This window comes from Alteromonas australica, from assembly GCF_000730385.1.
Taxonomy (GTDB): domain Bacteria; phylum Pseudomonadota; class Gammaproteobacteria; order Enterobacterales; family Alteromonadaceae; genus Alteromonas; species Alteromonas australica.
In genome coordinates, this window is sequence record NZ_CP008849.1 from 1,671,195 (window position 1) to 1,901,880 (window position 230,686).

Consider the following 230,686-nt stretch of genomic DNA (forward strand, 5'->3'; position numbering starts at 1 on the left):
TGCATGATTTTTGGCTTGTACGGGTGACGTTGCATGTCTTTAACCAGTACTTCAGTCGCTTTACCGTCAACGTTAAGTGTAAGAACGTGAGAGTAGAACGCTTCAAAGTCAGCAGCATTGTTTACTTTGTTGTGATCTAGCGTGATAGAAACAGGTGCTTCTTCACCACCGTAAATGATACCAGGAAGTTTCTCTTCGCGACGTAGGCGGCGGCTCGCACCTTTCCCTAGGTCTGTACGAATAGAAGCGTCTAGGTTAAAAATAGCGTCAGACATTATATGTCTCCAAAAATAAATGTAATGGTGTGAGTTTTTGCGACCAAAACTCACGGTGATTGTCGCTAACATTACCGACCGTTTTTAATTTAAAACAGCGAATAATGAGCGTCCCCAAATTTTTAGGGCGGCGAATTCTACCACTAGTATTTAAAACTTACAATTATTAGCCAGGCAAAAATGGGGTGATTTGAGTTCAAACTAGATTAATCCCAAGATGAACACGCTAACCCTAACTAAATTCACTAATGAGTGGGGTTTCCGTCTTTACCTATTACTCTTGACGCGTCCAGTACCTTCACGTGGTTTACCTGTAAGACAGTGCCGTATTGAGTGGTCGTCATCATGTCAGGTTTTGGGTGGCCGCTGATTTCAACAATTAACCCGTTCTGTTGAAATGCTTCGTTTAACCCATGCAAGGTGTAGCGGTTTCCGTCTTCTGATACAAAGGCATAAAAGCCACCTTCTAGCGATTTATAAAAAATAGATCCTGTAAGCGTCACTTCTTCTTTCATTTCATGACCTTGTTGAGGAAGGGGAGTCACGGGGGCGTTCTCCAAAGGTTTCAGTGACTCAGGTTTTAACGGTTCAGCATCGTGAAGTTTGGGCACATGCTTTTCGACTGTCTTGTCGGCCGACTTTCCGTTTTTTGCCTCATCATCACCAGAGCATGAAACAGTAAACAATAAGGCGGTAACAGAAATAAGCCACCGATTGCGGGGAAGCGTCATCATAATGAAAATCCTTCTTTGTCTATAACGTGACCATAAAATGAATCGCGTCTGATTGAAAGCCTCATTCATCGCCGGCTGACTCAATAGGGTATTTTTTTACCCTTGTATATACGTGTGTTGTTAGCTTGGCATGCGTCGTGCTTTATCCATCTTAAGTTAAGTATTTTAATAAGCAACGTTAAGGAGAGAGACATGCTTAAACTTTATAAACTATTTGCCGTATCGGCTGTAGCCCTTGCACTCGGTGCCTGTGATGTAAATAAAACAGAAGAAGGTGAATTGCCCAGCGTGGATGCAGACGGGGGTGAATTACCTGAATATGATGTGGTAAAAAAAGATGATGGCGAAATGCCAGATATCGATGTCGAGGGCGGTAACATGCCTGAATACGACGTAGACACCGCCGATGTTGACGTACGTACGGAAACTAAAGAAGTTGAAGTACCCGTGGTAGACATCGATATGCCAGATGAAGATGAAGAAGAAGTGGACCCTGAGCCGAAAAACTAATGGCCAATTCACTTGAATAAATAAAACAGCCTCTTACGAGGCTGTTTTTGTTTATGAGCGAGAAGCCCTTTACCCAGCAGACCTGACAATGACGTGGTAAAAAGGAAAGTGGGAATGGAACCGAGAGCCTGTAAAGTTTTCAAAATTTCTCATGAATTGGGTAAAACCAACAATGTTATGTTGCTAATTGGCGCCATTAATTTTCGCGATGTTATAAGCAAAAATGGCTAAGTGTGCAAAAAGTAGCGCTGGAAAATTAATCTTCAACCGTTATTTATGCAGGGCTACAAAACAAAAAAGCGAGCTATTTAATAGCTCGCTTTTTATTGGTCATCAATCAGCGATATAGCTGCTATAAATATAGCAACGCACTAACTCAACGTTAGTATTCGAACATCGCTGATATAGATTCTTCGTTACTGATACGGCGAATGGTTTCGGCCAGCATTTCAGACAAGGTAAGCTGTTTTACTTTGCCAATCTTCTGCATGTCAGCGGCTAACGGTATAGAGTCGGTAACGATAATTTCGTCAATCACAGACTCTTTAAGGTTATTCGCTGCATTGCCAGAGAAAATAGCATGGGTCGCATAAGCGTAAACATTGCGCGCGCCATGGCTTTTCAAAGCTTCAGCGGCCTTCGCTAGTGTACCACCGGTATCAATCATGTCGTCTACTATAATGCAGTCGCGGTCATTAACATCACCAATGATATTCATTACCTGCGCAACATTCGCTTTAGGGCGTCGTTTGTCGATAATGGCAAGGTCGGCATCGTTAAGCAGCTTAGCGGTTGCCCGAGCGCGCACAACACCACCGATGTCGGGGGAAACAACAACAGGATCAGCAAAGTCGCGTTGTACCATATCGGCAAGCAGAATGGGCGTTCCAAATGCGTTGTCTACAGGTACGTCGAAGAAACCTTGGATTTGCTCTGCGTGAAGGTCGATGGTAAGAACACGATCTACGCCCACGTTTGACAAAAAGTCGGCCACGACTTTTGCTGTAATTGGCACCCTTGCTGAGCGAACACGACGGTCTTGGCGTGCATAACCGAAATAAGGAATGACCGCGGTAATACGACCTGCTGATGCACGGCGAAGCGCATCAATCATGACAATCAGTTCCATTAGGTTATCGTTAGTGGGTGCACAGGTAGACTGGATAATAAAAACGTCCGAACCACGGACGTTTTCATGAATTTCTACGCTGATTTCACCGTCACTAAAACGGCCAACTTTGGCGTTTCCAAGTTTGGTATAAAGGCGATCGGCAACTTTCTGGGCAAGTTCTGGTACGGCATTACCTGCAAAGAGCTTCATATCTGGCACAAGTGGGTTCCTCAGTGCGTTGATAAAAGAGGTTTGGCTGGGGTAGCAGGACTCGAACCTACGAATGGCGGGATCAAAACCCGCTGCCTTACCAACTTGGCTATACCCCAATTTTTAGTTCGTGTCCGATGTGGCGTTCACACTATTGTATTTTTCTAGTTTTTCTAATAGCGGTGAGCGATTAACACCTTTTGCCACGAAACTCTGCCATGAACTGGGTAATTTACCCTGAACATCATTGGCTAAAGATTCATCAGAAAAAGGCGCAAATACGCAAGCACCCGTGCCCGTCATTCGCGACGGTGCGTAGTGTACCAACCACTGTAATAATTTTGCAACTTCCGGATAGCGATTAACGACTAATTGCTGACAATCATTTCGAGTTTCTTCGAATTTATAGTCGGCCCAATCCATTGATGGGGTATTTCTGGTTAATTCTTGTGCAGTAAATATTTCGCCGGTACTAATATGTACATTGGGGTTAGCCACCAAAAACCATTGTTCAGGCTGTGGGGCAGGCGTAATTTGTTCTCCTACGCCTTCGGCAAAAGAGGTTTCGCCACGTACAAAAATGGGCACGTCGGCACCAAGTTGTAGGCCAATATCAGCGAGTTGATGGACAGATAGCCTTGTACCCCAAAGGGCATTTAGGGCAACTAAGGTGGTTGCTGCGTTGGATGAGCCGCCGCCAATACCGCCGCCCATAGGGAGGCATTTTTCTAGACTAATGTGGGCACCCAGCTTAGTTTTCGTCTGCGCGGCCAACAATTTAGCGGCGCGGATAATTAAATTATCTTCGTCTTTTACGCCTTTTAAGGGCGTCGACATGGCAATAGTGCCTGTATGGTTGATATCAAACGCGAGCTTGTCGCCATAATCAAGCATTTGAAATAGGCTTTGCAACTTGTGATAGCCGTTGTCGTATCGCCCTAAGATATGTAAAAAGAGATTCAATTTTGCCGGTGATGGCCACCAGTCTTTATTTACGGTCACGGTAATGTCCATTGATATATTTTTATTTTTAAAACAGTGGTAACAGGTTTATTACTTGGTGCCTCGTTAATCGGTAACGGGCTTTCCTGTGTTAAGGTTATTGCATGCGGTAACCAAATATCTCCACCTGTGGGCGTGGCCACGTTACCGTAATTCCCATAAGTGACTTGCCAGCCTTCGCAGGCATTGCATTGACTTTCCAGAGAGGCGAGTAGACCTTTGTCATTCAACTGATAACTGTCATTCGCCAAGGGCATTCCTTTAATCCATGATAATAAAGGCGCCACGGGGATCGCCATTCCGGTAGCGTAGTAAATCAGTGGCTCAGGGATGGCGTCTTTATAGGTTTTACCGTCTGCCTCTAAAGTGGCCAGATCATCATCAACCACCAAGTGCACTAGGGTAATGCCAAGTAAATTGGTTAATTGAAAATTAAAATCGTCGCCATCTGTTTTCCACGAAATGTTAGCGCTGGCCGCTTCTTTACCTTGCCTGAAGGCCATCTTTCCGCGCAATTCCCACTGCTGCACTTTTGCCACCTGCTGTAGCTGCGCGCTAAGGTTTACCGCGTGCTGTGGGCCGTCTGGGGTCACCGTACAGGCGCTCACGGTGAGCAACATAATAAGCAAAAAGAGTAAATGTCGAGTCATGATATTTGTCTATAATAATTCTATCAGTTTATGGGAACACAGTTTCACCAACACTTTCAATCATTTTGGCTTTTTCGTACAATGCCGCTCCGACGTTGCCAGCATAGATTTTAATGACACTACTCGCCCTTGGTATTAACCACAAAACTGCCCCCGTCGCACTTCGCGAAAAAGTGGCTTTTACACCAGATTCACTGGTGGAAGCGCTTGCGTCCCTAAAAAAGTTAGAGGGGGTTAATGAATCGGTGATTGTGTCTACCTGCAATAGAACGGAGTTATATGTCAATGCTCAACATGACTCTGCCACGACACTGTTATCTTGGCTATCAGAGTTTCATCACCTCGACGTAGATGAAATTGAGAAAAACAGTTATATCTTGAGTCAAGATGACGCTGTAAAGCATATTATGCGTGTAGCCAGTGGTTTAGATTCACTTATTTTAGGTGAGCCTCAAATACTGGGGCAGGTGAAACAAGCCTTTGGCGATGCCAAGCATTCAGGCATGGTAAGTAGCGAATTTGACAAACTATTTCAGCACACGTTTTCTGTGGCTAAACGGGTGCGCAGTGAAACCGAAATAGGGGCCAATGCCGTGAGCGTGGCTTACGCGGCCGTGCAACTTGCCAAGCATATTTTCGCAGAGTTACCTAAACGTTCTGTGTTATTGGTGGGTGCCGGGGAAACCATTGAGCTTGTGGCGCAACACTTGAAAGAGCAGGGTGTGACCTGTTTGGCTGTAGCCAACCGCACTGTGGCAAGAGCAGAGGCCCTCGCAGAAAGCTTAGATGCCAGTGTATTTACATTGTCACAGGTGCCTGAACACTTAAAAGATTTTGACATTGTCATTAGTTCTACTGCGAGCCAGCTGCCTTTAATAGGTAAAGGTATGGTTGAAAAAGCGTTGAGACAACGTAGAAACATGCCAATGTTTTTAGTTGATTTAGCCGTTCCTCGCGATATTGAATCTGAAGTGAACGAGCTCGGCGACGCCTATTTGTATACAGTGGACGATTTACAGCATATTGTTCAGAAGAATCTTGCTAACCGAGAGCAAGCTGCACAAGAAGCAGAGAAGCTGATTGAAAAGCAGGCTAGCGACTACATGGGCTGGAAGCAATCTCAACAGTCTATTGATTTGGTTAGGCAGTATCGTCAAAAAGGGATAACGCATCGGGATGAATTAGTTGAAAAAGCCCTTGTGCAATTAGGCGAAGGTAAAGATGCAGAGTCAGTATTAACGGAAATGGCCTATAAACTTACCAATACCTTGCTACATCCCACCACATTGGCGCTAAGAGAGGCCGCAATGCACGACGACCCAGCGTTAAGTCGCTGGTTAGGGCAAGCATTATCGCTATCTGACACCACGTCAGATATTAAAAAATAAGGTAAAAAGAAAAATATGAAAGAGTCGGTGGTCAGAAAGCTCGAAAACCTGGTTGAGCGTTTCGAAGAAGTTCAGGCGTTATTAGGCGACCCAGCGGTGATTGGCGATCAGGATAAGTTTCGTAATTTGTCGAAAGAGTTCAGTCAATTAGAAGGCGTTGTTGCTGGGTTTAATGCCTATCAGCAAGCGCAGGAAACGCTCGAATCTGCGCTAGAAATGATGAACGAAGACGACGCTGAAATGCGTGAAATGGCGCAGGAAGAGATGAAAGAGGCAAAAGGCGAAATAGAGCGTCTAGAAACTGAGCTTCAAGTACTACTCCTGCCTCGCGATCCTAACGATGATAACAACTGCTTTTTAGAAATTCGTGCCGGTGCCGGTGGGGATGAAGCCGCCATTTTCGCCGGCGACTTATTCCGTATGTACAGTCGATACGCCGAGAGCAAGGGCTGGCGTGTAGAACTTGTGAATGCAAACGAGGGTGAGCATGGTGGCTACAAAGAAGTGGTGGCTAATATTAGCGGTGAAGGCGTATACGGCGTTTTAAAATTTGAATCTGGTGGTCACCGTGTGCAACGCGTGCCTGAAACCGAATCTCAGGGGCGTATTCATACTTCAGCTTGTACTGTGGCAGTACTGCCGGAAGTGCCTGAATCAGAAGCCATCGAGATAAACCCAGCAGATCTACGCATCGATACTTTCAGGGCCTCGGGTGCGGGTGGTCAGCACGTTAACAAAACTGACTCAGCCATTCGTATTACTCACCTACCCACAGGGTTGGTGGTAGAATGTCAAGATGAGCGTTCGCAGCATAAAAACCGGGCTAAAGCGATGTCGGTATTGCAAGCGCGTCTTAATCAAATTGAAGAAGAGAAGCGTGCAGCTGAAGAAGCGTCAACCCGTAAGAGCTTAGTTGGGAGTGGCGACAGGTCTGAACGTATCCGCACCTATAACTTCCCACAAGGGCGTGTTACTGATCACCGTATTAACCTCACTATCTATCGCTTAGATGAAGTGGTTGAAGGTGATTTAAAGCAATTGCTTGATCCTATCATGCAAGAACATCAGGCCGATTTATTAGCCTCGTTGTCAGACGAGTAATGATCACCATTGATGAAGCCTTGAAACAGGCGGTGATTGCCCTTGAAGGAGGGGAATCTCCGTCTGTGGATGCTAAAGTGTTGCTGTGCCATGTACTCGACAAAACGCAAACCTATTTGTTTACATGGCCAGACAACACACTCACTGCTTCTGAACTCAGTGCATACCAAGCACTTATTGAACGGCGTAAACAGGGTTATCCTGTAGCTTATCTAACGGGGACTCGGGATTTTTGGTCGTTAACCTTGGCCACCTCCAAGCATACCCTTATTCCTCGCCCAGATACGGAAGTGCTTGTTGAACAGGTGCTTGCCAATATGTCACAGTTTTCTGGTTCATCACCACTGTCTATTTGTGATTTGGGAACCGGAACCGGCGCCATCGCGTTAGCCCTGGCATCAGAATTACCCGATGCCCGCATTACCGGCGTTGACCTTATACCTGAGGCCGTGTCGCTGGCAAAGGAAAATGCATCGCGGAATAATATCAGTAATGTGGTGTTTAAGCAGAGTAGCTGGTTTGACGCACTTGAAGGTCAACGTTTTCACATCATAGCCTCTAACCCGCCTTATATTGAATTATCTAGCCCTTTTTTACATCAAGGTGATGTAAGGTTTGAACCCTCTTCAGCCTTGACATCTGGAGACGACGGCCTCGATGATATTCGCCATATTATTCAGCAATCGCCCCGCTATTTACACGAAGGCGGCCTGCTGGCATTTGAGCATGGTTTTAACCAAGGTGACGCCATAAGGGCGCTATTTGGCCAGCGCGGATTTGTCAATATTGAGACACATCAAGACTATAGCCAACTCGATAGAGTCACCGTAGGCTATTGGCAAACTTGCGAATAATCTTATTTGCATTAGTATTTCGTCTATACCCAATGCCTAACAGGATGTTTTAATGAGTGATGACTTGCTTTTCATCGATGAAGATGATGATGAGATAGAAGAAGATTTAGGTGCATGGAAAATCTTGATTGTCGATGATGAACCTGAGGTTCACGCCGTCACCAAGCTTGCCTTAAATGATTTTTCTCTCAACGGTAAAACCCTGACATTTGTTAGTGCGTACAGTGGGGAAGAAGCGAAGCAATGCTTTCGCGAAAATAATGACATTGCAGTGGTTTTGTTAGATGTGGTGATGGAAACCGACGATGCGGGATTAAAGGTTGCCGACTACATTCGAAACGAATTAGATAATCATTTTACGCGGATTATCCTGCGAACCGGGCAACCGGGGCAAGCGCCAGAAAAAGATGTAATCATTAATTATGATATTAATGATTATAAATCAAAGACTGAACTGACAGCGCAAAAACTCTTCACGGTCATTATTGCGTCACTGCGTTCTTATCGTGACATCGTGGTTATTGAAGAGAACCGAGCGGGTCTTGAAAAAATTATCGATGCGTCAGTCGATCTTTTTTCGTCGAACTCCCTGGAAAAGTTCATGCAGGGTATTATTCAGCAGTTGGCCTCTATACTGGGATGCTCCCGTGATGCAGCATACATAACCACTGCTGTCGCCGCCACCCCGCAAGCTGCACCAAAGCGAATGCATCGCACAGAAACCAACCAACTTTATGTCTTTGCCGGGAATGGTGAATACGCAGAGAAAGAAGGCGTACCCTTAAAAGACGCTGTGTCGCGTACCGAATATGAGCTGTGCCAGCGTGCCATGGCGACACGGGAAATTGTCTATGCTGAAGATCACGTGGTGGCCTACTGTAATAGCAAAACCCAGAACGGTGCATTACTTTACTTATCGGGGCTACCGAGGCGCATCGGTGAAGGTGACAAGCATTTGATTAAACGTTTCTCAAATAGCGTACAACTGGCTTTTGATAATGTACTTAAAACCATGGATGTGGAGGAAACTCAGCGGGAGATAATAGAACGCTTGGGTAAAGCCATGGAGCATGAAGAGCAAGGCAGTCACCACCTTACTCGTATGGCAGAAATGGCAGAAGTGCTGGCACAGGGCATAGGTTTATCAGAATCGGAAGTGCACGTTTTTAAACAAGCCATTGTATTACACGATGTGGGTAACTCACGGGTACCGGCAACCATCTTACAAAAGACAGCACCGTTGAGCGATGAAGATATTTTTGCCATTCGCCAACACGCTGAGTTTGGTTATCAAATTTTAAAAGATTCTACGCGTCCCACTATCCAGCTGGCAGCCACGCTAGCTAAGCAACATCACGAGCGTTGGGACGGACAAGGCTATCCCGACGGCTTATCAACGAAACATATTATGCTGGAAAGCCGAATTGCCACTTTGCTGGATGCTTTTGATGCCTTAGTGAACAAACGGCCGTATAAAGATGCGTGGCCGGTGGAAAAAGTCATCAGCGTATTGGAGCAGGAAAAAGCGCAGCATTTTGACCCTAGACTGGTTGAATACCTCATCGACCACATTGATGACTTCATGCTTATACAAAAGCAATACCCAGATGTGCCAGACTACGTATAATACGTAGATTAAAAATAATGAAAACGAACAGGACACAATATTTATGTACATGATGGCTAAGCACCTCCATTTAACCGCTGTGGGATTAAGCATTCTCTTTTTTATATTCCGATTTATTTGGTCTCAGTTTGACAGCACAGCACTTAATAAAAAATGGGTGAAAATTCTCCCTCATATTATCGACACTATTTTGCTGGCAAGCGCCATTTGGTTATGTTTCATCTTATCTCAATACCCCATTGTTAACGCCTGGCTTACGTATAAAGTTATCGGGGTCATTGGTTATATTGTGTTAGGCCTTATTGCCCTGAAAAAAGCAAAAACTTCGGTGGGGAAATGGGTGGCTTTTGTTGCTGCCTTAGGTGTACTTATGACGACGGCCATGGTTGCTGTTACTAAGCAGCCATTATTTTAAACTTTACAGGACACACGTAAACACTATGTCAGAGTCTAATCAGGTCATTCGCGTAGGCGATATTGACGTTTCGAATCATTCACCTTTTGTCTTGTTTGGTGGAATGAACGTTTTAGAATCACGAGATCTAGCGATGAAAATCGCTGAGCACTATGCAGAGGTTACCCAAAAACTGGGAATACCGTATGTGTTTAAGGCTTCATTTGATAAGGCTAATCGTTCATCTGTCACGTCATACCGCGGGCCAGGTATGGAAGAAGGCTTACGTATATTTGAAGAAATAAAGTCTACCTTTAATGTGCCATTGATTACGGATGTGCATGAGCCACATCAGGCCGCGCCAGTGGCTGAAATTGTCGATGTTATTCAGCTACCTGCTTTTCTCGCTCGCCAAACGGATTTAGTGGTGGCTATGGCGAAAACCGGCAATGTCATTAACGTTAAAAAACCACAATTTCTTGCGCCTCACGAAATGCGCCATATCATCGCTAAGTTGGGTGAAGCGGGAAATGAAAAGGTGATTTTATGTGAACGTGGTACCAGCTTTGGCTACAACAATTTGGTGGTTGATATGTTGGGCATGGATGCAATGAAAAGTTATGCGCCTGTGATCTTTGACGCTACCCATGCACTTCAAATGCCTGGAGGGCGTGCAACCTCTGCGGATGGAAGACGTGCGCAGGCAGCGCAGCTCGCCAGAAGTGGAATGGCATTAGGGTTAGCAGGTTTATTTATTGAAGCTCATCCGAACCCTGATGAAGCAAAATGTGACGGACCATGCGCGTTGCCGTTAGCGAAGCTAGAACCGTATTTGCAACAAATGAAAGCATTAGATGAATTGGTAAAAGGTTTCGCACCGCTCGATACGAGCAATACTTGAATGTAAGCATCATGGTGAATGCCAGCACAGGAAGTGCTGGCATACCAATCAGGTGTGATGTCGACTTATTCGCTTTCGACTAAAAGCTGTGCGTCCTTTTTAGCCTTAGCCATGGCCAGTAGGTTTTTATGCAACGCTTCTTGAGTTTGTTCGTTCAACATCATGGTGGATTGTTTCTTCACTACAATATGCGCATCATTTTTTGGCAAAACGTCTGCCATGTTGATGCTGATCATTGCATCATTAATAAGTGATTCAAGATTGATCTTTTCTGGTTCTACGTTAGCATTCGCAGCGGCGCTAGCAAACGCCATAACAGAGACGCTAGCGACAAGTAATTTTTTCATGGTTTTCATAATTCACACCTAATTTAATTTATATAAAAGTTTGTATTAATTGTTAAATTGTTTAACAATTGAACCTTGTAAAGTTTTGAAATATATTAACTCTTTCAAGATTTGCGTAAATAATAGACACTTATTGAGCAAAAATAAAACGAGTAAATGTATGGGTGTTCATTAGAAAATCTAATGTATATTTAACCAAATGGTCATAGTAGGTTTAAAAGGGCAGCATGCACCGAAGACTCCCCCCTCTAAATGCGCTTAAAGCCTTTGAAGCCGCCGCGCGTCATTTAAGTTTTACCAAAGCGGCAGACGAGCTTTTTGTCACCCAGGCTGCTGTTAGTCATCAAATTAAAGCCCTTGAAGATTTCTTATCAATGAAACTCTTTTTACGGCGGAATCGGACGTTGCTGTTAACGGAAGAAGGTCAAGCATATTTCCTTGAACTAAAAGATGTGTTTAAGCATTTGCAAGAGGCGACAGAAAGACTTCTTGCGAAGGGCAGCAAGGGGGCGATAACAGTGGCTATGCCGCCAAGTTTTGCCAGCCAATGGTTAGTCCCCCGTATCAATAAATTTAGTTTGGCCCACCCAGACATCGATGTACGCATTAAAGCCGTGGATTTTGATGAGGGCTTTTTAGAAGATGACGTGGACGTGGCCATTTATTATGGCAAAGGGCGATGGAGCGGTTTACAAGCCGATAAGCTCCATCGCGAGTTTTTAACGCCACTTTGTTCGCCTTTGTTATTTAATAGTCCTAAGCCGTTGGCCAGTTTGGCAGATTTACGCCATCACGTGCTGCTTCATGATTTAAGTCGCTCCGCTTGGAAAAATTGGTTAAAGCATGTTGGCGTTACTGGCGTTAATGTGAATCACGGGCCTGTTTTCAGCCACTCAATGTTGGTACTTCAGGCGGCCGCCTTGGGGCAGGGAATTGCGTTGGGTAATACCATACTTGCTCGCCCTGAAATTGAAGCAGGACGCCTCGTTATGCCGTTCGAAGAACGCGTGGAAAGTCGTGATGCGTTTTATCTAGTGTGTGAAGAATCCCAGGCTGAGTTGGGTAAAATCGCCGCGTTTAGAGACTGGATCTTGGCGCTGGTGGAAGAAGAACAAGAGGATGTTTAATGACTATCGATAAAAGCAGTATCGTCGATATAGACGTTAAGTCACCGCAAACGCCCATTGCTAGGCTCATTTTGGCTCATGGTGCTGGGGAAGGGAAAGAGCACCCTTTTATGCAAGAGATGGCCTCTCATTTGGTCGCCGGAGGCATAGAAGTTGTGTTATTTAACTTTCCTTACATGCAGCAGATGAAGGAAACGGGCAAACGCCGACCGCCAGACAAAGCAGACAAATTGCTAGCGCATTTTGCCGAGGTTATTACCCATATCACTGAAAATATCCATAGTAGTTTACCCACCTTTGTGGGCGGCAAATCAATGGGGGGCAGAATGGCCAGTATGCTGTACCAAGAACATGACGAGATACAAGGCGCGATGGTATTCGGTTATCCATTTCACCCTCCGGGTAAACCTGAGAAAACTCGCATTGCCCATATGCCAACGCTGACAAAGCCCATGCTCATTATTCAAGGTGAAAGAGATACCTTTGGCACCGAACAAGAAGTGCTCAATTACACTTTGCCCGCAAGCATTGATTGCGTGTTTTTAGCCGATGGCGATCATAGCTTTAAACCGCGCAAAGCGAGCGGAAAAACACAACACGAACACATGGTTTACGCTGCCAAGCTTTGTGTTGATTTCATCTCCCGACTTATCTAATACAAGTGTCAAAAATGAACTTACATACCGATCCTTATTCAACCTTTTCCCGGTATTACTTGGTAATAGGCGCCGCGCTAGCGGCGCTGGCTGTTATTCTTGGCGCCTTCGGCGCTCACGGGCTTAAGCAGGTATTATCGCCAGAAAGTTTAGCTACCTTTGAAACTGGGGTGCGCTATCAGATGTATCACGGTTTAGCTATTCTCGCTTTACCCGCGTTAATCACGTACTCACATAGCCGATGGCTCAATCCCGTCGCTTTGTGTTTTGTCCTCGGTTGCCTGATGTTTAGCGGAAGCCTTTATGCGCTAGCGATGACTGGTGCAAAATGGTTTGGCCCAATAACTCCGTTAGGCGGGGTGTTTTTTATCACCGGTTGGGGAATGTTAGTGGTGGCGCTTTTGAAAGGAAATAAGCAAACAGGCAAACGAAATAAAGGCAACCGACATGAGTAATACAAGCGTACTTGCCTATTGTAGGCCGGGTTACGAAAACGATACGGCGAATGAGCTAACCACCCGATATGGCGAAGCTGCAATTTATGGGTACCCGGTATCGAAAAAACAAAGTGGGTTTGCGTTATATCATCTGTATGACGACACCCAGTTAGAAAATGCAATTACGCAGTTTGCTGTGAGTCAAAGTATCTTTCCTCGCCAACTCGTGGCGGTGTTTTGTGCAATGAAGGATATTGAAAAAGACGACAGGGTGGGGCAAGTTTTAGAAGCACTAAAAGAAGGTGAATTACCCTATTCTATTTTTGGTGCCATCGATGTGGAGTACCCTGATACAGAAGACGGAAAAACACTGGCAAAGTTTTGTCGTAAATTTACGGTTCCCTTACGCCAGGCGCTGCGCAAAGCAGGTTGGCTTACGGCAAAAGAAAATGCGGGTAAGCCAAAATTGCATATTTTCTTCGAATCATTTGAAAACTGTTTTATTGGCTATACCCTACCCAACTATGCCAGTCAGGATCACTTAGGTATATGTCGTCTTAAGTTTCCAAGTGATGCACCAAGTCGTTCCACCCTAAAGCTTGAAGACGCGCTGGTGAATATGCTTAGCAGCAAACAGCAAACGCGCGTATTGCGCAGTGGCGGCCGGGCAGTGGACCTAGGGGCGTGCCCCGGGGGCTGGACCTATCAATTGGTGAAACGTGGCATGTACGTAGAAGCGATTGATAACGGTTTAATTGCAGATAGCTTAATGGCTACAGGGTTGGTTGAACATCATGCAGCCGATGGGTTTGCGTATAAACCACAATTTGGTCGTGTAGATTTACTTGTATGTGATATGATTGAACAACCCGACAGAGTAGCTAAATTAATGGGGGATTGGCTGGTAAAGCATTGGGCCACCCACGCCATTTTTAATTTGAAGCTACCAATGAAGCGACGTTATGAAACCGTAACTCAGGCCATATCGTTGCTGGTAAGCCGTTTAGATGCGCTTAATGATGCATTTTCGGTAAAGGTGAGGCATCTCTACCACGACAGAGATGAAGTAACAGTAACAATTATTCGCACTTCAGAAGATGAGGTGTGATTTTGTTATTTTAAAAAAAGTATCATAACTTAGTAAGTTGCTGATACTTAAGAAAAAGAATTGATGGTGGCTTGGTTTTGTGCAAACGATTTTTCTGTTTGTGCTAAAAAAGGTGTAAATTTGGTACAGAAATCCTTATAATCCAGCCGTTTTTTTACTCTGAACCAATTGAAAGTGAACTAATGTCAGACTTATCTCATTACAGAAATATTGGTATTTTTGCCCACGTAGATGCGGGTAAAACGACCACAACAGAACGTATCTTGAAGCTTACTGGTAAAATCCATAAAACTGGTGAGGTTCACGATGGTGAATCAACAACTGATTTCATGGAACAAGAAGCTGAGCGTGGTATTACCATCCAGTCTGCAGCGGTTAGCTGTTTCTGGAAAGATCACCGTTTCAACGTAATCGACACTCCCGGACACGTTGACTTTACCGTTGAAGTTTACCGTTCACTTAAAGTACTAGACGGTGGTATCGGTGTATTCTGTGGTTCTGGTGGTGTTGAACCACAATCAGAAACCAACTGGCGTTATGCTAACGAATCAGAAGTTGCACGTATTATCTTCGTTAACAAACTAGACCGTATGGGTGCTGATTTCTACCGTGTTACTGAGCAAGTACGTAAAGTACTTGGTGCGGTGCCACTAGTTATGACACTACCAATTGGTATTGAAGATGACTTCGTAGGTGTTGTAGACGTACTTACTAAGAAAGCTTACGTTTGGGATGACACAGGTCTTCCTGAAAACTATGAAATCCAAGATGTTCCTGCGGACATGGTAGACAAAGTTAACGAATACCATGAGCAACTTATCGAAACTGCTGTAGAGCAAGACGATGATCTAATGGAAGCTTACATGGAAGGTGAAGAACCTTCTATTGAAGATATCAAGCGTTGTATCCGTAAAGGTACTCGTGATCTTGCGTTCTTCCCAACATACTGTGGTTCTGCATTCAAAAACAAAGGTGTTCAACTCGTACTTGATGCTGTTGTTGATTACCTACCAGCGCCTACAGAAGTTGACCCTCAGCCACTGATGGATGAAGAAGGTAACGAAACTGGTGAGCACGCCATCGTATCTGCTGACGAAACGTTTAAAGCGTTAGCGTTTAAGATCATGGATGACCGTTTTGGAGCACTAACCTTCGTACGTATCTATTCAGGTAAGCTGAACAAAGGCGATACCATCATGAACTCGTTCACAGGTAAGACTGAGCGTGTTGGTCGTATGGTAGAGATGCAAGCTGATGATCGTATTGAGCTAAACAGCGCACAAGCGGGTGACATCATCGCTATCGTGGGTATGAAGAATGTTCAAACTGGTCACACTCTGTGTGATCCGAAGGATAAAGTAACCCTAGAGCCAATGGTATTCCCAACGCCAGTAATCTCGATTGCTGTACAGCCTAAAGATAAAGGCGGTAACGAGAAAATGGGTATTGCTATCGGTAAAATGGTTGCAGAAGATCCATCGTTCCAGGTTGAAACTGACGAAGACTCTGGTGAAACCATCCTTAAAGGTATGGGTGAGCTTCACTTAGACATCAAAGTAGACATCCTTAAGCGTACTTACGGTGTAGACCTTATCGTTGGTCAGCCTCAGGTAGCTTACCGTGAAACTATCACGCAAGAAGTTGAAGATAGCTACACGCACAAGAAACAGTCTGGTGGTTCTGGTCAGTTTGGTAAGATTGATTACCGCATCAAGCCAGGTGAGCAAGGCTCAGGCTTTACGTTCAAATCTACCGTTGTTGGTGGTAACGTACCTAAAGAATTCTGGCCTGCGGTTGAGAAAGGCTTCAAGTCAATGATGGACGAAGGTGTTCTTGCTGGCTTCCCAGTACTTGATGTTGAAGTAGAGCTATTTGACGGTGGCTTCCACGCAGTGGATTCATCAGCAATCGCGTTCGAAATTGCAGCGAAAGGCGCATTCCGTCAATCAATCCCGAAAGCGGGTGCACAACTTCTTGAGCCAATCATGAAAGTTGACGTATTCACGCCGGAAGATCACGTGGGTGACGTAATCGGTGACCTTAACCGTCGCCGTGGTATGCTAAGCGACCAAGAAGCTGGCCTAACAGGCGTTCGTATTAAAGCTGACGTGCCGTTATCAGAAATGTTCGGTTACATCGGTTCACTACGTACAATGACATCAGGTCGTGGTCAGTTCTCTATGGAGTTCAGCCACTATGCACCATGTCCTCAGAACGTATCTGACAAAGTGATTGAAGAAGCTAAAGCGCGTAAAGCGGCTAAGTAATTAGCCCTTACCGTTGAGGGAGTTTATCTCGCTTACTGCTTAAGCATTGTAAAAGCCGGTCGAATGACCGGCTTTTTTGTGGGTGCAATAAAATCGCTGAATAACTTTTACTAGTATTCCTTCATACTGACGGCAAAATTTTCTAGAAAACTAAACACTGACTACGTCACGTTTCTTGACGATGTATTCCAAGCCACGATAAGTTACGGTATTCAGTGTCAACGCGGTGACAGGTTCATGCAGTTAATAGAAACAGCGCTAGAATCGAATAAGGTTAAGCTAGTGCCAATGCGAGTTACGCACAAAGATGCGCTATTACAGGCGGCTTCTGACGGTAAGCTATGGAAGTTGTGGTTTACCTCTGTGCCAAATGAGGACGCTATTGATTCCTACATTGATACTGCGCTCGAGCAACAAGGCTTAGGCCTTTCGCTGCCGTATGTGGTGATTGATAAACAAAGTAATACCCTCATAGGTTCAACGCGTTTGTGCAATGCAGACCGCCATCATCGCCGTGTTGAAATTGGGTATACTTGGTATGCACAAAGTTTTCAGCGCTCTTGGGTAAACACGGAGTGTAAGTTATTGCTGCTAACCCACGCGTTTGAAACGCTAAATACCATAGCGGTGGAGTTTAGAACTCACTGGCATAATCAAAAATCTCGTACTGCCATTGCTCGACTGGGTGCAAAACAAGACGGTATATTGCGCAGTCATCAAGTGCTTGCCGATGGTTCTATCAGAGATACGGTGGTGTTTTCAATTATTGCGAACGAATGGCCGGCAGTAAAAAACGGCCTCGTTCACAAATTGTCAGCGTGGCAACACTAGGGCGCTTTCGTCCTACACGGTTTACCGCACCCCTATTGCTCTAGCGAATGGGTCTTAGATTTCTAGCCAAACAATAGATAAAGATGCGCTATTGCTTGGCCAAGGCAATCCGTTTAATACATTTTGTAGGGTAAGAATTTACCCGACATCACCACGCTCACACGGTCGCCTTTTGGGTCGTTTTCTCGCTGTAAGTCCATGGAAAAGTCGATGGCACTCATGATGCCATCACCAAACTCTTCATGAATAAGTTCTTTTAATGTGGTGCCATACACATTGACGAGTTCATACCAACGATAAATAAGTGGATCGGTAGGCACTTCGGTAGGTAGCGAACCTTTATAGGGGGCTATCTGTAACCAAGCGACAGCTTCGTCGGTTAACTCAAATAACTCACCAACGGCGGTCGCTTGTTCTTTTGTCATGGCCATTTGACCAAGGCAGGCCGCGGTGCTCCATTCCTTCGACTGTCCAACAACCTCAGCAACTTGACGCCATTTAATGCCCTTGAGCACTTTTGCTGACTGGATCATATCGGTAACTTGGGTTCGGCTGGTAATCATAATATTTCCTCTATGTTGTTAAAGAGCTTTACTGCGAGCTCAGCAAAATTATGGTGACGCAATGACTTATGACTAAAGCAAGGCACAAGCCCTGCCAAAAACGAATAGGGTGCTTTTCGATAAGGGGTAAACGGCCTTTATTTAAGTAAGACGATGTAGGGTTATAAAGGTGGTAAACAAACTCAGAGATAACCTGAAACCGTTTGTCTGGGTTCACCTGCAATGCCCGTTTAAGTGTATCGTCTAACCAAGGGGGGATTTCTCGATGCGGTGACAACACACTGTGGTAGCGCAGACGCTGCTGGGCTGAAATCGTGCGCGCCTTGGCCACATTTGTGCCATAAGGAAATCGGCCACTGAGCATGTAATACGTAAGTACCGCTAATGAAAATAAATCAGAGACTTCTCGGCCGGTATCACCGAGAAAATATTCAGGCGCACTGTAAGTGGCGGTACCTAGTACGTGTTGATCGCCATTTTCGTCTTGGTTTAACTCGCTTATTCCTGCCACATAGGCTGCGCCCAAGTCGATAATCGTGCATTTACCGGCGCTATTTATCATGATGTTTTCTGGGCGAATATCCTGATGCAAAATACCTTCACGGTGAATAGCGTTTAAGCCATTGGCTATCTGTTCCACAATATCCCGCACTTGAGAGACGCTCGGTGTAGGGTTATCAACTAACCATTGCGCAAGGGTTTGGCCCTCGACGTATTGAAACACACTATACTGCTGCGTTGGTGCAGTTTTGCGGGGAGGGCTTTTAATCACGTGGGGGTTAGTTATCCGCTTTGCCAGCCATTCTTCAAGGCTAAATAACGTCACTTGCTTTTCACTTTGGGCAAGTTCGGTGGCTAAGGTTTTTATGACTAACCTTTCTTGTGTATTTGTCTCTTTAGCTAAATACAAAGCACTGCGTGCAGATTGATACAGTAACCTTTCTATAAGGTAACCATCTAAATTTGCGCCTTCCTCTAATGCGTTCGCCAAAGGGAGTGGGGTGTCTTCTATCGCGAGCGGCGCGTTAGCCAGTTGATCAATTGTAATCACCTGACAAGTCAGGTTGTCATCACTTTTATTCGCGGTTGCACAATCTACAATACGTTCGGCAGTGGTGTTATTGAGAGACTCCCCGAGCACCAATTCGCCTAATTGATGCGCTGGCACAAATTCATGCACGCCATCTGTCATCATGACCAGGGTGTCTTTTGTTTCTAACCCAATGCTGTGGTATTCAATATCCAGTTTTGATTTGAACCCTAAGGCATTCGCGAGAAAGCTACCACCATGCTCGCCTACCGTGCGGTGGGCGGACGTAATAATGTCATAATTATCTGCTTTAAAAATACCAATACATGCATCGCCCACGTGAAAAATATGGGCGTTGTTTCCCTTAATAATGATCACGGAAAAGGTACATACATACCCTCTATCTGGCGAGTAGCAATAAGGGCTATCTTGAGTACGTCGATAAAGGGTGGCGTTGATATTGCGAATCACCGTGGTCGCGCTTTGAATGACTGTCCAGGTATCTGGCGTGAGATAGTAACTTTCTAAAAACGTTTTCACAGCGAGGTCGCTCGCGACTTGGCTTACCGAACTGCTGCTGATCCCATCTGAGAGGACAAAGCAATGGCCTTTTAATTGCTGGCTAAGGTTTGATGTAACCGCTGCGACATCAATAATATGACAGCCACAGGCATCTTGATTAATTGGTTTAGCGCCTGCGCTAGAATATTCGCTGTAGGTAAGTGTGGTGAGTTGGTTTTTCATAAGTAAAAACCGCCAGCGAATGGCCGGCGGTTATCTGAGCGTTAAACTACCGCGGCTTTAGTCGCAGGTTTACCTGCTACCGGAATTTTGCGCTTAGGTGCAGTTTTCACGTGGGTGGTATAAATGGTTAAGCCAGTGAAGGCTAAGCCGCCAACCAGGTTCCCCAAGGCTGTAGGAATCTCGTTCCATACGAAGTAATCCATCACTGAGAAGTCACCGCCCATGATTAAACCAAATGGAAACAGGAACATGTTCACAACCGAGTGCTCAAAACCCATAAAGAAGAACAGCATGATAGGGAACCACATTGCCAACACCTTGCCACTTACATGTGTTGAAATCATCGCGCCCACAACGCCTAATGACACCATCCAGTTACATAGCATTCCGCGTATAAAGATGGTGATCCAGCCAGCCACGCCGTGTTCAGCGTAACCTAAGGTTCTTGCTTCACCAATGCTGGCTACCTTAGTGGCAATAGCGCCGCCATCGACGTTGTAGCCCATGGTGAAAATGTACGACATCATAAAGGCCACGGTGAGTGCGCCTGCAAAGTTACCCAAGAAAACAAACCCCCAGTTACGGAGAATTTGTGAGGGCGTTACGCCGGGCCGCTTCGCTAACCACGCCAGTGGCGTTAACATGAAAACACCGGTGAGTAGGTCGAAGCCCATTAAGTACAGCATACAAAAGCCGATGGGAAAGAGAACGGCGCCAATGAGGAACACCCCTGTTTGCACGGCAACGGTAATAGCAAAGACAGCCGCTAGAGCCAGTATAGCACCAGCCATAAATGCGCGAATGAGAGTGTCTCGGGTAGACATGTAAATTTTAGCTTCACCTGCATCTACCATTTTTGTGGCAAATTCAGCGGGTTGTAAATACGCCATAGTTAATTACCTTTGTTGTTGTTCAGTTAAATGTAAGTCACTGCCGTTTTCACCTGCCTAAAACGAAAAAAGACGTCCACAGCGCTCTTCAATGAAGAAAAGTGCTATGGACGTCTTTATCCGAATAAACAAATTGTGAATGCACGTACTGCGGGTGACCAGTGCAGATTCCTCATGTAGCCGCTATTACTTACATCGATGTAAGCACTTACGTCATTGTAAGTCAGTGCGAGTACAAGTGATTATTACTAAGCGAAATTAATGCCATCGCCATTAACTTTATATTTACTCGTTTTATTTCAATTGGTTGTATTTGTGATATCTGCGATGGAAACAAGGCGAGGACACCCGCTCTTTTCGAACTTGGTGCAAAATTAGCCTTGGATGCACCAATATGAACACATAAATAACGTCAAGGAAGCAAAGCTTACTCGCCGCTAAAGAGGGGGAAGTGCAAAGCACTCATGAATATCGTCATGGTATTTTCTACAACGTCCTGGCACTGAGTTACATGTTATTGTCATGTTTAATACGCATAATCTTAAATCCAAGGTGAATCGGTTTTCACCTAATGGATAAAATACTCACCAGATCATAAATAGTGCTGCGTTAGCGAGTTGGGTTGTCTATAATGGTGCCTCATGTTAAGGAAGTAGTTATGAAAAGCATTGAAATAGATGACGATTTATATGCATTTATCGCTAGCCAAACCAAGCATATTGGCGAGAGTGCATCACAAATTCTTCGTAGGTTATTGTTGCCTGAAGATGGCGCAGCGGTAAATACACCACAAGCGACACCCGCAGCCCCTAAGGTAGAAACGCCTAAAGCCACGGAGGCAGTAGAGCCTGCACCCGCCGTTAAGAAAACGACCGCGGCTGCGCCAAAGCAGCCCACAAAAACGGCAGCCCCAGCGAGAACGCCGAAGGCAGCAGCCACGGCTAAGCCATCTCCGCAAGCGCCTGTTTCAGAAGATATTCAAACGCACAAGAAAAACGATATTGTCGATGCGGTGTCACAGGATGCGCTTGCAACCTTCACCAAGCGCGTTGATCAATTCTTGTTTATCTTAAGTGCAGCGCACAAACTCAACGCGAATAGCTTTAGTCAGGTTGAGTCTATTGTGGGTAAAAACAGAACTTACTTCGCAAAAAGCAAAGAAGCTTTGCTTGAAAATGGCAGCAGTACCAATCCGAAAGCCATACCTGATAGCGACTATTGGGTTGTGACTAACAACAATACGGCAAAGAAAGTAAACATGCTGGAACAAGTTTTGCGTAAACTGGGTTACGCACCAGAGGTAGTTGAAACGGTGGTGAACCGATTTGCACCGGAAGGTAAATAAAAACAGTCAATACTGAATAAGGACGATTTCATGGCATTACATCCGCAAGCAGGTAAAGCTGCCGCTCCCGAACAACTTATCAATGTTGCCGCATTGGTAAGTCAATATTACAGCTATAAGCCAGACGCTTCTGCACCCGGTGAAGCGGTAAGTTTTGGTACGTCAGGGCACCGAGGCAGCGCGGCTAATTTTACCTTCACTGATACCCACATTGCGGCAATTTGCCAAGCTTTGGTTGAGTACAGAGAGCAAGAAGGTATTACGGGCCCACTTTACGTAGGTAAAGATACCCACGCCTTGTCGGAACCGGCCATGATAACGGCAATAGAAGTGCTAGGTGCTAACGGGGTTGATGTTGTTATTCAGCGCAGTGACAACGAAAGTATGGGGTATACGCCTACACCGGTTATTTCTCGTACCATTATTCGACACAACCGCAATAGCAGTGATAAAGCCGATGGTGTTGTGATTACACCGTCACACAATCCTCCAGAAGATGGCGGCTTTAAGTATAACCCTCCCCATGGCGGCCCAGCCGACAGCGACGTCACCAAACAAATTCAAGATCGCGCAAATGCGCTTATTGCTGATGGAAATGTGGCAGTAAAACGGGTAGATATTCGCCAAGCCAAAGCACGAGGCTTGGTGCGCGAAGAAGATTTTATGGAACCCTACATCGACGATTTGGCCAGCGTGATAGATATGCAAGCCATTGCCGATGCCAACCTTAAACTTGGCACCGATCCCCTAGGTGGTGCGGGAGTAGGTTACTGGTCTAAGATTGCAGAAAAGTATGGCCTGAACATTACCGTTGTTAATCAAGCGGTCGATCCCCAATTCGGTTTTATGCGCAGAGATAAAGACGGTAAATTACGTATGGATTGCTCAAGCGCGTATGCCATGGCTGGATTAATTGAATTAAAAGATGATTTTGATTTAGCTTGGGGCAATGATCCTGACTTTGATCGCCACGGCATTGTGTGTCCAAGCGCAGGTTTAATGAACCCCAATCATTACCTTGCGGTGGCAATTCAATACCTTTATACCCACCGTCCTCAGTGGCCACAGAGCCTAAATATTGGTAAAACACTGGTGTCTAGCAGCATGATAGACAGGGTTGCAAAAAGTCTAGATAAGCCACTTGCTGAAATGCCGGTAGGCTTCAAATGGTTTGTTGAAGGTTTGTCGCAAAGCAAAATTGGCTTTGCCGGAGAAGAAAGTGCTGGGGGGATTTTTCTACAGCGCGACGGCGAAACTTGGGCAACAGATAAAGACGGGTTTATTCTTTGTTTACTTGCGGCGGAAATCACGGCAGTGACAGGAAAAGATCCGGGTGAACACTATAAAGGATTAACGGAACAATTTTCTGCTCCCGTATATAGCCGCGTAGATGTTGCTGCAACATTGGAACAGAAACAAAAACTATCCGCCATGGACGCCTCTGTGATAACCAGCGATACCCTTGCCGGTGAACCCATTCTTGCTGTGCAAACCCATGCTCCAGGCAACAACGCAGCAATTGGTGGCGTGAAGGTCTCTACGGAAAATGGCTGGTTTGCTGCGCGTCCTTCTGGTACCGAGCAAATCTATAAAATTTATGCTGAAAGCTTCAAAGGTGAAAGTCACTTACAAGAATTGATTGCTGAAGCCGAGGCACTAGTAGGTAAAATCATCAAATAAGGTTAAAAAATAACCTAGATAATCGATGGCTTGTAATAAATATGTTAAAAATCGACTGAATGCATACGAATTCAGTCGATTTTTTCGTTTTTTAACCAAATTATCACAACAATATCGTTTAAGTGCTGCTATATTGCTCTCATGTGACGTGCTATTTATGTAATTTAATTACATGTTGGCGTGATGGAAAACCTTCTCTGATAGAGTGAGACCGCACAATGAACGCTAAAGCGAACAACACCCAATCTCCCGCAAAAATTGACAAATCTGACTTCAAAGCCGCTGTAGTCAAGCACCTTCACTGTACCTTGGGTACGGATGAAAACAAAGCGAACAATCACGCTTGGTGGAAGGCCACCTGTGCCGCAATGCAAGAGCATGTGTTAGAGGGATTACGTAAAACACAGAAAACCCACTATCTTAACGACACCCGCGCTGTGCACTACTTTTCTGCAGAATTTCTTATGGGGCGTTTGCTGTCAAACAACCTGCAAAACTTTGGTCTTTTTGAGGTGGCCAGTGGGGCACTAAAAGAACTTGGTGTTGAGCTGACTGACATCATGGAGCAAGAGCCTGATATGGCATTAGGCAACGGCGGCCTTGGTCGTCTTGCCGCGTGTTTTATTGATTCTTTGGCCACTATGGAGTTACCGGCAATTGGATACGGTATTCACTACGAGCATGGTTTATTCCGACAAGAAATTAAAAGCGGCGCGCAGATAGAGCGTCCAGACAGTTGGCGCGATTATGGTAACCCTTGGGAAATTTGCCGACCAGAGTCTATTCAAGAAGTCTCTCTATTTGGTTATGTTGAAACCAAATATGGCGAAAATGGCAGAGTGCTTAAAGAATGGCATCCTGGTTCTATCGTAAAAGGGGTGCCTTGGGATATCCCAGTGGTGGGATATGAAGGCAAAACTGTGAATGTACTGCGTTTATGGCAGTCAGAAGCCTCTGATTATTTCAACTGGGATGTCTTTAACGCGGGGGGATACGTGGATGCACAACGAGAAAATGTGCAGGCTGAAACCATCTCGAAAGTGCTTTACCCCAATGATGAAACCGAAGCGGGTAAAGAATTACGACTTATACAACAATACTTCTTTTGCTCGTGCTCACTGAAAGACATTATTCGTCGTTACAAGCGTGCTCATGGTGATGATTGGAGCCGTTTTGCTGACCAGGTGGTGATTCAACTTAACGATACTCACCCAGCCATTGCCATCCCAGAGCTTATGCGAATTTTAGTAGATAGAGCTGAGTTAGATTGGGATCAAGCCTGGGGCATTTGTACACAAGTGTTTGCTTACACGAACCATACGCTATTGCCAGAAGCGTTGGAAAAATGGCCTGCTCGCATGATTGAAAAAATTCTGCCTCGTCATTTAGAAATTATCTATGAAATTAACCACAGATTTATGGCTGAGGTTGACAAAAAGTGGCCTGGCGACAACGCCATGAAAGCCAAACTGTCTATAATCGAGGAAGGCCATGAAAAGATGGTGCGCATGGGCCATTTGTCTGTTATCGGTTCTTTCGCCGTGAATGGTGTGGCCGAAATGCACTCTCGATTAGTGAAATCTTCTCTGTTTCCTGAGTTTGACGAATTATACCCGGGCAAACTCACTAACGTGACCAACGGCATCACGCCAAGACGATGGCTGAAGGCGTGTAACCCGTCACTTTCTAAACTGATTGATAAGAAGATTGGCGTAGACTGGCCTAAAGATTTGTACAAGTTAGAAGGGTTAGCCAAATTTGCGTCTAACAAAACCTTCCAAAAGCAATTCATGAAAGTAAAGTTAGAAAACAAAGAATTGCTGGCTGAAGAAATCCGTCAATCGTTGGATTTAGAAGTGGACGTTAATGCCATTTTTGATGTGCAAATTAAACGTCTGCATGAATACAAGCGTCAGCACTTGAACCTACTTCATATCATGGCTTTGTACCGTCGTATTCTTGAGAACCCAGACTACGATATGCACCCAAGAGTATTTATTTTCGGTGCAAAAGCGGCGCCGGGTTATAAGTTAGCGAAAGACATTATCTATGCCATCAACAAGGTAGCAGATAAAATTAACAACGACCCTCGTGTGAATAACAAAATTAAGGTGGTTTTCTTACCGAATTACCGTGTGTCTTTGGCAGAGAAAATGATTCCTGCGTCAGATGTGTCTGAGCAAATTAGTACCGCGGGTAAAGAGGCATCAGGTACAGGTAACATGAAGTTGGCGCTTAATGGGGCCGTGACTATCGGTACGCTAGATGGTGCAAATGTGGAAATCGCCGAGGAAGTAGGCGACGATAATATCTTCATCTTTGGCCTTACCGTTGAAGAAGTGAATGAGCTTAAAGCCAAGGGCTATAACCCTCTTGATTACTACTATAAAGATCCTGAAATTAAAGCGGTATTGGATTGGTTAGAAACGGATTACTTCACGCCGGGTAAGCCAGGCGCGCTGGTCTCTATCAAACAAAGCCTATTGGATCATGGCGACCCTTACATGGTTTTGGCGGATTACAGAAGCTATTCTGATGCACAAATTGCCGTAGATGAAGCCTACAGAGACAAAGAACGCTGGGCTGAAATGGCAATTATTAATACGGCGAAGATGGGTAAATTTACGTCAGATCGCTCCATAAAAGATTACGTCGATAGAATTTGGAAGCTTTCGCCGTGTAAGATTGAGAACTAATCGCACATTTAGGTATCTAAAGGCTCAGAAGTGTTACGCTTTCTGAGCCTTTTTCTTTTGTGGGCTAAGGGTTGACGCACCTTGGGTTAGCCAATGAGGTGCCCACATTTGGCCTTAACAGAAAGTAAATGATGCGTTTAGTTAAGTAAAACTTCAAAAATTTATAAGTAGGTATTAAAAAATATACTCTTTTATGCGCCCGGTGAGTAGTCAGGCAAGACAGAGTTTTCTACACTAGCTCGACACCTAGCCGCCGTTTTGTGCAAGGATATAATTATGAGCCGAATGCATTCGACTTTGGCAACCATTCCCAATCGTTACGCCTTTATCAACACCATCGACGCCTCTGCACATCAGTGTCATTCTTTGTCACTTATGCTTATCGATGTCGTGCGATTTTCCGATGTCACAACGAGTCTGGGTATCACCGTGGGTGATAGGTTCTTGCTAGAGATTGCAAACAGGCTTCACGTACTTTTCAACAAGGAAGTGCGTATTGGAAGAATAAGTGGCGATGTTTTTGGCGTAGTGTTCCTTAATACCTCAAATGCAACGTTTCTTCGCGATATGTTTGAGCGACTAGTGGAGCATTTCAAAACACCTATGTATCACGACGAGCATGCCTTTATTGCAGACTTTAATGTCGGCGTGGTGCAGGGCCGGTGTGACGAGTTTGAAATTACAGCATTTGTTTCTCGTGCTGAAGCGGCCTTAAAACAAGCAAAAGAAAATAAGTACGAAAATTACTACGCTTTAAGCATGCATGATAAGACCGAAACCGGTCGTAGTTTAGCGCTAAAAGCCGACCTCAAACGGGCATTATCACAAAACGAGCTAGAGCTGTACTACCAACCAAAGGTCGATCTAAATACCTTGAACGTTATTGGTGCAGAATGTTTATTGCGTTGGAATCATCCGCTCGACGGCGTGTTGTTCCCCGGGCCGCTCATTGAAGCAGCCGAATCGTATAACATGATGAATGAATTGGGGTATTGGACACTAGAGCAAGCGTTTAGAAGCTTGGTTGAATTGGAAAAGCACGGCCTGCCTATTACACTCTCTGTCAATATCTCGCCAACCCAATTATACGACAATCACTTATTGCCTTCGTTAAAGCTGCTTAGCGAAACATACAGTATGCCGCTGGATCGCGTCGAGCTTGAATTAACAGAAGACGTCGCCTTGTCAAATTCCTTGATGGTGAAAAAGCAACTAGATGAGCTAAGGGCTATGGGGATCGCGATCTCGGTGGACGATTTTGGAAAAGGGTATTCCAATTTAGCTTACATACGAGACTTAGATCTCACCGCCCTTAAAATTGACAAAACCTTTGTGATGGAGCTAACTGATCATCCAGTCAACCGTGCCATTATCGAAGCGGCAAATATCATTGGGAAGGCGAAAGGCTGTGCCGTTATCGCCGAAGGCGTAGAAACCATAAAGCAATTGCATATTTTGCGTGAAGTTGGCGTGCGCCAAGGGCAAGGTTACTTGTTTTCTAAGGCCGTTCCTTTAGGAAGTTTCATTCAATTAGCGCAGCGAGATATTATTGTTGGCACGTCACCTCGCCAAGCCTAACAGTATATTGTATTGAAAAACTAAAAATGGGTTGTGATTAAAACCGTCAAACGTGCAATAGTCCCCGCAAGTCGCTAGACTATCGCCATTCGCAACACGTATGGCTTAATTGATGCAACAACTTATACAACACGGTGAGTTTCTTTCACTCTCTCGAACCGAGCCTCAGCGCTTTCAAACCCCTATTCAATTTGAACTCGATAATCACACGAAAGTTGCTATCTCTGCGCCAGGGATTATTGAATTCACGCCCCTTTCTTTAGACAACATAAGCACTAAGCATATTGTTTTATCTTGCGGTGTTCATGGCAACGAAACGGCACCAATAGAAATGTGCGATGACTGGGTTAAGTCAATTCTTACAGGGCGGCTTGAAGTGACCCATCGCGTTTTGTTTTTGTTTGGTAATTTACCTGCAATGGATATTGCCAAGCGGTTTGTTGAAGAAAACATGAACCGCCTGTTTAGTGGTGCTCACTCGGAAGGCGACGGCTGTAATAATATAGAAAGACAGCGCGCAAAAGCATTGGAAGAGGCAATAAACCAGTTTTTCGCTCATGCACAAGCCGACGAACAGAAATTCCACTACGATTTACACACCGCAATACGAAGCTCTAAAAACGAGAAATTTGCGGTTTACCCTTATTTGCACGAGAGGCGCTACAGCAAAGGGCAGCTCGCTTTTCTGGCGGCCTGCGGGGTAAAAACAATTCTACTTTCAGAAAACCCAACGACTACCTTTAGCTATTTTTCGTCACGCCAGCACGGTGCTCATGCATTCACCGTGGAGCTAGGTAAAGTGCGCCCGTTTGGTGAAAACGATATGTCACGGTTTGCGCAAGCGAAAGAGGCGATAACGTCACTGATTAGTCGTGAAGATTTTTCACCGCAAGTGTCTATGGATGAATTGGATATTTTTCGGGTGAATCAAGTGGTGATCAAAAACGCAGATGACTTTACCTTGCACTTTGACGACGACACGCCCAATTTTACCGATTTTACAAAGGGCACTGTGCTTGCTTCTGAGTCAGGTAAAACCTATGTCGCACAGCAAGACGGTGAAGCGATTGTTTTTCCTAATGCTGACGTGGCGATTGGTCAACGGGCTATGCTTACCGTGGTCCCCACCAAGCTGGAGACGCTAGATGTTTAAGTTAGATGAGCGGTTAGATAAAGATACCTTTTTTATAAGTGACTTACCTTTGTGCCGCGTCTTGTTGATGAACGACAACCAGTTCCCGTGGTTAATCTTAGTGCCTCGGGTAGCCGATGTGGCAGAGATTATTGATTTAGATGAAGCCCAGCAACAGCAGTTTTTAAAAGAGTCTGGATTTGTAAGCCATGTACTAAAACAAAAAACACAGTGCGATAAACTTAACGTGGCAGCCCTTGGCAATATGGTGAAGCAACTGCATATTCACCATGTAGCAAGGTTTACCCATGATGTGGCTTGGCCTAAGCCCGTTTGGGGCAATCAACCAGCATGCCCTTACCACATCGAAAAGGCTAGTGTATTAATATCTACTTACAGAGAATCTCTCGCACTTTTTTATTGAGCTTGCTAGCCTAACGTTAATTTACTCTACTTTTTTACATAGTCTGAAAAAGTAGTGGCGTTTAACAAAGGAGTTTGTTTATGATTATTTCTACTACGCCTTCATTGCAAGGTCAGAAAATAGATGAGTATTGCGGCATTGTAGTTGGCGAGGCTGTCATGGGCGCCAATATCTTCAAAGATTTGTTTGCGTCTATCCGCGATATCGTGGGCGGCCGTTCGGGTTCTTATGAAGAAGAGCTTACGCGTGCTAGAAAGCTGGCGTTCAATGAAATTGAGCACGAGGCAAGAAGCATGGGGGCAAACGCCGTGGTGGGAATTGACTTAGACTACCAGGTTATTGGCGATAAAGGCAGCATGTTGATGGTCAGCATCAGTGGTACCGCGGTGAAGACCTCACCATTGTAACCCCTACAATACACTATCTGCGGCTAAATGCCGCAGAAAGGCGAGGGAAATGGCGGATTTCCCTCGCTTGACTTACCACTCGTCTTCTTCGTCATCGAACCCTTTTTTTGCTTGCCCGTTTCCGTTTTTATTGTTGTCTTTGTGTTTCTGGGTTTGATCTTTCACTTCTTGCGGGAATTTAAACTTCGCGCTGTATTTTAGTAGGGTGATATTGCCAATCACCACGCCTAATACCAATACAATGATAACAACGACCCAAGTGGTATCCATGTGCGTATTACTCTCCCAAATTTAGAATGTAGCGACGGTAAATCATGTGGATGTGGTCAAGCACGGTGCTTTTGCCCTCAAGATCGCTATTTTCAATGGCCGTGACTAGGCTTGCTAGGTTTCTTTGTTTTTCAAACAAATTTGCGCTGTCGGCATGGGATAAATGCCAGGGTTCGCGAGCCACGCCACCGCAATAGCGCGCAAAAGGTAAAGTGAAACCATAGTGCGCCATGTTTTCATTTAACCACTGCGCCAACGGATAGCAAGGGCCATCAGCGGCGTATTCCGTTTCAACCAATTGAAAGTCGCCATCCCATTGGGATACCGCGGCTTTATCATAAACGTCAATATCAGACCCCCAATGGTGGCGACTGCCGCCCGGTAACGCTGACCACATTAAAATAGCATGCAGTTTTTCTACGTTGCTTAAACGGTCAGGGTTTAACGGTACGCCATTGATATCAAGAAGCTTCGCTTCTCCTCGCCACTTTCTATTCCAAATGACGCACTGTCGTTCAAAACTGCGGTAGCTACTCACCAATTGTAAGTCTATACCTTCTTGCTTGGCATCCTGCTGCATGGCGCTAAATGCGTCTAATACAGCGGGGAGAAGTAAATGGCCGTTGCCGGCGTCCATCAGTTGGTGAGGCGATATGCCTAACCAACGAGATGAAGAGTATGAAAGGTGGGTTAACATGATATTGGGGCTGAGACTAGGCGAGTAATCGCACAAGAATGCCGTAATAAATATCAGCAAGTTGCTCTAAATCCGACATTTTTACGCATTCATCAATTTTGTGGATAGTCGCATTTACCGGGCCAAGCTCAATCACTTGCGCACCTGTAGGTGCTATAAAGCGTCCGTCAGACGTACCACCTGCCGTAGACAATACAGTGGGCTCTCCTTTAACCGCTAAAATGGCTTCTTGGGTAGCATCTAGCAATGCGCCAGTATCGGTCAAAAACGGCTGTCCGTTGAATGTCCATTTAATGTCGTAATCGAGTTCATGCTTATCTAAGATATGGGTAACACGCTCAATTAACTGTTTATCGGTAACTTCGGTAGAAAAACGGAAGTTAAAACATACCTGAAGTTCACCAGGAATGACGTTTCCTGCCCCTGTACCACCGTGAATATTCGAAATTTGAAAGCTGGTGGGCGGGAAAAACGCATTGCCATCGTCCCAGTGAGACTGAGCAAGTTCAGTCAGTGCAGGGGTGGCAAGGTGAATAGGGTTGCTGGCCAAGTGAGGGTAGGCCACATGCCCTTGAATACCTTTCACGGTTAAATCACCGGTTAACGAGCCTCGTCGTCCATTTTTAACAATGTCACCCACTTCTGTGGTGGAAGAGGGTTCACCAACAATACACCATGTAATTTTCTCATTGCGGGCTTCTAGCGTATCAATAACGCGGGTGGTGCCATTAATAAATGGGCCTTCTTCGTCGCTGGTAATCAGATACGCAATACTGCCCTTATGGGCAGGATAATCCCGCACAAACTCTCTTGTTGCCACAAGCATTGCCGCGAGGCTTCCTTTCATATCGGCTGCGCCGCGCCCATGCAAGAATTCGCCTACTTCAGTTGCGGTAAATGGCGGCGTTTTCCAGGCATCTTCTGGGCCGCTAGGAACAACGTCAGTATGCCCTGCAAAGCAAAACACTGGGCCTTCATTACCCCGGCGAGACCACAAATTAGTGGTATCTTCAAACACCATGGTTTCATTATTAAAACCTAGTGTAGAAAGAAACGCTTTCATCGCTTCTTGGCAACCTTCATCTTCGGGTGTGACCGAGCGGCGATTCATTAAATTCTTTGCAATATCGATAACGGTATCGTTAATCAAAATATGTCCTCATACTGCGCAGGTTTAAAACCAATGTGAAAGGTGCCATTGTGAAGCAAAATAGGGCGTTTAACCATGGCAGGGTGGGTTTCTAGAAGCGAAAGCGCTTTTTCTTTATCTAAATTGGCTTTATCAGCATCATCAAGTTGGCGGTAGGTGGTGCCGCGTTTATTTAGCATCACTTCCCAACCCAATGCGCTTTCAGCAGTGGTGAGGAACGCCGCTGAAATGCCATCTTTTCTATAGTCGTGAAACACAAAATCAATGTTGTGTTCAGTTAACCATTTCTTTGCTTTTTTTATGGTATCGCAATTGGCTATACCGTAAAGCGTCGTGCTCATAATATGTCTATCCTGAAGGTGTAAAATGTGATTTATGTCTTGGCGACCTACCTATTTTACCTACGTTAATAGGTGCATTTATAAAAAAAGCGTGAAGAGACTGTCTTGCATGCCGTCAACGTATTTTTGTTGTGTAGGCAGCAGCCCCTTCAAGGCCTGCGCATTTAATACGGACATTATACAAATATTTGCCACGCCTTGTTGCTTCAACCATGCAGAATTTACAGAAAATAGCAGGCTACCCTTTTTTATTTTATCGCCTTGTTTAACCTCACACTGAAATTTCTCACCCATTAACCCATTCGTTTGCTCGCCAAACTTAACGATGCATTTTAATCCAAACGTCGACTTCAGGGTAATGGCGTAATTGAGGGGATCCACAGCAAGAATAGTTCCTTCGAATGGGGCGCGGGCTTTGCTTTCGGAAGTTTGTATGGCGAAGCCAGGGCCCCACGCGCCCTTTGCAAAGAGGGGATCAGAGAGTGTGGACAAGCTCGCACATTTCCCAGACACGGGGGCCGCAATGGGAATGGCGCGTTGAAAAGAGTCTGGCGCCTCTACAAGCAATTTATCTGTGATCAAGACACCATTCCTCTTACTGAATATCCCGCATTCACCAAGGCTTTTTGCGCATCGTTGAGTTTATTTTCTTTCACAAGAAAAAAGTCGGTTTCAAAAGTAGAAACCACGAAAATAGACACTTTGGCTTTTGCTAATACCGCGCCTATTTGCGCCATAATGCCCACCATTGAAAGATGAAGTGGGCCAATAAGTTCAAGTGCTTTCCAATTTTCGTCGCTTTCAAGGGAGTCTATGGAGACCGAATCAGGCACCACAATCGACAGTTCATCTTGGGTTTTGCCGAGAAAAAATAATGGGCTTTTGAGCACCTCAGCAGGTATATCACTGTCGCCATCTAAACTGTGAATGGTAAAAGATTGAGGGAGCACCTCTAGGGTTTGTTTGGGCATGAAAAACCAAGGAAATGTTAACGAAGTAAAGTATCCACATTAAACCACCATCTGTGACTAACTGCCAAGTGTTATCCACTTAATCTGTGGATAAGTTTGTTGAGTAGTTTGGGGCTTAATTATAAGTGCATGAAAATAAACAAATAAATAAACTGTACAAACAATAGTCAGTGGATAACATTCACTGTATTGCAAGCATTTTCCACAACCGCTGTCTATACAATTTTATGAAAATGTTCTTCTATTTTTGAATTTCTTTTCTTGACAGTGCGTATTTTTTGTCGACGAAATAGGCCTAAAAGGGGTAGGGTTTATAATTGTAAAACCGATTGTTAATAAGCAAATCGAAAGACACAAAGATAAAAATAAGGTGACGACAATGAGCGATAGTTTATGGTGCGACCTCACCACTGAAAAGGCAGATACGTTAGCTGATTACTATGTTGAAGTGATGGGATGGAAAAAAGAAGCCATCGACATGGGCGATTACAACGATTACGTGATGATGAAAGCAGACGGTACCCCAGCGGGGGGTATCTGTCATAAAAAAGGCTGTAATGAAAACATGCCCAATGGATGGATCCCCTATTTTACCGTGAGCCATTTAGATACGGCATTGCAAAAAAGTCAACGTTTAGGCGGCACCCTGGTAGGGAAAATTAGACAGTTTGGCGAAGATAGGTTTTGTATTGTGACGGATCCCGCGGGGATAAGCTGTGGTTTGTTTGAAAAAAACAGCTAAGCGCGGCAACCCAATTCGCCGTGAATATCAGTACGGCCAATTGGGTCTGCACGAAAAAAAGGTAAGGCTGGGTTAACTGGCTTTATCTTTTAACACACCTCGGCTTAGTTGGTCGCGTTCGATGGACTCAAACAAGGCTTTAAAATTCCCTTCACCAAAACCATTATCTTGTTTCCGCTGAATAAACTCAAAAAATACGGGGCCAAACACGGTTTCTGAAAAGATTTGTAGAAGCAGCCTAGGTTCGCCATTTTCCGTCGTGCCGTCTAATAGAATGCCTCTAGCCTGTAATTCGTCAACGGGCTCACCATGGCCGGGCAGGCGTTCTTCTAACATTTGGTAGTAGGTATCTGGAGGCGGTGTCATAAACTTCATGCCTTTGGCTTTCAGTTTATCTAAGCACGCAGGCAAATCGTCACAAGCGAAGGCAATATGTTGAATACCTTCTCCATTATATTGCATTAGAAATTCTTCTATTTGGCCGCCCCCACCCACGGCTTCCTCGTTAAGAGGAATGCGAATTTTACCATCTGGCGCCGTCATGGCTTTGGATAGTAGGCCGGTATACTCACCTTTAATATCAAAGTAACGAATTTCGCGGAAATTAAATAAAGCAGTATAAAAGTTAGCCCAATACTGCATTCTGCCCCGGTAAACGTTATGAGTAAGGTGATCTAAGGTATGAAAGCCACACCCTGTTGGGTAACGGTCTACCCCTTCAATCCAATGAAAATCAATATCATAAATGGTGTTCTCGCCTTCGTACCTATCAATGAGGTAGAGCATGGCGCCACCTATGCCCTTAATCGCTGGCAGTTTGAGTTCCATGGGGCCGGTATAAGTATCCATAGGCTGGCCACCCCGGCTGAGCACCTCACTGTAAGCATGTTGTGCGTCTTTCACTCTAAACGCCATACCGCATGCAGATGGGCCATGTTCTTCCGCGTAATAACCCGCGTGGCAGTGCTTTTCGTAATTGCTCAGTAAGTTGATGTCTCCTTGGCGCCAGAGTTCTACATCTTTTGATTTATGCCGCGCTACGCGGGTAAAGCCCATGGCCTCGAAAATAGGCTCAAGTATCCCTTTTTCAGGGGCGGTAAACTCTAAAAATTCAAAGCCATCAAGCCCAATAGGGTTTTCGAATAAGTCAGCCATTACATCCCTCACATTTTTATGTGCTTACCCTAATAAGCTTTCATTTAGGGTTTATGCTTAATTTGTAAAAATATTGTAAACGCGAGCGGGTTTATTCAGCAATGGTGGAAGAGCAATAGGAATAGTGAGAGTACGGTACCAAGTGTAACGAATAGTTTTCAGTTCAGAAAAATCCGTATTAAACTTCCAGAGTGATTGTTTAAACTATTGAAATTTAACTGCTATTTCTGCATTTCAAAACACGCAAGTGTGCAGTAAAGCGTACAGTGCATGTACGCGTTACTCAGGTTGCCCGGTAAATTGCTTTTTCAATCCCTTCCAACAGTTTATGTAGTCGGTTTGTCGGCAGGGGGTGTTCAATGCAAAAGGCGTGGGCTTAATCACTAAACTCGATTCCAACATAAACGCCAGGGTATCTTTGTATCTTTGAGGGGTCAGCGTTTCTTGGGTTGCTTTATTAAACACGGCGGCCTCAGGGCCATGGGGCGTCATACAGTTGTGAAGGCTAGCACCTCCAGGTTCAAACCCTTTTTCTTTCGCATCATAGGCGCCTTTAATTAAGCCCATAAACTCACTCATGATATTTCTGTGATAATACGGTGGCCGAAAGGTGTGCTCTGCAACCATCCACCTTTCAGGAAAAATAACAAAATCCACGTTTGCTGTGCCCTCATGGGCAGACGGCGAGGTTAATACGGTAAAAATAGAGGGGTCGGGATGATCAAAACTCACTGAATTAATCACGTTAAACGCGTTCAGGTTGTACTTATAAGGCGCAGAATTACCCACCCAAGCCACCACATCAAAAGGAGAATGAAGCAAAGTGGCTTGATACAGCTGACCGTCAAATTTAGTGACTAACGTATGTGGATTGTCGTTATCTTCAAACCAGGCCACAGGATAGTGAAAATCACGCTGATTAGCGTAGCCATTTGCCCCCACAGGCCCGCGTTCTGGCAGCGTGAAAGGTTGCCCGTAGTTTTCACACACATAGCCGCGGCAATGTTTAGAGATAACGTCTATTGAGAATTTTACACCTCGTGGAATAACGGCAATTTCCTCCGGCTCAAGGCTAAGCCTGCCAAACTCCGTTTTAATCAACATCTCCCCGTGTTGAGGGATAATTAATAACTCCCCATCAGCGTTATAAAAGGCTTTCTTCTCCATATTGGCATTTGCACTGTAGAGGTGTATCGCCATGCCGATGTGAGTATGCGCACTGCCGTTCGCCGCCAGGGTAGTTAACCCGTTTACAAAATCAGTGGGTTCATCTGTAAAAGGGAAGGGGCTCCAGCGCATTGCATTGGGTGGACAAGGTGTTGTATGAGGGGCTGTGACGATGTTACCTAAAGCCATAGGCGCAAAGTCTGACATGGCAACAGAAGGGCGCAGTCTGTATGTCCAACTACGCCTATTGCTTGCCCTTGAAGCCGTAAACGCTGTAGTACTGAGTTGTTCCGCATACAAGTTATACTTCACCTTTTGCGGGCTAAACTGCCCCATAGGTAACGCACCTGCTAAGGCCTCTGTTTCATGTTCATTATTAAAACCTGTTAGGTATTGTAGTTTTGCCACAGACGGCTCCTTAAACACCTTTACCGCCTTCATGGTTTGTTCGAACGTAGCTTGATGTAAAGAAGGGAGGCGGTAAGTCTGGTTATGATGTGGTTAATAGGCAAAAGAGTAGAGAAGGTGAAAAGGTAAATCAATTGTTAACGTGCATATGATAGGTATTGCTTTAGATTACGGTGTTCTAGAAACTTTACGTTGCAGTTGGACAGGGTTTACACCGTGTTGAGCTAGGTTGCTTCAAGCCGGAGGAATAAGCGCAGCAGAAAGCATAGAAAGAAATGGCTTGGTTAAACCATAAGCACGATGATTTCTGTTAAATTGGTGTGAAGTTATTACTTTTCTATAAATTACTGGTAAATTGTGCACCACGGTGAACAAATTAGGGTAATTCGTTGGTTCCTTTAGATATTTACGCAGGTGAAGCGGCGCGCGCTAGAATCCAAAAAGAGGGGTTTTCGCCACAACTGTTTCAGTATTTTCTTGGTGCCTCTGGTGGGCCAAAATGGTTTTCATTGGCTGGGTTAGACCGAGTACTATTTCCAGAATGGTTTGCTGGCATTCACCACCAAGTACAAGTCATAGGCTCTTCTGCTGGCGCATTTAGAGCCATGTGTGCCGTACAGCAGGATCCCCTTGCGGCTATTAATCGCTTAGCCAGTGCCTATTCCACCACCACCTACTCAAGCAACAAGCCTACTCCACGAGAAATCACCGCCAAAGCCTTAGATCTTCTCACTTATATGATTGACGATGAAGGCAAGAAAAGTGCGCTGGAAAATGACAGATTCAAAGCGCATTTAATTGTAGCAAAATGCCTAGGTGCCACTCGCTTTGAAGGTAAATTTCAACAATTACGCGGCCTTGCTATGAGCGCGGCAACAAACACCATAGGCCGTAAGCATTTGGCAAAGTTGTATACCCGCTATGTATTTTCATCGCCAGGTAGTAACCTAAGCATAAGCGATCCCTATCATCTACCCACGCAGTATCATCTGTTAACCGAGGGTAATATACATGCGGCTTTATTGGCCTCAGGTTCAATACCAGTGGTCATTGAAGGTGTGACAGACATAGAAGGCGCCCCCCCTGGCATGTATAGAGACGGGGGCATTATCGACTACCATTTCGATATATCCCTTGGCCCTGAAGATGGATTAGTGCTGTATCCCCATTTTTACAACAAGCCAATACCGGGATGGTTCGATAAGGGCTTAAAACGTCGCGTTCCTCATAAGAGCAGTTACGACAACGTAGTAATGATGGTGCCCTCACAAGCATTTATCGCCAGCCTACCTTTTGGCAAAATTCCCGATAGAAAAGATTTTGAAGTACTAGACGCCCCAGCCCGAATCGCATATTGGCAAACCGTGCTGAGTGAAACAGACAGATTAGGCGAGTATTTTATGAAAATAGCGGGAGATGGCAGTATTGTGGATAAAATACAGCCATTCACGTTTGCCCAGCGTGGGGGCTAATTCGTCTATTTGGTTGCTTATTAGGCACTTGAATGCCACGGCGTGAATTTTTTCTTGCAGCCAGCGCGCTGCATCAGTATTATACGCGCCGTTGCTACAACTCTACACCCTCATGGTTGTTAGCATTTCAATTTGCGTCTATAGCTCAGTTGGTTAGAGCGCTACCTTGACATGGTAGAGGTCCCCTGTTCGAATCAGGGTAGACGCACCACTTCTTCTATACTCAGTTTTCATCATATCTCGGCGGCGCAATTACCTATTGTTCGTGGCGAGCTTTATTGCGTTTGTTCAGTTAGCGTCGTTAATTTTCTTCTAATACACCGCGTGCGTCACATTTTGTCGTATCCATGCTTCATGCTTATTAAAGGTGAGCCATTACGAGTAAAAGCATGGAAAACGTTCAAACCAGTCAAATCAATATTCACGTCATCGGTGTAGGTGGCTGCGGTGGCAACGCGGTAACAAATATGGCCAGTCTGTGCTCTCACGAACGTATCAGATTCAGTTCAATTAATACAGATATCGCCGCTTTACATCGATGTCATAATCATGAAGTGGTGTTGATTGGTGAGGGCACCACTAAGGGGTTTGGCGCGGGCGCTGATCCTGAGGTGGCAAGGCGCGCTGCGAGTCAAAGTGAGGCCGCGCTACAAGTGCTTATTGAGGGAGCAGACCTTATTATCATTGTCGCAGGGTTAGGCGGAGGAACGGGAAGTGGTGCTTCTCCAGTTCTTATTGACTTAGCCAAAGAGAATGAAATTGATGTCATGTGTTTTGTCACTCTCCCCTTTAAAACTGAAGGAGGGCTGAGAGTGGATATTGCTGAGCACGCGCTAGCGGAAATACGTAGCAAAGCAAACGCAACGCTTGTGATGTCTAACGATTCATTGATATCGGCCTTGGATGAAACTGTAGGCCTGCTTTCTGCTTTTCGCCATTGCGATGCCCAAATCCATAGCATAGTGGAAGCCATCATCGTGATGTTAACAAACACTGGGTACATCAACGTCGATATCAATGACTTCAGTCACATTCTCTCCTTAGAGGGTGACACTGCCTTAGGTGTTGGCATAGCAGAGGACGACAGTTCATTGAGTAGTGCACTTAAGCATGCGTTAGAAAACCCGCTGGTTGATAAGCAAAACATAATGGGGGCGCAGGGGGTTATCGCACAGCTAACCTGCAGAGAAGAGCCTAGTTTGGCTATGTATGAAGAAATGCTAGCCACGCTTCAATTACTCGTAGATGGGCCCCAAACTCTCATTATTACTGGCGTGACTTTATCCCCCGAGCTACCGCATTTTGGTGAAGTGTTAATTATCGCAACAGGGGTGCCTGTGGAGAAACAGCAATTTGACCAAGAGAAAAATGTGATACCGATGAAGCACGCATCTGGCTACCTTGAAATTCCAACGTACTTAAGGCTTCGAGGAAAAGAGCTGCTATGACGCTGATTGCGCCCGAGCATTAGGCCGCTTTATCGTTGATAGCCGTTTAACTACTGCTATCAATGTCTCCCAAATAAGTCATATGCAGTGTGCTCGACAGCGCTTTGAAGTATTGCCGTAACTTTTGCGGCGCAATAACTTCAATGTTGTCACCTAAGCCTCTTAAAAATGCGCGCAGTTTATTGGTATCTTCAACTGTAGCGGTTAACCGCGATTTATCAGCCTGGTTTGACGGAGTAATAACCTGATCATCGCTTAGCCTATAGCCGTGAAGTAAAAATAGGGCGTTGTTATTCACGCGTAGCTCTAGCTGTATGTTTTCTTTATTTTTGGCTGTTAATGTCTGAATATTTTCCAACTCGCCAAAGGCTTGTTGGCAGTCTTCATCAGTTACGGTAACGTTTCTAATGAATTGTAGCGGTAAAGCGTAGCGCCTTTTGTGCAGCGCGCCGAAGGTGCATACAAATAGTTGTCGGCCATCTTGCTTAACCAACCCCATGGGGTTAACCCTGTCGTAGTGCTTCCAAACCATGTCAGTGCTACCGCTAAATATACGTTTAATATCAGCAGAAATTTGCTTCTTAAAGAAGATGGCGCTTTTCAACCGTTCAAAGGAGGTGGCATCTATTTCTGGCGGTATAAGTGGTTGAGAAATTTGGGAGTCGGCCACCGATCTTAACCAGTGCGTTAGCAAAGATTCGCTGTCTTGCTCAAGTACCTGAGACGCTTTTGCAAAATAGGGCTGCATTTCTTTTAACGTAGAATTAGGAAGCGTTGCGCCTGACTGCTCTAGCACTTTAAAGGCTAACGCGGTATTGCCATCCATTAAGCTTACATTGAGCTTTTTAAAATTAGCGTTGATAAACCAGCCGTAAGGTTTGGAGCGTTTGTCAACGTCTAAACCAAAAAGCCCAATGTTTTCTAAGCTCACTAGGTCTCGTTGAACCGTGCGCATGTCGATATTATGATGCCCACAGTTTTGAAGGTTCTCGAATATTTGCCGACTCGATACCTTTCTAGGCGCAAACGGCACGAATTGGAGAATGTCTAACTTGCGTTGAAATGCACTCATTGTGGTGAACCGACTTTTACGTGAGTAACTTCACGATATCATAGAGATAGGGTGCGACAAAAAGTGTCGCACCCTTGATGCGCGTTTTTAGTTCATTTCAAATAAACGTGGCGCATTGCGGTGAACTTCATCTAAATTTGCATTGTTTAGGGTTATTGCCTCTCGCAGCTCTAGTCATACGGGGGGCCGCTTCAGCCGTTAATTATCTTCTCCTACACGTCTATTTTGTTCTTTAATTTTTATTAGACAAAAGTAGTAAAAAATAAAGGTGTTTTTATTTTTTTAAGCTACACTTCAACGAAGCAGCATAGCAACAATTTAAGTTAAGCAATTGCACACCAGCGTAATGGAATGCCATGGTGACGGAGTATTAGGGAATGTTTGAAACAACTTTTCACCATTGTGCGGTGGGTTTGGCTCATGTAAGTCCTTCTGGGGAATTCATACGGGTAAATAAAACGCTGAGCGATTTTCTCGGCTATGACATTGAGGCTTTTTCAACCCTGTCTATTCAGGAAATCACTGCGCCTTCTCACCTTGCAACAGATTTAAACCTGCTAAACAAAACCCTTTGTGGTGAAATTGATACCTACAGCCTAGAAAAAAAATACCTGCATAAAGAGGGGCACGAGGTGTGGGGGAAGCTCACGGTCTCGTTAGTGAGAGATAAACAGGGCAAGCCAGATTATTTTATTTCCGTTGTTGAAGATATCGACAACATGAAAAAGGTTGAGTCGGAGCTGTTTCAGGCAGAAGCACTGTTCAGTGAAATTGTATCGGCATTTTCTTCACGTACTTATATATGGGTTGCTTCGGCAGATTTAACTAAACTGCACTATGCCAATGAGGGTTTTCAAAATATATTTGGCCGGGATGTATCCGTGTTAGCGAACGACCCCTTAAAGTTCTTAAACTATGTGCACCCAGAGGATAGAACGCGGGTGGCGCAGGTTTTTGCAAATAAGCCCCTAGCACCTTGGGATGTACAGTACCGTATTTACGATCCTGACGGTAAGGTTAAGTACATTCATGATAGGGGGATCCCGCTTTATGATGAAGAAGATAAGCTTTCTATGATTGCCGGCACAGCTGATGATATAACCCAGCAAAAAGAGCAAGAAGCAGCCTTAGTGGACGCGGTAGCAAAGTTAGAAGCATTATCGAAAACAGATTCACTCACGGGGTTAGCCAATAGGCGTGAGATGTTCCAGCATCTTGATCAATCTATCGTGCAAATGAAGCGCAGTGAGCTTGTGTCTACCTTGGTGTTCATCGACTTAAACAACTTTAAAGTCATTAACGATACCTACGGGCACAAAGCCGGTGACTTAGCATTGACTTCATTCGCGCAATATATGCAGGGGCACTTACGGGAAACCGACAAATTAGCCCGCCTAGGCGGTGATGAGTTTGTTTTGCTTTTGTACGGTACTAATGGGAATGACACGACACAGTTTTTTAACCGCTTATTGGCCGCACCTATCAATGTAGAATGCGAGGTTGGCAATACTATTCCGCTTTCTTTTAGCGTGGGAATAAGTGAGTGGAACCCCGATATTAACGACCCCCAACAATGGATAGATGCGGCAGATGCGTCAATGTACGAACAAAAACGCCAGCATCATTCGAATGCTGGCGTGGATAAAGAGGTAGGCTAATCCTGGGCCGCTTGCCGCTGAGCAAACCAAGTCGCAATCTCTTGTCGTTCTTCTTCGGTCATTTGCGTTTTATTCAAAAACGGCATGTCTCTAGTGACGGTTGTGCGTCGAACAAATTGGGCTGACTGGCGTTCAATATCTTGCCAGTTGTCGAATACAACCCCCAGTGGCGCCACTTTGAAAATGTCGTCGGTAGGCGTGCTCGCATGGCAGCTAACACAGTGTGTGTTGACTAACTCCTCAATTCGGCTGTCGGTAACCACAGCAAGGGCTTGGTCGCCATGTTCGCTCTTTTCTACTGAGACGCTTTGGCTTGAAGGCCAAGAGACAGCCAGTGCAATAAGCAGCATTCCAATAGCACCTGACACCAAAATGGCAGGTTTAGTTTTACCCACATGACGCAGATTGAAAAAGTGTCTAATCCAAGCCGCATTCGCCATGATTGCAATGAGCACTAACCAGTTATACTCGTGTTGGTAAGTCATCGGATAATGATTTGAAATCATGATGAACAACAAAGGTAAGGTGAAATAGTTGTTGTGTACTGAACGTAACTTAGCGCCTGCTCCCCATTGTGGGTCAATGTCACCTTTTTGTGCCACCGCTGCTACCATCTTGCGTTGGTTGGGCATAATGTTGAAAAAGACATTGCCGGCCATAATGGTCCCGATTAGCGCACCTACGTGAATATAAGCACCTCTGCCGCTAAACCATTGTGTCGACAGAAACGTAACCGCACATATCAGCGCGACTAGGCATAAGCCAAACAGTAATGGGTATTTTGCTAGTGGGCTTCTGCACGCCATTTCATACACAAACAAGCCGCCAAATATTAATCCTAAGCCTAAACTAATCGCTTCAGTGGGGCTAAGGTTGTTTACGCTAGGGTCTATTAGGTAGGCGGATGCACCGAAGTAATACACCAAGACTAAAAGTGCAAAACCCGACAGCCAAGTGGTGTAGGCTTCCCACTTAAACCAGTGAAGTGTTTCTGGCATTTTTTCTGGGCCATAGGCATACTTTGCTACCTCATAGAAACCGCCGCCATGAATGGCCCACAAATCACCTTTTATGCCTTTGTCTTGCTTCCATTTTGGCGGAGTACGTAAATTGTTATCTAGCCAAATGAAATAGAATGACGCGCCAATCCATGCCACGCCCGCAATAACGTGAAACCAGCGAATAAATAAACTAAACCAATCAAACCATGGCATGGGTTAACTCCTTTTTATTATAACAACAATGCCCGTTTACCCATGTTTCACTTACCGCGCGATCATCACCTAAAATACTAAGTGCGAAAAACACGTCATCGAAGGGGGCGTCAGGTTTTATTCTTAACGAGGTTAATTCGTCAAAATGGGGGTCTAAAATGACAAAGTCTGCGGCGCTTTGCGGGTTTAAATTTCCAATTTCATTTTCCCACTTATGTGCTACCGCAGCCCCTTGCGTCATTAAATAGAAGCCGTCGTACGGGTTTATAGGGGCATGACGCAACTGACTTACTTTATATGCATCCCCATAGGTTTTAAGCATACTAAAGCTAGTGCCTGCACCCACATCGGTGGCAAGGGCAACATGAACATCCTGTTGCTTAGCCATTTCCCTATCAAACAACCCACTACCCAAAAACAAATTAGACGTAGGGCAAAAAGCAAGGGTTGCGCCAGTGTCGTGCAGACGCTGCCATTCTTCTTCGTGCAAATGGATACCATGACCAAACACAGCGCGGGGGCGCACCATGTTATAAGTGTCGTACACATCCAAATAGCTCTTTGCATTAGGATACAAACTTTTTACCCATGCGATTTCGTCTAGGTTTTCTGACAAATGGGTTTGAATAAATACATCGGGGTACTGGCAGGCTAACTCACCTAAGCTGGCCATCTGTGCTTCTGTACTGGTGGGCGCAAACCTCGGTGTTATGGCATACCTATTTCGTCCCTTATTGTGCCACTTTTCAATCAAGTCAGCGGAATCTCGTTGCGCCGAGTCAGCACAATCTTGCAAATCTTCAGGGCAGTTACGATCCATGCACACTTTACCCGCCACAATGGCCATGTTGATTTCGTTGGCGGCAGTAAATAAAGCATCACAACAGGTTTTGTGAACCGATGAAAAAACAAACCCAGTGGTGGTGCCGTTTTTCAATAATTGACGTAAAAACACCTGGGCAATATCGCTGGCGTGAGCCGTTTCACTAAATAATCGCTCTGTAGGAAACGTGTAGTTTTCAAGCCAGCTTAGTAATTGTTCGCCATAACTGGCGATGCTTTGTGTTTGTGGGTAGTGCAGGTGGCTATCGATAAAACCGGGCACTAGCCATTTGCCAGAATGATCCACAATGCTTGCTTGTGGAAAGCTAGCGTTAACCTCGTTAAATGGGGCTACGGCAACAATGGTGCCGTTATCAATCACAAGGCCGCCATCCAGAATAATGCTAATATCCTGTTCGGGTTGTTTTGTGGCTGTGGGAAAGTGCGCAATGTTGGCACGAATAAGCTGCATGTTATTTAGCTGCCTCTGTAACTGCTAAAGCCGAAGGGTGAAATAAGTAAAGGCACGTGATAGTGCCCGCCTTCATCGCCTAGTTCGAAACAAATATCGATATGAGGGTAGAAGCTTTTGCCGTGGGTAGAAATAAGGTATTCGTGGCAATGAAAACGCAAGGTGTAAATACCTGCTTCAAATGGGGTACCCCAATCCTTAAAGCGGCCATCACTGTCTGTAGTGCCGGTTAGGGTACTGCCGTCTGGACGTGATAGTGTCAGTTTGATCCCCTCAACGGGTTTGCCGCTTGTGGTGTCTAATATGTGGCTAGAGAGTGTATTCATTCACTTTTTTCCTCTTCTGTTAGTGCTTTATTCAGCCTCAACAAGGTAATTTTTAACTGTTCGCCGGCAGCAATGGTTATTTCTTCATCGGTTGAATTGGGTAAACGTGCTAAAAGCGCGTTTAACATGGTGTCAGCAGACAGGCCCGTGGCACAAATGATAAAAATAAAGCCATGCTTTTTAAGGTAGTCTTCATTCGCTTTTTTCAGTGCCAACAGGGTCTCTTCAGACGCTTGCGCGGTGCCTGACTGCTCTCCTGAGGCAATGGCTTTTGTGTTCGCAAACTTCGCACGTAGGGAGTCTACATCGCCAATCATAGGGTGCGCCGTAAAGGCTTCGAGAATATCGTCGTTATTGCAGGCTTTCCAAGCTAGCTTGGCTTGGGTTTCAATACGCGCAAGGCTGTAGTAGGGGCGAGCCTCTACCATCTGAGAAACCCAGTTTTTTGCCGCGCAAGCCTGTTCAAAGTACTGATAGGCCTGGCTGGGCGTCAGCGCATTTAGTTCGTTTAATGTCATGGTGGAGTGTCCTGAATTCGTCATTCTGATGTTATCGAGGTTGAGCATCTCTCATCACGTAGGGTTAGTGCATCAACCTGCTTCTCTACCCCAGGCGCTACAGACGTTGGCGGGCTGTTCAGCATGGTAATGATCTGGGCGGAAATAGATACCGCCACTTCAATTGGCCGTTTTCCTGGAATGGATAAATGACCAATGGGCGTGACTAAACGAGATAACGCCTGCTCATCGAAGCCTCGGTGAGAAAGCTTTGTCGTAAAGCGTTTTGCTTTGGTATCTGAGCCAATTAAGCCCACAAAGGGCAATGCTGGGTACTTAAGTGCACGCTCCACAATACGATAATCTAGTTGATGGTCGTGAGTAAGCACCACAAGCCATGTGTTGTCTTCAAGGCGATTTACCTCGGTTTCGGGCTGCTCTTCAACCACAACCGTCACATTGTCACTCACCTGCTCAGGAAACAACGATGCTCTATTGTCTATCCAGCTAATTCTCACAGGCAGTTGCGCTAAAATGGGCACCAGTGCTTTAGCCACATGTCCAGCCCCAAATATGGCAATATGTTGTGCGTCTAAGTTACACACATCAAATAGCACTTTTACTGCGCCGCCACAGCATTGCCCTAACGCACTACTTAATGGGTAAGAGTGGGTATAGGTGCGAGACGGTTGATTAGCATCGTTGCCCGTGCGTCTGCTTGCACAGTGTTGGTTCGCAAGCATTTCTCTGGCACGTTTAATCGCGTCAAATTCTAGATGGCCACCACCAATGGTATCAATGCTTTCTGTACCGGTTACCACCATTTTACTGCCAGCTTCACGGGGCGTTGAACCAGCCACGCTCACCACGGTAATTAACACATAGCCAATACCGTTTTGCTGACAATGGGCAACGCCCTCGTACCATCTGGATGGTTTCATCATTGTCATGCCTTCCTTATTGCCCTTGCGCTGCAAGCACGGCGTTTAACACGCGCTCTGGCGTCGCAGGCGTATCAAGTTGGGGGTCTAGTTTGTAACCCGACAAACTTGATATGGCATCTTTAAGCGCACACCAAACTGAAATCGCCAGCATAAACGGAGGCTCACCCACCGCCTTTGAGTGATAAATACTGTCTTCGGCGTTTTTACGACCGAACAGCTGCACGTCAAAGTGCTTGGGGGTATCGCCAATTGCAGGAATTTTATACGTGGCCATGTTTTCACTAATAAGTTTACCTGCCTCATTCCAGCGCAAGTCTTCCGTGGTCAACCAACCCATACCCTGAATAAATGCCCCTTCAATCTGCCCTTTATCAATGGCGGGGTTGAGGCTATCACCCACATCATGAAGAATATCAACGCTGTCAACGGTATATTCGCCGGTGAGTGTATCTATTGATACTTCTGACAACGACGCACCGTAGGCAAAGTAAAAGAACGGACGGCCTTCACCGGTATCGCGGTTATAGTGCAGTTTTGGGGTTTTATAAAAGCCGCTGGCTGAAAGCGATACACGCTCAAAGTAGGCGGCTTGAACTAATTCGGCGAACGGTTTGCTGTGCTCGCCCAGAATGACATTGCCATGCTCAAAACGAACCATATTCGCTTGGTCGGCCATGCCGAGAGACGCAGCAAAGCATTCTGCCAAACGGGTGGTTAGCGTGATACAGGCATTTTGAACCGCTTTACCGTTTAAATCGGTCCCACTTGATGCCGCCGTTGGCGAGGTATTTGGCACCTTATCGGTCCGTGTGGCGGTAACTTCAATCATATCTACAGATAAACCAAACTCGTTAGCCGCAATTTGACCAATTTTGGTGTGTAAGCCTTGTCCCATTTCCGTACCACCGTGATTCACTTGAATGCTACCGTCGGTGTAAATGTGAACAAGAGCGCCGGCTTGGTTAAGGTGCTTTGCAGTAAACGAAATACCAAATTTAACGGGGGTTAGCGCTAAGCCTTTTTTAATCACCGGGCTATTACGGTTAAACGCCGTTATCGCTTTTCTGCGCGCCCAATAGTGCCCATCAGTTTCTAGCTTGGTCATTATCTCAGGCAGCAGATTATGCTCTACTTCCATGCCGTATGGCGTGACTGTGCCAGTGCTTTCTCCGTAAAGATTGCGCTTGCGAATGGTGAGCGGGTCTACTTCTAGATGGCGGGCGACTTTATCAATTAGCGCTTCGGCCATGATCATGCCCTGTGGGCCACCAAAGCCTCGATAGGCGGTATGAGACACCATATTGGTTTTCAAACGGTGACCTACAATGTGGCTGGCCCCTAAATAGTAGCCGTTGTCCGCATGGAACATAGCGCGGTCAACAATGGCGTCGGATAGGTCAGGCGAATGACCACAGTTACCGTTAATGTCCATGTGGGTGGCCAGAATACGGCCGGTGTCGTCAAACCCTACCTCAAAACGGTTTTCAAAGGGATGGCGTTTCCCCGTGACATGCATATCCACTTGGCGAGGAAGTCGACATTTCACCGCGCAGTGATTACGCGAGGCCAGTAAGGCCGCAATACATGCCCACTGGGCTGCCTGCGTTTCCTTACCACCAAAGCCTCCGCCCATACGACGCATGTCAACCATCACCCGGTGCAGCTTAACATCTAATACTTCAGCCACGAGTTTTTGTACTTCACTGGGGTGCTGGCTTGACGTGTAAATCTTCATGCGGTCGTCTTCATCAGGAATGGCAAGCGAAACTTGCCCTTCCAAATACATATGCTCTTGACCACCGATAGATAAAGTTCCAGACGCTTTATGCGTAGCGTCAGCCATTTGCTGTTCAACATTGCCTTGGCCAAATTCATGGGTGGGGCGAACAAAAGACTGTTTCGCTAATGCGCTATCTACGGTAAGGGTTGGAGAGGTCTCTTCTAGGGTGATTTTACCTTTTAATGCGGCTTGTCTAGCGAGATTTACCGATGTGGCAAGTACAGCGAAATAGGGCTGGCCATAAAACTTAATTTCATGATGAGCCAGTAGCGGATCACCCGCAAACACAGGGCCTATGTCTTTGTGGCCTGGTACGTCGTCTATGGTGATGACGTCAACCACACCTTCACTGGCTCGAACGTCACTTAAGTCGATGTCTTTGATATTGCCAGCGGCTTGTTGGCTCAAACCTACCGCGGCATAAAGCGTACCCTGAGGTTCAACGATGTCATCAATGTAGTTGGCACCGCCTTGCACTTGTCGTGCCGCGCTTTCATGCTTAACCGAGGTATGTACTGCCGATTGGCGGTGCTGTCTATTGCCTGCTTCAATGAGTTTACGCATGTTGAACCACCCGAGTTTCAATGGTGTTTTGGGCTTGCTTTTCAAGCCAGAATCGATGCCACAAATTACTTAACACTTGATTACGATAGGCTGCACTGGCACGTACATCATCAATAGGGTTAAACGCGTCTTTCAGCATTTGCTTACCTAGGTGCAAGCAGTCGGCACTTTGCCATTGCTTTCCTATTAGCGCCCGCTCAAGTGTCGGACACGTTTCAGGTGTGGCTGCCACGCCACCAAACCCCGTTTGAAGAGACGTCACCACGCCATCTACCAATGTCAGGTTGAACACGGCGCATACGGCAGAAATGTCATCTTCCATGCGCTTAGATATTTTGTACGCAGCAACATTATTGTCCTTGGACAATAGCGGGATTTCAATGGCGCTTATCCATTCCCCTTTTTCCAACTGAGTTTGGCGGTAGCCGGTGAAAAAGCCTTTCAAAGGAATTACTCGAACTTGTTGTCCGTTGTCGAGATGCAATGAGGCTCTTAAAGCGAGTAACGCGGGTGGCATATCGCCAATAGGGGAGGCATTGGCAATATTTCCCCCTAGGGTTGCTTGGTTTCTAATGGGCAGCGAAGCAAAGCGCGTGATTAATTCTGCCAATTGCGGGAAAGCGGAAAGTAGCGGTGACGCAATATCATTAAGGGGAGCGCCTGCACCAATAATAAGTGCTTGCTCTGTTTTGGTGCATTTTTTCAAGCTATCCATGGCTGAAAGGTTGATTACCTTCTCGACATTTTTTAGCTGCTGAGTGATGCTCAAACCAAAATCTGTACTACCGGCCACTAACGGGGCGGCGGGGTAACCTTGTATCGCGTTAGCCAGCTCTTCTCTGCTAGTTGGCATAATAACGCCAGATGAGCCTATAGCCGTCCCTGCATTGTCTTGAATGTCTTTCAGTTTAGCGAGTGTGTTTGATGCCGTCTTTGCAAAGTGATCGGCCGCTTCACCCTGACATGAAGCTAGCGCCGCTTCAATAATGGGGCGGTAGCCAGTACATCGACATAAGTTGCCTGACAAGGCGTGTAAAACATCGTCGCGGGTGGGGGCCGTTGCGTTATGATAAAGGGCAAACATGGACATAACAAAGCCAGGTGTACAGAAGCCGCACTGCGACCCATGGTAATCTAGCAGTGCTTGTTGAACGGGGTGCAGCGTGCCTTCATCAGCTAAATGTTCAACAGCAATCAACTGTTTACCATGCACCGCAGACATTAAAGTGATACAGCTATTTACCGTTCTATAGTGTAAAGCAGAACCGTCATTATTAACTTCGCCAAGCACAATGGTACATGCGCCGCAGTCTCCGGCCGCACAGCCTTCCTTTGTGCCCGTTAGCTTACGATGTTCTCGTAAAAATTGAAGTAAGGTTAAATCGGCTCGGGCATCGTCAAGCTCAATTAAGTCCTTATTAATAAGAAAGCGAATCATACCCGCACCTTAAAACTAGAGTTCATTGTTGTACCTACTAATATAGCTGGATTTTTAAAATAAAAGTAGACCATATGGTCAAATAATTGCTTATAAAAAAAGGCTCACTTGACGTAGCCCATAAATGAGGCTGCAAATCGTGCAGTGTTTTAGCCTGGTATGTTTTAAATTAGGCAAGAATCGTGCAAGGATTAACGTATCTAATTCGGTAATAGAAAAGTAAGTAAAATCAATTTTTTACTATTAAGATGTTAAAACGTTAAAAAGAGATTGCATAATTAGTCTTTTAAGCTTGCACCAAAAGCATGCTAACGTGTTGACGTTAAGTACAAACCACTTATGGTTTTGGAAGGAAAGTAGATAGGAATGACAAGAACAAACGGAGCCGACGGTGGCGTTGGCGCAATGAATCGACGAAAAATTCTACAAGCCGCTGAGAAATGCTTTGCTCAGTTTGGTTTCAAAGGCACAGCAGTACAGAAAATTGCAGATGAAGCCGGTTTACCTAAAACCAATGTGCTTTATTACTTTAAATCTAAGCAAGAGCTGTATGTTGCGGTTTTAGAAGAAACCTTATTACTATGGAACTCTCGTTTTGATAGGGCAACGGTAGAAGACGACCCTGCAGACGTACTCGCTGACTACATCGCAGAGAAAATTGAAGTCTCTCGCACTCACCCGCTATCCTCCAAAATCTTCGCCATGGAAATTATAAACGGTGCACCGAATTTAACGGGCTACTTCGATGAAGAGCATGCCAAATGGATGAAAGGCAGGCTTAAGCTTATTAATAATTGGATTGCAGCAGGTAAACTCGCGCCAGTAGACGGCGAATATTTGTTATACACCATTTGGGCGAGCACACAGCACTATGCCGATTTTGCCGCTCAGATAACTCGCCTTAGAGGCAAAAAAATGGTGAAAAAAGACTTTGAAGACGCCAAAGCACAACTTGTGAAACTGATTTTAGGCGGCTGTAAATTGCCAATTCCAGAGAAGTATAGAGGGGAATAAATGACGGCACATTCATCACACTATCCAAGAGATCTTGTCGGGTACGGGCAAAACGTACCGCAAGCTCAATGGCCTAACAAAGCAAAAGTCGCGATTAACTTTGTTTTGAATTATGAAGAAGGCGGCGAAAACTGTGTATTGCACGGCGACGACACCTCTGAAATCTTTTTGTCTGAAATCATAGGTGCGCAAGCCTATAAAGATCGCCATCTTAGTATGGAGTCAATCTACGAATATGGTAGCCGCGCTGGATTTTGGCGCTTGCACCGATTACTCACCAATTATGATATTCCTGTTACTGTGTTTGGCGTCACCATGGCAATGCAGCGCCACCCTGAAGCGGTGCAAGCCATGCTTGATGCTGAGTGGGAAATTGCTAGTCATGCCATGCGTTGGGTACATTACCAAGATATGGATGAAGCCGAAGAGCGAAAGCAAATTGACGACGCTATTTTACTTCACGAACAATTGACCGGTAGCAAGCCCGCAGGGTGGTATACCGGGCGTACCAGCCCTAATACGCTTAAGTTAATCGCTGAGCGTGACGACATTATGTACTGCGCCGACTCATACGCTGACGATTTACCGTATTACGATTGTCACTACAGCAAGCCCTTGCTCATGGTGCCTTATACCCTAGATACCAATGACATGCGATTTGCAACACCGCAAGGGTTTAACAGCGCAGAGCAGTTTTTTCAGTATCTCAAAGACGCTTTCGATGTTCTTTATGAAGAGGGGAATGAAGCCCCCAAAATGTTGTCCATTGGTCTACACTGTAGAATTATAGGCCGCCCAGCACGCATGGCGGCGTTGAAACGGTTTATTGAGTACGTAAAGTCTCATGACAAAGTGTGGTTAGCAACCCGCGAACAAATTGCCCAACACTGGTTAGCGACTCATCCGTTTGAAGCAAGCGAAAGGTTAGAAGAATAACTAGGAGAATAACAATGAAAGTAAAACTGTTAATTGCCTTATGTGGCGCACTCGCGTTAAGCGGTTGCTCTAAATTAAACAAAGAAAATTACGACAAGCTTGAAATGGGCATGTCTCAAAAAGAAGTAGAAGCGATTTTAGGCAGTGCTGATAACTGCGGCAAAACACTGGGTACAGTGGCTTGCACATGGGGCAATGAAGAAGCCAAACATGTGAAAATTGTGTTTATGGGAAATAAGGCCGTTACCTTTAATTACGAAGGGCTGGAATAGGCTGCTAAGCGCCGCCCATTTTAGCAAAACAGCGTCTTGACAAAAAAGCCGAAGCTGAGTCTTGAAGCGCACGTACAAGCAGTGCACTTCAAACCGCTTCGGTTTTTTTAAATCAGTTTCATTCAACCCTATTTTAGGTCGAACAGGTAACGCAATATAAAGATGATCGCGAGCGCATAGGTAAGGGGCGTGACCTCTTTAAATTTACCGGTACCGACTTTCACACCCACATAAGTAATAAAGCCCAACGCAATCCCTTCACTGATGCTGAACGTTAGTGGCATCGCTAACAAGGCCACCGTTGCCGTTGCCAGAGCACCCAAATCTTCAAAGTCTAATTGGCGAATAGATTCCATCATTAATATACCGACCATAAGCAGGGCAGGCGTAGTGGCCATTAAAGGAATCACTTTCATCAATGGTGTTAAAAAGAGCGCCAATAAGAAACAGATGGCAACAACCACAGCGGTAAGCCCAGTTCGACCGCCCGCTGACACCCCAGTGGCAGATTCTACATAACTGGTGACCGGCGATGTGCCCACCATGGCACCTAATACACTGGCGGATGCATCTGCGGTCATGGCAGGGCCAATTTTTGGTAGCTTACCCGATTTAGTCAGCAAATTTGCGCGACGGGAAACGCCTATTAAGGTGCCAATAGTGTCGAACATATTAACGAACATTAGCGCAAAGATAAGATCCCAAGTTTCACCGATATGGTCAATGGGGTACCAAAAGTCCATCGCAAAAAAGGTATCAGAGATTGGCTCAGGCCACCCAATAATCGCTTCGGGTGTGGCGGTTAAGGTTCCATTCTCGGTGGGGATGAAAGCACCAATAACGGTGAGTAGAATAATGGAAAGTAAAATGCCCCCGGTGACCTTTTTAACCATCATCACCACCGTAAAGATAATACCTACCAAGGCTAACATAACCGCAGGGTCAGAAAGGTCACCTAACTGCACGAAGGTGGCAGGGTTATCCACGATTAGCCCCGCATTTTTCAACCCAATAAACGCAATGAACAAGCCTATACCGCATTGCACCCCAATTTTAAGGGTGGGAGGAATCGCTTCGGCCACTTTCGTTCTCACCCCTGTAAGTGATAGCAGAAGAAAAAGTATCCCATTCCAGAACACGATGCCCAATGCCGCTTCCCAGGGAATTTCTCTCGACATACAAATCGTGAACGCGAAGAATGCGTTTAAGCCCATGCCAGGCGCCAACGCGATGGGGTAGTTTGTCATAGCGGCCATCAGTAATGTACCTATACAGGCAGCCAAAGCTGTGACGGTAATTAAACCTTCTACGGGCATGCCACTTAACCCCAAAATCCCTGGGTTCACCACCAATATGTAAGACATGGCAGCAAAGGTTGTTAAGCCGCCAATAATTTCTGTTTTAATGGTTGTGCCATGTTCCTGAAGCTTAAAAAGGCGTTCAAATACGTTGTTGGACATGCAGTTTTCTCTATACGTTGAATCGATTTTTATTATAGCGACACTAAAAATAGTACAAAGCGTCTATTTTACCGTGCCATTTTGAGCGTAATTGCTGCAAATGTTAACAGCAGCGCTTGTTGATATTGTTTGCGTTGCAATAATTTGACCAATTAGTCAGTTTATTGGTGCGATTTGTGCTACGGTAATCATAGCCAGATGACGCTTCGTTAGCAGGACGCCAGCGAAAGAGTGCATAAGCCTTGCAAGTACTTTTACAAGCTTTATGTATAGAGCGTGATATTGCGCTAAAATCCACAATAACAATCAAGAGATTGCACGATTTTGAGCTTTGCATGCTCTTTTATGGTGCAATGTATTCTCGGTACGGAGAGGGCCATGTCGTTTTCATCATTAATACAAAAACTCCCAAAAGCTGAACTGCATCTTCATATAGAAGGCAGTTTAACGCCTGAGCTAATGTGGCACCTGGCAAAAAAGCATAATATCACACTGCCTTATAAAAGCGTGGAGGAAATTGCTGCGGCCTATCAGTTTTCAGACCTGCAAAGCTTTTTAGATATTTATTATGCAGGCGCCGGTGTTCTCATTGATGAAGATGATTTTTTTGCGCTTATGTGGGCGTACCTATCTCGTTGCGCAGAAGAGCATATTACCCATACCGAAGTTATGTTCGACCCGCAAACACACACGCAAAGAGGCATAGGCTTCGACGTTTTTATGCCTGGCTTTTTACGTGCAATGAGAAAGGCGAAAAGCGAACTGGGTATTAGTTGCTATCTCATCATGTCGTTCTTACGGCATTTGCCGGAAAAAGAGGCGTTTGACACCCTCGAGCAAGCTGAGCCGTATTATAGTGAGATTACTGCAGTAGGGTTAGACAGCTCTGAACTGGGCCATCCGCCGTCTAAGTTTCAGCGGGTGTTTGAGCGGGCGCGAGCATTAGGTTTTAAAATTGTTGCTCACGCAGGTGAAGAAGGGCCCGCATCCTATATTTGGGAAGCCATTAACTTACTTCAAGTAGACAGAATTGATCATGGGGTGCGCTGCCAAGAAGATGATGCCTTAATGCGTTATCTTAATGAGAAGCAAATTCCACTGACGGTATGCCCGCTAAGCAATTTAAAGCTTTGTGTTATTGACGATATGGAAGGCCATAATATTCTGGAATTGCTAGAGCAAGGGTTGTTGGTTACCGTCAATTCAGACGACCCTACGTATTTTGGTGGCTTTATGAATGAAAATTTTGAAGCGTTGGCCCGTGCGTTACCCATTACTCAACATCAAATTAAAGCATTGGCTGAAAACAGCTTCAAAGCCAGCTTCTTATCGAAGGAAGAAAAACAGCTGCATTTGAATGCAATAAATCAGGCTTTTGAAGCCTATATCCACGCCGCCGCTGAGTAGCGGCTTAGTCTATTCTTATTCTTCACCCATGGCGGCCAGGGTAGCGGATACGGTAGCAGTAAAAAGGGGCATAACCGCGTTTATATCATCAAGGTTTTGTGCTTTTGCCAGTTTCTCTAGTTCAGCTGCCATTTTATGTACTGCTACTGCGCCAACATCACCGGCATTACCCTTTATAGAGTGGCTAACAAAACGCGTAGCCTCATGATCTCCTTTTTCTAGCGCTGAGTTTAATTCGGCTAATTTGTCTTCCATTTGTGCAATAAACATCCCAGAGATGGTGTTTAATAACGACGCGTTATTACCTAGTCGTCTCAATGCTTCTTGCTTGTCCCAAATCGGCTGGTGATTACTCAGGTTTCGAAATTCATTTTCTGTACGCATGGCTCTTTCCATTTTTGGTTCTATCCCGTATTCAAAACGTTAAATAGCATAAGGTCAATAAAAGTTTATGATGTTAGTCGTTTGGTTAGGTGTTAGTTGTTGTTTACTAAAAGCTTTGTTAACTTATACTAAAGTACAATAGATGATCTGATTCATTAGCCGATACTTAATGCGTCAAAAAAGGAAATGAGAAGTATTATGGACGACGTTAAGCAAAAGGTTTTTATTGTAGACGATGAACCGGCGAACGTTTTAATCATTGAAGCCGCTGTAGAAACACTGGGTACTGTTATCAGTACATCAGAGAGTCATCGTGCAATAAAGCTTATAGAACAACATCGACCCGATGTGATTCTTCTCGATATCAACATGCCTCAACTGACCGGGTTTGATATTTGTACTATTTTAAAATCCGATCCTTCCCTAAAAGATACTCCAGTTATATTTATCACCTCTTTCAACGACACGGAAAATGAACGAAAAGCGCTACAGTTAGGTGCCATCGACTTTATCAGCAAGCCAGTTGATGTAGAGCTATGTAGAACGCGGGTTAAAAACCAGTTGCTTATTCAAAAACAAAAGCGTGAAGTTGCCCGGGTAAATAAAAAGGTTTCAGAAGAAAAAGAGCGCCTAGACATTACCTTAAAATCTATTGCAGATGGGGTAGTGGCGATAGATGTAAAAGGTAAGGTGAACTATATTAACCCGGTAGCCCAGCGCTTAACCGGTTTCTCGGAGGCTGAAGCCACTGGTGTTCATATTGATAAAGTCATGCTATTAGCCGATGCCACCACCAGCGAGCCTCTCGCTAATCCCGCTTTGTTCGCATTAAAGTTAAAGCACCCCGTGGGCATGGCCTATAACGCTAAATTAATAAGCCAACATGGCAAAGAGTTTCGGGTAGAAGATACCGCATCGCCTATTTATGACGATGGCGGTGAGCTGAAAGGGGCGGTTATCGTCTTTCAGGATGTATCGGAAGCGGTAGCAATGGCCGTGCAAATGACTCACCTTACCAATCATGACCAACTCACCGGCTTGCCAAATCGGTTGCTCCTGCACGACCGTCTCGTGCAATCGATTAACCGAAGTCGTGTGGTAAACAAGAGCGTCGCTTTACTGCTTATCGATATAGATAATTTTAAGTACCTCAATGACGGGCTAGGTCATGAAATTGGAGATGCTATTATTACGTCGGTGGCAAGCAGACTTCAGCAGGCTTGTGGCACCTCAATCACGCTAGCGCGGGTTGGCGGGGATGAATTTGCCTGTTTGCTTGTTGATATTGACAGCAGTTTTTCGGCTGAAAGCACTGCGATGGCCTGCCTACAACACGTCAGGGAGCCTATTCACGTTGCAGGGCATCAACACCAGGTTACCCTGAGTATCGGTATCAGCTTGTATCCTCAAGATGCAAGTAGCGCAGAAGAAATGATGCGTCATGCAGATTCGGCCATGTACCGTTCAAAATCTACGGGGAAAGACAAATTCAGCTTCTTTTCTAAAGATTTGCACTTTGCCATGCAGTCACGAATAAAAACGGAAGCCAAGCTACGCAAGGCAATTAAGGAAAACGCACTCACCTTGTTTTATCAGCCTAAATACGATTTAAACACAATGCAGATTATTGGCGCTGAGTGTCTTGTACGTCTAATAGACGCTGATGGTAGTGTTATTCCCCCTGACGAATTTATTCCCTTAGCCGAAGAAACGGGCCTTATACATGAATTAGGGGCGCAAGTGATGCGAAAAGCGTGCGACTTTATTCGCTCGAGCGAACGAGAAGGTAGGCCGATAAAGCTCGCTGTGAATGTTTCCGCGCAACAAATTGCCAACCAAGCTTTCGCTGACGAAGTGGAAGACATTATTCGCGTGTCTGAAATAGACCCGTCGCTATTAGAATTAGAAGTGACAGAGTCAGCGTTAATGGCTGATTTTGAAGAAATTAAAGACATGCTTACCGCCCTAAAGCGTTTGGGGCTATCGTTAGCGCTAGATGACTTTGGTACAGGTTACTCCAGCCTATCGTATTTACGCCGGTTTCCGTTGCAAGTGCTTAAAATAGACAAATCTTTTGTACAAGACATGGATACTGATAGCCAAGCATTTGATATTGTTAATGCGATAGTACGTCTAGCATTAAGTTTAAATTTAGCGTTAGTCGCAGAGGGTATAGAAACTGAGCAGCACCTTACTGCCTTAAAGGAATTAGGGTGCTTTACCGGGCAGGGTTATTTAATGTGCAGGCCACTGGCTGAAAACGCTTTCTTGCGAAAATACCTATCAGAGCAATCTTCCACAACCGTATAGGTAAAGTGTCTTTACGGTTTTTAAAAGTCTTAATGCATGCTAATGCTTGTAAATCCCTAATTTATTGGTACTTTAGACATTATTAATGAAATAGCTAGACTTAAATAAATTAAATGCAGTTAGAATTGAAGCCTTATACACAATGTCGTGTGCTTATTGTTGATGATGAAGCAATGAGCAGAACAATATTGTCTAGCATTCTTACGCCTTTTTTTTCGTGTGACTCTGCAGAAAGTGGTAAAGAAGCCATTGAATCCTGCAAGCAAATTCAGCCCGATTTGGTGTTGCTCGATATGAACATGCCAGACATGAATGGCCTAGAAGTCTGTGAGCATATTAAAAGTATGCCGGGTGGGCAGCATATTCCAATCATATTTGTGACGTCTACCAATGACGTAGAAACTCAAAATGCGTGCTGGGAAGTAGGGGCGTCAGATTTTATTGTAAAGCCCGTTACCTCCTCCACCTTAGTGCACCGAATTAAAAATCACCTGCAAAACAAACTCCGTATGGAGTTGCTGGCGAAAATGACATTTCATGATCAGCTTACAGGGTTATACAACCGATTGTATTTGACTAATGAAGTGCCACTCATGATTAAGCAGGTGGCAAGAGATCAGCAAAAAGTCGGCTTGATCATGATGGATATTGATTACTTTAAAATGTTCAACGACAGATATGGGCACCTTGAAGGTGATATTTGTTTGCAAAAAGTTGCCAGCGCAATTGATAGTCATGTGAAAAGACCAAAGGATGCGGCCATTCGTTTTGGCGGCGAAGAGTTCATTTTACTGTTGCCTTATACCGATCTGGCGGGTACAAAAACAGTGGCCGACAACCTTATTAAAGCTGTGTATGATTTGAACCTAGCTCATGACTCAAGTAGTAAAGGAAGAGTGACGTTAAGTGCAGGCTATTGTAGTCAATCGGCTTCGCACGTGCTTGAAGAAGGCATCTCTGATTTAATCGAAAAGGCGGATATCGCCTTGTTCGAAGCAAAAGAATTTGGAAGAAATAGAGCCGTAGGCCGATAAACTCTAGCCTATTGTTTAATTTTCATTAACGCTATTCTCGCTACACTTAACAAGCATTCAGGTTTTTGAATAAAACCACTTACTTGTAGAGCAAGCAATAGGTAGCAGTTAATGGTAAACGGTACAGGCCTTCAGCAAGCCATGGCAAGTGAAGATACTACAAAAGTAGCCCGCATCGAACAGTTGTTACGATGTGGGTGTGAGTCGCTTAATGCCTCGCAAGGCGTCGCCTTGTGTCTTGCAGACGACTACACCGATGTGATTGCACGCGCCACACTGCAAAAGCCGCCTTCGTTACCGTTAATGCCTCCCTTGCCATTTGCAAAATCCTCTCCCTTGCCTACGTCTCATGAGCAAGCAGAACCGAGATTTCTGCATTGGGCGAATCTTTACCTTGGGGCTACGTCCTTTGTTTGTGGAGACATTTATGCTTATGGTTCTTACCAAGTTGTATTTATATTTATTTTCGATACCCCTATCACCTATAGCAGTGAGCTTAAAGATAAGCTCACGCTGTTAAATGGCTGGCTTAAATCCCTCTTAATCGAAGTAGAATACAAAGACTCATTTAAAAATAACCTCCTGTTTGAAAAACTGCAAAGCGTAGCGAATATAGGTACGTGGGAAGTCGATTTACTCAATAATTCATTGACTTGGTCTAGTCAAACACGGGTTATCCATGAAGTTGATGAGAATTTTATTCCACAACTCGACACGGCAATCTATTTTTATAAAGAAGGGCACGATAGAGACGAGATTTCTAGAATTGTCAGTACTGCAATAAAAACCGGTGAGTCATGGAATGCCACCTTGCAATTGATTTCTGCAAAGGGGAATCCTGTGTGGATTGAAACCCACGGTATGGCAGAAATGGTAGATGGCGTGTGCGTACGTTTGTTTGGCACTTGCCAGAATGTGAATAAGGCCATGGCGCTGCGGTTAGAGTTGGACGAACAGCGTGAAGCCGCAGTGAAAGCGTACAATGCTCGAGGTGAATTGCTTTCAAGGATTAGCCATGAATTGCGCACACCATTAAATGGTATTACTGGCATGCTGCAAGCTATTCGCTTTGAAGACAGAGAGCATATTCGCGCAAGAAAAACAGAACTGGCGTTAAAAAGTTCAGACAAACTTCTTAGCTTAATTAACGATGTGCTTGACTACACAGATATGTCTAGCGGAAATTTTGAACTTGTCACGTCCGATTTTTGTGTGCGTGCACTGGTGGAAGATTTGATTGATGTGTTCAAGCCGCAATGCCAAGAAAAAGGCTTACGGCTCTATTCGGGAGTGACCTTTCCTCCCAACACTTATATACACAGTGACGCAGCAAGAATAAGCCAAGTTTTGAATAATCTTATGAGTAATGCCGTGAAATACACCGCGCAAGGCCATATTTCCGTGCATGTGACACTCAAAGATGTCGCGGGCGTGCAGCACTTGCTCATCTCCGTTGAAGACTCTGGTAAAGGGATGTCTGAGGCCACGGTGAAAAGCCTGTTTGTTCCTTTAATTCATGGCGATAAGTTTTCGTCTGTTGAGGGCAGTGGCAGTGGCTTGGGCTTATCCATTGCAAAACAGATCATTGATAAGATGGAAGGGGAGTTAGACATTACCACTGAGGAAGGAAAGGGCAGTTGTTTTGACATTGTTATTCCTATTGAAAAGCCGTCTGCAAAAAAACAAGAAATGTCTGATACAGACAGTTTACCTTCCACGCTACTTGCGTTGCCATTATCTATTTTAGTGGTGGATGATAACGATATTAACCGAATCGTTCTTAGCTCTATGCTCGAGAAGTTTAACTTTAAGGCAGACGAGGCACAGAATGGGCGAATAGCGGTAGAAATGGCCAAGGCCAAACCTTACGATATTATTTTTATGGATTGTTCTATGCCGGTGTTGGATGGGTTGAGCGCCACGAAAATCATCGTGGAGGAGGGCTATCTTCCTGTGAATGGCCGTGTTATTGCAGTAACGGCAAACACCACAGATGACGATCGCCAAGCATGCCACAAGGCGGGAATGGCAGAGTTTCTTGCCAAGCCAGTTGAACAAACGTCGGTGACCAACATATTAAGGCAAGTGCTGCACAATAAAGCCTCAGCCATTCGACAGCACTAGCCAACGGGGGTTAACACATTATTGTGAGGGTGTAGGTAACTGTGTTTTACGTTTATCCCAATGTTTCACTACATCGTCAATGACAACCGAACCCACAAGGTAAGCCGACTCAATCGCTGACAACATGGCAGCATAGCCTTCACCAGAGCTTTCTAATTTTAGGTTTTCTGCCGCCGTTAAATCCCCTGGTTGCATGGTAAAGTTACTTGCTGTTCGTAAAATTAAAAGGCGGTTTTTATCGACTTTTCCTGCATTATCAAGGTATGTCAGCGCTTGTAATGTTGCTGAGTCTTCCATTCCTGACGTCACGAAATTTCCATTGTCTTTTGTCCAGTAAGAGACCCATTGATTGGCCCAATCGTTCAGTAACTTACCGTGCCAAAATGTTGAAGCTGACAGATGCGACCCCTTCATTACCGAAGGTGTTTTCTGTGCATTGGCGAATTTGACATATTTGGCGCGCAGGGCGTCCATTGCTGATGTATTAGGTAATTGAATATTAGCTGTTTTTTCAAATGCCCATTGCATGAGATCATGGTTAAGCACATACACTTCGCCGTTTGGCGCATTGAGCGGGTCAACGTCCTCTGCATTGGCATACGGAGAATGCGCGAATAAAGGGAAGTAGCCTGTGGACCAGTCTGCGGGTATTTCTCTGGCATCTATTTGGTGTGCTAAATCGCCGTCTACCACATAATCTGTCCATATAGCCGAACCAATGGTGCCATCTTGAGGGTCAATCCCTGCAATGCCGGCCACCAACCAATACGCGTGAGTTAAGTCAAAGCGAGGGTCTAACCCAAGTGACATTATAGCTGCCGAAGCGCGGGCGATACCCATTCCCGTCACTATGCCTAAAACACCGGTTTCTTCGTTTACGAAGATATCATGATGAGCATGAGGAAGCGGATAATGGCTGGTTAGCTTTTGTTTCTCTTTCCATAACTGGAATTCACCAGGTCGGTCGCCTTCGTCTTCGCCAATTTCAAACATGGCAACAACAACTGCTTTTATTTCTATTGGTGAAGAGGATTCGGCCAATGCCGTATTAAAAGAAAAAAATGAAAATAATAGAAGGGCGGATAAGCGAATGACTAAGCGCATAGTGGTCCTTTTTCGAGATTAAAAAAAAGGTAAACCTGAATAACAGGTTCACCTTTAAAGTTAAGCACTCAACGTTAAATGCTTAGAATTTGTATGAGAACTTCGCGTTCCAGTGACGTGGTAGTTCAGGTAGTACAATTTGGCTACCGAACAAGTCAGGGAAGTTAGAGCGGAAATATTTCTCATCAGTTAGGTTCTTAACAGTAAGGTTAACACTCCAGTCTTCAGCTTGGTAAGATAAACCTGCGTTCACCAAGGTGTAAGAAGGTAGCGTAACCGCACCAGAGTAACCCGATGCCACTTCGTCAGCATTCACAACGCTAACGCTTGCTGCATAACCGTTAAGGAAATCGTAGGTAGCGGTTAAGCCATACGTGTTTTCAGGAATACCGGCTTTAATGGCTTCAACGTTGTCGTAGGCAGTATTACCGTTTGGTGTGCCACCGAAGAAGATTGAAGGATCGTCGATATTCGCGAAGTCTTCTGCACCTAAGAAACCAAACTGGTAGCTACTTGCAACAGCGGTCAGGTTGGTCACTTCAATGTTAGTGTAAACGGCTGACAGTACTAGCTGCTCATTCACTACCCAACGAACCTCAAACTCAGTTCCTTCGTTGTTGGTGGTATTGTTGGTAACCGTAGACTGAGCGTTAATATCAGTACGCTCTTGCTCATAGATTGATAGAGCAAAGTACAAGCTATCGTCTAGGAATGAACCTTTAACACCATATTCAAACAGTTCAGAGGTATCGAAATAGCCACCTGGAATGTTCTCTACGTCAATGTTCGCACCTTGACCTGCTACAATGGTCGCTTGCTCTGCTGCCGTAATGTAAGGAATTAAGCCAAATTCAGTTTTGAATGAGATACTGGCATTCCAAGAGAAACCGTCTTCTGTATCTTCTGCGCTAACGTCTGCATCGCCACCAAACAGTGTAGAGCCACCTGGTGTAGTACTTTCAACATCTACTGAATCATAACGCACACCTAGAACAAGGTTTAGGCCGCTTTCCCAAGTTAGGTCAGTCATGGCTGCCATACCTAGGTTAAGGTAGTTACCTACGTCGTAGTTTGAGTAACCCCAACCTGCGCGGGTTGCCAGTAAACGTCTATCAAGTGCAGTCGATTCACCGGTAAGGTCACGACGATCGAAGAATTCGTTGATAAAATCGTCACCACTTTCGAAATCAGTGTAACGAACAGAGGGTGAAAACTGGAATTGTGCCAATAAGGTGTCAGACTCGTATTCTGTACCAAATACAATTTTGTCTTCTACTACGTAAGCATCGTGGAATTGAGAAAAACCATAGGCGTTTTCGTTTAAGTTTTCATAGCTTTCGTAGAAAAACTGGTTTTTGATTTCCCAGCCGTTATCAGTGTAGTAAAGCATGTCGAAGTAGAACGTACTTACTTCGTTTGCAAGTACATCGTCTGCCGCAATTAGCGTTTGATCGCGGCCAAGTTTCGCAGTACCTACGTTAACTAATGCCATAGCATCGCTGAAGCTAGAACCGTCTTCAGTAAGCGGGTCAACTTCAACAAATAAGTTCTCAGCAAAGTATTCCCAATGACTAATGCTACCATCACCGTCTGTATCAAGAGGCTGTGCATCACCCGTGATGTATGTGCCATTATCGATAAGATCTTGAGTAACACGGTTCCAGCCTGCGTTCTGGTTACCATCATATTTATGGTACATACCGCCAAACTCAATGCTTAGCTTATCAGTAAGATCCATATCAAAAGCCGCTTGAACCACAGTCTGGTCTGTTTCACTGTTGCGGTAGTAAGAGTCTGAATTCTCAATTTCGGCGTAGATGTAATAACCGAAGTCTTTACCAGAGACTTTACCTGGGCCACCGACTTCTGCGGTAACAATATTTTTATCCCACGAACCTGTGGTATACGACATTGCGCCAGTAGGCTCATCTAAATACTGACCACGGCCAACTTTCGCTGATTTAGGGTTAAAGTTTAAGTAACCGCCAATTTTCGCTGGTCCATAAATAGGTGAAGCTGGACCACGTACAATATCAACACTACTTGAAGCACCGATAGGCGTAGGGTAGTTACCAGGGTTGTCTAATCGTCTAACGCCACGAAAGTAAACTTCGCCGGGTGTACCACGTACATCCAATGAACCTGCTACCCCGAAAAACGATTGGGTAAAGGTACCTGGTGCAAATGCCACAAGTTCATCAATATCGGCTACGTTGAAACGTTCCATTTGCTCTTGCGAAATGGTTGAAGCTGAACGCGGCGTCTCAAGGATTGACTTACCAAAACCGAATACAGACTCTACGTCTTGGCCAGGTAAGCTGCCTAGTGAACCCTTAACCTCAATTTTTTCAATATCTGCATCAGAAACGGTCTCTTCTGTTTCTTGCGCTACAGCAAGTGATGACGCAGACAATGCCAAACCTACGGTTAAAGCACGTGCAAGCGGGTTTAATTTGAATGTAGTGTTAATCATGTTTTCCTCATTATTTTTATTAACCTTGGAACAGGTTTTTATGCACGGGATAATAAAAGTATGCATGTCGTTACTTAGCACAATAAGTGCCAGCTTCCTGTCCAACTGGTCAATTTATGAGGTATTTGTAAGTTATTGATAAATATTGACATTTTAAAGTAAGAAATTTCAGCATATGTTATAGTTTTGTAAAATTTCGGTGGGTTGCCCTAATTGCACCACTAGAGTGATATCCCGTGAAGCATTGCACCAAAAGAGAACTTGCCTCGTACAAAACGGCTTAATCTCTTTTTAGCTGATGCACATTTAGACTTGTGCTATCCCTGCTTTGACGCCAAGATACTGAAACTTCTATCATTCAATATTGAAGCTATGCGGTTATGGTTCTTTTTAATGCAGACACACTTTTCGCCAGTGTTTGGCGTTAGACCGCGATCGTCAGTTAATCTTTTCACATTCTGGATAGGTATGATCTCTGCAAAATATCAGCGGTTGGTTTTCGCTTTTTTTATGTCGTTATTAATGAGCTTTCTAATGAGTGGAATAATTACCTTCATTAATTTGGGCTGGGTGAGTGATTTTTTTGTTCTCTGGATGGACGCATATTGGAAGGCGTTTGTTATTGCATTCCCTACTATTTTTGTGGTTGCCCCTATTGTACAGAAACTCACGGCGAAGCTTATTATACAGGAGCCCCAATAGTTAATCGCTATGCGGCGTTAACCGCATAGCGATTAACCTTGTGCAGGTTAAAACGTATAGGTGACCGTGAGTGAATACGTTCTGCCTGCAGAGGGCTTAACAACCACAGAGTCGAATAAATCCGCTGAGGTATAATATTCTTCGTCAAGTAAGTTATTCGCTTGCAACAATGCCGTTACAGCGCCGTTTGAATAACTTAATGAACCATTCCAAATACTGTAACTTGGCAGCATAACGGTTTGCATGATGTCGGTGTAGGTTTCATCTACCCAGGTGACCCCTAAGCTACCAGTTATGGCTGCATCACCCATAGGCTGCACCCACGTACCATACAAGCTTACAATGTTGTCTGGCAGACCACCTCTGTCTAAGCGTACGTTGTCGCCAACGAATGCGGCACGCGGGCCCGCAATACGTCCACCGTATACGTCGTCAGGGTTTAGGCCATTTTGTGCCGCAAAGTCGACTCCGTTTATCACAGCAAGTGCGCTATTACTGACTTCTTCCGTTTTAGTATGGGTGGCAGTGGCAAGTATCGACAAGTTTTCAGTCACTAACGCGCGCGCTTCAAACTCTAAGCCTTCACCGTACACGGCAACAAGCGCACCGGTTTGGCTTTCTCTGTAGGTTTTATCTTGGTCATAGTACGCAATAGCGGAATAAAGCTTGTTATCTAACAAGTTCATCTTAAGACCAATTTCAGTGAGTGTAGATTCTTGAATGTATTGACTATTCTCAATAGTGGTAGGAATAATGCCGCCCAACTGATTAGTGCTCAGTGAGTTAGACTCGGAATAGGTTACGTAAGGAATAATACCGTCAGCATCATAGGAAAGTGATGTGTTAAAACTAAACGCTGTATCGCTTCCGCTAACCACGCCGTTGCCTTGCTCTGCCCCCAGTAGACTTACCCAGCCATTTTCAGACTCAACATCAAAATAGTCGTAACGCCCACCAAGCAGTAGATTCACTTTGCCATAGTTTATATCGGTGAGGAAAAACACTCCCGCGTTTGCCGATTTAGACAGGTGAACTTCATTAAAATTACGTTCTAGTGTGCCTTCTACACCGGTGACATTACCTTCATCGTCATAAATAAGCTCAGCATTTTCGTAGGGGTCAAAGGTGGCCGGAGATATACGATCGTTGGCAGTCGGCCCCACGGAAATATCGCGAAAATCGAAGGTTTCATCAAGCCAGGCTGCGTAGTTATCGAGGTGTTCCTCTCGATAGTTGACGCCGCCAATGCTGGTGGCAGTAAAATTTTCCGCCTCGTACTCAAAGGTTAAACTGCTGCGTAACTCATACAAATAGGCATCTGGGTAATAGGCGGTAAAGCCCCAGCTTTGATACTTTGTGTGGTCTAAATAATCGTAAAATGCCTCATTCTTCCAAATGGTGCCACTTTCAAACTCGTGGGTTACATCGAAATATACCGTGAGGGCGGTGGTATCAGCGTAATCTTCCTCGTCTATGAAGGTGGTTTGATGGTCAATTTGTGTGGTGCCAACATTGGTTAACGCGTAAGGGTTGTCTAAACTACGGTCGGCTAAAAAGTTACCAAAACCACCTGCACAACTAACTGATAGCCCGTTGTAAGTGGCGTTTCCACTGTCTGCATCTGCTGCGGTACACCAACTGTTCACATTACTAAATGCATTGTTTAAAAAGCCTGGCGCAAACGGAGTAATAAACGACGACTCTTGAGGCAATAATGTGTTTGCACCTATCCCGTTGTCGGAGTTTAAAGTAGGTGCTGCACCTGTAATATAAGTGCCGTTATCAATTAAGTCTTGGGTAACACGGTTCCAACCCGGAACCTGAATGCTATCTGTCGTCTGATATTGAAGCCCGAATTGCAGGGTGGTGTTGTCGCTTAAGTCAAAATCGACTGCGGCTTGTATTAACTCGCTGCTAGGTTCATAGCCATCAAAATAGGATTCAGAGTCTTCAACTTCCGCGAAAAGCTGTAAACCACCATATTTGCCGCCAATTTGAAGGGGAATGCCTAGGCTACCCGATACTATTCGTTGATTATACGAACCATAGGTTGCCGATATTTCACCGGTAACGTCGTCAATGTATTTGCTGCCGTCTACTTTCGCTGATTTAGGAAGATAGTTAAGTTGGCCACCAACACTACCACTGCCATATAAAGGCGAAACTGGGCCGCGCATAACTTCTAATTTCTCCGCGCCTCGCACGATGGTATTAAAGGCGCCTGGGTTGGCAATACGGCGAAAGCCTCGAAAGTAGTTGTCTGCAGGTTCACCGCGAATATCCATGGCACCTTTTATACCAAAAAATGAACTGGTAAAAGCCCCAGGCGTTAAACGTACTAGGTCATCGACACTGCGCAAGGCAAACTTGTCCACTAAATCTTCACTAATTTCAGTAATAGAGCGTGGGGTTTCGTAAAGGCTTTTATTGAGTCCAAATGCGCCGCTGGAGTCTTCTTCTGGCATTATCGAGTAGTAATCCGACTTTTTACCCAGAACCTCTATTTGTTCAACCTCATCTTTTTCGTCTGAAGTGGTTTGTTCCTGAGCCACGCTTGGTAGGTGATAACTCAATAATGCGATGGCCACAACACGTGACAGACGATTTGGTTTATAGGTAAGTGCCATAAAATTCCCTTTCATTTCAATGTATGTTTTGTGTGAGTTAAGTCTGTTTTGTAAAGAAAGAGCAGAAGGCGTGCCAAGCATAACCAAGTGGTCAGTTTTTTATTTTCCATTGGCTCACAATCTCTTGAATCCTAGGCGCAGGAAATAAATAACGTAAATTCAATTGCTTAAGTAAAGTTAAAGAAGGGGGTTAACAAAAAAGTTGATGGCTAAAACGTAAGATCTAAACTTAGCGATAAAACCGCGGGGAATTTATGCACCAAAATACGCCGATTGCACGATGAATGAACGCATTTTTGCGACAAACGGCATATCTGATTAATGAGCGGGTTAATAAGCAGGCCAATTACAGTTAAGCTTCTTTTTCCTGCTTAAAGCATGGCAGGGCGTTATCAGATTCTTCCTTAGTCTGTGGCGTAGCACTCGGGCTATCTTCAGTACAAGTGGTTTTTTTAGCCCCGGGCAGGGTAAGGTCAAGGATGACTGCCGTTAAGCCTGCTGAGGTGACCGGTGATAAGAGCACGTTTTTCAACCACAAAGGAAGTTGGTCTAATGCTTCGGGCACCATCATTACCCCAATGGCCATGCCCAAAGCACAGGCAGTAATTAAACTGCTACGCCTATCGAGTGCGTAGCTTGCCAGCAATTTTAGGCCGCCTACAGCCACCATGGCAAACATCACCAGGGTTGCGCCACCCAATACTGGCTTTGGAATTGCTTTAAGGATGCCGCCTACCACAGGGAAGAAACTTATAAAGATAAACATACCCGCCACGTAAAACCCGACTTTTCGACTGGCAATACCGGTGAGTTGAATTACGCCGTTATTTTGCCCAAAGGTTGTATTAGGGAAGGTGTTAAACACCCCCGCTAAAATTGAGTTAAAACCATCGCCTAGAATACCGCCACGAATGCGGGAAAGGTAAAGTGGCCCGCTCACCGGCTCTTTGCAAAACAAGCTATTGGCAGTGAGATCGCCCGCCGTTTCAATGGCAGTAAACAGGTAAATAAGCGCAATAGGTAAAAAGAGGTTTATATCGAAATCTATGCCAAAGGCAAAGGGCGTGGGTACGGCAATGGCGGGCAGTGTAGCAAGGTGAGAAAAGTCCATGCCTTGGGTTAGTGCAACGTATGAGGTGCCTATAATCATGCCAATAAAAATGGCCGACAAACGTAACCAATGGTTGGCCGACGCATTTAAAAAGACAATAACCAGTAATACAGCCACGCCAATACCTAAATTCGATAGGCTACCAAAGCTTTCAGCGTTAAAACCACCGGCTAAATCAGTCATACCCACATTGATTAACGACAAACCAATGGAGGTGATCACAATGCCCGTGGTTAACGGTGTAATAATACGTTTTAGGCGCGTAATAAAAAGGCTAAACAATATTTCAACGAAGGCGCCAGCAATGGTTAAACCGAACAACATAGCCAAGATGTCTTCGGCTGTGCCACCGTCGCTTTTCACTTTTGCACCCGCAAGTAGTAGCGCGCTAATAAACGCAAAACTGGTGCCTTGTATGGCCACAAGCCCACTGCCAAAAGGGCCAACTCGCTTGGTTTGAATGGCTGTGCCCACGCCGCTAACAAATAAGGCCATACTGATTAAGTAGGGAACATATTCTTGCAGTGAAAGGGTGGCACCAATAATCAGGGTGGGTGTAATAATGCCCACAAAACTTGCTAGCATATGCTGATAGGCCGCAGTGAAACTGGCCAACGTCCCAGGCTTGTCATGCAAGCTATAGAGTAAATCATGACTTTTTGAAGACATTATTGACTATTCCTTTCAGTACAAAGCACAGGTTCAAATTGGCAAATAAAGGGGCTGTAGCGGGGCTTTGTTTTAGTGCCCCGCTGCATGACGCTGTTGCGCTCAAATATATCGAGTGCGTCAGAGAGCTTCTGCAAGTGTTGTGCCTTGTCATTTGGCTGAAGAAAGCTGTAGGCCAAGCTGTTTTCACTTAACTGCCTTAGTTCTGTCCAACTTAAATTAAATTGGGTAACCGCAACGTAATACTCGTCGGTTAAAGAAGAATTCCACATGCCTTTATCATCGGTAGAAAGTGCAGTGGGCACGCCGGTTCGCAAATACTGTGGAAAGGGATGTTTACTAAAACGTTCAATGTATTCTAATTTCAAGTTAGAAATAAGGTTGGTTTCTATTAAGTAGCGGTTATTTCTCATTAACAGGTAGGTATCATCATCACTCAGTAAATTAATGCCGTGGCCAATCCTGTCTACGCCAAGCAAAAGTGTGTCTTTAATATTTTCGTTAGGTGATTCAGATTCCCCGGCATGAAAGGCGAGGTTTATTTTAGGGTATTGGGCCCGTAATTGACGTAACACCTTTTTGAATCGCGTTGGGTGGCCTTTGGGATCATCTTCTCTCCCGACCAGATTAATACCCACATACCAATCACGATGTTGGTCTACAAACGCATATATCCATTTTAATTGTTCATCGGTATTCGGGGTAAACCGTACTAGGGCATATTGAAACCTAACGGTTACTCCCGTAGCTTTGGCTTCTGCACTGTTAAGCATGTCGGTAAACACGGCCAGCGCATCCTCGGGGGTATATAGGGAGCCATCTGGGTACATTTTGTTGCGTATATTCACCTGTGTTTCCAGGTAATATAAATGTTCTTTTTGGTAGGCTTGCATGTTTAACAGCAATATTTTCGCCATAAGCACAGGGTTGGCGGTTAGTTCGTTTAACCGTTGCCAATGGCGCTCGAAAAACTCGTCTCTGCCTTCATGGGGTTTATCTAATTGAATACTATTTATAAAGCCAAGGCGTTGGTTGTGGTCCAATTTCGCCAGCGCAACATATTCTTTTTGTTGGCATTGCGTTAACCCCTGCCATGTAGGCTGGGCGATGGTATGAAAAAGAAAGTGCGGGGTTTCAAAGTCGAATGCATTATCCCCAAAGGCCGTACAGCCGTTATCGCTTACCCGAGTGTAGTAGGTGTAACCGCCATTTTTTTCCGCTGACGACGCAATGTCGTACCACCATTGGCCGTAACCTGAGCCCGATAAATGATGATGCAAATCGCCCCCCTTAGGAAGAGAATGCACAAACTGATATAGCTCTGAGGGTGAAGCGTTGCGCTTAAATTCGCTAAACCAGCTATCCATCGACACCGGGTGAGATAGCGTGTTGGCGAACAAGTGGAAACTAAAGAAGAAAGAAGCAGCGCAAAACAGAAAGAAACGGGTAAACAACATACAAGCTCATAGCGGTGAAAACAGCTAACTTGCAAGATGCTGACCATTTGGTTAGGGGTGTTAAAAATTTGTAATTTGTTGAATTTAAAGAGGTATTATATAACTCTGGAAAAGAGAAGGAACCTTTGAATAATTAAGGCGCACCTTTATGGTGCAGTAACGGGTGCGTGCGCTATTTTGGCGCGCATCCGTTTACCGCGAACAAAAACATTAGAAGGTGACGTCTGGCGCAAGGGTAACAAAAATGGAGTGTCTTACTTCGTTATACATGGCTTTTGAGCAGTGGCCTTCGCCTTCGGTGTCTTCCAACAGTAAAACATCGCCAGCACCGAATACATGCCTTTCACCGTCTGACACGGTAAATTCTGCACGACCTTTTATGATAAACAATAGCTGACGAGCCGGGGCAGGGTGCCATTTAAAGTCGTAGTCAGCGGGCGTTTCACGGAAAATGATTTTTCCAGCGCCATACTTTTCAGACAACAGCCCTATGGGACCACCATCGGCAAGCGGGATCTCCACCTCGCCAAAATGGCTTTTTCCATGCTCGTCGTTATATATCCTTTTAATTTTCATGCTTTAAATACCTGTTATGCTTAACCCAGTGCACTTATATTTGAATGCAATGCACCAATAGTGTGATGTAACGCGCTTAGGCTCGCTTCCACGTCTTGATGAGTAATAGACTCAGCAGGATGGTGGCTTATACCGCCTTTACAGCGAGTAAAGAGCATTGCAACTGGGCATAGTTCTGCCATGGCCATGGCATCGTGACCTGCACCAGAAGCCAATATTTTTGCGGGAATATTGCTTGCTTCAACACCTTTAACTAAAGCCGCCTTCAGTGCTTCATCGCACAATACCGCTGGCGCGCTATGGGTTTGTTCTATTTCGAGTTTTACATTGCGAAGTGCTGCAATGTGTTCAAATTTCTGCAATATTTCTGCCAAAACGGCATCGCGCAAATTGTCGTCTTCGCTGCGAATATCTAATGAAAATACAGTTTTGCCCGAAATAACATTCACCCCATTTGGGGCATTTTCAATTTTACCTACAGTGGCTACCACGCCCGCTCGCTGCTGGCTGATTGACTCTACCGCCAACAGCATCTCAGCGCTTGCGCAAAGCGCGTCATGGCGCATCGACATAGGCACAGTGCCGGCGTGCCCTGCCATACCTTGAACATTAATATTAAAACGCTTTGCACCGGCAATAGCGCTTACCACGCCAATGGGCAAGTTCTCTTGTTCAAGAACGGGGCCTTGCTCGATGTGTAGTTCTAAGTAAGCCAATACGTCAGTGGCTGGAATAGCGGCACTAGGCACTTCATCAAAGTTAAGACCAAATTCGGCCATGGCTTGTTCTAAAGACACACCGTTTTCATCTTTTAAGCGACGCCACTCATCCTGCCATTTGCCGGTAAGTGCACGACTTCCCAGCAAGGTGGTACCAAACCGGGTACCTTCTTCATCGCAAAAACCAACAATATCGATGTGGTAAGGAAACTTCTTTTGTTCGCCATTAAACAAGGCGACGAGCGTAATGGCGGCGACAACCCCTAACATGCCATCGTATTTCCCACCATTGGGAACGGTGTCTAGGTGGCTACCTAATATCATTCGCGGTGCGTTAGGAACCGCCGATGAATAGCGCCCCCAAATATTGCCCGCGGCGTCTTGCCAGGTTGTCATACCTGCTTCAATCATCCACCCAGAGGTAAGCTGGTTGGCTAATTTATGCTGCTCTGTGAGATAGCGTCTATCAAGGCAAGAAGGATCTTGGCTTAGTGTTCCCAAGGTTTCGCATCGCGCCATTACCTGGGCAGCAGCATCGGCAAATTCAGTCATTTGCCGCCTCCGTAAACACGGCTAATGCCGCATCTACACCTGCACCCTGTGGCAACGTCATACCTTGCATGCGTAACACGGTTTCTAGCGATTGGAGTGTGTGAAGAACGGCATCTTCTCGAGCGTTATAACCCATGGTGCCTATGCGCCAGATTTTGCCTTTAAGTGGCCCAAAACTGGTGCCAATTTCAATGTTAAAGCGTAAAAGCAAAGCTTCGCGTACGGCTTCACCATCTACGTCGTCAGGAATATACACACCTACCACGTTATACATTTTATGCTTTAAGTCACCAAAGGGAGCCAATCCCATTGCTTGCACACCAGCTAACATGGCATCGCCAGCCACTTTGTGACGGGCTATGACGTTTTCTTGGCCTTCTTCAAGGTGAACCCGTGCGCACTCTCTTGCACAATAAAGCATGCTGGCGGCTTCAGTGTGGTGGTTTAAGCGTTCTTCTCCCCAATAATCCATGATCATAGGTAAGTCGAAATAGTTAGAACGAATTTTAGGGCCGCGAGCACTTTCGTGATGGGCGTCGCGAATACCGGCTTCAACGTGATGACGGGTGCGAACGGTTTTCACAAACTTATCGCTTAAGGTAATTGGCGCGCTGCCCGAAGGGCCGCCTAAACATTTTTGAAGCCCCACTGAAACGGCGTCCAGTTTCCATTCATCAACCTTTAATGGGTTGCCACCCACCGAAGCGGTTGCATCACAATAAAATAGAACATCGTGGGCTTCACATATAGAACCAATCTCTTCTAGTGGCTGAAGCATAGTGGTGGACGTATCACCTTGTACAATGGCAAGCATTTTCGGCTGAACTTCTTGAATGGCTTTTTCAATGTCAGCGGCAGTGAAGACTTCACCCCATGGCACTTCAATGGTGTGAACGTCGGCATCGGCACGCTCTGCAATTTCTGCAAGTAGGTGTCCAAAGCGGCCAAAAATGGGCACTAGCACTTTATCGCCGGGCTCAATGGCAGACACTAACACCGCTTCGATACCGGCTCTTGAGGTACCATCAACCAGGAAAGTCTGTTGGTTTTTTGTGTTAAACACATCACGGTACAAGGCCATGACTTCATTCATATAACCTGTCATGACCGGATCGTATTGACCTACTAATTGGGTGGCCATGGCCGATAACACTCGCGGATAACAGTTTATTGGGCCTGGGCCCATTAATAAACGTGGCGGCGGTGTAAGGGGAGAAAGAACTGACATGAATACGCTCCTATAGGAAAACTTGCGCTAGCATACGCAAGCCAGTGATGATAAGAACTACAGCAAATACTTTCTTAAGCATGGCTGCATCTAATTTACTCGCGATAGTTGCACCAATAGGGGCAAAAAACACGGTGAGGGGAACAATACAAATAAAGCCAAGAAGGTTAACGTAACCATAGGTAGCAAAAGGTGCATCAATAGGGGTTGTTCCAGCGAATAACAGGGTTATGGCGGCAGGGAGAGAGATAATAAGCCCTACTGCTGCTGCAGTACCCACCGCGCGATGGGCTGGGTAGTTGCAAAAGGTTAGCGTTGGCACTGTTAGTGTGCCTCCACCTATACCCACCATTGAACTAAACAAGCCAATGCAAGCTGCCATTATCCACTGGCCAATTCGGCCCGGCAAAGACGAAAATATGGCGTCTTTTTTACCTAACAGCATATTGATGGCAGAGAGTGTCGCTATTACGCCGAACAGCAGTGTGAGATAGGTGGCATTAAGCACGGTGACCAAATAACTGCCCGCTAACACGCCGACTAAAATAAAGGGCGCCCATGCCTTTAATAGGGCAAAATCCACATTGCCTTTGCTATGGTGTGCACGAATAGAGCTAACCGATGTAGGTACAATGGTGGCTAAAGACGTGGCAGTGGCAATGACCATGGCACTTTCCGGCGACACGCCAAGTGCCTGAAACAGGAAAAACAACACGGGGACAATAACAATACCGCCACCTACACCTAGCATTCCTGCCAGTAGACCAGCGAAAACGCCGGTGCCAATTAACGATAAAATGACCGTTAAATTATCGAGTATAAACTGCATGTAAAAAGGTCTCTTATTGAGTTGATTAAGGGCTTAGCGGTGACCTAAATAGGCTTTACCGTCACTACGAGGGTCGCTGGCACCACTGACTTCACCTGAGGTCTCACGGATAATAGCACCTGCATGCCCCATAAGTTCATTGCATGGGTCAACGGTAACCATGTCGTGGCCGCGAGCGACTAAACTCTCGCCTACGTATTCCACTAAATCTCTTTCGGCTTTTAGGTTATGACTTTCGTCACCCCATGTTCTGCCCAACAGCCAACGACCTAGCCAGATAGCTTTCGCAATAGGTTGCTTGTGATACACATGGCGAGCAAATACCGCGGCTTGGGTTTGTGGTTGACCTTCGCCCCCCATAGTACCGTAGCTCATGCGTCGTCCATCACTTAATTCAGCAAACGCTGGGTTTAAGGTGTGGAAAGGCTTTAAGCCTGGTGCAAGATACTGATTGCTGGCAGGGTCAAGGGAAAACGAGGTGCCCCGGTTATTCCAAACAATCCCCGTTTGAGGGCTAACCACGCCAGAGCCGAATTCCCAATAAAGAGATTGGATGTAGCTCACCATTCTGCCTTCGCTATCACAGCATCCCATCCAAATAGTATCGCCAGGTTTGGCAACATGGGGCCACGGCTGCGCGGTGTCTAGCGAAATGTTTTTCGCCATGTCATCGAGCACGTCGTCACTTAATAAACTTTGCAGGTCGACGGGAGTACGTGATGGGTCAGTCACGTTGGCATTTCTGGCGATAAACGCTTGTTTGGTGCATTCAATGAGCAAATGCACCATATCTGCATCACTGCTTCCAAGGTGTTGTACTTTGTCGTATAACGCCAAAATAATGAGCGATGCCACCCCTTGGGTTGGCGCAGGCAAGTTGAAGATCTTACCCTTGCTGGTATCTACTGACAGCGGCGTAACACGTTTGGCTTCGTATTCATGAAAATCTTCAAGGCGAATAGGTGATCCCGCCGCCGCTAAATCTGCTGCTAACTTTTCCGCTAACTCGCCTTTGTAAAAGTCGTCTAGCCCTTTTTCTGCCAAGTGAGATAAGGTTTTCGACAGGGCAGTTAGTTTAAGAATTTTGCCTTTCTTAAGCGCTTTGCCCTTAATTAAAAATTGCGCGAAGTTTTCATCGCCGGCGAGGTCATCGAAGGTTTTATTGCTGGCATCGGTTAAGCTTTGTGTTACCTCAATACCCCAATTGGCTTGGCTAATTGCTGTGTCTAGTAAGGTACTAAGCTTAAGGCCGTCTTGCCATTCGTGGCTTATTTTTAGTGCCTCGTTCCACCCCGCGACGGCACCCGCCATGGTCAGCGCGGCTTTTCCACCACGGCTAGGGATAGCGTCTAGCCCTGCATAAAATTCAGGTGTAGCGCCTTTCGCAGCAATGCCCGATGCATCAATGCCTATCGGTGCCTTTCCAGGTTCGCTTATCAACCAAAAACCATCGCCGCCTAACCCATTCATATGGGGGTATTCAACAGCAATGGATGCTGCCGCGGCCACCATGGCTTCAATCGCCGTGCCGCCTTTTTCAAGTATATTTAAGCCCACTTGTGAGGCAGCAAAGTGAGGAGCTGTAAATGCAATATTCGGTTTTTCAGTCATTGTTCTTTCCACTTGTTGTCAAGGCGTTGATGCAAGCTTATTACAGCGATATTTTCTTTATTGTGTTACGTCTTGTTTTATTTGTTTAAAGGCGCAACTCAGGTATTCGCTAGTTTTTTTGCCATACTAATTAAAGCAAGATCACTGCCTTTTTTGCCCACCAGTGATAAACCACAGGGGGCATTGTGTAGGGTAAATAAGGGCAAATGTAGTTGTGGTAACCCTGCTAAGCCTGCCAGTGCGGTAAAGCCGAGTAGGGTGTTTCTATCTTTTGCCAGTGTGTCATCGTCGGCGTCGCAACGTGGTGCAACGCCGGGGGTGGTAGGAATAACTAATATGTCTATCTCTGCAAATAGCGAATCAAGATGATTAATTATTACCTGTTGTTGGGCCTTGGCGCTTTGAATATCACTAGAGGTGATAGTTTTACACCAGTTGAGGCGCAACATAATATCGTTTGCAATGTCGGGATGGTGGGCGTCTATCCAGTTGCCGTGCTGCTGCCAAATTTCAGCACCTTGTAAAATACGAAACGTATTTGCGGTGGCCAGTGCCTCTAAATCAAGGGCTGAACTGGGGAGCGCGCTGAGTGTTACTTGGCTTAGCGTGGTGTGTTTGGGAAGCTGATCTAACCAATCGCGACATAAATGTTTGTGGGCTACCTGCTTAAACAACCCTTCAGCCACACCCAGTTTAACCTCAGTGGCACCGGGACGCTGGTGCTCTTGATTTAAACAAACCTGAGCTACCGCTTCAAGTGTACTTAGGTCTCTTGTCATCCAACCTACGGTATCGAAAGCAGGCGCTAATGGCACCATGTTGTCACAGGAAATAGCACCATGGGTGGTGCGTAAGCCCCACAAACCTTGGTAGCTGGCGGGAACGCGAATAGACCCACCGGTATCTGTGCCTAGGCCAATATCGGCCAAGTTTTCAGTCACTGCTACCGCTGAACCCGACGAAGAACCGCCTGGAATATGCGCTGGTGCAGCGGGGTTTAGCAATGTGGGATAGTGCTTGTTTTGCCCATGTAGGCTGTAGGCCAACTCATCGGTAATGGTTTTCCCGACAAATTGCGCGCCCGCATCGAGTAAGGTGTCTACCGTGCTATTTGTCTTCTTAGGCAGCGGGTGTGTGGCTAACCAGTCTGGGTTGCCAGCCGCAGTGGGTAAGCCCGCCATGTGGAACAAGTCCTTTACTGCAAGTCTAAGCCCAGTTAAGGGTTGGCTTGTGGCGCTTTCACCACGGGCACTATTAAAAGCCTCGCGGGCGACAGCGTATTCGCTTGAGATACTAATAAATGGAGAAGACACAGCAGACTATTTGGTTAAATTTTCAATATCACCATGAAACAATCGTTTCTAATATTTGTCAAGTGAAACGTTCGTTTCTTTTTCTGGTGCGGGTGTTTCATCCTTACATTTTCACTCGCTTGGTCAGAGAGTTAGGGTGAAACAAATGGGTAAGCTAAAAACCTTGAGGGTTTTGTTCAAGAAACGCTAATTCCTCTGGGGTGGATTTACGCCCCAGCACTTGGTTTCTATGTGGGTAACGACCAAATTGCTGAAGTACAGCAACGTGGCGTTGCTGAAAATCCAACTGAGTTTCTAAGCCTGGGGCAGAGAATAGCTGCTGCGCAATATCGTGAATGGCTAAAGACTCGCTGTGCATAAAGGGCATATATAAAAAGGCGCTTTGTTGTGGTGTAAGGGTTTTGTCGGCTTCTACGCTCACCGCTTCTTGCGCCAGTACAAGTGCAATTCCATCATAGGCAAAGGCTTGTGCGGTATGGCGAAACATATTGCGAGAGAATTGATCCAATACGAGAATTTCCGCTAATCTGCCTGTTGGTGTGGCTCTCCATGGCCACAGTTCACCTAAGGCCGCAGACCGGTGTAACGAGTAAAAATGTGATGAGATTGTTCGGTCTAACGCAGAATCCTGCGTAAACCATTGCTCCGAACTCAGGTCATCAAACCAGAAACTAAGTACTCGACTTGCTTCTTCAAGCACAAGGTGGGGCTTGTCCATGTAAACTCCAACAACGTAGTAAGGTTGCTTTGGCAGCGCGACTAGTTAGAAATCCGGCACTGGGCAACACGTATTATTAGTAAAAGCGAATGCCTCGTACTTACTATCGGCTGTTATCGCTTAAAGTTTAATCAATTTAATGGATTTTCAAGCCTCTTTACAACTATTTACGTTCAAGTTCGTCTAAAGACGTATACGTTTCCGTAATTGAGTTAACGCGTTCTGTTGCCGCATCACCTAAAAGAGAGTAGGTACGATTGCAAATAGCAGACAATAAACTCATGGGCGCAGCGTAACTGTCAAACGGTGCGTCGTTACCTAAATGACAAACAACAAGCTTGCTAACTTGGTTACGATAAATTTGCCCAGTGGGATCGGTAATCAAAATGACTTGAGCGTGCTTAATGGCACTGAGTACATACTTAAATTGTCGAGTACGACGACGAAAGCCGAATAGAATGACAACATCATCGTCGCCGAGATCCACAATGTCTTCCCCTAATGTTTGCCCAGGTTGTGGAAGTAGCCTAACTGACGTTCGAATTTGCTTTAGTTGTTGTCGAAAGTGTAGCGCTAAGGGGTAGGCATTACGAAAACCAATCAGGGTAATTTGCTTTGCTTTTGCTAAGCGTTCGGCAATATCAAGCAAGGTATCTTCATGAATGCCGGCAAAGGTTTGCGTTAAATTACTAAATTCATGTTCCTGATGGTGACTAAAGGAAGTGTGGGTATTCACTGGTACACCTTGCTCTCGCAGCGATAATAAGGTGTCTTTTGCTTGTTGATGAGAGTCGAACCCCAGTTGCCGAAAGAAACGGCTGACCGTGGCTTTTGAAGTTTGTGTTTTTTCCGCAATTTGGGCGGTAGATTGAGAAATTACCGCCAGTGGCGTTTGCTGCAAATACTGCGCAATTCGTTTGCCGGCGGGCGATAGCAAAGCGTAATATTTTTCTATTTGGTTTAAAACATTCGCAGTATTGTTATTTGGCATAGTTATTACTTGGCATCGTTATCCATTGCCTTTGCTATTCGTTTTAAGGGCGATTTGTCAGGCAGTAAAAATTGCCCGCAGTCTGTTAGGCCTACACATTGTAACCACAATGCGTTTGCCAAGCGCAAAGCCATTCATTTAGCCTCTAGTGTACTCATAATTTAGTGTTTCTGAAAAGCTAATACACACCAATAACTTACGGAATTACTCTAAAGACTAATTCAATAATATCGTCAATCACCGCAATTTGGCACTACACTTTCATATGCACTTTCACAAAAGTGTCATTAGATGGTAATGATTTGGAGTGTGTTGTGGCAAAGTTGTGGGCTGAATTGATCCTGCTTTTTGTAGCGCTTCCTTTTGCAGTACTCTACTGGATAAAACATTTCGCTGACTGGTTAATGCCGATTCTTTGCATTATTGGGGTGTGCTGCTTAGCCGCCCTGTTAGCCGACAAGCAGTTTCACCGCGTACGATTATGGCATTGGGACGACTACAAAACGCATATAAAAAGTACGTTGAAGCTTTTTATTCCCTGGGCAAGTTTACTTGCCCTTGTGGTATACCTCGTTAAACCAGAGTTATTTTTACACTGGCCAATTAACCAACCGTGGATGTGGGTAGTTACCTTACTTATCTATCCTGTGGTCTCGGTGATCCCGCAGGAAATTATTTTTCGTACCTTCTTTTTTCACCGTTACAAGCGTATTTTGCCGTCGCGCTATGCAAGATGGGGGCTAAGTACGTTTGTGTTTGGGTTGGCTCATCTCGTGTACGGCAATTGGGTTGCCGTGGTGATTTCATGGGTAGGTGGCGCCATTTTTGGGTACCGATACATGCAAACAAACTCCACACCGGTTGTGGTTATTGAACACGCCATTTGGGGTAGTTTTTTATTTACGGTAGGTTTAGGCTCGTATTTGGTGATATCTACCTAACAGGCGCAAGTTTATTTTGCGTATTCATTGCTTAGCATTAGCGGGCAAATTTATGGACATGGAGGCACATAAACGTGGGTATGAATAATCAGTTACACGGCGTATTCCAGCTACCCGTATTCGAAACACCACAAGTGTTGCTGATGCAGCAAGATATCAACGCCCCAGTGCCGCTAGGAGAAGCTCAATCGTTAATGGTTGAGCTATGGCAAGGGTTTCTCTACCGCTTACCAGGTCTGGCTCTTGGTCTGCTTATTATGGTGCTGTTTATTTTAGCTGCGGGGCCTGTTTCTCGCTTATTGTTAAAGCCCGCGGCATCTTCCTCGTTAACCCCCTTAATAAAGTCGGTGGTACAGCGAAGTATCAGTTTAGTGATCATGCTTTTAGGTGTGTACCTGTTTCTGTTTCTCGCGGGGTTAACCGGTTTTGCCGTCGCGGTGATAAGTGGTACGGGGGTAGTGGGGCTAATTTTAGGCTTTGCCTTTCGTGATATTGCGGAAAACTTTATTTCTAGCCTGCTACTCACGGTACAGCGGCCTTTTAAAATTGGCGATATTGTTCAAATAAATGAATTCACCGGCATTATTCAAAAGGTGACAGCAAGGGCCACCACATTGGTGGATTTTGATGGAAACCACATTCAAATTCCAAACGCCACTATTTACAAAGGAGTGATTAAAAACCTGACGGCTAACCCCTTAATGCGCGGGCACTTTGTATTAGGTGTTGGGTACAATGCTGACATAAAACATGCCCAATCATTGGCGCTTAACACAGTCAACGCGCATCCTAATGTACTCGACGACCCTGAACCACAGATACTTATCGATAACCTTGGTGCGTCCACCTACAATTTGAAAGTCTATTTCTGGGTAAACGTAGAGGATACCAGTGTATTGAAAATGTCCTCGGTGTTAATGCGCGAATTAGTTGCCCTTTACACACAAGAAGGTATTAGCATGCCTGACGATGCAAGAGAGCGAATTTTCCCTGAAGGCTTAGTCATACACAATGGGACTTCTGAAGGTGAACATGACAACACCCAAGAGCATGAAAATACACCTTCGGCAAAAGCACCTTCGCCAACTGATAAAGCCAACGAAATAGACACCTCTAACGCTACCTTAAATAAGGGCGAGAAAGCACAGGATATCTCTCATGATGATGTATCTAGCGAAGCCCACGAAATACGTGAACAGGCCCAGCGCGCTCGCGACCCAGAAAGCGGCGACAATATTCTATCCTAGCGGCTTTCTAGGCATTAACTCGCCGTTAGAAAGCGGTGTAGGGCCCGGTTCTAGGCTGTTCGGCAACGTCAACCAGCCACAGGCGCAAGGTTGCAACGAGAAAGAAAGGTTTGCCACATAGTGACATGCGCCTTCATTGACTGTTGATATTGTTGAAATCCGTGCTCTGCGTTACCTTCAATAAAGGCTTTAAACGCAGGTGAAAGCGCCCTTGATTGGCTCCAACTTTGCCATAGTGGATTAAGCTGATAGTGAAATTGATTTACCTTACTGCCAATGGGCTGAATCTCTTCAATAAAGAACAGATAAAAGACATTTCGTAATATTTTAGCCTTGTCGCTGGCGTTACCGTTAGGGCAACTGACAGTCGCAAGGGGTTGCTTTAGTTGCTCTGTTAGCTGGTGTAACTCGGTGGCTAATATACGTTGGGTTAGCCATATTTTTGCCGGTAGACGTACCGAACCAATCATTTGAAGTTGAGCTTCAAGCTCCGTGCTGTTTAATGGGATGGTGGCATGCTGAGTTTGGCGTAAATGATCAAGGTAAAACAGTGCATTAACCGCGCTAACACCCTCGTTTCCATCACGGGTATTTAAAGGGGCGCTAGCCAAGCTAAGGCCTTGCTTCATTTCAGTACTATTTTGAATAAGCTGTGCCCAAACTTTTGGCCACTGAGCCTGCTTTTGCTCTAGCCAGCGTTCAATTTGTGTCGACAGCTTTTGATTACCCTCGGCGCTTATTGCGGCACATTTGGCCAATACCGTCAGCAATTTTTGTTCATAGATAAAACGCTGCGATGGCAGCTGAGTTTTTCCTAATGCCGTGTTACGCTCGGCGACAATTCGGCCTAATTCACAATCTTGAATGGCGTAAAAGTCTCTAAGGTTGATGTTCATAGGAACTATGTTCACGTTAAGTGCAGAGGCAGTAGGATAGGCAAGGGCAGACGTAAGCGAATCATCCCATTTAGCAGCCGGAATAGAAATACCTAACACCCGATTTAAGCGAGCTCGATATTCATTTACCGCCGACTCAAGCTGAGATTGCCCCGCACAACCTAATACTGCGCAAAGCAGTAAACTCACTATTGTTGCAGGAACCCATGAACTCCCCACTATAGGCACACCCTTAAGTTTGCGATGAACGTGAGTGCTTATCATTGCGGCCTGCCACCTGTTATAAGCCACAATTAAGCACTCGCACCGGTATGCAAGCTTCTGCCCCCATCCACGTACACAATTTGACCTGTTATGTAGGGTGAATTCACTAAAAACGCCATTGTTTGTGCAATGTCTTCACTGCGACCTAGCTCCCCCAATGGGATGCTTGCCAACATCTGTTGTTTTTCTTGCTCCGTTAATGCGCGTTCGGGAAGTAATATTGCCCCAGGCGCAATCGCATTCACACGAACGTCAGGCGCCATGTCTAAGGCGAGTGACTTAGTTAACGTGGCTAACGCGCCCTTTGCTAAACTGTATACGCTATGGTGGGGTAACGGGCGGTCAATATGCATGTCAACCATATTAACAATGCAGCCACACTGAGCTTTCAACGCTGCATGTAGCGCTTGAGATAAAAATAGCGGCCCTTGCACATTGCTACCCACTAACGAGGTCCAATCTTGCACACCAATGTTTCCAAGTGGGGTAGGGTAAAAACTAGATGCATTATTAATTAACACATCAATACGCCCCCATTTTGCTAAACTTTGCTCAGCCAGTGCTTCTACTTGCTGTATGTCGCAAAGGTTTGCCTCCAAGGCCACTGCACTGTTACTGCGCAGGGCATTAAACGTAGCCACCTGGGTAAGCGCATCTTCTTTCGAGCCGCCGAAGTGAACAATAATATTGTAGCCTTGTTGATGTAAGTGGGTGGCCATGGCTAAGCCTAATCGTTTGGCAGCGCCTGTCACTAAGGCAACAGGAGAGGAGGCGTTACGGGGCATAAAAAGAAAACTCCAATCAATAGCAATGCTTCATTCACGTTAGAATTATTCAGTACGTACTACGAGCGAATCGTGTTAATGATATCTTTAGCTTGGGCTAAATAATGCCCGCCAAATAATAACCCGTGATTAAGAATATGGTACAGCTGATAAAAAAGTTTTCTTTCAGCATAATGATGACTAATGGGTTTTACCTCTGCGTAGGCGTGAAAGAAGTCGACGGGGAAACCGCCAAATAACTCGGCCATGGCTAAATCTGACTCGCTGTCGCCTACATAAATAGCAGGGTCGAAAACCACAGGGCCTCTATGACAAAACCCCACGTTACCGTGCCATAAGTCGCCGTGCAGCAGTGAAGGGTGAGGTTGGTGATGAGAAAAATACTGCTTGGTGTCATCAACAAAATTATCGATATTAACGATGTAATGCCCTTGCTCTGCTAAGCGCTCTAACATACTGCCGATACGGCATTCAGCAAAAAACGCGGCCCAATCACTCTTTCTTCCGTTGCGCTGTATGCTAAGCCCAATGTAATTGTCGTGGGGCCAGCCATAGCTCGAGTATCCATTGTATAAATGCAGGTTGGCTAACTGTTCACCAAGTCGTTGATAAGCGTCTTGGGAAGGCGTGATAAATTTCACATAACTTAATACGAGATATTCCATTTCAGGCGATTCGTCCTGTGTTACGCCATGGCAGATAACCGAGGGCGTAAGTACACATTGAGTACCACCTAATTCGGTAAGCCCTTCAGCTTCATGGCTAAGCTGCTGGGTGTCATCATATGGGCGGGTTTTAACGAAAAAGCGATGCTGGTGGTCATGAATAATATAGCAAGCGTGGCTGTCTCCCCCTTGCGCCACACGCGCATGCTCACAAATAAATAACTGCCCAGTAGCCTGAGAGATATGTTCGCTAATAAAATGCCACATACGTATAGCTGCCCCAAAGGGTTAATTCACTGATAAGTATGGATGAAAATGATAGAAAACCCCAAAATTCGCCAATAGTGACAGCCTCCTTTTCGAAATTCCTGTTTTGCCCATTGCAGTTGACCTATGAGCCGTTATAATCCGCAACAGCTTTTTGTATGCGTAGCCGCACTAGAACGGCTAGCTAAAACCGTTGACGTGCGCATAACGCACGCATTTTATTTAAAATACGCAAGTGGCGCAGAGTAGGCGTCACCACTGTAAAGGAATTCAAATGCCAGTAATTACCCTTCCTGATGGAAGCCAACGCGCTTTCGATAATTCTGTTTCTGTACTAGACGTTGCAAACGATATTGGCCCTGGTTTAGCCAAAGCAACCATTGCAGGAAAAGTTAACGGCGAGCTTGTCGATGCCGTTGATATGATTGATAGCGATGCGCAGCTTCAAATCATTACTGCTAAAGATGACGAAGGCTTAGAAATACTTCGTCACAGCTGTGCCCACTTATTGGGGCACGCCATTAAGCAACTTTGGCCAAATACCAAAATGGCGATAGGCCCTGTTATCGACAATGGTTTTTACTATGACGTTGATATGGAAGAGAGCCTCACCCAGGAAGATTTAGCCAAGCTAGAAAAGCGTATGCTTGAACTGGCCAAAACCAACTATCAAGTGGTGAAAAACAAAGTAAGCTGGCAAGAAGCTCGCGATGCGTTTGAAGCGCGCGGCGAAAGCTACAAAATGGAAATCCTAGATGAAAACATCAGTCAGGACGACCGCCCAGCACTTTATCATCACGAAGAATACACAGATATGTGTCGTGGCCCTCACGTGCCTAATATGAAATTCTGCCACCACTTCAAATTAATGAAAGTGGCGGGCGCATACTGGCGCGGTGATAGCGACAATAAAATGTTGCAACGTATTTACGGTACCGCTTGGGCTGATAAAAAGCAGCTTAAGTCTTACCTTCAGCGTCTAGAAGAAGCTGAAAAACGTGATCACCGAAAAATTGGTAAGGCGTTAAACCTGTTCCATTGGCAGGAAGAAGCGCCGGGTATGGTGTTCTGGCATAACGACGGCTGGTCTATTTACACCGAGCTTGAAAGCTTTGTACGTAAAAAGCTGCGCGAATATGGTTACGACGAAGTGAAAGGCCCATTAATGATGGACCGTTCACTTTGGGAAAAGTCAGGCCACTGGGACAAATACGCAGAAAACATGTTCACCACAGAATCTGAAAAGCGTGAATATGCGGTTAAGCCCATGAACTGCCCGGGTCACGTGCAAATTTTCAATCAAGGCTTAAAATCGTACCGCGATTTACCCCTTCGTATGGCTGAATTTGGCTGTTGTCACCGTAACGAACCTTCAGGTGCGCTGCACGGTTTAATGCGCGTTCGCGGCTTTACACAAGACGATGCTCACATTTTCTGTACAGAAGAACAGATCCTAGAAGAAGTGAGCGGCTGTATTAAGATGGTGTACGAAACTTACGCCGCTTTTGGTTTTGAAAATATCAAAGTGAAGCTGTCTACGCGCCCTGAAAAGCGTGTAGGTGCAGATGAAATTTGGGATAAATCAGAAGCCGCGTTAGCCGATGCCCTTAAAGCCAACGATATCGAATTTGATTATCAGCCAGGCGAAGGCGCATTTTACGGCCCTAAAATTGAGTTTACGTTACACGACTGTTTAGATCGTGCATGGCAGTGCGGTACGGTTCAGCTTGATTTCTCAATGCCGGGTCGTTTAGGTTCTACCTATGTAGCAGAAGATGGCGAGCGCAAAGTACCGGTTATGATTCACCGAGCAATCTTAGGGTCGCTTGAGCGTTTCATTGGTATTTTAACCGAAGAATTTGCTGGTTTTTACCCTCTGTGGTTAGCACCGCAGCAGGTGATGGTAATGAATATTACTGACAAACAAGCAGATTACGCCGCTAATTGCGTAAAAAAACTGCAAGAAAGTGGATTTAGAGCAAAGTCTGACTTGAGAAATGAGAAGATTGGCTTTAAAATCCGCGAGCACACCTTAAAGCGTGTTCCGTACATGCTGGTGGTAGGCGATAAAGAAATGGAAGCGGGCGAAGTAGCAGTACGCTCTCGTCGCGGCGACGACCTAGGCAAAATGCGCTTAGAAGACTTTATTGCCATGGCTCAACAAGAAGTAATGGAAAAGACCATTAAGTAGTTGAGCAATTTTTGTGTATAATGCACAGATGGTGTCTGCTTTTGGTTTTTAGTTTCAGGTTCATACGAACCACCCAGAAGCAGACAGAAGAATTAAATGTTTGGAGGAATAGCACATTAAAGGCGCTAACAACAAGGCTCAGGGCGACAAAGCCCGCATAAACGATGAGATTAAAGCCAGAGAAGTAAGATTAATTGGCAAAGACGGTGAACAGGTTGGTGTGGTTTCGCTTGCAGAAGCAACGCGTACCGCTGAAGAAGCGAGCCTAGATCTAGTAGAAATCAGTCCGAATGCCGAGCCGCCAGTCTGTAAAGTTATGGACTATGGCAAATTCCTCTTCGAAAAAAGTAAAGCTCAAAAAGAGCAGAAGAAAAAACAGAAGCAAATTCAGGTCAAGGAGATTAAATTTCGCCCTGGCACTGATGAAGGCGATTACCAGGTCAAACTGCGCAACCTGCGTCGCTTTCTTGAAGGTGGTGATAAAGCCAAAGTCACAATCCGTTTCCGCGGACGTGAAATGGCGCACCAAGACATCGGTATCGATCTCCTTAATCGCGTTAAAGGCGATTTAGAAGATATCGCTACCTGCGAGTCTTTCCCACGTCGTGTGGAAGGCCGTCAGATGATCATGGTGCTAGCCCCAAATAAGAAGTAGTAACGGTCTAAAGTTTTCAGGAATCTGCAACCTGAAACACCTTGCTGCTAAACATTAACCGACATTAACGCGACTGCACGCAAAATATGTCGATACTTAACAATGCGGAGTTTTAGCAATGCCTAAAATGAAAACTGTAAGCGGTGCCGCCAAACGTTTCAAGAAAACGGGTTCTGGCCGCTTTAAAAGCAAACAGTCTCACTTACGTCACATTCTGACTAAGAAGAGCACTAAGCGTAAACGTCACCTACGTGGCAAAAAATTGGTTCATGACTCTGATACTAAATTAGTTCAGCGCATGCTGCCTTACGTTTAAGACTTAGGAGACTGATAAATGGCTAGAGTAAAACGCGGCACTATCGCACGTGCTCGTCACAAAAAAGTCCTCAAGCAGGCAAAAGGTTATTACGGTGCTCGTTCACGTGTTTATCGCGTAGCGGTACAAGCCGTAACTAAAGCTGGTCAATATGCTTACCGTGACCGTCGTCAACGTAAACGTCAATTCCGTCAACTTTGGATTGCACGTATCAACGCTGCGGCACGTCAAAATGGTATGTCATACAGCCGTTTCATCAACGGTTTGAAGAAAGCGTCTGTTGAAATCGATCGTAAGATCCTTGCCGACATCGCAGTACATGACAAAGCAGCTTTCAGCGCATTAGTCGAAGCGGCTAAAGGCGCATTAGCTTAATTATTAACTAATTAAGTTTAAGTTCTTTCGGAAAAAGGCGAGCAGGATGCTCGCCTTTTTTCGTTTCTGTGTGTTTTATCTTTAATGCTGACATAAACAGAAGGTACTTATGCCAGCATTAAGTAATCACATATTCTAGTAAGCGTTCTTATTAGCCAAGCCACCGAACACCGTCATAAAGATAATCTTAATGTCGAACCACACTGACCAGCGGTGAATGTAATCTAAATCGTACTCTACACGCTGAACCATCTTATTGACGGTTTCTGTTTCGCCCCGTAAACCATTGACTTGTGCCCAGCCGGTAATGCCAGGTTTCACTTTGTGGCGAAGCATATAGCCGGTAATGAGCTTTCTGTATTCTTCATTATGTGCAACCGCGTGAGGGCGGGGGCCTACAATAGACATACGCCCTTGCAGTACATTAATGAACTGGGGAAGCTCGTCTAAGGAAGAACGGCGCAAGAAACCCCCAATTTTGGTTAAGCGGCTATCATTTTTTGTGGCTTGCTTAACGACCGGCCCATTATCTTGCGTGGTCATAGACCTAAACTTGTATACCGTGATTTGCTTACCGTCTAACCCGTAGCGCTTTTGCTTAAAAATAACAGGCCCTTTAGAGGTTAATTTTACTGCGGCAGCAATACCTAGCATGGGCAAAGCCAGCATAGTAAGGAAAAAAGAACTCAAAATAATATCTTCGGTACGTTTCAATACGTTACTAGCACCCTGAAAGGGTGTGTCGTAAACACTGAGTGCCTGAACAGAGCCTACAGATTGCCAGCGCGCATTTAACAAGTTGTACATAAAGAAGTTAGGGATAATATAAACATTGGCAGTAGTGTCACTGCATTTATCTAGAATGTGCCGTATTCTGCTCTCAGCACTCATTGGCAAGGCAATATAGAGATAATCAACTTCGTTCCGCTTTGCCATCTCTATGGCATCTTCAATTGTGCCTAAAACTTGATTTTTGAATTCATGCGCGAGTCTATCTTCGCTCCTGTCATCAAACAGGCCGTTAAAGGTAATACCTAAATGACTGTTTTCCTGTATCTGATGTGCGACATTATAGCCAAGCTGAGTAGCACCTATAACAATAGAACGTCTAGAGTTAAGCCCCCGCTTTCTTAAACGAAACAAAAACTTCCGCATAACAAAACGCCAAATAAGTAGCGAGAAAAAACATAACGCTAACCAACCTAAAATAAGCACCGGCGCTAAATTGACCTTCGGCGAAAAAAGAAAACCCAAGGCAAAAGTACCTAATAAGCTTAACAGCCAGGTGATTGCTGCTGCCCTTAATAATTCTGGGGTTCTAAATCCGCGCCACGAACGGTAAAGCTCCATACCTTCGGCGGAAAGCTGGAACATAATAATGTAAGTACATACAAGTAAAAGATTTTCCGTAGTAACCGACGTGTGAGAAAAGCCTGTAACCACTAAAAACAAGAACGTGATAATAGAAATATCAACAAGGCGATATAGCGTAGAAAACCCATTTTGGCTTTTTACAATAATGGCTCCGTTCTTACTACGCTGAACATGGTGCTCCTGATTCAATGTAGACTGCTCCCTTTTGTGAATCTGAATAGTGTCGCTAACGTGGTTATTTAGCTATTGGGGCTAAATGTGATCGTATTTATCGCAAAAAAGGTAATAAACTTTCATAATTATGGCTGTGGGTACACTAAAGTATAAGCAAAACTGATTCCACAATCGGTTTTTGTTGAAAGTATTTTTATTTTTAGTATTCCAAGCTTATCAACAATATGTGACACTATCGTAACGGTATTCATGCTCTGTGCAGTATACGAAGAACCTTGCAATAAAGTTGCAATGTTTCATAATTAGAGTAGTAGACAGTGGCATGTATTTAGCATAGCTATGTTGGCTTCCGTTTTCTCGAAAAAACCTTTATTTTAACCACGTTGAAACGCTTAATGGTGCAATGGTAGTTAATATTGCACGGTTTTAGTTCATTAAAGCCGATATTAATTATTAGGAGCAAATATGATTGTAAGGATTAATAAGTTAGCTGCCATGATGGCAATTTTTGCCACCGCAGCCACCCAAGCACAGGACGCAGGACGTATTCAAGCCGGTAGTTTTGATATCATTCCTACGTTTGACTCTTCTCTTAGCTATATAGATAACATTACGCGTACAACTGATGATGATGAAAACATTAACAGTTGGAAAGCTACATTTTCTCCTAGAATAGTCTTAGGTACGCAAGTGAATAGTAACCCCATAAATTTGGGTTATAGAATTGAGCGAGGCGAGTACCTCACAAGTACCGACGATGATTACACAGATCATTTTTTGTCAGCCAATGGTGAATTTGAGTTAAATAGTCGACACGCTATTGATGTAAGTGCGCTATACGAAGATGGCCACGAGGATAGAGGTACAGGACTGTCTATCGGCAGTGGGGAAGATATTACGTCACCTGATACTTACAAAAGTACAGTTATTAATGCCGATTATATCTATGGCAGTGTAACATCCGCAGGGCTGCTAACATTTTCCGCATCTCGTAACACTCTTGACTACGACAAGGAAGAAGAGGCCTACTTAATTCGAGATCGGTTTATCAATAAACTTGGTGCAGAATTTAGTTACAGTATTTCACCATCTACAAATATTGTTGTCGATGTTGCAAAGTCGTTTGTTCGATACGATTATCAACCTGAGTCCGATACTATCAGAAACAGTGATGTTACAAGGGTTCTACTAGGTGCCACGTGGGAGAGTACCGCTGCTACAACGGGCTTCGCGAAGGTGGGTTATCAGGAAAAAGACTTTGAAACTACGGAACGAGATAACTTTTACGGCACCGATTGGGAAGTAGGGGTAGACTGGCAACCAATTGAGTACACCACAATTACCTTGTCAACCAGTGCAGATACAAGAGAAACAAACGGCGAAGGCGATTTAATTAGAAGTAGAGACTACGGTGTTTCGTGGAATCACGATTGGTACGATTACTTATCAACTAATGTGGGCGTTACCACTATAGACAACACCTATATTTTAAATGACGATACCATCACTGAACGTGAGGATGATTTTACCATCTATACAATGTCAGCTTCATATCAGGCAAGAAGATGGTTGAGTGTTTCGTTCTTCTACGAGTATTCAGAGTTATCGAGTAACCGAGATACCCTAGGTTACGATAGAAATAACATTGGCGTTTCATTTGAGGTTACTTTGTGAAGCTATTAGCAAAATCGCTGTTTTATTTTGTTTTAATTTGTTGCTGTAGTAAGGCGTTAGCCCAAGTAGGTAACTTAGGAATGAGTCAATATCAATTGGGCTCTGGGGATAAAATAAGCATTACGGTGTTTGGTCAAAAAGACTTGTCCATGGAAATTAGGCTTCCAGATGTGGGTACTATTAATTACCCTTTTCTGGGAGAAATTAAGATAGTAGGTTTAACCACCGCCGAAGTTGAAGAACTAATATATAATGGTCTTAAAGGTGACTATCTTGTTGAGCCTTCAGTATTAGTCACGTTTTTAGAATACAGGCCCTTCTTTATTGACGGAGAGGTTAAACGCCCAGGTGGCTACCCTTATCAACCTGGCCTCTCTGTTAATAAGGCTGCAGCCTTAGCGGGGGGGTATACCGACAGAGCTTCAAAAGATAATGTCATTATTGTACGTGAACTAGATGGTGTAGCGGAAGAATTGAATGTTAGGGTATCTGATATGATCCAGCCTGGGGATATTATTACCATAAAGCAACGATTCTTTTAAGAGCGCGAGATTGAAAATGGCAGTAAATAATATGGATGATGCAGGGCAAAAAACAACGGATATGGACACAATAGACGTTGCCCACTACTTCAAAATTGTAAAACGTCACACCTTACGTATCGTGTTTTTAGCAATTGCTTTTACAGTACTTGTTGCACTTCTTGTATTTAGGATGACGCCTATTTACTCATCATCAGCCACTATTTTGGTTGATTCAGAAAATACCAATCTTGTTTCTATCGAAGAAGTCTATGGTTTCGATAGCAATAGAAAAGATTACATGCAAACACAGTTTGAAATTCTGCGTTCACGTCAAATAGCTGAAAGAACGGTTAAGAAATTAAATCTCCACAAAAACGCTGATTTTATGCCTAGTGAAGATGACAAACCGTTAATGACGTCTTTAAAACAGACACTAGCTGAAGTTCTGCCTTTTATGCCTCAAAAAATAGAAGTAGAAAGAACGGAAGAACAGCAAGAAGCGATAGACCTCCGTATAGCAACAAGTAAACTCAGGCGCTCTGTCGAGCTGTCTCTTGTAAGTAAAACTCAAGTAATGGTAGTGACAGTTAATTCAGACAAACCAAAGTTGGCGGCTACCATCGCGAATGCGTTGGCGGAAGAGTATATTGATAACTATCTGTTAGCTAAGCTAGAAATGACATCTAAAGCCACTTCATTCTTAACGGACAGTTTAGAAGGCTTGAAGCAGAAACTGGTGTTTTCTGAGAAGAATCTGGCAGAATTTTTTGAGAAAAATCAAGTGGTTAATCTGGATGGTGTCGTTGGGTTAGCTGCAGACGAACTTGAGGGGTTAGGGCAGCAGTTACTTGACGCGCAAAATGCGCTAAAACTTAATGAGACTATTTACAGACAGACCCAAACCAATAATTCAATTGAAGGCGTAGCCAGTTTACCCGAGGTTTTAAATCATCCCACTATTCAAAATGTGAGACGAGACGAAGCGAAAGCCATGACAAGGGTGTCTGAATTAAGTAAAGTCTATGGGCCAAAACATCCCAACATGATTGCAGCAAATGCTGAATTAAGCTCTATTAGAGAAACCTTAGCCCTGCAAACGCGAGACTTGGTGTCTAGTATTAATAAACAGTATTTGTTGTCGAAAGAACGAGTAGAATTATTACAAGCGCAGGTCGAAGAAGCGAAATCGAACTACCGCAAACTTTCAACGTTAGAAAACCAACGTTTAGCCCTACAAAGAGAAGTGGATATTAACCAACAACTGTACGATTCATTTTTTACGCGTTTGAAAGAGACTGACGAATTAGGTGGCTTCGAAACTGCAAATGCAAGAATTTTGGATAAGGCTATTGCACCAAGTGTGCCTTCTAAACCAAATAAAAAACTGCTTATTGCTGCTGCTTTCGTATTTAGCATAGGTTTTGGGGTATTCGTTGCCATTCTTATGGAAACGTTGAATAGCGGTATAACGTCTGTAGAAGATGTTGAGAAAAAGCTAGGGCAACGTATGTTGGGGCTTATTCCATGGATGCCCCATAAAAAGAAAACTGATTTACCCGTTAGGTCTTACTTTGACTCATCTAAGCATCAATTTGCTGAGGCGTTGAGAACACTTAGAACCAGTTTGTCTTTACTGAATATTGATAAAGAAAAACAGGTTGTTATGGTAACCTCAAGTGTGCCGAAAGAGGGCAAAACGACGGTTTCCATTAATTTAGCTTTTGCGTTTGGACAATTAAAGAAAACTATTCTTATAGATGCGGATTTGAGGCGCCCCAGTATTGGCAAGCAATTTGGTATACCCTCTTATCAACCCGGTGTGGCAAATTTGATAATGCAAACCCATAGTATTGATGAGTGTCTAAATCATGATGACGAGTCGGGTGTAGATGTTATTACCGCTGGAACTGTACCATCAAACCCTCAGGAATTACTGGCAAGTAGAGGGTTTACTGAATTGGTCACCAAGCTAAAAGAAAAATATGACTATGTGGTGATTGATACTGCACCCACGCAGGCGGTTAGTGATTCAATGATAGTGGCTGAACGAACAGACTCTATAGTCTATGTTGTAAGAGCAGACACTACGAGTGACAAGCTAATTAATAATGGCTTATCTCGCCTGATTCAAGTTGGTCACAGAGTTGATGGTGTTGTACTTAATCAAGTCGATTTACGAAAATCTGATGTATCTTATAAATATGCCGGTTTTTACGATCAATACGGCTATACTAGTGAAAACGCATAGTAGGCTTTTGTAACCTTGATCGATATACACAGTCATATTTTACCGGGCATTGATGACGGTTCTCGCTCTCTATCGATGTCATTAGAGATGGCTAAACAAGCCGTGGAAAATGGCATTACCCATATGATATGCACACCTCATATACATTCGGGCTATTTTGATAACAGTTTAAAAACTATCAAACCAGTTTTTCACGAGTTACAACACGCACTGATTAAGGATAAAATACCCTTATCGCTGTCGTATGGTGCAGAAGTGAGAGTTTCTGAGCAAATTCCAGAGTGGGTAGCAAACAATGCTATTCCTTTTTTAGGCACTCTCAACTCTAAAAAAGTATTGCTATTAGAAATGCCCCATAGTCACGTGCCGGTGGGGGTGGAAATGCTTATTAAATGGTTACTTTCTAAAAATATCTTGCCCGTTATAGCCCACCCTGAAAGAAACAGAGAACTTCTTGCTGAGCCTTTAAAGTTCGAGCGGCTAAGAAATACTCATGCTCTTTTTCAAATCACCGCAGGATCGCTTACAGGTAGGTTCGGTGAAAAGGTTCAGGGTTTTGCTCGTAGCTTAGTTGAAACTAAAAAGGTTCACATCGTCGCGTCTGATACGCATAATCTTACTAAGCGACCCAATGATATGAGAGAGGCATTTCAGTTCGTTTCTAACACAGACGCTGAGTTCGCGAAAAAGATCTTTGTGACCACACCCTCTCTCATTATTTCAGCAGTAAATAGTGATAAATAATGAGAAGAGTTTTTACATTAAGCTTTATTGCAGTATTGCTTTGCTCGATTTACTACGCTTTCGTGTTCGGGATTGCCCAACTTCACTATTATAATGTAAAAAACAGCCTTGATTTTTGGAGAGAAAATCCAGAGTTACTGCGACTAAAAGATGTTGATGAAAACTTAGAGCGTATTAATAGCGCAGTTGCACTAATGCCAGATAATCCATTGTATTACCAATCTAGGGGCCAAGTATTTGAGTGGAAAGCAATTGTTGATAAACAAAATAGTGTGTTGCTATTGCAAGAAGCTATGCAAAATTATCAAACTAGCTTGGCATACAGACCCTTGTGGGCTCCGACGTGGATAAACCTAGCCTCTGTTAAATGGAAGTTGGGGGAATTAGATGAAGAGTTTAAACAGTATCTTGAGAAAGCGATAATCACAGGCCCGCAGCAAGCTTCTGTTCACAAATTTATAGTAAAGTTTGGATTGGCACATTACAGGGCAAGATCTTCAGGGTATGTATTGGTGTACAAGCAATTGCCAAAGCACCTCGCGCTAGGGTTGAGAAACCCTTTGAGTGAGCGCGACATACTGCATTCAATCAATATGTTTCAGTTGCAGGACTTTGCCTGTAGATTGTTAGAAGGTGAGCCGTCTCGTATACGGTCGAAGATTAAAGATTGTAGATAGCTAAAAGCGGTTTACGTATTTCGATTCATCATATTATTCACAAAGCTTGAAATTTCACTTTTAAATCGCTTTTGAGAGAATCTCTCTGCATTGTGTCTACATGCTATTTCGGAAAATTTATCAATTTGACTTTCAAATTGAGTAATTGCGTTTTCAATATGTTTCTCATGTTGCTCATGAAAATAGACTCCCGTAGGCGTTATACTGTCATTTACATCGATAACTGTCTCGGATGTGCCACCTTTACTGAAACAAATTACCGGTGTGCCGCATGCCTGAGCTTCTACTGGTACAATGCCAAAATCTTCAAAAGCAGCAAAAACAAAAGCTTTTGCGTTTTGAATAAGTTGCACCATACTGTCTTGCTCTTGGTAGCCAACGAATTCTACATTAGGAGTCGCGAGAGCTTTTATGTTTGCTAGTTCGGGACCATCACCAATTACAACTAACTTCCTCGCCTTGTTCAATGAGAATGCTTTTACAATAAGGTCTATTTTCTTGTAAGCAACTAATCTAGAGGCTGTTACATAATACTCATCCCTAGTACGTGTATTTAATGCGTACTTTTCAATATCAACTGGTGGATAGATGACGTGGGAACTTCGCTTATACACCTTTTCAATACGTTTCTTTATAAAGTTAGAATTTGAGATTATGGCGTCAATAGTATTAACACTTCTCATATCCCAAAATCGATAGCGATAAATAAGTTCTTTGGCTATCATTCTCTTTATTGGGGCTAGAACGCCTTGAATGTCGTTGATGTATTCGTGACTTAAGTCCCATGCATATCTGGCGGGGCTATGCATATAACATATATGCGGCTGATCTACGCTGGTAATGACGCCCTTCGCTAACGCTGCTGATGAGCTGATAACCACATCGTGTCGTGAAACATCAAATTGTTCTATTTGTCGAGTGCATTGAAGGAGTAAGTTTCTGTAGTATTTCTCTACAAATGGGAGCTTGTTAAGCGGGCTGACGTTTATTTTTTGGGAGCCAATGAAGTTGTTGTCTTTTTCATCGAGGAAGTTAAATAGGGTGTATATTTCACTGTTGGGATACAAATCGGTTAACTGTTGTACAACTTTTTCTGCGCCTCCCAATGTCGGTAACCAATCGTGCACTATACCTACATTTAAATCTTTCCCTGTAACAGTCATTGCAATTTCCAAACGCCTTTAGAATTATCAACTAACTTATTACATTTATTTAAAAATTAAAATCAAATATTAATAAACCTTCCTGCTTTTTAAGCCAATGCCTAAAATAACCATGAAGGTTGCAGCATTAGCCGGCGCTTGTAACGGAAAGTCTACGCTGCTGTGCATCACCATACCAATAAATGCCATAGTACATGTGAATGCTGCTCCCAGGTATGCTTGCCGTTCTCTCTTGCGTAAAGCGTTTATAGAAGTAGCAAAGCATATTAAAGCTAATATCATCAGAATACCGCTAGCTAGCCAGCCAAATTCCATTGCAAACTGAAGGTATTCATTGTGAGCATGGTCGTAAAAGTGCTGAATTTTTTCATTCTGAACTTTGGGGTATAGGGTATAAAAGGTGCCGCCACCGCTACCTATAAACATAAATTGGCTTAAAATAGGTAAAGTGTCATCTATTACTTCATCGCGGGTTTCTTTTTCCATACTCGTCTGTTCAATTCTTTGCTTAACTTCGGACAACCCGAATATGCTACTTACAACAAGTATGTCTATAACTAACAAGCTAATAAAGAGGTATACATACGATCTGCTTTTTCGTTTGAATAGCAGCAAGCCTAGCAATGAAGTTATGGTCATAGCTACAAAAAATGCACTATTTCCCATGCGGGAGCGTGACATGATGAGTGCAATGACCATTATAACTATGCCTATACGCACCAACGCTTTTTTACTAAGTATGAAATCTAACCAGTACTTGAGAATTTCTCGCTTAGAGTTGCTCCCTTGCTTAAACTTACTGCTAGCAATTAGGTAGCCCAGCGCGGCACTGAGCGTAAGCACTAAATAATTGGCATAATGGTTTTTATAGACAAAGCTGCCAGTAGCAATATTGCTCACATTATACTTAAAAATTAAGCTTTCCTCTGTATGTAGCAAAACCTCAAAGGCACCATAGGTAGCTTGTAATATACCTGCAAGGCTGAGAGTAAGTAGAAGTAATTTAATTCTCTTGGTTGATGTGACTAAACTGAGGGTTAGCAAAAATAAACAAAAATAAGCCACCGTTTTTAGCAGTGCTATTTTACTTTGTGCTACATCAAAACTCATCGATAGGTAAGGTAATACAGACTGCTCAACACCGAGTACCCTGTCAGGCCGTAATGTTTCCACTAATTGGTAGGGTAGAGGGAATATAGTAATAGCTTGGGCCACAATAAACAATAACGCTAGAATGAATACAAGCCTGTTTTCTCTGATGCTTTTAAAAACAGCGGCAGAGTAAAATATCACCAAAGCGATTAAAAGTGTAAAAGTGGTTAACTCTAGTATTGCCCATGCCCATGGACGGTTAGACCCAAGAGGAATTGGAAGCCAAAGCATCAATAAAAGAAAAAGGCCGAAAACTGATTTTTCGACCTTTGAATATCTTGTCATTTTAGGCATTTGTTATTTAGATTATTGCCGTGCGTAGTCTTAGTTTGCTGAAATAGTGTCACCACCTGCGCCAGGTGTAGTATCGTCTGTTCCAGTTGGTAAATCTGCCGCTGCTGTAAGTGCATCGCCGCCTGCAGCAGTTTCAGATAGACCTGAAACATCAACACCCGCAGACACAAGAGCAATTTGAGCATTTTCAGCTGATGTGAAAGCGCCGGTTTGTAATGCTAAGTTATAAACTTCTTGTCTATTACTTGGGAATAGCATCATTGCGATAATAGCCACACTCTCAGCGTTATCAGGATAAAGCGCCATACCTGCAGCTGCTAAGTCAAAACCAGTTGTGTTGGCATCAATCAGCGCTAGAAGCTGTACAAGAAGATCTTCGTTAGCTTCTAGGTAAGCGATGGCCTCTTCAGATAAACCTGAAACATCACCTGACAGCAATGCAGCAACAACCTGTTGCACAACAGCGTCGTTTGCTGAATCGTCGTTAGTATTATCTACGATAATAGTTTTAATTTGTTCTCCAGGCTCAACGATGTCTTGAGCGCTGGCAACATTAACCAGTGATATTGAAAAAACGAGAAAAAGTAGAGCGCGAAATTTATTCATAAAAGCATCCTCAGAAGTTATTGCTTTATATAACCGTAATAATATCCCATACACTTAATATTGTATACGTATTAACCAAAAATAGTTTAGGTATTTTGGCCATTATTTCCAAATTTCAGGGCGAGCGTGAAAATATCCTTGCTGATTAGTCACTTTCAAACTCGTTAGCGTATTGGATTCGTCTTCGCTTTCAACCAGTTCACTTATAACACCAATTTGTAAACTCGTAGCTATGCTCACTAAGCTGCTGATAAATAATTGATTGTCGCTGCTTTCATTAATTTCTTTAGTTAAGTTTCCTGAAATTTTAACAAAGTCGGGATGTATGGCTCTTAAGCCTGTTAAAGATGCCAAGTTAGCCCCAAAGTGTTCAATTGTTATCTTAGCGCCAACACTGCGAACTATTTTAGCAAAATCAATGACAGCACGCTTATTATGAATAAGCGCATCATCTTCGATTTCAAAGACTAGCCTTGAACTAACAATTTTGTTGTCTGCAAGATAGTCTTTTAGCCATTTAACAAATTCGTCATCGCATACGGAGGCGGCAGATAAATTCACTGCAATAGTTAAATCACTAGTATGGAGTTTTCTCACAATTAATGTCGTTACAAGTGTGTCAACTTGTGGAATAAGGTTTAGTCTTTCAGATGCAGGTATAAGCTGCGACATAGGGATATACGCATCATTGGATAAGTCTTTAAATCGAGCAAATGCTTCGCAATAAATAGCCTCGTTATTCGTCATGTTTAAAATAGGCTGAATAAAAATATCGGCATTCTGGTGGGCAATAATGCCATTTAAGCGAGCGCGCCATTCCGTATTACTTTGAATATAGGAAAGCTTTGATGCTAATTGCCAGCACCTGTCTAGTTTTGTTGCGGCTAGCAGGGCGCTATCAGCCTTTTCCATAACATCAGAGAATATTTCTCCATTTGAAAACTCTGTGCCGCCCACCCATACAACCTTACTCCCATCTTTAAGCATATCAACAGCCGTTAGTTGTTGAGTTAATTCCTCTACGCGTTGGGCACATTCAGCTTGTGGGATCCCTTCCATACAAATTGCAAAATCAGCTCCTGAAACTCTAAAACAATTTGCTTTGTCGTCGTACCGAGTTACCAATTTTCGAAGAACATTAGCTGCGCGCTTGAGATATTCATCGCCCTCTGATGCGCCCTTCATGTTATTGATATGCGCTAATTGCGCTAAGCGTATAACGATTAAATAGCCATTTTCACCCGTTGCGGAAGAACTTAACAGTGCATTCAAATGACGTTTAAACGCATTTCTATTTAATAAGCCTGTAACGTAGTCTTCAAAAGCTATCGCTTTAAATTGCTCGGCTTTTTGCGATAGTTCTTTAAACATAGATTCAACAGAGTGAGAAAGCTTATTCACAGCCGCGACAATAAAAGAAAGCTCTTTTGTGAATGGCTTGTACTCTATTTGAGAAAATTCAAGCTGCTGAATATCGGTTATTTTACTGATAACGATACTAAGGGGTTTAGTAATAGCGCGTATTATAAAAAACAACACAATATACGCGACTACAAAGGCGGCAGAGAACATAATCGCGCTTTGTGTGATACTTTCCCAAAGCTTTTCATTTGCTAATCCAGGGTGGCTTTTTACAGCTAAGTAACCAGACATGTTCCATCCGTCAGTCAAGTTTGTTTCTTTAGTCGGTGGAGTGACTTCTACTACATTAGTAAACCAGGTTGGTACCGTATCAATCTTGTTTGGGTTTTCTCTCACAATAACGGGCTTTCCGTCTAAATCTGTAAGCAAAATAGTTTGGTAATAGCCGCTATCAAATATTGCATTGATCATAGTTTCTGCAATGGGGAGGCCTCCATCTTCAGAAACGTATGGACTAATAGATAAACCCAGTGAAGTCGCAGTATCCTGTGCATGTGTTGCAAGCTGCTCATTCACATATTCGCGAGTAAGTTTCACGTTTATCAAGAATGACCCGATAAATACGGCAAGCAAAAATATAAGAAGGCTTATACTAAGCTGATTCGAGAGTTTCATGGTTTTATTTATTTCCCTTCAATCACTTCATCTAGTCTGGCAATCATATCGTCCCACATTTTCATGGAACCACCGCCCCTAAGTTTTCTGCCATTACCCATTGCTTTAGCAGCCCACAACCCTTCACCGTTGAAACTATAAATTGGCGCTAAATCCCGGCGTTTATTTGCTGGGAGTATACGCTTATTTATATTGTCTAACACCAGTGGAACTGAGGTTGGAGTATCATAATATGCTAGTACCATATGAGGTTGTTTTAATCTTAATGCTGTAACGTACATTAGTCGAAGTTTCGACTCTGGAATGCCTAGTTCAATTAACGAAAAGTACTTCGCTATCGCATAATCTTCGCAATCTCCCGCGCCCGTTGCAATAAACTCAATGGGCGTAGCCCAATAATCAGACACTTTCCAATGCTCGATATCGCTGACAAAATCAAATCGATTGAAAAAACGATTAACACTGTATAGCTTCTCATCAATGTCATCAGCCTGTAAGTCTACGAGTAGTTCATTCCATTCAGATATCTCTCGTGATGCCGTATTGCCATAGCGTTCGGAAATTCGCGTGTAAACCTCTTGAGTGAAAATGCTTTTTAGTGAGGCTAGCGCATTAGGAAGCAGGCACGCCACAATAATTAAGCAACTAAATCCGTACGCTATAGATTTACCTGCTAAATGGGGGCGCTGAGAGCAATTCGCTTTAGAGTAAAGGAAGAGATGAACCAAAATTAGAATCTTTGCATTTCGCCTATTAATTAAAAATGTACCATAAAATAATAATATTATGACCAAGAAAGCATATCTTTTTATTGACGTTAAACCCTAAACGTACAAATTAGTATTGAAAAAACACGTTAGTATGCGAAATGACCAAATAATAAAAAATTCTATTTAAGTCGTCGACGAGACGGTATACAGTAAAAAGTAGCAGTACAACAACTCAAGCAACGTGTTTAAAAGTTGCACTCTCGATACATATTCAATAGATCATAAGTACTCGCCTCTACACGCAGTGGGGGGGAGGTACGCTAGAGTTAAAGGGACTTTGTACATGGCATTGGTTACAATTAACCCCATGAAATCCACAACTATCGGTGGTGTAGAAACACTTATTCGTGAAATTCAAACAAGTTTTGATGGGCAAACTATCATTGAGCTTTTTCAACATACACCATCTTTAGAAAACTTCTCTGAAAACCCAAAGGTGAAGTACGTAAGTTATGGAAGTAATGGTAGCCCTGCTATTGTCCATAAAATTTTTACTAAGTTTAAACAGCGAAATATGATTGGCGAAGTTGTCACCAATCAAAAAGCGAATACTGTCGTTATTTTCCACCCAAATGATCTTCTTTATATGCCCCATCATGTAAGGTCGGCAAGTAAGATTGTTTTAGTGCAAACGAATAGACTAGACGTTTATTTCTCTGGCCTTGAAACATTTGTAATGCGTATGCTAGCTAAATATGTTGATGTGTTTACTGTCTATACTGAAATAGATAAACAAGTTGTAAATGAATGTTATGGAGGGTGGTTTAAAGAGGTTGTTGTGATACCAAGAGGATGTAAATTACCTACTGCAGAATGTGTCGCTACACCAGGGAAGGCACTTATCACGATTGCGAGAATTCACGAACACCAGAAAAATTTCACCGGGCTTATTGAAATAATGCGTAATCTTCCTGCCGACTATACGCTTTCTATTTTCGGAGATGGGCCAAAAGACGAGATAGCGCAGTTAGAACAATTGATAGAAGGCTTCTCTAATGTCACTTTTTACGGCCCAACTTCCGACGTTCAAAGTGTGTTACGAAAACACAATATATTTGTGATGACTTCCCATTACGAAGGGTTTGGCCAAACGCTCATTGAAGCGAGAAGTCAAGGTTTGCCTACCATTGCTTACGATACCTTCGATGCGCTGCAATGGGTTATAAAAAAGGATGAGAACGGCTATATAGTGCCTCCTTATAATGTTGATTTGTTCGTAAATGCAATTAGAACGATTGCTGAAAGCAAAGAGACTTACCTAAGCCTGTCTGAAAATGCGATTAAATTTGCACGAGAAACTGAGAAAGAAAACATAAACAAGCTTTGGTCGAGTACGTTAAGTTATGAATAGCATTAAATATTCAATCATTATTCCTGTATTTAACAATCAAACTGGCATCAGCCAAATAGTAAATACGTTTGTATCTATGGGCTGCCTAGGCACAGTAGTTGAACTCCTTATCATTGACGATGGTTCTGTCAAACCTATTACGGTAGAAGCAATAGAGGGTGTTAATTTAATAAGGCAAATGAATATCGGAGTGTCTGGAGCTCGTAACAATGGAATAAAGGCTGCGAAAGGCGAGTATATAGCCTTCTTGGATTCTGATGATTTTTATGACTCTGATGTTATCGGAATGTGGGAATCGGCGACCAGAGAAAGCCAGAATGCAGAGCTGTTAATATTTGATTCCAGAATAATAGATCGTATAAATAATAAAACACTCTACCAAACTCACAAATGTGCACCAGGCATTTATTCTGGTTCGAATGCGCTTAAATATTATTTTAACAAAGAAATATTTAGTCATATTTGTAGTATTCTTTGTAAACGGGAATTTTTGCTGGGTAAAGGTATTTTTTTCAACCAGAAACTCGCACTATCTGAAGATGTACTGTTTATGGTTGAATGTATAAACAATGCGGAGTGGGTGCATATTGACCAACGTAGGTATTACAATTACCTCATTCACAAAGGCTCGGTCACTAATGTAGTGGCTACCGAAAAGGTGCTTAATCATTTTGAAGCATTCGACGTAATTAAGAATATACCTGTATCTGACAATACGACTAAGTATAAAAACTATTTTGTAGCAACGATGTATCTTAATTACTTGTTTAAACTTATGTCTAATAAATGCAATAGCTCTCGCGTAATTGATGAAACATTGGCAAGGAAAACCTACTTGCAAGTAAATTTAAAAAGTAGTTTTTCCATAAGGTATTTTGCGACATTAGTTTTCAAAATACTTAGTTTTTTTCCCTCCGCAATCTTAAAGCCAATGCTAACTAAAGCCTGTAAAGTTCGACATGAATATTAAACGAATTGTATTTTATTTGCTCTGTGTATTATTGCCGTTTGAGAACACGGCTTTAGCGTCAATTGGTGGCGTTTTTACCGCGCCGCTTGGTATCATTTTAGTGCCTGTTATGCTGCTTCTTATTCTTACCGATATCCGCAAACTTCCAGCTTTCGATTTAAATGTAATTAAGTTCTTTTTCTTAACGTTAGGGCTTTCTTTTGTAAGTTTGCTTTTCTTTTTAGAGTTCGATACGGGGTTTCTCATTGATAGAGGAAGCAGATTTGTCTTAATTGTTATCCCTACGTTCACGGTTTTCTTGTTTACAATGCGGCAAAGTATGCAAACTATGGTTACAGGGTGCTTCATACTTTCTTGTATGATTTTTCTTATTTATTTAGTGAATTTATTGGCGCCAAGTGTGGTAAACACCCCCTCATTTTTGCAGCACAATGCAGCTTTCTCACCGCACCGTATGCGTGGTTTTACATTAGAAGCTAGTACCTTTGCGTTTCAGTTTGTTTTGGCATGCTTATTGTTTTGTCATATAAAAAAAATTAGACCGCTTTACAGCATCATTGCAATTAGTTTACTCACATTCATTACTACATCGAAAGGCGGTGTATTAAGCTTTATGTTAGCTTTTTTTCTCTCGTACATAATCTGTTTTTTCAGGGTATCTACAAAAGTAAAATATTTAAGCTCTGCATTATTAATACCGCTGGTATTACTTGCTTCTCAAGACTCGATTGCGGCCATGTTTGCAACGGATATTCAAAAATATACTAGCGTGGCTACTCGTTCAACTATTTCACTAACTGCAATAGTGTCTTTGTTTCATTATCCCATTGGTGCAGGTTACTTTGGTTTTCTTCCTAGCATTTATAACTGCGGCCCTATAGCTATGGATATACTGGATTACCTTTTCCCAAATACATTTAATTACAGCGAAGTAATGAAATACTTTGTGGTAGGCCAAGTGAAAGGTGTAGGAACAAAAACGTTTTTAATGGACTGGTTAATTATCGGTGGCATGGTATTTTTGTTTTTTTACATAAAAGCAATCAGGTATTTCTTAAATAAACTCAATCAAAAGAAAGATTTTTATTTATACGTCATGTTTTTGTTTGTTGTAGTGTCTACCTCTTTCTATATTCCTGCCGATGGCCACTATATAGCGCCACTAGTGGTTGCTTATTTAATGAAAAGCTTGAATGAAAAACGCTTAGCTTGAATGCGCGTTATTACTATAGCAAAAGCGTATATGACACTTTATTGTTAAGGCAATTTAATGAAATTTAGAACTGACATTAATGGATTAAGAGCACTTGCTGTTGCATTTGTGGTTATTTTTCATTTTGACGAAAGCCTATTGCAAGGTGGTTTTGTTGGTGTAGACATCTTCTTTGTAATATCTGGCTTTCTTATGACGGGTATTGTATTAGGTAAGCTAGAATCGAATAACCTTTCGATTTGGCAGTTTTATTTGTCACGGGCAAATCGAATACTGCCAGCACTTATCTTTTTGTGTGCGGCATGGCTATTTATAGGTTATTTTTTATTTTCGCTTATTGACTATAAAGCGTTGGCTAAAGATAGTATTGCTTCAATTTTATTTTTATCAAATTTTTCTTATTGGAAAACATCTGGATATTTTGCTGCGGCTGCAAATGAAAAGCTTCTCTTACATACTTGGTCTTTATCAGTTGAATGGCAGTTTTATCTCATATACCCAGTGGTTCTAGCGGTCATTTACAGGTTGCTAGGTTTAGGTATAACAAAATTAGCCCTAATTATAGGTTTGATTCTCAGCTTTTTATTTAGCATTTATTTTTCTGAAAGCCATAGTGTAGCGTCGTACTTTTTGTTGCCAACGCGAGCGTGGGAAATGCTACTGGGGGGAATTGCGTTTGTTTACCCACTATCACTTAACGAAAACGTAAAAAGAATTGCGCATGTAGTTGGTGTTATACTCATGCTGGTATCAAGTTTTGTGATTTCAAGTGAAATGGCTTGGCCTGGTTATATGGCTCTGCTGCCATGTTTCGCGACCTATCTAGTTCTTATATCGAATCAGCAACGCTCACCAATAACAAACAATATTGTTGCCCAGTTTTTAGGCAAATGGTCATATTCCATTTATCTATGGCATTGGCCTATAGTAACATTAGGTTACTACTATTCTTTAGAAAACTGGTTTTTAATCGGTATTCTACTTTCAATTGTTGCCGGAGCATTGAGTTACCACTTCATAGAGAGTGCTAATTTAAGCAATAAAATACCTTTAACCCGTTTTTATAAAGCTAAACCTATCATATTAAGTATTCCCGTTATTGCAGTGTGTGCATTTATTATTGCTAATAACGGTGTGGCAACAAGGTTTAGTGGAGAGCAACGGGAGTTGAATTTACAAGCTTTAGAAGCTATTGGTGATTTTGATTATCCAGAGCCAAATTTGAGAGTGGCGGGGCATGATGTCCGTTTTATTGAAGGCACGTCACAAGATAATATACTTTTTATTGGTGCTAGTCATATAGAGCATACTTACCCCTTTGTAAAAAAATATAACGATTTTTATAATGTTTATTATTTAACACAAGGTGGATGTTTCATTACTCCTTCTATGAAAAATCCTAAGTGGAGCTGTAAGAATATCCAAAATTATCAGTCCCTACTTGAAGAAGTCGTTTTTAAGAAAGTAGTAACTTCGTTTTATTCTTTTGATAGCTACTTACCCAAAGATGAAGAAGTTAGCGTGAAGGAAGTTCAGCAGCGTATTGAAGATTACAATGATATTTTGAGCGACATTGCGGACCAGACAGAGCATGTTTATTTACTTTTAGGTGATCCCCGAGGGCCAGAGTTTGATCCTCGACGGACAGTTCGAGTTGGGACATATGCTCCTATTCCTGTAGAAGACGTTGTTTCATCCTATGAACTTCATGATATGGCGCTAGGTAAGCTAAACATTCCAAAAAATGTTTCCCTGATTAATCCCATAGAACATTTATGTACTGAAGTGTGTGAATTTTTATCTGACGACGGTCGTTTTCGTTATAAAGATAGTAATCATGCTAGACCTTGGTTTGCTGAAGAAGCAATGAACTACCTTCTTACGACAATTAATCCTTAGTCATGAACATATTTGACTTAATAATTGAGGTATAAATAATCAATGAAAAAGGTTACATACATCTTAAAATCGTTTCCTGTACTATCGCAGACCTTTGTAATTGATCAAATAAATAACCTTATTGCTAGTGGTTATGATGTAAAAATAATTTCGATTTTTTCTGAAAAAGTTGATGCAAAACTACAGGAAAACGTTGAAAAGTTTGATTTACTATCCCGAACAGAATTTGTGTGTCAAGGAAAGTCAAAGCATCAAAAAGCACTGTCATTACTTTTTGCATTAGCTAAATCGATTATAAATTACAGACAGGCGAAGCCTGTGCTGGGGCTCTTTACTCATTTGTTAAAATGTAAGGATTTTAAAAGTGCAATCGATACAGTTCGTCTCTACAACCATTTTGCTCATCATTCATCTTTACCTTCAGAGTATAGAAATGGCGTTTTTATCGCGCACTTTGGTCAGTTTGGGGTAATGACGCAGGCGTCAATAGATGCTCGTGCTATCTCCGGTAAGTTACTAACTGTGTTTCACGGATATGAAATGAGTGAGTACGCTCAGATAAATGTATGGAAAAAGAAATATACCGAATTATGTAAGGGAAATAATCAGTTATTGCCAATTAGTGATTTTTGGAAATCGCGATTGGTAGAATGGGGGGCTGATTCAAGCTATATTTCAGTCATGCACATGGGCGTTGATGTACAGACGCTGCCATTCAACCCCAAGCCGTTCAAAAAAAATATAAACATACTGACTGTAGCAAGAGCTACCGAGAAAAAAGGGCTAACCTATGCCTTTGAAGCGGTTAGTTTAGGCTTGTCTTTTCCATATGAATATAACTACATTGGTAATGGTCAGCTGGTTCAGCAATTAAAAGATCAAGTGGAGCAGGCTAATACGGGAAATATAAATTTCCTGGGTGCGCGCTCTCATAGTGAAGTTAAAGAATACCTGCGTAAAGCAGATATTTTTCTCTTACCCTCGGTGATAGACACTCAAGGTGATATGGAAGGTATTCCGGTTTCACTGATGGAAGCCATGGCTGCGGGCATTATCGTCATTTCTACAGAACATTCTGGTATACCTGAGTTGATAGAGAATGGTGTTAACGGATTTCTGGCACCAGAGAAAGATGCAGTAGCGTTAAATAAAATAATTAATCAAGCTGTATCGCGAGCAGACTTAGCTCAAATTAGAGAAAATGCAAGAAAGAAAGTTGAAGATGAATTTAATTCTGTTAATTTAACCCAAGAACTAATAAATTTTATAGAGCAGTAGTAAATAATACGCTGTGGATAGAAAGTTGTGGCCTTGATAATGATGTGAACATAGAGTCTAGACTATCTGCTAATAAATCTTTGTATCATACTTATGGAAAGCACTATGATAGAGACTAACCCTCTAGTAACTGTAATTATACCCACATACCACGATTGGCCGCGTTTATCTGCTTGTTTAGATGCGCTTAAAATGCAAAGTTACAGTGCAAGCCTTATAGAAATATTTGTGGTAAATAATGATCCTCAAGATACACCACCACCTATGGAACTTGCTGAAAATGTTACTATTTTGGCTGAAAGTAAACCTGGTTCTTATGCAGCTAGAAACTTAGGCTTATCAAGAGCGAACGGAAAGTTGATATTTTTTACTGACTCCGATTGCAAGCCTGCTAGTGACTGGATTGAAAGTGCAGTAACTATATTTAATGCGTCTCCCGAGGTTAAAAGAATTGCTGGCAGGGTGAAAGTATTTTCAGCGCACGAAACTTTTAAGTTAGTAGAGTTATACGATTCAGTATTTGCATTTCAACAGGCCGATTATGTGGAAAGTGGCTTTGCTGTTACGGCCAATTTAATCGCTCGACGTGAGTGTTTTGAATTGATTGGCCCATTTAATTCTGACTTAATGTCTGGCGGTGATGTTGAATGGAATTTAAGAGCGACTGAAGAGGGGCTTACCATGCGTTATTATGATAACGTGATGGTTCAGCACCCCGCACGAGATACATTAAAGGAGTTGCTCATTAAGGCGAAAAGAGTTGCTGGTGGGCGATATAAGAAAGAGCGCTCGGAGGCCATTAAATGGTCGTTTACCAGAGGCATATTGCCTCCTGTTGGCGCTTATAAAACAATAGTGCATGCAAAGCTGCAAAGCACCAAAAACACTGTCATACTGTTTTTTCTTTTTTATATGCTTAAAGTGTACACTTCTATAAATATTTGGCTTTTGGCGCTCAACTTAGCGCAGCCTTCAAGAAAGTAGCAAGTGAGCGATTAGTTTTGAGCGATGCAGTAGCTTAGGTAATCACATCCACGCTAATGTCTCGCTCGACCAACTAAGTGTTTCAGTTCCAAAGTGCAAGTTTCCTGTTAGTTCATTACTAAAAAGTAATTGCCCTGTGTATGCTCTGTTGAAGGGCACCCCTGCACAACCTTGAAACAAAGTTGATGCTAGAAATACCTTTATAAAGGCTCGCCTATCTAATGAAGTCATTTTCAATCTTTTCTTTTTACCATGATGAATAGCATATATCACTTAGAGTAAAATGGGTGAATTCACTTTTTCATGTTATCGACAGAAACAGACACTTCAACAAAGGCTTGTCATTTTTATGTATCAGATAAATGGTACTTTCTCACACATATTATTCTTGTGCCTATACATATAAGAAATTCATTTAGCACGGCATTATCTTTGCTTACTTCACACTATTTTTAATTGAGTAATTTATAAATGAGAGTTTTGCATATTTGCGAATCGGTTACGGGAGGTATTGCGACCTACCTGAACGAACTTATACCTCACCAAATAAGCATATATGGAATAGAAAACGTTAAGTTAATTGTTGCTAGCGAGCAACTAGAAGAGCTTACCGTACCACTTAGTATTATTGATACATTTGAACAGCTAAACAGAAGGAGTGTGCCAGCCCAATGGAAAATGGCCCGTACATATTTAAAGGGTGTTAATGAGTTTCAACCCAGCGTGGTTCACCTTCATAGTACGTTTGCTGGTTTTTGGTTTCGTCTACCTTTGCTATTCACACAAAAGAAACCTTACAAAATAGTCTATTGTAGCCATGGTTGGGCATTTGATATGCAAAAGCCCATTTGGGTTAAGCGTTTATTTGCTTTTATAGAAAAAAGCCTTTTAGGGTGCACTGACAATGTGGTGTGTATAAGTGAACACGACAAACGATCTGCTGTGTCTTTTGGAATTGCGAAAGAAAAGCTAAAAGTTGTTAGAAATACAGTAGAGCTAGCAGAAGATGAAATTCTCCCTATATCGTTAGATAATGATTTTATAAATTATTTATACGTAGGGCGTTTCGATAAGCAAAAAGGCTTTGATGTTTTGGCTGAGGCCGTTCGATTAAGTAACAATAGCAAGTTTCGTGTTTATTGTATTGGTGGCGCAGTGGTATCAAACACTGATACCGCAGAGTGCTTTAAAGATCCCCGTTTAATTGCATTAGGCTGGAAGCAAAAAAAAGAAGTCTTACAGTATATGAAGGGGTGCGATGGACTTATTGTGCCGTCTAGGTGGGAAGGGTTCGGATTAGTAGCACTAGAGGCGCTAGTGTGTGGTTGCCCTGTATTTCACAGTGGGGCAGGAGGGCTACCTGAAATATTACCTAATAGCGAATTTTCGACACAACTAAGCGCTCCATTAATGAGCTCGCTTCTAGAATTGTTTGAACATACGACAAAATCATCACTAGTTTCTTTGAAGCAAAGACTAAATCAGGAGTTTAACTTAACGTATACCATGCGAGACCTTACTATGCTGCTCGATGGCATTTATAAAGGACTCAATTAACTATTATGTATTTAGAAAACTAGTTTATGATAGATTTAAAGCAACTGTTACAAAATAAAATTTCTAGCGTTGATGAATTGGTGCAAACCATCCTTCGTGCATTCGGTTTAGTAAATTTTAAACATGTGACGGATATACTAAATTTTAAAAAGCATCAAAATGGAGATGTGCTCACCAGTGGCCTGACTAGGTGGGTGGTTTCAACAGAGCCATCACCCTTTATAGTAAATAACGGCTTATACCTCAAAGCCATCGGTGACGTTTTTGTTGAAGATTTCAATGATGGAGATCTAAGTCAATCTGAATATGTCCAGCTCGCCAACAAATATTGCATGGCAGCAAGTTCCCGAAACAGACTGGTTTTTGATGCAAATGTTGTTTACGAGTTTTCAAGCAATACATCCTTCGATATCTATGTAGAGTCGGGCGGTTGGTATTGCAGCGGGACCTGTAAGTTACATTGGAAAAGTGCCCCTAAGGCCGGATACGCCGTTAAAATATTAGGCCGATTTAAGTATGGCCATCATTACGCGTCTTTGGTTAATAACTCAAACTACCATCCATTAGAAGGTTTCAATATTGGTAGTTACAACAATATGTTAGCAGGTATAGGCTTATGTATTGGGCATTCAGAATCGCTTCGTTCTATGAATGGGGCAGTGGTTACCAGTAAGTTCACCATAGCACGTGTATCGGTTTTCGACTTTGATGACGTTGTTAGCTTTTACCCTGGGGTGTGGGCTTGTGAGCTGCGGCAAGTTAATACTATGGGGGGCTCTTGGCAGACCCCTTTTTATTTTAATGGCATTGATTTTGGTGAAAGTATAAAGCTAACAAATTGCTTTATAGCCGATAACCATCGAAGAGTGGCAGATAATGAACTAGGTAAGGTTAATTTTAACACAGGTGAGTTCATCATTTACGGAAGTTCATTTAATAACATGCGTGTTGTTATTAATGGTGATGCTGTAGTGAAGATGAACTGCCCGCATTTTGAAAACCCTCAATCTACCGCCAAAAATAAGCGTTTTTTAGAGGTTATAGGTTCACATGCCTATTGTGTGCTGGATAAGCCCCAAATAGTGATTAGAGACACGCCAATTTACAGCACTTTGTTCTACTGCAAAGCGGGCTCCAGCAAAAATAAGCACCCTTACGCTGGCGGGTTAGTATTTATAAGCCCTAGCTACAACGCGGCGCCCAATTATCGCCCCGATTTAGCCGCGTATCAAGATGATGGCATTGAATATGAAAGCGATGGCTACTTAGAACTGGTTGGTGGCGGTGGTCGAGTTTATCTTGAAGGGGGGGCGCATATAAATTCACTTTTTTATCGAGAGGTAGCGACACCTATTTCCAGAAATCTTGTTAATAGAAGTTTGAAAAATTATAGTTTTAATGATGAAACTCTAAGTTTGAATTGGAATAATATCACCGGAAGCGTTCGATTAAATGAAAGTGAAAATAAAGTAAATAAAAAAATCGTGTTAATGGAAGTCGGTGGCGTGGAGCTTGAATCGGCGTCAATTTCTCAGAATTTAACGTGTGCGGGTATGCAACTCATTGTTGGCTACGGTAAGTATCAAGTGTTATCTTCTTACACGTCTGGATTAGTACAAGTGTGCATTACTACGGTTAATAGGAGCCAAATCTTTGAAGTAACGAAAAATAAGTCGGTTGGCAATTCGTTTCAAGAGGCTTATTCATCCATAGAGCAAGAAAATTGGCATTTTATTCCAATTGTTAGCTCTGTTCCACATGGGGAGGAATTGTTGGATATCGAATTAAAAGTCAGTAGTGTTAACGGAGATAGATTTAAGGTGGTGTGGGATGCGATTATTATTAATACACTGTAACCCTTTTATAGAGTAAGAATTAGAAATATTGATTTATAAAGCTAATTGGTTCATTTTGGATTTAAATTTAATTAAGGAATAGATATGAGAGCTATAATAAAGGGCGGGAAAACTCCAGAAGGGAAGGTAAATGTTAGCGGCGCGAAGAATTCTGCTACGCGTTTACTAGCTGCAGCTTGTATATCAGATGGTGAGGTGGTTTTAAATAATTTTCCTACTCACCTTGTAGATGCAAAGCATAAAATTCGATTTTTACAAAATATCGGAGCTGAAATTGACGTAGATGATAAAAACGAAATTTTAAAAATCCGAAGTAGTGATCTAAAGTGTCAATTATTAGAAGAGTATGATTACCCTATCCGTACCACCTATTTGCTCGCCGCAGCTCAAATTAAGCGATCAGGTGAAGCTAAAATCCCTTACCCTGGTGGTTGTAAAATTGGGAGTAGGGGCTACGACTTACATATAATGGTTTGGGAAACGCTCGGATGTAAGGTTACCGAAAAGAACGATTACATTCATGTTGTTGGTAATAATTTCACTGGAGGGAAAATTAAATTTCCGATTTCTACTGTGGGTGGAACTGAAAATGCGTTAATTTGTGCGGCTATTGCAGTAGGCACTACTGAAATAATAAACGCTTATATAACTCCTGAGGTTGAAGATTTAATCGATTTTCTCCGGAGAATGGGCAGTAATATTGAGGTAAATGGAAGTAGCAACATTATCGTCAAAGGCGTTGATTATCTAAAGGGAACAATTAAAAACGTAATGTTCGATAGAATAGAAGCCTTGACATGGTTAGTTTATGGAGTTTTAGCGAAGGGTACAATCTTAATCAACAACGTTCCTTTCGAGTCAATGGAAGTTCCGCTCCTTCATTTGAAAAAAATGGGAATAGATTTTCTTCAAAATTCAAATAGTATTTACTTTTCACCTGAATGCCTCAAAAACGAACAAGTAGAGTCGTTTGAATTAGCCTGTGGGGCTCACCCAGGAATAATTTCCGATATGCAATCCTTCTATACCTTATTGGGTGTTGTAGCGCAGGGAGATTCGCGCATATTTGATTATCGCTACCCGAAAAGAATCGCTTACGCTGACGAGTTACAGAAACTAATAGACAAACCAGTGATCGAAACTGAGGAAGGAAAAATCACTACAAGAGGACCAGGGAATTTTATTGCAGGTAAAGTTACATCGACCGATTTACGCGGAAGTATGGCTCTTGTTATGGCTGCTTTGTGTGCGGAAGGTGAGTCCGTAGTCGAGGATGTAGAAATGGCATTAAGAGGGTATAACAACCTTGAAGGCAAGTTATCTGCACTCGGTATAGATATCGAAATTCAAAAATAAGGTTTTGGCAATATGTCTACGGGACTTCCTGAGCAATTAGTACTTGAGTTGGTGAAGCGTTTTTCTAATCTTGTAAACTTCCAAGTTCCTCTGAATACATTGAGTTATTGGAAAATCGGAGGGAAAGCTGAATGTGTAATATCGCCATCAAATCTCGAAGAATTGCAAGATGCTTTATCGATCGCTCACGCTTATCCGACGATTCCTAGCTTAGTTATAGGGGATACTTCGAATATTCTTTTTGATGACTTAGGTTACAAGGGCATCTTAATCAAGTTGGGAAATAACCTAAGTAAATTTGAATGTATTGAAAATAAGATATATTGTGAAGCTGGTGTCTGGGTTCCCGGATTGGCCTTTAGGTGCTATAAGCAAGGGTTATCTGGAATCGAGCATACATGCGGGATACCGGGTCGTATAGGTGGCTTAGTCTACATGAATGGGGGGAGTCAGCGGAGGGGGATTTTAGAAAATGTAGAAAGTGTAATTGCTTTTACTAAGGAGGGCACAAGAGAAGAGTATTATTTAAGAGACATGAACTACTCTTATAGAAAGTCCCCATTCCAAGGAAAGCCTCTCATAATTGCCGCCGTGAATTTAAAACTCCACGCTGAAAGACCTTCGACCATTAGGCGGTCTATGTTGAATATTTTGTCGAGCAGGAGGAAAAAGTTTCCACGAAAGCTTCCTAACTGTGGTTCAGTGTTTTTATCGGACCCAAAGATGTATGACTTTGTTGGTCCCCCTGGCTTTGCTATAGAGAAGAGTGGCCTAAAGGGCTATCGAAAAGGCAACGCTCAAATTTCCCCACTACATGCTAATTTTATTGTGAACTTAGGTGGTGCGAGTAGCGATGATGTATTGTATCTAATTGCTTTAGCGAGGAAAAAAGTCGAAACAGACACAGGTTTCTTGATGGATTGTGAGGTAAGGTACGTTAGGCCAAACGGCGAAGTTTTACAGGCACATGAATATACAGATAGAACATTCTAATGTTCTATCTGTAGTTTTGTATGAAGATTACGTTAATTCATAGAGAGGAATATACTATCTTTATTATCGAATTTTTAAATAGAGTTGAATTGATTTTGCAATTAGCTTCTGTCCTAGCTTAAATTTATTCACTTCAGCTAAGGCCAAAGCAATAGTCAAGCCTATAGTTTTTGGTTCTGATTTAGAAAACCTGGTATAAAATTTTACCAATGAAGGGTTTTCATCTTTCAAAGCTTTGAATATTCGCTTTGATATTAGCTTCGAAATCTCTTTGTTTGGAGATTTAAACAGTCCAGCATGCATACCGTAAAGGTCTATAAAATCACTGCCTTCTATTTTTCGGTCGACATAGCATTGTCGAGCAAACTCAGCTAGATATTTTTGAAGAAATAACTTTTTTTCATCCGTAGATACACCATCTTTAATAAACTTTCTGCGTTCATAAAGATACTCCGGAATGATAATTGCCTTGCAATGTTCAATCATTCTTAGCCAGAGATCCAAATCTTGCGAAAATTTGAAAAAGGTTCTATAACCCCCAACTTTTTCATAGATAGATTTTCTAAACATGACTTCACCATGACCGAATGGGTTTGCACCTGATAAAAAGTCAGTCGCATCTATGTTAGTCCTAGAGTAGCTGCGTTTAGTGCGAAAGCCATTTTTCTCACCGCCGAAGTCAACATTCTCGAAAAGGCAACTTACCATACCTATTTCAGGGTTTTTATCTAATACATTGGCTTGTTTTTCTATTCTGGTGGGAAGTGAAACATCGCCTGCGCCTTGAATTGCAATATACTCTCCTTGCGATAAGGATATAGCATTCCGTATAGCTCCCACAAAGCCTGTATTACTTTGATGGACAACCCTTAATCGCGAATTTTGAATTGAATTTAGCTTTTCCTTTGTTAAAGTGTCGCTGCTGCCATCATTGACTACTATTACTTCAAAAGCGTCGTAGTTTTGTTCAAGCAAAGAGTTCACGCATTCGAGAACATATTCGCTACGATTGTAATACGCCATACATATTGAAACTTTAATCATAGTATTCTAACTTCCTTTGTGTTAGGCCTGTTTAACTACTTCTTCTATTGAAATTTATTAAGAATAAAAATAAAGTCTTCTCTAATACTCTTAAATAATGCCAGAGTTAAAAATAGCGAAAAAAAGAATGCAGCTCCAGCAAAAGCTATTGATAAAACGCTTGGCAACCAATGATATAAGCTGTCGCTATCTAAAATAAATGTCCTGCTAAAGTATGCAGAAAAGCTAAATATGAGAGAGTTAAATATAGCAGGAATAATATATGTTCTAAAGTCTTCAAATTGGATATATTTCTTTCTAATTAAATAGATTAATTTTACGGTTGATATTATGTTTATCGCGATAACTTGGATGGTTATGTAGTCATGAAAGCTAAATTTGTAAGAAGACACTCCAGTTATTAAGAAGAAAGCTGTGAAGATGATATTTAGATTAAATAGAAGTTTCGATTTTTGGTTTGATATTAAAATTAATCCAAAATACCAAGTGAGGCATTGCGCTAGAGCTGAAAATGAAAGTATTTCCACTATTTCAGTTGCAGGTTTCCATTGCTCGCCAAAAACAAAAGCAATATAGAAGTCAGCATAAACTCCTACACCGATGAGAACTGGTGAAACGAACAATGTCATGTAACCAACAAATTTTGAAAATTGTCTACTCTGATTGTCCGATTTTGAAACATAACCTAACACTACGGGACGCATAGATGATAAGGATAATTGTTGGATTAACTTTGTAAATTTTCTGGAGATATTCAGTATGGCAAGATTTGCCACACCATGAAATATTGTTACAAATAGTTCCATCACTTTTGCAGCACCAAAATTCAGTATCTCAGCGCCTAGTAGAGGGAGTGAAAATTGGATGCATTCTTTGAACTGAAGTATCGAAAATTCGAGTCTTGGACGATACCGAACAATATATTGCAAGATAATAGTATTTATAATTACACTACAATACTGATTGATAACTAATGCCCATGCACCGTAACCTTTGAAAGCAAAATACAAACCAACCAAGCCTGATATAAGTGTCGCGATAAAGCTCCGAATAGATAGGCTTTTATATTGATTACGATGTTGAAGAACAGAGGTTTGAACTATATTGAAAGAGGAAATTGATGGTAAAAATAAAAGAGCTAGCAAAACGTTATGAATTAGAGTTGATTTGTCACTAAAAATAAAAGTAGTAATCAGATAGAATAATAGAGAAACAGTAAGGGTTATTCCAAAAACGGAGTATACACATGTGTTTATGAGGGTGTCATTTACGTCTTTTCTAGTCAATAAATAGTCTTTTACCCCGCTACCGATTAGGACAGTTATAAACTCTAAAAAAAGCATCGCGAATGCAACAGCGCCGAATTCTTCTACAGTTAGATAGCGGGCTAAGAATATATAGATAATGAGAGCGAAAATTCTCTCGACCATTTTAACACCAATAGTCCACACAGAGGAGCTAAGCGCGGAACTCTTACTATTACTCATAATATGGCACCTTTCGAGTAATTATTCTTTTTCTCATGTTCGGGGTTATTCCACATCAAAAGATATCAATAATAAATTAATATTGTATTGAAACATAAACCAAAATAAATAAATTTAAGAGCAAAAATTTTTTTAGACTAAAAATACACATCACCTATTCTTGGTTAAATAAATGTTAATGCTTACGCCTGAGTTTGCTTGAATAGGAATAGTTATTACCTCTTTGCGTGAATTTAATTTAAATGGCTTAATGAAAGAGGTTTCTTTTTATATGGTTTCATTTACGATTTTAAAAAATTCGATGCCTTGATATTTGGTTTGTCAATATTAGAAGTATCGTTTTTAGCCATAAAGGAATAGTGACTTTACTTACATTGAAATAAAACAGTCGTCAGTGACGATTACACTACTTTCACAGATTTTTATTCGTCCGTCTACTACTAAAGTGGCAGAAAATAATATTTTCTTGCCCATAAAATTAAGTTAATTTTACAAGTTGTCTTTTCAGGTCTCATATTTAATATTTGTAAGTGTTCTGGCAGAGTGGAGGGGATGTCAATTATCTGTTGGAAACCCACTATTTTCTCAGTATGACTTTTTTGATCAAGAGTGAAAGTTGAACTAGTAGTAAGAGGTGAATGAAAAATAGAATTATATAGAAGTCCATTTTCATGTGCTCTGTTTAAAAATGAAAAGCTATCAAATGAGCGGTATAAGAGCTGAATATTAAAAGCCACTGCGTGTGCAATGGCTTTTTATTTTCTGAAAGAGCGTAAGTAACTAAGCAATAAAACGTTTTCTTCTTACCGCAAGAGCTATACAAGATAGAGTGAACAACCCTAGAGCACCTGGTGCGGAAACTGAAACCGACGGAGATGACAAGGACTCACAATTCACAGTATCGTTACAAATTTCAACATTACTAAATGATACAGAAGCACCAGAAACGTTGTCCGCATCCAATATAAACAAAAGCCTATCAAAAACCCCTGTAAACGAGGAGCCAACATCTATAACGAAGTCAACTGCTCCGTCACCATAAGTATATGTTGAGATTTGGTTTGCAGAGGTACTTTCTGTACCACCCAACTGAAAAATAGTACTCGCAGTAATGCTGTTGTCGTCCTCTAGCCCGATACCGTACCATTCAGCCGCTACTCCTGCCGCTTCCATTGTAAAGTATAAAGTAGAATCAGCAGTGATATTGAACAATTCACTAATAGAAACCCAAAGGTTTCCTTCTAAAGTCAGTGTTGAACCATCAGCACTTGAAGTTGCAGTGCCAGATATTGCTTGGTTAGCAAATCCTGAAGCTGTGTAGTCGTTAAAATTAATAAAAGCGGAACTAGCATTAAAGCTCGTCAAGCCGAGACCTAGAATTGCGGTCGATAAAAAGCGCTTTAAGTTTCTCATTTCTTTAATCCTGCGTATTTAGGAAAATTGCCTAACAATAGAAAGCACGATACGTGCCATGATGTAACTCATTGATTTTTTGGTTCAATTATTCCAATGATGTCTGCTGGTGTAAATAAATTTGACAAGATAACCGCTCCTCGCTCTGTACTAAGTATAACTGAAAACTTCATCCAATCTTAGAGTCAGATTAAAAGGCCTTATACCTTAATACAAGAAAAATACAAAAAAAGGCGGGAAAATATATAACTTCCTTCAACAGACTAAGCCTTATCAACAAAATCTGCCAATATCAGCTATATAGGGTAGCGGTTTCGCCACACTCTCGTGTAAACTACTGCCTTTATATCAGGCAAACCACATATTTAGGCGCTTTTAAGGCCGTGTGCCGTTTCGCCGTGGTTATCCAGTCATCATGTCAATTGAGGAAAACATGGAGCTTGACGCTATTATCAATCAGGCACAAAGCCAGATTGACGCTGCACAAGATGCAGCCACTCTAGACCAGGTTAGGGTCGAATTCATGGGTAAGAAAGGTAAACTTACCGACTTACTTAAAGGGTTAGGAAAGTTATCTAACGAAGAACGTCCTGCTGCTGGTCAAAAAATTAACCAAGCTAAACAGGTTATTCAGCAGGCTATTTCGGCAAAAGGTGACTTTTTACGTAACGAAGAGTTAAACCGTAAGTTGTCTGAAGAAGCGGTGGATGTCACTTTACCTGGCCGTGTTGAAAACCCAGGTAATTTACACCCTGTAAGCAGAACCATTGCGCGTATTGAGTCGTTCTTTGGTGAGCTAGGCTTTGCCGTGAAAACAGGGCCTGAAATTGAGGATGGCTTTCATAACTTTGATGCGCTGAATATTCCAGCCAATCACCCAGCCCGTGCCGATCACGACACTTTTTATTTTAACCCAGACATGATGCTTCGTACGCAAACCTCTGGTGTTCAAATTCGTACTATGGAAGCGGAAAAACCGCCTTTACGTATTATCTCCCCTGGGCGTGTTTATCGTAACGATTACGATCAAACCCACACGCCAATGTTCCACCAAGTGGAAGGGTTAATGGTAGATAAAAACGTAAGCTTTACTGATCTTAAAGGTATTCTGCACGACTTCCTTCATCACTTCTTCGAAGAATCGTTAGAAATTCGCTTCCGTCCTTCGTATTTCCCGTTTACTGAACCTTCTGCTGAAGTGGATGTGATGGGTAAAAACGGCCAGTGGCTGGAAGTACTGGGTTGTGGCATGGTTCACCCCAATGTATTGAAGTCGGTAGGTATCGATCCTGAACAGTATACTGGCTTTGCCTTTGGTATGGGCGTAGAGCGTTTGACCATGTTGCGCTATGGCGTGAATGACTTACGTGCGTTCTTTGAGAACGATTTACGTTTCCTTAAGCAGTTTAACTAAGGCAGAGAGTACACATGAAATTCAGTGAAAATTGGTTACGTGAGTGGGTTAACCCGTCGCTGTCGGCGCATGCGCTGTCTGAACAGTTGAGCATGGCTGGCCTTGAAGTGGATGGGGTAGAGCCTGTAGCGGGTGAGTTCTCAGGTGTGTTGGTGGGTGAAGTGGTTGAATGTGGCCAGCACCCTAATGCCGACAAACTTCGCGTAACAAAAATTAATGTGGGTGGCGACGAGCTATTAGATATTGTTTGTGGCGCGCCTAATTGCCGTTTGGGTATTAAAGTGGCGGTAGCCTGTGTAGGTGCCGTGTTACCGGGCAACTTTAAAATTAAAAAAGCGAAATTACGTGGCGAGCCTTCGTTTGGCATGCTGTGTAGTTTTTCTGAGCTAGGTATCAGCGATGATCACGACGGTATTATTGAATTACCGGCTGATGCGCCAATAGGCGAGGACATTCGTGAATATCTTGGCCTAAACGACAACACCATTGAAGTAGACCTTACTCCTAACCGTGCCGATTGTTTAGGTATTCGTGGTCTTGCCCGTGAAGTGGGTGTATTGAACAACCTAGACGTGTGCGAGCCTGTTGTTGAAGCCGTCAGCGCAACGATTGATGACACGCTGAATATTACGCTAAGCGCTGATGATGCCTGCCCACGCTATTTAGGCCGTGTGGTAAAAGGCGTTAATGTAAACGCCGCGTCGCCATTGTGGCTTGTTGAAAAGCTACGTCGTTGTGGTATTCGCAGTATCGACCCTATTGTGGATGTTACTAACTTTGTTCTTCTTGAACTTGGTCAGCCAATGCATGCGTTTAACTTGGCTAGCATTGAAGGCAACATTAATGTGCGTTTGGCTAACGAAGGTGAAACCCTTACGTTACTCGACGAAACTGAAGCTAAGCTGGAAAGCAACACTTTGGTGATTGCCGACGATAATAAAGCATTAGCCATGGCGGGTATTTTTGGTGGGCTTCACTCAGGTGTGACTACCGAAACTCAAGACATTTTACTTGAAAGCGCGTTCTTTAGTCGCGATGCCATTATGGGCCGTGCTCGCCAGTACGGTTTGCATACTGATGCTTCTCACCGCTATGAGCGTGGTGTAGACCCGCTACTACAGGCTAAAGCCATGGAGCGTGCTACGGCACTTATCCTTGACATTTGTGGTGGCAACGCTGGCCCTGTGGTTGAAGCTGTTGCAGAAGACAAGCTTCCCCAACAGGCTAAAGTGGTATTACGTCGTGAACGTTTAAGCCGTGTTTTGGGCATTAGCATTGACGATGGGAAGGTGTCAGAAATCTTAACACGCTTAGGTTTGCAGGTAACCGAAACCAATGAAGGTTGGGAAGCCACTGCGCCGAGTTACCGTTTTGACATTGCCATTGAAGAAGATCTTATTGAAGAAATTGCGCGGGTGTACGGATACAACAACATTCCAAATGTTGCGCCAAAAGCTACCTTGGCCATGTTGCCGTCGCAAGAAGCTAAGCTTGATATCAATAATTTGAAGTCTTTATTGCTAAGCCGCGGCTACAATGAAGCCATTACCTATTCGTTTGTCGACCCCAAGGTGCAAAACGCGCTTTTCCCAGAATCGAAAGGGTTAGTGTTACCGCATCCAATTTCTAGCGATATGTCGATAATGCGAGTGAGTTTGTGGCCCGGTCTTTTAGGTGCTACTGCGTATAATCAAAAACGTCAGCAAAGCCGTATACGTTTGTTCGAAACTGGATTACGCTTTATACCTCAAGCAGATACACCTAATGGAGTATTGCAACAGCAGGTAATTGGTGGTGTAGTAGCAGGGCGTCGTAACGAAGAGCACTGGGATATGGAAGATAGCCCAGTCGACTTTTTTGATGCTAAAGCCGATGTAGAAGCATTGCTGTCTTTAACGGGTAAAAGCGGTGAATTTACCTTTGAAACAGCTTCACATAGTGCGTTGCATCCGGGAATGACTGCAAAAGTTTTGCTTAATGATGAAGAAGTTGGCTATATTGGTGCTGTGCATCCACAATTTTCAAAAATGTTGGGTGTTAACGGGCGAGTGTTTGTGTTTGAGCTAGTAGTAGATGCAATAACAACACGAGTGTTGCCGTCTGCGGTACCTGTATCGCGCTTCCCATCTAACCGCCGTGATATTGCTATTACGGTCAAAGATGAAGTGCGTGTAGGAAATGTTCTTTCTTACATACAAAAAATTGGCGTAAATCAACTAGTTGGCCTAAACTTGTTTGATGAGTACAAAGGCAAGGGAATTGAACCTGGTTACAAGAGTCTTGCTTTGTCACTTCATTTACAAGATCCGGAAAAAACCTTGGAAGATGCTGAAATTCAGCAGGCTGTGGATATTGTGGTTAAAGGTCTGGAATCTGAGTTTGGGGCCGCGTTAAGAGAGTAAACTATGGCATTGACCAAAGCCGAGATGGCTGAACACCTATTCGAAAAACTGGGTATAAACAAGCGTGATGCAAAGGATCTCGTCGAGCTTTTTTTCGAAGAGATTAAAGGCGCGCTAGAAGCTGGTGAGCAAGTAAAACTGTCAGGTTTTGGCAATTTTGACTTGCGCGATAAGAACGAACGTCCGGGCCGGAACCCTAAAACCGGTGAAGACATTCCTATTAAAGCGCGCCGCGTGGTTACTTTCCGCCCGGGTCAAAAATTGAAGAGTCGTGTAGAAAACTCTTCGCCTGTCGACCAGTAATCTGCTGGTTGTTACAAGACTAAAAAAGAGCGGGACTGATCTCGCTCTTTTTTGTGTTTCCTCAATTTAGGTTTTTCACGTTCTGTGATGACGCCTTGAATCTGTATTTTTATTTCGCCTATTAAGTAAATGGAGGGAAGTGTGAAAAAAGCACTGGTAGCGCTTTCTATTGTAGTTTTGGCCGCCGCGGCTTGGCTTGTTTTTTTGTCTAATCATGCTTACAACAAAGCAGATGAATCGGCGCAGGTTCCGCTTATTACGGTGATGGAACTTTTACACGCCTCTGACTTACAAGCCGGTGTAAAGCAAGCGGTAGAAAATAACGATTACGCCGCTATTGATGGCTGGATAGCACAAGCAGTAGAAGTAGGGAAGGCGGCCTCGCTGTCGCAGCAAGACATTGATTACCTTCACTCTAATCACGCCCGCGAGTATGTTATTTTTAATGCGAAACGTCAGCTGTTTAACCAAGAGTTTGAACAACGGTATTATGCCTTGGAAGATATCGCATCGCTTAAAACTAAGTATCCGGAAGCGAAAGATTTGTTCCCTCGCGCTGAAGCATTACTTTCCAAGCGTGACGCCATAATACGTCAAATTGCAGAGACACTTTCTGGTGAAACACCACCCAGTGAGACTGCGTTAAAAGAAGCGGAAACTCAGTGGCAAGCACAGGCTACGTCGAATTAGCCGTTTATGATTGGGTGGTGGCGATTGCGGCAAACTTGGCTGCGGTGATCTGGGCTAAATCTATCGGTGATAGCGCTACTTCTAGCCCCCGTTTGCCTGCACTAACATAAAGGGTATTTAACGCCTTGGCACTGTCATCTATCACCATGGGCAAACGTTTTTTCTGCCCTATGGGGCTAACCCCACCTAGAATATACCCTGTGGCCGCAATAACCGCATCGGCGCTAGCCATGGCGGTTTTTTTTACCTTTAATGCTTTAGCTAGTTTCTTTTCACTTAGTTTGGTATTTACCGGCACTAGCGCTACCGCTAGCTTGTTATTGTCGTCTGCCACCACGAGTGTTTTAAACACACTGTTGGCGTCAAGGTTAAGCTTGTCAGCCGCTTCTAAACCATAACTGCTGGCGTTGCTGTCGTGGCTATATTGCAATACTTCAAAGGGTACTTTTTTCTTTTTTAACAGTGTGATGGCAGGTGTCATTATTTTTTACTGTCCTCTTTTTCTTTCACTGCTCTGTTACTCTTCTTTTTTGTACCAGCGACGGGTATATAGTACCTCGCCGGGTAGCAGCGGCGTTGCGGCGTGGGTGGCGTAATCGTTAAACCCACGGGAGAAAAATGGCGAAAGCGGGTTACCAGACTGCCCGCCGGGTAAGGTGAGAATGGCGCGGTCTAAATGACCAGGGCTAACAAAGAAGCGTTCAGAGGCACCAAACCCCGGTGCTTGTACCGATGGCATATAAGTATCGCCAAACCCTTCGACGTCATCCATGTTCAATAAGCTGCCTACTAAGGGGATTTGTGAGGCAAAGGGATGCTCTACCTTTAAGGCGTTGACGGCGCCCCATCTTAGGGTTTCCATGTCGGCTTCTTTGGGGGAATAGGTATCTAGAAGGGAGTGTTTTGCTTCTCTGTAGGCATCTACTAACAGTTCATCGAAGGTGTCGGTGTTGTCAGGAAGCCAATCATTGGGTTGCGTGTGAATAAGCTGCCATACGGCGGGTTCTATGCCTCTTAGTAAGGTACGGCTATTCACACCTTGGCTGTCGAGTGTAGAGAAAAGCCGGCCAAATAGTTTTTGTATTACCTGGCGTCTAAAGTGTTTAACAAGGGTATAGCCTACTGAGTCTTCGCACGCACATTCTTTCCATTTGCCCAAATAGGCAATGTCCATTTTAAACTCGATGTCATGCTGAATAAGCAAGCCAGAAAGCAAGTCGTGCCACGGAATTAAAAACTGGGCGTGGTTATCTAATTGAATGGCGTAAAAATCTTCTTCCGAAAAAGTGTCTTTTTCGAATAAGCGGTCGCGAATTTGCCTTCCCCTTGCGCCTAGTGCATACCCTCCGTCACCTAAGCGTGAAAGGTCGTTGGCGCTAATCACCCTTGCGTTTGCTGTCCATATTCTGTCACTGGAGGGGTTTTTAACTACCGGCAGTGTAGTGGCTTTGCGGGGCTGGAGATTTTCGGCGGCTGATTGGGGAATGGCAGTAAAACTTGCTTTACGTCTTTCCATCACCGCACCGCCAGGCATCCAAGCTGTATTGCCTTGAACATCTACCATGACTAAATTTTGTGTTGGAATGGCAATTTGCTTTCCAATGTTAATGGCTTCGTCTACGCTGCGAGCAAGGGCAAGGTCGGTGACCGACAAGTTTACGGCAAAGGGGTGGTGTGCTACCCAGTTTAAGGCGTAGCGCTGATTGTTGATGGTTTTTACTGGGCCAAATTCACTGGTGTGTAACGTAAATGTGGTGGTGCCATCCCCGAGGTTAATTGTTTCTTCTACTTGTGTGGTTGGGGTGTCGTCATCAAGGGCTATCCAATCCACGTTATCTAAGTTGGCGTTGGTAAAACCCCACGCGATATAATTGTTAGTGCCCACGATAACGCCAGGAAGGCCAGGTAAGGACACGCCGGTTACCTGTACGTCTTTGCCTTTGTCGGTATAGTTTAATTGGGTTCTATACCAAATAATGGGCACCCGTAAACCAAGGTGCATGTCATTGGCCAGCATGCCGCTTCCTGTGGCAGTAAGTTTACCGCTAACCGCCCAGTTGTTACTGCCAATATCTGGGGGTGGGGTAGCATCGTAATGGGTTTCACCCGCTATGTTGGCGTTGGCCATATCTTCTTGTTTGGCTTCTGGTAAGCGCGGGTAATCGGGTATGGGGTCGTCACTTAATGGTATTTCACTGCCATCTAAGGCCGCTTGATAGTTGCTCGGTTGGGTAACAAAGCGATATAAGGGCTCACCAAAGGTGCCTTTTAGCGCTGTACGGGCAAGGTCTATAGCAACTTGTCCGCCTTGCAAGTCTAAGTACATGCTATAGGCCACTAAAATACTGTCGGTAGGTCGCCAGTGGCGAACCGTTACGCCAGCAGCCAAATATTCAAAGGGCGCTACGGTCATTTCTTCAAGGGCGGCGTTAACACCATGGGCATAGTGAATAAGCACTTGTTGCTGGCTGGCGGGTAAGGTGTCGAAAACCTTTTGTGCGCGCTGAGAAAATTGATGGAAACGGTGTTTTTTATCTAAATTAAGGGCGGCGCTTCCTACCCATTCAGACAATTCACCCGATGCAGTTCTGCGTTGTAAATCCATTTGAAAAAACCTGTCTTGCCCATGGGCAAAGCCCAACGCGTAGGCAGCGTCGCGCTTATTTTGGGCAGTAATAATGGCATGGCCCATCTCGTCGCGAGACAACAGGGTATTGGTGTGGATATGCTCAGTACTGGCATTACCGTCTAACGTGGGCAAACTTAGGTATAAGGAAAGGTAAATCGCGCCTATTCCTAATGCGATTATTGCAATAACGCTTAAAACCAACCACTTAATCCAAGTTAACACGTGTATTACTCCTTTTTTTTATCTATCCTAACCACCGAAACTATAAAATTAAAGTGATGTTTTATGACAGGTGAAAAGAGGCAAGCATGGGCCCGTTGATGTTAGATTGCGAGGCAGAGCGCTTACTGCCTGAAGAGAAAGAGAAATTATCACACCCGGTCACCGGCGGGGTCATTCTTTTTAGTCGAAATTATTACAACAAAGCACAGCTAAGCGAACTCACCCGAGAAATTCGCGCGGCGGCAAACAAGCCCATTCTTATTGCTGTGGATCACGAAGGCGGGCGAGTGCAACGCTTTCGAGACGGCTTCACGGCAATTCCTGCCATGGGGGCTATTTCTCAACTTACCGGCAACACAGCCGACGGGATAGCCTTAGCAAAGGCATGTGGTACTGCCTTTGCCTATGAATTAAAGCAACATTCTATCGATGTTAGTTTTGCGCCCGTGTTAGACATTAATGGGGTGTCTCAGGTGATTGGCGATAGGGCATTCGCCGATAATGCTAGCGAAGTGATTGCGCTTGCCACAGGCTTGATTACGGGGCTGCAAGCCTGTGATATGCCAGCCATTGGAAAACATTTTCCTGGGCATGGCAGCGTAGCGCCAGACTCTCATGTGGCGTTACCCGTTGATGAACGGGAGTTCCACGCCATTGCACAAACCGACATGGTGGTATTCGAGGCGCTGATTCAAGCGAATTTATTGCAAGGTATCATGCCTGCCCATGTCATCTATAAAGCGCTAGACAGTGCACCTGCAGGGTTTTCATCCTGGTGGCTTCAAACCCAGTTGCGCCAAGCTTTAGGGTTTAAAGGTGCCATATTTTCTGATGATTTATCGATGCACGGTGCCAGTGTGGCTGGCGATTATCCCGAACGGGCTAGGGCGGCGTTAAACGCGGGCTGCAACATGGTATTGGCCTGTAACAACGTGAAAGGGGCAGAAGCCATTTTGGATGCACTTGAAACAGTGTGCGACGAGGCAACCTATACAAACAGCGTAGGACGCGACTCATTAAAAGCGATGTGTGACCTGCCTTTGCCAGCCCGCGCTGCTCAAGCATACCAACACGCAAAAGCGTTATTAAATCACTACCCAATAAACTAAGTGCTAAAGCGCTTATACTTTTATTTCTTCTACCCCAGCTTGCACATTCATGTACCTTGCTAGGGTAAATAAGTAATCGGAAAGCCTGTTTAAATAAGCGGGCACTACGGGTGGTACGTTGTAGTGTTTGCTTAACGAGATTACCGCGCGCTCTGCTCGGCGACATACCGCACGGCACACATGGCATTGGGCGCCTGCTTTGCTTCCCCCGGGTAATACAAAATCGGTTTGCGGAGGCATTTTTTTGCTTAGCGCATCAATGTCTGTTTCCAGTGTCGCTACGTCATCTTGGGTAAGGGTAGAGCTTGCAGAAATGGCAAAACCGGCCTGAAACAAATTGCGCTGAATGGTGTAAATACTTTCTCTGTGTTCTGGGGCTGCTACGGCGGCAAGTAAGCCAAGTTGACTGTTTAGTTCGTCAATATCGCCATAGCTTTGCACTACCGTGTCGTCTTTTTCTACCCGTAATGCTTTGTCGGCATAAACTTGCGTGCTGCCTTTATCACCCGTTCTCGTATAAATTTTCATGAGCGCAATTAATCCTTTTCTGCCGTAGGAGGTTGGTAGCGTCTTAGTTCTATGATCATGCCAAACAAGGGATGATCAAAGTAGTGCAGCTGCTTACTAATGACGCGACGCTGTTCGCTAAATGGCACCGATGCTAATTTATACTCAGGTAATGTTTCAGAATTAAGTCGCCCATCTTCAGGTTGATTCGCAAAAGTATTGGTTGCTGAGCCACTTTCATCACTGTCTATCAAATCGCTAAGGGGAATGGGTTGTCGATAAAACAAGTTACTGTCAATGTGTAAATAGGGTACGCGGTTAATGTATTTCAAAAACACCTTAACATTGCCGTCTAGTTGCCAAATTGGGGGGCGAAATGCAGCATCTACCTTCAATAATTCATCGTTGCTTTGAGTGTGAGCATCGTCGTCAGTGAAGTGGTCAAACTCTACTGGGGTAGGTTGGGCTAACCGCTTCTCTAGGTTACTGAAAATGTCGTTTTGTGTTCCTGAACTTACTAGGCTGTCACTAGTTGGGCTAGCGTCTTCGTTGAGCTGAATTTTATTTTCGTGGTTTTCGACGCTGTCATCATTTTCACCACTTTCATCTGCCAGTGTACTGCCTGGTTCAAAAGCCGTTTGAATGGGGTTACCCATAATATCGTAACTGTCTGCATAGTTTTTACCGGCGAATAACCGCACATTAAAGGCGTTGTCTTTGCCAAACATAACAGGCTGTCGCCACACTACATGGAGTAATCGGGTGAGTTCTCTATTCTGGCGAATTTGTCGTGACAAGCTGGTAAGCTCTTGCGCTGACGCAGGCAATAGGTGCGCATGGCTGGCGTAAGGCCAATCGTTGCCTTCTGGGGTAATGGGCAAGGCCGCAGGTGCAGGCAAGCGATTATCAGGGTAATGGGTTTGCCATTCACCTTGTTCAAAGCTTAACCATGTGTCGGTGGTAAACGCGGGCTCGCAAAACTGGGTTTCGGGCACGGTCACCGGGTTAAATAAGGCGTTTTCTTCGGTATAAAAAGACAACCAATAGCCGGCTATGGTGTCTGCGCTTGGCCCATAATCTTTTGCATAAACGCTGAGCTCTTCAGCCGACGACGGGCTGGCTTCTTCTCTTTGAGTTGCGAAGGGTTGTATTACCTCGGGGCTTTCAACTGCCGGTGTTTGAGGCGAATCTTGTTCTGCTATTTCATCAGAAGGTATAGCGTCGTCAAACGTAAGGGTAATCAGCGATTCTTCAGGGTAGGGGGGAGGCGTGTCTGCCGTGCAACTGGGTAAATTCTGTTTTATCCAACGAATGTCTGGTCGAATAACATCGCCAATCACATCGGCTTCAATATCCGGTGTTGCCAATGACGACACAAATTCAAATTGCTCGTCTAACTCGCTAAGCGACAGCTTTCTCTCAAAAACAATCACTTCTACGTCAAACCACCAGTCGTCGTTGGCCTGTGCCGATGACATCACTGTTAAGGCGCTTAGCAGTGCACTTGACACTAACATGGGCACCTTTCGAACTGAACACGAACCTAACGAATGTGACTTAGCGCGTTTAATAGCGTGCTTGCGAGAAAACATCATGCTATCGCGACTCCTTGGCAAAATCGGCAATGATACCGCTTATCAGTGCAATACGTTGCTCTGCGGTTTCTGTATGTTTAACCACTCTTAATTTTTGGCTGCCTTCAAATTTGAAGGTATTCGGTTTAGTTTGTACTAACTGAATAATAAAGCCGGGGTCTACTTTGGTGGTCTCTTTAAATTCAATAGTACCGCCTTGGGCAGACAAGTCTACTTTAAGTATACCTAAGGCCTCTGCTTTTATTTTTAGTTCAGCCACTTGCACGAGGTTTTTCGCAGCATCTGGCAGTAAGCCAAACCTGTCGATGCACTCTACCTGAAATTCATCAATATCATCTTGCGTGGCGCAACCGGCAAGGCGTTTGTACAACGACAAGCGAGTATTAACATCGGCAATGTAGTCTTCGGGTAACAAGGCTGGAATGCGAAGTTCAATTTCCGTATGGCCTGCTAAAGCGTCATCAAGCGAAGGCTCTTTCCCGTTTTTAAGGGCAGTAACGGCTTTATCTAGCATGTCCATATATAAACTAAAGCCAATGCTGGCGATTTGACCTGATTGGTCATCACCTAAGAGTTCACCGGCTCCACGAATTTCCAAGTCGTGTGTGGCAAGCGCAAACCCTGCACCTAAGTCTTCTAATTGGGAGATGGCATCCAGACGTTTAACCGCGTCTTTCGTCATTCGCTTAGGATGCGGAGTCAGTAAATAGGCGTAGGCTTGGTGATGGGAGCGACCCACCCGGCCACGCAACTGGTGTAACTGTGCTAACCCTAAATGATCGGCTCTATCCATAATAATGGTGTTCGCGGTAGGCACATCAATACCGGTTTCAATAATGGTTGTACACACCAATACATTGTATCTCTGGTGATAGAAGTCGCTCATCACACTTTCTAGTTCGCGCTCACGCATTTGCCCATGACCCATGGCAATGCGGGCTTCGGGCACAATTTCGGCAATTTCTTCTACGGTTCGGGCAATGGTGTCTACTTCGTTGTGAAGGAAGTAAACCTGACCCCCGCGTAAAATTTCACGCATGATTGCTTCGCGGATTACGGCTTTATTGCGTTGCTGAACGAAGGTTTTTATCGACAGACGTCTTGCTGGCGCGGTGGCAATAATAGATAAGTCGCGCATACCCGATAGCGCCATATTCAAGGTTCTTGGAATAGGCGTGGCCGTTAGCGTTAATATGTCTACATCGGCGCGAAGCGACTTCAGTTTTTCTTTCTGGCGAACACCAAATCTGTGTTCTTCGTCAATAATTACAAGGCCAAGGTCTTTAAACTTCAGCTCACTGGAAAGCAGTTTGTGGGTACCTACCACTATGTCTACTTTTCCTTCGGCTATGCGCTCTATAATACTTTTTTGTGCTTTACCGCTAACAAAACGGCTCATGACTTCAATTTCAAACGGCCACGCGGCAAAACGGTCTTTGAAGTTTTCATGATGTTGCTGGGCAAGTAGGGTGGTGGGCACCAATATAGCCACCTGCTTACCTTGGTTTGCGGCAAGGAAAGCCGCGCGCATGGCTACCTCGGTTTTTCCAAAGCCCACGTCACCACACACCAACCTGTCCATGGCTTGCGGTTGCCCCATATCGTGAATAACCGCCGCAATGGCCTGCGCCTGATCGGGGGTTTCTTCAAAGGGGAAACTGTCTGCAAAGGCTTGGTAATCTTCCCAATTAATCGGGTAAGCGAAACCGGGCTTGGCAGCACGGCGGGCGTAAACGTCTAACAGTTCGGCGGCCACATCACGTACTTTTTCAGCGGCTTTTTGCTTGGCTTTCGACCAGGCATCCGACCCTAACGCATTAATGGGGGCGGTGTCTGCATCGCCGCCTGTGTAGCGTGAAATTAAATGCAGGGAAGCCACCGGCACGTACAGCTTCGATTGCTTGGCATATTCAATACACAGATACTCGGTAGCCACGCCACCGGCATCCAAGGTTTGTAAGCCCAAGTATCTTCCCACACCATGATCGAGATGCACCACGGGCTGGCCAATAGACAGTTCGGCCAAATTTCGAATAATGGCGCTTTCGTCAGTGGCAGTGCGTTTGTCTCTGCGCCTGCGTTGGCTTACTTTGTGCCCAAGCAGTTCGGTTTCGGTAATGAACAGCAGTTCTTGTTGGTTATTCACCCATCTGAAACTGTGTTCCACCATGCCCACGGTAATACCTACTTGCTCGCCTTCACTTAAAAATGCATTGAGTGATGGCGTAAAACTCGGTTTTATACCGGCTTTTCGTAATACCGTTAATAGCCCTTCTTTACGGCCTTGGGTTTCTGCACAAAAGAGCACTTTGGCACCACGCTGGGTGGCGTCATTCAGCGTGTTAATTAGCTGTTGCGCTGGGGCTTTTTTCTGCGAGTTAATGGCAATGTCGTCAAGCTTGTCGCAGCCAAGGTTAAATGCCCCAGGTTTGTCGTCCAATACGTAGGCGCTTAGCGAGGCTCTCGGCCATTGCTTTATGGCACCAAACAACTCGTTTATAGGCAAAAATAAATCTTCTGGAGGCAAGAAAGGGCGTGCCGGGTTATAGCGGTATTGTTCGTAGCGCTCTTGAACATCGGCCCAGAAAAACTCGCTGGCGTCTTGTACATCTCCGTGCAATAACAACAGGCTTTTCGGGTGTAAATAATCGAATAAAGTGGCGGTGGCTTCAAAAAATAGCGGTAAGTAATACTCTACGCCACTTGGCATTGTGCCTTTGGTAACCTGCGAAAATACCGACTCTTGCGCATTGTTGGCATCGAATTTTTCTAAAAACTGTTGCCTAAATAAATTCAGTGCCGCTTTATCGGTAGGGAACTCCCTGGCGGGTAATAAACGTATTTTGTCTACAGCATCACCAGAACGCTGGGTTTCGGTATCGAAAAAGCGAATGGAGTCTACTTCATCGTCAAATAAATCAATGCGGAAGGGTCTATCGCTGCCCATAGGGAACAAGTCGATAATACTGCCACGTACCGAAAACTCGCTATGGCTCATTACTTGGCTTACATGCAAATAGCCCGCTTGCTCTAAGTTGCGTCTAAATTGATCTCTGTCTAAGGTGTCCCCTTTATTTAGCATTAACAAGTATTTGGCTAAATAGTCGGTGGGGGCAAGGCGCTGCATCAGGGTGTTGATGGGCACAATGAAAATGCCATCTACCTGTTGGGTAAACCTAAATAGGGTCTCTAAGCGCTGAGAAACAATGTCTTGATGGGGAGAGAAAGTGTCGTAAGGTAAGGTTTCCCAATCTGGAAACAGAGTAATAGGTACATTATCGTCGGCCATAAAAAAGGCCAATTCTTTTTCAAGTTTTAACGCCGATGGTGTGTCGGCGGTAATTAAAACAATGGGGCCGTTATATTGTGCTTGGGCTTGTGCAATGCAAAGCGCCGGGCTGCTGCCTTGCAGTTGCCCCCAGTGTTTATGATCTTGAGAAGATGTGGCTTTTTTCTGCGCGGGTATTGGCAGTGATAATAGGGTCGCAGTCATGTGTTCCTAAAACTTTTAATACGTTTACGAAAGGCGTGTTTATTCGCCTGACTTTTTCTGTTGTGCGCGTTTACGAAGCTGTTGCGTTTGCAAATGTAAACTGGCTCGAACAAGCAGTTCCTGATCTTGCTCGCGTATGGTCGTGAAGATAAAGGCTATATGGTAATCATCCTCTACATTCTCGCAAGTAATTACTTCACCAAAGCAAAATATGGCCGCGGCCTCAGAATCTAAAAATAGCTTTATTTCGGCAAAGCTGCCTAGTTCGAACGGCGTGGCGCTTTTAATAACCACGCCGCCACCCCCAAACTTTACCGTTTCAAAACGATGGTCAGCTTGATCTTGCTGGTGCAAAATAAACGACATCATTAGGTCAATTTTTTTCGCCTGATGGTTAAGGTATTCGGTTAAGGCTTCAGCATGATCACTTAAGTGGCGCAGTGGCCGTAAGGCTTGGGCTTCTATACTCGCCATTTCACTGGCAATGCGAAATGCATAGGGCATAGCGGCGGCAAGTTCGTCTTCATCCTGAGGAACCGCATCATTGGGTACAGCAATAACATTGGCGTTTATGCTGTGCCCAATTGAAAAGTATTCTTCAAACTGTGCTTTTTTTTGTTCTAGGCTCAGGTTTTCCACTTCATTCTCCCGCCACTTATCTTGTACGGCCAGTAGCTTACACGTAGTATACGCACTTTACTATTTTGAGATTAGCCCGTCATCTCGCCTTTTGAATAAGCTGGTTGCTTTTCAATACGGATTAAACGAGAAAAGGGCACAACCGTTAGGGCGTAGCATTGTTTTATCCTCTCTCTGCCTTTATTGCATATCGCTATGCGAAGTCTGGACCTAGCCAATCTGCAGGTGCAAACAGTTTTATTTCTTTTATTAATCGCTTTTCAGTGGCAGGCATCGCGCTGGGACTTACCGCGCTTATTATTGTTATTTCGGTAATGAACGGGTTTGAAGGGCAGCTTAAAACCCGAATTCTCGGCATAGTGCCACACATTGAAGTACTGGGCGATGTAGATGAAAGCACGCTGAGCGCCTTGCCTCACGTTATAACAACGATGCCCTATAGAGAAACAGAAGCCGTGGTGCAGTCTCGCTCAGAGTTAAGGGGCGTGCAGGTGCATGGTGTGGTGCCCGACACTATGATAGCCAATGCCATGGTGGCGCAACAAATGGAACAAGGGCGTTTTAATAGTCTTGAAGCGGGGCAATATCATGTGATTTTAGGCCGCGCGCTGGCCATAAAACTAGACGCTAGAATAGGCGACCAACTGCGCATTATGGTCGCCGGTGCGAGTGTGTACACGCCATTTGGCCGCATGCCCAGTCAAAGGCTGGTTACCATAAGTGGTATTTTTGATATGGGTTCGCAAATGGATGACAAAGCCATTTACATGCATAAAGATGACGTTAATCGACTATTGCGTGACCCAAAAGGCGCTGGGGAATCTACCCGCCTATTTTTAGATGATGCTTTTGAGTACGCGGTGCCTGTTGCGCAATTAAATGCACAGCAGCCAGGGCTGCAATTAAAAACCTGGCGAGAACGCCAAGGGCCGTTATTTGATGCGGTAAAAATGGAAAAAAACATGATGTTTCTCATGTTGGTGTTAATTATCGCTGTAGCCGCTTTTAATATTGTTTCTGCCTTAGTGATGGTGGTTTCTGAGAAGCAAGGGGACATTGCGGTGCTGCAAACCCAAGGCATGACCCCAAGTACCATAATGTGGATATTCATTTTCAATGGCTTATTTAATGGGGTAAAAGGCGCAAGTATAGGGCTAGTGTTGGGGGTGGTTGTTACCTTGCAGCTAAATACTTTCTTAGCTTGGATAGGCTCGCCTATCGCGCTGTCTGCCGATGGCCAAGGATTGCCTATTGATATGCGCCTATCGCAAATTATAACTGTTGTTTTACTTTCTTTACTACTTTGCCTATGTGCAAGTATTTATCCAGCCCGTAAAGCGATGAAAACCCAGCCATCTTTGGCACTTCAAAATGAATAAGAATACGAATATGCCGTGCAAATAGTTGTGAAATTCACTATACTCGCGGTCTTTTAAAGTTTGGCCAGTGGGACGTCATGAATAAGAATTTTATTACCTCGCAATCGCTATTACAGGATTCCTTTCGCTTAGCGGCAAAGGTTTATGAGGACGGGTTTCGTCCCGACTTCATTATTGGTATTTGGCGTGGTGGGGCGCCAATTGGTATCGCGGTTCAAGAGTTCTTTGAATTTAAAGATACCCCTACTGATCATATTGCCGTTCGTACCTCTTCTTACTATGGCATTAATAAGCAATCGAAAGAAATCCGTGTTCACGGGTTACATTATTTGGTTGAAAACGCTAACGCCAACGATAAGCTATTAATTGTTGACGATGTGTTTGATTCTGGCCGCAGCGTAGATGCGCTTATAAAGCAAATTAACAAATTAATGCGCTTGAATATGCCCAAAGACATTCGTATTGCATGCCCGTGGTACAAGCCTCAAAATAACACCACTGACATAGTGCCAGATTACTATGTAAACGAAAGCGATGAGTGGTTGGTGTTCCCTCACGAGATTGCAGGTTTATCTGAAGAAGAAATTCGTGAAGGTAAAGGCGAGCTGGCTGATGTTATGGATATTTTATTTAAAAAGTAGTCCGTACAAAACCAGCCTTAAACATGAAGTTTGCTGGTAAAGCCGAATCACTAAAAACCGCTTTTATAAGCGGTTTTTTTATTTGTCTAAATAAAATTTATCTTGAAAAGTGTATACCCATTTGGGCTGGTAAATCACCAAAATAGTGATAGCCATGCCATTAATTAACGCTTCAGGAAATACGAGTAAGGGGGTGAGCAATAAATAATTATTGTAAATGGTGTCCCAGCTATACAGATTGTCGGCATAGTAATAGCCGCTTAGGGTGAGAATTTTAAGTGCGGTGGATAATGCCCCTGGAAAAAACGCGCACAAAAAAATGTAAACAAACAAATGTCTAGCAATGCGGTGAAACGTCAGCATAAGTACCAAGTAAGTGATACCTATGGGCAATAGCACGCCAAAAACGCCGTTTACACCGATACTTTGCCATGACCCATAGCCTGCGGCCGTTGCACCAACCAAGGTTAGGGTGGCGGTTATCACCGCGTAGCGAAAGCCCAGCATAAGGGTCACCGCACTCAACCCCAGAATATGCACGTTTAGCCCATCAAAAATACCTGCCCTAAACATCCACAACACGAAAAGGGTGGCAGCGGTGCCAAACACCAAATGTTGTTGGTGTTTGTCTTTTGATAAACCTATAAGCGAGATGTTCTTAATACTTATGGCAAGAACAAGGGCGTAAACGCCTAAACATACCCATTGAATTAACGTCATATTCTGGTTCTTTGTTTAACCTATTGAATTTACTCGCTAGTGTAGGTTGCCCAAATTGGCGCATGATCTGAGGGCTTTTCAATTCCTCTCAGTTCATAATCAATGCCCGCTTCAGACAAGTCAGCGTGCAAGCTTTGAGTGGCCAATATTAAATCAATACGTAAACCACGGTTATCGTTAAAGCCTTTTGAGCGATAATCAAACCATGAGAACTTATCGTCTGTATCTGGGTTTAGGGTTCTAAAGCTGTCTTCAAAGCCCCAGTCTATTAGCGTGTTTAGCCATTGTCTTTCTTCAGGTAAGAAGCTGCATTTACCGGTACGTAGCCAACGCTTTTTGTTTTCTTCCCCAATGCCAATATCAAGGTCTGTGTGTGAAATATTCACATCTCCCATCACAATCACTTTTTCATCAGGGGTGTGGTAAGTATTCAAGTAATGCATTAAATCTTGATAAAACTTGCGCTTGGCTGGGTATTTGGTTTCATGCTTTTCATTTTCACCCTGAGGGAAATACCCGTTTAGTATGGTAACCGGATCACCTTTATCGTCGGTGGTTTTTAAAATGATCATCCGTCTTTGGGCATCTTCTTCGTCAGTAGGAAAGCCTTTCTGGACAGACAAGGGTGCTTTTTTCGCTAAGAAGGCCACGCCGTAATGGCTTTTTTGACCGTGGAAAAACACCTGATATCCCATGGCTTCCACCGCTTCTACGGGAAATTGTTCGTCGTGAACCTTAATTTCCTGTAAACCTATTACGTCTGGCTGGTGGGTGTCTATTAATGCTTGCAACTGATGTAAGCGGGCTCTAATGCCATTGATATTAAAAGAGATAACCTTCATTTTACTTCTATTCCCATGGAAATTTTTTGTATTCTATCAAATTATTGCGCTGAATTAACCGCAATACTCGTGGGGGAGCGGTTGTAAAGAAGCTTGATTCCCTAATGCTATTAAATGCGCAAACCATTGGTTTGCATCATCCACTACCCATGAAGAAAATTGCGCTTCGGTAACGCCTAATGTTTGGCAAAGCGGCGCAATACGGTTGTCGATATGAGCTTTAAAGGCCACCCAATGCTTGGCTTTACTGGCCATTTCGCCATAGTAATGGACAGGTAACGCAGGGCTTATTCGCTCGTTTCGATTTTGTATTCGGCGAACAAGCATATTTGCGCCCATTGAAGAGCCTAACCAAACATACATGGCAGCAATAACAGAAGAAATACTGTGGGTAAATGGGGCTTCGGTAATGGCAGCGTTCTCACGGTTTTTTTCCCGTTGCGGGGCATATTGCGCTAAGGCTTGTCGATCTGTTTTAAGCGACGCTAACACCTGAGAGGAGCCTAAAAAAGGCAGCATGCTGTCTATATTTAGGGCGCGTAAGCCGGCGCTGTTTGGTTGAGAGGTTAAATAAGCCGTGACATCTTCATGAAACTGACACATGGTTTGCAATACGGCACTGTATTGAATGACGTCAATGGAATTAGACCGGTGAAACGAAGAAAAAGGCGCGGTGTTTTCCAATTCACGATGGCGTTCAGCCGTTTTTGTTTTTAATTCAGTAAATAATGTGTGCATATAAAAGATTAATTATGTGAAGGCATGCTGATGGCGTTAATAACGGCATGGATGGTTTCCATGCTTCGCGAATAAATGTGTCCTGTTGAAGCATTTAGCATAGTAACAAGAAGGTTCCATTGAACCTAGTTTATTCTTTATGGCTTAGAGATTGCGTAGCCATAGTTACAGGGTATACTTGCCGCTTTTAATTGCCACGAAGGTCGCCAACGTGTTCCCCGATACTTTAACCAAAACCCTGAACGACGCTACGCTTGCTCAAGCAAAATCCCTATCTGCAGAAGACCGTCAAATGCTGGTGGTTACCTACGTACCAAAAGCAAAAGAAGTGTGGCTGGTTAAGGGGCAAGACGGTTTTGTGATGCTTGAGGATGACAATGAAGTACGCTTGCCTTTGTTTCCTCATGTGGATTTAGCACAAGATTGGGTCAATGAAAACGGCCTTGATAGCGAGTGTGTTGCCGTGGCCCTTGATGAGTTTACCCAAACGTGGTTGCCGGGACTGGCAAAAAATGGTGTGGAATTGGTGATGTTTCCCACGAAAAGTGATGAGCAGAATTTGGTGATGAGCGCCGACGATCTTGCCGCAGAATTGGCAAGCTAGCTCGGTTGTTGATGGTTTAGTGTAGGCAAGAAGGTAAATTTATACGTTATGTGTAGCAGTCAATTCCCATCGGACCCATTACCTATTGCGCAATCGGTCGCCAGTGCGAAAGGTTGGGATGGGGCTACGCGGGCAATGATGCTGGCAGCGAAGCAGTTGCCTATTTTGCCCGAAGCTTTGCGCACCGCACAGCATTATGTGCCAGGGTGCGACAGCGACGTATGGTTAGGTGAAGTGACATCAGATGCGTCGGCGTCAATGCAGGAAGAAACACACACCAATATCCCTACTACGCTGGCCGCTTATTCACCCAGTAAAATTATTCGTGGCGTGCTGGCAGTATTGCTGGAAAAAGCGAATCAGCTAAGTGCTGAACAAAGACGGGCGTTTGATTTTCATCAGTATTTACGTGAAAACAATCTAGAACGCCACTTAAGTCAGTCGCGAGCGAACGGGATCAATGCGGTGCTGGCAAGATTATCTGCGCTTTAGTAAAAGGCAAAAAGCAAGAGGCAAACCGCTACACGCGGTTTTTCGCTTCTATCCACTGCGACATGTATTTGCTGGCATTCAGCGATTGCTGCCATAGCAAGCCATGGAAAAATAAGGAGTCACGGTGGGCAGCAAGGCGCTGATGCAAGTTTTCCACGTGGTTTATAAATGCTGATGGCTGCACGTCTTTCTGGTAGCTAGAAAGCAGCGCTTGGCCTTTTTCCACTGCGGCCTGCCATTGGTCTTGATGATGATACAGGGCTGCTATAGCGTTGATCCACGGCTGTATTTGACTGTCCTTTTCACAGGGAGTGGGTAATAGCGCGCCACCCCACAGAGGGTTATGCTCGTCAGACTCGTTGGGGTCAAAAGACGGCAACAGCCCCTCAGCCCCCATGTCGGTGGTAAGGGTAGGGGTATTGCAGCGCATGGCATCTAACAACTTTCCTTTAATGCCCGCACCAAAGCGTATGGGGGCAAGCAGCAAGCGCGCCTGGGCAATAACGTTATCGGCATCTTCGGCCCATCCTTCCACATAAAACCCTTGCTTGGGATTATGCAGTTGGGTGGCCTTTTTCGGTGGGTATGCGCCATACACTTTCATGTTTACCGAAGGAAATGCTTTTCGTATAGCCGGCCACATGGCTTTAAGTTGTAAAACAGCATCCCAATTAGGGGCGTGGCGAAAGTTACCAATGGTCACGAGATCTTGCCTTTCCTCAAACGAGGGAGGGCTTTCTAGCGGTTTGCCTGCATCTAGCGGAAAATAATACAGTTGAGATTCGGGCACACGGTAAACATGTGTAAGCAGTTGGTATTCGGCGCTTGAGATGACCAGTGTGATATCACTACGTAATATGGCGCCTATCTCGCGCTGAGCGAGTGCAGTATTTAAGTGCGCCTTAGTCGCGTCGTTTTCCCGCTTCACCGCTTCAAAGCGTGCATGCCGTAAACTATGTAAGTCTTCAGTATTAAGAATGTGCAAGGCGTCTGGGCAGGTTTCTTTAACCCGCCATGCAAATTGCTCTTGTGTCATGTATCTATCGAACACCACTACCTGGGGTGCAAATTGCAAAAGTTGCTGGTTAAAGCTACTGCAGTTCAGTGCTACCGTTTCACAGTTAACCCCCAACGCGGTTAAATCTGCTTTATGTACACTGTCTGTGGCGGCTGTCACAAAAGTTACCGTATGCCCCTTGGCCACGAAGCTACGAATAAGGGAAAGCATGTTTTTCCCCGCCGCCGAAGAATTAGGTTCGGGCCATACATAGCCTATTACAAGAATATTAAGCAGTTTATCTAACACAAGCATTTAGTTTTACGTAATAAAAGCGCAAATTTTAGCATGGTGAAGCCGAAAGGCTGTAACATATTCTTCCTAGTCTAAACTCGAAAAATCCAGCGCAATGTACTAAAGATTGATTGAGCCTTTTAATAATGGCGTCTAATCTAACTATAAATAACCGTCCTTACTTGGAGCTAACACCGACATGAACATTTCAGAAATGACGGAAAAAGCGAACGATTTGTTTGTGCTGCCGGAATCGGTAACACGTCTAAAAGCGTGTATGGACGATCAGGCTTCCAGCATTGATGATATTTCAGAAATTATTGCCTATGACCCTGCGCTTACCACGCAATTGCTTCGGGTGTCGAACTCCGCGCTTTATCGTTTTCCCAATCGAATTGATACCGTCACTAAAGCCATTCAGGTGGTGGGCACGCGGTCTACCTACGACCTTGCGTTAGCTTACGGTGTGAGTCACGCATTCAAAGATATTGATAGTCAAATAATTGATTTGGATAAATTTTGGGAGCAAAGTGTGTCGTGTGGCTTGTTGGCTAAGTATTTCACTGACGTCAGAAATATTCGAGAGCCTGAGCGACTGTTCGTTGCTGGCCTTTTGCACAATATTGGTGAGCTTGTGGCGGTTACCTTCAACCCCGATGGCGTGAAAAAATGCCAACGGTTTACTGCTCAAGTGTCTCCAGTAGAGTTACAACGAGCGGTGTTTGGGTTTACTTACACCGAGTTAAGTGCGTCGCTTATTAAGGCTTGGTCGCTGCCTGAGACTATTTATCAACCCATTTCCATGATGAACAAAACAGAGACCCCCTCTAGCGATGTGGAAACCTGTATTTTGCAGCTATCTTACGTTTTAGCGCTTGATAACGTTAACCCGGAAATTTACCCCAGTTATAACAATTTAGAACCACACCTACCGCAACAGCTAGCCTTAGACGACAATGATCTGGAAGATGCGCTAGATATTACGAACTTACAATGCGTGTCGGTTATTTCGCTGTTTAACCCCAGTGCGTTTATGTTGTATTAAGGCTACGCTCACAAACGGTTGTAGCCTTATTGAACAAGCAACGTTGCTGGCGTTACCTAGTCGAAAACCGCCACGGTTTGTCTGCTAATAGCAATGACTTCGTTATGTTTATCCCAAATGGTAGCTTCGGTGTGACCGTATCCATCTGCGGCTTGTCGCGTATGCGCTTTATACGCAAACCAGTCGGTGGGTGACACTGGCTTATGCGGGTGAATAAACTCAATATTCCAGCTGACGGTACTTGCCGGAGCAGGGAATTTCATCATCTGTAGCAGAGTAGGCGGCCAAGCATCAATAAGGGTGATGATGTGAGCATCGTTAATGCTAGCAGGTGGCTGCTTAAAGCGCATAAAGCCATGGTATATGCTGTCTTTTTTACGTGTGAAAGGAATACCGCCAGCGTCGATGGCTAAGTCAAAATGACGCAGAAATTTAGGGGTTACCTTGGGTATCTGGGGAATAAACTTGGCTTTGGTGGGTTCAGGCATGCCGTGAATTTCGGTATTTTCTACCCGTATGCCCGATTTTCTACCAATACCAAAACAGGCTTGCACGAAAATACAACTTTTTCCCTGTTGCGTGGCGTGAGCAATAAACTGAGAGACATTTTTGCCTTCTCTTAATTTTGTAACTTCAATGGAAAAAGGTTCATCTAACGATAACGGCCCAACGAAGTTAGTGGTGAAAGAACGCAAAACGCGACTTTCTTCAACCTGTTGCCTTATTGCACTGTACAGCATACCTGCGGTTATGCCACCAAACGCAGTGCGTCCTTGCCCCCAATTTTTGGGAATAATAAGATTATCTACTTTCCAGCTATTGTCTGAAACCGCATCTAATGCAGGTAACGTTAAAAGTGAATCTACTGTCATTGTAATCCATCTGGTCTGATCAGTTAGGGTGTCATCATCCTACATCAAGCGGCAGTGAACAGAAAGTCTGACTCAACATTTCTTCTTATGTTAACAAATAACTAACAATTAGTTGCCACTTAATTAACTAGGTGCGTAGACTAGCCGTTCAACCTATTTAAAAGGGAATGGTATGGCTTTAACTCATGCTCACGGGCTTCCAGCTAACGAGAATGCAGCACCTTCGCGGCGGTATCGCAATTATGTCCTCTTTGTACTTACCTTAGTGTATGCCTTTAACTTTATTGATAGGCAAATTATCGGCATTTTATCCCCGTTCATCAAGGCCGACTTGGGCCTTGACGATGCGCAGTTAGGCTGGCTAAAAGGGATTTATTTTGCGCTGCTTTATACTGTGATGGGTATCCCAATCGCATGGCTGGCAGACCGATACAGTCGCGTGAATATTATTGCTATTTCGTTAACCTTATGGAGTGGTTTCACCGCGGCATCTGGGTTAGCAGCTAACTACGTACAACTCGCCGTGGCGCGAATTGGTGTGGGCATAGGCGAAGCGGGTGGAAGCCCTCCTTCACACAGCATTATTTCTGACCTGTTTCCAAAAGAGAAGCGGGCGGGTGCGTTAGCTATTTATTCGCTTGGTATTCCTTTCGGTGTGATGTTAGCGTTTTTTGCCTCTGCATTCTTTTTGCAGGGAGGAACCGCCGATTGGCGAACGGTGATGTACAGTGTGGGCATTCCCGGTGTGCTATTGGCCTTGCTTTTAAAATTTACCGTTAAAGAACCGGTGAGAACCCAATCTCAGCCTCAGTCTGAATCTCAGGCTTCTCACGCGCCAACAGCGCAAAAAGCCAGTGTGACCGCGTCGCTAAAAACCTTGTTGAAAGTGCCTACATGGTGGGGCATGGCACTGGGGATTTCCTTTGGCTCCTTCGGTAACTATGCTATCTCCACTTGGGTAATAGACTATTACGTCAGGGCGTTTGCTGGGCTGGATATTACGCAATTACTCATTGTGTTTGGCATTATAAACGGCACCGCATACGCCGCTGGCGTTTGGTTAGGGGGTTATGTGGCCGACAAATGGGGCAAGAAAAACAAAAAAGCGTATGCGTTATTGCCGGCTATCGCATTAATTATTGGCGTGCCCGCCTTTTACTTTTCGTTGCAAGTACAAGATTTGTGGTTGTCTGTGGGGTTAATGGGCTTTTTATTGTTTACCAGCGGTTCGTACTTAGGACCAAGCTTCGCAATGGCACAAACTCTAGCACCGCTTAATGTGCGCGCTATGTCTACCGCATTATTTTTCTTTGTACTTAATATTATTGCATTAGGTGGTGGCCCTACGTTAACCGGTGTTATTAGTCAGGCCTTGGTTCCTTCATTAGGTGAAACGGAAGCATTGCGCACAGCGCTCTTGTATCTGTTAATTCCTTATGGGCTGTCTATTATGGTGTTCTTATGGACAAGCACCAAGATAGTCAAAGATTGGGAGATGGCAGAGCGTCGGGGCCTGTAGTAGACTCTGTACCCTTATTAGGTGCTTAATCGCTAAGTACCTAATAAGGTTTTTTTAGGTTAACGCCATCGGTTTTTAATGCTATTAGCAGTACGTCAGTGAAAGGAGCATATCATTGTCGCAATCATCATTAACGTTTCATTTTGCCCACGCAAATGGTTTCCCTGCGGCAAGTTACAACACATTATTTTCTTATCTTCCTGATCATTTTCAACGCCTACATGTGAGTATGTTCGGTCACGATGATGCCTTGCCAGTAAACGGTAATTGGCGAAATCAAGTGAAAGAGCTAATTAACCACGTTGAACGGGAAAACCGGGATGAGCGCGGTGTGTTTGCCGTGGGTCATTCCTTTGGGGCGGTTATCTCCTATATGGCAGCGTGTGAGGCGCCTCATTTGTTTCGCGGTGTCATCATGCTAGACCCGCCGCTTGTGGTAGGGCCCATGAGCCACTTCTTCCGTTTTGCCAAGAAAACACCGTTAATTAACAAGCTTACACCAGCAAAACTTGCTGAAACTCGTAACACGCGCTGGCCAGCTAACACAGATTTAGACGCGTACTTTCATGGCAAAGCCTTGTTTCGCAATATGGATAAACGATGCGTACGGGATTACGTGAAAAGCGTTATTCATCATCAAGGTGATGAGGCCAGATTAGGTTTTAAAGCTGATGTGGAAGCGGCATTGTTTAGAAATGTGCCACACAATTTGGGACGATATAAAGGTAAATTATCGTGCCCCGCGCTACTTGTTACGGGTAAGCAAAGCCAGGTGTGCAAGCCCACAATGTACACCAGGTTAATGAAGCAAAATGCAATCACTCATACGAGTTTAGAAGGGGGACATATGTTTCCGTTAGAACACCCAGAAAACGTGGCTAATTTGATATCAACCACGTTGTCTAAGTGGAATGCGCGCTAGGTACACCAGGTGTACCTAGTATGGTAGTGTTATTGCTCATTACACGGCGGCTAAGCCACCCACAGGTTGGCCAAGCATTTCACGGGTAACCAATACCACGCCTTTTTCAGATACTCTGAATCCTCTTGCCCTGTCTGCGTCATGATCGTAGCCAATGACAGTGCCCTCGGGTACGGTGCAGCCTCGGTCGATAATCACCTTTTTAAGCTTGCAGTGGCGCATAATCTCAACATCAGGAAGAATAACCGCATCTTCAATTAGGCCATAGGAGTGGACACGTACATTTGAAAAACAGATGGACGCACGCAATGTTGAGCCTGAAATAATACAGCCTCCAGACACCACTGAGTTAATAGCTTCACCGCGCCTGTCGTGGTCTTCCCACACAAACTTCGCCGGGGGAAGTTGCTCTTGGTAAGTCCAAATCGGCCACTTTTGATCGTAGAGATTGAGCTGTGGCACGGGCGCAACCATTTCCATATTGGCTTCCCAGAAGGAGTCGATGGTGCCTACGTCGCGCCAATAGGCATTATCGCCGCCACTGCTTTCAAACGGGAAGGCATAAACAGGGTGGTCTTTAATAATGGAAGGAATAATATCCTTACCAAAGTCACGCTGTGAGCCTGAGGTTTCCGCGTCTCTGCGTAGTTGCTCGAATAAAAATTCGGTGTCGAATACGTAATTGCCCATTGAGGCTAGGCATCGGGTGTCGTCGTTGGGCAAAGGAGCAGGGTGTTCGGGTTTTTCTTGAAAGCCATTAATACGAAGGTTTTCATCTACTGACATTACCCCGAATGCGCCTGCGGCTTCTTCAATGGGAACCGACATACAGGAGACGGTCATTTTCGCACCAGATTCTTTGTGGTGCGCCAGCATGGCGCCATAGTCCATTCGGTAAATATGGTCGCCAGACAAAATCATAACGTACTTAGGTAACTCGTCGCGGATAATATCAATGTTTTGAAAAACTGCGTCTGCGGTGCCTTCATACCAGCTATCGGAAAATCGTTGAGACGCGGGGAGTATTTCTACTGATTCACCGAGTTCTTTTTTGAAGTGCCCCCAGCCGCGTACAAGGTGTCGAATAAGCGAGTGTGATTTATATTGGGTGACTACACCAACCCGTCGAATACCTGAATTAATGCAATTAGAGAGTGGGAAGTCGATAATTCTAAATTTACCGCCAAAATAAAGCGCCGGTTTTGCGCGCCATGTGGTCAGTTCATGCAGTCTAGACCCCTTACCGCCAGCTAAGATGAGCGCGTAGGTATCGCGAGTCAAGTTACTGATATAGCGTGAACTGTTATCTGCCATATCTTATTTCTCCATCATTGAGACACAAAACTGCAGTGTCGGCGAGCTTAAGCTCTGTTTGAATAGGTGCCAAGAAAGCATGACAGGGGATGGTATGTAAACCCTGACACTTGGCTTGTAGATAACCTAACTTCATATTACACAAGAATAATTAGAATGCCATGGGGTTTTGCATACGTATGTAAAATAATCGTGATCGTCGCCGAAATGTGGGAAACGTTTCCATATAATGTGAAACACAAGGCTGTAGTTAAGAATAATCATTCTCAACTTTAACCAGGGCTACTAAGTTTGTTAATTAAATGTTATGTTTGATGCGATAGCAACTCTTTAACTACCAGTGGAGAACTAGATGGCGTTTTTAAAAAAGCTCTTAATAGGCATAGGTGCGTTAATCGTGATTGTCTGTGTTATTGGTTTCTTCTTGCCCAGTGAATACAGTGTGGAACGTCGCATTCTTATTAAAGCCAACCCCAGTGAAGTTTATCCTGAAGTGGTGGATTTAAAAGCGTGGCAAAAATGGGGTGTTTGGTTTAAACGGGATCCAAACATGGTCATTGACTACAGTGGCCCAGACAGAGCAATTGGTATGCGTTCTGTGTGGCAAAGTGCCACAGAAGGCAATGGTGAAATGGAAATTACCCAGCTAGTACATAACAAAAATGTGGAGTATAGACTGTATTTTCCCGATTTTGATATGGGATCCACAGGTTCTGTATCGCTTACGCCCACGGAAGAAGGCACCTTGGTGACCTGGACCGATGAAGGCGAGGTAGGCATGAACCCGGTTGATCGTTATTTTGTACTCATGATTGATGGTTTAATTGGTCCCGATTTTGAAATGGGGTTAGAGAATTTGAAAACGGTGATTGAAAACCAAAGTTAGCCTTCATGTGCTGCTACGTTGTGAACCCCCAGGGTTAGCAACCGATAGCGTTAAAATCAGAGGGGTAAAGTGGTTAGATTAAAAAGTGATCTAAATTTTGCTGGTGACTTTAACAATGTGGATGTAAATGCAAAAAGGGTCGTGAAAACGGCCCTTTTTTGTGGTTGAGTATATCTTATTGCCCAGTCGGAGAGCCTACACCCAATGGCAAATAATAAGCGTCGTTTAATTCTAGCGCTGGCTTTTAACAAACTCGCGGATTTATTGGCATCCGCAAAAACCACCTTGCCCGCATTGTTGCTTTCCCTTTCTGCACCCGTATGGATGGTGGCCTGGTTGGTGCCTATTCGCGAGTCTGGCGCACTGTTACCACAAGCTTTTATTGGCGTTTATTTACGTAAACACGAAGCTCGTCATCATGTATGGCGCCTTGGAATGGCCTTACAAATTTGCGCCATTACCACCACCTTGCTTGCCGCCTTAGTGCTAAGTGGTGTGGCTGCGGGCGCCGTTGTGCTAACGGCGCTTGTTGCCTTAAGCATAGGCCGTTCGGCGTGTTCTCTTACCATTAAAGATATGGAAGCCGATGTCGCAGAAAAAGGGGAACGGGGCAGGCTGGTGGGCATTGCTTCAACGGCGTCAGGTTTAATGACATTGTGTGTGGCGGTGCCATTAGTTTATTACCAACAAGCGTTGCAAAACTATGCGGTGATTGGATTGGTTGCAGGGTCTAGCGTGTCGTTTATCATCACGCTTCTTTGTTTACTGCCTGTTAAAACCTATGTGAAAGCCGAGGACAATAACAAGGGCCAAGAAGGGAGCGATGATGAAAATCGCCGGCTATTAAGTGTTAATTTTGATAGAACGGTTTACACCTTTATTGCAGTAAGAGGGTTGTTTGTTCATTCGGCATTAGTGGCACCTTATTTTATGCTTGAGAGCGATCAAAAGGCCACTTCCTTGTTGCCCGTGTATCTGGCCGCACAAGCATTGGCCGCGTTATTGTCGTCTTTTTTATGGGGAAAGGTCGCTGATAAAAGCGCGAGAAGCACCTTGCAGATAGCCGGTATATTGGCGTTAAGCGCGTGCGTGGCATTGCTTGTATTTAACCCTAATGGTTTGTGGTTTTCAGCATTACTCTTTTTTGTTTTGTCTGTTGCTCACGCTGGGGTGAGAACCGGCAGAAAAACCTACAGTTTAGACGTGAAAGAGGGGCAAGGTCGCACAGAATTAGTCGGGTTTTCCAATACCGCCATAGGGCTGATACTGCTGGCATTTGGCGGGTTGTACGCGTTTCTTTCGTCGGTTTTGACCTTCTCTGTTGTGTATATTATGGCCGCTATGCTGGTGGTGGCCATCATCAGTACAATTTTATTGCCTAAAGAAAAGTGATGCTGTGGTACAGCATCACTTTTACGTTGCCCAGAAGCGCGTTGACGGGAATTATCCGTTTAGCAAAGCGTTTGCGACTTTTGATTCTACCGGGCGTTGGGTTATTTCAGACACAAACGCTGAGGCTTTTAAGAGCAAATCCATGTTGACGCCAGTGTCTATTGCCATGCCGTTAAGCATATAAAGTAAATCTTCCGTAGCCACATTTCCGCTGGCGCCATTGGCATATGGGCACCCGCCTAACCCTGCTATGGCGCTGTCAATACTGGCAATGCCGTAATCAAGGGCGGCATAAATGTTAGCTAGAGCCTGCCCATAGGTATCGTGAAAGTGTATACCAATATTGGCCATAGGAACCTGCTTGCCCACGGCGTCGAGCATATGCTTGGTTTGCGTGGGTGTGCCAACGCCAATGGTGTCGCCCAAGGAAATTTCGTAACACCCCATGTCGTGTAAGCGCCGTGCAATATGCGCCACATTTTCTGGGGGAATATCCCCTTCATAAGGGCAGCCCATCACACATGAAACATAGCCCCTTACGGGTAATTCATACCGCTTGGCTAGCTCGATGACAGGCGCAAACCGGTCAAGGCTTTCGTCTACGGAACAGTTGATGTTTTTTTGCGAAAAGCGCTCTGATGCCGAGCCGAATATGGCGACTTCATCTACACCACTGTCTAACGCGTCTTCAAAGCCTTGGGTATTCGGTGTAAGCGCTGAATAGGTGACACCTTCAACTCTGTCTATATGGGTAAACACTTGTGCTGAGTTAGCCATCTGTGGCACCCATTTAGGAGAGACAAAACTGCCCCCCTCAATGTAACTCAACCCACTTTGAGAGAGTAGATTAATCAGGTTAATTTTGTGCTCAACAGAAAATGGGCTTTTCTCATTTTGCAGGCCATCTCTTGGCCCCACTTCCACAATCCTCACTTGCTTAGGCAACATAGTTTAGCTCCTAATCGGTTGTATGTGGCGTAAATGCAAACAGGGCTGCACCGCCATCAACTAACTCGCCTACCGCATAATAATACTCGTCTACTTTTCCATCACTAGGGGCGGTGATAGTGTGTTCCATTTTCATCGCTTCCATTATTAACAAGGGGTCGCCCCGCTTTACATGCTCTTCGGGGGGAACCAGATGCGCCACAATCGTACCGTTCATTGGTGCTGTTGTATTCGTATCTTTACTGTCGCTACCATCCAGCCCTAAATCAGGGGGTATAAGTTGAAAGTTAGTACATATCCCTGCATTTAACAGGCTAAATTGTGAATTATGCTTGACCACCGTAAACGCCGATTTCACTTCACCAATGGTGGCCTGCAAGGTGTTGCCATTGAGCGAGCCTGATACAACAACCTCTTGTTCAGGTAACTTGATACGCCACTGGCGCGGCTCAGTCACGGTTAAGCGCTTGATATGTTGCACTTCAACACGAATAGTGTGGTTATTTACTTCAAGAGACAGGGTTTCTTCATAGGTGGAATTCGCCCGCCATGTGCCCAGTTGTTGCCAAGGGGAGGTGTGATCGCGTTCGCTAACGTGTCGCCCCATTTTTTCGTTGGAGGCTCTGTCTAACAAAACGTAAAGTGCCATGGCGGGTAATGGAAGCCCACGTGATTCGCTTTCGTCAAAAGTTAATTGATCCGCGAATTTCTCTATAAAGGTGGTCGTAAGCTCGGCTTGTTTAAACGCCTGACTATTGGCGACCTTGCGTAAAAAGGGAATGTTAGTGGTCGCGCCGCTAATATGGTAATCCCCTAGGGCTTGATACAAACGGCTTAACGCTAATTCTCGGTTTTCTCCCCACACCACCAATTTGGCGATCATGGGGTCGTAATACACAGAAACATCGTCGCCCTGTGTCACCCCAGTATCCACCCGAATAAAGGCATTGGTGGCGGGGGGCTTTAACAGGGCTAAATGACCTGTGGAAGGCAGAAAGTCGTTGTCCGCATCTTCTGCGTAAATACGCGCTTCAAATGCATGCCCTTGGCATTTCAATTCTGCTTGCGTTTTGGGCAGTGGCTTTTTGTCGGCAACCTGTAATTGCCAAGCGACCAAATCTTCACCGGTGATCATTTCGGTAACGGGGTGCTCAACTTGCAAACGGGTGTTCATCTCCATGAAATAAAAGGCACCGTCGTCATCCAGTAGAAACTCCACGGTACCTGCGCCTACATAGTGAATTGCACTAGCGGCTTTTAGCGCGGCTTCGCCCATTTGTTCACGCACACCTTCGGGCATATTGGGCGCCGGTGCTTCTTCAATAATTTTCTGATGTCTGCGTTGTACCGAGCAATCCCGCTCAAAGAGGTAGACACCCTGACCAAAGGTATCGCAAAAAACTTGTATTTCAACGTGTCGGGGGCGAGTAAGGTATTTTTCTACCAACATGTGATCGTCGCCAAAGCTGGCCATAGATTCCCGTTTAGCGGCTTGCAGCGCTGGGTAAAACTCGTCTTCATGCCAAATTTGACGCATGCCTTTGCCGCCGCCTCCTGCTGCCGCTTTCAGTAATACAGGGTAGCCCATGTCATCGGCTGCTTTCTTAAGCGTTGCGGGAGTTTGATCATCGCCATGGTAACCAGGCACCAAAGGTACGCCTGCCTCTTCCATAATACGCTTTGCCGCTGACTTCGAGCCCATGGCTTGTATTGCACTGGCGGGCGGGCCAACAAACACAAGGTTGTTGGCTTCACATTGTTGTGCAAAATCAGCATTTTCAGATAAAAAACCGTACCCAGGGTGAATGGCGTCTACCCTTAAGTTTTTGGCATGGGAAATAATGGCTTCATACTTCAGGTAACTGTCTTTTGAAGGGGCAGGGCCCAATAACACCGCTTCGTCTGCCATGTTAACGTGCATGGCGTTGCAGTCTGCCTGTGAATAAACCGCCACGGTCTGTATACCCAGTTGTTTTGCCGTTTTGATTACGCGGCAGGCAATTTCACCACGGTTTGCAATGAGTAGTTTTTTTATCATGGTTATTGCTCCTGCCAACGGGCAACGCGCTTCTCTAAAAAGGCTGACAGGCCTTCTTGCCCTTCTTCTGACACCCGCACTTTTGCAATGCGCTGGCTTGTTTCATTCATTAAGGTTTCATTAATAGGCTTATTCGCCACAAACTCCACCAAGGATTTTGCTTGGCTAACGGCTTGCGGGCCATTTTTTAATAGCCCGTGGATAATGTGATCTATGGTGCTGTCTAGCTCGTCTTCGGTTACGGATTCGCTTAATAAACCCAGGCGGCGGGCGCGTCTAGCCGAAAATACTTCTGCGGTTTGAAAGTAACGTCGACAAACCCGAGTGCCCATTGCTTCGATGACATAGGGGCTAATGGTGGCGGGAATAAGCCCAATTTTCACTTCACTTAAACAAAACTTACTTAACTTGCTGCCTATGGCAATGTCACAACAGGCAATCAGGCCTACGGCACCGCCAAATGCCGCCCCTTGTACCCGTGCTATGGTGGTTTTAGGCAAGCTGTAAAGGGTATGCAGCATAGTGGCTAACTTCATGGCATCAGCATGGTTTTCTTGCTCGCTGTAGCTGGCCATTTTCTTCATCCATTGCGCATCGGCCCCGGCGCTAAAACTTTTGCCTTCCGCCTTAAGCACGACCGCTCTAACCTGGCTATCTTGTGCGGCTTTCTCGAAATAGTGGGTTAGGGTGCTTATCATGGCGTCGTTAAATGCATTGTGTTTCTCTGCACGGTTAAGCGTGATAAGTGCAACCTGCCTTTGATCAACTTCATAGGTAACGTCTTGGTGCATTTTGATTCTCCTTACACTTTATTCGAAAAACACTACATTCGAAAAACACCAAACTTGGTGTCTTCAATGGGGCGGTTAAGCGCAGAGGCTAAAGAGAGGCCTAATACGGTTCGGGTGTCAGCGGGGTCGATGACACCGTCGTCCCATAAGCGTGCTGAGGCATAGTAGGGGTGTCCCTGTTTTTCGTAGTTATCAAGAATAGGCTGCTTAAAGCGGTTTTGCTCCTCTTGACTCCAAGGTGTGCCTTCACGGGCTTTTTGATCGGCTTTTACCTGCGCAAGTACGCCAGCAGCTTGCTCGCCTCCCATGACCGAAATGCGAGCATTTGGCCACATAAATAGAAAGCGAGGGTCGTAGGCGCGGCCACACATGCCATAGTTCCCGGCACCAAAACTGCCGCCAATTATGACAGTCAGTTTGGGGACATTGGCGCAAGCAACCGCGGTGACCATTTTTGCTCCGTGTTTGGCTATACCGCCGTGCTCATACTGCTTGCCTACCATGAAGCCGGTGATATTTTGTAAAAAAACCAAAGGAATTTTTCGCATTGCACATAGTTCGACAAAGTGAGCACCTTTTAGCGCGCTTTCACCAAACAATATGCCGTTGTTCGCAACAATGCCGACAGGGTAGCCAAAAATATCGGCAAAACCACACACTAGGGTGGTGCCGTAGAGGGGTTTAAACTCATCAAATTGAGAATCATCCACAATGCGGGCGATAACTTCTCGTACATCATAGGTTTGCCTGCTATCTGATGGCACTATGCCGTAAATTTCTGAGGCCTGATAACGCGGGCAAACCGCAGGCTTTGGGGGCAGGCTATGCTGGGTATCTCTATTGAGTCTTGCCACTGCGTCTCTTGCCAACTGTAAGGCGTGATGATCATTGTTGGCTAGGTGATCGGCTACCCCTGAAATACGGGTATGGACGTCGCCGCCACCAAGCTCTTCTGCGGTGACTACTTCGCCTGTGGCCGCTTTTACCAGTGGCGGGCCGCCCAGGAAGATAGTGGCTTGTTCTTTTACAATAATACTCTCATCAGCCATGGCCGGCACATAAGCCCCCCCAGCGGTACAAGACCCCATTACTACTGCTATTTGTGGAATGTTATTGGCAGACATGTTGGCTTGATTAAAGAAAATGCGACCAAAATGTTCTTTATCTGGAAATACGTCGTCTTGTCGGGGCAGGTTTGCACCACCTGAATCCACTAAATAGATGCAGGGTAGGTGATTTTGTTCGGCAATCGTTTGTGCGCGTAAATGCTTTTTCACTGTTAGGGGATAGTAGGTGCCCCCTTTTACCGTGGCATCGTTAGCCACAATCATGCACAAAGTACCGTGAATTTGCCCAATACCGGCCACAACGCCTGCGCAAGGGACGTAGTCGTCATAAACTTCCCATGCGGCAAGTTGGCCAATTTCTAAAAAGGGTGTGTCGGCATCTAACAATACGTTTATTCTGTCTCGGGGAAGCAATTTCCCCCTTGCTAGATGGCGCTCGGCGGCACTTTCGCCTCCGCCTTTTTTAATGGTGCTTACTTTGTTTGTTAAATCGTCGACTAAGGTTTGCATATGCTGTGCGTTGTTTGCAAACCCATCGGATTTCACATTAATTTTGGATTGTAGAACGGGCATGCCCCCTCCTTAATTCACATCGCTTCTGTCGTGTCGGTGTGTTTTTATTTTTGTTTTAATGCGCATTAACCGGATTAAGCCGATTCGTTGAATAGTTCTCGGCCTATGAGCATGCGTCGAATTTCAGACGTGCCAGCGCCAATTTCATATAACTTTGCGTCTCGCAATAACCGGCCTGTGGGGTATTCATTAATGTAGCCATTGCCACCGAGCAACTGGATAGCATCTAGCGCTATTTTGGTGGCGAGTTCAGCGGCGTAAAGAATGGCGCCGGCGGCATCTTTTCGTGTGGTTTCCCCTCTGTCACAAGATTTCGCCACCGTGTATACGTAGGCTCGCGCCGCGTTCATTTGCGTGTACATGTCGGCAACCTTGCCTTGTACCAACTGAAACTGGCCAATAGACTGTCCAAATTGCTCTCTATCGTGAATATAGGGCACCACAATATCCATGCACGCTTGCATGATGCCAAGAGGGCCGCCAGACAGTACTAGCCGCTCGTAATCTAAGCCGCTCATGAGTACTCTTACGCCTTCTCCTTCTTGCCCCAAGATGTTCTGGGCCGGTACTTCGCAGTCTTCAAATACAAGTTCACAGGTGTTTGACGAGCGCATGCCTAATTTGTCTAGCTTTTGTGCACGGCTAAAGCCTGCAAAGTCGCGCTCTACAATGAAGGCCGTTATGCCTTTTGCACCTGCGCTAACATCGGTTTTTGCATAAATGACAAAGGTATGAGCATCAGGGCCGTTGGTTATCCACATTTTGTTGCCGTTTAAAATGTATTTATCGCCCCTTTTTTCGGCACGAAGTTTCATACTTACTACGTCTGAGCCCGCGTTAGGTTCGCTCATGGCCAGGGCACCTATGTGTTCCCCCGAGACAAGCTTTGGTAGGTATTTTTCTTTTTGTTGTTCATTGCCGTTTTTAAAAATCTGGTTTACGCACAAATTTGAATGGGCACCGTAACTTAAGCCTATACCAGCAGAGGCTCGACTGACTTCTTCCATGGCCACCGTGTGCGCTAGGTACCCCATGTCTGCCCCACCGTATTGCTCACTTACTGTGACACCCAATAGCCCCATTTCACCTAATTTGGGCCACAAGGCGTTGGGAAACTGATTGCTTGTATCGGCGTGTTCAGCGAGGGGGGCAATTTCACTTTTGGCAAAATGGTAAACGTGCTGGCGCAGCATGTCTATTTCTTCGCCTAAACCAAAATTAAGGGTAGGGTAGGCAGTGTTCATGCAATTTTTCCTCTTTTTAGTTCTTCGAGTTCTTCGCGGCAACGTGCTTCTACATCATCTAATTCCGTCATTAGCATTTGTATGTCTTCAAGCTGCTGGTGTAGTACCGCCCGCTTTTTTTCTGTCATGGCTAACATGGCCTCAAGTTGAACCGCGGAATTTGGGTTCGCGTCGTACATTTCAAACAGTGTTTTTACTTCTGCCAGGGAAAAGCCAAGACGTTTGCCCCGCAGGATCAGTTTTAAGCGCACACGATCTTTATTGTCGTAAATGCGGTTTTGTCCGGTTCTTTTGGGGCTTAGCAGGCCTTGCTCTTCGTAAAAGCGAATTGAACGAGGCGTAATATCAAACTCTTTTGCTAGCTCACCAATCGCATAGGTGGCTTCATTATTTTGGGTGATCATTGCACCTACCTTTTTTCGTACAAATAACAAGCGCTGTTTTTAAATTGCACTGTTAGTGATTGTTGACACACGTTTGTGAGAGGTTTACGTTAACGTTAATTACATTTTACGTTAAGGTAAAGTAACATTTTGCTAACGTCAATTTTTCATGTGGGCGGTGAGCAGTTCCCACATTAATGAGTGTCTACATTTGTATACGCATGTGTAGAGCTACTTAGTTAAGTAGCTGAATTTGAATAAAATAGGGGCTAAAAATGAGCGAAGAATCTGTAGTGATAGTGGCGGCTAAACGTACGCCAATGGGGGGCTTTAATGGCTCGTTATCTGGTGTTACTGCTACCGACCTTGGTGCAACGGCGATAAAAGCGGCGTATGAATCGGTTGGCGGCGACAATATCGACGAAGTTATCATGGGTTGTGTGCTGCCTGCTGGTCTCGGACAGTCTCCTGCTCGTCAAGCGTCATTAGCCGCAGGTCTGCCGCTTGGCGCTGGTGTAACCACTATCAATAAAGTATGCGGTTCAGGCCTTAAAGCAGTCATGCTTGCTCACGACCTTATTAAAGCGGGCAGTGCTACAAGTATTGTCGCTGGCGGCATGGAAAGTATGAGTAATGCACCGTATTTATTGCCCAAAGCCCGAAGCGGTTATCGTATGGGCCACGGCCAAGTACTCGATCATATGATGCTTGATGGTCTGGAAAACGCTTACGACGGAAAGGCAATGGGCTGCTTTGCTCAATCTACGGCGGATGAACAAAATATTAGTCGTGGAGATATGGATGAATTCGCCTTAAGTTCGTTGTCTAAAGCTCACGAAGCCATTAATAGTGGTGGCTTTAGTGATGAAATAGTCGAGGTTACTATTAAGACTAGAAAAGGCGACGTGGTGGTAGACACCGATGAAGGCCCGGGTAATGCCAGACCTGAGAAAATACCCACATTGCGCCCGGCATTCACCAAAGACGGTACGGTCACCGCAGCCAATTCAAGTTCTATCTCCGATGGTGCGGCGGCATTGGTGGTGATGAGTGAGTCGAAAGCCGCTGAGTTAGGGTTAACCCCACTGGCGAAAGTGGTCGCTCATGCCACCCATTCTATTGAACCTGAAAATTTCACACTTGCGCCAGTGGGGGCGATGAAGAAGGTTTTAGAAAAAGCGAATTGGGTTAAAGAAGAAGTGGATTTGTTCGAAATCAACGAAGCGTTCGCAATGGTCACTATGATGGCTATTCGTCAGTTACAATTAGATGAAAAGAAAGTGAATGTTAAAGGAGGCGCCTGTGCTCTTGGTCATCCTATTGGCGCATCTGGGGCAAGAATCTTAGTGACGTTACTTCATGCATTAAAGCAAAAAAATGCACGAAAAGGGATTGCCTCTTTATGCATTGGTGGTGGCGAAGGTGTCGCCTTGGCTGTGGAAATGCTTTAACGTTAGCGTATAACGAAATTCATCATAAACATCATTGGTTTGCTTGACGAATCAATGATGTTTTTTGTTGCGTTGAGGTCAAGGTAAAAAAGACTGGCACTTTATGTACATCCTTGGTGGCGTTTGTCTTAGATTAGGCCTATGCTATTTGCCAGATTTTCGGTATTGATGAAAATGATGGGAAAAAATGCGCATCTTTTCCACGCGCTGTTGGCGAGCGTGATGGGAAAAAGAGAAAAGCATTTACCAAAGTTTTACAGAACTGCAAACTGATGTTTGCAAACGTGCTGCTATCATGAAGGGATATTCACACTAAAATAGGGAAATTTGCTGGAAATTGCATGCAACGTGAGCATGCGAGAGAGGGTCGTGTTGCATTTTAATGCTTAACAAAAGATACTGATGCCTCAATAAAAATTTAAAAGTAAGTATTCCTTGGGTGGTGTTGTTTGAATCTTATTGCGCGGTTAAGCGTTAGCGTTTTGTTTATCAGTTTGCTGTGGTCGCCGTTTGCCACGGCACAGCTTGCACAAGCACCAACCTCTGATACAACCTCATCTATTCTCCCCGATAATACCATTTCTTATTGCGTGGATCCTGACTGGGCACCCTACGAGGCTATTCGCAACGGCCAGCATATAGGGATATCCGCCGACTATATGCGAATAATTTCTGATTATACAGGTATCGCTTTTCAATTGGTTCCTACAGAGAGCTGGCAGGAAAGTTTAGAGTTTGTGCAAGCGGGCAAGTGTCAGATGATTTCTATGCTTAACGTGTCAGATTTTAGGAAGCAATTTTTAGATTTTTCTATCCCTTATTTTGAAGCCCCTAATATTTTGGTCGCCAGAAAGGGAACGCCTATTTTGCAAGGGTATGCGGGTATTGGTAATCGTTCTGTGGGTATTGTAAAAGGTTATCGACAAGTTGAGTACATTACCCGTTATTATCCGGAATTACGCTTAAAATTGATTAAGTCTGAGCGTGAAGGGTTGCTGCAATTAATGCAGGGCGAATTTGATGTCATGGTGGGCTCATTAATGAGCGTGAATACGCACATTAATAATCAGAATATTCAGGATGTTGCCATAGTGGGCTACGCCGAACCTTTTGACTCCCTTGGCTTTGGGGTGAACAAGTCAATCAGCGATATTCTGCCCATTATTAATCAAGCTATTGCGATTATTCCAGAAACTAAGCGTGTGGAGATATACCGTCAGTGGAACGATGTACAAGTGCGCTATCAACGGGATTATGTGAAGCTGGTCATGACCCTGATGTTTGTGCTGCTTGTGGTGATAGGGCTAGTTTGGCGCAATAGAACGGTGGCACTATACAAGCGCTTAATGAAACAGAAAAATGCAGAAATTGAGTCTTTGCAAACCACGCTATTAGACAGAAACCGTACCTTGGAATTTCTGTCAGCCCATGACTCGCTGACCGGGTTGTATAATCGTAATCACATGATTCAAAAAGCGGAAGAAGAAATTTCACGCTTTTTACGATTTCATACTCGGGCGTCGTTAATTGTGCTTGAGTTAATCCCCACAAAAGACAGAAGGCATGAGACTGACCCTCAACATTGTGAGCAAGTGCTAAAAATACTGGCTTCGGTTTGTTTGGCTACGGTGAGGGAGGTTGACGTGGTGTCACGCTTTTCAGGTGAGCAATTTGCCGTATTGTGCCCACAAACCAATTTGGCAGAAGGTGAAGTCCTCGCCGAGCGTCTAATTACCGCCGTTACGGCCAATAGGGATATTACCGAGGCAGATATGACAGTGGCGGTGGGGTTGTCTGACTTAAAAGAAGGCGAAGGCTTTCCTGACTGGTTTGAACGCACGCACAAAGCGCTTTATCAATCGAAGCGACTGGGGTTCGGTAAATTAGCCATTGCTGAATAGGGCGTTAGTTTATATCACGCCTTTAGCTTTAAAACCTAACCCCAGTTGAACAACACCGCTTAAGAGATCATAGGTTCGCAGGACCATTGGTGCCCTTCAAATTTAACGCGGCTTCTGTCGTATTCTCTATCTGACCGCCACGCGCGATTGTTTAACTTAGCGGAAACCCCAGGGTATAGCCGTTTGTTGGCAATGAGTTTTATATCAGAGTGATATCTATCTTTGGTTTCTTTGACTTCGAGGACTTTGCTTTCAATCCATTCTAAAAGGGCAGATTCATTGTTAAACATTTCCAAAGCATCAGCCACTTTGGCTTTAAGTTCTTTCGGTACCTTTTTGCTTTTAAGAATGTTTATTTTTTCTTTGTGCTTTGAATTATTTTCTCTGATTTGACGAAGCAGTTCGTCTAATGCTTCTTTGCGCTCAATGAGTAAATTAAAGCCAGGACTAAAATCAACTTGTAGTGTGCTGCCAGAGATTGCCCCTAATGTCCCTGCCTCGACCTTATCTTGACTGATAATGTCGCAGGCAAATAGGTTGCCCATCGGATTATCGATGTTCCCCACGGTAACCGATCCGGCGCAGCGTAACCTGCTGTAAGCGAGTTGTCTGCCAATGGTGATATTGCCTGCACACTGGATATCTATGCCTTGTCCATGTTGAACATGAACGCTACCCGCGGCTATCAGCTGACAGTTAAATTCACCGGGGTTGTCATTCACTTTGCCCATGGCACCTTCGGTGATAATAATGTCGCCGTCAGACTCAATGCGTGCTGATTCTACAAAACCATTTATGGTGACATCGCCTTTCGCTTTAATTTCCATCTTTTCGGTAACGTCACCGTTCACCAAGACTGCGCCTTCATAAGTCACATGCCCCGTACCTACATTCACGCCGCTACATATGAAGGTGTCGTCAATGTTCATGGTTTGGTCTTGGTATTTAGGCATACCGGCAATGGTGGAAACGAGAATGTTCTGATCGCTGTCTGACTGGGCGGTACCTTTCCCGTGGCGAAACTCCACCCATTCACCGGGTTTAGGGTCAAGCAAATTACCTTTTACATCAAACCCGGTGCGACCTGGTGTAGGCTCAGTCCGTCTTAATACGGGCACATTTGCCTTTACGCAAATGACTTCCCCAAGATTGCGCATATCGACGCGTTCGCCTGCACCTGTTTGAGGGCGAAGTACGCGCTCTAACGCGTTGGGAACCAAAGGAATGAAACGAGATGAGCGCCCGTTTCTTGCGGGTAAGCCTTTCGCGACAGTTTTTTCTATTATGGTGCCGGGTGGGGCCGTTTTCGCCTCTTTCAGCATAGATTGGATGATTTTTGTGCCTAAACCGCGGCGAATGTTATTTTTTAATGCGAGGGATTTCAGTGTACCTAAGCTGGGAAGCTTTCCGCCATAGGGCGTGGTAAGCACTAAGTTGGCAGACATGCCGTCTTCGGGAATGCGATAGACGACTTCCGCGTTTTTCCGTTCACCAATACGTTCCTGAACCACAGTGCCATCGCCAGTTTTAAAATAGTGGTTTGCGGTATCGCAGGCTGACTTTAGTGCCGTGTCTGAAACAAATAAGCGTTTAGTTTCACCTTTTTCTAATTCAAGCTTTATCGCCCGTTCATCCACCTCTTTATTAAACTCTGAGGGGGACAGCGAAAGATTGATATATGTTCTTGTTTTGTCGAAGCTAATAGTTACGCCGTTCATCACTACTTAAATTCCTTTGGACAGCAAACGTCATTGTTATCTTTGTTTATCGGCTAGGCTTTGCCACACATGAATGTCATTTGTTCGCGTTAAGCAAATTTATGCCATTTATGTAGGCGGGCTTCGCTACTTTCCTTGGTAGACGAAAGACTAATTTAATGCCCTTAAGATAATAGGTCAAAGGTTTTCAGCATATTGATAAAGTGCACGCAGTATGGCTTGTTTTTCTGGGTTATCACTGTGTACTTGAGCCAGCTGCTCTAAACGCAGCATATAAGGCTCTAGCGTGATTGAAGCCGGTGACTGGGCATCGGTTAAGCGCGCTTGCCGGTGGCGCTGCCACTTGGTCATTTCATCAAATGTTAGGGTGTTAGGGAAATTTCTCGCCCGATACCTAAATAGCTGGCTTTTCAATCTTGGGTGCTGAGTTTGATCACTCAGTGCAGCTAAGGCATCAGGTGTCGCCTCTAGTACCTGCTCACACCAACGTCTGTCTTCGTCGTTTAAAAAACCTCCACTGTACAAAGCATGATCAACATCTTGATCGTCATCAAACTCACCGTCTTCAAACACCTTTGAGAGTTTTAGGGCGAGGTCGGTGTGCTGAGAGAGGCGGCGGTAGTTTTCTAAACAGGTGTCTCTGTCTAAGCCCAGTCTATCGGCATTCTCTTGTGTCATGGCCTTCGCCGTGGTGACAAAAGGAGAACGGTTTACATGAATAAGCTTTAATCCTGGCCGCGACGATTGTCCTAACGCCTCTTGTGAACGGTAAAGGTTTGCTTTTATTTCTTCTGCGGTGTCATTCAGTAGGCCATCCACAGGTTTTGATAAATCAATAGCAATCACCGCATTGCCGTTAGTCGGGTGCTTTGCAATTGGCATTATCCAGGTGCAGCATCCCTGACGAGCGGGGAGTTTGGACGAAATATGAAGCAAAACAGACGGCTTGGTAAGGTCAATTTGCTGCCATACATTATGCTTAATACGCAATGAGAAAGCATATTCAAACAGCCTGGGCTGGGCGTTTTTCATCAGCTTTGCCAGCGCAATGGTGGCGTACACGTCACTAAGTGCGTCGTGGGCATTCTCGTGGCTGATGTTATTGGCTTGGGTTAACGCTTCAAGTTTAAAACTGGGTGAGCCATCTTCTTTGGTTGGCCAATTTATACCCTCAGGTCGCAAGGCATAGCAAGCTCTCGCGACATCGATGATGTCCCAGCGGCTATTGCCATTTCGCCACTCTCTGGCATAGGGGTCATAAAAGTTTCGGTAAAACAGAAAACGAGCAACTTCATCATCAAACCTAATGCTGTTAAACCCCACACTACACGTGTTGGGCGTCGCCATTTCCTCGTAAATGCGCTTAGCGAAATCGGCTTCATTACTGCCATCCCGAAGGGTTTGCTGCGGAGTAATGCCCGTGACCAAACAGGCTTCTGGATGGGGAAGGTAATCATTCGCGATGGCACTCATGATATTGATAGGTTTACCAATAATGTTGAGATCGCTATCGGTGCGAATTGCCGCAAACTGGCAAGGCATGTCTTTTTGTGGGCTGGTACCAAACGTTTCAAAATCGTACCAGAGAAAAGAGGGTTCGTGCATTGCGTTACTATTGCTTAATTGAATAAAGATATTGAGGCGAAGTGTACACTGGCTGTAGTGGTTTACCAAACTTATCCACTAGACACCATATTTACACCAACCTTATGCTGGAAAAAGTAGCCGAAAATTAGATTTGTGACTAATCTTGAAAGGTGAGGTTAATTTAACTTCATATCTAAATAATATTAACAATATGCAGTGCCGTAACGCCATTGCCAGCAGTAACCGACAACCATGTGCGCTTCGGCAGGGAGAAATGTATGGAATCGTTGCAAGTCAGTGACTATATGAATGTGCATCCGGTAAAATTGAATCCAGAGATGACGGTTGCTGAAGCTGTAGAAGCGCTATTAATCAGTGGGCAAAGTGGCGGGCCAGTTATTGATAAAAAAGGGAAGGTGGTTGGCTTTTTGTCTGAGCAAGATTGCATCGCGCAGATGATTGCTTCAAGTTATTATCGAGAACAAATTTGTCGGGTATCAGAGATGATGCGAACGCCAGTGATCTCCATTAAGCCTTACTTATCTGTGATTGAGTTAGCGCAGTTACTTATTCGCGATAAACCCAGGGTGTATCCCGTGGTTGATGATGACGGCGTTTTACTGGGGACGATTAACCGTTCGTCGGTACTTAAAGCCATTGATATTCAATTACGGTCAGGTTATCAGCAGGCCAGTTAGCGAAACGTGTTTTTTCGGTTAGCCAGTACCAATGAATGTTGCAATAAAAAGGCCGCTTTTCAGCGGCCGAATTTGCCTTACTTTTTTATTTATTGGTTTTTATTTTTGTCATTATTTCGCCCATAGCGTGTACGTCTACATCGCTTGAAACCCTTAGTTAGCGGCATTTAGGCTACGTATGGCGTGAGCCAGTGATGCACCGGTTACTATTTTAAAGTTTTGTTTTTCACTGGGCATAATGTTTCTGCCATCCTGAACCACGAATATTCCCTCACTAAATTCGCCACCAAAGTTATAATTAGAGGTCGCTAAGCCATCGGTTTCCGATGCGCCATCAATGCTTTTTTCTCGATTCGCGGCAACTTCAATCATGCCAATCAACGAAAAGGTGTGATCGGTGGAATAGACAGCGTATTGATTGTTTCCTTGGCTGGATGCAATCAAATAGCGCACACCATCCACATCAAACAAACTTAACCCTTCAACATCACTTTCTACGGGCGCAGTGATGGTGATGGCAAGCTGTGGGCTGGCCTGTGTTTGATTTACATCTAGTGTCCATACACCTGTGCTTTCTTCCCCAAGGTATGCCACCCCCTTTTGTGTATCAACCACACAGCCTTCTGGTTGCGAGGGCAAGGTGAAGGCGTGCACCATGCTTGCATCAATGTTACCGCTATCAGGGTTCAAACTAAGCTGATAACGCAAATATTCGCCACTGGTACTGTTCACCAATACATCAATATTGCCGTTGTGGTTAAACGCACAGAGGCCGTATATGTCTGAAAGTGGTGTGGGTATATCTGACAATAAAGCCAATTCGCCGCTGCCTTGTGCCACAGATAAAACAGACAGGCTATTGTGGGTTCTATTACTCGCAATGGCGAGCGCGTTAATGGGCGTACCAGTAGGCGTTACGCCCGCTGACGATATGGCGACGACTTCCACATTATTCACCTTACCAATGGGGTGGCTAGCCATGCGCTTTCCTTGCAGGCTATACGTGTTTAGTGCGCCTTTTTTGTCGGTGCCAATAATCAGGCTTTGCGCTGGGGACTGACTGTTATACCAAATAGCGGGGTCGTCAGCCGCGTCGCCATAGTTATCCACGGGCGTGGTTTCGTACACGGCGAGTAATGGTATCGCTGTAGATTGCGAAGACGCTGCTGGGGCATCACAGGCGCTAAGTTTATCGGTAAGGCTTGCCGCATAAACCGCGCCCGTTTCGTCATCGTTAACATACAGCATGGGCACTGGGGTATCGGGCGAATCTGGTGATGAAAAACGGACTAATTCAGGAGCAATGTCCTTATCAAAAGAAAAGTAATGACGGGCACATTGGGTTTGCAGCCACACACCGCTGTGCGCTGGGCTTACCCACGCCACTAACGGGCCAGTAGCGTGCGAATAGCCTGTTGCCACCCCTTCTACTGGGGTGTCAGGCTGATAGAATTGCAATGATTTCGATACTTCATGTTCTGGGTGCAATGGCATGGCCCAAAGACCCGAAAATTCATCGGCAAGGAATAAGGTGGCGCTTTTTAGCTGCGTGTTTTCTGCTTCCGTTATCGCACAGCTTTTTATGCCAGGGCCGATGGCGAAAGAACGCAATAGAGTGGGGGTATTGCCCCGCCATTCGTAGTGGTGCAGCATGTTTTCGGCATCAACATTAATCATGTGATAATAGGCGCCGATTTTTCCTGCACAAAGCGCTTCAACGCCCTTGCTAAACAGTGTGTCTACATGTGAAGGTGACGCTGAACGTATGTCGCTAGGCAGCGGGTATTCCGCCAGCTCATGTTCAACGGCTTGCAGCGCAAGTGGGGGCGTTGCGTTTTCTGTGTTGGTGGCGCAGGCACTGCAACCGAGTGCAACGAAAAGGGATAAAGCCCAACGAAGGGGAGTAGGAAGAAGCGTGGGTATGGATAGCGCTGTCATTATTATTTCTCTAATTTCTTGATGTGGTGGGAATAGATAAGTTGGCCGTTGTGGTCAATAAAGCGAAAGGTTAATAACGCATTATTAAGGCTTACGGCAACGAAGCCACCGGTAGATTTTGCAAATTGGGTAAAGTCGTATTGCCCCACAGGGCGCACTTCAGAGCCGCCGCCAGAGACAATATGCACCAGTTCGCTGCCCGCAATTTGATTATGTTGTAAATCGTGCTCATGCCCTGCGATATAGGCATTCACCTGATATTTTTCAAAAATAGGTTCAAGCACGTCTTTAATGGCGTCCGTTTTTCCGTAGCGCTTACCGCTGGAATAAAGAGGATGGTGCCCTATAACAATTTTCCATGTGGCCTGGCTGTTAGCCAATTTGTCGTTAATCCACGCCAATTGTTCTTCATGCCCCTGTGAATAGGCGTTGCGATATTTTTCTTCAAACGCATAGTCAGGGTTTAGCGGGCTGGTGTCGATAAACAGCAACTGAACCTGTTGCTGGTTGTCCAATGTGATGTACTTTTCATAATACTGCGAAGGCATTTGCCAGCGACGGCTAACCTGGCTGTAATCGATTTGCGCTTGCCAATTTCCTCGATAATCATGGTTGCCTAGCACTGGGTACCAGTCAATAAACAAATGTGGATAGTGATAGATGTTTTCAAAGGAGGTTATCCAATAGGGGTCGTGTATTGATGCAACACCATTGTCGTAGAAATTGTCGCCCGTGGTCACAATAAACTCGGCATCCAACTGATAACTGGCGATATCTAACCATTTCGCCACCTCTTTTTGATAAAAATGGCCGTTTCTGCCCCAATCGCCCAGTACCAGAAAGGAAACCCCTTGGGCTTCTGTGGGTACGCCTTTAATAGCATGTTGTTTGTAATAGTCTAATGAAGTGGTTTGCGCTGAACATAGTGAACAGGCCAATAACCAACCTAGTAAAAATAGTCGCATGAAGTTGTCTCTGTTGTATCGATAGGGTGCGCTCACGCGCACCCGCTTAGCTTGGTATAGGGCAAATAATTAGCGTAGCTGCCACGTAAAGCCAACTTGGTAAGTGCGGCCATATTCTTCATATTGCGCATTTTTGTTGCGCGTATCGAAGTAGTTGTAGAAAGGTTCATCGGTGAGGTTAACGGCATTGAAGTACAATTGCATGTCGTCGTTGATAAAGTACTTAGCCATGAAGTCTACCTGGGTGTGATCATCTTCAAAGCGCAGCATATCGCCGTCAATTTCTTCAAAGTTTTCGCTCTTATAGGTCATGGCTAAGCGTAAACTAAAGGCGTTAGCTTCGTAGCCGAACGTGAGGTTACCCACCCGATCTGACTGGTTCGGCAATTGGGTTTCGTAGGTTTCACCTTCCAGATAAGTGGTGGCTTCTGAGTCGGTAAAGGTGGCATTGGCGGCCACTAAGAAACCGTTATTAAATGCCTTCACCCACGATAGCTCTAAGCCGTGTAAGGTGGCGGTGTCACCATTAATAGCTTGTATTACCTCGTCGTAACCTTCCCAGCCTTCTGTGCCCGCTACATCGGCAAATACAACAAAGTTGTCGATATCTTTGTAGAAGTAACCTGCTGATAATACGCCAATGTCGCCTGGGTAGTATTCCAATGCAATGTCGATGTTCTGTGCTTCATACGGATTTAGCTCAGGATTACCCACTTCAGCTTCGCGCTCAGTAACAAATTCGCCATCATCTTCTTCGGTTTTACTTTCAATGATTTGAAAGGCCGCCACATCTTCGAATTTAGGGCGAGAAATGGTTTGTGTATAGGCGCCTCTAAGTTGAAGCTTTTCAGAAAAGCTGTAACGCACGTTGATGCTTGGCAGCCAATGATCGTAATCTTTGTCAGAAGCCCAAGGGGTGTTAACCACTTCTTCAACATCAGTTTCTTCATTTTCGATTAGCTCTACACGCATTCCCTCGGTGGAGAAATCTGTGCTTTCATAGCGTACACCTGCCACAATGTGCCAGTTGTTAATATCCACACTGCCCATGACGTAGGCGGCAAAAATATCTTCTTGGTTAACATAGGTTGCGCCATTAGATTCAATTTCTGAATCGAGTTCAGCTAACTCTAGGTTACTGCGGTTAGTGTTAAAGAAATCTCGCAGTCCAGTACGATCTAAACTTGGGCCAAAGTCACCTAGGCTGTAGTCTGGCGACGCACCCGCAAAATCAGCGGGGGCAATATCGTCAAAATCACCATCATAAATGAAGATTTGGCTATCTCTGTCTTTTTCTCTGGTGCGATACTTAGTCCCCATTTTTAACTCACCTTTATAGTCACCTAAGGTGATAGGGCGAGTTAAATCAAGTTTGAAGCTGGTTTCCGTATCTTTTGTGTAGTTATCTTCAAACGCGATTTCATCCAGTTCATAGGTAGACAAATCCATGGCGTCAGCATCTTGGGTGACTTGTGGGATCATGGTTTCCAAGTTACTTTCAATGCTGTCGTTTTCGGTGACGAAATCGTAATAGAGCGCATTAGGTTCATCTTCATCCGACATTGCATAGCCAACTTGCCAATCTGCCTGCCACGTGTCGAGTTGATGCTCACCGCCTAAGGCTACAGTAAATATACTTTGGCTTTCGTATCTGTCTTTGCTTGAACGAACAATTTCTGAGTCTTCACCGTCGAAGGTAAAGGCATTCGCCATACGGTACTCATCGTCTGAAAACTCACTGTACAAAGTGCGCAAGAAGTATTGGTTATTAAAATCGGGACGGTAATCAAAGTTTACCGCTGCACCCAAACGTTCGCGGGTAATAGAGTAATGACGTTGTTCAACTTCATCATCGCCATTGCTTTCTATGTTGTCAGACCCAAACTCACGGTCGAAGTAGGACAGGGCCGCGGCCACGCCAAAGTCGGGGGTGATTTTTTGCGTAAACGTGCCAGAAATTTTAGGGCTAGTTTCGTCGCGCAGGTCATTTTGACTGGCTTGCACGGTCACGCTGGCGGTGTCTTGCTGCTTATCAAATGCGCTAACGCTCTTTACAGACACAGAGCCGCCAATGGCATCACCGTCCATATCTGGCGTGACGGATTTAGACACTTCTAGCGTTTGAATGAGTTCTGAAGGAATAACGTCTAGCGCCACAGAACGCACGCCAGATTCTGGTGATGGAATGTTTAACCCGTTAATTACCACATTATTCAGGTTAGGGTCGATACCGCGAATACCAACAAAGCGTCCTTCACCTTGATCTCGTTCTATGGTGAGGCCAGGCAAACGTTGGAGGGACTCTGCAGCATTTTGATCGGGGAATTGACCAATGGCGTCAGCAGAAACCACATTTGAAATTCTATTCGACACACGTTGCTGGTTGATTGCGCTGGCTTGACTACTACGTTGGCCCAGCACCAGTAGCTCTTCTAACGTATCGTCTTCACCTAATACGACAACCGGCGTAATGGTTTGGTCATCAGAAACCGTAATAGGAATACGCTTGGTTTGCTCACCAAGGTAACTCACTTCAAGGGTATAGTTGCCCGCAGGGACAGAAGGAAAACGGAATGAACCGTCGCGACGAGACTCTGTCACCAAATTTAATTCTTTGATTTTAATTTTTGCGCCCACGTAAACCCGCGCTTCGGCGCTGTCATTAATTTGCCCGGCAATAGCGCCATCCCCAGCAAGGGCTTGCTGAGAAATAGACATGCCTAACGCAGCGATACAAGCAATCGTTAACGGTTTAAGACGATTATTCATTTTCATTATTTATCCATTTTCTAAGTATGAAGAGTGCGATGCACGGCTAAAGTAGAAAGCGCATGTGACAATTCTGTGACGTAGGGGAGATAAAAAACCAAGGAATGATGGATTTTAGCCTTAGATAAAAAACAGTGAGCTAAAATGACCCGTTATTAAGTTTATGAATTTAAATGAAATAATTGGATTTTATCGTAGCTTTTCCTTTCGCTGACATCCGCTTGTCATATTCGTGAGCCAAAGTGACCCTCGACAATACCTGTGAAAGTGGGATATTTCACAGAAAATTTAACCTTGAGTTTTACATGTTCAAATTACGTAATCACACCCAGTTTGGCCACCATAAAGGGTGGTTAGTATTCACCGTCGCCGTGTTATCTCTGGCACTGGTGTTAAGTCTTAATGCGGGTAGCCCGAAGCTATTTGCCGAAATTTCATGGCTAGACATACTCGGGGAAGGCAGCATTGTTTTACTGACGTTGGCGTGGATCTTATCTGCGTTGGCGAGCCGGCCACCAGGCAAAGTGACGCGCTATATTGTGATTGGCCTGGGGTGTATTTTATTTTCGGCCAGCCTCGATTTACTCGATGAATTTCTGCGTTATCCCCCTGCGTCCCATTGGCTCAGTATGATTGAATCTTTTCCTGCTGTAGTTGGAATGTTAGTGATGACCGGGGCCTTGTATTTATGGCACCACGAACAGCGGGCGATTAATATTCAGTTGCGACGAAGAGAGTGGGATTATCGCGATCATGGTGAAATAGACCCCATTACGCAGCTTTATCGCGGGGAGTATTGGCAAGCCCGCGCGGCAGCGTTTCAGGAAAGTGGGGGGAACGGTTATGTTGCCATTATAGATATCAATGATTTTTCCTACTTTAACGAGCGCTATGGGCAAGCTGAAGGTGACCGATATCTGCATGAAGTGGCGCAATTACTTATTATGAATTTACGGCAGCAAGATTTGGCCTGTCGGTATGCAGGGGACAGATTCGCGCTTTTATTGCCCGACGTATGTGAAACCCAAGCCTATAATATTGTAAAACAAATTTGCATTAGCATTGAGCATGTCGCCTTTAGACATCAAGCAAGTGCAGAGGCGATTTATACCAGTGCCCGCGCCGAAGTGGCTCAGCTTACGCCAGTATCCCATTTACCCAACATTCTTAGAGGTATGTTGGGTAAGTTAGAGAAAGGCCAGAGGACTGCTGCCTAATGGCACTGACGTCGCCACCGTTGCCAGTTAGCAAACACGATAAGGTGATCCCCGGTTATCACTTTGTGTGCGCCGTGCTAGCTATTGCTGAACCTCGGGGCGTGTCTGTGCATAAGTTATTGAGAGGCACAGGGATATTTGACGATGCGATAACCCCTAATTTGCGGGTAAGTGGTAAACAACTTATCGCCTTAATAGGCAATGTACAAAGCTATTGTAAAGCGAAAGACGCCAGCTTTCTTATTGGCAAGCATTTGGCCAATGCCTTGTTAAACCATGAATTTTCGTCCATCAAAGACGCGGGCAGCCTAACTCAGGTGATACGACTGGTCACCACACAGCGTTGGCTGTGTTTACCGTTAGTGTCTTTTGCACGCTATGAAGTGAATGAGAATAGTCTGTGGGTAGCAAGGGATGCCATGGGGTGCAGCAAAATTTGGCCATTTGTAATGCAAATTAGCCTATCCATGTTAGTGGCATTTGCGAAAGCGAGCAGTAAAACCCGCCTGCCGTTTCATTTTGGCATGACGGCGTCTCGGCCACGTAATATTGAAGATTTTGAAACCTATTTAGGTTTGCGATTAAATTTTAATGCCCCTTTTATGTCGTTGATGCTGCCTAAAGGAAGTGTGCTGGCCCCCTTTGAACGCGGGAATGTGGGTGGGGAAGCGCAGCATGGCTCTCTCGTTGAGCCTGAAATTGGCACCCATACCAGCAGTGACGCTACACTGAGTATACTCGATAAGGTGAGATTACTTACTGAGCATAATTTGCACGCCAGCTTGCCCGATGCGGCCGCCGAGTTTTCAATGAGTGCTGCCACCTTTAAGCGCAAACTAAAAGAGCACGAATACAGTTATCGTGCGCTTACAGAAGAGGTAAGGCGAGAGCAGGCAATCGTATTGTTGGCAATGAAAAAGCTTAACAATGAACAAAGTGCCTCTGAAATGGCATTTTCCGATTTGCCTAATTTTAGGCGGGCGGTTAAGCGACTGACGGGCCATACGCCAAGTGAACTAAGGGCGCTATAATTACTTTGCTTTAGCCAAAAAACCTTTTATCCTCTTAGGCTTATTTTGCAAACCATAAATTACCTAAGTGAGCGCTGTGCAATCTTCTACGTCACCTAACGATTTGTCCTCCCCAAAGACTACGCCTTTAGCCCCTAACTTACTGGGCTTAACCCCCATTTTGTTGTTTGTAGTGCTGGTGGTAGCAACAGGCCTACTTACCAACGATATAACGGCTATGCCCATCTTGGTGGCGTTTTTTATTAGTGCGGGGTATGGATTGTGTTTAAACCCGAAGGGAAAAAAAGAGACATTTGCTGATAAAGTTCAAACGTTTTGCAAAGGCGGCGGTGATAAAAATATTATTTTGTTAGTACTGATATTCTTACTTGCTGGCGCATTTTACGCGGTCACTATCGACATTGGTGCCCGTGATGCCACGGTTAATATGGCACTTCAGTTTGTGCCAAGCGCCATGATTTTACCGGGGCTTTTCCTCATTTGCTGTTTTATTTCTTTTGCAATGGGCACCTCCATGGGCACCATTACTGCCCTTTCACCCATCGGCGCTGGCTTGGCTACCAGTTTGGGATTACCCATTGAGTTAGCCCTTGGCATTGTGGTGGGTGGCGCAATGTTTGGTGACAACCTGTCTTTTGTATCAGATACCACCATTGCTGCAACCCGAACGCAAGGGGTGATGCTTAAAGACAAATTCAGGGCAAATTTAATGGTGGCGTTACCGGCGTGTTTAGTGACGCTGGCCTTATTGTTATTCATTGATGTTGATACGTCTGAGTTGGTTGAGGCCGGTGCATATGACCTATGGCGCATTTTACCTTACGTACTTATCATTGTATTTGCACTTACCGGCTTTAATGTGATTACTGTATTGGCGGTAGGCATTATTACCGCTTGTGTGGTGGGCTTAGTTCAAGACAGTTTCACCTTGCTTACCATGATGCACAGTATTCAAAAAGGCATGGGCTGGATGCAAGATTTGGCCATGATTGCTATTACCATTGGAGGCATAGTGGCACTTATGCATGCTAATGGTGGGATAGCTTGGCTTATAGACAGGCTTACCCGTCGAGTAAGCAGCAAAAAAGGGGCAGAGTTCAGTATTGCTGGTTTGGTCAGTTTCTTAGATGTGACAACGGCAAACAATACGATTGCCATTGTGACCGCCGGCCCCATTGCCCGTGATCTTAATGAAAAGTATGGCGTTGATCCTAGGCGCACCGCCTCACTGCTTGATATTTTCTCATGCAGCTTTCAAGGCTTAGTCCCCTATGGCGCACAATTATTGAGCGCTGCTGCCGTTGTCGGTATTTCTCCACTAGCGATAACACCTTATTGTTGGTATCCCATGCTTATTTTCGTGTTCGGCTTACTGGCTATTTGGTTTAACTTTCCCCAATTCAGCCAAAAAAATGATGACGGGCTAAGCCAAGCTTAGGCCGTTATCAGAATTACGCTGGAAATTTCGGTCGGCTTCTTCTAGGATCGTCATCCTTTTTATCACTGCCTTTCAGGGCAAGCCTTACAATAGTCATTAGGATGTTATTTTGTCTGCACCCATTGCGATTAAACCGCTCTACGAACAACTGGATAACTGCTTAATTAACGATAAATTCAGGCTTAAGCGTCGAATTCAGCAATTAGCGAAGCAGATAAAAGACAAGGGTGATAAATCGGCAAATAGCGCGGGTGATGAGCGGCTTGCCGCAGAGCATGAAAAATTGCTCGCAGACCTTCAAAAGTCGGTGTCAGCGTGTGAACTTCGCCAACAAAATTTACCAGAAGTAAGCTATCCGCCGCTGCCGGTGAGTGACAAAAAAGACGATATTAAGGCCGCCATTGCCGCGCACCAGGTGGTAATTGTGGCGGGTGAAACCGGCTCGGGTAAAACCACCCAGTTGCCTAAAATATGCCTTGAGTTAGGGCGGGGCGTGAAGGGCATGATTGCCCATACACAACCACGGCGACTGGCTGCGCGCAGCGTAGCCACACGTATTGCTGAAGAGTTGAACACACCATTAGGTGAAAAAGTAGGGTTTAAAATCCGATTTAGCGATCAGGTGAGTGAACGTAGCTACGTGAAACTCATGACGGATGGAATGTTGCTCGCTGAAATGCAACAAGACAGGTTTTTAAATCAATATGACACCATTATTATTGATGAAGCCCACGAGCGCAGCCTAAACATTGATTTCTTGCTTGGTTACTTGAAACAACTATTGGCGAAGCGCCCCGATTTAAAGCTTATTATTACCTCAGCGACTATCGATCCGCAGCGCTTTTCTCGGCACTTTAATCATGCCCCTGTAATTGAAGTTAGTGGCCGAACTTACCCCGTTGAAATTCGCTATCATGACCCCGACGAAGCGAATAATGATGGCGATCAAAGTGATGCCATCGTTAAAGCGGTTGATGAGCTTATGGGCGAAGCGCCTGGGGATATTCTGGTGTTTCTGAGTGGAGAGCGCGACATTCGCGATACCCAAGATGCCTTAAGCCGCCAACAATATCGAAATACCGAAATAGTGCCCCTGTACGCAAGATTGTCAGCGGCGGAACAAAACCGAATTTTTCAATCCCATACGGGCAGGCGCATTGTTCTAGCAACCAACGTTGCGGAAACCTCGCTGACAGTACCGGGTATTAAATATGTCATCGACCCAGGGACCGCTCGTATTTCTCGTTATAGCGCGAGAAGTAAAGTACAGCGCTTGCCAATTGAACCCATTTCACAAGCTTCAGCCAACCAAAGGGCAGGGCGATGCGGTCGTGTGTCTGATGGTATTTGTATTCGTTTATACAGTGAACAGGATTATTTAGGGCGTCCAGCTTTTACTGACCCAGAAATTCTGCGTACTAATTTGGCGTCGGTTATTCTGCAAATGTTGGCGTTGGGGTTAGGTGATATTGCCGCGTTTCCTTTTGTACAGCCGCCTGACAATAGAAACATTAACGATGGCTTTAGGTTGCTTGAAGAAATTCAAGCCATTGGAAAAAGCAAAGGCCGCATGCAGCTTACTAAGTTGGGGCGTCAGATTGCCCGCCTTCCTATTGACCCCCGTTATGCGCGTATGGTGGTAGAAGCAGAGCGTACCAATGCACTACAAGAGGTTATGGTTATTGCGGCAGGCTTGTCCATTCAAGACCCACGAGAGCGTCCACAAGATAAACGCCAGCAAGCCGACGAAAAGCATGCCGAATACGCCGACAAAGACTCAGACTTTATCAGTCTCCTTAACGTATGGAACGGCTTTAGAGAACAACAAAATGCCCTTAGCCAAAATCAATTACGAAAATGGTGTAAACAGCAGTTTATCAATTATTTGCGTATGCGCGAATGGCAAGACATTGTAAGCCAATTAAAGAAATCCATTGCTGAGTTAGGCTTTGGCATTGTTAAACAAGAGGCCGACTACCAGTCTATTCATCAGGCCATTGCCAGCGGTTTATTGTCTCACTTAGGCTTTAAAGATAAAGACAGAGAGTACTTAGGTTCTCGCAATACCCGCTTTATGATTTTCCCCGGTTCAGGGTTAGCAAAGTCACAACCCAAGTGGGTCATGGCTGCGGAGTTAGTCGAAACATCAAAATTGTTCGCCCGTATGGTGGCGAAAATTGATCCTACGTGGATAGAGCCCTTGGCGGAACATGTGACGCAATCTAGCTTCTCTGAGCCCCATTGGTCGAAAAAACGCGGGGCGGTAATCGCGTTTGAGAAGGTTACCCTGTTTGGTTTACCCATTGTCATGAAACGGGCCAAAGTGTATAGCCAAATTGACCCACCAGTGTGTCACGACTTATTTATTCGCGAAGCCTTGGTAGAAGGTAATACCAAATTAAATTTTGCCTTTCTTAAGGACAACCAAGCGCTTCTTGCGCAAGCGGATGAATTTGAGCAAAAGACCCGTCGCAGGGATTTAATCGTTGATGATGAGGAGCTAGTTAGCTTCTACGCCTCACGAATTCCTACCGATGCCAATAACGAGGCCGGGTTCAAAAAGTGGTTTAAGCTGAAAGGAAGCAATGATGCGCTGACCTTTAGTGAAGACGACGTTTACAAGCAGCAGCCAGGACAGGCGATAGAAAACGCGTTTCCTGATGTTTGGCGTCAGGGCAATATTACCTTACCTTTGCGCTATCACTTCGAACCGAACGCTGAGGATGATGGGGTGACGGTGCTTATACCTTTGCCTGTGTTGAATCAAGTAGAAGAGGTAGGCTTCGATTGGCAGGTTCCTGGGTTGCGCCATGACCGCATTGTGGCCATGATTCGTTCACTGCCAAAGCGTTTACGTCGTAATTTTGTGCCTGCCCCGAATTTTGCCGATGCTTGCATGGCCGATATGAGTGAAACCGATAAAAACGGGCGTCCTATATCGCTAGTGGAAGCAGTAACGCATAAGCTTCGTAAAATGACCGGTATAACCATTGATGAAGAAGAGTGGAATTTTGCTGCGCTAGATAAGCATTTAATCATGCATTTTGCGGTGGTGGATGATGATGGCAATGTGATTGCTAAAAACGACAGTTTGCATGAGTTGAAACAAGCTTGTGCGGGGCAAGTTAAGCAAACCTTTGAAAAAGCAGCCACCCCAGAGTTAGAGCGAAATGACTTGGTGGAATGGGATTTTGATCGCTTACCCACCACTTTTGTGCAAAAGGTAGGCGGCTTTGAGGTTCAGGCATTCCCTGCATTAGTTGAGCGCGGGGACAAAGTTGATATTGCGCTGATTGATGAACAAGAAAAAGCACAGGCATTGCATCGAAAGGGGGTCAATGTTCTGATAAAAAATGCCATGCCTTCGCCGCTCAATTATTTACAAAACAAACTGCCAAATAAAGCCAAGTTGGGATTGTATTTCAACCCTTTTGGGCAAATAAAAGCGTTAGTTGATGACTGCATCTTTGCCGGTATTGATGCGTTGGTAGGCGACTATACGCAGCAGCATCAAACTGACGTGCGAAGCAAAGCCGACTTTGACGCATGTGTGGATGAAGTCAGAGCAAACATAAACGACAGGGTACTGCATATTGCCACTCAGGTTGAAAAAGGGTTAACCCTTGCTCATCAATGCCAAAAGCAAATGAAAGGGAATGTGCCGCTTACTATGATTAATGCATTGGGTGATTGTAAAGCGCACCTCGCGTCTTTGGTTTTCCCTGGTTTCGTCTCATCCATTGGTGAAGCAAGGCTTGATGATTGGAATCGATACATAACAGGGCTTTCCCGTCGTTTGGAAAAGCTGCCTATCGATCCGAATAAAGATCGCATGCACCAAATGACCATTGAAAAAGCCACGGCTGAATGGGAAAAAGCGTGCGCTAAATATCCAAAAGGGAAGGTTCCGCAAGGGCTGCTGGACGTGCGCTGGATGATAGAGGAATTGCGTGTGTCGTTATTTGCGCAGCAATTAGGAACGGCATACCCCATTTCGGCAAAACGAATTTCACTTTTTTTGGCTGACTTTTAATCGCGCTAGCAACATGAATACTAAGTGTTTTTTGCAACACTTTGTGATGCTAGCCAATGCCGCGCGAAGGGATATTTGCTTGGCCAGATTGACAACGGCAGCGCATCGCCCTATAACAAGAAGAGCGTTTGAGGTTTACGGATAAGGTATCAGGAGAAGTAGAGATGTTGGGATATGACGATAAGCGCAATTTTTTCAGGATGATGGTAAATTCGCCTTGTCAGTTGCAGGTTACCGACGATGAATCAAGTCGTACAATGCAAGCCATGTGTAAGGACATTAGTGCGACGGGTATGTCACTAGAAGTTGATGAGCCATCCATCGAAATAGGCACCCAAGTGAGTGTTGCTATTGACTCACCCAGCTCTCAAGTTCCTTCTCTTGCTGCCATTGCCACTGTGGTGCGCTGTGTGCCAGAAGGCGACTCTAGTTGCATTGTTGGCGTTGAAATTTCTGAGATGAAATAACACCCTGTTGGGTTATTTCAGGGCAGGGGCACAGTATTGACGAGGCTGTGCTAAAAGGGCGAGAATAGGGCTTACCTGTCTCGCCTTTTTGTTGATTCTAAAAATACAATTAACGCATTCAATTAAATCGTTTGTCTTTTTCTTCCCTATTCGATAATAATTCTCATTAACATCTTTTGAGAACTTATTCAGGAACCATCATTATGAAAAAGACAATCACTTTTGCCGTTATGCACTTTTCCGTGGCATTTACCGTGGCGTACTTATTAACAGGCAGCCTTGTCGTCGGTGGCGCAGTGGCGCTTGTTGAACCGGCGATTAACACGGTGGCATTTTATTTCCACGAACTGGTATGGAAAAAAATTGAAAGCACTAAGGCCGATAACCAGCAAGAAGAAGGGTTCGGCCAAGCGATGACATTGGCGTCTTAATTTCACCGTTTAGTGGCAAGCTATTCCATAGATGACTTTGCTATGCCTTTCATTACTGTGGTGATAAGAGAGCCCAATTGTGTTAATCAGTGACTTCGCACACCAAGCCTTTGAGATAATATCCTTCAGGGTAGCTGCCAATAATAGGGTGGTCGGAGGCTTGGCTTAAACGCCCCACAATTTTAATGGTTCGCCCCGCGTCAAGGGCAGCATCTGCCACAATTTTCTGAAATAAATCGGCAGGCATTAACCCTGAACAACTAAACGTAAGTAACAAGCCTCCAGCTTTAACGGCATGAATGCCATACATATTGATATCTTTGTACCCTCGCGAGGCTCTATTTAACGTAGCTTTACTGTCGACAAATTTTGGTGGGTCAAGAATGACCATGTCAAATTGTGTCCCCTCTTCGTGATAGGCTCGCAGTGCTTTAAATACGTCTTTGTTCACATAGTGACTTTTACTGGCATCGAGATGATTGATGTCCACATGATGTTTGGCCAAATCTAGCGCGGGTTGCGACACATCCACATTAGTCACCGAGGCTGCACCACCGGCCAATGCATAGCATGAAAATGTGCCCGTGTAGCTGAAGCAGTTTAAAACGTGAGCATCTTTCGCAAAATGACCGGCCGCGGCGCGGCTGTCTCTTTGGTCTAAATAAAACCCTGTTTTATGACCATTAACAATATCCACCACGATGGATAAGCCATTTTCTTTTACGGTAACCTGCTCGGGCGGATTACCAGCCAATACACCAGTGACAGGGGCGAGACCTTCCTTTTTCCTTACGTCTACATCACTTCGCTCATACACATGGGTGTCAGGTAAAAGCTTGGTGATGGCCCACACAATTTTACTTCGGTGCTTTTCTGCGCCCGCGCTTAACAGTTGAACCACGGCAACATTGTCGTACACATCAATAGTGACACCGGGTAAGCCATCGCTTTCCGACGCAATCCAGCGAAAAGCGTTGGTTTGAGTGGGGTCGAAAAGCCGCCGTCTTAGTGACAGAGCAGCGTCCATTTTTCTTAAGAAAAAGCCGTTATCGATACTTTCCTCTTTTTTAAACGTCCACATGCGAACACGAATTTGCGAATCAGGCGAAAAAGCACCGCGGCCCAACCAATCACCATTAGCATCAAACACCTCTACGGTATCGCCACTTTTGGCGCGCCCTTTGACTTCGGCAATGGCGCTTTCAAATACCCAAGGGTGACGGCGTCTAAGGGATTTATCTCTATTCGTGTTTAAAACGATGTGTGCTGACATGTGACTCTCTGTTTTCGTATATCGCTAAGGCAAGGGGGCAAACGTTGCGACACCCTCCGAAGTGCAAAGTCTCGCACCCGCCTGTGTTTAGCGGCGAAGTATAGCGATTATTGCAATCCTGTGCGACCATTTACGCCTGAGTTAGACGCGGGATGGCCTAGTGTGTCAAAAATCTGTGTGCGATTTTCGCCATGCTTACGTATTAGCGTTATTCATTAGGTAAAAAGGAAAAACATGCGATTTGTCGACTACCAAAAAGGCGGAGAGCCTGATTCACTTTTTATTGCCCAAGCCGAAGCGCCTGCACTCACAGCGGGTAAGGTAAGGGTAAGGGTGCGTGGGTTTGGGATTAACCGTGCAGATACGTTACAGCGGCAAGGTCGCTATCCTCCACCGCCGGGGGAAAGTGAAATTTTGGGCCTTGAGGTTGCTGGCACAGTGATAGAGGTGGCTGATGATGTCAATCATTGGAAAGTGGGCGACAATGTATTTGGCTTAGTGGCCGGTGGCGGCTATGCGGAAGAAGTGGTGGTGCTAAGTTCTCATTTAATGCCAATGCCGGAAGCGCTTAGTTTTGCTGAGGCTGCTGGTTTAGCCGAAGTGTTTTTAACCGCCTTTCAATGTTTACGGACGATTGCCCATGTCAAACCCGCAGACAAGGTGTTAATACATGGTGGTGCGAGCGGGGTAGGTTTGGCGGCCACTCAGTTATGTCGGCTTTGGGGAATTGAGGCTGCCGTTACCGCGTCATCGCCTGAAAAACTAGCGTACTGTGAACAAAATGGTGCCGCACTTTGCATAAACTACACTCAAGATGATTTTGCGAAAGTGATTAACCAAGCCTGGCCGGAAGGTGTCAGCATGGTATTAGATATGGTGGCGGGCGACTATCTTAATCGCAACCTGTCAGTGTTACGTCAAGACGGTATAGTGGTGTACCTTGCTATGCTTGCCGGGCGCTATGCCGATAATCTCGATATGGCGTTATTGCTGGGTAAACGTGCCCGAATACAGGGCACAACATTGAGAAACAGAAGCGATGAGTACAAAAGTCAGTTGGTGGCGGATTTTAGCGCCACTTGTTTACCGGCGTTCAACAGCGGTGCTCTGAAGGTCAACTTAGACACCCAATACCGTATTGACGATATTGCAAAGGCGCACCAACGTTTAGAGCACAATAACACCCAAGGTAAACTTGTGGTGTGTTGGTCTTAAGCGCCCACGAAGCCTTCATCAGGTGTGGTGGGTTTCGATTCTGCGGCGGTGCGGGCTAAGGTATCGCATCGCTCGTTTTCAGGGTGGCCAGAATGGCCTTTAACCCAATGCCAGTTAACGTTATGAGCTTTGACTGCTTCATCTAAGCGTTTCCACAAATCGGCATTCTTTACGGCTTTTTTATCTGCGGTTCGCCAGCCATTTTTTCGCCAGTTGTGGATCCATTGGTTAATGCCATTTTTCACATACTGGCTATCTGTAGTGAGTTCTACGTTGCAGGCTTCGGTTAAGCTATTAAGTGCTTCAATGGGCGCGAGTAGCTCCATCCGGTTATTGGTGGTGTGCGCAAAGCCATGGCTCAGTTCCTTTCGATGCCCTTTGTAAATCAATACTGCGCCATAACCGCCCGGCCCAGGGTTGCCAAGACATGAGCCATCAGTAAATATGTGAATTGTTTTGTTTGACACAGCCACCTCTTAAATTTTTTATCGGAATTGCGCTTTTCCCTTAGCCTAGCGCAAAGGGGTTGATATACTAACAAAAAATATTCGTTGCAGCAGAGGTATCATGCGTCAGATTGTTTTAGATACAGAAACCACCGGTATTGAGCCTAAAGAAGGTCACCGCATCATTGAAATCGGGTGTGTAGAAGTGGTGAACCGTAAGCTAACGGGGAATCACTTTCATGTTTACATCAACCCTGGACGTCAAATAGAACAAGAAGCCATAGAGGTGCACGGGATCACTAATGAGTTTTTGCAAGACAAGCCTGTCTTTGCAGATGTCGCTCAAGATTTCGTGAATTTTATCCGAGGCGCGCAACTGGTTATTCATAATGCGCCCTTTGACGTGGGCTTTATGGATCACGAATTTGCCATGGAGCCGTCCACGAAAGGTGTCGTGACTCGAGATATATGCGACGTTTTAGATACTCTGATGTTAGCGCGCAAGATGCACCCGGGGCAAAAAAACAACCTTGATGCATTGTGTCGCCGGTACGGTATAGACAACAGCCACCGAACACTGCACGGCGCGTTATTGGATGCTGAAATATTGGCTGACGTTTACCTGCTTATGACCGGTGGGCAAACTAAGCTTAAATTAGCGTCAAGTGGCAGTAGTGAAGGTGATAGTAATGAAGTACGCCCAATCCAACGTACTGCAAATAAATTAAAGGTTATTAAAGCCAGCGCCGATGAGTTACTACAGCATGAAGCGCGCCTAGATATCGTAAAAGATGCCGGTGGCAAATGCTTATGGCGTCCAGACAGCGTGGAGCCTTCATAATCGAACGTACTTAGTACAGCTAAAAATATCGGCCACAGCAATTAGGTAATAGGAGAGCAGCGAGTGAAGGGGATGGGTAAATTATGGCGAATAGTATATCTGACATTACTGATATCCCTTCCGTCCTTGGCTCAGCAATCTGATGAGACAGGTAACGCTGCTGATGCATCATCGCCATTGTCTTCGCTAGGTGATGAGTACGAAAACTCAATTAAATTACTGCAAAATCGCTTCCGCGTGGATCACAACGTCAAAGAAGTGACGATGATTTTCTTTCGCGAGTACGGCTCAGCGCCGGTCGTACTCGTGCGCCCTGATGGCTCAAAGATATTTCAGGGGCGTTTTGATGAAGAAAAAGTGGCGTGGTATGACGCTGATACTTTCGACATGATTACCATTAAAGACCCTGTACCTGGTCCGTGGCAAGCCGTCGGGCAGGTGTTGCCGAATAGCCGCGTAATGGTTATTTCGGATATTGAGCTTAATGCGCAGCCTTTACCCCCAATATTGTTTTCAGGTGAAATTTTAAAATCTACGGCCTACCTCACCAATGGGGGAAAACCCATAGAAAATAGTTTGTTCAGAGATGTGGTAGAACTCAGTATCGATTTTCTGAGCACTAACAACCCTAACTTTGACAACTTTGCCACTAATGACCAAGAAATAGCCCGTTTCGAAGATAACGGTAGAGGCATGGATGAAAGGCCGGCCGATGGGGTATTTACAGGGCAATTCAACTTAAACATCGCGCCAGGTGAATGGAAGCCAAAGTTTACCGTTAAAACGCCAATGTTTACCCGTGAACACATTGACCCTCCGATAGTGCTGCATCCAAACCCTGTATCTATTACCGTGGAAACTGATGGAGGCGGTGAGGGTTACCATAAACTTATTATTGATGTGAATAGAGCGTTGGTGGACATTCAATCACTATTGATTGATGGCAAGGTGCGCTACCCCAATACCGATGTACAGAATTTTTCATTAACAGAAGGTGGCGATGAAGCGCGAGAACACCTTATTGTGGCTTATGAAGAAGGTATCTTTCGCATTAAACTTACTGCCTATGGAACCACCACCGACGGGCGCGATTTTATTCTCGATGTGCCGGAGTACAGTTTTTTGGCGGACGCCCCTGAGCCTGAAATTATCGACCCCTTGATTGATGGCGAAGACCCAATTGTTGACGGAAGTGAAGAAATACCTTTAATCGGGACGTCGTTTGAGTCGGACGAAGAGGTGCCCAGCGCGCCAGTTGAAGACAACATGGACTCGTCAACACTCATCATTTTATTAGCTGCCGTGAATGGCTCTATTTTGTTTATAGGCGTGCTTGCCGCCGTGTTTATTGTATTTAGGCGTCGTAAAGCCAAACAAAGACCTACTTTATCGGCTAAACAAGCGGCATCCGACAAAAAGCCGGTGACTGAAGAAGGATTGTCTCTTGAGGCGGAACCGAAAGGTTTGAAAAAGTGGTTGGGCATTTTTAGCAAGAAAAAATCGTAACCCCTTCACGTGGCATTGTCGATTAATTGCCCTTCATTGAATTATATTTCGACATTGTGACTAATTTACAGCCAAACAGTGCTCAGATGACAATTTTATTGCTAAAAAGCGTTGACTCCACTTAGGGGAATACGTATTATCTGCGCCGCAGTGAGGGCACGGGGTTAAAGCAACCCAATCAACTCACTGATAACATTGAAAATGTGGAGCGGTAGTTCAGTTGGTTAGAATACCGGCCTGTCACGCCGGGGGTCGCGGGTTCGAGTCCCGTCCGCTCCGCCACTTTCAATGGTATAACTAAAAGGTCTTCGGAGCGGTAGTTCAGTTGGTTAGAATACCGGCCTGTCACGCCGGGGGTCGCGGGTTCGAGTCCCGTCCGCTCCGCCATTTAGTTATACAGCGCAATCTCGATTATGTGGAGCGGTAGTTCAGTTGGTTAGAATACCGGCCTGTCACGCCGGGGGTCGCGGGTTCGAGTCCCGTCCGCTCCGCCATTAATCGAGTATAAGCGCGCTTCCCATATTGCGGAGCGGTAGTTCAGTTGGTTAGAATACCGGCCTGTCACGCCGGGGGTCGCGGGTTCGAGTCCCGTCCGCTCCGCCATTTCAAGCACGTTTAAAGATGCGCAGTTCTGCGTATTTCCTCTTTCCAAAACACGTTTTTGTGTTGGCTTTTTGCCAATTTTTTTCGTATGTTCATTGACTTATCATAATTGCATGTAATGCTTATTGCTATGCTTAAGTTTTGATGTAATTTCCTTAAATGCCGTTGTATTTTTTCCTTCCCCTATTTTTATACGTGAGTCTTGCTTATGACTCGTAATGAACAAAAACAATTTTTTGTGGCGGATAATTTAAAAGCCGTTGCGGTATCTTTGTTGAGTGTTTCGCTGATTACCCTTTTGTTGGGCATATTGATGTTTGCAGTGATCCGAGGACAAGAAGAAGCGCGCGCCCGCGACATTTTAGACAGTGTAAGAGCTATCTTCCAAGACGCAGAACGCACGATTGATTACCTCAATATGTTGCCCTACGACACCTGTACCATGGAAAACTTGTCGGAAATGCGCAAAACCCTATTTCGCTCTCGCTTTGTAAAAGAAATTGGCTTCTATGAAGATGGACTTTTGGTGTGTAGTACGTATTTGGGGGTTTTAGACGAACCCTTCAAAGAAGCACCACCGGATTTCTATACAGGGTTAAATGATGCTTTTTGGATTAATACGCCCCTTAAATTATTTGAAGCGCAAGCCACAGGTACCATCGTCAAACGGGGAAAATACAACGCCGTGCTGAATATGGATGGGGTGGTAGGCTTTAGTAGTTCTCAAGACTGGCAACTTATATATAACGGCGAACAGTTTTATCATATTGCCGGTAACCCGCGTTTAATCGAAAACACTGTCAATAAAGATGAACAACAGTATATAAACCGTTATTTCTCACTGTCCTTCTTTATGTGTGATGAGCGGTATTCAAATACGTGTCTGAAAGTGCAATCGGACAAAGGTCGTTTGTTTAGTTTACACAACAGTAAGTTAGTTTTATTCATTTTTATTATGCTTACCACGGCGGCGCTATCGCACATGGTAACCTTTAATTATCTGCGCCGACGTCGGTCGATTGAATACAGAATTACAAATGGCCTTGCACACAATAAGTTTTTTTGCCTCTATCAACCCTTTGTGGATTTAGCCTCTAGACAGGTCATTGGCTGCGAAGTATTAAGTCGTTTTGAAGACGAATTTGGCCCTATCTACCCAGATGAGTTTATTCCACAGGTAAGAGAGCAGGAAAAAACCTGGGAATTTACCATGGTGATGATTAAATCAGCGATGGAAGAACTTAACGCAAACCCTGATATTCCCGAAGGATTTAAGGTTTCCTTTAATTTATTCCCTTCCGACTTTACTCGCGAAAGTGCGTTAGATCTTGATTGGATCTTAGAGATAAACGAGAAGAACTTTAAGATTGTGCTTGAGATCACTGAAGACGAGCAACTGGCAACTCACAGTGCGGTGAAGCATATTAAAGCCCTGAAAAGCAAAGGTTTCATGGTAGCCATTGATGATTTCGGCGTGGGGTATTCTAATTTAAGCCAACTTAAATCTCTTAATTGTGACTTCTTAAAGATAGATCGCAGCTTTGTAATGGACATGGAAGATAACAGTATTCGTTCTTCGCTTATTCCGCATATCGTCAATATTGCTGAAGGGCTTAATGTAACGCTTATTGCTGAAGGTGTAGAAAACATAGACCAGTGCAAAGAATTGAATGATATGGCGGTAAAATATGGCCAAGGCTGGTTATTTGGTAAACCACAAGCTGCGAAAAGTTTAGCTGCTGCGATTAAAGCGTCGACATAGCGGCTTTAAGCTATTGGCGCGGAAGGGCTTCCGCGCTACCATGCATGCATAAAGTAAAAGGACATAGAAAGTTGCATGCAAGACGTATTACATTGCCATAAAGTCAGTAAAACTTATGCGGATGGTGAAACCACTACCCCTGTATTACACCACGTCTCGTTGTCGGTAAAACCGGGGGAGCAAGTGGCAATTCTCGGTAGCTCTGGTTCGGGGAAGAGTACCTTGCTGCATATCCTTGCCGGTCTAGACAAACCCAGTGAAGGTGACGTCTTTTTCCAAGATAAAAAAATCACCGCATTAAATAGTGCCCAGCTGGCTGCCTTACGCAATCAGGAAATGGGCTTTATTTATCAGTTTCACCATCTTCTTGGTGAGTTCACCGCCTTAGAAAATGTGGCTATGCCGTTACGTATCGGTGGCGAAAGTGCCGCAAGGGCGAGTCAGAAAGCCCAAGTGTTACTAGAAGAAGTGGGGCTGGCGCATCGTATGGCGCATTTACCTCATGCCTTGTCGGGAGGGGAGCGTCAACGTGTCGCTATTGCTAGAGCGCTCGTGAACGACCCTGCGGTTGTGTTAGCAGACGAGCCAACAGGTAATTTGGATGATTCTACCGGCGAACAGGTCTATCAATTAATTGAAAAACTCAGCCGCGATAAACAAACCGCGTTTGTGGTGGTGACTCATGACACCGCGCTTGCCTCTCGTATGGATCGTATCCTTCGCATAAAAGATGGCATTCTAAGTACGCAAAACTAGGGCAGGTTAACGTGAAACTAGCATGGCAGTTGGCGCGCCGTTTTCGGCATGCAAAAACGCAAAACAGGTTTATTTCCTTTATTTCCCTCTCTTCTACCTTTGGCATTGGACTAGGCTGCTTCGTTCTTATCATTTTATTGAGCGTGATGAACGGCTTCGAGCGTGAATTGACCCATCGAATTCTTTCGGTTGTGGCTCACGGTGAGCTTTACAGTGTGGATAGCACGGGGATTGAAAATTTAGACGCTCAATTGTATCGGCTCAATGACGACCCTCGGGTAGAAAGTGTTGTGCCTTACACCGAACTTACCGGTATGTTGCAGTTTAAAGGTGAGCTAAAGGCAGTTTCTCTTACTGGAATAGACGTTAATAATGACCCTAGTGCATTCAAACAACAAGTCAGCGAAGATAGCTGGCGCGCGTTTCAAGGCAATAAAGACGGGGTATTGGTGGGCAAGGGCATTGCCAATAAGTTAGGCATTTCAAAAGGCGATGCTGTGCAAGCATTGATTCCGGTTACCCATGCTGACTTGCGTTTTTCAGCGCCTACCACAGTAACCTTAATCGTGGCGGGTGTGATCAGTGTTGGCGGAGAGCTTGATAATCACATTGGTGTTATGCATTTAGCAAAAGCCTCTTCCGCTGCCGGTTTGACAGGGAAAGCCATGGGGCTTAGATTTCGCTTGTACGATCCTTTCTCTGCTTACAGCACCATGCGTGATATTGGCTATAGTTATCCGCAAGCGGTGTATATGTCTGACTGGACCCGCACTCAAGGGCACCTTTACAAAGATATACAGTTAGTGAGAACCGTGGTGTACATCGCGTTGGTTTTAGTGATAGCGGTGGCCTGTTTTAATATTGTGTCTTCGTTGGTGATGGCGGTAAAAGAAAAGCAAGCGTCTATTGCAATTTTGAAAACCATGGGGGCCTCAGACAGCTTAATTCGACAAACATTTATGCTGCAAGGGGCGTTGAATGGCCTCGTGGGTATGTCAGTCGGGGTGGGCTTAGCGGTTATCATCGCGCCTAATTTGTCGGCAATAGTGAAAAGTGTGGAAACGGCATTAGGCATTAGCCTGCTGTCTGGCGACATTTATTTTATCGACTTTTTGCCCTCGCAATTGCATTGGGCAGACGTTGGGGTAACCATAGTGGTGGCACTGACTTTGTCAGTGCTAGCCACATTATACCCAGCGCATAAAGCCGCCAAAATATCGCCTGCTGAGTCTTTGCATTAGTGATTAAATAGCAGGCAAATAAAAAGGGGCGATTCAGCCCCTTTTTTAATTAAATGTGAGTATGCATAGATTTATGCATCATTTTTATCGAAATGTTTAAAGTCGACATCTTCTTCTTTTTGCCCCGCTTTCGGGTTGTTGAAGACATCTTCATCTAATGCACCTTCACTCTTCGCCACTACGCATGACACCATACAGTCGCCGGTAATATTCACCGCCGTGCGGGTCATATCAAGGAGGCGGTCTACACCAATAATAAGTGCAATACCTTCCACTGGCAGGTTCACCTGCTGTAACACCATCGCCAACATGACTAAACCCACGCCGGGTACACCCGCGGTGCCAATAGAGGCTAAAGTTGCGGTAAGAATTACCATGAGGTAATCGCTCATCGATAAGTCTACACCGTAAACCTGAGCAATAAATACCGTGGCAACCCCCTGCATAATGGCTGTACCATCCATATTAATGGTAGCGCCAAGAGGGAGAGTAAATGACGAAACAGAGTTACCTATTCCCAACTTATTGCGTGCGGTCTCCATGGTGACTGGCAAAGTCGCACTGCTACTAGAAGTACTAAACGCGAAGATAGCCGCGTCGCGCATTTTGCGAAGCAGCATCAGGGGGCTTAATCCACTGAGGGTTTTAAGCAATACCGAGTAAGTCACTAGGCCGTGCAATATAAGCACCCCAAATACCAGGAAGAAGTATTTGGCTAGGCCCAATATGGTTTCCGCCCCTATGGTAGCGAAAAGTTTGGCCATTAACACGAATACACCGTAAGGCGCGAGGTTCATAATAATGGTAACCAAACGCATAACCACGGTATTCAAATCTTCAAATACTGCACTTAATCGCTTACCCGCTTCTCCGGTCATGGCCATAGCCACACCAAATAATACGGCAAACACAATAATTTGTAGCATGTTGCCTTGTGCCAACGAATTGACTGGGTTGCTAGGCACCATGTTAATAATGACGTCGCCCAAGCTCGGCGCTTCTTTCGCTTGATAGGTGGTTTCGGTGCTAAGACTTAGGCCTTCGCCTGGCGAAACCAGTAAAGCCATACTCATAGCCAGTGTGATAGCAATGGCGGTTGTGACAATATACAAACCAACCGATTTAATGCCTAAGCGACCCAATTTACTGGGGTCAGACAAGGCGCTGGTGCCACAGACTAAGGAAACGAAAACCAACGGGACAACCAGCATTTTTAAGCTGTCGATGAATATTTGGCCTAAGGTAGAAAATATACCTTCGACGAAAATGTCATACGTGGAAAGCGTCATACCGAATATCGAAAACTGAAAATCTCCGCTATCATCGAACAAGAGCTGGAGCAATAAACCAACAACAAAACCGGCAGCCATGCCGAAAAAGATCCTGGCGGTTAAACTATATTTATGTGCGGATTGAGACATTTAGATTCCCTGAGCATTTTTATATTTTTAGTCACAGTTAGTGTGCCAGATTCTTTTGATTTTTAAACATAAAAAACGACGCAATTGTCATTTATAGAGGTTCAGGAACGAATTATGCCACTAAATACGCGATCATTGACTCAGGCACTCTTTATTATTAGTACAATTTTCACTCTGTTTGCTTGTGGCGGAGGAGGCTCTGTGTCACGGGACGACAGCACCGATTCGGGAAGTTCTGACGGGTCGTCGGCCACCATAGTGGTAACCTTGAGTCTTGAAAACGACGCAGGGGTAAGTGACAAATCTCTCACCATTAATAACCCCCTTACTTTAGTTGCAGAGGTGAAAGACACCAACGGCAATCCTCAGTCAGATAGATTACTTACCTTCGCGATAAGCGAACCTACGTTAGCCAATTTTAGTAATGATATTGCGACTGCGCGCACTAACGAAGACGGTATTGCCAGCATAGGCTTAACGGTAGGTACTGCCTCTGGTGATGGTGAAATTACCGCAAGCTTATCGTCTGGAGAAAGCGGAACCACAACCTTTTCTTCTGAAGGTAGTGGGGGGGCCAATATACAACCTGCGTCTTTGTTATTGTATGCCAGTGCGGTGCAGTTAGCGTCCAGTGGCAATGATGAAATAGAACTTATTGCGTTGGTAAAAAATGAGCAAAGCGTGCTAGTAGAGGGCGTGGAAGTGAGCTTCTCAGCCCCTAGTGATGCAGGTGTCGAGCTCCAACTGACGCAGTCGGTTACAGCGGCAGACGGCACCGCTCGCGCTATTATTACCTCTCAAAACGATGCTTCTAACAGAGACGTTAGAATTACTGCACAAACTGGCACCTTGGTGGAGTACGTAGATATTGAGGTATCAGGCACAGAAGTGACCATTAACGGAGCCACTTCGGTTATCTTAAATGACACTGTGGAATATACGTTAAGAGTGCAAGACTCGGATGGAGAAGCCTTGCCTAATCAAACGATTACCCTAACGCCCGGTACAGGAACACTGTCTACCACTTCAGTGGTGTCAGGTGCCGATGGCCAGGCGAGTGTTTTCTATACGGCCACCACCTCAGGAGAAGACAGTTTTAGCGCCGCTGCGTTATCGGCTCTGTTTGTACAAAAGATTCAAGTTCAACAAGACGAATTTGAATTTGTGCAGGCGCCGACCGAGGAAGTCGCACTATCAACCAGTGCCACTATTGTGGGGCGTTGGCAGCGCGATAATAGCGCTTTGGAGGGAAGAGAGGTAAGAATAACGGCCTCTAGGGGCACGGTCACCACAGCGCAACCTCTTGTGACAGACAACAATGGTGAGTTTTCCTTTGATATTGTGTCGGACAATGCGGGTTTTTCCACGATTACGGCGTCAGGGTTAGGTACAGATGGAAGCGAAGAGGTGGTCGCTACGCTAGAGGTAGAGTTTATCGCTACAACCCCCTATTACATACAAGTAGATGCCTCCACAGAAATTTTAGGGCCCGACGGTCAAACCAGCTCTATTACCGCCATTATTAGAGATGAAAACGATAACTTAGTGAAAGGGGCATTGGTGTCGTTTAATGTAGATGACCCTTCCACGGGGACAATATCTCCGTCTCAGGCTACCACTGACAGTAATGGTATTGCTACTACGGTTTACACCTCAGGTGCCGTGTCGAGTCATGAATCTGTAGTGATTACAGCACAAGCGGTAGAAGCGCCTGAAGTTCAAGATGAAGTGTTGCTAACAGTAGGCAACCGCGCTTTTGACATTTCTCTTGGTACAGGCAACACCATTTTGGTGTCAGATGACACCAGTTACACAAAAGAGTTTGCAGTGTTTGTTTCAGATAGTGCAGGACAGCCAGTAAGCGACGTGGAGTTAACCGCGTCAATCAGCCCAGTAAAATGGGTAGATGGTGGTGGCTATTACAAAGGCTCTTGGTATTGGACTGGCACTGTGTGGGCAATTGATACACCGGTTTATTTTTGTGAAAACGAAGATCAAAACGACAACGGCATATTAGATATTGCGCCAGAGCCAAGTACCTATGATGAAGATACCAATGACGATGGCATGCTAACACCAGGTATTATCGGTACTGTGAATTTTGCTTCTGATGCCATCACCGATGAAAATGGTCAGGCAACCTTAGCATACCGCTATCCACAAAATTACGGTGGTTGGGTTGAGATGGTCGTGACGGTTTACGGTAAATCTTCCGGCAGTGAAGCGATAGCCAGCATGCGTTTTGGCTTGGAAGCTGCGGCAGACGATCTGTCTTCAGAAGAGTCGATGCCGCCGCCTAATCCTTTTGGTTCTGATGCCTGTCCTATTGCCAATTAACCCACAGTCATCTTAGGCTCGCAGCGCACTACGGCGAGCCTAAACCATCTTTAAACTTGCTGGAACGGATAAACTGAGCCAATTTTCAGGATTTGCGTGAGTTCATCGAGGGCAGTACGAGATTCTATTAATAGTTGCGGATCCCGTAGGTCATCTTCGCGCAATTCATCACGGTAATGCTTTTCTATCCACGCGTTTAAACGGGTAAACTGCGTATCGTTAATCAAGGTAGCCTGATTTACTGCATCTAGCTCTTGGTCGTTCATGGCCACCCGTAAACGTAAGCATGCTGGGCCGCCGCCATTACGCATGCTTTGTTTAACATCAAAATAATTGACAGATTTAATCGGTGTACCTAGGGTGACAAGCTTGTCTAGATAACGGCTAACGGCTTCATTTTCCTGACACTCAGTAGGCGCAATTATGGTCATTTCGCCGTTGGGTAAGGTAATGATTTGCGTGTTAAATAAGTACGTTCTAATGGCATCTTGTACAGATACTTCATCGGTAGGTACTTCAATAAAGTGCAGGGGCTTTTCACCAAATTTAGTTTGAATTTCCGCAAGGCCAGCGTCCTTTTTATAAAACGCTTGCTCGTGGAAAAACAACACATTTTGGTTACCTACGGCAATCACGTCGTTGTGGAATACGCCTTGGTCAATAACGTCAGGGTTTTGTTGCATGTACACCACCGAGTCGTCGTCGAGGCCATGCAAACGCGCAACCGCTTGGCACGCTTCTAGCGTTTGGCGTGCAGGGAATTTGGTGGGTGCTGGTTTGCTTGGGTCAAATGCATGACGACCGTAGACAAAAAGCTCAACGCCAGACTCACCATACTGGCTGCAAAGCCGAGTATGATTGGCAGCACCCTCGTCACCAAAATGTTCGTTATCAGGAAGGTGTTGATGATGGGCGAAGTATTTGTCGTTGGCAAAGGTGCCTTTTAGGATATTGCCGGTGACCTGAGGCTCCAGAGAGCGGTGGAACTTGTTGGTGAGGTTTGCTGGGGTAAAGTGTACCCGTCCGTCCGCAGTATCGGCGCTAGGAGACACAGTGGCGGCATTTGCCGTCCACATGCTACTGGCAGAGCAACATGCTAAGAAAATCTCGCGAGATTGCTTTGCAGCGCTTTCTAGAACACGAGCATCTGAGCCGCTAAAGCCTAAACGACGCAGGGCTGCAATATCGGGGCGCTCCTGTGGGGCGAGTACACCCTGTGCCATGCCCATGTCAGAGAGGGCTTTGGCTTTTGCCAACCCTTGTTTGGCTGCTTGTTTAGGGCTACTGATTGCGTTAGCGTTATTAAGAGAAGCAACATTTCCGAAAGACAAACCGGCATAGTTATGGGTTGGGCCAACAAGGCCATCAAAGTTAACTTCAAACTGCTTCATACTTTCCCTCTATTTGGTGTTTAGGCATTTGCACACTAGGCTATATAGTCGCCGGTATTCAAATACAGCAAATAGGCACGCCAAGGTATGCGCGTTTAGAAGAAGAATGCGCCTTGGGTATGCCGAATGGCTGGCATTATACGGTTTTTAAGGGCATTGCCAATCGTGCTGCTTACTATTTAAACAGTTTTTGTGTGAGTTTAAAGCAGTGGAAAGAATAAGTATGAAGAAGATCTTGTTTTCCATTCACTTTGTAGATATATGTTAAAAAAGAGCGGGTATCTCATCAAGCAGGCAAAGGTACTCCAATTTTCGGAATTTGACGTAAATAGTCATTAAAAATCAATAGGTTTAGTTCAATTATATGGCAAAATCACTGGTCATAGTCGAGTCACCAGCCAAAGCAAAAACGATAAATAAATATCTCGGTAAAGATTTTATCGTAAAAAGTTCGGTTGGCCACGTGCGAGATCTTCCAACGAAGGCATTAGGCAAAGTTGAGCCTAAAAAACCGGCAAAAGAACTCAAAACTTTAAGCGATGAAGAGCGACTAGAATATCTTCGTCGTCACGAATATTTGAAACTTGTCGATCGCATGGGTGTTGACCCAGAAAAAGATTGGCAAGCGCACTATCAAGTGTTGCAAGGCAAAGAAAAAGTGGTTAACGAACTCAAGAAGTTAGCCAAAGACGCTGATACTATTTATCTCGCAACGGATTTGGACCGTGAAGGGGAGGCCATCGCGTGGCACTTGCAAGAGTTGCTAGGAAGCAAAGGTAAAACTTACCAGCGCGTCGTGTTCAACGAAATTACTAAAAACGCGATTCAAGATGCGTTTTCTGATCCGGGCGAACTTAATATTTCCCGGGTGAATGCACAGCAAGCACGTCGATTCCTCGACCGTGTTGTTGGTTTTATGGTGTCGCCACTGTTATGGAAAAAAATTGCTCGTGGCCTGTCCGCAGGACGAGTTCAATCGGTAGCTGTACGCTTAGTTGTTGAGCGTGAACGTGAAATTAAAGCCTTTGTGCCCGAAGAGTTTTGGGATGTGCACGCCGACTTAACCAGCCAACAACAAGCCGCATTGCGCATGTTGGTGGCAAAACATCAGGGCAATGCGTTTAAGCCCAAAAATAAAGCCGAAACAGACAAAGCGTTGGCCGAGTTAGATGGCGCAAATTACCAAGTTGAAAGCCGTGAGTCGAAACCGACACAAAGCCGACCTTCTGCGCCCTTTATAACTTCTACATTACAGCAAGCGGCAAGCACACGCTTAGGGTTTGGCGTGAAGAAAACCATGATGATGGCCCAGCGTTTATATGAAGCGGGTTACATCACCTATATGCGTACCGACTCAACCAATTTGAGCCAAGAAGCCCTTGATAGTGCACGGGCGTATATTTCCGATAATTTTGGTAACAAGTATTTACCTGACTCGCCTATTCGCTATGGCAGTAAAGAAGGTGCGCAAGAAGCGCACGAAGCTATCCGTCCTTCTAACGTTAGCATAGGAGCTGCCAGCCTAGGCGATATGGAGCGTGATGCTCAGCGTCTTTACGAATTAATTTGGCGTCAATTTGTGGCCTGCCAAATGACCCCAGCGAAATACGATGCGACCACCATTCGAGTGTCTGCTGGCGACTATGAACTAACAGCGAAGGGCCGCGTACTTAAGTTTGATGGTTGGACCCGTGTTCAGCCTCAATTGCGTAAGAAAGGCGACGAAGAGCTCATGTTGCCAGACGTTCAAAAAGGTGACGTACTCGAATTAAAAGCGTTAGATCCTAAGCAGCACTTTACCAAGCCTGTTGCGCGTTTTAATGAAGCATCACTGGTTAAAGAGCTCGAAAAACGTGGTATTGGTCGCCCATCTACCTATGCGAGTATTATTTCAACCATTCAAGATCGCGGCTATGTGCGTTTAGAAAACAAACGTTTTTATGCCGAGAAAATGGGTGAAATTGTTAATGATCGTCTCATGGAAAACTTTGACGATTTAATGAGTTACGACTTTACCGCAAACATGGAACAGCAATTAGATGATATTGCTGAGGGTAATAAAAACTGGAAAGACGTGCTCAACGACTTCTACAGTGGTTTTTACGGCAAGTTACTGAACGCTGAGAAGGACCCTGAAGAAGGCGGTATGCGTCTTAATCAAGCGGTTCCTGCGGGCATTGAATGTGATAAATGTGGCCGCGAAATGAACGTACGTACCGCCTCTACCGGGGTTTTCCTTGGATGCTCTGGTTACAACTTACCGCCGAAAGAGCGCTGTACAAACACCATGAACCTTACCGCTGGTGATGAAGTGGTGAAGGTTGATGACGAAGAAGAACTTGAGACAGAAGCGCTACGCTCGAAAAAGCGTTGTCCAAAATGTGGCACCGCCATGGACAGCTACCTCGTTGATGAATCTCGTAAACTTCACGTGTGCGGTAATACCCCGACCTGTGATGGCACCTTGGTAGAGAGTGGCACCTTCAAGATTAAAGGCTATGACGGCCCTATTATCGAGTGCGATAAATGTGGTAGCGACATGGAGCTTAAAAACGGCCGGTTTGGCAAGTATTTTGGCTGTACCAATGAAGAGTGTAAAAATACTCGCAAGCTGTTGCGAAATGGTGAAGCTGCGCCACCGAAGGAAGATCCAGTGGATTTACCTGAGCTTCCTTGCGAGAAATCAGATGCCCACTTTATGTTACGGGACGGGGCGTCAGGTATCTTTTTAGCGGCGCATAACTTCCCTAAGTCGCGAGAGACACGTGCGCCGAAAGTGGAAGAGTTGGCGCGCTTTAGGGATAGAATTTCGCCGAAATTCTATTATCTTGCAGATGCGCCACAAAAGGATCCTGAAGGTAATCCGGCCATTGTTCGTTACAGCCGTAAGACTAAACAGCAGTATGTGATGTCGGAAAATGAAGCTGGAAAGGCTACAGGCTGGTCGGCGTGGTATGACGACGGCAAATGGCAAGAGCAGGCTGCGAAAAAGCCAGCTGCTAAAGCGAAAGCAAAGAAAAAATAGTGCTTAATGCGCGCAACGTTTAGGTCAAATAAGCCCGCATTTTGTCGGGCTTATTTATGTGATGTACATTACTCGATTACACGCTAAATTGGCTCAAACTAAGCCTGTTTGCGATTGAATATATCGACAAGAGATAGAGAAGAAATCATGGCTTCACTACAAGATCAGTTATTAAAAGCGGGGCTAGCGGATAAAGCCTCCGCCAAACAAGCTCGAGCAGATAAACGAAAAAAGCAAAAGCAGCAAAACAAGCAGAAACAACCGACAGTTGATGAAACAGCACTGGCGGCGCAAAAAGCGGCAGAGGAAAAGAAAGCGCGAGATCGCGCCTTGAACCAACAGCAACAGCAAGAACGAGAGAAACGTTCAATTGCCGCGCAAGTTAAACAGCTTATCACCACAAATAAACAAGAACGTAAAGGGGATATTGTCCTTAATTTCACCCATGAAAATGTGGTCAAGCGTATGTATGTCAGTAATGACATTCACAAGCAAGTCACTAAAGGTCGCTTAACCGTGGTGCTCCTTGATGACGCTTACGAGCTAGTACCCACCCCGGTAGCTGATAAAATCGCCCAGCGTGATGAGAGCTATATCGTCTATCGTGCCGACTTAGATACCCGTGGTAATGATGGCAAAGACGAGCAAGAAGAAGATTGGTACGCTGAGTATGAAATTCCTGATGATTTAACGTGGTAAAGGATAGTAAGGGCGGCTGGGTATCGCAATATGTTAATGCCGATACCCGCCTTTTTGCTTACGGTGAAGTGGCTGCTTACGCCGCTGACTTTGCCGCAACGTAATGGTCTAACTGCGCCAAATAATGTGCTTTCCCTTCCTCAGACAACCAACTTGCTTTAAAGCTATTTTCTACCAATGTCACTAATTCTTGTTTGCTAAACCCGCCTTCTTCCTGCAGCGCGACTAAGTTTTCGTTCAAATAGGCACGAAAATAAGAGGGATCATCAGAGTTAATGCAAGGGGTGAGGCCCAACGCTAGCATGTCTTTTATCTCTTTGGACGTCAGGGATTGAACCACAAACTTATTTGATACTGGGCAAACGGTTAACCCCAGTTTCTTTGCTTTGGCAAGGTCGCATAATTCCGTAGAGGCCAGTATATTGACGCCGTGGTCTATTCGGTCAACCTTAATCTCTTCAATGACTTGGCGTATATGTTCTAAAGTGTTGTCTTGATTGACGTCGCAATGCATGGTGAGTTTTAACCCCATGTCTCTGGCTTTGGCAAACACCGCACTGAATTTCTCTGGTGGATTGTTTTTCTCATCTGAATCTAACCCCACGCCCACAAGTTTATCTATGTAAGGCTCAGCCATCATTAAATGCTGCATGGCTGACTCTGCAGACATATCACGTAAAAAGCACAGAATTAGCTGGCATTCTACGTTAAGCTGCGTGGCTGCGTCAGTTCTGGCTCTGTCTATTCCACTTATCACGGTGTGGAAACTTACGCCCCTTGAGGTATGTGCTTGCGGGTCGAAGAAAAGTTCGACATACACGATATTCTGCTGAGCGGCGCGAGTGAGATAAGCCATGGTAAGCTGGTAAAAATCTTCTTCGCCTATTAATACGCTCATACCTGCGTAATAAATGTCTAAAAACGAAGGAAGGTCGTGAAAGTTGTAGGCCGCAATCATTTCTTCTGGGGTTTTCGCGTTAAGGGTGACGCCATTTTTTTGTGCCAAAGCAAAGCTTAGTTCAGGTTCGAGTGTGCCTTCTATATGAACATGAAGTTCTGCTTTAGGCATGTTTTCAATAAATGTTTTCATTTGCCTGTTCACCATTGGTTTTATTATTTGGAGTTGTTTTTGTTGAGCCACGACAGTTACGGCGGTGCTAACCCTTGCTAGTGGTCTCGCCTTTAACGTTTTGTCTTTGGCTTCACTTTCACTCTTAATTTATACAAGAACTGCGCCTAAGATAACTTGGGTTAAAAGCGTGAAAATCAGCGGACAATCCCGAACTCAGCGAGCATTTTGCGAAATTTTTGTCCCATGGCTGCATCATAATAGGGCAAGGGCAATGAACTAACCTGGTGGGCTATCAGGGGTTGGTTCTGATTGCAGTAGAATTGGGGTAAACTTAGCACCATCTTAAACGTCTATAAAACGCCCCAGATAATAATGATAAATTGGAAAAGCCTTGGATTTGACGCGTTAACGACGCATCAACTATTCGAATTACTAAAACTTCGTGTGGATGTCTTCGTGGTAGAGCAAAATTGCCCATATCCTGATCTAGATGAAAAGGACAGGCATTGCGACATGCGCCATCTCATGGGATTTGAGCAGGACAAACTGGTTGCTTACGCAAGGTTGTTACCCCCCGGTGTTAGCTACCCTTCGGCCAGCATAGGTAGGGTTGTCACACATCAAGACTATCGCGGAAACGGCAGGGGTAAGCTGCTCATTGAAACTGCCATCAAGTATTGTGAATCTTACTGGCCAAACAGCGAAATAGAAATTGGCGCACAAACCTATCTGTTGTCGTTTTATGAAAGTTTCGGCTTTGTGCCTACCTCAGACATGTATTTGGAAGATGGCATACCTCATGTGGATATGAAAAGAACGCCCCAGTAAGGGGCGGTGCTTGTGTTTAACGGGGAGGACTGATTTCGCTAGCTGCTACTTCACGTCAGGCAATTGTGCGACAAGTTCATTTAATCCGGAAACCACGGTGTCTGGCTTTAACGCAAGAGGATAAAGCACTTTACCGGGGCGAGCGATAAATGCAGCTTGCCAACCCGCTTGTTTTGCGCCCGCAATATCCCAACCGTGAGCGGCGACTAACATGGCGTCTTCGGGTTTAATTTGCATTTGTTCAGCTGCCCATGCATACGCGCGCAAGTCAGGTTTGTACAAATTAATGTCCTCTACACTTAAACGTTTATCAAAATAGGACAGTAAGTCGGCATTCTTGAATTGGGTATAAACCCCTTTGTTCGACGAGTTAGTTAAACTTACCAAAGTGTAGCCTTTCGCTTTCAGTGCTTTAAGCCCTTCAACCACATCACCGTGAGGAGGAAGGCTTCTCAGTGGCGTGACTATTGCCTTTTTGGCGTCTTCTTTTGATAGCGTTATACCTTCTATTTCTGCCACCATAAGTAAAGACGCTACGCCAATTTCACCAAAGGTATGAAACCGTTGAGTTGTAGAGTCAACCAACGAGTGATGCAACATAGTAGAAAACCATAGTGGTAGTAAATCATTGCGTCCGCCTAACGCTTCGCCCACAGAACTGCGCATGGCAGTTAAGTCTAGTAGGGTTTCATTGACGTCGAAAAATATCACTTTGGGGGCAGGGAGCATGTCAGCAGAAGCGGCATGGGTTTCATGATTATGCGCTAGGGAGGGGAGTGAAACTAAACAGCAAAGTATAAGCAGCAACCGTTTCATAAAAAACCTATCGTGTAGTTTGAACGAGTGTTCAATTTAGGTGGCTTTGGTTTACCTGCCAACTCACCCTCGTTCAATCGACATACTGGTACGACGAACTGCTGTGGTTATCCCAGCGCGTTCAGTGCAAGTTGTGTTTGCTTGGTTAACTCCGCATTTATTTTCCAATGATCTGGTGACCATCCGGCTAAAAAACGATGGAAATCTGCGCAGGCAAAGGGGTAGAGGCTTCGCCATTCTTGTAATATTTCATTAATTTCACGATCAGAATGCCTCTTTATAGTCACCTTATTATTGAGTGCTTGTTTCAGGGCTTGTAAATACACCTCTAGTAAGTCTTGGTTGTGGGCAAGTTGATCAGATTCACTTAATGCACTTCCTAAAAAATAGGCGACGTCCTTTACCCCAACGCCATGGCCCGTATATTGAAAATCGATAGCGGCGCAGTGCGATAAGTGACTGGTGAAGCAAAAGTTAGCGACTTTGGCATCACCATGCAGCACGGTATGGTATTTTGCCTTATTCAGGCGGGTAGATAGGCCATGAGCTGCATCTTTAAGGGGGCTCGCCTTCATGGCGTTAAATTCATCTAGCCGTGTGCCAAGGTGCCAATAAGTCCCTTCTTGCCATAGGTTTTTATCGCTAACCCCCATAAACTGCCCATGAAATGCCGCCAACCATTTAAGTACAACAACGGCATCATCGGGCGATAATTCCATGGTGGTTTTCTCATAGCCAAGATTTGCAAGATCCTCCATCACAATAAGCGTGTCGTTTGAGTGTTGTTCCTCTTGGTTTTGCCCGGCAGGCGAGGGGAGAAGCGCAATGGTCTTTGGGGTTTTGCAATCTTGCGTTGTGAAGGGTTGAAGGTGAGTGTAAAAGTAGGCTTCTACCTTGAATGAGCGACATTTTCGTTTAAAGCTGGTATTGCCGCTCCAGCCTTTAGGATGATGGCTACCCAGCCTAGGTTGTGCACATTTGGCTACCACACGTTTTGTCGCACTTGTTCCGACAGGGGATAAGGTGGCTCTAAAACAAGCTCCTTGCTCACTCCAAAGTGGTTGTATAAGCGTGGCGTGTTTAACTTCACATTGGGTAGCCTGTGCGAGCCACTTTATAAATTCAGAGTTAACTTCATCAACCATTTTATCATCAGCCTTATTCTTTAAAGCGCCTTACTGATACCCGCAAGAGGGCTAGCAATGGTGTTAAGAAAGAAGTGACAAAAAAGCCGCTGATTAAGCGGCTTTTGTCTTTATTTCACTTTGCCAAAGAATGGCCAGCGGAATTAGCTGTTAGCGGCTTGAGACTCAGTCTCTTCGTCACTTTCAGCTGCCGACTCAACATGTTGAGAGGCTACGTCTACGCTTGCCGGCAACGTGGTAGGGGCAGAAGCCTTTCCAACAACATCACGCATTAGCGCTTGTTTGCCACATACCGTGATGGCAGGACGTGTATCATCTGCTTTTGCCACTAGTGCCACATCAGTAAATGCATCATCAACCGAAGCCGGTAATGTCATAGGGTGAGATGCCCTACGTTTACCTAAGCTACTTGCCGCCAAACTCGTGTTGATAACCGATGTCTTCACCGACTTAGGGGTTACCGGCTTTTCGTCGGCAACGTCAGCATCACTGCTTTGAGCTTTTTCTTCCACAACCACCTCTGGGGCCACATCAGCACTGCTTTCTTGCGCGCTTGGTGCTTCAGCGCTATCGCCATCGTGATTCAAATCTATTTCAACTTGCTTAGGTGGCGTTGCTTGCGCTTCTACAGGCACTTTAACCCGAGGCTTCGCTGGCTTAGCATTGGCATCAGCATCTGGAGAAGTAAGATCGAACTGAAGTTCGTCTTGCACAACATCAGCGGCTTCTTCGCTTGCAGGCTCTAGCAAACCGGGCTTATCTGCTTGCGTCGAGTCTTCTTCACTTGGCGCTTGGCTTACGTCTTTCGCTGGCGACGTAGCTTCTGCTGGCGTTTCAGCGGCTTGAGGTTGCGCTTCGCTTTGTTCATTGCTTGGCGTAGACTCAACAGCGACTTGCGGCTCAACAGGCGCGTCTGTTTCTGAAGACTGGACCTCTGATTCTAACTTACCGGGCATTGCTGCTTGGGTTTGCGCGGTATCGTTAGACTCTACATTGGCGCCGTCTTCTGATGCGTTTTGCGCATCCTTCTTACGACGTTGTCCTGCTGCACGAACATGACGAGGTGAACGACGTGAGCGGCCTCTGCCTTCTCGTTTCTGACCATTTTCATCCTGAGTCTGGTTAGCATTTTCGTCTTGTGTGCTAGGTGTAGAAGGCGTTACCTCTTCTTGCGCCTTAGATTCAATAACGTCGGTCTCATCTATTTTCGGCTTCTTAGGCGCTTGAGTCTGTTCTTGCTTAGGGGTTGACTCATTCGCTTTTGGCTTGGTTGTTTTAGGCGCTTTTTCGTTGCCTTCCTCAGCCGCCATTGCTTTCACAGGCTTCGCTTTAGCGGGCACCTTGTTCTTAGCTTGAACTTGAGTATCTTCGTCTTTATTCACTCGAACACTGCGGCGTGTATCACGACGCTTACGACGTTCAGCAACTTCACGCTTTTTCTGCGCTTGCGGTTCTTGGCTGTTGTCTTGGCTTTGTGCTTTATCTACCGGCTTAGTGGTCTGTTGCTCATCACGGGGCTGCTGCGCCTTACGCGGTTTGCGATTGCGGTTGTTACGTTTTTCGTCTTGATCTTGACGTGGCTTACGTTGTTCCTGATCACCACCTTCTTTGTTTTGTGGTTGCTGACCATGACGACGGTTATTTTTCCGAGGCTTACGACGTCTGTCATCGTTATTACGCTGACGTGACTGGTGCCCTTTGCTTGCCGGTTTTTGCTGTTCCTTGGTTTCTTTCTCTTTGCTTTCTTCGCTACCAAAGAGGTCGCTTAACCATTTACCAATACGAGAGAACAAAGAAGGTACATCTGCAGGCTTCGATGGTGCCTCTTTAGGCGCAACAACAGGTGCCGCGGTGGGGGCAACTAAACCTTTAAGGGCAGGCTCTTCTCGTTTAACTGGGGCGGCTGTTGTGGTCTCTGTTTCTGCTTCTACCGCAGGCATAAGATCAACTTCGTAGCTCGCTTCTGACACCACGTCATCAGGGCGACGGCGCTGAACTTGATAGTGTGGCGTGTCTAGATTTGCGTTAGGGATAAGTAATAAATCTACACCGTGGCGCTTCTCTAGTAACTGGATAGACTTACGCTTTTCGTTTAGCAGGTACGTGGCAACAGGGACCGGAAGCTGCGCTTCAATTTGCCCCGTGTTTTCTTTGATGCTTTCTTCTTCAAGAATACGTAGGATAGAAAGCGCAAGAGATTCAGTACCACGAATAGTGCCGTGACCTGAGCAACGAGGACACACATGGTGTGCCGACTCGCCCAATGAAGGACGTAAGCGTTGGCGTGACATTTCTAATAAGCCAAAGCGAGAGATACGGCCTAATTGAACACGAGCACGGTCACTTCGTACTGCATCTTTCATCCGGTTCTCAACTTCACGCTGGTGTCTTACCGGTGTCATATCGATAAAGTCGATAACCACCAAGCCACCTAAATCACGTAGGCGTAGCTGACGTGCAATTTCGTCTGCTGCTTCTAAGTTGGTATTCAGCGCAGTTTCTTCAATATCTCCGCCTTTTGTGGCGCGGGCAGAGTTGATATCAATTGAGGTGAGTGCTTCGGTAGGATCAATAACAATTGAGCCACCTGACGGTAAGCGAACTTCACGTTGAAATGCCGATTCTATTTGGCTTTCAATTTGGTAGTGACTGAACAATGGAACTTCGCCACGGTAAAGTTTTACGCGGTTTGCGAAGTCAGGACGTACCAATTGAATGTGCTGTAATGCTTGTTCATATATGCTGGTTTTGTCGATAAGGATTTCGCCAATGTCGCGACGTAAGTAGTCACGAATAGCACGGACAATAACATTACTTTCTTGGTGAATAAGGAAGGGAGCTTCACGCTCAGCTGCCACACCAGAAATGGCATCCCAGTGCTTCAATAGCACTTTAAGATCCCACTCAAGTTCTTCAAAAGACTTGCCTACACCCGCAGTACGAACGATTAAGCCCATGCCATCAGGAAGATCAAGTTTGCTTAATGATTCTTTAAGCTCTGTACGCTCATCACCTTCGATACGACGAGAAATACCGCCTGCTCTCGGGTTATTTGGCATTAATACTAGGTAGCTGCCCGCTAACGACAAGAAGGTGGTTAATGCAGCCCCTTTCTGGCCACGTTCTTCTTTGTCAATTTGGACAATAACTTCTTGGCCTTCTTTGATAACGTCCTTGATGTTAGGACGACCTTCGAATCTGTAACCTTTAGGGAAGTAAGTGCGGGCAATTTCTTTGAGGGGGAGAAAGCCATGGCGCTCAGCACCATAATCAACAAAAGCGGCTTCTAAGCTAGGTTCTACGCGAGTAATTTTACCCTTGTAAATGTTGGCTTTTTTCTGCTCGTGTCCTGGGCTTTCAATATCTAAATCATACAAACGTTGCCCATCAACGAGGGCAACTCGCAACTCTTCTTGTTGAGTTGCATTAATTAACATTCTTTTCATTGTATCTAACTCTGTTTTATACAGCCATTTAGACACAAAATTAAAGTGACATGTGCAAACCCTCACCGCGCAACCTCACGGCTGGACGGGGACTTTGTTGTAACGTCGCATTATCCTAAAACATGATCTTAAAACTTAACGCAATAAGCCTGTGCCGATTCATTTGGCTGGATTACAACTTATTGCGCATTGTCTGTTTTAAAGGATGTCGGGAGCGACACGCCCTTATTTCTTTCTTACAGGTAAATAAGCAGCCTTTATGCGCACTGCTTATTTCGTCAATTCAATTCTGTTTGCTAAATGGCGAACTTATTATGTGCTCGCGAGTACTATCTGAATTATCTAACGGCAGTGTAGTCGTTGCCTCTATAATTCGTTGTTTCGGTGTAAAACTGCCCTTCAAGGGGCTTATTCATCGAATAATGCAAACCGAAAACGAACAGTACTCCTTTATTCGCAGAGAGGAGTATTAGCGGTATTCTTAAACCGTATGGTGTGTCCAACCCTGCGAGATGTTATTTTTTATCAATTAATTACTGAATAAAAAACACCCTTCATTATCGCACCAAAGGGCGTATTTACGCAAGGTTTGTAGGGAAATAAAGCATGATTAATTGCAAGCAACGCTAAATGTTCAACCATAAGCTAATTTTTTTGCAGGCAAATGGCGGATTTTTTTCATGCCATGGGTGTTTTATGTTCCAGAGACCTTTTGCAATGCGGTATACTCCCCCTCATGAAAGAACAGACTCCCCAAAAAGTACAATTTGTAACCGTAGACGCAGATGTGGCCGGCCAGCGAATTGACAATTTTCTGCGCACTCAACTTAAGGGTGTGCCCAAAAGCATGATTTACCGAATTTTGCGTAAAGGCGAAGTTCGCGTGAATAAAGGTAGAATTAAACCCGAATACAAATTGGCTGACGGCGATGTGGTGCGGATCCCTCCGGTGAGGGTGTCTGAGGGTGCACCTGCGCCTTCGCCAAAATTAGATAAAATCGCCTCCCTTGAGAGCCATATTTTATTTGAAGATGATCGTATATTGGTTATGAATAAACCTTCTGGCATTGCGGTGCACGGTGGCAGCGGATTAAGCTTTGGTTTAATTGAAGGGTTAAGGGCATTGCGTCCTGATGCGAAGTTTATGGAACTCGTGCACCGCCTGGATAGGGAAACCTCAGGCTGTATTCTGATTGCGAAAAAGCGGTCGGCATTGCGACACATGCATGAACAATTACGTACCGGCAAAATGGATAAGCGCTATCAAGCCTTAGTCGCAGGGGAGTGGCCTTCAACACGGTTTAAAGTGAAAGCGCCTCTACGTAAAAATACACTACAATCAGGTGAGCGCATGGTGAGTGTGGGCGACGATGGCAAGCCTTCTGAAACCCGCTACCGCATTTTGCAGCAATTTGAAGGGGCTACCCTTGTTGAGGCGTCGCCGATTACCGGGCGAACTCACCAAATCCGCGTGCATTGTTTACATGCGGGCCATCCCATTGGCGGCGATCCTAAATACGGCGATGCTGAATTTGATAACCAAATGCGTAAAATTGGCCTGAGCCGGTTATTTCTTCACGCGCACAGTATTTCTCTTATCCATCCTGGTACTGAGGAACGGGTGAAGTTTACTGCGCCATTGGATGCCACATTAAGCGCTACGTTAAATGCGCTTAGCAAGCATGCTTAATCACTCCTAAGGCCTGATGTCGTTCATGAGAGAAAGTCGTTACAAACTCGTTATCTTTGATTGGGATGGCACGCTAATGGATTCCGCTGCCAAAATCATAAACTGTATGCAACTGGCCGCCGATCAATGCGGTGTTACCGTGCCTAGTGCTGAAGAGGTGGGGCATATCATAGGAATCAGCTTAAAGCCTGCCATCAAACAACTGTTTAATACCGATGATGAAGCTTTGGCCGAAAGGCTGGTCTTAGCCTATAAAGAGGCATTTGTGTCGCAAGATACCACCCCTTGCCCATTATTTGATGGGGTTGAATCTTTACTAGCATCGCTTAAAGAAAGCGGCGCAATTCTGGCTGTAGCCACAGGTAAAGCTCGCAGAGGGTTATCTCGTGCTTGGCAGCAAACCAATACAGGGCACTATTTTACCACTTCACGGTGTGCTGATGATGCTGAGTCTAAACCGTCACCCGATATGCTGCTGCAAATTCTTGATGAACTCGATATTCAAGCCAGCGATGCGGTGATGATTGGCGATACAACCTATGACATGCAAATGGCAAAGTCCATTGGCATGGACAGGATAGGCGTGTCTTACGGTGTCCATGCTCAGGTTCATTTAGAAGCACTGCAGCCTAAAGCTGTTGTGCATTCTGTAAGCGAACTACAGCCGCTATTACTGACAAGCCCAGCGTTGTTGAGTTGCTAAGTCGAGCAAGTCAATATTAAAGTGTCTATCTAGCATATTGTGAAGCAACATGGTGGGTAGGCCAATGAGCGTATTGGGGTCGCGACTGGTAATACGCTCAAAGAGTAAAACACCCATCCCCTCACATTTGAAGCTACCTGCACAATCGAGGGGTTGTTCGGCATCAATATAGGCTTGTAGTTGGGCTTGACTATGGCGGCGAAAGAAAACGCATGTTTCTTCTACCCGGGTGACACAAGTTTCTTCTTTATCTTTGGTACTTTGTTTGGCCGTCCCATCACCAAAGTGTTGGCACAAACTTAACGCTGTATAAAAAGAAACGGTTTTTCCTTGGCAGAGGGTAAGTTGTGCAAGGGCATTTTCAACCGTATGCGGTTTACCCAGTATTTTTTTACCGTCCCCGGTATCAACGAGGGCAACCTGGTCGCTGCCAATAATGATTTTGTTTGGGTTTAGCCTCGCCACTTTTTTCGCTTTTTCCGCAGCAAGTCGTTTTGCTAGATTTATGGGGGATTCACCATCTTCGGGGGTTTCATCAATATCCGGTGCGCAGGTTTCTACGTGAATACCGATATTCGCGAGTAGTTGCTTGCGGTAGGCGGAAGAAGATGCAAGCACAAGTTGTGGCATATTTGATTGAGTCATACTACGGCCTCACTGTAACCAAGTCATACTGATACACAAATGTACGAAAACAAATAGGTTCGAGCCGAAGCCCTACATTTATTGTAGAACATTTTTCGCCAACGAAAGTATAATTATGACATTGGGTGCCAGGTTGAGTAGGGTAAGGTTTGAATACGATTAGAAATGGCACTTGCGAAAGGGGCGTTTTATCGACAGTAAAGCTGATAAAAGCTTTGACACTGCTTGGTTCACACTATATCATGCGCGCCCTATGCAGAAAGTGAAACTCCCTCATTCGGTTGAACCGACTAAAAGTGCTATGAAACGTTCCGATTATCGGGGCATCATGGCGTCTAAAGATATGGAACGATTGAGCGAGGCAGTTGTCCGATGCAGTGACGATGTGGATGTTGAGGTACAGTTCGAAAAAGACGCGCAGGGTCTTACTATATTTCACGGCCACTTAGGCACGCAGGTAACACTTATCTGTCAAAGGTGTAATGGTGAACTTGACTACTCACTTGACGTGGACTTTTGTTTTACTCCAGTGCAGGGAGGAGAGCAAGAGAGTGAAGACATCATTCCCGAGGCTTACGAACCGGTAGAGGTCAACGACCACGGAGAAGTTAGTCTGCTTCAGATTTTTGAAGACGAGCTATTGTTATCTTTACCCATTGTGCCCCTTCATGCAGAGTCGGCGTGTGCAGTGAAACGAGATGATATGTCGTTCGGAAAGATTGAACCGGAACAAGAGCGAAAAAACCCTTTCGCGGTTTTGAAAGAACTTAAGCGAGACCAGGAGTAAGTTATGGCAGTACAACAAAATCGTAAAACGCGTTCAAAGCGTGGTATGCGTCGTTCACACGATGCATTGACAGGCGCGACTTTGTCTGTCGATTCAACGTCGGGTGAAACACACCGTCGTCACCACGTAACCGCTGACGGTTACTACAAAGGCAAAAAAGTAATCGGCGCTTAAGTCGGCGACTACATTTTGTCTAAGCTAACCATTGCGTTAGATATCATGGGGGGCGATCATGGTCCCCCTGTTATCCTATCTGCGGCTATAAAAGCCATCCAACACCACCCCGACGTTAATTTTACGTTGTGCGGTGACGAATCTATTATAAATCCCGCTATTCAAGTACTTTCTGACGCCGAACGACGTCGCGTTGTTGTGTCTCATTGCGACCAAGTTGTTGATATGGGCGAGGCGCCTACCTCTGCATTGCGTCATAAAAAACGTTCGTCTATGCGAAAAGCCATTGAGCTGGTACAGGCGAAAGAAGCCCATGCATGCGTGAGTGCAGGGAATACGGGTGCTTTATTAACATTGTCTTTTTATCTTCTTAAAACACTCTCTGGTATTGATAGGCCTGCTCTTGTCAGTATGATGCCGACCGCCAGTCATCACAAAGTCCTTCTCCTCGATTTAGGGGCTAATGTTAACTGTACGCCAGATATCTTATTTCAATATGGGGTAATGGGTTCGGTACTTGCACAACAAGTTGCGGGGATTGCGTCGCCTAGAGTGGCATTATTGAATGTGGGCGAAGAAGATATTAAAGGAAATGCCCAGGTTAAGTCTGCCGATCAGTTGTTTAAAGATGCGCCGGGGATAAATTATATTGGCTATGTGGAAGGTGATGATATTTTTACCGATCATGCCGATGTGGTAGTTACTGACGGTTTTACCGGTAATGTGGCCCTTAAATCTAGTGAAGGGTTAGCGAAACTGGTGGTCAGTGAGGTTAAAAGACACTCTCAGCGGAATATTTATACACGTTTAATGGCCAAGATTGCTTTTCCGTTACTGAAATCTATCTATAACAGTGTGAACCCCGACCAGTATAACGGCGCGAGTCTGATAGGATTGCGCGGCATTGTTATCAAGAGTCATGGAAACGCATCTAAAGACGCCTTTTATTACGCCATTGTTCAGGCAATGCAAGAGGCGCGAATGCAGGTTCCGGACAAAATAAAAACCAAGATAGAAACGGTATTGTTGGAGCAGCTTTGAGCAAATATTCACGATTTATTGGTACCGGCAGTTATTATCCAACTGACGTACGTACCAATGCCGACCTTGAAGGCATGGTAGATACCAGCGACGAATGGATCACCGACCGCACAGGAATAAAAGAAAGACGAATTATTGGTGCAGATGAGACTGCTGCAACCATGGGGTATGAAGCCAGTAAAAAAGCCATTGAAATGGCAGGTATCGACCCTAAATCTATCGATATGATTGTATGCGCGACCACCAGTGGCCGCTATGCATTACCCAGTACCGCATGTGAAATTCAGCGACTTTTATCATTAGATGGCATTCCTGCATTTGATTTGGCCGCTGCGTGTGCGGGTTATTGTTATGCGTTAAGTGTGGCAGACCAATATATTAAATCAGGAATGGCCAAGCGCATTCTTGTTATTGGTACCGATTGTCTAAGCCGCCTTATTGACCCCTCTGACAGAACCATGGTGATTTTGTTTGGTGATGCGGCGGGCGCGACAATAATCGAAGCCAGTGATGAACCTGGTATTTTATCTACGCATATACATGCTGCAGGTTCATACGGCGATCTTCTCTACGTAGGCAATCCAACCCGTGGTGACGAACAGTCAGTGCACGAAAATTGGGGTGTAATGCGTGGGAATGAAGTCTTTAAAGTTGCTGTGAACAAGTTATCTGAAGTGGTAGAGCAAACGCTAGCTGCAAACGATATGCAAAAAGCTGACTTAGATTGGTTGGTGCCGCATCAAGCTAATTTCAGAATTATAAAAGCAACGGCGAAAAAATTAGATATGTCACTTGATCAAGTGGTATTAACCCTAGAAAAATATGGCAACACCTCGGCGGCAACTGTGCCAACAGCCCTTGATGCTGCTATAAGAGATGGCCGTATTCAACGCGGTCAGCATTTATTACTAGAAGCCTTCGGTGGTGGTTTTGCATGGGCATCTGCCCTTGTACGCTATTAATCTACTTTATCGAATTTTTTCAGTGGTTTTAGTAATAGAAAAATAATAAGGAAAACGTATGACTAAGACAGCTTGTGTTTTTCCGGGGCAAGGCTCACAAAGTGTGGGCATGCTAAAGGAATTAGCTGATAGCTACCCACAAATAGAAGCAACCTTTAAAGAAGCATCTGACGTGCTTGGTTACGACTTGTGGGATCTTGTGCAAAATGATACGGATGGCAAGCTAAACGAAACGCACATAACCCAGCCTGCGTTACTCACCGCCAGTGTGGCTACTTGGCGAGTTTTACGTGAACAAGGTTTAGATGTTGACTATCTGGCAGGCCACAGCTTAGGTGAATATTCTGCTTTAGTGTGTGGTGGCGCGCTTGCCTTTACTGACGCGGTAAAATTAGTAGAAGCGAGAGGCCAGTTTATGCAGGAAGCTGTACCTGCGGGTGCTGGCGCTATGTATGCCATTATCGGTCTAGACGATAATGCCATTGCGGATATTTGCCAACAAACGGCTATCGCTACTGGCGATGTTGTGGCTCCTGTTAATTTTAACTCGCCAGGTCAGGTGGTTATTGCAGGAGAGAAAAGTGCCGCTGAAAAAGCAGCACAAGGGTGCAAAGAGGCGGGTGCAAAACGTGCGTTACCGCTGGCCGTTAGTGTACCTTCACACTGTGAGTTAATGCGCCCTGCTGCGGATAAGCTTGAAGAAGCGTTAGCATCACTAAATATTCATACCCCTGCAATCAACATTGTGAATAATGTGGATGTGACCATTGAAACTGACGAGCAAAGCATAAAAAATGCGCTGGTACGCCAGTTACACTGCCCCGTTCAATGGACACGCACAGTGCAATACTTGGCCGATGCCGGTGTAGAGCGCGTGATTGAAGTTGGCCCAGGTAAAGTATTAACGGGGTTAAACAAACGAATTAACAAGGGGCTTGCCTCTTTAGCAGTGAATACGCCTGAGAGCGTAGAAGCGCTGAAACAATAAGGGAATTGCTATGAGTCATTTAGAAGGCAAAATAGCACTGGTTACGGGCGCAAGTAGAGGCATAGGTAAAGCTATTGCCACGCAACTTGCTGAACAAGGTGCAACAGTTATTGGCACAGCCACCAGCGACACTGGTGCTGCGGCAATTACTGATTACTTGTCCGCGTCAGGCGGGAAAGGACTTGCGCTGAATGTTACCGATAAAGACAGTGTTGAAACGGCCATAAAAGAAATTGCTGCAAGCTATGGCGGCATTGATATATTGGTTAATAATGCGGGTATCACTCGCGATAACTTGCTCATGCGCATGAAAGAAAGCGAATGGCAAGATATTATGGATACCAACCTAACAGCAATATTTACGCTGTCAAAAGCTGTACTTCGAGGTATGATGAAGAAACGTTTTGGCAGAATTGTTAATATTGGCTCTGTGGTAGGGAGTTCAGGTAACGCTGGGCAAGCAAATTATGCTGCCGCAAAAGCCGGTGTTATCGGCTTTTCAAAATCCATGGCGCGAGAAGTTGCTTCTCGAGGTATAACAATTAACGTTGTTGCGCCTGGATTTATCGATACAGACATGACAAAAGCGCTGTCTGACGATCAGCGTGAAGCCATTTCAAAAGATATTCCAGCTAACCGTTTAGGTGAACCTGAGGAAATTGCGGCCACTGTTGCTTTTTTAGTGAGCGATGGAGCCGCGTATATCACGGGTGAAACTATCCATGTAAACGGTGGCATGTACATGGGATAATTCGCTTTTTTGCGAATTTAGCTAAGTTTGGGGTAGTATTTCCCCGAACTTGGATGTAAAAATAGAGTATTAAGAATTTGGGATGTCGCTGGTTTGACCAGAAAATTAGTTTAAACTGGTACTTGCAAGGGCGGACCTTGCAAAATAAACTAGCGGCACTTTTACTATCTAGTGACGTTTAAGGGAAACCTAGAATTATGAGTAACATTGAAGAACGCGTTAAGAAAATCATCGTTGAACAACTTGGCGTAAAAGAAGAAGAAGTAAAACCAGAAGCTTCATTCGTTGACGACTTAGGCGCTGATTCACTTGACACTGTTGAGTTGGTAATGGCGTTAGAAGAAGAATTTGATACAGAAATTCCTGACGAAGAAGCAGAAAAAATCACTACTGTTCAGTCAGCAATCGACTACATCAACGCTAATAAAGACGCATAAGTCTTTAACAAGTGTCAAAACGGCTCTTTTTAGAGCCGTTTTCTGTATCCCCCCTTGGTTCCAATGCGAGGACTTATTGTGACAAAACGTCGCGTAGTGGTTACTGGTCTTGGAATGCTTTCACCCTTAGGTCTCAACAGTGAAGAGACATGGCGCCGTCTGCTTGCAGGCGAAAGCGGTATTGGTGAAATCACTCATTTCGACAGCAGTAATTATTCCACCCGTTTCGCTGGTCAAATTAATGATTTTGACCCGTTGGAATATATTGAGAAAAAAGAAACGAAAAAAATGGACAGGTTTATCCAGCTGGGAATTGCAGCGGGTAAACAAGCCATGGCAGATTCAGGCTTAACGATTACCGAAGACAATGCGCATCGAGTCGGTGTTGCAATTGGTTCTGGAATCGGTGGGCTAGAGCAAATAGAGCAAAATCACCTTAAGCTACTTAACGGCAGTCCAAAGCGGGTATCTCCGTTTTTTGTTCCTTCAACTATCACCAACATGATTTCAGGCTTCTTGTCTATCATGGAAGGACTAAAAGGGCCTAACATCAATGTAGTGACAGCCTGTACCACAGGTGTGCACAACATTGGTATTGCTGCGCGTACCATCGCCTATGGTGATGCTGACGCTATGCTAGCTGGTGGTGCGGAAGCGTCTATTACCCCTCTTGGTATTGCCGGTTTTGCAGCGGCTAGAGCGCTTTCCGCACGTAACGACGATCCGCAAGCGGCAAGTCGTCCATGGGACAAAGACAGAGATGGCTTTGTTATGGGCGAAGGCGCGGGCGTGGTTATGCTGGAAGAGTACGATGCTGCAGTGGCACGTGGTGCCACCATTTATGCAGAATTAGTAGGCTTTGGCATGAGCGGTGACGCTTATCATATGACGTCTCCGCCTGCAGACGGTGAAGGTGCCGCAGCCTCAATGGAAAATGCCATTAGAGACGCGGGCATTACGCCTGAAAGCATTGGTTATATTAATGCACACGGCACGTCTACCCCAGCGGGTGATGTGGCTGAGGTTGCCGCTGTTAAGCGCGTATTTAACGATCACGCTTACGAGTTGTTGGTGAGCTCAACAAAGTCAATGACAGGGCATTTGTTAGGCGCTGCCGGTTCTGTAGAGGCAATCTTTACGCTATTAGCACTTAGAGACAAAATGGCTCCGCCTACCATTAATCTGGACACACCAGGAGAAGGGTGCGACCTGGACTTTGTGGCGAAAAAAGCCAAAGTGTTTACGTCAGAGTATGCATTGTGTAATTCGTTTGGCTTCGGTGGTACTAACGGGTCACTTATTTTCAAACGGTTATAAAAGAAAATCGCTTTTTTGGGGCGCCTATCTTTGGCCTCATTCAAACACGAATTTCAGCATGATTAAAAAAGGCACTAAAGTCTCGTTACAGGGAAAGGTTTTCGCTCATACCTAGGTATGGGAAACAATACCTTTTATGACTAAAGACTAAGTTACCACGCAGTAACTCCGCCATCTACAGCAATGGTTTGACCGTTCATGTAACTGTTTCCTGGTGACAACAGTAACAGCATAGTATTAACAATTTCTTGTGGGTCAGCCAAGCGTTTCATCGGGCTTCCCATGCCCAATTGCGCTTGGGCTTCAGGCGTATTATAGCCATCTACATTAAGAATATTGGTTGGGCTGTAAAATGGGCAAATGGCGTTCACCCTTACATTTTTTCTTCCATACTCTACGGCGGCGGTGCGGGTGACACCGGCTACCGCGTGTTTGGCTGCGGCATAAGCAGCGCCTTTAGGGGCACCACCTAAACCTGCTAGCGAGCTAACATTCATGATATGGCCTTGCTTTTGGGCTAGCATAACGGGTATCTGGTATTTCATACCAAACATTACACCTTTTACATTAACCGCAAATTGACGATCTATTATGTCTTCTGTCATTTGATGAACAGGCGCAGGTTGATGGGCAATGCCGGCATTGTTAACCGCAATATCTAGGCGACCAAATTGGTTTACCGCTGCGTCTACCAAGGACTGATTTACGCTTTCAAGGGCTATATCGCCGGCAAGGGTAATAGCGTCACATGATGAGGCTAGCGATTGCCGTACTTCCGTTAACGCATGTTCATTGATGTCACTGAGTACAAGTTTTGCGCCTCGTAGTGCTAGACCTTGAGCTAAAAGCCGCCCAAAACCACTGCCTGCACCAGTAACCAACACGACGTGGTCGCTAAAATCGAGTAATGAATCCATTAGTTAATCCTTTTATCATTGTTGTATAAATGCGATGAGGTGGTGGGCAAGTTCCTCACCTTTATCCTCTTGTACAAAGTGTCCGCCACCTTCTATCGTGGTGTGTGTTACGCCTGAACATCCAGCTATTCGTTTCTGCATGATGGTATCACCGCCAGCGGTGACAGGGTCTTGGTCGCTGAATGCCGTCATAAATGGGCGGCAAAACTGCTGTAGGTTTTCCCAGGCTTCACGGTTTGCGTTGGACTCTGGGTTATCCGGTGATGTGGGTACAAGGAGTGGAAATGCCCGTGCGCCTGCTTTATAGCGTTCAGAAGGAAAGGGGGCATCATAAGCCTTCAATGTTGGTTTATTCAGTAGAGATACCGTGCCTTGTTGAATAACTTCTGAGGTGGGAAACTCAGGCACATCTTGTGAAAAGCGACGCCACTTTATAAATGCATCCGAGGGAGGCTTATCCCCGGTTGGCAGCCCAGTATTTGACGCCATGACGGCAACAAATTTCTCTGGCATGTCGGCGACTAAGCGCAGGCCTAAAAGCCCACCCCAATCTTGACAAAAAAGGGCCGCTGGCTGATTAATAACTTGTTGAAACCATTCTTTTAGCCAAATTAGATGCCGCGCATAAGTATAGTCTTTTTGATGCACGGGCTTATCGGAGCGCCCAAAGCCAATAAGATCGGGAACGAATACGTTAAAACCTGCATCAACCAGTCGCGGCATCATTTTACGGTACAGATACGCCCAGGTAGGTTCACCGTGTAATAGCACAACGGGGAGTCCGTCATCTGGCCCTGCTTGATAATAGGCCATCACGATTTCTCCCCCCATGGTATCGGTGACGTTGATGTATCGAGGCGGGTAAGGGAAATCAGTGATAAACGAAAAAGCCTCTTCGGGGGTTTTGAGTACTTGCATCTTTATCTCCTTCCAGATGATGGCATGTCATGTCTTTGTGTAACATCTATGTTGTTTTTTTGCTTTATTTTTTAACAAAAACACTCCCTTTCACTGCTGTCAATTTTTCTGTATCCACCTTATGTCGGGCTTTATAGCGCTACCACAGAGCGAAAGAGGCTTGAGTTGAGGTATTAAAAATTATGATGAATGTCTATAACACCAATAAACTTGGATGATTGACATCACTGCAATAACATTCCATTAACGTGAAAAATAGGAAATGGTTATGACGCAAGCAGAAAATAATGCAGTTATGTACGAGGTTAAGGATGGGGTTGCTAAGCTAGTAATGCAAAGCGCGCCTGTAAACGCATTGTCTCGTGCACTTCGAATGGGGTTGATTGATGGCGTCACCAATGCATTGCAGGATGACAGCGTTTCTACGATTGTAATTACGTCTTCGCTACCTATATTTTCTGGTGGCGCGGATATAAGCGAATTTTCAGGGGGCGATTTGTCGCCTATGCTACCTGAAGTGCTAGACAAAATTGAACATGCTAGCAAGCCTGTAGTGGCAGTGTTACCAGGGCCCGCATTCGGTGGGGGATTAGAGTTGGCGCTGGCCTGTCATCACCGAATCACTTTCGCATCAAACAAGGTAGGTCTACCGGAAGTCAATTTAGGTATTTTACCCGGAGCCGGCGGAACCCAACGACTTCCCCGTTTAGTTGATGCACAAACAGCCCTTACTATGATTGTTACGGGCAAACCTACGCCAGTCACCAAACTTCCAGGGGTATTTGATAAAATTTCTGAAACGCCAGAGTCGTTACTCGCAGATACACGTGACTACCTTTCTTCTCTTAATGGCAGTAATGCCATTAAGCGTACCTGTGACATTACTTTATCGATGGACGAGAAGACCCAAGCGGTTTTTGATGCGGTTACACAGCAAACTCAAAAGACAACAAAGGGCTTCTATGCGCCGTTAAAATGCATTGAAGCCGTGCGAGGCGCTTATACGTTAGCATTCGAAGATGGCCTTAAGAATGAAAGTAAGTTGTTTTTGGCATGTATGGCCACCCCACAGGCGCGTGCCCAGCAACATTTTTTCTTTGCGGAACGTGCAGCAGGTCACGTGAACGACTTCGATAAAAGCACCCCTGAACGCGCCATTAATCGCGTAGCTATTATCGGAGCAGGCACCATGGGTGGCGGAATTGCAATGAATTTCGCGAATGCAGGTATTCCGGTCACGTTATTAGAACTGAAAGAAGAGGCCCTTGAAAAGGGCCTTGCGTTAATTCGTAAAAATTACGAAAACTCAGCCAAAAAAGGCAAGTTGACCCAAGCACAAGTAGAAGCCCGAATGTCTCTGCTTTCCGGTACCACGGCTTATGAAGATTTAGCGGATGTTGATCTTGTTATAGAAGCCGTGTTCGAAAAAATGGAAGTGAAGAAAGCCGTATTTTCTACCCTTGATAGCGTGTGTAAACCAGGTGCCATTCTCGCCTCAAACACCTCTACACTCGATATTGACGAAATTGCGACGGCCACTTCACGCCCTGAAGACGTTATAGGTTTGCACTTTTTCTCTCCAGCAAATGTCATGAAATTGTTAGAAGTCGTGAAAGCCGAGAAAACAGCGCCTGACGTGATTAAAACCTGCATGAAAATGGCAAAGAAAATTAGGAAGGTGGCCGTGCTTGTGGGCGTCTGCTTTGGCTTTGTAGGTAATCGTATGATTGAACCTTACGGTCGTGAAGCAAATAGGCTTTTGCTTGAAGGTGCCAGCCCAGAGCAAGTTGACCGTGTACTTACCGAGTTTGGAATGCCAATGGGGCCATTCACCATGGGGGATATGGCCGGATTAGATATTGGCTATTACGTTCGACAATCTCGTCAAGAACATATATCTCATGATCCAGCCTACGGCGCGGTAGCCGACCGATTAGTGGAAATGGGGCGCAATGGATTAAAAAGCGGTCGGGGCGCGTATCAATACGAACCAGGCAGTCGAGTGCCGATTCCAGATCCTGAAGTGCTTGACATCGCTAAGAAAGAAGCTCATCGGCTTGGCGTGAAACAACGCTCAGACATCAGCGACGAAGAAATATTAGTCCGGGTAATGTTTACCCTCATTAATGAAGGCGCTTGCATTTTAGAAGAAGGTATAGCTGCAAAATCCAGTGATATCGATGTGATTTACGTATACGGCTATGGCTTCCCTGTTTACCGAGGAGGCCCCATGCAGTATGCCGATGAAGTTGGCTTAGGCACTATTTTAGATAAGCTTGTAACCTATCGAGATCAACTGGGCGACTACGGCGACATGTGGCTACAGCCTAGCGATTTACTCATCTCATTGGCCAAAGACGGTGGCACTTTTAAGCACTACCAAAAGTAAGTCAAATAACAGGTAAAGATAAGGAATTACTATTATGCGCGACGCAGTTATTGTCAGTACCGCAAGAACGCCTATTGGGCGTGCCTATAAAGGGGCATTAAACAACTTACCCGCCCCGTCACTGGGTGGCCATGCTATTGCTAACGCTGTGGCGAAAGCGGGTATTGAGTCAGCAAGTGTTGACGACGTTATTATGGGCGCGGCCTTAACGCAGGGCAGTGGTGGCATGAACATTGGCCGACTGGCCGGGCTAGCAGGAGGCTTGCCCGTGACGGTGGCTGGCATGACCCTAGATCGCCAGTGTAGCTCTGGCATGTATGCCATTGCCACCGCAGCAAACGCTATCCGAACGGGCGATGCTAATGTCATGGTCGCTGGGGGGTTAGATTCTATCTCGTTAGTGCAAAACAAAAACATGAATATGTTTCGTGCGGTAGACCCTGCACTTGTCGCTAAGCACAAAGATATTTACATGCCGATGCTGCAAACGGCCGAGGTGGTGGGCAACCGCTACAACATCAGCCGTGATGTGCAGGATGAATATGGTTACCAAAGTCAAATGCGCACGGCCGCAGCACAAGATGCTGGAAAATTTGACGATGAAATTGTCCCCATTACTGCACAACAGGCGCTATTCAATAAAGAGACAGGTGAAACTTCATTCAAAGAGGTCACACTTTCGAAAGATGAAGGAAATCGTCCTCAAACCACCCTTGAAGGCCTAAATAGCTTAAACCCTGTTATTGAAGGCGGGTGCATTACGGCGGGTAATGCCAGTCAGTTATCCGATGGTGCAAGTGCTACCGTTATGATGGACGAACATTCAGCCGCTCAGGGGAGTGTTCAACCCCTGGGTATTTACCGGGGAATTGCCGTGGCGGGCTGTGAACCGGACGAAATGGGCATAGGACCAGTGTTTGCTATTCCTAAGTTGTTAAAACAGCATGGATTGACCATGGACGACATTGGTTTATGGGAGCTTAACGAGGCGTTTGCGGTACAGGTGCTGTATTGCCGCGATAAATTGGGTATTCCAGATGAATTATTAAATGTAAACGGCGGTGCCATTTCAGTGGGTCACCCTTATGGCATGAGTGGCGCGCGTATGGTGGGCCATGCCCTCATTGAAGGTAAGCGTCGCGGTGCGAAGTATGTCGTTTGCACTATGTGTATTGGTGGCGGAATGGGCGCTGCTGGTTTATTTGAAGTTCTATAGGTAATTGATATGGAAGGTTATAAAGCTCCACAACGAGATGCCATGTTTGTCACACATGAGCTGTTAGATTATCAACGTCATTATCAGGCGTTAGGTTTTGACGAAGCGTCTGAAGATTTGGTTTCTGCGATATTTGCAGAGGCAGCAAAATTTTCTGAAAACACACTTGCGCCAATCAACCAATCGGGCGATGAAGAAGGGTGTACATGGAATGACGGCAATGTGACAACGCCAAAGGGATTTAAAGAAGCGTACCGCACCTATGTAGAGGGTGGCTGGCCAAGTATGGCACACCCTGAAGAGTTCGGTGGGCAGCAATTGCCCTATTCTTTAGCCTCTATTATTGCCGAATGGTTTTCCGGCGCTAATCACTCGTGGGCCATGTATCCAGGCTTAAGCCAAGGCTGTATGGAAACCTTAAAGGCGCATGGAACTGAGCAACAACAAACCATGTTTTTGCCAAAGCTTATTAGCGGCGAATGGACAGGCACAATGTGTTTAACTGAAGCGCATTGTGGGTCAGATCTTGGTATGCTTAAGTGCCGAGCTGAACCTCAGGATGATGGTACTTATAGCTTAACCGGTACCAAAATATTCATCTCAGCCGGTGAACACGATATGTCGGAAAATATTGTTCATATCGTGTTAGCTCGCTTGCCGGGTGCCCCTGAAGGAACCAAAGGTATCTCTTTATTCGTGGTGCCTAAGTTTAACGTTTCTGATGATGGCGAAAAGCAGGATAGAAATGCGGTAACCTGTGGCAGTATCGAACATAAAATGGGAATTAAAGCCAGTGCCACCTGTGTGATTAATTTCGACGGTGCAAAAGGCTATTTGATTGGTCCTCCTAATCGCGGTCTCAATTGCATGTTTACCTTCATGAATACAGCACGTATTGGAACAGGGCTTGAAGGGCTGGCTGCCTCTGAAGCCGCGTTTCAAGGCGCCTTACGCTATGCGAAAGATCGTATTCAATTTCGTTCGTTAACGGGTCGCAAGAACCCAGACGGTCCAGCCGACGCTATCATTGTGCATCCTGATGTTCGTCGTATGTTACTTACGCAAAAAGCGTTTGCAGAAGGAAACCGAGCTTTAGCGGCCTACTGCATGCAAATGGTTGATGTAACAATGTACAGTGACGACGCTGCGGCAAAACAAGTGGCTGAAGCAAAGCTGGCTTTCTTAACGCCAATAGTTAAGGCGTTCCTCACCGAAACAGCACAAGAAACAACAAGCTATGGTATGCAGGTGTATGGCGGGCATGGCTTTATTAAAGAGTGGGGCATGGAACAATTAGCGCGAGACACGCGTATTTGTACTATGTACGAAGGTACTACGGGTATTCAAGCTGTAGACCTATTGGGTCGTAAGGTCATGGGCTCGAATGGTGAATTGCTCAATGTGTTCGTTCAAGAAGTGCGTGACTACTGTAACTCTCTTCGTGATAACGCACAATTTAGTGCGTGGACCAATGCACTCAGTTCACACTTAGACGAGTGGCAGCAAATTACCTTAGACATTAGCAAAGCGGCCGCGTCAAACCCTGATGAAATTGGGGCTGCATCGGTTGATTACTTAATGTATTCAGGTTATGTCACCGTGGCTTACTTTTGGCTAAGAATGGCAGTGAAAGCTCAAGAGCAACTTGATGCTGGCAGCACGGAAAGTGAATATTATCAAAGTAAAATTTTAACCACGGGCTTTTACTTTGACCGGCTACTAACTCGTACCCGTTCTTTGGTTTCAGCCATGCAGTCAGGCGCAGATAACTTAATGGCTATGCCTGAGAGTATGTTTGCCATTGAATAGCAATAGCATGTAGGTGCGATATAAAAAAAGCCGAGTGAATACTCGGCTTTTTTGTTTTTAAACGCTGCAGATTAACCCTTCACAAACCCAGCCCACAAAAGAGTGTGGCTCCTTTCGGAGCCACCAGTACGGCATCTTGCCGTGACCATGTTGAAACGACTATCACATGGTTTGTGAAATTGTTGTTTTAGATACGCTCGTTAAGCTCTGTAGAGATAGGGTTTGATTGTAAACCTTGCTCTGCAATCCACGCTTGTAACGTTTTGCCGTCTGCTTCAGGCGCCTGAAGGTCTTTGCTTGGCATTTTCTTAACAAGTAGTGTGCCTACTTCAACCGCGTTGTTTACTAGTGCAGTGCGAATAAGGCTGTTGCCGTTGCACGAAACACCTGAGTAGTAATCGCGAAGTTTCATTTTGTAGTCAGACTGTACACGACGCATTTTTTTACGAAGTTCGCCTTTGTCATCCGCTTGTACAATTGTACAAATGTTAGCGAGTGCTTCGTTTACATCAGCGTGCGCCGCGTTAGAAATAGTTAGAGATGTAGCTGCAATGATTAGTGAAGTTTTAACAATTTTCAACATGGTTAATTTCCTTCGGTTGTTGTTGTTTGGTTCGGGAATAATTAAAGCGGATCTGTGGTGGTCAGAAAACATGCAGACCAATAACAAGGTATTTAAAATAATACCTTAATCTAAAGTCTACTATGGGAAAGTTGCAATAAAATCCCATTAATACAATGAGTTATTGGTTTTTAGTGATTTTTGGGGACGTTGAAATATACTTAGCATAAAGTTTAATAAAAGGTTTTTTTCAAGAAAAAACGGAGAAAAAGTGCTTTAAAAAGAAGAAAAATAATAAAACAACGCTCATTAAAGAAAGTGGGCGGGGTATGAAAGGTGGGTGAATGAAATGACGTTGAAAAGAGGGGGGCCTAAGTGCAACCACATTACCGTTTGCACTTAGGCGTTTAACGAAAAGAGAAAGAGCCTAGTTTTCTAATAAGGCAGCCGCTGTGGTTTCATTGGTAATAAGCGCATTGATTAACTTGGAGCGAAGTGCGCCTAAGATAGCGTCTCGCTTATTCATGCCTGATGCAATACCCACCACTGGCCTACTGTTCGATAACGACAGTTCACTGCTGGTCACCCGCTTATTGATTTTACAATCAACGATGGCACCTTCCCGATTGTATATCCAGCTAATGATTTCTCCCGCAGCACCCACTTCAGACAAATACGCCATTTCTTCATCGTCAATAAAACCATCAACATGTAGAGGAGATGTGCTCCCTAAGTTCCCAATGCCGACAAAGGTGATATCTGCTTCTTTGGCCAGTGCATGAATACGCGCTACGTGGCTTTGTTGGTGTAGCACGTGTTTCTCTGCTTCAGAGTTTGCAATAACAGGCAGTGGCATAGGGTAGTGTTGTGCTTTAACTCTATCGGCAATATGCACCGCTACGTCGTAGCGTGTTGCTTCTCCATTATTGGCAATATTACCCACTAACGACACTATCTTATGCTGAGGACAATGTAATAAGGATAACTCATCTGCACAGGCACGAAGCACCCGACCTGTACCAAATGCAATGGTCTTCGGTGTCTCGCTTCGAAGCGTGCGTTCTATCACTGCGGCGCCAGCTTGTCCAAGGCCAAGGGTCGAGTTGGGATCTTCGGTTATAGCAGGCACCACATCGCAAAACTGAAGGCCGAATCGCTCTTTAATGGCCTTCGCCAATTCCATACATCTTGCTATAGGGTGTTCAAGGCGTACTTTAACCAGCCCTTCAGACATAGACAGCGCCACTAACCGTTGAGCGCTCTGCCGTGAGATATTCAGCATTTTCGCAATTTCGTCTTGGGTTTTACCGCCTACGTAGTAAAGCCATCCGGCGCGCGCAGCGTCGTCTAGTTTTTGGCTATCGTGTTGTTGCTTCTTACTCATTTATTCATCTCATTATGTCTTAGGTTTGCGTACTGCGAAAAAAACACGCCCCAACTGTCTAGTATGTCAACATCGTTACACGCTGGCGCGGTTAAGTGGCTGCCACCTATATAATGCAGTACATGCATATTTGCCGCTCGTGCCGCTTGAATACCTGCTAAAGAGTCTTCAATAACCAAACAATCCTCTGGTTTCACCCCCATGGAATCGGCCGCCAGTAAAAACAAGTCTGGAGCCGGTTTCCCGTTAGCCACCATAGAGCGTGTAAATTGTTTGTTCTCAAAATAGGGTGTTAGCCCTGAACAGGCTAAGGCATGTTGGGTACGTGATTGAGAACTACTTGTGGCCAGGCAATAGGGCACGTTTAAGTTGTCCAGTACTGAAAGTACACCGGGGGAAGCGTGTAGATGAGACTCGAATCGAGCTTGTAGTTGCTGTTGGAATTGATTGACTACCTGTTCGGTAAGCTCGAAATTGAAATCTTGCTTAACCTGACTCTCAACGTGTTGCATGCTTTTACCGAGAAATCTGGAAACAAAATACGTGTCGGTAATGGTGATGCCATAGTCATTCAGTAACGATTGCCAGGTTTGCATTGATAAACATTCACTGTCGATTAACACGCCATCGCAATCGAAAATAACAAGTTTGATGTCCGACACCAACGCCGTCTCCTTTGTTTACTCCGCCCTCTACACGTGGAGGGGGAAACCGAGGTTTCTGAACCTAGTTTTTATAACAAGTGCCTTTGCGCTTGCTAAAACTGTGAGCAATGGCCGCATGCGGTGAATATAATTTCACTTTCACACTGCACTAGCAAGTAGGGATTTACGTAATTCTAACACTTTTCTCCTATTTGCATAAATAAGCGCGAAAACAGGGGTTTGTGGAGAATAAAATTCTCACTAAATGAAACGCCTTGTAAAAATTAAGGCCAATGCCCCCGTTAATCGTCAATTTCGATTAACGAAATAGTAACGAATATTTTGTTAAATCCGTTTACAACTGTTTATTGATATGCGAGTATCCGCGCTGAGCAAATAATTATAGTATTGGCATATGCTCAATATTAATAAGGCTGAACAGTACGCTGTTCTTTGTTATTAACATTGATGTATATAAAAGTAACAACAAGACCCTAATTGAACTAACGCCGGCTATCTATCTGAACAACAACATCAAAGATAGTCGTGAAGTTAGTAGGAATCGAAGCGAGAGAAAAATGAATTCGACTTCAGAAAAAGTAGATTTTTCGCAAATTAGCGATGAGCAGCTGCCGGTTGCAAAACATGAGCTTAAGGGGTGGAAACACTTCATGGGCCTGTATGCCGGTGAGCACGTAGCGGCCACAGAATTTGTCTTTGGCGCAACGTTCGTGGCACTCGGTGCTACCATGACAGACATTCTATTGGGCTTACTCATTGGTAATTTACTGGCCGTGCTAAGTTGGACACTCATTACCACGCCTATCGCAGTCGAAACTCGATTAAGTTTATATACTTACTTGCAGAAAATTGCAGGTGATTCGATGACCAAGCTTTATAACTGGGCAAATGTCATCATCTTTACGGTAATCTCAGCTGCTATGATTACGGTGTCGGCTACCGCCGTTCGATTTGCCCTAGGCATCCCAGCCCAGCTCAATTGGTACCCCACAAACATGGCATTTGTTGCCGTGGTGTGTGCAGTGGGTGTTATCGTGGTTTTTGTGGCTATGTATGGCTTTAACGCGGTGTCTGACTTTTCACGTATTTGTGCGCCTTGGCTATTTACCATGTTCATCGCCGGCCCCTTGGTGCTTATGCCCGCATTAGCAGACGCTGTTATTGGCCAAACATTCCTTACTAGCTGGGCCGACTTTATGCACATAGGCAGTACGTCTGTGTGGACGGGATTAACCCAAAGTGGTGAGCCTGGCATTGGTTTGCTCGAAGTCATTGGTTTCTCTTGGGCAGCCAATACTATTACCCACTTCGGTCTTATCGACATGGCGCTACTTCGTTACGCCAAGAAAAAACGTTATGGTCTATGCACCTCTGCGGGTATGTTGTTTGGGCACTATATTGCGTGGATTTCTGCAGGCATCATGGGTGCTGGTACAGCTGTAATTGTACAAAAATCTATCGTAGAACTCGATCCAGGCGACGTTGCATTCCACGCGTTGGGTTTATCAGGGTTAGTCATTGTTATTGTAGCGGGATGGACAACAGCAAATGCTAACTTGTATCGCGCAGGCTTAGCAGCACAAGCCATATTTAAAGACAAGTCTCGTAATAAGACTACCGCAATTGTGGGCTTAGTGACTGTTGCTATCGCGTGCTTCCCGTTTGTCTTTACAAAGCTTCTTCCACTTTTAACCTATGCTGGCTTGTTAGTTGTTCCAGTGGGCGCCATTGTTTTTGCCGAACACGTTATTTTTCCACGCATTGGTTACACCCGCTATTGGGCACATTTCCAAAGCCTGACCCATAGTACTCCTGCTGTAGCTAGCTGGGGACTAGGTTTGGTTTTCGGTTTTGGTCTAAATGCGTTGGATGTTATTTCGTTCTATTACCTATTTATTCCAACCTGGTTCTTTACCATCTTTGTGTACACAGTATTGGCAGCCAAATATGGCGCTAAACGTGAGTACCCTCAAGAAGAAGCGCAAATGGCATCGTTTGATCAAAAGGTAGAGGCTCATCATCAGATGCAGGCCGACGCGCTACCTGATCACGTTGAAGATACATCATTGGTGTCTCGTGTACTAAAAGTGGTTTCTGTTTCAAGTTTATTTATCACTATAGCCTTGGCGCTTAATACATTTTCATTCAGTGCAGATGTCACTGGCTACGAAAGTAACCGTGAACTTTTCTTCAATATCGCTTTTGCATGCACGGTTATTTATTTCATCACTGCTTACTGGGCAATGCGTCGCCAGAAGGCACTTGCAAAATAAGGGGTTATTATGCAGTCGCAATCAAGTTTTCGCTTACGTCAATCTAGCCTTTCTACGTTGCCTAGCCACATAGAAATTCCACAGTATGACGCAAGTAAGGTTACAACCGGCATTGTTCACATCGGCGTGGGTGGTTTTCACCGCTCACACGAGGCTATGTACGTCAACAATTACATGAATCAAACAGGTGACCTTTCGTGGGGAATCTGTGGTATAGGCTTGCGTGACGCCGACAAAAAAATGCAGGACACGCTAGTGAGTCAAGATTATCTTTACTCACTGGTAGAAAAGCACCCTAGCGGTGAACGTAAAGTCAGTGTGATTGGCGCTATTTGTGACTTTATGATGGCGACTGAAAACCCCGAAGCGGTTATCGACAAAATGTCATCGGAAGACGTAAAAATTGTCTCTCTTACCATTACAGAAGGGGGTTACAATTTTGACCCTGTCACGGGTGAGTTTATTGCAGATAATCCAGATGTATTGCACGACATTGCTAACCCCACCGCGCCAAAGCTTGTTTTTGGTTATTTACTGGCAGCATTGAAAGCACGTAAAGACGCCGGCATTAAGCCGTTTACTATTATGTCATGTGACAACATCCAGCATAATGGTGATGTGCTTAAAGCGATGGTACTGGCTTATATCAACCTCGTTGATGCCGCCTTTGCTCAGTGGGTAGAGGAAAATGTAGCATTTCCCAATTCTATGGTAGATAGGATTACGCCGGCAACCACACAAGATGATATTGCTGAACTTGCGAGCCTTGGCATTGAAGATACCTGGCCGGTCGTTTGTGAGCCATTTCATCAATGGGTTATTGAAGATGATTTTTGCCACGAGCGTCCCGCGTTTGAACAGGTTGGGGCACAGTTTGTTAAACACGTCGCGCCTTACGAAAAACTGAAGTTGCGTATGCTTAATGCGGGGCATTCGGTTCTAGGCCTGGTGGGTTCGCTTGCGGGTTTCGATACTATTCACGGTAGTATGGAAAATACAGCGCTACGAGATATGTTAGGCGAGTTTATGCGAGCGGAGGTGAAGCCTAATTTAGACCCTGTGGGCGATATGGATGTGAATGAGTATGGCCAAATCTTATTGGCACGCTTTGCTAACCCAAATATTAAAGATGCATTATCACGGATATGTCTAGAAAGCTCGGCGAAGATCCCCGTTTTCTTACTGCCAACGCTTAATGATAATTTGGCGAACGATGGAAATATTGATATTTCTGCGCTTGTGCTTGCATCTTGGGCCTACTACAGCCAGTTCCATACCTCGCAACAGGGCAAGGCGCTGGAGGTTCAAGATCAAATGGCGGATGAATTACAATCTGCGGCAAAAGGTTACAGCGAAGATAAGCTTGCGTTTCTAAAAGTACGCAGCATCTTTGGTGACTTGGTAGAAAATCCTCGTTTCACCGAAGTATATCAAGGGTATTTATCCAAGCTTCACGAAGGCGTACCCGTGTTAGATATTGTTGAAACCCTGGCACCTCAAGTGTCAAAAGCGAGCTAACCGCTCGCTTTAGCGAATTAAAGGCAAAGAAAAAAGGCGACCTCTCGGTCGCCTTTTAAGTGCAGATTTCTCTGCAACCATGTTGAAATGGCTCACATGGTGTTGTGAATGCTTTATAAGCGGTCGTTTAGTACCGCGGCAATAGGGCTGCTTTCTAAACCTTGCTCAGATACCCACGCTTGTAAGGTCTTTCCATCTGCTTCTGGAGAAGATAAATCGCTCTTTGGCATCTTCTTAACCAGTAATGAACCCGCTTCTACCGCGTTACTTAACATTGCTGTGCGGATAAGGCTGTTACCACTGCAGCTTACGCCAGAGTAATAATCTTTTAACTTCAAGCGATAATCTGAGGCGACGGTACGCATCTTTTTACGTAGTTCGCCTTTGTCGTCCGCTTGAACAATGGTACAAATATTAGCTAATGCTTCGTTTACGTTCGCTTGTGCTAGTCCAGACACGCCGAATGTGGCCGCAATAACTAGAGAAGTTTTAACAATTTTCAACATGGTTAATTCCTCGGTTTTCATTTTATTGTTGTTGGTTCGCTAATCATTAAACGTAAAAACCGGGGCTGTGAATACGGGTTTGATGATACTTAGGTATGTATTTTAATAATTAAGCAGGGCGTTAATAAAAATATCAACACCATGGTGAAATGAGAGAAGACCGGTAAAGTTAAACTCCTGACGATGTCACTCCAACATAGTGTTGGGCTTGTGAGCAGCGCTCGTTGAAAGAAAGAAGAAGGTAGACGAGGCCACTCATCGCGGGCGTTTAAGCATATCCACTCTAAGTGCTAAAATAAGGCCGTTTATCTAGACGTTAAATGAAAAACGTCTCAATAAACGGCGTTGTTAGCATACAAATTCAGTGACAGCGGCCATCGACAAGGGCGTTTATTTGCTGATACCTAAAAGGCGTCAATACTTATAGCGTATTGCCTCACTCTAGGTTTAGGGTGGCTATCGGTATTATGAGTGACTTTTGAAATTGCTTGCCACTTCCATAATCTGTTCCCGCATCCACATATGTGCATAGTCGTGATCGGCGCTTACGTGCCAATAAAGATAGTATTCTACTGGCGCCAGGTCGAAGGGCAGTTCGTAAATGGCTAAATCATAGTGCTTGGCTAAGTGAAACGGTAAGCAAGCAATGAGATCCGTTTTTACTATGGTGCTGGGTACGGTTAAAAAGTGTTGACCCCGCATCACTTCTTTACGGCGCTTGCCCATTTTATCTAACGCGATATCTATCGGCCCGGCCCCCGACTTACGTTGGGAAACATTGATATGGCCTAGTCGCAAAAAGGTGTCTAAATCTAATCCGTTTTTAAGGGCAGGGTGGTTCTTTCTTGCCAGAACGACAAAGCGGTCTTGGGCAATTTTTTCTTTACATAGATGCGGGTCGGTAAAGGTAGACGCGTCAGCAAAAAAGTCCAGAGTACCGCTTGCCATAGCAGAAACCACCTGACTGCGAGGAATTTCGTAGTTAGTAATACCTATATTAGGCGCAAGATTTTGTAGGCGAGCGACAAGCCTAGGCATAATGCTAGCTTCCAACAAATCGCGACTGGCAAAATTAAATGATTTTTCTGCGGTAAGCGGGTCGAAGGTGTGGCTTTCTTGCACACTTTTTCGCAGCAGTGCGAGGGCTTGTCGGGCGGGCACGATGATATTTTGCGCTACGGGCGTGGGTGTCATGCTATGACCGGTACGAACAAATAAGGGGTCGTTTAACATCTCTCTCAAACGTGCCAGAGAATTACTTACCGCAGGCTGAGTAATACAAAGAACATCTGCTGCTTTTGTTAGGCTTCCTGCAGTATATATCGCATCGAATACAGCAAACAGATTTAAATCAATTCTATTCAGATTCATTGAGTATTCCTTTTTTTGGCAATGCCAACCAGTTACATCTGCCCCTGAAGAAAAAGTATTGCGGAAACACAGGGGTCACAATATTTACGTTATTGTAACAAGAATATTTATAAATACCTATTATTAGAAGTTAATTGAAATATTCAACTAAGTAATAGTAGTCTAAACGGCATAATGTACCTATAGGGATAAAAACATGAAATGTCTCATTGACTTAAAGATCGGCGACACGTTATCGCAGGCAGAATGGATGACCGTCACGCAGCCTATGATTAATCAGTTTGCTGATGCCACGGGAGACCATCAATGGATTCACTTAGACAGTGAGCGGTGTAAGAACGAAAGCCCTTTTAAAACCACGATCGCTCATGGGTTTCTCACGGCCTCACTTATGCCAAAAGCGTTCGCTGAGGTTATTGAAGATTCACCACGTATAGCGTCAACCATCAACTATGGCATAGACAAACTCAGGTTTTTAGAGCCCGTACGATGCAACGACGGGGTAAAGTTTCAATTTACCGTGGTGGGGATTGACGACAAACCTATGGGGGCACTTTATAAGGTTGAGGCTACTGCACAACTGAAGTCATGTGAAAAACCTGCGCTAATAGGTACGTTTTTAATGCTGGCAGTACTAAAATAAAGATAAAAAGCACGTGACTTCATTCGCATGAAATAACGTGCTTTTTTCCACATTGGAAACGAGTGCCTATTATCGTCTAGGCACACAGTAGGTCATGCTTATTAGTTAGATGCCTCTTGCGCACCTTCTTCAACGGCTTCACCGGCACTTTGAATATCTTCACCAGCGCCTTCTATTGTGGCACAACCGTTAATACCGCCAAGGGTAGAGGCGAACAGCAGGGCCGTAAATAGGTGTCTTAACTGCTTTGCTTTGGTTAAATTTTCCATCTTCTTTCTCCTTTGAGTTACGTAAAATGATAATGACGGCCAGTGCCCACGATTTATTCGTCGGCGCCGTCTCCCTCTTCAGATTTATCTAGCGAGGGGGAATCTGGGTTTTCTTGCGCCTTACTGTGTTTAGACTTGCTTGCGCTGGTTAACATGTTGTCTAAGTTGTCGCTTCCCTTAGAATTAAAATCCAATGTCCGTATGGGGAAGGGGATAAGAATATCGTTTTCTTCCAAGACACGTTTCACCGTGACAACAGCGTCGTGACGCACCACCATAAAGCCCGGATCGCCGGGGTAACGTATCCAAAACCAAAGTAAAAGATTAATGCTAGAGTCACCGAACCCTTCTGCGTAAACTGCAGTTTCATCTTTTTTAATCACATAATCCTTTTCTCTCATGGCCTCAGTAATTACCTCAGCGGCTTTTTCCACGTCATCGGCATAGGAAATACCAACCGGTACCTCGATGCGTCGATAACCAAGGTAAGAGTAATTCGTGAGTATGTTGCGAAATAAAATTTTATTGGGAATGACTTCCAATTGACCGTAGAAGGTTTCAACCAAGGTATTTCGCAGGTTTATTTCCTTCACGTTACCGAAAACACCATCCGCTTCTATAACGTCGCCAATATCGAAGGGTTTGCGAATACCCATTGCCACCCCAGCAATAAAGTTTTCTGTCATATCTTGGAAAGCGAAGCCGATAGCCAGTCCGACAATACCCGCTCCGGCAAGCAACGAAGTCACTGTGCCTGATAAACCGACAAAATCTAAAGCAATGAAAATACCCGCTACTACAATAACGGCTTTAATGATTGATGTGAGTAGCCCTGCAATTTGGCGCGACTCGAAGGTACGGCGCATGAGTTTGCCCACCCACTTGCCCACAA

At 44.8% G+C, this 230,686-nt stretch carries 195 protein-coding genes and 6 tRNA genes (2 of these 201 only partly in view); 107 read left to right on the forward strand and 94 right to left on the reverse strand.

Annotated features, from left to right (window positions below; translation table 11 throughout):
• Together EP13_RS07430 and EP13_RS07435 are read right to left on the reverse strand one after the other, a co-directional pair.
• Window positions 1-275: the 5' portion of a 50S ribosomal protein L25/general stress protein Ctc gene (locus EP13_RS07430; RefSeq protein WP_044056741.1), read on the reverse strand. It extends 358 nt beyond the left edge of the window; only the first 275 of its 633 coding nucleotides appear in the window; its start codon is at window positions 273-275; its stop codon lies off the left edge, out of view.
• Window positions 276-520: 245 nt separating this feature from the next.
• Window positions 521-1,009 (reverse strand): hypothetical protein, encoded by a 489-nt coding sequence (locus EP13_RS07435; RefSeq protein WP_044056742.1) that lies wholly within the window; start codon window positions 1,007-1,009, stop codon window positions 521-523.
• 192 nt (window positions 1,010-1,201) lie between these two features.
• On the opposite strand from EP13_RS07435, the gene EP13_RS07440 reads away from it, so the two are divergent.
• Window positions 1,202-1,519: a hypothetical protein gene (locus EP13_RS07440; protein ID WP_044056743.1), complete on the forward strand. Its 318-nt coding sequence runs from the start codon at window positions 1,202-1,204 to the stop codon at window positions 1,517-1,519.
• A 382-nt stretch (window positions 1,520-1,901) separates the two neighbouring features.
• Here EP13_RS07440 and EP13_RS07445 read toward each other — a convergent pair whose 3' ends face one another.
• The 4 genes from EP13_RS07445 to lolB all read right to left on the reverse strand — a co-directional run bounded on the left by EP13_RS07445 (window position 1,902) and on the right by lolB (window position 4,492).
• Window positions 1,902-2,840, reverse strand: a complete 939-nt coding sequence (locus tag EP13_RS07445) for a ribose-phosphate pyrophosphokinase (RefSeq protein WP_231401321.1) — start codon at window positions 2,838-2,840, stop codon at window positions 1,902-1,904.
• Window positions 2,841-2,883: 43 nt separating this feature from the next.
• Window positions 2,884-2,959 (reverse strand) — tRNA-Gln (locus EP13_RS07450).
• 4 nt (window positions 2,960-2,963) lie between these two features.
• Complete coding sequence (gene ispE / locus EP13_RS07455; protein WP_044056744.1) at window positions 2,964-3,854, reverse strand: 4-(cytidine 5'-diphospho)-2-C-methyl-D-erythritol kinase; 891 nt, start codon at window positions 3,852-3,854, stop codon at window positions 2,964-2,966.
• Window positions 3,839-4,492 (reverse strand): lipoprotein insertase outer membrane protein LolB, encoded by a 654-nt coding sequence (gene lolB, locus EP13_RS07460; protein WP_044056745.1) that lies wholly within the window; start codon window positions 4,490-4,492, stop codon window positions 3,839-3,841. The genes ispE and lolB overlap by 16 nt, the downstream gene beginning before the upstream one ends.
• Window positions 4,493-4,605: 113 nt before the next feature.
• Here lolB and hemA point away from each other — a divergent pair, with 113 nt between their 5' ends.
• The 6 genes from hemA to kdsA are packed head-to-tail and all read left to right on the forward strand — an operon-like array spanning window position 4,606 to window position 10,757.
• A complete protein-coding gene (hemA, locus tag EP13_RS07465) occupies window positions 4,606-5,880 on the forward strand; it encodes a glutamyl-tRNA reductase (RefSeq protein ID WP_044056746.1) in 1,275 nt (424 codons plus the stop codon).
• A 15-nt stretch (window positions 5,881-5,895) separates the two neighbouring features.
• On the forward strand, window positions 5,896-6,981 hold the full coding sequence (prfA, locus tag EP13_RS07470; RefSeq protein WP_044056747.1) for a peptide chain release factor 1: 1,086 nt from the start codon (window positions 5,896-5,898) through the stop codon (window positions 6,979-6,981).
• A gap of 2 nt (window positions 6,982-6,983) precedes the next feature.
• The gene (gene prmC, locus EP13_RS07475; RefSeq protein WP_408605304.1) at window positions 6,984-7,835 is read left to right on the forward strand and encodes a peptide chain release factor N(5)-glutamine methyltransferase; all 852 of its coding nucleotides are present in this window, start codon (window positions 6,984-6,986) and stop codon (window positions 7,833-7,835) included.
• Window positions 7,836-7,887: 52 nt separating this feature from the next.
• The gene (locus EP13_RS07480; protein ID WP_044056749.1) at window positions 7,888-9,462 is read left to right on the forward strand and encodes a DUF3369 domain-containing protein; all 1,575 of its coding nucleotides are present in this window, start codon (window positions 7,888-7,890) and stop codon (window positions 9,460-9,462) included.
• Between the two features lie 43 nt (window positions 9,463-9,505).
• Window positions 9,506-9,877: a SirB2 family protein gene (locus tag EP13_RS07485; RefSeq protein WP_044056750.1), complete on the forward strand. Its 372-nt coding sequence runs from the start codon at window positions 9,506-9,508 to the stop codon at window positions 9,875-9,877.
• A 25-nt stretch (window positions 9,878-9,902) separates the two neighbouring features.
• Complete coding sequence (gene kdsA / locus EP13_RS07490; protein ID WP_044056751.1) at window positions 9,903-10,757, forward strand: 3-deoxy-8-phosphooctulonate synthase; 855 nt, start codon at window positions 9,903-9,905, stop codon at window positions 10,755-10,757.
• 65 nt (window positions 10,758-10,822) lie between these two features.
• Here kdsA and EP13_RS07495 read toward each other — a convergent pair whose 3' ends face one another.
• Window positions 10,823-11,113: a hypothetical protein gene (locus EP13_RS07495; RefSeq protein ID WP_231401142.1), complete on the reverse strand. Its 291-nt coding sequence runs from the start codon at window positions 11,111-11,113 to the stop codon at window positions 10,823-10,825.
• A 218-nt stretch (window positions 11,114-11,331) separates the two neighbouring features.
• On the opposite strand from EP13_RS07495, the gene EP13_RS07500 reads away from it, so the two are divergent.
• The 6 genes from EP13_RS07500 to EP13_RS07525 all read left to right on the forward strand — a co-directional run bounded on the left by EP13_RS07500 (window position 11,332) and on the right by EP13_RS07525 (window position 17,530).
• Window positions 11,332-12,231, forward strand: a complete 900-nt coding sequence (locus EP13_RS07500) for a transcriptional regulator GcvA (RefSeq protein ID WP_044056752.1) — start codon at window positions 11,332-11,334, stop codon at window positions 12,229-12,231.
• Window positions 12,231-12,887 (forward strand): alpha/beta family hydrolase, encoded by a 657-nt coding sequence (locus EP13_RS07505; protein WP_044056753.1) that lies wholly within the window; start codon window positions 12,231-12,233, stop codon window positions 12,885-12,887. The genes EP13_RS07500 and EP13_RS07505 overlap by 1 nt, the downstream gene beginning before the upstream one ends.
• A gap of 14 nt (window positions 12,888-12,901) precedes the next feature.
• Window positions 12,902-13,342 carry a DUF423 domain-containing protein gene (locus tag EP13_RS07510; protein WP_044056754.1) on the forward strand — a complete coding sequence of 147 codons (441 nt, stop codon included), beginning with the start codon at window positions 12,902-12,904 and terminating at the stop codon, window positions 13,340-13,342.
• Entirely contained in the window at window positions 13,335-14,432 is a 1,098-nt protein-coding gene (gene rlmM, locus EP13_RS07515) for a 23S rRNA (cytidine(2498)-2'-O)-methyltransferase RlmM (RefSeq protein ID WP_044056755.1), read from the forward strand. The genes EP13_RS07510 and rlmM overlap by 8 nt, the downstream gene beginning before the upstream one ends.
• A gap of 182 nt (window positions 14,433-14,614) precedes the next feature.
• Window positions 14,615-16,699, forward strand: coding sequence for an elongation factor G (fusA, locus tag EP13_RS07520; protein ID WP_044056756.1), 2,085 nt, complete (start codon window positions 14,615-14,617; stop codon window positions 16,697-16,699).
• 237 nt (window positions 16,700-16,936) lie between these two features.
• Window positions 16,937-17,530, forward strand: coding sequence for a GNAT family N-acetyltransferase (locus tag EP13_RS07525; protein ID WP_044056757.1), 594 nt, complete (start codon window positions 16,937-16,939; stop codon window positions 17,528-17,530).
• 113 nt (window positions 17,531-17,643) lie between these two features.
• On the opposite strand, the gene cynS is transcribed toward EP13_RS07525, so the two are convergent.
• Genes cynS through EP13_RS07540 form a run of 3 tightly spaced genes read right to left on the reverse strand, consistent with a single transcriptional unit; the run spans window position 17,644 to window position 20,757 of the window.
• Window positions 17,644-18,093: a cyanase gene (cynS, locus tag EP13_RS07530; protein WP_044056758.1), complete on the reverse strand. Its 450-nt coding sequence runs from the start codon at window positions 18,091-18,093 to the stop codon at window positions 17,644-17,646.
• A gap of 28 nt (window positions 18,094-18,121) precedes the next feature.
• Window positions 18,122-19,867, reverse strand: a complete 1,746-nt coding sequence (locus EP13_RS07535) for a bifunctional protein-serine/threonine kinase/phosphatase (RefSeq protein ID WP_044056759.1) — start codon at window positions 19,865-19,867, stop codon at window positions 18,122-18,124.
• A gap of 41 nt (window positions 19,868-19,908) precedes the next feature.
• The gene (locus EP13_RS07540) at window positions 19,909-20,757 is read right to left on the reverse strand and encodes a formate/nitrite transporter family protein (RefSeq protein WP_044056760.1); all 849 of its coding nucleotides are present in this window, start codon (window positions 20,755-20,757) and stop codon (window positions 19,909-19,911) included.
• Window positions 20,758-21,415: 658 nt separating this feature from the next.
• Between EP13_RS07540 and seqA the strand changes: the two genes are divergently transcribed.
• The 7 genes from seqA (at window position 21,416) to EP13_RS07575 (ending at window position 30,019) form a co-directional block, all read left to right on the forward strand.
• Complete coding sequence (gene seqA / locus EP13_RS07545; RefSeq protein WP_044056761.1) at window positions 21,416-22,102, forward strand: replication initiation negative regulator SeqA; 687 nt, start codon at window positions 21,416-21,418, stop codon at window positions 22,100-22,102.
• Window positions 22,103-22,132: 30 nt separating this feature from the next.
• Window positions 22,133-23,782, forward strand: a complete 1,650-nt coding sequence (gene pgm, locus EP13_RS07550; protein ID WP_044056762.1) for a phosphoglucomutase (alpha-D-glucose-1,6-bisphosphate-dependent) — start codon at window positions 22,133-22,135, stop codon at window positions 23,780-23,782.
• Between the two features lie 218 nt (window positions 23,783-24,000).
• Window positions 24,001-26,478: a glycogen/starch/alpha-glucan phosphorylase gene (locus EP13_RS07555; protein WP_044056763.1), complete on the forward strand. Its 2,478-nt coding sequence runs from the start codon at window positions 24,001-24,003 to the stop codon at window positions 26,476-26,478.
• A 276-nt stretch (window positions 26,479-26,754) separates the two neighbouring features.
• A complete protein-coding gene (locus EP13_RS07560; protein WP_044056764.1) occupies window positions 26,755-28,056 on the forward strand; it encodes a putative bifunctional diguanylate cyclase/phosphodiesterase in 1,302 nt (433 codons plus the stop codon).
• A 112-nt stretch (window positions 28,057-28,168) separates the two neighbouring features.
• Entirely contained in the window at window positions 28,169-29,209 is a 1,041-nt protein-coding gene (astE, locus tag EP13_RS07565) for a succinylglutamate desuccinylase (protein WP_044056765.1), read from the forward strand.
• A complete protein-coding gene (locus EP13_RS07570; RefSeq protein WP_044056766.1) occupies window positions 29,202-29,612 on the forward strand; it encodes an HIT domain-containing protein in 411 nt (136 codons plus the stop codon). Before astE ends, EP13_RS07570 begins: the two co-directional genes overlap by 8 nt.
• Window positions 29,613-29,692: 80 nt before the next feature.
• Complete coding sequence (locus tag EP13_RS07575; protein ID WP_044056767.1) at window positions 29,693-30,019, forward strand: heavy metal-binding domain-containing protein; 327 nt, start codon at window positions 29,693-29,695, stop codon at window positions 30,017-30,019.
• Between the two features lie 72 nt (window positions 30,020-30,091).
• Here EP13_RS07575 and EP13_RS19335 read toward each other — a convergent pair whose 3' ends face one another.
• The 6 genes from EP13_RS19335 to EP13_RS07605 form a co-directional block, all read right to left on the reverse strand.
• Complete coding sequence (locus EP13_RS19335; RefSeq protein ID WP_044056768.1) at window positions 30,092-30,289, reverse strand: DUF2897 family protein; 198 nt, start codon at window positions 30,287-30,289, stop codon at window positions 30,092-30,094.
• 7 nt (window positions 30,290-30,296) lie between these two features.
• Window positions 30,297-30,986 (reverse strand): M15 family metallopeptidase, encoded by a 690-nt coding sequence (locus EP13_RS07585; protein WP_052364319.1) that lies wholly within the window; start codon window positions 30,984-30,986, stop codon window positions 30,297-30,299.
• Window positions 30,987-31,002: 16 nt separating this feature from the next.
• Window positions 31,003-32,136, reverse strand: coding sequence for a succinyl-diaminopimelate desuccinylase (gene dapE, locus EP13_RS07590; protein WP_044056769.1), 1,134 nt, complete (start codon window positions 32,134-32,136; stop codon window positions 31,003-31,005).
• Window positions 32,133-32,477 carry an ArsC family reductase gene (locus tag EP13_RS07595; protein ID WP_044056770.1) on the reverse strand — a complete coding sequence of 115 codons (345 nt, stop codon included), beginning with the start codon at window positions 32,475-32,477 and terminating at the stop codon, window positions 32,133-32,135. Before EP13_RS07595 ends, dapE begins: the two co-directional genes overlap by 4 nt.
• A gap of 78 nt (window positions 32,478-32,555) precedes the next feature.
• Window positions 32,556-33,059, reverse strand: coding sequence for a PTS sugar transporter subunit IIA (locus EP13_RS07600; RefSeq protein ID WP_044056771.1), 504 nt, complete (start codon window positions 33,057-33,059; stop codon window positions 32,556-32,558).
• Window positions 33,056-33,448 (reverse strand): ACT domain-containing protein, encoded by a 393-nt coding sequence (locus tag EP13_RS07605; protein ID WP_044056772.1) that lies wholly within the window; start codon window positions 33,446-33,448, stop codon window positions 33,056-33,058. Before EP13_RS07605 ends, EP13_RS07600 begins: the two co-directional genes overlap by 4 nt.
• Window positions 33,449-33,827: 379 nt before the next feature.
• Between EP13_RS07605 and EP13_RS07610 the strand changes: the two genes are divergently transcribed.
• Window positions 33,828-34,190, forward strand: a complete 363-nt coding sequence (locus EP13_RS07610; protein WP_044056773.1) for a VOC family protein — start codon at window positions 33,828-33,830, stop codon at window positions 34,188-34,190.
• A 72-nt stretch (window positions 34,191-34,262) separates the two neighbouring features.
• Here EP13_RS07610 and hppD read toward each other — a convergent pair whose 3' ends face one another.
• Window positions 34,263-35,345 (reverse strand): 4-hydroxyphenylpyruvate dioxygenase, encoded by a 1,083-nt coding sequence (gene hppD, locus EP13_RS07615; RefSeq protein ID WP_044056774.1) that lies wholly within the window; start codon window positions 35,343-35,345, stop codon window positions 34,263-34,265.
• Between the two features lie 279 nt (window positions 35,346-35,624).
• Complete coding sequence (hmgA, locus tag EP13_RS07620) at window positions 35,625-36,920, reverse strand: homogentisate 1,2-dioxygenase (RefSeq protein ID WP_044056775.1); 1,296 nt, start codon at window positions 36,918-36,920, stop codon at window positions 35,625-35,627.
• Window positions 36,921-37,309: 389 nt separating this feature from the next.
• On the opposite strand from hmgA, the gene EP13_RS07625 reads away from it, so the two are divergent.
• The 3 genes from EP13_RS07625 to EP13_RS07635 all read left to right on the forward strand — a co-directional run bounded on the left by EP13_RS07625 (window position 37,310) and on the right by EP13_RS07635 (window position 39,840).
• Window positions 37,310-38,392 carry a patatin-like phospholipase domain-containing protein gene (locus tag EP13_RS07625; protein ID WP_044056776.1) on the forward strand — a complete coding sequence of 361 codons (1,083 nt, stop codon included), beginning with the start codon at window positions 37,310-37,312 and terminating at the stop codon, window positions 38,390-38,392.
• Between the two features lie 134 nt (window positions 38,393-38,526).
• A tRNA-Val gene (locus EP13_RS07630) sits at window positions 38,527-38,603 on the forward strand.
• Between the two features lie 178 nt (window positions 38,604-38,781).
• Complete coding sequence (locus EP13_RS07635) at window positions 38,782-39,840, forward strand: cell division protein FtsZ (protein WP_044056777.1); 1,059 nt, start codon at window positions 38,782-38,784, stop codon at window positions 39,838-39,840.
• A gap of 46 nt (window positions 39,841-39,886) precedes the next feature.
• Here EP13_RS07635 and EP13_RS07640 read toward each other — a convergent pair whose 3' ends face one another.
• Window positions 39,887-40,912 carry a helix-turn-helix transcriptional regulator gene (locus tag EP13_RS07640; protein WP_044056778.1) on the reverse strand — a complete coding sequence of 342 codons (1,026 nt, stop codon included), beginning with the start codon at window positions 40,910-40,912 and terminating at the stop codon, window positions 39,887-39,889.
• Window positions 40,913-41,289: 377 nt separating this feature from the next.
• Between EP13_RS07640 and EP13_RS07645 the strand changes: the two genes are divergently transcribed.
• Window positions 41,290-42,570 (forward strand): diguanylate cyclase, encoded by a 1,281-nt coding sequence (locus EP13_RS07645; protein WP_044056779.1) that lies wholly within the window; start codon window positions 41,290-41,292, stop codon window positions 42,568-42,570.
• Here EP13_RS07645 and EP13_RS07650 read toward each other — a convergent pair.
• The 7 genes from EP13_RS07650 to xdhA are packed head-to-tail and all read right to left on the reverse strand — an operon-like array spanning window position 42,567 to window position 50,627.
• A complete protein-coding gene (locus tag EP13_RS07650; RefSeq protein ID WP_044056780.1) occupies window positions 42,567-43,784 on the reverse strand; it encodes a urate hydroxylase PuuD in 1,218 nt (405 codons plus the stop codon). The genes EP13_RS07645 and EP13_RS07650 overlap by 4 nt on opposite strands.
• Complete coding sequence (gene guaD, locus EP13_RS07655) at window positions 43,771-45,078, reverse strand: guanine deaminase (protein ID WP_044056781.1); 1,308 nt, start codon at window positions 45,076-45,078, stop codon at window positions 43,771-43,773. Before guaD ends, EP13_RS07650 begins: the two co-directional genes overlap by 14 nt.
• A 5-nt stretch (window positions 45,079-45,083) precedes the next feature.
• Window positions 45,084-45,404 (reverse strand): hydroxyisourate hydrolase, encoded by a 321-nt coding sequence (gene uraH, locus EP13_RS07660; RefSeq protein WP_044056782.1) that lies wholly within the window; start codon window positions 45,402-45,404, stop codon window positions 45,084-45,086.
• Window positions 45,401-45,922 (reverse strand): 2-oxo-4-hydroxy-4-carboxy-5-ureidoimidazoline decarboxylase, encoded by a 522-nt coding sequence (gene uraD / locus EP13_RS07665; RefSeq protein ID WP_044056783.1) that lies wholly within the window; start codon window positions 45,920-45,922, stop codon window positions 45,401-45,403. Before uraD ends, uraH begins: the two co-directional genes overlap by 4 nt.
• 20 nt (window positions 45,923-45,942) lie before the next feature.
• The gene (gene xdhC, locus EP13_RS07670) at window positions 45,943-46,842 is read right to left on the reverse strand and encodes a xanthine dehydrogenase accessory protein XdhC (RefSeq protein WP_044058824.1); all 900 of its coding nucleotides are present in this window, start codon (window positions 46,840-46,842) and stop codon (window positions 45,943-45,945) included.
• 16 nt (window positions 46,843-46,858) lie between these two features.
• Window positions 46,859-49,189, reverse strand: coding sequence for a xanthine dehydrogenase molybdopterin binding subunit (gene xdhB / locus EP13_RS07675; RefSeq protein WP_044056784.1), 2,331 nt, complete (start codon window positions 49,187-49,189; stop codon window positions 46,859-46,861).
• Window positions 49,182-50,627, reverse strand: a complete 1,446-nt coding sequence (xdhA, locus tag EP13_RS07680) for a xanthine dehydrogenase small subunit (RefSeq protein ID WP_044056785.1) — start codon at window positions 50,625-50,627, stop codon at window positions 49,182-49,184. Before xdhA ends, xdhB begins: the two co-directional genes overlap by 8 nt.
• A gap of 366 nt (window positions 50,628-50,993) precedes the next feature.
• Between xdhA and EP13_RS07685 the strand changes: the two genes are divergently transcribed.
• Genes EP13_RS07685 through EP13_RS07695 form a run of 3 tightly spaced genes read left to right on the forward strand, consistent with a single transcriptional unit; the run spans window position 50,994 to window position 52,849 of the window.
• On the forward strand, window positions 50,994-51,641 hold the full coding sequence (locus EP13_RS07685) for a TetR family transcriptional regulator C-terminal domain-containing protein (protein ID WP_044056786.1): 648 nt from the start codon (window positions 50,994-50,996) through the stop codon (window positions 51,639-51,641).
• Complete coding sequence (puuE, locus tag EP13_RS07690) at window positions 51,642-52,577, forward strand: allantoinase PuuE (RefSeq protein ID WP_044056787.1); 936 nt, start codon at window positions 51,642-51,644, stop codon at window positions 52,575-52,577.
• A 14-nt stretch (window positions 52,578-52,591) separates the two neighbouring features.
• On the forward strand, window positions 52,592-52,849 hold the full coding sequence (locus tag EP13_RS07695; RefSeq protein WP_044056788.1) for a lipoprotein: 258 nt from the start codon (window positions 52,592-52,594) through the stop codon (window positions 52,847-52,849).
• Window positions 52,850-52,977: 128 nt separating this feature from the next.
• Here the strand turns inward: EP13_RS07695 and EP13_RS07700 are convergent, their stop codons facing one another.
• Complete coding sequence (locus tag EP13_RS07700; protein ID WP_044056789.1) at window positions 52,978-54,309, reverse strand: NCS2 family permease; 1,332 nt, start codon at window positions 54,307-54,309, stop codon at window positions 52,978-52,980.
• 378 nt (window positions 54,310-54,687) lie between these two features.
• Between EP13_RS07700 and EP13_RS07705 the strand changes: the two genes are divergently transcribed.
• Window positions 54,688-55,716 (forward strand): adenosine deaminase, encoded by a 1,029-nt coding sequence (locus tag EP13_RS07705; protein ID WP_044056790.1) that lies wholly within the window; start codon window positions 54,688-54,690, stop codon window positions 55,714-55,716.
• A 15-nt stretch (window positions 55,717-55,731) separates the two neighbouring features.
• Here the strand turns inward: EP13_RS07705 and EP13_RS07710 are convergent, their stop codons facing one another.
• Window positions 55,732-56,100 carry an Hpt domain-containing protein gene (locus EP13_RS07710; protein ID WP_197035950.1) on the reverse strand — a complete coding sequence of 123 codons (369 nt, stop codon included), beginning with the start codon at window positions 56,098-56,100 and terminating at the stop codon, window positions 55,732-55,734.
• A 198-nt stretch (window positions 56,101-56,298) separates the two neighbouring features.
• On the opposite strand from EP13_RS07710, the gene EP13_RS07715 reads away from it, so the two are divergent.
• From EP13_RS07715 to EP13_RS07725, 3 genes are all read left to right on the forward strand, one after another.
• The gene (locus tag EP13_RS07715; protein WP_044056791.1) at window positions 56,299-58,410 is read left to right on the forward strand and encodes an EAL domain-containing protein; all 2,112 of its coding nucleotides are present in this window, start codon (window positions 56,299-56,301) and stop codon (window positions 58,408-58,410) included.
• Between the two features lie 113 nt (window positions 58,411-58,523).
• The gene (locus tag EP13_RS07720) at window positions 58,524-59,444 is read left to right on the forward strand and encodes a diguanylate cyclase (protein ID WP_044056792.1); all 921 of its coding nucleotides are present in this window, start codon (window positions 58,524-58,526) and stop codon (window positions 59,442-59,444) included.
• A 111-nt stretch (window positions 59,445-59,555) separates the two neighbouring features.
• Window positions 59,556-61,568, forward strand: coding sequence for a hybrid sensor histidine kinase/response regulator (locus tag EP13_RS07725; RefSeq protein WP_052364322.1), 2,013 nt, complete (start codon window positions 59,556-59,558; stop codon window positions 61,566-61,568).
• Window positions 61,569-61,586: 18 nt separating this feature from the next.
• Here the strand turns inward: EP13_RS07725 and EP13_RS07730 are convergent, their stop codons facing one another.
• Both EP13_RS07730 and EP13_RS07735 read right to left on the reverse strand, forming a co-directional pair.
• A complete protein-coding gene (locus tag EP13_RS07730; protein WP_044056793.1) occupies window positions 61,587-62,672 on the reverse strand; it encodes a purine nucleoside permease in 1,086 nt (361 codons plus the stop codon).
• 82 nt (window positions 62,673-62,754) lie between these two features.
• A complete protein-coding gene (locus tag EP13_RS07735) occupies window positions 62,755-65,145 on the reverse strand; it encodes a TonB-dependent siderophore receptor (protein ID WP_044056794.1) in 2,391 nt (796 codons plus the stop codon).
• A 510-nt stretch (window positions 65,146-65,655) separates the two neighbouring features.
• On the opposite strand from EP13_RS07735, the gene EP13_RS07740 reads away from it, so the two are divergent.
• Complete coding sequence (locus tag EP13_RS07740; RefSeq protein WP_269746496.1) at window positions 65,656-65,847, forward strand: DUF2798 domain-containing protein; 192 nt, start codon at window positions 65,656-65,658, stop codon at window positions 65,845-65,847.
• A gap of 47 nt (window positions 65,848-65,894) precedes the next feature.
• Here EP13_RS07740 and EP13_RS07745 read toward each other — a convergent pair whose 3' ends face one another.
• The 11 genes from EP13_RS07745 to EP13_RS07795 form a co-directional block, all read right to left on the reverse strand.
• Window positions 65,895-68,474, reverse strand: a complete 2,580-nt coding sequence (locus tag EP13_RS07745) for a TonB-dependent siderophore receptor (protein WP_197035951.1) — start codon at window positions 68,472-68,474, stop codon at window positions 65,895-65,897.
• Between the two features lie 352 nt (window positions 68,475-68,826).
• The gene (locus EP13_RS07750; protein ID WP_081869471.1) at window positions 68,827-70,254 is read right to left on the reverse strand and encodes a uracil-xanthine permease family protein; all 1,428 of its coding nucleotides are present in this window, start codon (window positions 70,252-70,254) and stop codon (window positions 68,827-68,829) included.
• A complete protein-coding gene (locus EP13_RS07755; protein WP_052364323.1) occupies window positions 70,254-71,711 on the reverse strand; it encodes an adenosine deaminase family protein in 1,458 nt (485 codons plus the stop codon). The genes EP13_RS07750 and EP13_RS07755 overlap by 1 nt, the downstream gene beginning before the upstream one ends.
• Window positions 71,712-71,921: 210 nt before the next feature.
• The gene (locus EP13_RS07760) at window positions 71,922-72,287 is read right to left on the reverse strand and encodes an AraC family ligand binding domain-containing protein (protein WP_044056797.1); all 366 of its coding nucleotides are present in this window, start codon (window positions 72,285-72,287) and stop codon (window positions 71,922-71,924) included.
• A 20-nt stretch (window positions 72,288-72,307) separates the two neighbouring features.
• Window positions 72,308-73,558, reverse strand: a complete 1,251-nt coding sequence (locus EP13_RS07765; RefSeq protein ID WP_044056798.1) for an allantoate amidohydrolase — start codon at window positions 73,556-73,558, stop codon at window positions 72,308-72,310.
• Window positions 73,551-74,786: a pyridoxal-phosphate-dependent aminotransferase family protein gene (locus tag EP13_RS07770; protein WP_044056799.1), complete on the reverse strand. Its 1,236-nt coding sequence runs from the start codon at window positions 74,784-74,786 to the stop codon at window positions 73,551-73,553. Before EP13_RS07770 ends, EP13_RS07765 begins: the two co-directional genes overlap by 8 nt.
• A 10-nt stretch (window positions 74,787-74,796) precedes the next feature.
• Window positions 74,797-75,615 (reverse strand): sulfite exporter TauE/SafE family protein, encoded by an 819-nt coding sequence (locus EP13_RS07775; protein ID WP_044056800.1) that lies wholly within the window; start codon window positions 75,613-75,615, stop codon window positions 74,797-74,799.
• A gap of 33 nt (window positions 75,616-75,648) precedes the next feature.
• A complete protein-coding gene (locus EP13_RS07780; RefSeq protein ID WP_044056801.1) occupies window positions 75,649-77,226 on the reverse strand; it encodes a gamma-glutamyltransferase family protein in 1,578 nt (525 codons plus the stop codon).
• Between the two features lie 98 nt (window positions 77,227-77,324).
• Complete coding sequence (locus EP13_RS07785; RefSeq protein ID WP_044056802.1) at window positions 77,325-78,539, reverse strand: amidase; 1,215 nt, start codon at window positions 78,537-78,539, stop codon at window positions 77,325-77,327.
• A 154-nt stretch (window positions 78,540-78,693) separates the two neighbouring features.
• Window positions 78,694-79,257, reverse strand: a complete 564-nt coding sequence (locus EP13_RS07790) for a DUF924 family protein (RefSeq protein ID WP_044056803.1) — start codon at window positions 79,255-79,257, stop codon at window positions 78,694-78,696.
• Between the two features lie 163 nt (window positions 79,258-79,420).
• Window positions 79,421-80,248, reverse strand: a complete 828-nt coding sequence (locus tag EP13_RS07795) for a MurR/RpiR family transcriptional regulator (RefSeq protein ID WP_044056804.1) — start codon at window positions 80,246-80,248, stop codon at window positions 79,421-79,423.
• A 314-nt stretch (window positions 80,249-80,562) separates the two neighbouring features.
• On the opposite strand from EP13_RS07795, the gene EP13_RS07800 reads away from it, so the two are divergent.
• Together EP13_RS07800 and EP13_RS07805 are read left to right on the forward strand one after the other, a co-directional pair.
• Window positions 80,563-81,189, forward strand: coding sequence for a CPBP family intramembrane glutamic endopeptidase (locus EP13_RS07800; protein WP_044056805.1), 627 nt, complete (start codon window positions 80,563-80,565; stop codon window positions 81,187-81,189).
• Window positions 81,190-81,332: 143 nt separating this feature from the next.
• Window positions 81,333-82,436: a mechanosensitive ion channel family protein gene (locus tag EP13_RS07805; RefSeq protein WP_052364520.1), complete on the forward strand. Its 1,104-nt coding sequence runs from the start codon at window positions 81,333-81,335 to the stop codon at window positions 82,434-82,436.
• A gap of 68 nt (window positions 82,437-82,504) precedes the next feature.
• Here EP13_RS07805 and EP13_RS07810 read toward each other — a convergent pair whose 3' ends face one another.
• The 3 genes from EP13_RS07810 to EP13_RS07820 are packed head-to-tail and all read right to left on the reverse strand — an operon-like array spanning window position 82,505 to window position 85,313.
• A complete protein-coding gene (locus EP13_RS07810; RefSeq protein WP_052364324.1) occupies window positions 82,505-83,596 on the reverse strand; it encodes a DUF3080 family protein in 1,092 nt (363 codons plus the stop codon).
• Window positions 83,597-83,625: 29 nt separating this feature from the next.
• A complete protein-coding gene (locus EP13_RS07815) occupies window positions 83,626-84,381 on the reverse strand; it encodes a pteridine reductase (RefSeq protein WP_044056806.1) in 756 nt (251 codons plus the stop codon).
• Window positions 84,382-84,440: 59 nt separating this feature from the next.
• Window positions 84,441-85,313 (reverse strand): fructosamine kinase family protein, encoded by an 873-nt coding sequence (locus EP13_RS07820; RefSeq protein WP_044056807.1) that lies wholly within the window; start codon window positions 85,311-85,313, stop codon window positions 84,441-84,443.
• A gap of 274 nt (window positions 85,314-85,587) precedes the next feature.
• Here EP13_RS07820 and thrS point away from each other — a divergent pair, with 274 nt between their 5' ends.
• The 4 genes from thrS to rplT all read left to right on the forward strand — a co-directional run bounded on the left by thrS (window position 85,588) and on the right by rplT (window position 88,850).
• A complete protein-coding gene (gene thrS, locus EP13_RS07825; protein WP_044056808.1) occupies window positions 85,588-87,504 on the forward strand; it encodes a threonine--tRNA ligase in 1,917 nt (638 codons plus the stop codon).
• Window positions 87,505-87,619: 115 nt separating this feature from the next.
• The gene (infC, locus tag EP13_RS07830; RefSeq protein ID WP_081869472.1) at window positions 87,620-88,159 is read left to right on the forward strand and encodes a translation initiation factor IF-3; all 540 of its coding nucleotides are present in this window, start codon (window positions 87,620-87,622) and stop codon (window positions 88,157-88,159) included.
• 118 nt (window positions 88,160-88,277) lie between these two features.
• Complete coding sequence (rpmI, locus tag EP13_RS07835) at window positions 88,278-88,475, forward strand: 50S ribosomal protein L35 (RefSeq protein ID WP_044056810.1); 198 nt, start codon at window positions 88,278-88,280, stop codon at window positions 88,473-88,475.
• Window positions 88,476-88,493: 18 nt separating this feature from the next.
• Window positions 88,494-88,850 carry a 50S ribosomal protein L20 gene (gene rplT / locus EP13_RS07840; RefSeq protein ID WP_012518092.1) on the forward strand — a complete coding sequence of 119 codons (357 nt, stop codon included), beginning with the start codon at window positions 88,494-88,496 and terminating at the stop codon, window positions 88,848-88,850.
• Between the two features lie 135 nt (window positions 88,851-88,985).
• On the opposite strand, the gene EP13_RS07845 is transcribed toward rplT, so the two are convergent.
• A complete protein-coding gene (locus EP13_RS07845) occupies window positions 88,986-90,413 on the reverse strand; it encodes an undecaprenyl-phosphate glucose phosphotransferase (RefSeq protein ID WP_231401139.1) in 1,428 nt (475 codons plus the stop codon).
• Between the two features lie 450 nt (window positions 90,414-90,863).
• On the opposite strand from EP13_RS07845, the gene EP13_RS07850 reads away from it, so the two are divergent.
• The 5 genes from EP13_RS07850 to EP13_RS07870 all read left to right on the forward strand — a co-directional run bounded on the left by EP13_RS07850 (window position 90,864) and on the right by EP13_RS07870 (window position 96,265).
• Window positions 90,864-92,072, forward strand: coding sequence for an outer membrane beta-barrel protein (locus EP13_RS07850; RefSeq protein WP_044056811.1), 1,209 nt, complete (start codon window positions 90,864-90,866; stop codon window positions 92,070-92,072).
• A gap of 80 nt (window positions 92,073-92,152) precedes the next feature.
• Window positions 92,153-92,614 (forward strand): polysaccharide biosynthesis/export family protein, encoded by a 462-nt coding sequence (locus tag EP13_RS07855; protein ID WP_081869567.1) that lies wholly within the window; start codon window positions 92,153-92,155, stop codon window positions 92,612-92,614.
• Window positions 92,615-92,630: 16 nt separating this feature from the next.
• Window positions 92,631-94,844, forward strand: coding sequence for a GumC family protein (locus EP13_RS07860; protein WP_044056813.1), 2,214 nt, complete (start codon window positions 92,631-92,633; stop codon window positions 94,842-94,844).
• Between the two features lie 15 nt (window positions 94,845-94,859).
• The gene (locus EP13_RS07865) at window positions 94,860-95,588 is read left to right on the forward strand and encodes a tyrosine-protein phosphatase (protein ID WP_044056814.1); all 729 of its coding nucleotides are present in this window, start codon (window positions 94,860-94,862) and stop codon (window positions 95,586-95,588) included.
• Complete coding sequence (locus EP13_RS07870; RefSeq protein WP_052364325.1) at window positions 95,588-96,265, forward strand: VpsP family polysaccharide biosynthesis protein; 678 nt, start codon at window positions 95,588-95,590, stop codon at window positions 96,263-96,265. The genes EP13_RS07865 and EP13_RS07870 overlap by 1 nt, the downstream gene beginning before the upstream one ends.
• 11 nt (window positions 96,266-96,276) lie before the next feature.
• Here the strand turns inward: EP13_RS07870 and EP13_RS07875 are convergent, their stop codons facing one another.
• From EP13_RS07875 to EP13_RS07895, 5 genes are all read right to left on the reverse strand, one after another.
• Window positions 96,277-97,428, reverse strand: coding sequence for a glycosyltransferase (locus EP13_RS07875; RefSeq protein ID WP_044056815.1), 1,152 nt, complete (start codon window positions 97,426-97,428; stop codon window positions 96,277-96,279).
• A 69-nt stretch (window positions 97,429-97,497) separates the two neighbouring features.
• Complete coding sequence (locus EP13_RS07880; protein ID WP_044058833.1) at window positions 97,498-98,865, reverse strand: O-antigen ligase family protein; 1,368 nt, start codon at window positions 98,863-98,865, stop codon at window positions 97,498-97,500.
• 39 nt (window positions 98,866-98,904) lie between these two features.
• Window positions 98,905-99,480, reverse strand: a complete 576-nt coding sequence (locus EP13_RS07885; protein ID WP_044056816.1) for a hypothetical protein — start codon at window positions 99,478-99,480, stop codon at window positions 98,905-98,907.
• Window positions 99,481-99,582: 102 nt separating this feature from the next.
• Window positions 99,583-101,517: a bifunctional diguanylate cyclase/phosphodiesterase gene (locus tag EP13_RS07890; RefSeq protein WP_044056817.1), complete on the reverse strand. Its 1,935-nt coding sequence runs from the start codon at window positions 101,515-101,517 to the stop codon at window positions 99,583-99,585.
• 8 nt (window positions 101,518-101,525) lie between these two features.
• Entirely contained in the window at window positions 101,526-102,155 is a 630-nt protein-coding gene (locus EP13_RS07895) for a transglutaminase-like cysteine peptidase (RefSeq protein WP_044058834.1), read from the reverse strand.
• A 415-nt stretch (window positions 102,156-102,570) separates the two neighbouring features.
• Here EP13_RS07895 and EP13_RS07900 point away from each other — a divergent pair, with 415 nt between their 5' ends.
• The 10 genes from EP13_RS07900 (at window position 102,571) to murB (ending at window position 115,744) form a co-directional block, all read left to right on the forward strand.
• Entirely contained in the window at window positions 102,571-103,638 is a 1,068-nt protein-coding gene (locus EP13_RS07900) for a glycosyltransferase (RefSeq protein ID WP_044056818.1), read from the forward strand.
• Window positions 103,631-104,608 (forward strand): glycosyltransferase, encoded by a 978-nt coding sequence (locus EP13_RS07905; protein ID WP_044056819.1) that lies wholly within the window; start codon window positions 103,631-103,633, stop codon window positions 104,606-104,608. The genes EP13_RS07900 and EP13_RS07905 overlap by 8 nt, the downstream gene beginning before the upstream one ends.
• On the forward strand, window positions 104,598-105,821 hold the full coding sequence (locus tag EP13_RS07910; protein ID WP_052364326.1) for an O-antigen polymerase: 1,224 nt from the start codon (window positions 104,598-104,600) through the stop codon (window positions 105,819-105,821). The genes EP13_RS07905 and EP13_RS07910 overlap by 11 nt, the downstream gene beginning before the upstream one ends.
• Window positions 105,822-105,878: 57 nt before the next feature.
• Window positions 105,879-107,720, forward strand: coding sequence for an acyltransferase family protein (locus tag EP13_RS07915; protein WP_044056820.1), 1,842 nt, complete (start codon window positions 105,879-105,881; stop codon window positions 107,718-107,720).
• 42 nt (window positions 107,721-107,762) lie between these two features.
• Window positions 107,763-108,998, forward strand: coding sequence for a glycosyltransferase (locus EP13_RS07920; RefSeq protein ID WP_044056821.1), 1,236 nt, complete (start codon window positions 107,763-107,765; stop codon window positions 108,996-108,998).
• A 105-nt stretch (window positions 108,999-109,103) separates the two neighbouring features.
• Window positions 109,104-109,982: a glycosyltransferase gene (locus EP13_RS07925; RefSeq protein WP_052364327.1), complete on the forward strand. Its 879-nt coding sequence runs from the start codon at window positions 109,104-109,106 to the stop codon at window positions 109,980-109,982.
• Between the two features lie 471 nt (window positions 109,983-110,453).
• Window positions 110,454-111,539 carry a glycosyltransferase family 4 protein gene (locus tag EP13_RS07930; RefSeq protein WP_044056823.1) on the forward strand — a complete coding sequence of 362 codons (1,086 nt, stop codon included), beginning with the start codon at window positions 110,454-110,456 and terminating at the stop codon, window positions 111,537-111,539.
• Between the two features lie 26 nt (window positions 111,540-111,565).
• On the forward strand, window positions 111,566-113,395 hold the full coding sequence (locus EP13_RS07935; protein ID WP_044056824.1) for a hypothetical protein: 1,830 nt from the start codon (window positions 111,566-111,568) through the stop codon (window positions 113,393-113,395).
• 84 nt (window positions 113,396-113,479) lie between these two features.
• Complete coding sequence (locus tag EP13_RS07940; RefSeq protein ID WP_044056825.1) at window positions 113,480-114,751, forward strand: UDP-N-acetylglucosamine 1-carboxyvinyltransferase; 1,272 nt, start codon at window positions 113,480-113,482, stop codon at window positions 114,749-114,751.
• A 12-nt stretch (window positions 114,752-114,763) separates the two neighbouring features.
• Window positions 114,764-115,744, forward strand: coding sequence for a UDP-N-acetylmuramate dehydrogenase (murB, locus tag EP13_RS07945; RefSeq protein ID WP_044056826.1), 981 nt, complete (start codon window positions 114,764-114,766; stop codon window positions 115,742-115,744).
• Window positions 115,745-115,807: 63 nt separating this feature from the next.
• On the opposite strand, the gene EP13_RS07950 is transcribed toward murB, so the two are convergent.
• From EP13_RS07950 to EP13_RS07960, 3 genes are all read right to left on the reverse strand, one after another.
• Window positions 115,808-116,788, reverse strand: coding sequence for a glycosyltransferase family 2 protein (locus tag EP13_RS07950; protein ID WP_052364328.1), 981 nt, complete (start codon window positions 116,786-116,788; stop codon window positions 115,808-115,810).
• A gap of 44 nt (window positions 116,789-116,832) precedes the next feature.
• Entirely contained in the window at window positions 116,833-118,275 is a 1,443-nt protein-coding gene (locus EP13_RS07955) for an oligosaccharide flippase family protein (protein ID WP_044056827.1), read from the reverse strand.
• A gap of 780 nt (window positions 118,276-119,055) precedes the next feature.
• Window positions 119,056-119,688, reverse strand: coding sequence for a hypothetical protein (locus EP13_RS07960; RefSeq protein ID WP_044056828.1), 633 nt, complete (start codon window positions 119,686-119,688; stop codon window positions 119,056-119,058).
• Between the two features lie 433 nt (window positions 119,689-120,121).
• Here EP13_RS07960 and pheS point away from each other — a divergent pair, with 433 nt between their 5' ends.
• The 4 genes from pheS to EP13_RS07980 all read left to right on the forward strand — a co-directional run bounded on the left by pheS (window position 120,122) and on the right by EP13_RS07980 (window position 124,497).
• Window positions 120,122-121,102, forward strand: coding sequence for a phenylalanine--tRNA ligase subunit alpha (gene pheS / locus EP13_RS07965; RefSeq protein ID WP_044056829.1), 981 nt, complete (start codon window positions 120,122-120,124; stop codon window positions 121,100-121,102).
• A 14-nt stretch (window positions 121,103-121,116) separates the two neighbouring features.
• Window positions 121,117-123,504, forward strand: a complete 2,388-nt coding sequence (gene pheT / locus EP13_RS07970) for a phenylalanine--tRNA ligase subunit beta (protein WP_044056830.1) — start codon at window positions 121,117-121,119, stop codon at window positions 123,502-123,504.
• Window positions 123,505-123,507: 3 nt separating this feature from the next.
• Complete coding sequence (gene ihfA / locus EP13_RS07975) at window positions 123,508-123,807, forward strand: integration host factor subunit alpha (RefSeq protein WP_044056831.1); 300 nt, start codon at window positions 123,508-123,510, stop codon at window positions 123,805-123,807.
• Between the two features lie 141 nt (window positions 123,808-123,948).
• Window positions 123,949-124,497: a hypothetical protein gene (locus tag EP13_RS07980; protein WP_044056832.1), complete on the forward strand. Its 549-nt coding sequence runs from the start codon at window positions 123,949-123,951 to the stop codon at window positions 124,495-124,497.
• A gap of 4 nt (window positions 124,498-124,501) precedes the next feature.
• Here the strand turns inward: EP13_RS07980 and ybaK are convergent, their stop codons facing one another.
• Complete coding sequence (ybaK, locus tag EP13_RS07985) at window positions 124,502-124,978, reverse strand: Cys-tRNA(Pro) deacylase (protein WP_044056833.1); 477 nt, start codon at window positions 124,976-124,978, stop codon at window positions 124,502-124,504.
• Window positions 124,979-125,014: 36 nt separating this feature from the next.
• Window positions 125,015-127,348 (reverse strand): penicillin acylase family protein, encoded by a 2,334-nt coding sequence (locus EP13_RS07990; RefSeq protein WP_044056834.1) that lies wholly within the window; start codon window positions 127,346-127,348, stop codon window positions 125,015-125,017.
• A gap of 98 nt (window positions 127,349-127,446) precedes the next feature.
• Between EP13_RS07990 and nagZ the strand changes: the two genes are divergently transcribed.
• Complete coding sequence (gene nagZ, locus EP13_RS07995) at window positions 127,447-128,457, forward strand: beta-N-acetylhexosaminidase (RefSeq protein ID WP_052364523.1); 1,011 nt, start codon at window positions 127,447-127,449, stop codon at window positions 128,455-128,457.
• 12 nt (window positions 128,458-128,469) lie between these two features.
• Here the strand turns inward: nagZ and EP13_RS08000 are convergent, their stop codons facing one another.
• The 4 genes from EP13_RS08000 to EP13_RS08015 are packed head-to-tail and all read right to left on the reverse strand — an operon-like array spanning window position 128,470 to window position 134,691.
• The gene (locus tag EP13_RS08000; RefSeq protein ID WP_044056836.1) at window positions 128,470-128,985 is read right to left on the reverse strand and encodes a cob(I)yrinic acid a,c-diamide adenosyltransferase; all 516 of its coding nucleotides are present in this window, start codon (window positions 128,983-128,985) and stop codon (window positions 128,470-128,472) included.
• 8 nt (window positions 128,986-128,993) lie between these two features.
• Window positions 128,994-130,559, reverse strand: a complete 1,566-nt coding sequence (locus tag EP13_RS08005; protein WP_052364329.1) for a CsiV family protein — start codon at window positions 130,557-130,559, stop codon at window positions 128,994-128,996.
• Window position 130,560: 1 nt separating this feature from the next.
• Entirely contained in the window at window positions 130,561-134,052 is a 3,492-nt protein-coding gene (gene mfd, locus EP13_RS08010) for a transcription-repair coupling factor (protein WP_044056837.1), read from the reverse strand.
• A gap of 39 nt (window positions 134,053-134,091) precedes the next feature.
• Window positions 134,092-134,691 (reverse strand): PilZ domain-containing protein, encoded by a 600-nt coding sequence (locus EP13_RS08015; RefSeq protein WP_044056838.1) that lies wholly within the window; start codon window positions 134,689-134,691, stop codon window positions 134,092-134,094.
• Window positions 134,692-134,849: 158 nt separating this feature from the next.
• Between EP13_RS08015 and EP13_RS08020 the strand changes: the two genes are divergently transcribed.
• Both EP13_RS08020 and EP13_RS08025 read left to right on the forward strand, forming a co-directional pair.
• On the forward strand, window positions 134,850-136,070 hold the full coding sequence (locus tag EP13_RS08020) for a lipoprotein-releasing ABC transporter permease subunit (RefSeq protein ID WP_044056839.1): 1,221 nt from the start codon (window positions 134,850-134,852) through the stop codon (window positions 136,068-136,070).
• A gap of 77 nt (window positions 136,071-136,147) precedes the next feature.
• Entirely contained in the window at window positions 136,148-136,711 is a 564-nt protein-coding gene (locus EP13_RS08025) for a phosphoribosyltransferase (RefSeq protein ID WP_044056840.1), read from the forward strand.
• Between the two features lie 78 nt (window positions 136,712-136,789).
• Here the strand turns inward: EP13_RS08025 and EP13_RS08030 are convergent, their stop codons facing one another.
• From EP13_RS08030 to EP13_RS18885, 3 genes are read right to left on the reverse strand one after another with little or no spacing between them, the layout of a single operon-like run.
• Window positions 136,790-137,431 (reverse strand): energy-coupling factor ABC transporter permease, encoded by a 642-nt coding sequence (locus tag EP13_RS08030; RefSeq protein ID WP_044056841.1) that lies wholly within the window; start codon window positions 137,429-137,431, stop codon window positions 136,790-136,792.
• 29 nt (window positions 137,432-137,460) lie between these two features.
• Complete coding sequence (gene xthA / locus EP13_RS08035) at window positions 137,461-138,273, reverse strand: exodeoxyribonuclease III (protein WP_044056842.1); 813 nt, start codon at window positions 138,271-138,273, stop codon at window positions 137,461-137,463.
• Between the two features lie 54 nt (window positions 138,274-138,327).
• On the reverse strand, window positions 138,328-139,011 hold the full coding sequence (locus EP13_RS18885) for a biliverdin-producing heme oxygenase (RefSeq protein ID WP_052364330.1): 684 nt from the start codon (window positions 139,009-139,011) through the stop codon (window positions 138,328-138,330).
• A 211-nt stretch (window positions 139,012-139,222) separates the two neighbouring features.
• Here EP13_RS18885 and EP13_RS08045 point away from each other — a divergent pair, with 211 nt between their 5' ends.
• Together EP13_RS08045 and EP13_RS08050 are read left to right on the forward strand one after the other, a co-directional pair.
• Window positions 139,223-139,615, forward strand: a complete 393-nt coding sequence (locus EP13_RS08045) for a DUF2750 domain-containing protein (protein ID WP_044058839.1) — start codon at window positions 139,223-139,225, stop codon at window positions 139,613-139,615.
• 48 nt (window positions 139,616-139,663) lie between these two features.
• On the forward strand, window positions 139,664-140,107 hold the full coding sequence (locus tag EP13_RS08050; RefSeq protein WP_044056843.1) for a SufE family protein: 444 nt from the start codon (window positions 139,664-139,666) through the stop codon (window positions 140,105-140,107).
• 28 nt (window positions 140,108-140,135) lie between these two features.
• On the opposite strand, the gene EP13_RS08055 is transcribed toward EP13_RS08050, so the two are convergent.
• On the reverse strand, window positions 140,136-141,419 hold the full coding sequence (locus EP13_RS08055; RefSeq protein ID WP_044056844.1) for a glycosyltransferase: 1,284 nt from the start codon (window positions 141,417-141,419) through the stop codon (window positions 140,136-140,138).
• A gap of 178 nt (window positions 141,420-141,597) precedes the next feature.
• Between EP13_RS08055 and EP13_RS08060 the strand changes: the two genes are divergently transcribed.
• Window positions 141,598-142,443, forward strand: a complete 846-nt coding sequence (locus tag EP13_RS08060) for an HDOD domain-containing protein (protein ID WP_044056845.1) — start codon at window positions 141,598-141,600, stop codon at window positions 142,441-142,443.
• A 56-nt stretch (window positions 142,444-142,499) separates the two neighbouring features.
• Here the strand turns inward: EP13_RS08060 and EP13_RS08065 are convergent, their stop codons facing one another.
• Entirely contained in the window at window positions 142,500-143,315 is an 816-nt protein-coding gene (locus EP13_RS08065; protein WP_044056846.1) for an acyl-CoA thioesterase, read from the reverse strand.
• Window positions 143,316-143,487: 172 nt separating this feature from the next.
• Here EP13_RS08065 and EP13_RS08070 point away from each other — a divergent pair, with 172 nt between their 5' ends.
• A complete protein-coding gene (locus EP13_RS08070; RefSeq protein ID WP_044056847.1) occupies window positions 143,488-144,834 on the forward strand; it encodes a spinster family MFS transporter in 1,347 nt (448 codons plus the stop codon).
• Window positions 144,835-144,949: 115 nt separating this feature from the next.
• Entirely contained in the window at window positions 144,950-145,756 is an 807-nt protein-coding gene (locus tag EP13_RS08075) for an alpha/beta fold hydrolase (RefSeq protein ID WP_044056848.1), read from the forward strand.
• 39 nt (window positions 145,757-145,795) lie between these two features.
• Here the strand turns inward: EP13_RS08075 and glgC are convergent, their stop codons facing one another.
• Window positions 145,796-147,070: a glucose-1-phosphate adenylyltransferase gene (gene glgC / locus EP13_RS08080; RefSeq protein WP_044056849.1), complete on the reverse strand. Its 1,275-nt coding sequence runs from the start codon at window positions 147,068-147,070 to the stop codon at window positions 145,796-145,798.
• Between the two features lie 352 nt (window positions 147,071-147,422).
• On the opposite strand from glgC, the gene EP13_RS08085 reads away from it, so the two are divergent.
• Both EP13_RS08085 and EP13_RS08090 read left to right on the forward strand, forming a co-directional pair.
• A complete protein-coding gene (locus EP13_RS08085) occupies window positions 147,423-147,956 on the forward strand; it encodes an SRPBCC family protein (protein ID WP_044056850.1) in 534 nt (177 codons plus the stop codon).
• A 204-nt stretch (window positions 147,957-148,160) separates the two neighbouring features.
• Window positions 148,161-149,348 carry an MFS transporter gene (locus EP13_RS08090; RefSeq protein ID WP_044056851.1) on the forward strand — a complete coding sequence of 396 codons (1,188 nt, stop codon included), beginning with the start codon at window positions 148,161-148,163 and terminating at the stop codon, window positions 149,346-149,348.
• Window positions 149,349-149,399: 51 nt separating this feature from the next.
• On the opposite strand, the gene EP13_RS08095 is transcribed toward EP13_RS08090, so the two are convergent.
• The 6 genes from EP13_RS08095 to EP13_RS08120 form a co-directional block, all read right to left on the reverse strand.
• Window positions 149,400-150,296: a hydroxymethylglutaryl-CoA lyase gene (locus EP13_RS08095; RefSeq protein WP_044056852.1), complete on the reverse strand. Its 897-nt coding sequence runs from the start codon at window positions 150,294-150,296 to the stop codon at window positions 149,400-149,402.
• Window positions 150,297-150,306: 10 nt separating this feature from the next.
• Complete coding sequence (locus tag EP13_RS08100; RefSeq protein ID WP_044056853.1) at window positions 150,307-152,334, reverse strand: acetyl/propionyl/methylcrotonyl-CoA carboxylase subunit alpha; 2,028 nt, start codon at window positions 152,332-152,334, stop codon at window positions 150,307-150,309.
• Between the two features lie 2 nt (window positions 152,335-152,336).
• Window positions 152,337-153,125: an enoyl-CoA hydratase/isomerase family protein gene (locus EP13_RS08105; protein ID WP_044056854.1), complete on the reverse strand. Its 789-nt coding sequence runs from the start codon at window positions 153,123-153,125 to the stop codon at window positions 152,337-152,339.
• A gap of 32 nt (window positions 153,126-153,157) precedes the next feature.
• Complete coding sequence (locus tag EP13_RS08110) at window positions 153,158-154,765, reverse strand: carboxyl transferase domain-containing protein (RefSeq protein ID WP_044056855.1); 1,608 nt, start codon at window positions 154,763-154,765, stop codon at window positions 153,158-153,160.
• Window positions 154,766-154,839: 74 nt separating this feature from the next.
• Complete coding sequence (locus EP13_RS08115; RefSeq protein ID WP_044056856.1) at window positions 154,840-156,009, reverse strand: isovaleryl-CoA dehydrogenase; 1,170 nt, start codon at window positions 156,007-156,009, stop codon at window positions 154,840-154,842.
• On the reverse strand, window positions 156,006-156,413 hold the full coding sequence (locus EP13_RS08120) for a MerR family transcriptional regulator (RefSeq protein WP_044056857.1): 408 nt from the start codon (window positions 156,411-156,413) through the stop codon (window positions 156,006-156,008). The genes EP13_RS08115 and EP13_RS08120 overlap by 4 nt, the downstream gene beginning before the upstream one ends.
• A gap of 254 nt (window positions 156,414-156,667) precedes the next feature.
• On the opposite strand from EP13_RS08120, the gene EP13_RS08125 reads away from it, so the two are divergent.
• On the forward strand, window positions 156,668-157,843 hold the full coding sequence (locus EP13_RS08125) for a thiolase family protein (protein ID WP_044056858.1): 1,176 nt from the start codon (window positions 156,668-156,670) through the stop codon (window positions 157,841-157,843).
• A 449-nt stretch (window positions 157,844-158,292) separates the two neighbouring features.
• Window positions 158,293-159,744: a diguanylate cyclase gene (locus EP13_RS08130; protein ID WP_156026742.1), complete on the forward strand. Its 1,452-nt coding sequence runs from the start codon at window positions 158,293-158,295 to the stop codon at window positions 159,742-159,744.
• Between the two features lie 59 nt (window positions 159,745-159,803).
• Here EP13_RS08130 and EP13_RS08135 read toward each other — a convergent pair whose 3' ends face one another.
• Window positions 159,804-161,462: a DUF342 domain-containing protein gene (locus EP13_RS08135; RefSeq protein WP_044056859.1), complete on the reverse strand. Its 1,659-nt coding sequence runs from the start codon at window positions 161,460-161,462 to the stop codon at window positions 159,804-159,806.
• 177 nt (window positions 161,463-161,639) lie between these two features.
• On the reverse strand, window positions 161,640-163,067 hold the full coding sequence (gene sbcB / locus EP13_RS08140; protein WP_044056860.1) for an exodeoxyribonuclease I: 1,428 nt from the start codon (window positions 163,065-163,067) through the stop codon (window positions 161,640-161,642).
• 260 nt (window positions 163,068-163,327) lie between these two features.
• Between sbcB and EP13_RS08145 the strand changes: the two genes are divergently transcribed.
• The gene (locus EP13_RS08145; protein ID WP_044056861.1) at window positions 163,328-163,747 is read left to right on the forward strand and encodes a CBS domain-containing protein; all 420 of its coding nucleotides are present in this window, start codon (window positions 163,328-163,330) and stop codon (window positions 163,745-163,747) included.
• Window positions 163,748-163,900: 153 nt separating this feature from the next.
• On the opposite strand, the gene EP13_RS08150 is transcribed toward EP13_RS08145, so the two are convergent.
• The 3 genes from EP13_RS08150 to EP13_RS08160 all read right to left on the reverse strand — a co-directional run bounded on the left by EP13_RS08150 (window position 163,901) and on the right by EP13_RS08160 (window position 169,419).
• Window positions 163,901-165,685: a phytase gene (locus tag EP13_RS08150; protein ID WP_052364331.1), complete on the reverse strand. Its 1,785-nt coding sequence runs from the start codon at window positions 165,683-165,685 to the stop codon at window positions 163,901-163,903.
• A 2-nt stretch (window positions 165,686-165,687) separates the two neighbouring features.
• Window positions 165,688-166,650, reverse strand: a complete 963-nt coding sequence (locus EP13_RS08155; RefSeq protein WP_044056862.1) for a metallophosphoesterase — start codon at window positions 166,648-166,650, stop codon at window positions 165,688-165,690.
• Between the two features lie 69 nt (window positions 166,651-166,719).
• The gene (locus tag EP13_RS08160) at window positions 166,720-169,419 is read right to left on the reverse strand and encodes a TonB-dependent receptor (protein ID WP_044058842.1); all 2,700 of its coding nucleotides are present in this window, start codon (window positions 169,417-169,419) and stop codon (window positions 166,720-166,722) included.
• A gap of 305 nt (window positions 169,420-169,724) precedes the next feature.
• Between EP13_RS08160 and EP13_RS08165 the strand changes: the two genes are divergently transcribed.
• The 6 genes from EP13_RS08165 to EP13_RS08190 all read left to right on the forward strand — a co-directional run bounded on the left by EP13_RS08165 (window position 169,725) and on the right by EP13_RS08190 (window position 178,036).
• Window positions 169,725-170,636, forward strand: coding sequence for a GGDEF domain-containing protein (locus EP13_RS08165; protein ID WP_044056863.1), 912 nt, complete (start codon window positions 169,725-169,727; stop codon window positions 170,634-170,636).
• The gene (locus EP13_RS08170) at window positions 170,636-171,667 is read left to right on the forward strand and encodes a helix-turn-helix domain-containing protein (protein WP_052364332.1); all 1,032 of its coding nucleotides are present in this window, start codon (window positions 170,636-170,638) and stop codon (window positions 171,665-171,667) included. The genes EP13_RS08165 and EP13_RS08170 overlap by 1 nt, the downstream gene beginning before the upstream one ends.
• A 76-nt stretch (window positions 171,668-171,743) precedes the next feature.
• Window positions 171,744-173,105, forward strand: a complete 1,362-nt coding sequence (locus EP13_RS08175; protein ID WP_052364333.1) for a Na+/H+ antiporter NhaC family protein — start codon at window positions 171,744-171,746, stop codon at window positions 173,103-173,105.
• 109 nt (window positions 173,106-173,214) lie between these two features.
• Window positions 173,215-177,138: an ATP-dependent RNA helicase HrpA gene (gene hrpA, locus EP13_RS08180; RefSeq protein WP_044056864.1), complete on the forward strand. Its 3,924-nt coding sequence runs from the start codon at window positions 173,215-173,217 to the stop codon at window positions 177,136-177,138.
• A gap of 164 nt (window positions 177,139-177,302) precedes the next feature.
• The gene (locus EP13_RS08185; protein WP_044056865.1) at window positions 177,303-177,605 is read left to right on the forward strand and encodes a PilZ domain-containing protein; all 303 of its coding nucleotides are present in this window, start codon (window positions 177,303-177,305) and stop codon (window positions 177,603-177,605) included.
• A gap of 203 nt (window positions 177,606-177,808) precedes the next feature.
• The gene (locus EP13_RS08190; protein WP_044056866.1) at window positions 177,809-178,036 is read left to right on the forward strand and encodes a DUF2061 domain-containing protein; all 228 of its coding nucleotides are present in this window, start codon (window positions 177,809-177,811) and stop codon (window positions 178,034-178,036) included.
• 82 nt (window positions 178,037-178,118) lie between these two features.
• Here EP13_RS08190 and EP13_RS08195 read toward each other — a convergent pair whose 3' ends face one another.
• Window positions 178,119-179,309, reverse strand: a complete 1,191-nt coding sequence (locus tag EP13_RS08195) for a class I SAM-dependent rRNA methyltransferase (protein WP_044056867.1) — start codon at window positions 179,307-179,309, stop codon at window positions 178,119-178,121.
• A 234-nt stretch (window positions 179,310-179,543) separates the two neighbouring features.
• On the opposite strand from EP13_RS08195, the gene EP13_RS08200 reads away from it, so the two are divergent.
• On the forward strand, window positions 179,544-180,524 hold the full coding sequence (locus EP13_RS08200; RefSeq protein WP_044056868.1) for an NAD(P)H-quinone oxidoreductase: 981 nt from the start codon (window positions 179,544-179,546) through the stop codon (window positions 180,522-180,524).
• Here the strand turns inward: EP13_RS08200 and rnhA are convergent.
• On the reverse strand, window positions 180,521-180,991 hold the full coding sequence (gene rnhA / locus EP13_RS08205; protein ID WP_044056869.1) for a ribonuclease HI: 471 nt from the start codon (window positions 180,989-180,991) through the stop codon (window positions 180,521-180,523). The genes EP13_RS08200 and rnhA overlap by 4 nt on opposite strands.
• Window positions 180,992-181,091: 100 nt before the next feature.
• Between rnhA and dnaQ the strand changes: the two genes are divergently transcribed.
• The 9 genes from dnaQ to EP13_RS08250 all read left to right on the forward strand — a co-directional run bounded on the left by dnaQ (window position 181,092) and on the right by EP13_RS08250 (window position 187,679).
• A complete protein-coding gene (gene dnaQ, locus EP13_RS08210) occupies window positions 181,092-181,811 on the forward strand; it encodes a DNA polymerase III subunit epsilon (protein ID WP_044056870.1) in 720 nt (239 codons plus the stop codon).
• A gap of 72 nt (window positions 181,812-181,883) precedes the next feature.
• Complete coding sequence (locus tag EP13_RS08215; RefSeq protein ID WP_044056871.1) at window positions 181,884-183,317, forward strand: TIGR03503 family protein; 1,434 nt, start codon at window positions 181,884-181,886, stop codon at window positions 183,315-183,317.
• A gap of 205 nt (window positions 183,318-183,522) precedes the next feature.
• Window positions 183,523-183,599: transfer RNA gene (locus tag EP13_RS08220), tRNA-Asp, on the forward strand.
• A 28-nt stretch (window positions 183,600-183,627) separates the two neighbouring features.
• A tRNA-Asp gene (locus tag EP13_RS08225) sits at window positions 183,628-183,704 on the forward strand.
• A 30-nt stretch (window positions 183,705-183,734) separates the two neighbouring features.
• A tRNA-Asp gene (locus EP13_RS08230) sits at window positions 183,735-183,811 on the forward strand.
• A gap of 32 nt (window positions 183,812-183,843) precedes the next feature.
• Window positions 183,844-183,920: transfer RNA gene (locus tag EP13_RS08235), tRNA-Asp, on the forward strand.
• Between the two features lie 208 nt (window positions 183,921-184,128).
• Entirely contained in the window at window positions 184,129-185,682 is a 1,554-nt protein-coding gene (locus EP13_RS08240; protein WP_044056872.1) for an EAL domain-containing protein, read from the forward strand.
• A 75-nt stretch (window positions 185,683-185,757) separates the two neighbouring features.
• Window positions 185,758-186,438: a lipoprotein-releasing ABC transporter ATP-binding protein LolD gene (lolD, locus tag EP13_RS08245; protein WP_044056873.1), complete on the forward strand. Its 681-nt coding sequence runs from the start codon at window positions 185,758-185,760 to the stop codon at window positions 186,436-186,438.
• Window positions 186,439-186,449: 11 nt separating this feature from the next.
• A complete protein-coding gene (locus EP13_RS08250) occupies window positions 186,450-187,679 on the forward strand; it encodes a lipoprotein-releasing ABC transporter permease subunit (protein WP_044056874.1) in 1,230 nt (409 codons plus the stop codon).
• A gap of 71 nt (window positions 187,680-187,750) precedes the next feature.
• On the opposite strand, the gene EP13_RS08255 is transcribed toward EP13_RS08250, so the two are convergent.
• Window positions 187,751-189,100 (reverse strand): dicarboxylate/amino acid:cation symporter, encoded by a 1,350-nt coding sequence (locus EP13_RS08255; RefSeq protein ID WP_044056875.1) that lies wholly within the window; start codon window positions 189,098-189,100, stop codon window positions 187,751-187,753.
• A 114-nt stretch (window positions 189,101-189,214) separates the two neighbouring features.
• On the opposite strand from EP13_RS08255, the gene EP13_RS08260 reads away from it, so the two are divergent.
• Entirely contained in the window at window positions 189,215-191,437 is a 2,223-nt protein-coding gene (locus EP13_RS08260; RefSeq protein WP_044056876.1) for an Ig-like domain-containing protein, read from the forward strand.
• Window positions 191,438-191,487: 50 nt separating this feature from the next.
• On the opposite strand, the gene astB is transcribed toward EP13_RS08260, so the two are convergent.
• Window positions 191,488-192,828, reverse strand: a complete 1,341-nt coding sequence (gene astB, locus EP13_RS08265) for an N-succinylarginine dihydrolase (protein ID WP_044056877.1) — start codon at window positions 192,826-192,828, stop codon at window positions 191,488-191,490.
• Window positions 192,829-193,192: 364 nt separating this feature from the next.
• Here astB and topA point away from each other — a divergent pair, with 364 nt between their 5' ends.
• Window positions 193,193-195,853, forward strand: a complete 2,661-nt coding sequence (gene topA / locus EP13_RS08270) for a type I DNA topoisomerase (protein ID WP_044056878.1) — start codon at window positions 193,193-193,195, stop codon at window positions 195,851-195,853.
• A 147-nt stretch (window positions 195,854-196,000) separates the two neighbouring features.
• Window positions 196,001-196,552, forward strand: a complete 552-nt coding sequence (locus EP13_RS08275; RefSeq protein ID WP_044056879.1) for a DUF2058 domain-containing protein — start codon at window positions 196,001-196,003, stop codon at window positions 196,550-196,552.
• A 76-nt stretch (window positions 196,553-196,628) separates the two neighbouring features.
• On the opposite strand, the gene add is transcribed toward EP13_RS08275, so the two are convergent.
• Window positions 196,629-197,642 (reverse strand): adenosine deaminase, encoded by a 1,014-nt coding sequence (gene add, locus EP13_RS08280; RefSeq protein WP_044056880.1) that lies wholly within the window; start codon window positions 197,640-197,642, stop codon window positions 196,629-196,631.
• 354 nt (window positions 197,643-197,996) lie between these two features.
• Between add and EP13_RS08285 the strand changes: the two genes are divergently transcribed.
• Window positions 197,997-198,452, forward strand: coding sequence for a GNAT family N-acetyltransferase (locus tag EP13_RS08285; RefSeq protein WP_044056881.1), 456 nt, complete (start codon window positions 197,997-197,999; stop codon window positions 198,450-198,452).
• A gap of 45 nt (window positions 198,453-198,497) precedes the next feature.
• Here EP13_RS08285 and EP13_RS08290 read toward each other — a convergent pair whose 3' ends face one another.
• The 3 genes from EP13_RS08290 to rne all read right to left on the reverse strand — a co-directional run bounded on the left by EP13_RS08290 (window position 198,498) and on the right by rne (window position 203,859).
• Entirely contained in the window at window positions 198,498-199,181 is a 684-nt protein-coding gene (locus EP13_RS08290; RefSeq protein WP_044058845.1) for a haloacid dehalogenase type II, read from the reverse strand.
• 194 nt (window positions 199,182-199,375) lie between these two features.
• Complete coding sequence (locus EP13_RS08295) at window positions 199,376-200,413, reverse strand: oxidoreductase family protein (protein WP_044056882.1); 1,038 nt, start codon at window positions 200,411-200,413, stop codon at window positions 199,376-199,378.
• Window positions 200,414-200,556: 143 nt separating this feature from the next.
• Window positions 200,557-203,859, reverse strand: a complete 3,303-nt coding sequence (rne, locus tag EP13_RS08300; RefSeq protein ID WP_044056883.1) for a ribonuclease E — start codon at window positions 203,857-203,859, stop codon at window positions 200,557-200,559.
• Window positions 203,860-204,595: 736 nt separating this feature from the next.
• Between rne and rluC the strand changes: the two genes are divergently transcribed.
• Together rluC and EP13_RS08310 are read left to right on the forward strand one after the other, a co-directional pair.
• Window positions 204,596-205,549, forward strand: a complete 954-nt coding sequence (gene rluC, locus EP13_RS08305; protein ID WP_044058846.1) for a 23S rRNA pseudouridine(955/2504/2580) synthase RluC — start codon at window positions 204,596-204,598, stop codon at window positions 205,547-205,549.
• Window positions 205,550-205,574: 25 nt separating this feature from the next.
• Window positions 205,575-206,252: an HAD-IA family hydrolase gene (locus EP13_RS08310; RefSeq protein WP_044056884.1), complete on the forward strand. Its 678-nt coding sequence runs from the start codon at window positions 205,575-205,577 to the stop codon at window positions 206,250-206,252.
• Here EP13_RS08310 and EP13_RS08315 read toward each other — a convergent pair.
• Complete coding sequence (locus tag EP13_RS08315; RefSeq protein WP_044058847.1) at window positions 206,220-206,882, reverse strand: Maf family protein; 663 nt, start codon at window positions 206,880-206,882, stop codon at window positions 206,220-206,222. The two genes, EP13_RS08310 and EP13_RS08315, sit on opposite strands and share 33 nt — an antisense overlap.
• A gap of 268 nt (window positions 206,883-207,150) precedes the next feature.
• Here EP13_RS08315 and yceD point away from each other — a divergent pair, with 268 nt between their 5' ends.
• The 8 genes from yceD to fabF all read left to right on the forward strand — a co-directional run bounded on the left by yceD (window position 207,151) and on the right by fabF (window position 213,354).
• Window positions 207,151-207,684: a 23S rRNA accumulation protein YceD gene (gene yceD, locus EP13_RS08320; RefSeq protein WP_044058848.1), complete on the forward strand. Its 534-nt coding sequence runs from the start codon at window positions 207,151-207,153 to the stop codon at window positions 207,682-207,684.
• A 3-nt stretch (window positions 207,685-207,687) separates the two neighbouring features.
• Window positions 207,688-207,858: a 50S ribosomal protein L32 gene (gene rpmF, locus EP13_RS08325; protein ID WP_012518206.1), complete on the forward strand. Its 171-nt coding sequence runs from the start codon at window positions 207,688-207,690 to the stop codon at window positions 207,856-207,858.
• Between the two features lie 15 nt (window positions 207,859-207,873).
• Window positions 207,874-208,899 carry a phosphate acyltransferase PlsX gene (gene plsX / locus EP13_RS08330; protein WP_044056885.1) on the forward strand — a complete coding sequence of 342 codons (1,026 nt, stop codon included), beginning with the start codon at window positions 207,874-207,876 and terminating at the stop codon, window positions 208,897-208,899.
• A complete protein-coding gene (locus EP13_RS08335; RefSeq protein WP_044056886.1) occupies window positions 208,896-209,861 on the forward strand; it encodes a beta-ketoacyl-ACP synthase III in 966 nt (321 codons plus the stop codon). The genes plsX and EP13_RS08335 overlap by 4 nt, the downstream gene beginning before the upstream one ends.
• 58 nt (window positions 209,862-209,919) lie before the next feature.
• Window positions 209,920-210,849 (forward strand): ACP S-malonyltransferase, encoded by a 930-nt coding sequence (fabD, locus tag EP13_RS08340; RefSeq protein ID WP_044056887.1) that lies wholly within the window; start codon window positions 209,920-209,922, stop codon window positions 210,847-210,849.
• Between the two features lie 10 nt (window positions 210,850-210,859).
• A complete protein-coding gene (fabG, locus tag EP13_RS08345) occupies window positions 210,860-211,600 on the forward strand; it encodes a 3-oxoacyl-ACP reductase FabG (RefSeq protein ID WP_044056888.1) in 741 nt (246 codons plus the stop codon).
• Between the two features lie 197 nt (window positions 211,601-211,797).
• On the forward strand, window positions 211,798-212,037 hold the full coding sequence (gene acpP / locus EP13_RS08350) for an acyl carrier protein (protein WP_044056889.1): 240 nt from the start codon (window positions 211,798-211,800) through the stop codon (window positions 212,035-212,037).
• Between the two features lie 78 nt (window positions 212,038-212,115).
• A complete protein-coding gene (fabF, locus tag EP13_RS08355; protein WP_044058849.1) occupies window positions 212,116-213,354 on the forward strand; it encodes a beta-ketoacyl-ACP synthase II in 1,239 nt (412 codons plus the stop codon).
• 152 nt (window positions 213,355-213,506) lie between these two features.
• Here the strand turns inward: fabF and EP13_RS08360 are convergent, their stop codons facing one another.
• Together EP13_RS08360 and EP13_RS08365 are read right to left on the reverse strand one after the other, a co-directional pair.
• Window positions 213,507-214,271 (reverse strand): SDR family NAD(P)-dependent oxidoreductase, encoded by a 765-nt coding sequence (locus EP13_RS08360; RefSeq protein WP_044056890.1) that lies wholly within the window; start codon window positions 214,269-214,271, stop codon window positions 213,507-213,509.
• Window positions 214,272-214,286: 15 nt separating this feature from the next.
• Complete coding sequence (locus tag EP13_RS08365) at window positions 214,287-215,189, reverse strand: haloalkane dehalogenase (protein ID WP_044056891.1); 903 nt, start codon at window positions 215,187-215,189, stop codon at window positions 214,287-214,289.
• Between the two features lie 268 nt (window positions 215,190-215,457).
• Here EP13_RS08365 and EP13_RS08370 point away from each other — a divergent pair, with 268 nt between their 5' ends.
• The 3 genes from EP13_RS08370 to EP13_RS08380 are packed head-to-tail and all read left to right on the forward strand — an operon-like array spanning window position 215,458 to window position 220,603.
• On the forward strand, window positions 215,458-217,578 hold the full coding sequence (locus tag EP13_RS08370; protein WP_044056892.1) for a 3-hydroxyacyl-CoA dehydrogenase NAD-binding domain-containing protein: 2,121 nt from the start codon (window positions 215,458-215,460) through the stop codon (window positions 217,576-217,578).
• 34 nt (window positions 217,579-217,612) lie between these two features.
• Window positions 217,613-218,794, forward strand: a complete 1,182-nt coding sequence (locus EP13_RS08375; RefSeq protein WP_044056893.1) for an acetyl-CoA C-acyltransferase — start codon at window positions 217,613-217,615, stop codon at window positions 218,792-218,794.
• A 9-nt stretch (window positions 218,795-218,803) separates the two neighbouring features.
• Window positions 218,804-220,603 carry an acyl-CoA dehydrogenase C-terminal domain-containing protein gene (locus EP13_RS08380; protein WP_044056894.1) on the forward strand — a complete coding sequence of 600 codons (1,800 nt, stop codon included), beginning with the start codon at window positions 218,804-218,806 and terminating at the stop codon, window positions 220,601-220,603.
• Between the two features lie 187 nt (window positions 220,604-220,790).
• On the opposite strand, the gene EP13_RS08385 is transcribed toward EP13_RS08380, so the two are convergent.
• From EP13_RS08385 to EP13_RS08395, 3 genes are all read right to left on the reverse strand, one after another.
• On the reverse strand, window positions 220,791-221,186 hold the full coding sequence (locus EP13_RS08385; protein ID WP_044056895.1) for a DUF3718 domain-containing protein: 396 nt from the start codon (window positions 221,184-221,186) through the stop codon (window positions 220,791-220,793).
• Between the two features lie 406 nt (window positions 221,187-221,592).
• Window positions 221,593-222,549 carry a sugar-binding transcriptional regulator gene (locus tag EP13_RS08390; RefSeq protein WP_044056896.1) on the reverse strand — a complete coding sequence of 319 codons (957 nt, stop codon included), beginning with the start codon at window positions 222,547-222,549 and terminating at the stop codon, window positions 221,593-221,595.
• Complete coding sequence (locus EP13_RS08395) at window positions 222,546-223,211, reverse strand: HAD family hydrolase (RefSeq protein WP_231497936.1); 666 nt, start codon at window positions 223,209-223,211, stop codon at window positions 222,546-222,548. Before EP13_RS08395 ends, EP13_RS08390 begins: the two co-directional genes overlap by 4 nt.
• Window positions 223,212-223,771: 560 nt before the next feature.
• On the opposite strand from EP13_RS08395, the gene EP13_RS08400 reads away from it, so the two are divergent.
• Window positions 223,772-225,487, forward strand: coding sequence for a purine-cytosine permease family protein (locus EP13_RS08400; RefSeq protein WP_044056898.1), 1,716 nt, complete (start codon window positions 223,772-223,774; stop codon window positions 225,485-225,487).
• Between the two features lie 9 nt (window positions 225,488-225,496).
• On the forward strand, window positions 225,497-227,005 hold the full coding sequence (locus tag EP13_RS08405; protein WP_044056899.1) for a mannitol dehydrogenase family protein: 1,509 nt from the start codon (window positions 225,497-225,499) through the stop codon (window positions 227,003-227,005).
• A 113-nt stretch (window positions 227,006-227,118) separates the two neighbouring features.
• Here the strand turns inward: EP13_RS08405 and EP13_RS08410 are convergent, their stop codons facing one another.
• Together EP13_RS08410 and EP13_RS08415 are read right to left on the reverse strand one after the other, a co-directional pair.
• Complete coding sequence (locus tag EP13_RS08410; RefSeq protein ID WP_044056900.1) at window positions 227,119-227,511, reverse strand: DUF3718 domain-containing protein; 393 nt, start codon at window positions 227,509-227,511, stop codon at window positions 227,119-227,121.
• 465 nt (window positions 227,512-227,976) lie between these two features.
• Window positions 227,977-228,882: a LysR family transcriptional regulator gene (locus EP13_RS08415; RefSeq protein WP_044056901.1), complete on the reverse strand. Its 906-nt coding sequence runs from the start codon at window positions 228,880-228,882 to the stop codon at window positions 227,977-227,979.
• A 196-nt stretch (window positions 228,883-229,078) separates the two neighbouring features.
• Here EP13_RS08415 and EP13_RS08420 point away from each other — a divergent pair, with 196 nt between their 5' ends.
• Window positions 229,079-229,525, forward strand: a complete 447-nt coding sequence (locus tag EP13_RS08420) for a MaoC family dehydratase (protein WP_044056902.1) — start codon at window positions 229,079-229,081, stop codon at window positions 229,523-229,525.
• A gap of 101 nt (window positions 229,526-229,626) precedes the next feature.
• Here the strand turns inward: EP13_RS08420 and EP13_RS19075 are convergent, their stop codons facing one another.
• Together EP13_RS19075 and EP13_RS08425 are read right to left on the reverse strand one after the other, a co-directional pair.
• Complete coding sequence (locus EP13_RS19075; protein ID WP_081869476.1) at window positions 229,627-229,794, reverse strand: entericidin A/B family lipoprotein; 168 nt, start codon at window positions 229,792-229,794, stop codon at window positions 229,627-229,629.
• A 53-nt stretch (window positions 229,795-229,847) separates the two neighbouring features.
• Window positions 229,848-230,686 carry the 3' portion of a mechanosensitive ion channel family protein gene (locus EP13_RS08425; protein ID WP_044056903.1) on the reverse strand. Its footprint extends 139 nt past the window's final position, so 839 of the gene's 978 nt are visible here — the last part of the coding sequence; its start codon lies beyond the right edge, outside the window — the gene reads right to left on this strand; the stop codon is at window positions 229,848-229,850.

Bases quoted from the DNA above. Each gene is read 5' to 3' on its own strand.
- EP13_RS08190 (WP_044056866.1), top strand. From the start codon at position 177,809: ATGAAAAAGACAATCACTTTTGCCGTTATGCACTTTTCCGTGGCATTT.
- EP13_RS08120 (WP_044056857.1), bottom strand. From the start codon at position 156,413: ATGATCACCCAAAATAATGAAGCCACCTATGCGATTGGTGAGCTAGCA.
- EP13_RS08030 (WP_044056841.1), bottom strand. From the start codon at position 137,431: ATGACGTTAATTCAATGGGTATGTTTAGGCGTTTACGCCCTTGTTCTT.
- EP13_RS07585 (WP_052364319.1), bottom strand. From the start codon at position 30,986: ATGTTAACCCACCTTTCATACTCTTCATCTCGTTGGTTAGGCATATCG.
- EP13_RS08110 (WP_044056855.1), bottom strand. From the start codon at position 154,765: ATGCCCGTTCTACAATCCAAAATTAATGTGAAATCCGATGGGTTTGCA.
- EP13_RS08005 (WP_052364329.1), bottom strand. From the start codon at position 130,559: ATGATGTTTTCTCGCAAGCACGCTATTAAACGCGCTAAGTCACATTCG.
- EP13_RS07855 (WP_081869567.1), top strand. From the start codon at position 92,153: ATGAGTCAATATCAATTGGGCTCTGGGGATAAAATAAGCATTACGGTG.
- EP13_RS07875 (WP_044056815.1), bottom strand. From the start codon at position 97,428: ATGACTGTTACAGGGAAAGATTTAAATGTAGGTATAGTGCACGATTGG.
- hppD (WP_044056774.1), bottom strand. From the start codon at position 35,345: ATGGCTGACTTATTCGAAAACCCTATTGGGCTTGATGGCTTTGAATTT.
- EP13_RS07885 (WP_044056816.1), bottom strand. From the start codon at position 99,480: ATGAATAAATTTCGCGCTCTACTTTTTCTCGTTTTTTCAATATCACTG.
- EP13_RS07805 (WP_052364520.1), top strand. From the start codon at position 81,333: ATGCAGCAAGATATCAACGCCCCAGTGCCGCTAGGAGAAGCTCAATCG.
- EP13_RS07725 (WP_052364322.1), top strand. From the start codon at position 59,556: ATGGTAAACGGTACAGGCCTTCAGCAAGCCATGGCAAGTGAAGATACT.
- dnaQ (WP_044056870.1), top strand. From the start codon at position 181,092: ATGCGTCAGATTGTTTTAGATACAGAAACCACCGGTATTGAGCCTAAA.
- EP13_RS07555 (WP_044056763.1), top strand. From the start codon at position 24,001: ATGAACGCTAAAGCGAACAACACCCAATCTCCCGCAAAAATTGACAAA.
- acpP (WP_044056889.1), top strand. From the start codon at position 211,798: ATGAGTAACATTGAAGAACGCGTTAAGAAAATCATCGTTGAACAACTT.
- EP13_RS08410 (WP_044056900.1), bottom strand. From the start codon at position 227,511: ATGTTGAAAATTGTTAAAACTTCTCTAGTTATTGCGGCCACATTCGGC.
- pgm (WP_044056762.1), top strand. From the start codon at position 22,133: ATGGCATTACATCCGCAAGCAGGTAAAGCTGCCGCTCCCGAACAACTT.
- guaD (WP_044056781.1), bottom strand. From the start codon at position 45,078: ATGCAGCTTATTCGTGCCAACATTGCGCACTTTCCCACAGCCACAAAA.
- EP13_RS07790 (WP_044056803.1), bottom strand. From the start codon at position 79,257: ATGGACAAGCCCCACCTTGTGCTTGAAGAAGCAAGTCGAGTACTTAGT.
- EP13_RS07745 (WP_197035951.1), bottom strand. From the start codon at position 68,474: ATGGCACTTACCTATAAACCAAATCGTCTGTCACGTGTTGTGGCCATC.
- pheS (WP_044056829.1), top strand. From the start codon at position 120,122: ATGGAGCTTGACGCTATTATCAATCAGGCACAAAGCCAGATTGACGCT.
- EP13_RS07710 (WP_197035950.1), bottom strand. From the start codon at position 56,100: ATGCGTACAGAAAATGAATTTCGAAACCTGAGTAATCACCAGCCGATT.
- EP13_RS07815 (WP_044056806.1), bottom strand. From the start codon at position 84,381: ATGCCCCGTAACGCCTCCTCTCCTGTTGCCTTAGTGACAGGCGCTGCC.
- EP13_RS07960 (WP_044056828.1), bottom strand. From the start codon at position 119,688: ATGAGAAACTTAAAGCGCTTTTTATCGACCGCAATTCTAGGTCTCGGC.
- EP13_RS07610 (WP_044056773.1), top strand. From the start codon at position 33,828: ATGAGCGATAGTTTATGGTGCGACCTCACCACTGAAAAGGCAGATACG.
- EP13_RS08260 (WP_044056876.1), top strand. From the start codon at position 189,215: ATGCCACTAAATACGCGATCATTGACTCAGGCACTCTTTATTATTAGT.
- EP13_RS07640 (WP_044056778.1), bottom strand. From the start codon at position 40,912: ATGAGTGCATTTCAACGCAAGTTAGACATTCTCCAATTCGTGCCGTTT.
- cynS (WP_044056758.1), bottom strand. From the start codon at position 18,093: ATGATTACCAGCCGAACCCAAGTTACCGATATGATCCAGTCAGCAAAA.
- EP13_RS08360 (WP_044056890.1), bottom strand. From the start codon at position 214,271: ATGGATTCATTACTCGATTTTAGCGACCACGTCGTGTTGGTTACTGGT.
- EP13_RS08215 (WP_044056871.1), top strand. From the start codon at position 181,884: ATGGGTAAATTATGGCGAATAGTATATCTGACATTACTGATATCCCTT.
- yceD (WP_044058848.1), top strand. From the start codon at position 207,151: ATGCAGAAAGTGAAACTCCCTCATTCGGTTGAACCGACTAAAAGTGCT.
- EP13_RS07780 (WP_044056801.1), bottom strand. From the start codon at position 77,226: ATGACTGAAAAACCGAATATTGCATTTACAGCTCCTCACTTTGCTGCC.
- EP13_RS07880 (WP_044058833.1), bottom strand. From the start codon at position 98,865: ATGACAAGATATTCAAAGGTCGAAAAATCAGTTTTCGGCCTTTTTCTT.
- EP13_RS08065 (WP_044056846.1), bottom strand. From the start codon at position 143,315: ATGACAGTAGATTCACTTTTAACGTTACCTGCATTAGATGCGGTTTCA.
- EP13_RS07495 (WP_231401142.1), bottom strand. From the start codon at position 11,113: ATGAAAACCATGAAAAAATTACTTGTCGCTAGCGTCTCTGTTATGGCG.
- prfA (WP_044056747.1), top strand. From the start codon at position 5,896: ATGAAAGAGTCGGTGGTCAGAAAGCTCGAAAACCTGGTTGAGCGTTTC.
- add (WP_044056880.1), bottom strand. From the start codon at position 197,642: ATGAAAACATTTATTGAAAACATGCCTAAAGCAGAACTTCATGTTCAT.
- EP13_RS08135 (WP_044056859.1), bottom strand. From the start codon at position 161,462: ATGAACGGCGTAACTATTAGCTTCGACAAAACAAGAACATATATCAAT.
- uraH (WP_044056782.1), bottom strand. From the start codon at position 45,404: ATGAATACACTCTCTAGCCACATATTAGACACCACAAGCGGCAAACCC.
- EP13_RS07860 (WP_044056813.1), top strand. From the start codon at position 92,631: ATGGCAGTAAATAATATGGATGATGCAGGGCAAAAAACAACGGATATG.
- EP13_RS08365 (WP_044056891.1), bottom strand. From the start codon at position 215,189: ATGCAAGTACTCAAAACCCCCGAAGAGGCTTTTTCGTTTATCACTGAT.
- EP13_RS08240 (WP_044056872.1), top strand. From the start codon at position 184,129: ATGACTCGTAATGAACAAAAACAATTTTTTGTGGCGGATAATTTAAAA.
- EP13_RS08385 (WP_044056895.1), bottom strand. From the start codon at position 221,186: ATGTTGAAAATTGTTAAAACTTCACTAATCATTGCAGCTACATCTCTA.
- fusA (WP_044056756.1), top strand. From the start codon at position 14,615: ATGTCAGACTTATCTCATTACAGAAATATTGGTATTTTTGCCCACGTA.
- EP13_RS07750 (WP_081869471.1), bottom strand. From the start codon at position 70,254: ATGTCTTCAAAAAGTCATGATTTACTCTATAGCTTGCATGACAAGCCT.
- EP13_RS07575 (WP_044056767.1), top strand. From the start codon at position 29,693: ATGATTATTTCTACTACGCCTTCATTGCAAGGTCAGAAAATAGATGAG.
- EP13_RS07510 (WP_044056754.1), top strand. From the start codon at position 12,902: ATGAACTTACATACCGATCCTTATTCAACCTTTTCCCGGTATTACTTG.
- EP13_RS08370 (WP_044056892.1), top strand. From the start codon at position 215,458: ATGACGCAAGCAGAAAATAATGCAGTTATGTACGAGGTTAAGGATGGG.
- xthA (WP_044056842.1), bottom strand. From the start codon at position 138,273: ATGAAGGTTATCTCTTTTAATATCAATGGCATTAGAGCCCGCTTACAT.
- EP13_RS07925 (WP_052364327.1), top strand. From the start codon at position 109,104: ATGATAGAGACTAACCCTCTAGTAACTGTAATTATACCCACATACCAC.
- EP13_RS07765 (WP_044056798.1), bottom strand. From the start codon at position 73,558: ATGACTGAATTTGCCGATGCTGCTGCCCAGGTAATGGCGCGATGCGAA.
- xdhA (WP_044056785.1), bottom strand. From the start codon at position 50,627: ATGATTCGCTTTCTTATTAATAAGGACTTAATTGAGCTTGACGATGCC.
- EP13_RS07910 (WP_052364326.1), top strand. From the start codon at position 104,598: ATGAATATTAAACGAATTGTATTTTATTTGCTCTGTGTATTATTGCCG.
- EP13_RS08105 (WP_044056854.1), bottom strand. From the start codon at position 153,125: ATGCACCAAGACGTTACCTATGAAGTTGATCAAAGGCAGGTTGCACTT.
- EP13_RS08115 (WP_044056856.1), bottom strand. From the start codon at position 156,009: ATGAACACTGCCTACCCTACCCTTAATTTTGGTTTAGGCGAAGAAATA.
- EP13_RS07560 (WP_044056764.1), top strand. From the start codon at position 26,755: ATGAGCCGAATGCATTCGACTTTGGCAACCATTCCCAATCGTTACGCC.
- EP13_RS07605 (WP_044056772.1), bottom strand. From the start codon at position 33,448: ATGCCCAAACAAACCCTAGAGGTGCTCCCTCAATCTTTTACCATTCAC.
- EP13_RS07445 (WP_231401321.1), bottom strand. From the start codon at position 2,840: ATGAAGCTCTTTGCAGGTAATGCCGTACCAGAACTTGCCCAGAAAGTT.
- lolB (WP_044056745.1), bottom strand. From the start codon at position 4,492: ATGACTCGACATTTACTCTTTTTGCTTATTATGTTGCTCACCGTGAGC.
- EP13_RS07930 (WP_044056823.1), top strand. From the start codon at position 110,454: ATGAGAGTTTTGCATATTTGCGAATCGGTTACGGGAGGTATTGCGACC.
- astB (WP_044056877.1), bottom strand. From the start codon at position 192,828: ATGAAGCAGTTTGAAGTTAACTTTGATGGCCTTGTTGGCCCAACCCAT.
- EP13_RS08380 (WP_044056894.1), top strand. From the start codon at position 218,804: ATGGAAGGTTATAAAGCTCCACAACGAGATGCCATGTTTGTCACACAT.
- EP13_RS08375 (WP_044056893.1), top strand. From the start codon at position 217,613: ATGCGCGACGCAGTTATTGTCAGTACCGCAAGAACGCCTATTGGGCGT.
- EP13_RS08085 (WP_044056850.1), top strand. From the start codon at position 147,423: ATGGCGTTTTTAAAAAAGCTCTTAATAGGCATAGGTGCGTTAATCGTG.
- EP13_RS08095 (WP_044056852.1), bottom strand. From the start codon at position 150,296: ATGTTGCCTAAGCAAGTGAGGATTGTGGAAGTGGGGCCAAGAGATGGC.
- EP13_RS07525 (WP_044056757.1), top strand. From the start codon at position 16,937: ATGCAGTTAATAGAAACAGCGCTAGAATCGAATAAGGTTAAGCTAGTG.
- EP13_RS08170 (WP_052364332.1), top strand. From the start codon at position 170,636: ATGGCACTGACGTCGCCACCGTTGCCAGTTAGCAAACACGATAAGGTG.
- EP13_RS07890 (WP_044056817.1), bottom strand. From the start codon at position 101,517: ATGAAACTCTCGAATCAGCTTAGTATAAGCCTTCTTATATTTTTGCTT.
- EP13_RS07635 (WP_044056777.1), top strand. From the start codon at position 38,782: ATGGAAAACGTTCAAACCAGTCAAATCAATATTCACGTCATCGGTGTA.
- EP13_RS08400 (WP_044056898.1), top strand. From the start codon at position 223,772: ATGAATTCGACTTCAGAAAAAGTAGATTTTTCGCAAATTAGCGATGAG.
- EP13_RS07720 (WP_044056792.1), top strand. From the start codon at position 58,524: ATGCAGTTAGAATTGAAGCCTTATACACAATGTCGTGTGCTTATTGTT.
- EP13_RS08150 (WP_052364331.1), bottom strand. From the start codon at position 165,685: ATGACAGCGCTATCCATACCCACGCTTCTTCCTACTCCCCTTCGTTGG.
- EP13_RS19075 (WP_081869476.1), bottom strand. From the start codon at position 229,794: ATGGAAAATTTAACCAAAGCAAAGCAGTTAAGACACCTATTTACGGCC.
- EP13_RS08100 (WP_044056853.1), bottom strand. From the start codon at position 152,334: ATGATAAAAAAACTACTCATTGCAAACCGTGGTGAAATTGCCTGCCGC.
- EP13_RS07760 (WP_044056797.1), bottom strand. From the start codon at position 72,287: ATGAAAATTAAAAGGATATATAACGACGAGCATGGAAAAAGCCATTTT.
- EP13_RS08090 (WP_044056851.1), top strand. From the start codon at position 148,161: ATGGCAAATAATAAGCGTCGTTTAATTCTAGCGCTGGCTTTTAACAAA.
- xdhB (WP_044056784.1), bottom strand. From the start codon at position 49,189: ATGCGTAAACTCATTGAAGCAGGCAATAGACAGCACCGCCAATCGGCA.
- EP13_RS07730 (WP_044056793.1), bottom strand. From the start codon at position 62,672: ATGCGCTTAGTCATTCGCTTATCCGCCCTTCTATTATTTTCATTTTTT.
- EP13_RS08070 (WP_044056847.1), top strand. From the start codon at position 143,488: ATGGCTTTAACTCATGCTCACGGGCTTCCAGCTAACGAGAATGCAGCA.
- ispE (WP_044056744.1), bottom strand. From the start codon at position 3,854: ATGGACATTACCGTGACCGTAAATAAAGACTGGTGGCCATCACCGGCA.
- EP13_RS07775 (WP_044056800.1), bottom strand. From the start codon at position 75,615: ATGCAGTTTATACTCGATAATTTAACGGTCATTTTATCGTTAATTGGC.
- EP13_RS07435 (WP_044056742.1), bottom strand. From the start codon at position 1,009: ATGATGACGCTTCCCCGCAATCGGTGGCTTATTTCTGTTACCGCCTTA.
- EP13_RS08315 (WP_044058847.1), bottom strand. From the start codon at position 206,882: ATGCCACAACTTGTGCTTGCATCTTCTTCCGCCTACCGCAAGCAACTA.
- EP13_RS07540 (WP_044056760.1), bottom strand. From the start codon at position 20,757: ATGGCGTATTTACAACCCGCTGAATTTGCCACAAAAATGGTAGATGCA.
- EP13_RS07480 (WP_044056749.1), top strand. From the start codon at position 7,888: ATGAGTGATGACTTGCTTTTCATCGATGAAGATGATGATGAGATAGAA.
- EP13_RS07820 (WP_044056807.1), bottom strand. From the start codon at position 85,313: ATGTGGCATTTTATTAGCGAACATATCTCTCAGGCTACTGGGCAGTTA.
- rpmF (WP_012518206.1), top strand. From the start codon at position 207,688: ATGGCAGTACAACAAAATCGTAAAACGCGTTCAAAGCGTGGTATGCGT.
- EP13_RS07940 (WP_044056825.1), top strand. From the start codon at position 113,480: ATGAGAGCTATAATAAAGGGCGGGAAAACTCCAGAAGGGAAGGTAAAT.
- EP13_RS07955 (WP_044056827.1), bottom strand. From the start codon at position 118,275: ATGAGTAATAGTAAGAGTTCCGCGCTTAGCTCCTCTGTGTGGACTATT.
- xdhC (WP_044058824.1), bottom strand. From the start codon at position 46,842: ATGAAACCATCCAGATGGTACGAGGGCGTTGCCCATTGTCAGCAAAAC.
- EP13_RS08125 (WP_044056858.1), top strand. From the start codon at position 156,668: ATGAGCGAAGAATCTGTAGTGATAGTGGCGGCTAAACGTACGCCAATG.
- pheT (WP_044056830.1), top strand. From the start codon at position 121,117: ATGAAATTCAGTGAAAATTGGTTACGTGAGTGGGTTAACCCGTCGCTG.
- fabD (WP_044056887.1), top strand. From the start codon at position 209,920: ATGACTAAGACAGCTTGTGTTTTTCCGGGGCAAGGCTCACAAAGTGTG.
- nagZ (WP_052364523.1), top strand. From the start codon at position 127,447: ATGTTAGATTGCGAGGCAGAGCGCTTACTGCCTGAAGAGAAAGAGAAA.
- EP13_RS08000 (WP_044056836.1), bottom strand. From the start codon at position 128,985: ATGAAAATTTATACGAGAACGGGTGATAAAGGCAGCACGCAAGTTTAT.
- EP13_RS08145 (WP_044056861.1), top strand. From the start codon at position 163,328: ATGGAATCGTTGCAAGTCAGTGACTATATGAATGTGCATCCGGTAAAA.
- mfd (WP_044056837.1), bottom strand. From the start codon at position 134,052: ATGACTGCGACCCTATTATCACTGCCAATACCCGCGCAGAAAAAAGCC.
- kdsA (WP_044056751.1), top strand. From the start codon at position 9,903: ATGTCAGAGTCTAATCAGGTCATTCGCGTAGGCGATATTGACGTTTCG.
- murB (WP_044056826.1), top strand. From the start codon at position 114,764: ATGTCTACGGGACTTCCTGAGCAATTAGTACTTGAGTTGGTGAAGCGT.
- ihfA (WP_044056831.1), top strand. From the start codon at position 123,508: ATGGCATTGACCAAAGCCGAGATGGCTGAACACCTATTCGAAAAACTG.
- EP13_RS08275 (WP_044056879.1), top strand. From the start codon at position 196,001: ATGGCTTCACTACAAGATCAGTTATTAAAAGCGGGGCTAGCGGATAAA.
- astE (WP_044056765.1), top strand. From the start codon at position 28,169: ATGCAACAACTTATACAACACGGTGAGTTTCTTTCACTCTCTCGAACC.
- EP13_RS08285 (WP_044056881.1), top strand. From the start codon at position 197,997: ATGATAAATTGGAAAAGCCTTGGATTTGACGCGTTAACGACGCATCAA.
- EP13_RS07705 (WP_044056790.1), top strand. From the start codon at position 54,688: ATGTCGTTTTCATCATTAATACAAAAACTCCCAAAAGCTGAACTGCAT.
- rpmI (WP_044056810.1), top strand. From the start codon at position 88,278: ATGCCTAAAATGAAAACTGTAAGCGGTGCCGCCAAACGTTTCAAGAAA.
- EP13_RS07505 (WP_044056753.1), top strand. From the start codon at position 12,231: ATGACTATCGATAAAAGCAGTATCGTCGATATAGACGTTAAGTCACCG.
- EP13_RS08155 (WP_044056862.1), bottom strand. From the start codon at position 166,650: ATGCGACTATTTTTACTAGGTTGGTTATTGGCCTGTTCACTATGTTCA.
- fabG (WP_044056888.1), top strand. From the start codon at position 210,860: ATGAGTCATTTAGAAGGCAAAATAGCACTGGTTACGGGCGCAAGTAGA.
- EP13_RS07950 (WP_052364328.1), bottom strand. From the start codon at position 116,788: ATGATTAAAGTTTCAATATGTATGGCGTATTACAATCGTAGCGAATAT.
- EP13_RS07700 (WP_044056789.1), bottom strand. From the start codon at position 54,309: ATGTCCAACAACGTATTTGAACGCCTTTTTAAGCTTCAGGAACATGGC.
- EP13_RS07795 (WP_044056804.1), bottom strand. From the start codon at position 80,248: ATGCCAAATAACAATACTGCGAATGTTTTAAACCAAATAGAAAAATAT.
- EP13_RS07645 (WP_044056779.1), top strand. From the start codon at position 41,290: ATGTTTGAAACAACTTTTCACCATTGTGCGGTGGGTTTGGCTCATGTA.
- EP13_RS07650 (WP_044056780.1), bottom strand. From the start codon at position 43,784: ATGCCATGGTTTGATTGGTTTAGTTTATTTATTCGCTGGTTTCACGTT.
- EP13_RS07595 (WP_044056770.1), bottom strand. From the start codon at position 32,477: ATGAGCACGACGCTTTACGGTATAGCCAATTGCGATACCATAAAAAAA.
- thrS (WP_044056808.1), top strand. From the start codon at position 85,588: ATGCCAGTAATTACCCTTCCTGATGGAAGCCAACGCGCTTTCGATAAT.
- glgC (WP_044056849.1), bottom strand. From the start codon at position 147,070: ATGGCAGATAACAGTTCACGCTATATCAGTAACTTGACTCGCGATACC.
- rlmM (WP_044056755.1), top strand. From the start codon at position 13,335: ATGAGTAATACAAGCGTACTTGCCTATTGTAGGCCGGGTTACGAAAAC.
- EP13_RS18885 (WP_052364330.1), bottom strand. From the start codon at position 139,011: ATGCACACATTATTTACTGAATTAAAAACAAAAACGGCTGAACGCCAT.
- rluC (WP_044058846.1), top strand. From the start codon at position 204,596: ATGAAAGAACAGACTCCCCAAAAAGTACAATTTGTAACCGTAGACGCA.
- EP13_RS07870 (WP_052364325.1), top strand. From the start codon at position 95,588: ATGAGAAGAGTTTTTACATTAAGCTTTATTGCAGTATTGCTTTGCTCG.
- EP13_RS07755 (WP_052364323.1), bottom strand. From the start codon at position 71,711: ATGTTGTTTACCCGTTTCTTTCTGTTTTGCGCTGCTTCTTTCTTCTTT.
- EP13_RS07935 (WP_044056824.1), top strand. From the start codon at position 111,566: ATGATAGATTTAAAGCAACTGTTACAAAATAAAATTTCTAGCGTTGAT.
- EP13_RS19335 (WP_044056768.1), bottom strand. From the start codon at position 30,289: ATGGATACCACTTGGGTCGTTGTTATCATTGTATTGGTATTAGGCGTG.
- ybaK (WP_044056833.1), bottom strand. From the start codon at position 124,978: ATGACACCTGCCATCACACTGTTAAAAAAGAAAAAAGTACCCTTTGAA.
- EP13_RS07770 (WP_044056799.1), bottom strand. From the start codon at position 74,786: ATGTCAGTTCTTTCTCCCCTTACACCGCCGCCACGTTTATTAATGGGC.
- sbcB (WP_044056860.1), bottom strand. From the start codon at position 163,067: ATGCACGAACCCTCTTTTCTCTGGTACGATTTTGAAACGTTTGGTACC.
- EP13_RS07735 (WP_044056794.1), bottom strand. From the start codon at position 65,145: ATGATTAACACTACATTCAAATTAAACCCGCTTGCACGTGCTTTAACC.
- rplT (WP_012518092.1), top strand. From the start codon at position 88,494: ATGGCTAGAGTAAAACGCGGCACTATCGCACGTGCTCGTCACAAAAAA.
- EP13_RS08255 (WP_044056875.1), bottom strand. From the start codon at position 189,100: ATGTCTCAATCCGCACATAAATATAGTTTAACCGCCAGGATCTTTTTC.
- EP13_RS08390 (WP_044056896.1), bottom strand. From the start codon at position 222,549: ATGAGTAAGAAGCAACAACACGATAGCCAAAAACTAGACGACGCTGCG.
- EP13_RS08200 (WP_044056868.1), top strand. From the start codon at position 179,544: ATGCGATTTGTCGACTACCAAAAAGGCGGAGAGCCTGATTCACTTTTT.
- EP13_RS08185 (WP_044056865.1), top strand. From the start codon at position 177,303: ATGTTGGGATATGACGATAAGCGCAATTTTTTCAGGATGATGGTAAAT.
- EP13_RS07685 (WP_044056786.1), top strand. From the start codon at position 50,994: ATGACAAGAACAAACGGAGCCGACGGTGGCGTTGGCGCAATGAATCGA.
- EP13_RS07535 (WP_044056759.1), bottom strand. From the start codon at position 19,867: ATGAAAAACCAACTCACCACACTTACCTACAGCGAATATTCTAGCGCA.
- EP13_RS07900 (WP_044056818.1), top strand. From the start codon at position 102,571: ATGGCATTGGTTACAATTAACCCCATGAAATCCACAACTATCGGTGGT.
- EP13_RS08195 (WP_044056867.1), bottom strand. From the start codon at position 179,309: ATGTCAGCACACATCGTTTTAAACACGAATAGAGATAAATCCCTTAGA.
- EP13_RS07500 (WP_044056752.1), top strand. From the start codon at position 11,332: ATGCACCGAAGACTCCCCCCTCTAAATGCGCTTAAAGCCTTTGAAGCC.
- topA (WP_044056878.1), top strand. From the start codon at position 193,193: ATGGCAAAATCACTGGTCATAGTCGAGTCACCAGCCAAAGCAAAAACG.
- EP13_RS08050 (WP_044056843.1), top strand. From the start codon at position 139,664: ATGTGTAGCAGTCAATTCCCATCGGACCCATTACCTATTGCGCAATCG.
- uraD (WP_044056783.1), bottom strand. From the start codon at position 45,922: ATGACATTAAACGAACTAAATGCGCTGACGCCCAGCCAGGCCTATCAG.
- EP13_RS08415 (WP_044056901.1), bottom strand. From the start codon at position 228,882: ATGAATCTGAATAGAATTGATTTAAATCTGTTTGCTGTATTCGATGCG.
- EP13_RS08405 (WP_044056899.1), top strand. From the start codon at position 225,497: ATGCAGTCGCAATCAAGTTTTCGCTTACGTCAATCTAGCCTTTCTACG.
- EP13_RS08055 (WP_044056844.1), bottom strand. From the start codon at position 141,419: ATGCTTGTGTTAGATAAACTGCTTAATATTCTTGTAATAGGCTATGTA.
- EP13_RS08290 (WP_044058845.1), bottom strand. From the start codon at position 199,181: ATGCTCCCTGCCCCCAAAGTGATATTTTTCGACGTCAATGAAACCCTA.
- EP13_RS08310 (WP_044056884.1), top strand. From the start codon at position 205,575: ATGAGAGAAAGTCGTTACAAACTCGTTATCTTTGATTGGGATGGCACG.
- lolD (WP_044056873.1), top strand. From the start codon at position 185,758: ATGCAAGACGTATTACATTGCCATAAAGTCAGTAAAACTTATGCGGAT.
- EP13_RS07695 (WP_044056788.1), top strand. From the start codon at position 52,592: ATGAAAGTAAAACTGTTAATTGCCTTATGTGGCGCACTCGCGTTAAGC.
- EP13_RS08165 (WP_044056863.1), top strand. From the start codon at position 169,725: ATGTTCAAATTACGTAATCACACCCAGTTTGGCCACCATAAAGGGTGG.
- EP13_RS07440 (WP_044056743.1), top strand. From the start codon at position 1,202: ATGCTTAAACTTTATAAACTATTTGCCGTATCGGCTGTAGCCCTTGCA.
- rne (WP_044056883.1), bottom strand. From the start codon at position 203,859: ATGAAAAGAATGTTAATTAATGCAACTCAACAAGAAGAGTTGCGAGTT.
- puuE (WP_044056787.1), top strand. From the start codon at position 51,642: ATGACGGCACATTCATCACACTATCCAAGAGATCTTGTCGGGTACGGG.
- EP13_RS08160 (WP_044058842.1), bottom strand. From the start codon at position 169,419: ATGAATAATCGTCTTAAACCGTTAACGATTGCTTGTATCGCTGCGTTA.
- EP13_RS07920 (WP_044056821.1), top strand. From the start codon at position 107,763: ATGAAAAAGGTTACATACATCTTAAAATCGTTTCCTGTACTATCGCAG.
- EP13_RS07905 (WP_044056819.1), top strand. From the start codon at position 103,631: ATGAATAGCATTAAATATTCAATCATTATTCCTGTATTTAACAATCAA.
- EP13_RS08025 (WP_044056840.1), top strand. From the start codon at position 136,148: ATGAATAAGAATTTTATTACCTCGCAATCGCTATTACAGGATTCCTTT.
- EP13_RS08060 (WP_044056845.1), top strand. From the start codon at position 141,598: ATGAACATTTCAGAAATGACGGAAAAAGCGAACGATTTGTTTGTGCTG.
- seqA (WP_044056761.1), top strand. From the start codon at position 21,416: ATGAAAAGCATTGAAATAGATGACGATTTATATGCATTTATCGCTAGC.
- hemA (WP_044056746.1), top strand. From the start codon at position 4,606: ATGACACTACTCGCCCTTGGTATTAACCACAAAACTGCCCCCGTCGCA.
- EP13_RS07715 (WP_044056791.1), top strand. From the start codon at position 56,299: ATGGACGACGTTAAGCAAAAGGTTTTTATTGTAGACGATGAACCGGCG.
- EP13_RS07570 (WP_044056766.1), top strand. From the start codon at position 29,202: ATGTTTAAGTTAGATGAGCGGTTAGATAAAGATACCTTTTTTATAAGT.
- EP13_RS07740 (WP_269746496.1), top strand. From the start codon at position 65,656: ATGTCGTTATTAATGAGCTTTCTAATGAGTGGAATAATTACCTTCATT.
- EP13_RS07915 (WP_044056820.1), top strand. From the start codon at position 105,879: ATGAAATTTAGAACTGACATTAATGGATTAAGAGCACTTGCTGTTGCA.
- EP13_RS08295 (WP_044056882.1), bottom strand. From the start codon at position 200,413: ATGGTTGATGAAGTTAACTCTGAATTTATAAAGTGGCTCGCACAGGCT.
- EP13_RS07485 (WP_044056750.1), top strand. From the start codon at position 9,506: ATGTACATGATGGCTAAGCACCTCCATTTAACCGCTGTGGGATTAAGC.
- EP13_RS08420 (WP_044056902.1), top strand. From the start codon at position 229,079: ATGAAATGTCTCATTGACTTAAAGATCGGCGACACGTTATCGCAGGCA.
- EP13_RS07850 (WP_044056811.1), top strand. From the start codon at position 90,864: ATGATTGTAAGGATTAATAAGTTAGCTGCCATGATGGCAATTTTTGCC.
- EP13_RS07810 (WP_052364324.1), bottom strand. From the start codon at position 83,596: ATGATAAGCACTCACGTTCATCGCAAACTTAAGGGTGTGCCTATAGTG.